This window comes from Streptomyces sp. YPW6, assembly GCF_018866325.1.
In the GTDB taxonomy this organism is placed as follows: Bacteria; Actinomycetota; Actinomycetes; order Streptomycetales; family Streptomycetaceae; genus Streptomyces.
In genome coordinates this window covers 2,960,068-3,186,360 of sequence record NZ_CP076457.1, presented here as the reverse complement: position 1 = coordinate 3,186,360, position 226,293 = coordinate 2,960,068, and the positions used below count along the sequence as shown (strand labels likewise).

Sequence of the window (226,293 nt, the reverse complement as noted above, 5' to 3'; positions counted from 1 at the left end):
GAGCGCGGTGACCGGCAGGAAGCCCTCGGCGGTCTCCGCGCCCAGGTCGGCGGCGACGATGCCGTCCGCCACGATCAGCGAGCCGAGCGGGGTCACGGGGGTGAACGCCCCGCCGATCCCGGCCGAGACGACGAGCCCGTACGGCCCGGACGCCGACGCCAGGGCGAACGCGGTGGCCGCCGCGGCGGCGGCCGGTCCCGCACCGCCGGCCAGGACGTCGAAGGCGCCGCAGCGGTGCAGCTCGGCTCCCGGCAGCGTCAGGTGCTCCTCGGGGCCGCCGAACGCACGCGTGACCGCGTCCCGTTCCACCGGGACAGCGGTCACGACGAGCACACGCACGGATGTCAGCCTCAGAGTCGAGGACGGGGAGCGGAGGGACGAAACCCTGTCGGGGAGCCGTCCCGGTGGATCCGGGTCAGTTCTTGTTCTTGTTCTTGAACTCGAACTGCCAGATGCCCGTGAGCTTCTTGCCCTTGGTCTCCACGATGGAGACGGTCGTCTCCTCGGCGGTCTGGCCCGTCTGGCTGGCGAGGAACGCGTTTCCGGGGATCGTCCGGTACGTGTTCGTGTACGGCTCCTGCTCGGCCTGCTGGCCGTTGATGAAGAGCGTCCAGCCGTTGTCGGCGATCTCGGGGTCGACGCCGAAGCGGACCTTGTCGTCCATCGAGATCTCGACGACCTTGTCCGCCTTCTTGTTGAGGCAGCCCTGGATCAGCGATTCCTTGATCGCGTCGCCGTCGTTGTAACAGGCGGCCTCGGTGTTCACCGAGTCGCTGCCGACCGTCACGGTCGCGAGCGGCGTCGGCTTGTCGCAGGCGGACAGGACAAGGAGTCCCGCGGACACGGCACCAAGAGCGACGCCGATTCGACGGCCCTTACCGGAGAAGAACGCAACGGTCATGGGCCGAAGGCTATCGGTCGCCTCCGCTCACGCCACGCGGGGGTGCGGCGTGCCGCGCCGCGCGGCCCCCAGGAGGCCCCGTACGGAGGCGGCCGCCCCGAGCGCGAGGATGCCCGCGGCGACCGACATGCCGAGCACCGCGTTGAGCGGCAGGGCGATGCCGATACCGCCACCGACCACCCAGGCCATCTGGAGCAACGTCTCCGACCGGGCGAACGCGGACGTGCGGACCTCCTCGGGCACGTCCCGCTGGATCATCGCGTCGAGCGACAGCTTCGACAGGGCCTGGGTGAAGCCGGCGACCGCGCCGAGGGCCGCGACCAGCAGGGTGGAGAAGAACACCGCGGCGAGGACCGCCACACTCAGCGCCAGCGCCAGCACCGTCGCGACGATCACCTCGGGGCCGCGCGCCCGGAGCCAGGACCCCACCGCCGTACCGCAGGCGTTGCCGACCCCGGCCGCCACGCCGACGATGCCGAGCGAGACCGCCGCGCTCTGCCCCGCCAGCGGGTGCTCGCGCAGCAGGAACGCCAGGAAGAAGATGAGGAAGCCCGAGAGGGCCCGGTGCGCGGCGTTGGCCTGGAGCCCGTGCAGGACGGACCCGCCGACGGACCGCAGACCCGGTGGCCGCTCCTTGGCCGGCTTCTCCCCGTCGCCCGCCCTGGCGCCCCCGCGCAGCCCCGCCCGGGTGCTGCCCGACCGCCCCGGCGCCGTGCCGGGAGCGGGCCGGGAGGGCGCCCCGTCGTGGTGCGGGACGATCAGCCGCGCCCGCCGCTCGCCCTTCGCGGAGTCGACCTTGTGCGGCAGGCTGAAGGCGAGGAAGGTCCCGGCGACGAAGATCGCGCACGCCCCGTACAGCGGCCAGGCGGAGCCGATCATCTGGAGGCCGGCCCCGATCGGGGCCGCCACCCCGGTGGCCAGCAGCCCGGCCAGGGTGACCCGGGAATTGGCCTTCACCAGGGAGAAGTTCGGTGGCAGCAGCCGTGGCACGACCGCGCTGCGCACCACGCCGTACGCCTTCGACGAGACCAGGACGCCCAGCGCGGCCGGATACAGCTCCAGACCCCCGGTGGCGACCGCGCCCGACATGGTGATCGCCAGCAGGGCGCGGGCCAGCATCGCGCCCGCCATCGCGGCCCGGCGCCCGTGCGGCAGGCGGTCCAGCAGCGGGCCGATCACCGGGGCGAGGAGCGTGAAGGGAGCCATGGTGATGGCGAGGTAGAGGGCCACCCGGCCGCGCGCCTCGTCCGTGGGTACGGAGAAGAAGACCGTGGAGGCGAGCGCGACCGTGATCATGACGTCGCCCGCCCCGTTCACGGCGTGCAGCTCGATCAGCTTGCCGAGGCCGGACTCCCCCGCCCCGTGGGCGTGCGTCGCCTTGCGGATGGAGCGCGCCGTGCCGGTGAACGGGGCGCGCAGGGCACGGCCCGTCACCCGTCCCGCCCTGCGGAGCGGGCCGGGGCCGTCGTGCGACCGGGCGGCTGTCACCTCGTCATAGTGCCCCACCCCGGCCGGTTCGAACGGTGATCGGCCACGGACTCGCGCGGGATACCGGACACGGGGGTGACGCGTTGCCGGGCGAGCGTCGGCCGCCGCCGTACGGGGAGGTGTACCGGACGCCCACGGGACGCGTACCGGACGTGAACCGGACGCCCGCCGGTGGAGCGGGTGGCGCGTGCGGGGGAGCCGGCCGCGCGTGTGGGGGGCCGGCGGCGCGTGCCTGCGGGGAACGGATACGGCACGTTTGGGACGGGCAGGTGGGCGCGGGGCGGCGGAGAGGGTAGCGTGCGTAACGCGCCACCGGCGGTTGTTCTTGGCCGCGCGCCTCTCGGCGATCCCGCAGAATGGGTGGCAGAAGGCGCGCCCGAGGCAGGCACTACGGGTGTGGACGTCGACGCGGCCCCCAGGTCCGCTCCGCCCGCACCTGTCTGGCCGAAAACGGCAATCGTGCAGCAGCTGGCGCGCTCGTGAGACTGGCGTATGGAGAGAAGCGAAGACCTGTGAGTGCTGCGACGACCACGCGAAGCCGTACGACACGTGCGACCCGTACCCCTGTTCCCGACCGCCTGTGCGCCGAGGCGGTCGACCTTGCCCGCTCGGCCGCCGAGGAGGCCGCCGCGCCCGGTGTGGTCGGCGAGCACGTCGGTGTGGTCTCCGAGGGGGACCGGGTCGTCACGCACTTCTTCGAGGCCAAGGAGCCCGGTTACCGGGGCTGGCGCTGGGCCGTGACGGTGGCGCGGGCCTCCCGCGCGAAGAACGTCACCCTGGACGAGACGGTGCTGCTGCCGGGTGCGGACGCGCTCCTGGCGCCGGAGTGGGTGCCGTGGAGCGAGCGGCTGCGCCCCGGCGACATGGGGCCCGGGGACCTGCTGCCCACCGAGGCGGAGGACCTGCGCCTGGAGCCCGGCTGGACCGGCGAGGACGAGCCGCCGCCGAACTCCGTGGTCTCCGAGGAGCTGGCGGAGCTGGTCGACGCGGAGGACGCCGAGCTGACGGACCGGCCGGTGGCGGCGACCAGCCGGGGTTCCATCGCCGCCGTGGCGGAGGAGCTGGGTACGCGCCGGGCGCGGGTGCTGTCGCGGTACGGGCTGTACGAGGCGGCCGACCGCTGGGACGAGGCGTTCGGCCCGAAGACGCCGATGGCGCAGGCGGCCCCGGCGACCTGTGTCAGCTGCGCGTTCCTGATCCCGATGGCGGGCTCGCTGAAGCAGGCCTTCGGGGTGTGCGCGAACGAGTTCGGCCCGGCGGACGGGCACGTGGTGTCGCTGGCGTACGGCTGCGGCGGGCACTCGGAGGCCGCGGTGATGCCGAAGCCGGTCCGGCCCGCGGACCATGCCCTGGACACGATGCGGGTCGACGCGTACGCGCTGCGGCCGGAGCGGGGCGAGGGCTCCGTCCCCGCCGAGCCGGACGGCGCGTCGGAGGACCTCGGCCACTCCTGACGCTCCTGCCCGCCGAGGGACCGGGCCTGCGGCGCCCGGCAGCGCGGCGCGCCTGCGGTCCGCCCGGCCACCCGAGCTCTTCCGGCGTCGGGTGAGCACATCCAGCCTGGAACGGAACGCCGGACGGGCTCGACAGGGACCGCCGGTACGGGCCGGAGGACGCCGGGCGGGCGTGGACCGCCCGGGACGCCGGTACGGCGCGGGTGGGCGGGCGCGGTACCTTCGGGCGCACACGGGGCCGCACCGGCATACGCGGGCCACCCACAACGCGGACGGAGTCGAGAGCGTGAGCATGAAGGCGACCGAGGGGGCCGATCCGTTCGGGACGGCACGGCTGCGGCGCGGCGTGCTCGACGCGTGGGGCGCCGGGCCCGCCCGGTTCCGGGAGGACGCCAACGCCGAGGAGGACCTCGCGCTCGGCGGCTACCGCGACCGCCTCGTCGTCGAGCTGGCCCAGAACGCCGCCGACGCCGCGGCCCGCGCCGAGGTCCCCGGCCGGCTCCGCCTCACCCTGCACCCCGCCGCCCCCGGCGACCCGGACGCCCGCTGCGTGCTGGCCGCCGCCAACACCGGCGCCCCGCTCGACGCGACCGGCGTCGAGTCCCTGAGCACCCTGCGGGCCTCCGCCAAGCGCGAGGGGCACGAGTCCTCGGTGGGCCGCTTCGGCGTCGGGTTCGCCGCCGTGCTCGCGGTCAGCGACGAACCGGCGGTGCTCGGCCGCCACGGCGGCGTCCGCTGGTCGCTGGCCGAGGCGCGCGGCATGGCCCGCCAGGCGGCCGTCGGCTCCCCCGGGCTCGGGGACGAGCTGCGCCGCCGCGACGGACACGTACCGCTGCTGCGCCTGCCGCTGCCCGCCGAGGGCTCCGCGCCCGACGGGTACGACACCGTCGTCGTGCTGCCGCTGCGCGACGGCACCGCCGAGGACCTGGTGGCCCGGCTGCTGGCCGCCGTGGACGACGCGCTGCTGCTCACCCTGCCCGGCCTCGACGAGGTCGTCATCGAGACCCCGGACGGCACCCGGACCCTGAGCCGGTCGCAGCACGGCCCGTACACCCACGTCGACGACTCCGCGCGCGGCCTGAACCGCTGGCGCACCGTCCTGCACCACGGGCCCGTCGAGCCCGCCCTGCTCGCCGACCGCCCGGTCGAGGAGCGGCTGCGCCCGCACTGGTCGGTGACCTGGGCGGTCCCGGTCGACGAGTCCGGCGCCCCGCTCCACCCCCGTACGGCACCGGTCGTGCACGCCCCGACCCCCACCGACGAACCCCTCGGCATCCCCGCCCTGCTCATCGCCTCGCTCCCGCTGGACACCGCCCGCAGGCACCCCGCGCCGGGGCCGCTGACCGACTTCCTGGTGGAGCGGGCGGCCGACGCCTACGCGGAGCTGCTGGGCGCCTGGCGGCCCGTGTCGACCGGGACGATCGACCTGGTGCCGGGCCAGCTCGGCAAGGGCGCGCTGGACGGGGCCCTGCGCGGGGCGATCCTGGCCCGGCTGCCGAGGGTCGCGTTCCTGGAGCCCGCCGCACCCCGGGACCCCGGGGCGGAGAGCGGCTGGGGCGACGACTGGGACCGGGAGCAGGACCGGGACCGTACGGAGAACACCGCCGCCCTGCGGCCCGTCGAGGCCGAGGTCGTCGAGGGCGTCGGGGCCGGGACCGTGGCGGTCCTCGCCGAGGTGCTGCCCTGTCTGCTGCCGGCCGGTCTGGAGCGGCGCACCGAGCTGCGCACCCTCGGGGTCGCCCGGGTCCCGCTGACCGAGGCGATCGACCGCCTCGCCGGTCTGGAGCGCGACCCCGCCTGGTGGCACCGGCTCTACGACAGCCTCGCGGGCACCGACCCCGACCGGCTCACCGGCCTCCCCGTCCCGCTCGCCGGTGACCCGGAGGACGAGCGGGCGGGCCGCCCGCCGCGCACCACGATCGGGCCCCGCCAGATCCTGCTGCCCCTCCCGGACGCGCTGACCGCCCCCGTCCTGGGCCGTCTCTCCCGGCTCGGCCTGAAGGTCGCCCATCCGGACGCGGCCCATCCCCTGCTGGAGAAGCTGGGGGCCCTGCCCGCCACGCCCCGGGCCGTGCTGACGACCCCTCAGGTGCGTGCCGCGGTGGCCGGATCGCTGGACGCGGGGGAGATCTGGGACGAGGACGCGCTCGACGCCGACGAGCTGGCCGAGACCGTGCTCACCCTCGTCCGCGACGCCGAACTCGGCCCCGCCGACGAGCCGTGGCTCGGTGCGCTCGCCCTCCCCGACGAGGAGGGCGAGCCCGCCCCCGCCGGTGAACTGGTCCTGCCGGGGAGCCCGTTCGCGCAGATCATGCGGGAGGGGGAGCTCGCGCTCGTCGACCAGGAGCTGGCCGACCGCTGGGGCGAGGGCCCGCTGACCGCCTGCGGGGTCCTGGCGACCTTCGCTCTCGTCCGGGCCGCCGACGTCGTCCTCGACCCGGACGAACTGGAGCCCCGGGACGGCGACTTCGCCGAACCAGACGACGCGGGGCTGCTGGACGCCGTCGACGTCTGGTGCGAGGACCTGCTCGACCGGCTGCCCGGGACGCCCGTGCCGCCGGTCGCCACCGAGATCGTCGCCGTACGGGATCTGGACCTGGTCGACGACGACGCCTGGCCGCAGGCGCTGGCGATGCTGGCCCGGCCGCCGTTGCGCGACGCGCTGACGCAGCCGGTGCGCGTGCTGCTCCCGGACGGCACGACGCAGTCCGTGCGCCCGTACACCGCGTGGTGGCTGCGGGACCACCCGGTGCTGGACGGCCGCCGCCCGGCCGGACTGCGCTCGGCGGCCGGTGACCCGCTCCTGGCCGGGCTGTACGACGCGGTGGACGCGAGCGGCTTCGACGACGTCCAGGTGCTGCGGGCCCTCGGGGTGCGGACCTCGGTCGCCGCTCTCCTGGACGAGCCGGGCGGCGCGGCCGAACTCCTGGGCCGCCTCGCCGACGCGGACCGCCCCGTCACCCCCGTACAGCTGCACGCGCTCTACACGGCCCTCGCCGAACTGGACCCGGAACAGGTGACGTTGCCGGACGCGTTGCGCGCGGTGGTGGACGGCGGCGTCAGGGTGGTCGACGCCGCGGACGCCGTGATCGCGGACGCCCCGGACGTGCTGCCGCTGACGGCGGGCCTGCCGCTGCTCCCGGTCGCCCCGTCCCGGGCCGCCGAGCTGGCCGACCTGCTCCAGGTGCCCCGCCTCGGCGAGACGGTCGAGGCGGACGTCACCAGCGAGGGCGAGGAGCACCGCGTACCGGAGCCGGTCCGCGTCCTGCTCGGCCCCGCCACCCCCGACACGTACCTCGAACACCCCGAACTGCGCGCCGGCGGTGTCGAACTGGACTGGCGCCGCACCCCGGACGGGGTCGTCCACGCCGCCACCCTGGAGGGCGTGGCGGCGGGACTCGCCTGGGCGGCGGGCCAGTGGCCCCGTCGCTTCGAGGTGGCGGCCCTGCTGGAGGACCCGTCGCGGACGGAGGAGCTGGCGCGGGACCGCTGGTTCGACTGAGGGCGGGGCGCAGCCCGGGAGCGGCCGCGGGTTCACAGAAAAGTCACAGACACGCACAACCGTTCGTCCGATTCGCCTGTCTGTTCCTGTGAGCCAACAGGCTCATGGATCAGATGGGTCCCGCCGGGCCGACGCCGCAAGCGCGCCCCGGGACCCCTTCTCCACTTGGGGACACATGCGTATTCGTGCCACCGTGGCCGCCGTTTCCGGCGCCCTGGCCCTTTCCGCTCTCGCCGTACCGGCCGTCCAGGCCGATGAGAAGCCCGACGCCGGCGTGAGCCTGCCGTCCGGCACCGATGTCTTCGCCGCTGAGCCCGCCGAGTCGGCGGCGCCCGGCGCGGCCACCGCCAAGACCCGTGGCGGCCGCGCGGCGGAAGTGCCCGTCATCAAGAAGGTCGTCGTCAACGGCGGCAAGGACGTCGTGGTGGGCACGAAGTCCAAGCAGAAGTTCACCATCGCCGTCACGGCCTCGTCGCCGTCCGGCATCGCCGACGCCTTCGCCTACCTGTGGCACGGCCACGCCGACACGGTCGACGGCTTCCTCGGCCCGGTCCAGGAGACCGGCAGCTGCAAGGTCTCGGCCGACCCGACCACCTCCACCTGCACCGTCTCGGTCACCGTCGACCCGCGGTCCGACGACCTCTACACCAGCAGCCTCGCCGGCACCTGGAAGGTCGCGGCCGGAGCGCTCGCGGACACCGGCGGCGAGAACGACTTCGTCTGGAACGACGCCCAGGCGAAGACCCGCGTCCAGCGGTTCTCCAAGCTGACGGTGAACGCGTCCCCCGAGCCGGTGAAGAAGGGCAGGACGCTCACCGTCACCGGCAAGCTCACGCGGGCCAACTGGGACACCAACACGTACAAGGGCTACACCAACCAGCCCGTGAAGCTCCAGTTCAAGAAGAAGGGGGCCAAGAGCTACACGACGGTGAAGACCGTCAGGACCAGCTCCACCGGCACCCTGAAGACCACGGTCAAGGCCTCGGCCGACGGCTACTGGCGCTACAGCTTCGCCGGCACGTCCACCACCCCGGCCGTGTCGGCCGCCGGTGACTTCGTCGACGTGAAGTAGCACCCGGCAGCGCCCCCGGCACCCGGAAGCCCCCGGGAGGATCACCCGTCCTCCCGGGGGCTTCCGTCCGTTGCCTACACCCCGAAGCGCCGCCCCACCCAGCGCCAGACGAACTCCAGCAGGGCGGCCGCCGCCACCGCGATACCGACCGCCGCCCACGGCATCGTCGTGCCGACCAGCTTCAGCGCGAAGAAGTCCTGGAGCCACGGCACCACGAGCACGATCAGGAAGCCGAGCCCCATCGCCGCCACCAGGCCGAGCCGCCACCAGGTGTACGGGCGGGCGATGATCGCCAGGACGTACATCGCGACCAGGAACAGCGTCAGCGTCGCCGCGCTCGTCTCCGCCGCGAGCGCGTCCTCTCCGCTGTAGTGGTGCCGGGCCAGCAGGTACGTGGTGAAGGTGGCCGCCGCCGCGATGACGCCGGAGGGGATCGCGTACCGCATGACCCTGCGGACGAAGTTCGGCCGGGCCCGTTCCTTGTTGGGCGCGAGAGCCAGGAAGAACGCGGGGACCCCGATGGTCAGCGTGGCCAGCAGGGTCAGGTGCCGCGGCAGGAAGGGGTACTCCACCTGGGTGCAGACCACCAGGATCGCCAGCAGCACCGAGTAGACCGTCTTGGTCAGGAAGAGCGTCGCGACCCGGGTGATGTTGCCGATCACCCGGCGGCCCTCGCCCACCACCGACGGCAGCGTCGCGAAGCTGTTGTTCAGCAGCACGATCTGCGCCACCGCGCGCGTCGCCTCCGAGCCCGAACCCATCGAGACGCCGATGTCCGCGTCCTTGAGGGCCAGCACGTCGTTGACGCCGTCGCCGGTCATCGCGACCGTGTGGCCGCGCGACTGGAGGGCGGCCACCATGTCCCGCTTCTGCTGCGGGGTGACCCGGCCGAAGACCGCGTTCTGTTCCATGGCGGTCGCCATCTCGTCCGGGTCGCTGGGCAGCCGGCGGGCGTCGAGGGTGTTCTCCGCGCCCGGGAGGCCCAGCTTCCCGGCGACCGCGCCGACCGAGACCGCGTTGTCGCCGGAGATGACCTTGGTGGCCACGTTCTGGTCGGCGAAGTAGGCGAGCGTGTCGCCCGCGTCCGGCCGCAGCCGCTGCTCCACGACGACCAGGGCGGTGGGGGCGGCTCCCTCGGCCGCGCCGGGCGCGTCGAGATCGTCGCCCTGGACACGGGCCAGCAGCAGCACCCGCAGCCCCTGCTCGTTGAGCTGCCCGACCTCGGCGAGGGCCGCATCGCCTTCGGACAGCAGCACGTCGGGCGCGCCGAGCAGCCAGGCGGAAGCCGTCCCGTCGGCCTCGGTGAACGCCGCGCCGCTGTACTTGCGGGCGGAGGAGAACGGCAGTGCTTCGGTGACCGTCCAGCTCTCCGCGTCGTCGGCGTCCGCCGGATACGCGTCGATGATGGCCTGGAGGCTGGCGTTGGGCCGGGGGTCGGAGGACCCCAGCGTCCGCAGCACCTGCCGTACGTACGCCTCGTCGCTCCCGTTGAGCGGCCGGACCTCCGTGACGTCCATGCCGCCCTCGGTGAGCGTGCCCGTCTTGTCCAGGCAGACCACGTCGACCCGGGCCAGGCCCTCGATGGCGGGCAGCTCCTGCACGAGGCACTGCTTGCGGCCCAGGCGGACGACGCCGATGGCGAAGGCGACGGAGGTGAGGAGCACCAGGCCCTCGGGGATCATCGGGACGATCCCGCCGACGGTCCGGGCGACGGAGTCCTTGACGTTGTTGTCCTTCACGACCAGCTGGCTGATGACCAGCCCGATCGCCGTCGGCACCATCATCCACGTGACGTACTTCAGGATCGCGCTGATGCCGCTGCGCAGCTCCGAGTGGACGAGCGTGAAGCGGGAGGCCTCCTCGGCGAGCTGCGCCGCGTACGCCTCGCGCCCCACCTTGGTCGCGGTGAACGCGCCGCCGCCCGCGACGACGAAGCTGCCCGACATCACGGGGTCCCCGGCCCGCTTGATCACCGGGTCGGCCTCCCCGGTCAGCAGCGACTCGTCGACCTCCAGGCTGTCGGCCTCCACGACCGTGCCGTCCACGACCACCTTGTCCCCGGGCCCCAGCTCGATCACGTCCCCGAGGACGATCTCGTGGGTGGAGATCTCGGCGGCGACGCCGTCGCGGCGCACGGTCGGCTTCGCCTCGCCGATCACCGCGAGGCTGTCCAGGGTCTTCTTGGCCCGCCACTCCTGGATGATGCCGATGCCGGTGTTGGCGACGATCACGAAGCCGAAGAGGCTGTCCTGGATCGGTGCGACGAACAGCATGATCGCCCAGAGCACGCCGATGATCAGGTTGAACCGGGTGAAGACGTTGGCCCGGACGATCTCGGCGAGCGAGCGCGAGGAGCGGACGGGGACGTCGTTGACCTCGCCGCGCGCGACCCGCTCGGCGACCTCGGCGGTGGTCAGACCGTCCGGCCGGCGGGGCGGCGGCGGTGGCTCCACGGGGTGCACGGGATCGAGTTCCGCCCCCGCGTCGATCATGGCCGGCCGGGTGGGTCCGGGAGAATGCTCTCCGGAGGAGTCGAGTGCCCGCTGCGTCATGGGTCCGACGTTACGGGCGCCCGCGGCGAATCTCCCGCCGGGGGGCAGAAGATCCGACCAGGGGAGGACGAAGTCGGTCCCGTGGTCGTACGGGGGAGTCGCCCCGGCGGCCTTCGACGTGCACGGGGAGCCGCACCGGGCCCTCGACGCGGGCGGATCGGCCCGTTCGGTCCGGCCGGTCGGATCAGCCCGTTCGGTCCGGCCGGTCGGTGCTCAGCGCCTTGTCCGCCGCCTCGGCCCCGGCGGCGTCCTTGACCTCGGCGCGGGCGGCGTGGCGCTTGAGGGCGGCGTCGCGGCCGCGCACGTACCAGATCCCGATCAGGCCGAGTCCGGCGCCGGCCAGCGGGGTCCAGACCCACCAGGTGTGGCCGCGGTCGGCGAACCAGCCGTAGAAGGGGAGCTGGGCGAGGAAGAGGACGAACCAGAGGATCGTTCCGCCGACGACGGTGGCGACGACCGGGCCCTCCAGGGGTTCGGGCGCCTCGTGCTGCGGTGTCCACTTCTCCATGGGTTCAGTGTATGGGGCCCCGGACGGCCCACCCTGATCGGCCACGGACGGGGCGATCGGCCGGTGACGGCGCGGCCGATCCGCGGCGACGGGGCGGTCGTCCGACGGCGACGATGCGGCCAGCCGACGGCGACGGGGAGGTCGATCGCCACTGACGGGGCGGTCGGCCCAAGGGTCTACGCGCGGAGATAGCGATCTTCGCTTGATGTATTCATACTGAATCTGCTTTGGGCTGGCTCGAATTGTTCGTCGGAACATCCAAATTCGATCACCTCACGTCCTTTGCTCCGCCTCCCCTACGTACGACTGAGGTCACCCATGCCCCCCTCGGCCACCGTTCCGGTCGACTCCCCGCCCCCCTCGGCTCCGCAGCCCCGGGGCAGCCTGGACCGGTTCTTCAAGATCTCCGAGCGGGGGTCGACCGTCGCGCGCGAGTTCCGCGGCGGCTTCGCCACGTTCTTCGCGATGGCGTACATCATCGTGCTCAACCCGATCATCCTGGGCAGCGCGAAGGACATGTACGGCCACCAGCTCGACAACGGTCAGCTGGTCACCGCCACCGTGCTCTCCGCCGCCTTCTCCACGCTGCTGATGGGCGTCATCGGCAATGTGCCGATCGCACTGGCCGCCGGTCTCGGCGTCAACACCGTCGTCGCGCTCCAGCTGGCGCCCCGGATGAGCTGGCCGGACGCGATGGGCATGGTCGTCCTCGCGGGTGTCGTCGTGATGCTGCTGGTCGCCACTGGGCTGCGGGAACGCGTGATGAACGCCGTGCCGAAGTCGCTCCGCAAGGGCATCGCCATCGGCATCGGCCTGTTCATCCTCCTGATCGGCCTCGTCGACTCCGGCTTCGTCTCGCGCATCCCGGACGCCGCCATGACCACCGTGCCGCTCCAGCTCGGCGGCGACGGCCACCTCAACGGCTGGCCGGTCCTCGTCTTCGTCCTCGGCGCGCTGCTCACGCTCGCGCTGATCGTGCGCAAGGTCCCCGGCGCGATCCTGATCTCGATCATCGCCATGACGGTCGTCGCCGTGGTCATCGACGCGGTGGCGGGTCTGCCCGACGGGGCCTGGGGCCTGACGACGCCCTCGTGGCCGGGCAATCCGGTCTCCGCGCCGGACTTCGGACTGCTCGGCGAGGTCAGCCTGTTCGGCGGCTTCGAGAAGGTCGGCTACCTGACCGGCGTGCTGTTCGTCTTCACCGTGCTGCTCTCCTGCTTCTTCGACGCGATGGGCACCATCCTGGGTGTCGGCGACGAGGCGAAGCTGATGGACGAGAACGGCAGCTTCCCCGGCATCAACAAGGTGCTGTTCGTGGACGGCATCGCGGTCGCCTCGGGCGGGGCGACCTCCGCCTCCGCCACCACGTGCTTCGTGGAGTCCACCGCGGGTGTCGGCGAGGGCGCCCGCACCGGGCTGGCGAGCGTGGTGACCGGTCTGCTCTTCTCGGTGGCGCTGTTCCTCACACCGCTGGCGACCATGGTCCCGTCGCAGGCGGCCACGCCCGCCCTGCTGGCGGTCGGCTTCCTGATCATCGCGGGCTCGGTGCGGGACATCGACTGGAGCGACTACACGCTCGCGGTCCCCGCGTTCCTCGCGATGGTGATGATGCCGTTCACGTACTCGATCACCAACGGCATTGGCATCGGCTTCGTCGCCTTCTCCGTGCTGCGCCTGGCCGCGGGCCGGGGCCGTGAGGTGCCGATCGCAATGTACGTGGTCTCGGCGGTCTTCGTCTTCTACTACGCGATGCCGGCGCTCGGCCTCACGTGACCGGCGGCGTCACACCCCTCCTGGAGCCGAGGGGCGGCGTCACGCTCCCCCGGGAACCGGGGGGCGGCGGCACGCCTTCCGCCGCGTCGCCGTAGAGCCTCTCCGTCTCCTCGACGGCCGCCTTGAAGCGCTCGTCGAAGTCGTCGCGCATGAGCGTCCGGACCACGTAGTCCTGGACGCTCATTCCGCGTTTCGCGGCGTGCTGCCGGAGCCGGTCGAGCAGCTCACCGTCTATCCGCAGGCTGAGCACTGTCGATCCCATGTCCAGCAGGGTCGCCGCCCCGGAGCGTTCCGTGCGTCACTTTCCGCTTCCGACTCACTCGTTCGGGTGATCGGAATGTACGGGAGGTGTAACCGGGTGGTATTTAGGTTTGGTAATGAGTTACGCTAACAAACATGCCTGACCTGATCCACGACGGCGACAGTGCCGCCGCCGTGAGCTCCCTCCGCTCCGCCGTGATGCTGCTGGGCCGTCGCCTGAAGCACCAGCGAGTCGACGAGTCGCTGAGCCCCACCGAGATGTCGGTGCTCGGCACCCTGGCCCGCTGCGGCTCGGCCACCCCCGGTGAGCTGGCCCGCAAGGAGCATGTGCAGCCGCCGTCGATGACCCGCATCGTCGCGCTGCTGGAGGCGAAGGGGCTGGTCAGACTGGAACCGCACCCCGATGACCGTCGGCAGAAGAGGGTCAGCCAGACCGAGCAGGCCGAGGCCATGCTCGCGGAGAGCCGCACCAAGCGGAACGCCTGGCTGGCCCACCTCGCCGAGGGCCTGGACGAGGACGAGTGGGAGACGCTGCGGGCCGCCGCGCCCGTGTTGGAGAAGCTCGCCCACCTGTGACCCCGCGGGCGCGCCGACGGGTGACCCGCCGGACCGTTCCCCGTATCCCGGACACCGCCGGATACGGCCGGACCGGACCGGATCACCGCCGGAGCGCCCGTCGTCACGTCCTCGTCGGACCGCACGCCGCAGACGTACGAGGAGATGAACCCCTTTGAGTACGGGACCCGGAGCAGACTCCGCCCCCGCACCGACTTCCACCCACGAGAGCACGACCGGCGGGACCTTCTCGTCGCTGAAGATCCGTAACTACCGCCTGTTCGCGACGGGCGCCGTGATCTCCAACACCGGTACCTGGATGTCCCGCATCACGCAGGACTGGCTCGTGCTGAGCCTGACCGGTTCCGCCACCGCCGTGGGCATCACCACGGCCCTGCAGTTCCTTCCGATGCTCCTCTTCGGCCTGTACGGCGGCGTCATCGCCGACCGCCTCCCGAAGCGGCGGATCCTGCTCGTCAGCCAGGCCATGCTCGGCCTGTGCGGCATCGCGCTGGCCGCCCTGACCCTCTCCGGGGTCGTGCAGGTCTGGCACGTCTACCTGGTCGCGTTCCTGCTCGGCCTGGTGACCGTCGTCGACAACCCGGCCCGCCAGTCGTTCGTCTCCGAGATGGTCGGCCCCGCGCAGCTGCGCAACGCGGTCAGCCTGAACTCGGCGAACTTCCAGTCCGCCCGGCTCATCGGCCCCGCGGTCGCGGGCGTCCTGATCACCACGGTCGGCAGCGGGTGGGCGTTCCTGCTCAACGGCCTGTCCTTCCTGGCCCCGCTCGTCGGCCTGCTGATGATGCGGACCGACGAACTGCACGCGTCGACGACCGTGCCCCGCGCCAAGGGGCAGCTCCGCGAGGGCCTGAGCTACGTCCGCGGCCGCCCCGAGCTGATCTGGCCGATCGTGCTGGTCGGCTTCGTCGGCACGTTCGGCTTCAACTTCCCGATCTGGCTGACCGCCTTCGCCGACGAGATCTTCGACGGCGGCGCGGGCATGTACTCCTTCTTCAACATCCTGATGGCGACCGGTTCGCTGGCCGGCGCGCTGCTCTCGGCCCGCCGCCGCTCCTCGCGGCTGCGGATGCTGGTGGCGGCGGCCACGGCGTTCGGGCTGCTGGAGATCGCCGCCTCGCTCTCCCCGTACGTCTGGCTGTTCTCGGTGCTCCTGGTCCCGATCGGCATGCTGGGCCTGACGACGAACATCACCGCGAACACGAGCGTCCAGATGGCCGCCGATCCGGAGATGCGGGGCCGGGTGATGAGCCTGTACATGATGGTCTTCGTCGGGGGTACGCCCGTGGGCGCCCCGATCGTCGGCTGGATCAGCGACACGTACGGCGCCCGCACCGGCTTCGCGGCCGGCGGCGCGATCTCGGTGATCGCCGCCCTGGCGGTCGGCTTCGCACTGGCCCGCGTCGGCGGCCTCCGCCTGAAGGTCGACCTGCGACCGGGCCGCCCGCACGTCCGCTTCGTCCCGCGCGAGCAGCTGGCGACGGCGGCGTAGGCCGCACGGAGCCGCCCCCTCCCGGACCGGGCGGGGGCGGCTCCGCCGTCGAGGATCAATCTGATCTCCCAGCGCGTGTCCCGCTGCGGCGACATGGGAACGGTCCCCTCGACGATCCCGACCTCGAATCCCTCGGGGGTGGGCTCAAGCCACTCGGACATCTCGTCCGGAGTGCGCGCGTCGCTGGTGTCGGGCATGTCCATCCTGTCGGTGTCCACGACGGTCATCGTGCCGCTCCTCCCCGCTGCCGCAGGGGCGTGCGGGCAGCCGCGTGGGACACGACAGGCCCGGCGTCCCGGACACGCCCGGACCTGCCAGACTCGCGCTCATGAGCAGCCGCGACCCCCGTCGTCCGCCCGCCCAGCGCCTCTTCGCCGCCGTCCTGCCGCCCGACGCGGCCGTCGCCGAGCTCCGTACGGCTCTCGCGCCGCTGCACTCCCTGCCGGGAGCGCGGGACCTGCGCTGGACCGGCCCCGAGGGCTGGCACGTCACCCTGGCGTTCTACGGGGAGGTGCCCGGGGACGTACGGCCGGAGCTGGAGGTACGCCTGGAGCGGGCCGCGCGCCGTACCGAGCCCTTCGCGCTCCGGGTGCACGGGGCCGGGCACTTCGGCGGGCGGGCGCTGTGGGCCGGGGCGGCGGGCGGCCTCGGCACGCTGCGGCTGCTCGCCGAGCGCGCGGAGGCCGCCGCCCGGCGGGCCGGGCTGCCGGTGGAGGAGCACCGCCGTTTCACCCCGCACCTCACGCTGGCCCGCAGCCGGGGCGCGGCGGACCTGCGGCCCTTCGCCGCGGCCCTGGCCGGGTTCGAGGGGCAGCGCTGGGAGGCCGGGCGGCTCACGCTCGTACAGAGCCGTCTGCCGGCGTCCGGGGTGCCGGGGGAGCGGCCGCGCTACACGACGGTGCGGGCCTGGCCGCTGGGCGGGTGAGCGGGTGAGTGGGTGAGCGGGTGGCGGCCCGGGGCGGGCGGGGCACCGGACGGGCGATCCCGCTACGAGGCCCGGCGGCCGGGCCCGGCGTGTGGTGCCGCTCGGCGCCCCGGCGCCCCGTCGGCAGGCCGGGCGAGCGGTGTCGCTGCGCCGGCCCGGGGCGGCCTGGCAGCGGGACCGGTGAGCGGTGCGGTTAGGCTCGAAGGGTGGACCCGAAGACCAGAAACCGCATCATGGCCGCCGTGCTCGTGCTCATGTTCCTCGTCGTCGCCGTGGGGGCCGCTCTCGGCGGCTGAGCCCCGGTGTGCCGCCGGGCGGTGCGACACGCCGCGGGGCGGCCCGGCGCGTCCGTGAGGCGTCCGGGGTGCGTGCTTGCCTGGAGTGGACTCGAAGGAGTTGGCTGGGGCGCCATGAGGTACACACAGCTCGGACGTACGGGACTCAAGGTCAGCCGGCTCGTCCTCGGGACGATGAACTTCGGCCCGCAGACCAACGAGTCGGACAGTCACGCGATCATGGACTCCGCGCTCGGCGCGGGCCTGAACTTCTTCGACACGGCCAACGTCTACGGCTGGGGCGAGAACAAGGGGCGCACCGAGGAGATCCTCGGCACCTGGTTCGCCCAGGGCGGCGGCCGGAGGGACAAGGTGGTCCTGGCCACCAAGATGTACGGGAACATGGGCGCCGACGGCGAGGCCTGGCCCAACCACGACAAGCTCTCCGCCGTGAACATCCGGCGTGCGGTCGACGCCTCGCTGAAGCGCCTGCAGACCGACCACATCGACCTGTACCAGTTCCACCACGTCGACCGGAACACGCCCTTCGACGAGATCTGGCAGGCGATCGACGTCCTGGTCCAGCAGGGCAAGATCCTCTACGCCGGATCGTCCAACTTCTCCGGCTACAAGATCGCCCAGGCCAACGAGCAGGCCGCCCGGCGCGGTTCGCTCGGCCTGGTCAGCGAGCAGTGCATCTACAACCTCGTCGAGCGCCGCGCCGAGATGGAGGTCATCCCGGCCGCGCAGGAGTACGGCCTCGGGGTCATCCCCTGGTCCCCGCTGCACGGCGGCCTGCTGGGCGGCGTGATCAGGAAGACCGCCGAGGGCGGCCGCCGCGCCTCGGGCCGCGCGGCCGACGCCCTGGCCGACCCCGCCACCCGTGACCGGCTCCAGGCGTACGAGGACCTGCTCGACAAGCACGGCCTGGAGCCCGGCGAAGCGGCCCTGGCCTGGCTGCTGACCCGCCCCGGCGTCACGGGCCCGATCGTCGGCCCGCGCACCGCCGACCAGCTGGACAGCGCGCTGCGGGCCCTGGAGCTGGACCTCCCGGAGGAGGTGCTCACCGGCCTGGACGAGATCTTCCCGGGGCCGGGCCCCTCGCCGGAGGCGTTCGCCTGGTAGCGCCGACGGGAACCGAAGGGGGGCGTCCGGCACGGTGCCACCGTGCCGGACGCCTTGCTGCACCGGCGGCCGGTCCTGCCGGGCGGCGGTCAGAACGGCATGTGGCCGCGGGCGCGGCGGCCGGCCGAGCCGCTGCGGCCGACGGCCTTGGAGCTGCTGCGGAACGGCTTGCTGAAGAGGCGGCCCAGGACGCCGGGAGCTTTGCCTCCGGCGCGCGAGCCCAGGCCCAGCGTGCGCTGTGTACCGCGTTCCGGGTGGCGCGAGAGGCGCGGCACGAGGAAGGCGAGTACGAGGAGAACGGCGCAGACCGCGACTATTCCGACGACCATCATGGTGGGTCCCTTTCCTGTGCTGCCGTTGGCGGGTGGTGTCTGCCACGCGTGCCCGATCACCGGTGGGCGAACCCTCCGTGCTGTGCCGTTGTCCGCACGCGGGGGACGGGTCCGGTCTGATCGGGAGATACCGGGGCAGGAGTTGCTGGGCCGGGCCCGTGGGGGGCGACCGCCCGGCGGACGACGAACCACGAAGCACGAAGAAGAGGAGGGACGCAACGATGTCTCCGGTGACCGAGAAGTGGGGCGAGGTCCTGCGCACGCATCTGGCTCTCGGCGAGGAGGGATCGCCCGTGCGGGCCGCCGCCGCGTTCTCCGCCGAGGCCGGGTTCTTCGCCGTCGCGGGGCGGGGCGACGAGGACGGGTGGCCGTACTTCCGCTCGGTGGAGTGCGACGCGGAGGGCGCGGAAGCGGACGAAATCGAGGCCCTGTGCACCGTGTGCGCGGAAGCCGTCCACCCCCGGGGGCTGCGGATCGCGGGCACGCTCTGGCGGCGGGAGAGCCGCGAGGTGATCTCCGACGTCGTCACCGGGAGCGAGCTGGAACTCGCCCTGCTGCGCGACGGCGACCGCGCGATGTGGGTCGTCCGGGCGGCGCAGGGAGTCTGCACGTTCGTGCTGGTGGACGGGACCGGCGAAGCGCGGGTCTCCGAGGCACGGTCCCTGGCCTTGGACTTCGACTCCTACCTGGTCGGACAGGGGTACTGATCCCGGAGGCATCGGCCCTGTCCCGGCCGGCCGCCATCCCGGGATGACGGCCTCTGTCGCCATGTCTGCGGGCGGCGCATGCGGGGCGGCGAGGCCGAAGTACCTACGTCATGTTTCCTGAGGTTCATGCCTGCTCGTCCGTCGACATGCTGGCTGCTTCCCCGCGAACCCGTCCAGCGCCGCCAGCACCGCCCGCCGGGTCTCCGTGCCGCCCATGTGGCCCGCGTTGTCGATGACCGTCAGTGTGGCGTCGGGCCAGGCGCGGTCGAGTTCCCAGGCGGTCATCAGCGGGCCCGCGAGGTCGAAGCGGCCGTGGATCAGGGCGGCCGGGATGCCGGTCAGGCGGTGGGCGCGGGCGAGCAGTCGGCCCTCCTCCAGCCAGGCTCCGTGGGCGAAGTAGTGGGAGCAGATCCGGACGAGCGCCAGCTGGTCGCGGCCCGGTCGGCTGCCGTACGGGGGCGGGCCCGGGATCGCCTCCATCGACAGGACCGCGTCCTCCCAGGCGCACCAGTCCGCCGTCGCCTTCTCCCGTACGGCGGCGTCCTCGCTCTCCATCCGGCGGGCGTACGCCGCGACCAGGCCGGCCGGGTCGTCCGTCTCGGGGACGCCCGCGCGGAAGGCGGCCCAGGCCTCGGGGAAGAGCCGGCCGACGCCCCGGTAGAGCCAGTCGATCTCGCTGCGGCGGGTCGTCGTCACCGCCGGGATCACCACCTCCGTGACCCGCTCCGGGTGCTCCTCGGCGTACGCCAGGATCAGCGTCGAGCCCCACGAGCCCCCGTACAGCAGCCACGTGTCGATGTTCAGGTGCTCCCGCAGGCGTTCCATGTCGGCGATCAGGTGGGCCGTCGTGTTGTGCCGCATGTCCGTCGCCGGATCGCTCGCGTGCGGTGTCGAGCGTCCACAGCCCCGCTGGTCGAAGAGGACCACCCGGTAGCGGTCCGGGTCGAAGTACCGGCGGGAGCGGGGCGTGCTGCCCGAGCCGGGGCCGCCGTGCACCACGAGGGCCGGCTTGCCGTCCGGGTTGCCGCACACCTCCCAGTACACGAGGTTGCCGTCCCCGACCTCCAGCATGCCGCTCGCGTACGGCTCGATCGGCGGGTACAGCGTGTCGTCGCGTGTCCGTTCCATCCCCGGGCCCTCCCTCGTGCGTCGGCCTGGCAGCCTACGGCAGCGGCGTAGCCTGGACGCCGTGAACGCCGCTCCCCGGATCCTCGCCCGTATCGCCGGTCTGCTGGCCGCCGCCGCTCCCGGCGAGCGCGGCGCGCTGTGGCATCTGGCGGAGCCGGGAAGGGAGTTGGACGCCAATCTGGTGCGGCTGCCGTCCGGCGCCGAGGTCGGTGAGCACCAGGAGGACGTGCTCGATGTGCTGCTCCTCGTGCTGGAGGGGGCGGGCGGGCTGACGGCGGGCGGCGCGGCCCTGGACCTCGCGCCCGGCGCCGTTCTCTGGCTGCCCCGCACGTCCCGGCGCGCGCTGGCGGCGGGGCCGGACGGGCTCACGTACCTCACCGTCCACCGCCGTCGCCCCGGCCTCGCGATCAAGCCGTCGGGCGGGGCGGTCGACGGGGGCGAGGGGCCCTGCATGCTGGACCGGGTCTGCCCGGAGTGCGGGCGGCTGTCGCAGGACCCCGCGCCGGTGTTCTGCAGCCGGTGCGGGGAGCGGTTCCCGGAGCGGTGAGCCGGGGGAACTCCAGCGTCATCGCGATCCTCGCGGGCCTCCCGGTACCGCGGCCTCAGAACCCCTCGCACTCCGTCAGTTCCGGTCGCCCCGGGGGGTTCTTGTCGCCCACCAGGCCCGACAGGTTCTCCTTGTACATGTCCTCCCAGACCCGGCCGGCCAGGATCGTCCGCAGTGCCGAGCACACCTCGCGCTTCAGCGTCGGGGTCCCCGGCCGCATCGCCACGCCGTAGCCCTCCGCGCCCCGGATGTTCTCCAGCCGCCGCACCTTGCCCGGGTTCGCCTCGGCGTACCCGGCGAGGATGATGTCGTCCGAGGCCACCGCGTACACGTCGGACTCCGGGTCCAGCAGCCTGTCCAGGCAGTCCTGATAGGTGTTGGGCTGCGACTTCGCCAGGGTGAAGCCCTGCTGCGGCAGCGCCTTCTCGTACGTCGACTCCCGTGCCGTGCACACCTCGACGCCCAGGTCCCGCAGATCGCTGGAGTCGTCGATCGCGTACTTCGCCGACTTCTCGCGGACCAGGAAGCCCCGGCTCGCCTCGTAGTACGGGCCCGCGAAGTCGACGCTGTAGCCGTCGGGGCCGGCCGACTTGCGGTCGTCGGTGATGCTGTACGAGGCGATGACCAGGTCCACCTGCTTGGTCTTCAGCGCGGTGGACCGGTAGTCCGTGGCGACCGTGGTGAAGGCGACCTCGCCCCTGCCGTACCCCATGCTCTCGGCGATCGCGTAGGCCAGGTCGATGTCGTACCCCCGGTACGTGCGCGTCTTGTCGTCGAACTTGCTCAGACCGGGCTGGTCGTCCTTGACGCCGATCTCCAGGGTGGGGTGCGTGTCCTTCCACCGCTCCTGGCTGCCGCTGTTGTCCTGCTCCCGGTCCTCTCCCCGGTCTTGCGACCGGTCCTCCGCCGCGCCGGCCCGGTCGCCCCGGCCACCTTCCTCGCCCCGCGTGGCCAGCCAGCCCGCGCCGGCCAGCAGCGCCACGCACACGACGGCCGCCGTGATCCGCCACGTCCGGTAGCGGGCGCCGCGCCCGCTCGCCGACGGAGGGGAAGGCGGAGGCGCGGGGGCGGGCGCGGCGGGTGCCGGAGTCCTGATGTCCGTGCGCGGTACGGGCGTCGGCGTCGGCGAGGGGTCCGGGACGGCGACCGCCGTGGGCGGATGCGTCGCTCCGCCCGCCGCGCCCGCGTCCGGGGCGGCGGGGTCGTCGAGCACCTCGCGGAGCATCGCCTCCGCCGTGGCCGCGTCCAGCCGCTCCCGGGGGTCGGCGGCCAACAGCCCCTGGATGACGGGGGCGAGCGGACCGGCGTACCGGAAGGCGGGGTCCGGGGACTGCCGGATGTTCTCCTGGACCTCCCACACCTCGTGCCCGGCGAAGGGCACGCGGCCCTCGACCGCCTCGTACAGCGTGACGCCGAGCGCCCACAGGTCGGAGGCGGGCGTGGGGCCGGGGGAGGCGGGAGCGAAGAGCTCGGGGGCCAGGTAGGAGGAGGTGCCGATGACGCTGCCGGTCCGGGTCACCCGGTCCGCGCCCTCGAAGGTGGCGATACCGAAGTCGACCAGGATCGCGAGGCCGTCGTCCCGGACGAGGACGTTGCCGGGCTTCACGTCGCGGTGGACCACCGATGCCGCGTGGACCGCCCGCAGGCCCTGGAGGACCTGGAGGCCGATGGTGGCGGCGCGCGGTACGGCGAGGACGCCGTCGCGGCTCAACAGGTCCCCGAGGGACCGTGCTTCGAGCAGCTTCATCACGATCCAGACCTGGTGGTCGGTCTCGACCCGGTCGTGGACCGTCACCACGTTCTGGTGCTCGATCCTGGCGATGGCCTCCGCCTCGCGCCGGGCGCGCTGCATCGCCGTCGCCTGCGTGTCCGCGGTCATGGCGTTCCGGTCCAGCAGGCCCTTCACCGCGACGTACCTGCGCAGCCGCCGGTCGTGGGCCTTCCAGACCTCGCCCATCCCGCCGCTGCCGATCCGCTCCAGCAGTTCGTAGCGTCCGTCGATGACGGTCCGGGGGGAGGCGTCGTCCGCCCGGCGCCCGTCCTGCCCGTCGTCCGTTCGGCCGGCCCTGTCGTCGTTGTGCATACGCCCCCCTGCGCACTCCATGGACCAGGCCAGATTAGACACCCGTCAGGCAGCCGCGCCGCCGTTGCTCCTCAGCAACTGGCCGTTGATCCACTGGCCTTCGGGGGAGCACAGGAAGTCCACCAGATGAGCGGTGTCCCGCGGCGTGCCGATCCGGCCGAGCGGGGTCCCCCGGATCAGGGCCTCGCGCAGGTCGTCGGTCATCCATCCGGTGTCGATGGGGCCGGGGTTGACGACGTTCGCCGTCACTCCGAGGTGGGCCAGCTCGTGGGCGGCGGCGAGGGTGATGCGGTCCAGAGCCCCCTTGCTCGCGCCGTACGGGAGGTTGCCCACGGTGTGGTCGCTGGTGAGCGCGACGATCCGGCCGGTGGCTGCTCCGCTGCCGGGAGCGGTGGCGTTGCCGGATGCGGTGCGGAAGCGCAGCCCGTACTCCCGGATCAGCAGCCAACTGGCCCGTGCGTTCACCGCGAAGTGCCGGTCGAACGCCTCCACGGTGGTGTCCAGCAGCCCCGAGTCGACCGACTCCGCGTGCGAGAGGACGAGCGCGGTCACCGGCCCGCCGAGGCGCTGTTCGGCCTCGTCGAAGATGCGGGCCGGCGCGTCGGGGTCGGTGAGGTCCGCCTCGATCGCCGCCGTACAGGCTCCGGCCTCCGCCAGCTCCTGCGCGATGGACGCCGCGGCCCCGGGCTCGGCGCCCCACTCCATACGGCGGTCGTAGGGCGTCCAGTAGGTGAAGGCGACGTCCCAGCCGGAGGCCGCCAGCCGCCGCGCGATGCCCGCTCCGATGCCGATGCTGCGGCCGACGCCGGTGATCAGGGCGATGGGGCGGGACGGGGCGGGAGCGGGGGAACCGGTGGGCTGCGGGGTGGTCGTCACGCGGTGATCCTTCGTGACCCGTAGGCGTACGTCAATGACGTTTCCGGTCACCCGGGCAGGGGCCGTTTCTCCCCGCTGACCCGCGCTGACCTGCGGTGACCCATCTTCCTGGTGGACGGACGCGATCTTTCTGTTTCCCCTCGGCGATCCCCGCTCCTAGCGTGGACGACGGAAACCGCAACGAACGGTACATATCGGAGAGAGGGATCCGTCATGGGCGAGCAGCAGTCGTTGAAGGGCAGGACCGCCGTCGTCGCCGGAGGTGCGAAGAACCTCGGTGGCCTGATCAGCCGCTCGCTCGGTGAGGCCGGAGCGAACGTCGTCGTCCACTACCACGGCGAGAACACCGCAGCCGATGCCGAGAAGACGGCGGAGGCCGTACGGGGCACGGGCGCCCAGGCCGTCGTCGTCCGCGAGGACCTGACCCGTGTCGAGGGGGTACGGAACCTCTTCGACCAGGCGCTCGACGCCTTCGGCGGGGTGGACGTCGCCGTGAACACCACGGGCATGGTGCTGCGGAAGCCGATCGCCGGGACGACCGAGGAGGAGTACGACCGCATGTTCGCGATCAACTCCAAGGCGGCGTACTTCTTCCTCCAGGAGGCGGGAGCCCGTCTCAACGACGGCGGCCGCATCGTCAGCCTGGTGACGTCCCTGCTCGCCGCGTTCACCGACGGGTACTCCACCTACGCGGGGGCGAAGGCCCCGCTGGAGCACTTCACCCGGGCGGCGGCCAAGGAGTTCGCGCCGCGCGGCATCGCGGTGAACAATGTGGCCCCGGGGCCGATGGACACGCCGTTCTTCTACCCGCAGGAGACGCCGGAGCGCGTGGAGTTCCACAAGTCCCAGGCGATGGGCGGACGGCTGACGGAGATCGAGGACATCGCCCCGCTGGTGAAATTCCTCGTCACCGAGGGAGGCTGGATCACCGGTCAGACGATCTTCGCCAACGGCGGCTACACGGTCCGCTGAGCGGCGGGCGTCGGCCGACGGCGTTCGGGAGGACCGCGTGAGTCTGGACCTGCGCAAGCTGGAGCATCTTGTCGCCGTCGCCGAGGAGGGCGGGTTCACCCGGGCGGCCGAACGGCTGCACCTGAGCCAGCAGGCGCTGAGCACCTCCATCCGCACCCTGGAGCGGCACGTCGGCGTCCGGCTCCTGGACCGGGGGCACCAGCACGTCACCCCGACCCCGGCCGGGCAGGCTCTCATCGACGACGCCCGGGCGCTCAGCGCCCAGGCGCTCGCCGCCCTGGACCGGGCCCGCCGCATCGGGCGCGGGCAGGCCGGGCACCTGCGGATCGGCCACACCCCGGCGGTCACGGCGGAGGAGGTGGTGGAGCTGCTGACCCGGGCGGGCACGGAGGAGCAGGGCATACAGGCCCACGTCCGCCAGCTCTTCCCCGACGAACTGCGCGAGCAACTCCTCACCGGCGCCTGCGACCTGGGCCTGACCCGTGCCATGCCCGCCGACACGGGGCTGACCCGGGCCCGGGTCGCCGAACACCGCCTGCGGGTCGCCGTCCCCGCCGGGGACCCGCTCGCCGCCCGGCCCGCGGTGGCCCTGGCCGATCTGCGGGGCCGGCCGCTCACGGTGTGGGGCGAGGCGGGCTCGTCCGCGTACACGGACCTCCTGATCGGCCTGTGCCGTCAGGCGGGCGTCGAGCCGGACGTCCGGCGCAACCCGGTCCAGGGCACGCCGCCCGTCACCGCCGTCACCGCGACCGGCCGCATCGCCTTCGTGACGACGGCCCCGGGGCCGGCGGCGGGCGGCGCGGCGTACGTCATCGACCTGGACCCGCCGGTGCACGTTCCGGTCCACGCGCTGTGGCCCGCGCACACGACGTGCCCGGGGCGGGACGTCTTCCTGGAGCGGACCGCGGGGGAGAGGGGAAGCGGCTTTCTCGCGGAGTGACGGGGACGGGTTTTTGGGTGTCTTGGTGCCATAAGTTCTCTTTATGGGTTGAGAGGAGGAACGGGGCTATCTGGATCTTCAGGTGGTCGGGAAGCTGGTGATCTCCTGCCCCTGCGAAGGAAATCGGTAGTTCTGTGAAACGTAGACGCATTGCTCTGCTGGCGACGGCAGCGGTGGCCGCCCCGGTATTTCTGGGAGGCGCGTCGGCCGTCGCCGACACGGTGAGCGCGCGGGCTCAGTCCCGCCCCGTGGCGACGGCGAGGACGAGCGACGACGGCCGGAACGAGGAGGGCGGCGGTCTGGTGGCGCGGTTCAGAGGGGTGCCCGCAGAGTTCGAGGCGGGCGGCGCCTGGCAGGAGTTCGACCTCGTCCTGAAGAACATCACGGAGGAGGAGCTGTCCGACTTCACGATGGACATCCAGCTGATCACCCTCTACCCCGGTGAGTCCCTTCAGCCGTCACACGTGTCCGTCCAGGCGAAGTTCGACGGTCCGTGGGGGGACTTGGAGTTGTGGGACATGGGAGGCCGGGACGTGGATGTGATCCTCCCGGTCGACGGCATGAGGCTGGCTCCGGGGGAGACCGTCATTCCGCTCCGGATGAAGTTCGCCGGTGACGCTCCGTCCGTGCGGTTCCACATCGGGCCCCAGCCCGACGAGGACCACGCGGAGGAGAGCAGTGAGGACTACTGGGAGAGCGCGTGGATCATCCGGCCCGCTGGTCCTGATCCTTCGCCTGACCCGTCGGTCGAGCCGTCCGAGGATCCTGACCCGGAGCCTTCCGTGGACCCGGAGCCGTCCGAGGATCCTGACCCGGAGCCTTCCGTGGACCCGGAGCCGTCTGCTGATCCCGACCCGGAGCCTTCCGTGGACCCGGAGCCGTCGGAGGATCCCGACCCGGAGCCGTCGGAGCATCCTGGGCCTGAGCCGTCCGCGGACCCCGGCCCTGAGCCCTCGACGGACCCCGAGCCCGACCCGTCCGTAGACCCCGAGCCCGAGCCGTCCACGGACCCCAGCTCCTCCCCCGACCCTGATCCCCATGAAGAACCGGCCCCGGGTCCCGGGACCGGCGGTGGTGCGGCAACGGGAGGCGGCGCAGGAGGTGGCGGAACCGGCCCTGCTCCGGGCGGGGGCGGTGGCGTCCCCGGCGGCGGGACAGGTGCCTCTTCCGGCGGAACGGGTCAGGGCGGCTGGACCGCGCCGGCCACCGGTGGTGTCTCCGCTTCCGGCGGCGGCCTCGCCCACACCGGAAGTGACGCCGTGACGAGCTGGGCGCTCGGCGCGGGCGGGACGCTGGTCCTCCTCGGTTCCGCGCTCGCCGTCGCCGGACGCCGGGCCCGCAGGCGCAGCTCCGGCGTGTGAGGCCCGGGCTTCGGCCCGGCTCCGTCCGGGCGGCTCTGCCGCCCGGCCCCTACTCCGTCCCGGCCCAGTGCGGGCGGTGCTTCCTCTGCGACTGCACCCGCGGAGGACGTACCGCCTCTGGGCCGGGGCGGTCCCCGGTGGCGACGGTCACCGGGCAGGCCCGGCCGGCCCGCAGATCAACGTGTGGCCCAGCCGGGCGACTGCGAGCAGGTCTTCGCGGTCCGCGCCGAGATTGGCCCGCGCCGACAGCCCGTGCCAGATCGACTGGATGAGCCCGGTCAAGGCCGATGTGTCCGAGTTCGTCGGCAACTCACCCTCCTCAGCGGCGCGTTCGACGCGTGCGCGGAGGATCCGCTCGTTGTGTCCCTGGAGTTCGGCGAAGTAGGCGCTGGTGTCGAGGGTGCTGGTGCTGTCGGCCATGGCGGCGCTGCTGAGCAGGCAGCCGGGGTGTTCGTCGTCGGGCCGGGTGAACTCGTGGACGGAGTCGATCAGGACGCGTTCGACGACGGTCCGGAACTCGCGTGCGGCGACCGCCTGTTCGTAGATCTCGCGGTAGCGCTCGGCGTAGGTCCGTACGGCCTCCTCGAACAGCTCGGCCTTGCTGCCGAAGGCTCCGTAGAGGCTGGAGGTGGAGAGGCCGAGTCGCGCGGTCAGATCGCGGGTCGAGGTGCCCGAGTATCCGCGCCGCCAGAAGAGGCGGGCGGCGTCCAGGAGGGCTTGGTCGCGGTCGAAGGCTCGGGGGCGTCCACGTTTCGGCTGGGGCACCCTTGCATTGTAGAGCGATCGCACCATAATAGGTTTATGGAGCGAACGATTCAGAAAAGGTTCCCGGTCGGCGACGGCAGCTGGGTCACGGTCGACGTGTACGGGGAGCCGGACGCGCCGGGCCTCGTCGTCGTCCCGGGCGCGATGAGTGACGCCCTCGGGTGGCGTGCCGTCGCTACCGCCGTGGAAGCGTGGCCGTCGGTGGCGGTCGTCAACCGCCGCGGCCGTGCGCCCTCGGGGCCGCTGACCGCCGCCTACTCCCTGCGCACCGAGGTGGCGGACCTCGGTGCGGTCCTCGACGGGCTCGGGGGCGTGCGGACCCTCTTCGGCTGGAGTTACGGCGGCCTCATCGCCCTGCTGACCGCGGACGAACGGGCGCTGGGCCAGGTGATCGCGTACGAGCCGGTGATACGGCCGTTCGGCCTCGACGTGCTCCCGGACCTCAAGGCGGCCGATGAGGCGGCGGACCGGGACGCGGCCGTGGAGATCGTGCACCGGCGGATCGCCGGTCTCGACGGAGCCGTCGTCGACGCGCTGCGCGCCGACCCCGAAGTGTGGGAGGCACTGTGCCGACTGGCCGCGCCGGTCTACGCCGAGACGGCCGCGCTGTACGGGGAGCCCGCACCGGACTTCCTCGCCCGGCGGGCGGAGCGCGTCGACCTGATCGTCGGCGGAGCCCATCGGGGCACGGCTCCCTACGGGACATCGTTCGACGACGTCGCGGGGCGCGTCCCCCATGCCGAGGTGCACGAGCTCCCCGGCCAGGGGCATATGGCCCATCTCCAGGCCCCGGTGGAGCTGGCCCGGCTGATGGAGGGGCTGGCCGCCGCCGGCTGAGCGGGGTGGGGACGCGCCCGACATGCGGCCTCGGGCGGACCGGCAGAGACTCGGTGGGGATCTCCGGGACGTCCGGTCCCGGGCACACCGAGGAGGAACACGATGACCCCGTCGATCAGCGACCCGGTCGTGGAGAAGTTCATCGCCGTGGTGAACGCGGGCGACAAGGACGCCTTCTTCGCCGACGTCCTCACCGAGGACGCCACCATGTCCGACGACGGCAGCGAACGGGACCTGGCGGCGTGGACGGAGAAGGAGATCTTCTCCCCGCAGGCCAACGGCCGTATGCAGGTCGTGGACGCCTCCGACGACGGCCGCGTCCTCGTCGTCGACTACACGAACGACACCTGGGGCACGATGCGGACGCGCTGGGTCTTCACGGTGACCGACGGCCGTGTCAGCCGGTTCGAGACGGGCCAGGCGCCTTCCTGAGCCCTCTGTGCTTCCGGCCGGCACCCGCACCCCGGCCTCCGGTTCCCGTGTCCTGGCTCCGGGCCCCGCCTCGGTGCCTCACCGGGCCGGGCGTTTCCGTCCCTTGCTCTCGTCGGCCAGCCGTACGGCATCGGCGCGGCACACCTGCACGGTGCGCGGCGTGCCTCCGCGCGGGGCCCACGCGGCGTCGACCACTCCCGGGCCGTGGCGGGGGTCGAAGAAGCAGCCCGTTCTCGACCGGACGGTGTCCAGCCCCATCCGGGCGTCCAGCTGGGCCAGCGCCGTCCTTCCCTCGGCGATGACGCGGAGGACGTCACCCCCGGGCGCCGCCTTGGCGCGTTCGTACGCGTCCAGCGCCAGCGAGTGGTCCGCGACCTGCACGTAGTCCACTCCCGGCAGGGTGGGGGTGAAGGGATGGGCCGCGAGCAGCTCGCCGAACTCGGTGATCGCCCGCTCCTCCTGCTGGGAGCGGGCCCGGGGGCCGGGAGGAGCGGTGTGGCCGGCCGGCTCCCTGGGCCGTTGCCTGCCCGTTCGGTCTTCCGGCCGCCCCGTGCCGGTGTGACGTCCGGGCTTCTCCCTGCCGACGTCGGCGACCACGAAGGCGCAGAAGCCGCCGTTGGCCAGGCACAGGAGCAGGGCCGGCCAGAGCAGTGAGTCGGCTCGGGGGACGACGCCGAGGAGGGTGCTGAAGGGGGCGGCCCACACGGCCTGGAACAGGACCGACAGCAGCCCTCCGCCCAGGGCGCGGAGCGGGCGGCGGCGGTCCGCCGATCTGCTCACGAGGAGCGTCGCCAGGGTGGGCCCCGCCGCGAGGAGGAGAAACCAGACCGGGACCAGGCCCCAGGAGGGCCCACCGGCGAGCAGCAGCGACAGCGCCACGGCGAGTGTCGTGCACAGGCCCGCCAGTGCCCCGTAGCCGATCGCGAAGCGAACCGTCACCTGGTCCGGCCACGGCTTCGCTCGGCCGCGAGCGAGCTCCCGCAGCCTCCGTCCGGCGCTCCCGCTCATCGCCTCTCCCCTTGACACCCATGACCGGCAGACTTTTCGGGCAACAGGATTCCCTACGTCGTGCCGATCCGGTACCTCGGCCTTCCGCTCGGTGCCCCTTCTTCCCCTGTCCCCCGCCCGCGCGTAAGGGCGGGGAGGCGGAGACGCGGGGGTAGGGGCGGGGCAGAAGAGAGCCTCGTCACAGGCTGCGATAGGTGCGCCCGCCGCGCCGGGGCAGGGCTGCCGGGTCGTCGGGGCCGGTCCGGGTCGCCAGCAGCGCGAGGTGGATCTCGGCGCGCACGGTGGCGTCGGAGAGGTTCTGGCCGAGGTGGTCGGCGCACTGCGTGAGCCAGTTGGCCAGGGTGGTGCGGTGGAGGTGCAGCTCGGCCGCCGCGGGGGCGGTTCTGGCGTGGTGGCGCAGCCAGCAGGCCAGTGCGATCCGCAGGTGCGGCTTCAGGCCGCCGACCAGGCCGCGCGCCCAGGACCGGGTCGCCTCGGTGTCCAGGAGCCCGGCCGGCAGGGTCTCCAGGCGGGCCGGACCGGTCCCGCTGCCGCCGCCGTCCCAGCCCTCGCCGTCCCGGCCCCCGGTCCCGCTGCCGTCCCGGTCGCCGCCTGCGCTCCCGCTCTCACCGCCGTGCTCGCCCTCGTCGGGGTCGAGGTCGGGGTCGGTGTCCGAGTCGGTGTCGGTGTCCGCGTCGGCGGGGGCGGGCGCGCGGAGGGCGAGCAGCAGATGCGCCCGTACGGTGGCGTCCTCCAGGTCCGCGCGCAGCAGCCGGGACAGCTCCCGTATGCGGGCCCGTACGGTGCCGGCGGACAGACCGAGCGCGGCGGCGGCGCGGGGCTTGGAGCCGGTGCGGAGCCACACGAGGAGCAGGTGCTGCTGGGCCGGGCTCAGCGGGCGCAGCGCGGCTCCCGCCCAGCGGGCGTACGGGGCGGTGGGCAGGAGGGGAGCGAGCGGCGCGGTGCCGACGGCGTCGGCGGGGACGATGCGGCGGTCGGGAGTGGCGCTGTGCCGGGCGGCGGCGGCGTCGCTGTGCGCGGTGGGCATCTCGGCCAGGGGCAGGGGTCCGGCCATGCCCGCGAGCAGCTGGTGCCGCTCGCTCACCCGGGAGACCAGGCGCAGGACCCGCCCGTCGTCGCCGCCGCGGTGGAGTTCGGCGACGACGAGTTCACCGTCGAGCCGGCCCAGCAGGGTGCAGGCGTCGGCGTGCGGGGCGAGTGAGGGACCCACGGCCCGCCACAGGACCTGGTGGGCGGTGGGGACGTCGGCGCCGGTGAGCCGGTAGACCGTGACATGGGTGAGCCTGTTCCCGCCCAGGATGTCGGCGACGGCGGCGGTGTGGCCGGCCAGCAGCAGCCGGACGAGGGTGGTGTGCAGCCGCATCTGCTCGCCCCGCAGCTCCGCCGCCCGCTGCCCGCGCACCTCCAGGAGCGCCGCGGTGTTCGTGGCGACGCGGGCGGCCTGTTCCGGGGAGACGGTGGGCCCGGGGGCCAGCACGAGGACGGCTCCGGCGGCCGGGCGCTGGAGGCAGTGCGGGTGTTCGCGCGGGTCGGCGGCCGCGTGCACACCGTCGGCGGCCGCGGCGGCGGGCGTGCTGTAAACGGCTCCGGCGATCGGGTCGGCCAGCACCGCCCACCCCTGGACCAGTAACGCGGCCTCGGCGATCAGATGCGCACCGGACCGGGTCGCCGCCCGCAGCAGCCGGTCCGTCGTCGCCCGCGCGTGCCGGTCGCCGTCCGGGCAGGCGGCCTCGCGGCCGGTCGTACCTGTGGTGCTCATGGGGGAGAGCCTCTGCGGGCCGTGCGTGCCGCGTACGGCGACAAACCCGTACGCGGCACGGCAGGTGGGGAGGTGAGGGCGGGGCGTGGATCAGGGGATGCGGGCGACCGCGCCCCATCCGGCCCGCGCCGTGGTGGTGCCGGTGTTCGCGTCGGGCCGCCAGTTCGGCCAGGACACCATCCCCGGCTCCACCATCTCCAGCCCGTCGAAGAAGGCGACCGTGGTCTCCGGCTCCCGGAAGATGTACGGGATCGCGCCGCTCGCGTTGTACTCGTCCTGGACGGCCCGGTGGGCCTCGTCGGAGGCGGTGGAGTGGCTGAGCGAGAGGTAGCTGCCGGAGGGCAGGCGCTCCACCAGCCGCCGTACCAGGGACAGCGCGTCGTCCCAGTCCACGATGTGGCCCAGGACGTCACTGATGACGAGGGCGACGGGCTGGGTCAGGTCCAGGGTCTTGGCGGCCCCGGTGATGACGGTCTCGGTGTCCCGCATGTCCGCCTCCACGTAGGCGGTCGCACCCTCGGGAGCGCTGGTCAGCAGCGCGTGGACGTGCAGGAGCACCAGCGGGTCGTGGTCGACGTAGACGATCCGGGACTCCGGGGCTATCCGCTGGGCGACCTCGTGCGTGTTGTTCGCGGTCGGCAGCCCCGCCCCGACGTCGAGGAACTGCCGGATCCCGGCGTCCCGGGCGAGATAGGTGACGGTCCGGCGCAGGAAGTCCCGGGACTCCTTCGCGAACGTCTCGATCAGCGGGTACTTCCCCCGGTAGGCGTCGCCCGCGGCACGGTCCGCCGGAAAGTTGTCCTTGCCGCCGAGCCAGTAGTTCCAGACACGTGCGGAGTGCGCGACGCTCGTGTCGATCTGCGCGGGCAGTTCAGGCCCATTTCCGGTCGTACTCATCCTGTAACACCTCTCTGGTTCGGGCCGGCCGTATCGCCATCACGCACGACACGTCCAGCATTCCCTGATACGTCTGCACGGGGTGGGGGCTGTCCCACACCTCCGCCGTGCCGGGCAACCCGCCCTCCCGCACCACATGGTCGGCGATCTCCCGGATCTCCACCCGGTACAGGGAGAGGGCCGGGACACCGGTCAGGGGATGCGGCGGTGCGTACTCGGGGTGCAACTGCATCGTCACATCCCCGCGCTCGGCTGTCTGTTGAAGTACGCGGAACTGCTCGCGCATCACCTCGTCGTCGCCCACCTGGCAGCGCAGCGCGGTGACCGGCAGGACCGCCCAGAGGCGGGTCTGCTGTTCCTGCAGCCGCTTCTGACGTTCCACCAGGAAATCGGCGCGCCGTCGCCGCTCGGCCGCGTTCCGCTCGGGGAACATGACCTCGTCCACGGCCATCGCGTACGCCGGAGTGCGCAGCAGCAGCGGGACCAGCGCCGGATGCCAGGTACGGACGACGCCGGCGGCGGACTCCACGCTCATCAGGTCCATCTGCCAGGGGGCCATGGCGTCCCGCCAGGGATGCCACCAGCCCGGCATGTTCGCGGCGTTGAGCCGCCCCATGATGTCGTCGGTCTCGGCGGCCCCGGCCCCGTAGAGGCCGAGCAGGTCGGACACCTGTCCCACGTCGAGGGAGGTCTGCGCCTGCTCCAGCCGCCGCAGCGTCGAAGGGTGCCAGCCCAACTGCGCCGCCGCCTGCGGTACGGACAGTCCGGCGCCCTCCCGCAGGTGCCGCAGACGGGCCACCAGGACCAGGTGCCGAGCCGTACGGCCCGACCGTTCGCGCGCCACTGTTCCCCCCTTCCCGCTCCGGCTCGATCTGTCCGACACTTCGCGCAGTCTGCGCATGGTGCACACAGCGCACCTTGCGACGCTCGCACGGCGCTCCCAAGGTAAGCATGTCCGACTCCATCGCACGCCAACTCGGTAAGACCGGGCCGATCTTGCCCCAAGCCCCTCCGTCCACCCGCTACGGGTACTCCGCACCTCGTGGCCCTACACCCGTTCTGCCGTTCCGTGCACCGTCGTTCCGGCGGCCCGTTCTCTGGAGCCCACCGCATGAACCACCCGACCGGCCTGACCGACCCGACTCCGCTGAACCGCCTGGCCGCCGTGACCCCGCTGGTCCACCCGAAGCTGCGCTCCGTCGTCACGGCTCCCCGGACCGCCCAGCACCGCCCGCTCGACCTGCGCGTCCGCGCCCAGCGGATCCAGATCGACGAACTCGTCGTCGACGATCCCCACCAGGTCCTCGCCCACGCCCGGCAGGCCGCTCTCGACGACCCGGAAACGGCAAGGCAGTTGGGGTTCAGCGACACGGAACCGCTGTCACTCCCGGACGCGGCCGCGCTGCTGTGCGCGCTCTACGACACCGAGGCCCTGACGGACATGGGCCTGCGCCTCACCCGTCACACGGTCCGCGTCTCCGCCTCCAACCAGCAGACGGAGCCGGTGTCGTTGGTGCGGTCGAGGATGCCGGAGGACGGGGAGGACTGATCCTGTCGGCCGCTACGGGGAAGGTCGGCGCGTGAGGCCCACCGGGCCTGCGAGGTGGTCGTCCTCGAAGGCCCGGCGTCGGTCGCGGCCGTCGCGGAACGTGTCGCCAACGCCTCCGCCGACCTCTCGTACGTCATGCGGGGCATGGCCGAGGACGCCCGCGCGGGCGACACCTCCCGCAGGGCGGAGGGGTCGGCCCTGGCCGCCGAACGGGAGCGGGCCCTCTACGAGGTGGTGAGGGAGTTCCGCCTGGTGGCCCGCGCGGCCATCGGGCAGGCGGTCTGACCGCAGCCCCGGGCCTGGGAGCGGCTGTCTACCAGGGTACGGCCCGGTGGATGCCGTACGCGGCGGCGCCGATGAGGAGGACGGCGGCTCCGGTCAACACGGAGGGAAGCGGCAGGGCGAAGGCCAGGACGAGGCAGCCCGCCAGGCCGACGACGGGGATAATCCGGGCCGGGCGGCCTTCGGCGGAGGTCAGGGTCCAGGCGGAGACGTTGGCGATGGCGTAGTAGGCGAGGACGCCGAAGGAGGAGAACCCGATCGCCCCGCGTACGTCGGTGGTCGCGGCGGCCACGGCGACGACGGCGCCGACGAGGAGTTCGGCCCGGTGGGGGACCTGGGAACGCGGGTGGACGGCGGCCAGGGCGTGGGGGAGGTGTCGGTCGCGGGCCATGGCCAGGGTGGTGCGGGAGACGCCGAGGATGAGGGCGAGCAGGGAACCGAGGGCGGCGACGGCCGCGCCGACGCGGACGACGGGGACGAGCCAGCCGGCGTCTGCCGCCCGCGCGGCGTCCGCGAGCGGGGCCTCGGCGGAGGCGAGTGGGCCGGGGCCGAGGACGAGGAGGACGGAGACGGCGACGAGGGCGTAGACGACGAGGGTGATGCCCAGGGCGATCGGGATGGCGCGAGGAATGGTGCGGGCCGGGTCGCGGGCCTCCTCGCCGAGGGTGGCGATGCGGGCGTACCCGGCGAACGCGAAGAACAGCAGCCCGGCCGCCTGGAGCACACCGGTGGCCGTGGCGTCCGTACCGATCTCCAGGCGGGCCGCGTTCACCCCGCCTGACGTCAGGGCGGCGGTCGCGACGGCGGCGAGCACCGCCAGGACGACGGCGACGATGATGCGGGTGAGCAGGACGGACTTCTGGATGCCCGCGTAGTTGACGGCGGTCAGGGCCACCACGGCGGCCACCGCGATCGCGTGCGCCTGGCCCGGCCAGACGTAGGAGCCGACGGTCAACGCCATCGCCGCGCAGGATGCGGTCTTGCCCACGACGAACGCCCAGCCGGCCAGGTAACCCCAGAACGCGCCGAGCCGCTCCCGCCCGTAGACGTAGGTGCCGCCCGATGCCGGGTAGAGGGCGGCGAGCCGTGCGGAGGAGGTGGCGTTGCAGTAGGCGACGACGGCGGCCAGGGCGAGGCCGAGCAGCAGGCCGGATCCGGCGGCGCGGGCGGCCGGGGCGAGCGAGGCGAAGATCCCGGCGCCGATCATCGACCCCAGGCCGATCATCACCGCGTCCGGCACGCCGATCAGCCGCTGGAGTTGGCCCGGGGGCGCGGCTGCTCCTGGGCCTGCGGTCGCGGCTTCGCGCGGGGGCTTGCTGCTCACGCCTTGTCTCCTTGCGGGCAGGTTCTGCGGTCCGCCGCACGATAGGCGATCGAGGTGAAGCCCTCACCGCGAAGGGAAGGGCGTGAGGGCCTGGGGGCGTGTGAAGCTGCGCGACGGCAGTCGTCAGCCCCGCGTGCCACGTCGCGCACCACACAGGGCGGGCCGCGTGTTCTCAGCCACCCCACAGCCAGGAGCCGTACTCCGCAGATGTGACGAGTCGGCCCAGGCCGAAGGCGAAGGGAACGGGCACGAGCAGGAAGACACCGGCGCGGACCAGGGACGGTCCGACGACGGACACCACTTCGTGGGGGCCGGTGGTCGCGAAGAAGTCACGCCAGCGCAGGATCTCGCCGAGGCTGCACACCCAGAAGAACAGCCCGGTCACCAGGAAGACCGCGCCGGTCAGCAGTCCCAGATAGGTGGTCGCTTCCAGCAGGTCGACACGGGCGTCGTGATCCCGCACGACGAACGCGGCGACCACGACGCAGACCGCAGCCCCCACGCCGTACGCCGCGCCGCGCGCCATGACACTGCCCAGCCGCAGACGCGGTTCGAGCACCCCGTCCGTACCTCTGCTCAAGCGGACCATGTGCGTGCCCCCTGTCGTCCCCGCGCCGTCGAGCCGGTCGCTACGACGCGGCGAACTCCACGAAGGACGTCCAGGTGTCGGGGGAGACGGCGAGCGCGGGGACGGTGAGGTCCTTGGAGTCGCGGATGTGGACGGTGTGGGGGCAGGCGGCCACCTCGACGCAGTCGCCGCCCTGGTTTCCGCTGTAGGTGGACTTGGACCAGGTGAGGGCCACCTCTACACAGTCGCCGCCCTCGCTGCCGCTGTAGCTGGACTTGAACCAGTGGAGGTCGGTACTCATAGTTCCTCTGCCATCTTCTCGATCTTCTCCAGCGTCCTCTCCGGAGTGTATGCCTGGGCCCTGGTGACGCCATACTTGCCGAACAGGTTCCCCAGCTGCGGTTGTTCCGTGACGAAGAAGCTGCCGCCCTGGCCCTCGATATAGGCGAGCTGCCGGCGCTTGTCGGTCTCCAGCAGGACGAACGGGCCGTCCAGCGCCGCGTGGTCCTCCCGGTCCGGATCCATCAGCTGGATGCGCACGTGCCGGAGCCGCGCCACCTCGGCGAGGTGATGGAGCTGGGCCTTCATCACGCGACGGCCGCCGATCGGCCGGGTCAGCACGATCATCTCCAGGACGAAGCTGATGTCGGGCAGTGGCCTGCGGGACAGTAGCTTCTGCCGTTCGAGGCGCGCGGCGACCTTCGCCTCGATCTCGTCGTCGTCATAGGTCGGGTAGCGACTCGTGAAGACGGCCCTCGCGTACGACTCCGTCTGGAGCAGACCTGGCATGACCTGGTTCTCGTACGAGTGCCTCGCCCACGCCTTCTCCTCCTCGTCCGCGAACGGCGTGAACCACCCCGGCAGCGGGTTCCGCCGCTCCGTCTGCTTCGGCGGCTTCGGTGCGGCGACGATCAGCGCGCCCTGTGCGCGCAGCACCTCGTCCGCACGTTGCACGAAAACGTCCGTCGGCGGACGGGCGCCCCGTTCCACCATCGCCACCTGGGACTTGGAGTAGCCGATGCGCTTGCCCAGCTGATCCTGTGACAGCCCGGCCAGCACGCGGAAGTGCCGCAGCAGCAGGCCGAACATCTCGGCGGTGCTTTCCGGCTGATCACTGGAGTGCACGGGCTCACCTCACATGTACACCACTGTTCACAACGTGCTTGTGACCCTGGTCACCGTACGTGTCTGCCGCAACGCTGAGCGCATGGAACTGAAGAATTCACCGGATCCGGTCCCCTTCTCCTCCGCCACCCCCTCCTGGATCCCCGCCTCCGGCCACGCCCTCCGCCACGTCGGCATCCACTTCGACGCCGTACGGGCCATCGGCCTGCTCGGCGAGGAAATCGCGTACGAGGTCATGCAGTTCACCGACTTCCAGGCCGGGCCCATCGTCCGCTCCGGCATCGGCGAGCGGAGCATGTACTTCCTGCTCGCGCCCGGGACCGCCGCCGAGCACCGGTGGCCTCTCGGGGTGGAGGCGATGAGCCGGAGTGCCCGGGGCGACGCGTTCGTCGGGGTGCCCGCGCTGGGCGGCGGGACCTGGCCGCTGGACTGGCGGTCGCGGCCCACAGCCGAGGACCCCTTCGTGGACGCCGGGTTGCTGCACGAGATGGCCTGGCTGCGGGCGGGGTGCGCTGTGCGGGAGTGAGTGAGGCTGCCGCCGCTCGTCGAACGCCGCCCACCGGACTTCGCCACGTTGCACAGGCCCTCCCGGCGCGGGGCGGCGGGCGGAACGATCACGTGGTGGCCGCGGTTCACAGCGTGGACCGATGCCTACTCATGGTCGCGCAGGAAGGCCGGGATCTCCTCGCGGGACGGGTAATTCGGCAGGGGTGCCGGCCTGTCCTGGAGGTACGCCGTGATGACGGCGGCGGCTCGGGCGTTGTTGTCGGCCAGGCCGTTCCACATGTGGTGTCCGACTCCGGGCATGTACTGCGTGCGTCCGATGCCGGGGGCGGAGGCGAGGACGGCGGTCGCCCATTGGCGTACCTGCGAGGAGCATTCGGCGATCATCAGCATCGCGGGGGTCCGGGAGTGCCGCAGTCGCGGGGCGATGGAGGGCGAGTCCTTGACCGTCTGCTGGATGCTGAGGCTGGCGGCGGCGCTGAAGGAGAAGTTCTGTGCGGTGTCCTCGACGGGTATGCGGTCCGCGTCGCGCGCACAGTAGGCGGACGCGGTGTCGCTGCCGAGGTCGGCGGCCGTGAAGGCGTTGGCGCCTTCGGCCTGTCCGATCAGCCCGGTCTCGGGGGAGAGGAGCCCGAGCCGCATGAGGCCGAACGCGACGGCGTAACGAGGGACATGCGTCGAACGTGGTCCGGTCGGGGCCGGTGCGAGGCCACGCGCGGACGGGCGGCCCTTGTGCCCTGTGACGCGTGCGGTGGGTCCGTCCATGGGGCCGGGCTCGGCGATGATCGCCCGGTGCAGGCGGGCCGCGACGCGAGGGTCGGCCAGGGCCCGGGTGAGTACCACCCCGCCTCCTGAGAAGCCGAGGACGTCCGCCCTGCCCCGGTCCAGGCGGTCGACGAAGGCGGCGAGGTCGCGGACCGACCGGGAGATCGTGTACTGACTCATGGGCAGCAGGTCGCTCCGGCCGCCGCCCGCCTGCTCGTAGGCGTAGACGTCGTGGCCCTGTCGTGCCAGGAGTCGTAGGAACCGGTGGTCCTGCACGGAGATGCTGCGGACCGGGCCTCCGTGGAGGTACACGAGCGGGACCGGCTGCCGGGCGTCGGTCTTCGCGGGCGGGTAGTGGTACACCGCCACTCGGCTGCCCGTCTCCAGCTCCCAGTGCTGCGTGGCCACGAAGGGGAGTTCTGACGGAGTTCGACGGTCTGTCGGTACGGTCGGGACGCAGACCGCCGCCGTCAGCGCCGCCGCGACGGCCACCGGCACGAACGGCACGAGCCGCGCCGGCCATGGGCGTTGCCGGCTCCGCCAGGCCGCGAGCGCGACGCCGGTTCCGAGGGTCGCCGACCATGCGACGAGCCCCGATGCCGCCCCGTCCGTGAGGGCGATCATCGCCAGGAAGGTGAATGCCAGGGTCGTGATGGCGGCCAAGGCCAGCGCTAAGCGTCCGGTGAGGCGGGCGAGGCGTATCGCGTACAGGTGCGTGGGCACGGGCTTGGGCACGGCGGACCTCCGACAGTTTCAGAACGCTGTTTCAAAACGACGTTATCAGAGGAGGTAGGCTGCTGGTCGTGGGTAGGCCCAGAACGAACGACGAAGCCGTCAGAGAGCGGCTGGTGGAGTGTGCGACCGAGATGCTCGCCACCCGTCCGCGGGAGTCGGTCTCGGTCCGTGCGGTGGCCGCTGCCGCCGGGGCGTCGACGACGGCGGTCTACTCGTTGTTCGGCGGCAAGGACGGGCTGATCGGCGCGGTGCGCGCCAGGGCCGTCACCGGGCTCTTCCAGGACCTGTCGGCGGTGCGGACCTCCGCGGGTCCCCTCGCCGACCTCTACGCGCTGGCCGTCGCCTACCGGCGTTGGGGGTGCGGTCACCGCCACCTGTACACCGTGCTGTTCGGTGGTGTGCAGGCCTTCGATCCGTCGGGAGAGGTCGGTGCCGGCGACCCGATCCGTCCGCTCCTCGCGGCGATCGACCGCGCCTTGACCGCGTCCGTCCTCGCCGGGGATGCCACGGCGATCGCCCTGTCGGTCTGGGGAACCCTGCACGGGCTCGTGACCCTCGAACTGGCCGGTGCCCTCGACGCGGCCACGGCCGATGCCGCGTTCCACTCGGCGATCCATGCGACGCTGCGCGGGTGGGCGACCCCGGAGGTGTTCCGTGATCTTCGCAGGGCCGACAGCGCGCGACAGTAGGACCGGGTGGACGGAGCGTGATCGAAGCATCACGTTCTGCGGTAACGTGATCTCCAACATCACGCTCCGCGTGCCGCGTTGTTCGGCACATGGAGCGGCCCCCGGAGGTGTATCGAGCACCCACCCGAGGGCCTTCACCACTAGTGGATCAGGAGTCCACCCGCGATGCTGTCGCATGTTATCCCGCCCCCTCGGGGCTACACGAAGGCCTCCAACACTTTGGTGCGTCACCCGCGTCTCGGCAGCGACGCGAAGATTCTCGTGCTCTACATCCAGGGGCTGCCCGAAGAGGACCGGGACAAGCCTCTGAGCGAGCACGCCCGCGCTCTCCGGATGACCGGTCGCGCCTACCAGAGGGCCAAGGCCGACCTTGTGACGTACGGGTACGTGCACGAGAAGCGGGAGCACCTTCCCAACGGGTGGTGGCGGACCGTCCAGGTCTTCAGCAACGAGCCGCTGACCGACGGTCAGGCCGCCCGGCTTCGCGCCGGTGTTCCCGCCGACGGGTACGAGAACACCGGCGGTTCCGCCGTGCCGGATGCCTGGTCAGCTCCGACTGCGCACTTTCCGACGGTCGGTCAGCCGACTCCTCGGTGGGTCGGTGGTCTCCTACCCGCGGACGAAGAACAGGGCGAAGACTCTTCCCACCCACCCACCGAAGCGGCCGAGCCGGAGAAGACAGCCGAGGAGCCCGTAGCGGCCGTAACGGCCGCGGAAGTGGAAGAGACGGGGGAGGAACCGCAAGCGCCCTCACAGGAGGAACTCGTCCTCGCCGAGCGCGTGTTGCTGTCGCTCAAGCATCAGGCCCGTCAGCTCACGCTCGGCGTGCGTGAAGCCCGCAAGCTCGCCGGGCTCGCCGCCGAGTGGCTGCGGCGGGGGGTGAGCGCCGGGGACCTGCGGCTGGCGCTCAGCAGTGCGCTGCCGGCGGAAGGGGTGCGTACGGCCTTCGGGTTCCTGGCGCACCGGCTGGTGGAGAAGCTGCCCCCGCGTCCGGAGGAGGTGGCGGAGAGCACGCCTCCGCCACCGTCATCGCCTCTGCCGCTGCCCCTCATCGCCTGCGACGGACCCGGTGAGGAGCACGTGTTCCGGCCGCACATGTCGTGGGTCACTACCTGCGGGCCCTGTCACCGTGCGCAGCAACGCGCCGAGGCGGAGCTGATGTTGGCCCGAGCCCAGGCCGACCCCGCGCCTCCGCCGCCGTCCTGGCGGGAGCGCGTCGCCGCCGAGGCCCGCGCCGATGAGGTCGCTTCCGGTTACGGGACCCGGGCCACGGCCACGTAGATGCCGCTGAACTCCTGCGTGGGAGCGGGCGTTCCGTTGAACCACTCCGGGGCCTTCACCAGGCCCGGGGCGACGATCTCCAGGCCCTCGAAGAACCGCGAGAACTCCTCGCGGGTCCGCAGGGCCAGCTGGATGCCGCCCTTCTTGTACTCGTCCCCGGCCTGCTCCCCCTTCTCCTCGTTCACGTCGGACGCGCCGTGGGACAGGACGACGTAACTGCCGGGCGCCATGGCGTCGGCGAACGTACGGACGATGTCGATCGGCTTCTCGGCGTCGGGGAGGAAGTGGAGGAGGCCGAGCAGGGACATGGCTATCGGGCGGTCGAAGTCCAGCGTCTCGCGGGCCGCGTCGAGGATGACCGTGGGCTCGCGAACATCCGCGTGGACGTAGTCCGTCACGCCCTCGGGCCGGCTGACCAGCAGCGCTTCCGCGTGGCGCAGGACGATGGGGTCGTTGTCGCAGTAGACGACCCGGGCGGAGGGGCGGATCTCCTGGGCCGTCTGGTGCAGGTTCGGCTCGGTGGGGATGCCCGTCCCGATGTCCAGGAACTGCGTCACGCCCTCGCCCGCCAGCCAGGCCGTCGCCCGGTTCATGAAGGAACGCTGCTGCCGGGCGCCCACCTTCGCCTCGACGGGCAGGAGCTCCGCCACCTGCTGGTCCACCGGGTAGTTGTCCTTGCCGCCGAGCAGCGCGTCGTAGACCCGGGCCGAGTGCGGCTTGCTGGTGTCGATCGGGGGGTGAGGCGCCTGTGCCGTCATACCGAACTCCAGATACACGTGGTGTGGACCATTCAGTCGACGCAGTCTGTCACAGCAACCCCTGCCGTCCGCAGGGGTGTTCGGTTCCCGGTGGTGCCCGTGGAGGACGGACCCGGCTTGCGGTGGTGGCGGTGAGGGGTGGATGAGGCTTGCGGCGGTGGCGATGAGGGGCGGATCCGGCCGGCGGTTCCCTTCCGCGCCGCATCTCGACCCACTCGTGACCGTGGCGTTGCGGTGGCCGTGACCCTGCTCACCCGTGCCGGTCGATGCTTTGACCTCGTACGCCCCGCACACCCAGGATCGGCGGTGTGAACCCGCCTTCCGACGTGCCCCAGCCGCCGCACTCGTCGTCCTCGCCGCCCCCGTCGCCCCCGTCGCCCTGGGCTCCGCCGGATTCCTCGGCCGAGCCGCCGCGCCCGCCCGGACAGGCAGGACAGCCGTGGCAGGGCGGACAGGCGTGGCAGGGCGGGCAGCCGTGGCAGGGCGGGCACGGCTGGGACCGGCCTCCGGAGTGGACCCGCCCGCCGGCCGGGCCGGTGCGGGCGCCCTCCGGGTCCCGCTACGACCAGCAGGGGCGCAACGGCCAGGGCGGCCGGTTCGGCTGGATCGGAGAGCTGGCAGCCGTCGTGGGGCTGGTCCTGCTGGCCGTCGTGGTCGTCGGGATCTCCGGGCTGGTCCTCGCGGAGCTGCTGGACGCGGCCCCCGCGGACCCGGACAGCGACCTCTCCTTCGAGGACCCCGTCGCCGACCTGGCCGTCCAGCTCCTCGGTATCGCGATCGCCCTGCCCATCGTCCTGTGGGGCGCCCGCGTGATCGGCCGGCGGCCCGCCGGGACCGTGTCCTCCGTCGTCGGGCGGCTCCGTTGGGGCTGGCTCGCGCGGTGCGCCGCCGTGGGGTTCCCGCTGATGGCCGTACAGGTCGGTCTGCTGATCGCCTGGACCTGGAACGACGAGCCGGTCGGGGAGTCGGGGAGCGGCTTTCCCGGGTGGCCCGTCTTCCTGCTGAGCCTGGCCGTGATCCTGGCGCTCGTACCGTTCCAGGCCGCCGCCGAGGAGTACGTCTTCCGGGGCTGGCTGGTCCAGGTGGCCGGCCGGTTCGCGCGTACGCCCTGGCCCGCCGTCGCCGTCGCGTCCCTGCTGTTCGCCCTGGCCCACGGGTTCGGTGAGCTCTCCGGGTTCCTCCTGCTGCTGTACTCGGCGCTGTGGTGGGGCTGGCTGGTGATCCGTACCGGTGGACTCGAAGCCGTGATCGTCATGCACGTCGCCAACAACCTGCTGGCCTTCGGCCTGGCGGCCGGCTTCGGGGAGCTGGCCAGCACCGAGACCGCCGCCGACGCCCCTTGGCAGGCCATGGTCGCCGAACTCGTCTTCGCCCCGCTGTACTGCCTCATCGTGGCCCGGATCGCCGACCGCCGCGGGATCGAGCGGGTGAGCCCGTGAACTCCGAGGGAGGTTCCGGGGCGAGCCCGCGGCTGTGGAAGTCCTTCGTCCCGGTGGTGGCGAACCTGCTGCTGGGGATTCCGGCCGTGGTTCCGGCCTTCCTGGTCTGGTACGTGCTGTCCAACGGCCCCTTGGCGGAGCTGGGGTGGACCCGGCGGGAACCGACCGAGAACGACGGCATGTGGCTGTGGCTGGTCATCGTGGTGCCGGTGGTGGCCTGCTTCGGGGGGCTGTGGACCCTGCTCAACCTGTGGATGCGGCGCAGACTGATGCCTGCCGCGCCGCCGTATGCGTACTGGTCGCCGGCGGTGACGCTGACCCTCGCCCCGTATCTGCTGGGCGTCGCCTTCGGCTGAGGGACGCGGAGACCGGACCGGCGCGGATTCAGAACTCCACGGTCAGCTGCGCCCGGACGTGCGCCCGCAGCACCCCCGCCATGTCCGTCGCGCAGTCGCTGATCAGCCACTGGATCTGGAGGCCGTCCATCAGCGCGATGAGCTGCTGCGCGGCGGCCGAGGGGTCGACGTCGTCGCGGAGTTCGCCCGCCTCCCGGGCCTGGAGGTAGGCGCGTTCGGTGTTGGCGACGGACGTACGGTAGCGGGTCTCGAAGTACGCGTGCGCCGGGTGGTCGGGGGCTGTGGCCTCCGCCGCGACCACCGAGAACAGCTCGACGATCCCGCGCCGTTTGGCGTTCAGCTCGGCGAGGTCCACCAGTCGGCGCAGATGGTCCGTACCCCGGGTGACGCCGAGCGCCAGCCACGCGTCGTCCACGTCGTCGCGGCGCTGGAGGACGGCGAGGAGCAGTGCCTCCTTCGTCGGGAAGTGGTGCAGGAGCCCCGGGTGGGAGATCCCGCAGCGGGTGGCGATGACGCGCAGCGACGCGCCCCGGTAGCCGGCCTCGCCGAACAGGGCCATCGCCTGGTCGAGGATCTCGGTCCGCTTGGCCCGCCCCTTGGCGTAGCCGCGCCGGGTTTCCGGGGTCACGCGCATTCACCCGCTGTCATGCCACGCCTCTCTGCTTCCGCCCCAGATTCTCACAGGGGTGAATACTTACCACACGGTCGGGATTGAGCGTACGGTACTGCGAGTGCCGCCGAAACCGTCGTGGCCGTCGCCGTCGCCGTCGCAGCCGTGGCCGCCGTCGTGGCCGTCGTGGCCGTCGTGAGAGGAAGTCCTGTGGGTCTCAAGCCGCCGTATCTCGACCCCGCGCTGCCCGTCGCGGAGCGGGTCGCCGACCTCCTGGGGCGCATGACGCTGCCCGAGAAGGTGGGGCAGATGCTCCAGCTCAACGCCAAGGAGGGGGTGCGGCACCTCGTCGAGGACCTGCACGCGGGCTCGATCCTGCACGCCTCCCCGGAGCGGGTGCGCGAGGCCGCCGCGCTCACCGCGAAGACGCGGCTGCGCATCCCGCTGCTCGTCGCGGAGGACTGCATCCACGGGCACTCGTTCTGGGAGGGGGCCACGATCTACCCGACGCAGCTCGGGATGGCCGCCACCTGGGACCCGGAGCTGGTGGAGCGGATCGCGCGGGCGACCGCGGTGGAGGTCGCGGCGACCGGGGTGCACTGGACGTTCTCGCCGGTCCTCTGCATCACCCGGGACCTGCGGTGGGGCCGGGTGAGCGAGACGTTCGGCGAGGACCCCTTCCTGATCGGCGAGCTGGCCTCCGCGATGGTGCGCGGCTACCAGGGCGACGGGCCGGCCGATCCGACCGCGATCCTGGCCTGCGCCAAGCACTTCGCCGGGTACTCCGAGACCCAGGGCGGCCGGGACGCCAGCGAGGCGGACATCTCGCGGCGCAAGCTGCGCTCCTGGTTCCTGCCGCCGTTCGAGCGGGTCGCGAAGGAGGGCTGCCGGACCTTCATGCTCGGCTACCAGTCGATGGACGGCGTGCCGATCACCGTCAACAACTGGCTGCTCGACGAGGTGCTGCGCGGCGAGTGGGGCTACACCGGGACCCTGGTCACCGACTGGGACAACGTCGGCCGGATGGTGTGGGAGCAGAAGGTCTACGCCGACTACGCGCAGGCGTCGGCGGCGGCGGTCCGCGCGGGCAACGACATGGTGATGACCACGTCGGGCTTCTTCGAGGGGGCCCAGGAGGCGGTAGCGCAGGGTCAGTTGGCGGAGGCGGAGATCGACGCCGCCGTACGCCGCATCCTGACGCTCAAGTTCGAGCTCGGGCTCTTCGAGGACCCGCGCCACCCCGATGCCGACCGGCAGGCTGCGGTCATCGGCTGCGGGGCGCACGCGGAGCTGAACCTGGAGGCCGCCCGCCGTTCGCTGGTACTGCTGACCAACGACGGGACGCTGCCGTTCGCGGGCGGTTCGGAGGCCGAAGGGGAGGCGCGGTCCTCCGGCCCCGGTACCGGTTCGGCCGGGCGGGCCACCGGCCCCGGTCCCCGCACGGTCGCGGTCGTCGGGCCCAACGCGGATGACGCACAGACCCAGTTGGGCGACTGGGCGGGTTCCTCCGGGCAGGCCGACTGGCTGCCGGACGGCCAGCCGCGCGCCATGATCCGTACGGTTCTGGACGGCTTCCGCGACCAGGCGCCCGCCGGCTGGACCGTCTCGTACGCGCCCGGGGCCCGGATCCTGGATGTCGGGCCGGACCCGGAGGGGGAGTTCTTCCCCGACGGGCAGCCCCGCCCCGAGGTCGTCCACCCGGCGGCGCCCGACCCGGAACTGATCGCCGAGGCCGTCGCCGCCGCCGAGGCCGCCGACCATGTGGTGGCCGTCGTCGGCGACCGCATCGAGCTGGTCGGCGAGGGCAAGTCGACGGCGACCCTCGAACTCGTCGGCGACCAGGTCGCGTTGCTGGACGCCCTGGCCGCGACGGGGAAGCCGCTGGTCGTCGTCGTCATCAGCTCCAAGCCGCTGGTGCTGCCGCCGTCCGCGCTCGGTGCGGCGGCGATCGTGTACGCGGCGAACCCGGGCATGCTCGGCGGCCGGGCGGTCGCCGAACTGCTCCTCGGGCGGATCGAGCCGACCGGTCGGCTGCCGCTGTCCTTCGCCCGGCACGCGGGCCAGCAGCCGACGTACTACAACCAGGTGCGCGGCCAGCACGGTACGCGCTACGCGGACCTCACCCAGCGTCCGGCGTTCGCCTTCGGCGAGGGGCTGAGCTATTCGACGGTCGCCTACACGGACCTGGAGGTGCTGACGGCGGTGGTCGACGCGTCGGAGACCGTACGGGCCCGGGTCACGGTGACCAACACGGGGGCGCGGCCCGCGCTGGAGACGGCGCAGCTGTACGTGAGCGACACGGTGACGTCGGTGACCTGGGCGGAGAAGGAGCTGAAGGCCTACCGGCAGGTGGCGCTGGCCCCGGGGGAGTCGCGCGAGATCCTCTTCGCGCTTCCGGTGGCCGACTGCGCGCTCGTGGACGCGGAGGGCGTGCGCCGGGTGGAGCCGGGCCGCTTCGAACTGCTGGTGGGCCCGTCGTCCCGGGACGAGGTGCTGCTGCGGGGGGAGTTCACGGTCAAGGGGTGAGCTGTGGACGGCGGGCGGCGGCACCCGCCGAGGGGCGCCCCGCGCGTGATCGCGGGAGCGTTCCCATCGGCGGGCGGCGGACTCCGGTTCACCTCCCGGCCGGGCCGTCCCCGCGGGCGCACTCCACGACTTCCCGGTGTCCGGTCCGGTCGGGTGCCGGGACCCCGGTCCGGTCGGGCGTCGGGCTCACGGTCTGTTCGTGCGTCCGGTTCCCGGTTCGGTCGGGGGGCCGGTTCCCGGTTTGTTCGTGCGTCCGGTCGGGGGGCCGGTTCCCGGTCTGTTCGGGCGTCCGGTCCCCGGCCCGGCCCGGCGTCCGGTGCGGCCGGGCTGTTTGCCGGCCGAGCAGGACGCCGCAGAGGGTGAGCAGCAGGCCGCACATCTGCCGCCCCGACAGCGTCTCGTGGGCGATCAGGACGCCCAGCAGGACGCCTGTCACCGGGTTGAGCAGCCCGAGGAGACCGACCGTGCCCGCGGGCAGGTGGGCCAGACCGGCGAACCAGGCGGCGAAGGCGACCGCCGTCGCCACGACGGTGACGTAGGCGAAGCCGAGGAGAGCCGGACCGTCGAGCGAGGGCGGCGCACCCTCGGCCAGGACCGCGAAGGGCAGGAGCAGCAGCCCACCGCCGGTCAGCTGCCAGCCGGTCGAGGCGAGGACGTCCACCTCGCCGCTCCAGCGCTTGGCGAGGACGTACCCGAACGAGGAGACGCCCATGGCGGCGACGGAGGCGAGGATGCCGAGGGCGTCCACGGGCCCGGTCGCCGTGAACACCATCAGGCAGACGCCCGCGATGCCGGCGCCGGCCCCCGCGAGATGCCGCGACCCCGGCCGCTCGCCGACGAGCCCCCAGGCGAGCAGCATCATGGCCAGGGGCACCACCGCCATGATGATCGAGGCCATGCTCGTCGGGAGGCGCTGGGCCGCCACGTACACGAGCGCGAAGAAGCCGCTCATGTTCAGCGCGCCCAGGACCAGGGACTTGAGCCACCAGCTCCCGCGCGGCAGCTTCCGGCACACGGCCAGCAGGAGCAGCCCGGCGGGGAGCGCCCGGATCACCGCTCCGTACAGGGGATTTCCGGCGGGAAGGAACTCCCGGGTGACGAAGTAGGTCGCGCCCCAGGCGACCGGTGCCACGGCCGTGGTCAGTGTCCATCTCATATTACCTTCCATGGAAGGTATAGTAGCTTCCATGGAAGATAATCGGCGGGTCGAGCGCAGAACCGAGCCCGAAGACGAGCCCGGAAACGAGGTGGCGGCAGGGGCGGAGCCGGCGGGCGAAGCCGCCTCGGACCGGGTGGCGCGCATCCAGGCCGAGTGGGCGCGGGAGCGCCCCGACGTGGACGTCTCGCCGCAGGCGGTCATCGGCCGGCTGCACCGCCTGGGCCTGCTCCTGACCGCGCGCCTGCAACTCGTCTACCGCCGCTACGGCCTGTCCGAGGGGGAGTTCGACGTCCTGGCCACGCTGCGCCGGGCCGGAGAGCCCTTCGAGCGCGCGCCGGGTGAACTGGCCGCGCACACGATGGTCACCACGGGGGCGATGACCAAGCGGATCGACCGTCTGGAGCGCGACGGCCTGGTGGCGCGGCGTCGGTCGGCCGCCGACGGCCGGGGCCGGGTGGTCGCGCTCACGGAGGCCGGACGGACGCTGATCGACCGGGCGTTCACGGACCACATGGAGAACGAACGGGCCCTGCTGGACGCCTTGGAGCCGCGGGAGGCGGCGCAGTTGGAGCGGCTGCTCACGACGTGGCTGGCGAAGGTGGAGCCGGTGCGCGGCGGCGTGTGAGCGGCCGGTGCCGTCACGGGCCGTCGTCCGCCCTCCTCAGTACGTACAGGTCCCAGGAGTCCGGGTCGCCGATGTACTGGTAGAGGGTGGGCCGGTCCTCCGTGCCGCCGATGCTCCAGGGTGCGAAGCCGCACGCGTCGACGGTGGTGTGGACCTCCTGCGACCGGACGCCCCCGCCGGGTTCGTACGTCCAGGTGCCCTGTCCCGAGCAGCGGGTCCCCTCGCCCTCCGGGCCGTCCGCGTCCGCGGTGTCCTCCGGCAGGCCGCGGCCGCCGAGGTCCTCGTCGATGTCCACGGCGCTGACGCGCCCGTCCGCCGTGAAGGTGACCGTCCCGCCCTGCCCGTCGGACCAGCGTCCGACGACGTCCGCCGGGGTGAGCGCCGGTGGCCGGTACTCCTTGAGCACCCCCGTCGCCAGGCCGGCGCCGCCGAGGACGGCGGTGAGCACGATGGCGGCCACGCCCCACAGGGCCACCGGCTTGAAGATCCGCTCCCGGCGCGAGCGCCACAGCAGGGCCGGGACGGTGAGCGCGGCCGTGGTCAGGGCCCAGCCGAGGGCGAGCCCACCGGCCCCCGCGCCGCCGGCCAGGGCGGCGGCGACAGGGACCACCACGAGCGAGACGGCACCCGCCGCCACCGGAACCCACCACCCCTCGCGGCCGCCGAGCCTGCGTCCCAGTACCTCGCTCAGCCGGACGGCCGGGAGGACGAGGCACACGGACAGGGCGCTGGCGACCACGGCCGCGAACGGGGCGAGCACGGGAAGGGAGAAGAGGGACATCCCCGAGCCGACCCCCGCGTCCGGTGACTCCCGGGTGACGCCGTACACGGCGGACACGACGTACGCGAGCATCGCCTCCAGGAGCAGCACCAGGATCGAGAGCTGCACCGACCGCCCGGAGAGCCACTCCTCCTCCGGTCCTCCCGTCTTCTCCACCGTCAGTCCCCCTCTGCGCACCGTGGTGTACGTGCGGCACACCCCACCCGGGGGCGGCAGCCGAGGCCATCGTTCCAGAGCTGTTTGAACACGTTCAGTGCGGGGTGCCGGAGCGGAGGGCACGTGTGTGCGGGCGCACCCGGGGCGCGTAAAGAAGAAGCGTTTCCGCGTGCGGGTGTTACCCCGTACGGGTGTGGCGCGGCCGTCCGGACGGCGGTGGGGCGAGCACAATGGGGCGGCGGTTCGTGCAGAGGCGCGCAGGCTCCTCTCCCGCACCTTGCGCTCAAGGAGGACCGGTGGCGGACAGCTGGACGGTTCAGCGGACCGGGCCCGGGGACGCCGCGCGCACGCAGGCGCGGGAACAACTTCTGGAAGCGGCCAGGGAGCTGTACGGCGTCAACGGATACCGGGCGACGGCCGAGCACGACGTGTGCGAGGCGGCCGGGGTGCCGGTCGAGATGCTGCGCCAGGAGTACGGGTCACGGGAGGGGCTGCTCATCGCCCTCCACAACCGGGTCACGACGACCGGGCTGCGGGCCGCGGAGCGCGCCCTGCTGACCGAGGGCATCGACGAGTGCCCGATCGAGGAGCGGGTCCGGCTGCTGTTCGACGCGTACGTGGAGGCCGTCACCAGCGATCCGCGCGAGGCCCGCGTGACGTTCGTCGAAGTGCTGGGCGTGAGCGCCGTGGTGGACGAGCACTGCAAGCTCTGGCGGGCGCTGTGGACGGAGTTCCTGACGGGCGAGGCGGAGCGGGCGGTGGACCGGGGCGAGGCGGAGGACCGGGACCACCGGGTCGACGTGATGGTGATGGTCGGCACGGTCCACGAACTCATGGCCCATCACGCCCGCCGCAGCCGCCGGGCCCGCCCCGGCGAGGTCTCGGGCGAACTGACCCAGCTGGCCCTGACGATGCTGGGGTCGCAGCGGAGCGGGTGAGAAGCCGGGAGCGGGAGCGGCAGACGGGGGGCGCTCGTTCCGTCCGTGCGACGGCCTGGGCCCGTGGCAGGATGCATCGCAGACCCCGGACCGCGCGGGCAGGGGGGCGTCCCGAGCAGTTGCGAGGAGGTCCGCGGACCCGGGACTCTCTCCCGGCCGGAACACCTCCTTCGGCGGTGGCGAACCCAGGACCCCCGCGGCCGCCCCACTCACCGAAGGATGAATGAACCATGGACAGACGCGCCCTGATGCTGGCCGCCGGCGGACTCCTCGGTGGTGCGGGTGCCGCGCAGGTGCTGGCCGCAGGCCCGGCCGCCGCCGAGCCGGTCCCGCCCACGGTCGTCTTCGACGTACGGGAGCACGGCGCGGTCGGGGACGGCGTGGCCGACGACACCGCCGCCTTCCGCCACGCGCTGACTCTCGCGCGGGCCGTGCCCGGCGGCGGGGCGACGCTGCTGGTGCCGCCCGGCTCGTACGCGCTGGGGGAGTCCCTGCTGCTCGGGCCCGGCATGACCGTACAGGCGCACGGGGCCCGGCTGTTCCGTACGGGCAACACCTCGGCCCTCATCAAGAACTACACCGGTGGCATGCCCGAGGTCGCCGCGTACGAGGGTGCCGGGAACATATCCGTCTTCGGCGGTACGTGGGACATGCGCGGCAGCCAGTTCACCTCGACGTGCCCCGCCTTCGTGTTCACGCACGCGGACGGGTTCACCGTCCGGGACGTCACCGTTCTCGACGTCCCGCGGGCACACGCGATCGAGCTCAACGCCGTGCGCCGGGCCCGGATCGTCGACTGCCTCTTCGACGGCGTGTACGCCGGGACCGGAACTCCGGCCGTACCGAACCGGCTGGAGGCCGTCCAGATCACCGCCGCGACCGGTGCGGCCAACCTGCCCGCACCGGCCTTCGACGGCACGCCCTGCGCCGATGTCCTCATCACCGGCTGCGTGATGCGCAACTCCCGTTCCACCAACGCCCCGTACGACGCGCTCTGCGGGGATCACTACGTCGCACCCGCCGGTGCGCCCGCCGCGCACCGGCGGCCGCACCGGAACATCCGCGTGCTGGCCAACCGCGTGGAGAGCAGCGGAGCCTACGGTGTACGCGCCACCGACTGGGCCCAGTCGGTGATCGCCGACAACACGATCGAGGCGGCCGCGATCACCGGCATCTACGTCAGCTCCGGTTCGGGTATCCCGCTCGCGGACATCTCCGTCACCGGCAACACGATTCTCGGCGCGGGCTCCGGCGGCGGGATCGTCGTGTCCAACACGTCCGCCGGACAGAACAGTTCGGTGGCCGTCAGCGGCAATCTCGTCCGTGCCACGGACGGCGAGACGGGGATCTACGTCAGCCGGACGGACGGGGCGACGATCACCGGCAACGTCGTCGCCACCACCCGGCACCCGTCCGGCGGGAACTGCCAGGGCATCCAGATACAGCGGTCCCCGCACGCGTTGATCACCGGCAACCACCTGTCGGCCGTCGAAGGCGACGGCATCGGCGTCGACACCGAATCGACCGACGCCCTCATCGCCCAGAACACCGTGCTCGGCGCGACCCGCAACGGCATCTCGGTGGCCTCCTCCGAGGCCGCCGTCCGCGACAACCGGATCACCGGCGCGGGCACGGGCGGAGACGCCGGGAGCTACGCGATCCGGATCGGCGGCAACGCGGTCAACGTATCGGTCCGGGGCAACGTCGCCCGCGTCGGCCAGGACGGCGGCGCCGAGGCCGGTATCGGCGTGATGGCCGGCAGCCAAGGAGCCTGGGTCACCGGCAACGACCTGCGGGGATGGGGAACAGCCGTCCGCGACCGGGGCACGGGGACGGTGGCCGACGGCAACCTCGGCTGACCCGCCGCGCCTCCGGACGCCCGGGATTCACCCTCGGCGTCCGGGTGTGGCGTCGGCCCGTCAGGCCGGGACCACCGTCGCGTCCTGCCGGGCGTACGGGCCGCCCAGCCCCCACGCCTGGTGCATGGCGTCCGCGAAGGCGGCGGCCAGGAGGTGTTCGCCGGTCGGGCCGGGGTGCGTGCCGTCGTACGTGTCCGTGTGGATGTCGTAGCCCGGCGGGCGCGAGGCCAGCAGAAGGGGGGAGGACGGGGTGTCGAGGTCGGCCACCGCCTTGGCCAGCAGTTCGTTGAAGCGGGCGCAGGAGGCGGCGAACGGGGCGTCCGTCTCGGCCCGGATGTTCGGTATCACCGGGAGCAGCACCATCCGCAGACGCGGGTTCGCCGTGCGCGCCGCCTCGATGAACGCGCGGGCGTTCGCCGCCGTCTGCTCGGCGTCCGTGTAGAAGCCGAGGTCTATCAGGCCCAGCGACACCAGCAGGACGTCCGCCTCCGTCTCGCGCACCGCGTCCGCGATCACCGGGGCCATGTGCAGCCAGCCCTCGCCCCAGCCGGACAGATGGCGGCGGGCGGCGGACGGGAAGGACGGGTCGGCGTACGCGTCGGAGAGCGGAGCGTTCGCCTCGGCGTCGTACAGCGTCGAGCGCGGGCCGACGATCTCGTACGGGAGGCCGGGGAACGCCTCCAGGTGCTGCCACATCCGGTAGCGCCAGGTGAAGTCGCCGGCGTGCCCGATGGTCATGGAATCGCCGACGAAGAGGAAACGCATGGCGTCATCATGGCCGATCACGGCTCCGGCCTGCGACGTGACGATGGACACTTGTGCCATGCGCCTGTATCCGACCGGGCCGGCCGGCCGCGCCGCCACCGCTCTCGCCGCCTCCCTCACGGTGCTCGTCCCGCTGTTCGCCGGGGCCGGTGCCGCCGTCGCCGACGACGGGCGGCCCGACCGTGACTTCACGATCGAGGACCCCCGGATCACCGAGTCCAGCGGCCTCGCCGCCAGCCGCGTCCACCCCGGCGTCTACTGGACGCACAACGACAGCGACGACGGCCCCTACGTCTTCGCCGTCGACTCCCGCACCGGGAAGACCCTCGCGACGATCACCATGCGGGGGGTGGGGGAGCCGCGCGACGTCGAGGGCATCTCGCTGGGGCCCGACGGCGCCCTCTACGTCGGCGACATCGGGGACAACCTGGACGGGTCGTGGAGCCACGTCTGGATCTACCGGTTCCCCGAGCCGAAGGAGCTGCGCGACGCCACCGTCGACGCCGTCCAGTACGACGTGAAGTACGCCGACGGGCCCCGCAACGCCGAGGCGCTGATGGTCCACCCGAAGACCGGCCGCGTCTACATCGCCTCCAAGAACGAGGACGGCGGCGGCCTCTACGAAGGGCCCGCGAAGCTGACCACCGGGGCCGTGAACACCTTCCGGCGGGTCGGCGAGGTGCCGTGGGTCACGGACGGGGCCTTCTCGCCCGACGGGAAGCGGCTGGTGCTGCGCTCGTACTTCAGCGCCCGCGAGTACGCCTTCGAGGACGGCCGCCTGGGCGAGGACCGGCCGGTCGCCGCGCCGTTCCAGCGACAGGCGGAGTCGGTGACGTACACGGCGGACGGTGCGGCCCTGATGTTCGGCTCGGAGGGGGCGCGGAGCGGCGTCGTCCGGGTGGAGGTGGAAGGCGGCGGCTCCGGGGACGGCGGCCGGGAGCAGGGGAAGCCCTCCGGGAGCGCCGGCGGCGAAGCCGGTGACCAGGGCGGCGGCGAGGCGGACGAGGGCAGGGGCGGTGTCGGGCTCGGTGCGGCGATCGTCGTCGGCGCGGGTGTCCTGTGGCTCGCGCTCCGGCGGAAGCGGGGGCAGGGGTAGCGGCCGGGGCGGGCCGGGGCAGAGGAAGGGCCGGGGTGCTGGGCCCCTCGGTCCCGGGTCCCCTCGGTCTCGGGTCCCCTCGGTCCAGGGTCCCCTCAGTCCTCGTCCGTCACGGGCCACACCTCGTAGTGCAGCGTCCGGTCCCGCTTCAGTCGGTGCGCGATCGGGACCAGCACGCCCTGCACGATCGGGTACTTGCGCGACAGCATCCGCGCCGCGTGCGTGTTCTCCTTCGTGCCCGCCCGCAGCAGCCGTGCGTGCGCTCTGATCCGTGGTCCGGTCGGGACGCCCCGCACCGTGCAGGGCGCGATCTCCACCTGCGGGTGGTTGCGCATCCGCTCGACCTTCCAGGCGGACGAGAACGTGCGGATGAACGCGTGATCGCCCTCGACGGCGATGTTGACCGGTGTGCCGACGGAGGTCCCGTCCTGCCGGCGGGTGCTCAGCAGGACCGCGTACTGCTTGACGAAAGGAGCGAGCTCCCGGCTTGCGTCCATATATCCATTGGGGCACGGGCCGGCCGCCCTGTCATGTTCGGGACGCCGCCCGTTCCGCGGCCCGCTCCCGGACCAGTGCGTCGAAACCGGCGATCAGCCGTTGCAGTCCGAAGGTGAACTGGTCGAAGCCGGGGCTGAAGGTGTCCTCCGCCATGCCCGCCATCATCGGGTACGCGCCGCTCAGCATGGCCCGCTCCAGGTAGGGCCGCTGGCTGTCCCAGAACGCCTCGTCGCTCAGCCCGGTCTGCGCCACCGCCTCCGCCGCGTCGGCCTGGGTGCGGGCGAGGCCCTCCACGAAGCTGTTCACCGCGATGATCACGCCGATCAGCTCGGGGTCCCGCAGCCCCATGCCCCGCAGCCCCGTGAGCGCGAGCTCCAGTCCGCGCAGGGCGCTGGGGCCGAGCACCGTACGCGCCTGGTTGATCTTGAGGAGCCAGGGGTGGCGGCGCAGGGTCTCCAGGTGGCCCCGGGCCATCCGGTCGATCGCCTCGCGCCAGTCGGCGGGGGGCTCGCCGGGGTGGTCGGCGAAGGGTTCGCCGAGGACCCGGTCGAACATCAGGTCCAGCAGCTCGGCCTTGCCGGGGACGTACCGGTAGAGCGACATCGTGCCCGTGCCCAGCTCGGTGGAGAGGCGGCGCATCGAGACGGCGGCCAGCCCCTCCGCGTCCGCGACGGCGACGGCGGTGGTGACGATCCGGTCCAGGGAGAGGCCCGGCCTGGGGCCGCGGCTGGGGCGTTCGCCGGTGCCCCACAGCAGCTCCAGGCTGCGCGCGATGTCGCCGCTCGCGGTGGCCGGTCCGTCCGCCTTCGACGCTGCCCCGGCTGTCGTTCCGTCGTTCGTCATGGGCTCAGCGTACGGGGCCGGGAAGAAAGTGAGTACGGTGTACTCATTATCGGGTACGGTGTACTCAGTTCAGGCGGCCGATCTGTCGGCCGCCGAGCGGAATCAGGGGGTAAGCCATGACTTCATCCGCATCCGCATCCGTGTCCGAATCCGCATCCGCGTCCTCGGCCGTCTGTGCGTCCTCAGCCATGTCCGCGTCCGGGTACGCCGTGCTCGCCGAGGGTGTGGTGAAGCGGTACCAGGGGAAGCGGGCGCTCGACGGCCTCGACCTCGCCGTCCGCCCCGGCACCGTCCACGGCCTCCTCGGTCCGAACGGGGCCGGCAAGACCACCGCCGTGCGCGTCCTCGCCACCCTGCTGCGCCATGACGCGGGTCGGGCCGAGGTCGCCGGGCTCGACGTGGCGCGCGAACCCCGCCGCGTACGGAGCCGGATCGGGCTCACCGGCCAGTACGCGGCCGTCGACGAGGGGATCACCGGGCGGCAGAACCTGGAGATGTTCGGGCGCCTCTTCCACCTGGGCAACCGCCGGGCCCGGGAGCGCGCCGGGGAGCTGCTGGACCGGTTCGGCCTGACCGAGGCGGCCGACAGGGCCGCCACGGCGTACAGCGGCGGCATGCGGCGCCGGCTCGACCTGGCCTCCTCGATGATCCTCCAGCCCGACGTGCTCTTCCTGGACGAGCCGACGACCGGGCTCGACCCGCGCAGCCGGGGCGAGGTCTGGGAGGCGGTCCGGGCGCTGGTGGCGGGCGGTACGACGGTGCTGCTGACCACGCAGTACCTCGACGAGGCGGACCGGCTCGCCTCGCACGTCACCGTCATCGACCGGGGGCGGGCCATCGCCGACGACACCCCGGACGCGCTGAAGAACCGGGTCGGCGGCGACCGGATCGAGGTCGTCGCCGCCGACCCGGGGGACCTCGGCGCAGTGGCGAAGGCCGTCGAGCGGGTGGCCGGGGGCGGGCTCGTCGTCACCGACACCCCCGCCCGCCGGGTGCACGCCCAGGTCACCGACCGGGTGGCCGCGCTCACCGACGTGGTCCGGAGCCTCCAGGACGACGGCATCGCGGTGGAGGACATCGGGCTGCGCCGGCCGAGCCTGGACGACGTGTTCCTGCGGCTGACGGGCCACGGCACCGAGAGTCACGACGCCCCGGAGGTGGCGGCGGCATGACGACCCGCGAACGCGATCCCGCGACGACCGGCGTGCGCCGCTCCACGGGCGGCCCCGACCGCCGCCCCGACCTCGACCACGGCCTCGCCCGCTGGGCCGTCGTCGACTGCTGGAACATCACCCGCCGCACCCTGACCCACTACCAACGGCGGCCGGCCGCGATCGTCTGGCAGCTCGGCTTCCCGATCCTCTCCCTGCTGCTGTACGGGTACGTCTTCGGCAGCGCGATGAGGGTGCCCGGGGGCGGGGACTACCGGGAGTTCCTGATGCCCGGCATGTTCGCGATGACCATGGCCATGGGCTTCATGAACACCGCCGTGGCCGTCGTCACCGACGCCTCGAAGGGGGTCGTCGACCGCTTCCGGTCCATGCCGATGGCCCCGTCCGCGTTCGCCTCCGGGCGCGGGGCGGCCGACCTGGTGGTGGCCGCCGCCGAGCTCGCCATCCTGGCCGTCACCGCCCTGCTCGTCGGCTGGCGCGCGGACGGCGGCGCGACGGGCGCGCTCGGGGCGTTCGGGCTGCTCCTGCTGCTGCGGTTCAGCCTGATCTGGGTCGGCGTCTGGCTCGGCATGCTGGTCCCCACCCCGGAGGCGGCGGGCGGGCTGTACGCGGTCGCCTTCCCCCTCACGATGATCTCCAGCACCTTCGTCTCACCGTCCCTGATGCCGGACTGGCTCGGCTTCGTCGCCTCCTGGAACCCGCTCTCCTCGACCGCGACGGCGACGCGCGAACTGTTCGGCAACCCGGTGGCGGGCGGCGGGACCTGGATCGAGGAGCACGCGTTGCCGATGGCGGTGGTGTGGCCGCTGGTGATCACGCTGGTGTTCCTGCCACTGGCGGTCCGCCGCTTCCAGCGCTTGAGCCGGTGAGCGGCTGACAGAGGCGCTCGTGAGGGGCGGACATGCGCGGCCGGGGCAGGCGCAGGCCGCGTAGGGTCGGGCAGCGTGCCGACGACCGCCGCTCCCCTGCCCGTCACCCCGCCGCCCTTCGCCACCGCCCGTCTCGACGCGCTCCCCCTCGAACCGGCGTACGCCGAGGAGATGGCGGCCGTCCTGGCGGACCCGGTGCTCTACGACTTCACCGGGGGCGAGCCGCCGTCGCGGGACGCGCTGCGGGTCCGGTACGAGCGCCAGTGCGCCGGGTCGCCGGAGCCGGGGGAGCGGTGGTGGAACTGGGTGCTCCGGGTCCGCACGGCCGGAGAAGGGGACGCAGAGGGGGCCGGAGGAGTCGCTGGAGAGGGGACCGGTCGGGCGGACGGGGAGCCGGACGACCGGTCGGATGCGGATTCGGCCGGGCAGCCGGCCGCGAGGATCGTCGGATACGTCCAGGCGACCGTGCGGGGTCCGCGCGCGGAGATCGCCTGGGTGATCGGAACGCCCTGGCAGGGCCGGGGGTACGCGCGCGAGGCCGCTCGGGGCCTGGCGGCCCACCTGGCCTCGGCCGGGGGCGTGCGGGAGCTCGTCGCCCACATCCACCCCGACCATGCCGCGTCCGCCGGGGTGGCGGTGGCGGCGGGCCTCGGCCCGACCGGGGAGTGGGAGGACGGCGAGCGGCGGTGGGCCGGGAACGTGCCGCCTCCCCCGATGCCACAGCAGTGACCGGGACCGGAGTGCCGCCAGGCGCCGGAAGAGGGCGCCGGACGCGGGGATGGGAGTGCCGCCTGACGCCGGGACGGGAGCGTGGCCCGATGCCGGGGCCGGAGTGCCGCCCGATGCCGAGGGGGGCCGCCTGACGCCGGGACAGGAGGCCTGACCAGCCCCTAGGGTGAGGCGCCATGACCACCCCTGACCTGTCGTCCGACTTCCTGCACGCCACCCGGACCTCGTACGACGCCATGGCCCCCGCCTACGCCGACTTCGCCCGCGGCGAGCTGGCGGCCAAGCCCTTGGAGCGTGCGCTGTTACGTGCGTTCGCGGAACTGGCGGCGGCGGGCGGCGGCCTCCCCGTGGCCGATGTCGGCTGCGGAACGGGCCGGGTGACCGGGTATCTCCACGGACTCGGCCGGGGACTGGACGTGTTCGGGATCGACCTCTCCCCGCAGATGGTCGCGGTGGCGCGGCAGGAGCATCCCGGGCTGCGCTTCGAGGAGGGCTCCATGCTCGCCCTCGACCTGCCGGACGCGTCGCTGGGCGGGCTGCTCGCCTGGTACTCGACGATCCACGTCCCGGACGAGGAACTGCCGCGCGCCTTCGCGGAGTTCCACCGCGTGCTCGCCCCGGGCGGCCACGTGCAGCTGGGCTTCCAGGTCGGTGACGAGCCGCTGCGGCTGACGGATGCCTGGGGCCTGGAGGTGTCGCTCGTCTTCCACCGGCGGCAGCCCGAGCGGGTGGCCGGACTGCTGCGGGAAGCGGGCCTGGAGGTGGTGTCCCGGGTGTGGCGGGAGCGGGAGACGGACGGTCCGTTCCCGGAGCGGGCGCCGCAGGGGTTCGTCCTGGCGCGCAGGCCGGTTGTCAGTGGCGGCTGTGACGATGGGGACAACAGCGCAACGGACTGACCGGGCGCGGACCGACCGGCACACGGACTGAGGGGGAGCCCATGGGCGCCTGGGACATCGGCCACTTCGACAACGACACCGCGGCCGACTTCGGCGGCCGGGTCGACGACGCGGAGCCGGGGAAGAAGGCGGACGTGCTCCGCGACATCCTGGCCTCGGTCGCGGGCACCGGCCCCGAGGAGTACGTGGACGGAGGGGAGGAGGCGGTGGCCGCCGCCGCGCTGGTCGCCGCCCAGTGTCCCGGCGGCGCCCCCGTCACCACGCCGTACGGCCCGAAGAACCCGCTGCCGCCGCTGCCGGCCGATCTGCGCCCGCTGGCCGTCCGGGCCCTGGACCGCCTCACCGCGAAGAACGCCGAGCCGCTGGACCTGTGGGCGGACGCCGGGGCGGACCGGGAGTGGCTGGCGGGGATAGCGGCGCTGCGGGCGGTACTGGCAGCGGCGTGACCCCGCCCGCGCCTCAGCGTTTCGGGCTGCCCGCCCGCACGAGTTCTTCGACGTCCAGGGAGACTTCGGCGCCGATGGAGTCGGGGAGGGTGACCGTTTGACCGGGCGCGTAGACCTGGTGGTTGTCGTAACCACCGGCGAGCGGTTCGGTCAGGACGTGGACCCGGCTGTGCTTGCGGTCGAGGATGACGTAGACCGGGATCTTGGCCTGGGCATAGGCCGTGACCTTGTTGCGGAGATCGTTCTGGTAGTTCCCGGAGGTGACCTCCAGCACAAGACGGAAGACGCTGGGGTCGTAGGTGGCGTTCTCGGCCTGATGGTCTCTGTAGTCCGCGTCGACGAGCGCCAGATCGGGGATGGCATAGTCATAGGGGCCACTGGGCAGCCAGAGACCGGCCCCCTGAAGGATTCTGGACTCCTGGCCGTGGAGCCCCGCGGCTCCGAAAAGGAGCGCGAGTGTGGTCAGTGCGTCGGCGTGCGGGCCGTCCGGGGACGGGGCCACGGTGATGACGCCTCCGATGATCTCGACGCGGCGACCCGGGAGCTGATCGGACAGTTCGTTGGCGCTGTCCAGCAGCGAGAATTCCGGCTCACCGTCACAGGGGTGCTCGACTGCTGATGCAGACATTGCGGGCCTCCTGGAATGGGCTGGTGTCGAGAGCATCATCGTAGGGCGGGACTGCCCCAGATCGCGCTTCTGGCATATGCCGCCCGGTCGAGTGAAGCAGAAACGGCCCGGCACCCCACGTGGGTGCCGGGCCGTCTTCGTACAGCCGTACAGCCGCACAGAACCGAAGGGCTAGAGCTTCTCGATCACGAAGTCGATGCACGCCGTCAGCGCCTGCACGTCCGCCGGGTCGATCGCCGGGAACATCGCCACGCGCAGCTGGTTGCGGCCCAGCTTGCGGTACGGCTCGGTGTCCACGATGCCGTTGGCGCGCAGCACCTTGGCGACGGCCGCCGCGTCGATCTCGTCCGCGAAGTCGATCGTGCCGATGACCTGCGAGCGCTTCGCCGGGTCCGTGACGAACGGGGTGGCGTACTTCGACTCGTCGGCCCAGCCGTAGAGGTGGCCCGAGGACGCGGCCGTGCGGCCCGTCGTGAAGTCCAGGCCGCCCTGGGTGTTCATCCACTTCAGCTGCTCGTTCAGCAGGAAGAGGGTGGACAGCGCCGGGGTGTTGTACGTCTGGTTCTTCAGCGAGTTGTCGATCGCGGTCGGCAGCGAGAAGAACTCCGGGACGTGCCGGCCCGAGGCGTGGATCCGGGCCGCGCGCTCCAGCGCCGCCGGGGAGAACACGCCGATCCACAGGCCGCCGTCGGAGGCGAAGGACTTCTGCGGGGCGAAGTAGTAGACGTCGGACTCGGTGATGTCGACCGGCAGGCCGCCCGCGCCCGAGGTGGCGTCCACCAGGACGAGCGCGCCCTCGTCGGCGCCCGCGACGCGCTTGACCGGCGCCGCGACACCCGTCGAGGTCTCGTTGTGGGTGAAGGCGTAGACGTCGACACCCGCCTCCGCCTGCGGCTCCGGGTGGGTGCCCGGGTCGGAGGCGATGACGGTGGGGTCGGACAGCCAGGGCGCGAGCTTCGCGGCCTTGGCGAACTTGGAGGAGAACTCGCCGAAGTTCAGGTGCTGGGACTTCGTGTCGATCAGACCGTGCGTCGCCACGTCCCAGAAGGCGGTGGAGCCGCCGTTGCCGAGGATGACCTCGTACCCCTCGGGCAGGGAGAAGAGGGCGCGCACACCGTCCCGTACCTCGCCGACCAGGTTCTTGACCGGGGCCTGGCGGTGGGACGTACCGAGGAGAGAGGTGCCGGTGGCGGCCAGCGCGTCGAGCGCCTCCGTCCGCACCTTGGAAGGACCGGCGCCGAAGCGTCCGTCGGCGGGCTTGATGTCAGCGGGAATCTGGATGTCGGCCACGGGACGGAGCGTAGTCCCTCGGTGGCACGGCTTCGACACCGTGTCCGTCCGGTGAGACGTCCACTTCGCGCTCTTGACCGCGAGCGGTGGCGGGTGCACGCTGCGCCACAGCTGAGCGGAGGCCGACGTTCCGGCCCGCGGGGCCCTGGACGGCAGCGGGTACCCCGGCCCGCCGGCTCCGGGGCTCGGCGGGTACCCCGGCCCGCGGGCTCCTGTCTGGTGGCTTGGCCTGCGGCCCGCGGGCTCCTGTGGTGGCGCGTGCCGGGCCCGCGGGCTCCAGGAGGTCGCGGGCCGCGACCCGGGCGTCGGCGGGTGGCGCGCCCGCGCGTCGGCGAGGGCTGCCCCGAGGCGTCACCCGCGACGAGCGGTCAGGCGTCGCCGCCGAACGGGCAGCCCAGCTTCACCGGCAGTTCGTGCAGGTCGTTCTGCGTCACGATCGGCTTGTTGCGCAGTTCGGACGCCGGGACCGCCAGGTCCAGTTCCGGGAACCTCTCGTAGAGGGCCGGGAGCGCGATGCCCGCTTCCAGGCGGGACAGCGCCGCGCCGGGACAGACGTGCGGGCCGTGCCCGAAGGCGATGTGGCGGTTCGGGGTGCGGGCGGCGTCGAAGTCGCCCGCCGTCGGGCCGTACTGCTCCTCGTCCCGGCCCAGTGCGCCGAACGAGATGACCAGGCCCTCGCCCTTCGGGAGGATCCTGTCGCCGACCTCGATGTCCTCCGTCGCGAAGCGGATCAGGACGTGCGAGGTCGGGGTGTTCCAGCGCAGGGTCTCCTCGATCACGCCCTCCCAGCCGATCTCGCCGTCGAGCACCTTCCTGCGCTGCTCGGGGTGGGTCTGGAGGGCTTCCACCACGTTGACGATCAGGCTGATCGTGGTCTCGTGTCCGGCGGCGATGATCAGTTGCAGCGTGTTGACGATCTCCTCGTCGGTGAGGTGGTCGCCGTTCTCCGAGGCCGCGATCAGCGCGCTGGTGAGGTCGTCGCCCGGGTTCGCCCGCTTGTCGTCGACGATCTTCGTGAAGAGCTTCGCCAGGTCCGCCATCATCTGCGGGACCTCCTCCGGCGGGGTCTGCGTCGAGAAGAACTTCTCGAACAGCTCCTTCAGCCGCGGGTGGTCCGCCGCGTCCACGCCCATCAGCTCGCTGATGACGTTCATGGGGAGGGGGTAGGCGAACTCCGCCTTCAGGTCCACCGGCTGCCCGGCGGGGAGGGCCGCCAGCTTCTCCAGGCTCGCGTTCGTCAGGGCCTCGATGCCCGCCCGCAGCCGCTCCACCCGCTTCACCGTGAGCGCCTGCGCCACCAGCGTACGGAGCCGGCGGTGGTCGGCCCCGTCGACCGTCAGCATCGAACGGCCCGGGTTGACCAGGCCGATCAGCGGCCAGTCCATCGGTATCTCGCCGCGCCGCCAGGCGTTCCAGACGTTGATGTCCTTGACCACCCGGCTGTCGGTGAGCAGCGCGCGGGCCTCCGCGTGGCGGGTGACCGCGTAGACGTGCACCCCGCCCGGCAGCTCCACCTCCGCCAGCGGACCGGCGGCCCGCAGCGCGGCGCTCTCGCCGTCGAGGTCTCTGACGAAGGGGTCGAGCGCGATACGGGTCATACGGGGCCTCCGTGGCTTCCGGGGTTGCTGGGGGGTGTCTGACCATTCGGCGCGGATCGGCGGGCGGCGCCGGGCGCGGTGCATCGCACGGCGCCGGAGCGTCCTCGGACGGGGCCTCCCCCGCTCGATGGGAGTCGCGAGCCCGGGGACGGATCCACCAGGGCTTTCGGCAACGCCGCGAGATGCCGTGCCGGGCGTCGCCCGCCCGCGCGGAACGGTTCAGACACCCCCGAGGGCAGGGGTGGGAGTGAAGAGCACCGGCAGGTCCGTCAGACCGCGCAGCCACGGCGACGGGCGGCGGGTGAGCTGCTCGGCGGGGACGGCGAGGTCCACGTCCGGCAGCCGGTCGAGCAGGACCTCGATACCGGTACGGGCGATGACCTCGGCGGTCTCCTGGGCCGGGAACGGGCAGCGGTGCTCGCCGTGGCCGAAGGAGAGGAAGGCGTTGTTGCCGCCGGTCAGCGCCGAGCCGTCGGTGCGCACCTGCGGGTCGCCGTTGGCGGCGGCGAGGCCGAGGAGCAGCAGGTCGCCGGCGCGGATGTGCCGGCCGCCGAGGTGGGTGTCGCGGGCGGCCCAGCGGCCGGCCACGTTCTGCGTCGGGGTGTCCTCCCAGAGGACCTCGTTCATGGCCTCGGCGACGCTGTGCCGGCCGCCGGAGAGCGAGGCGGCGAACCGGTCGTCGGTCAGCATGAGGCGCAGCGAGTTGCCCATCCAGTCGGCGGTCGGCTGGTGGCCGGCCGCCATCATCACCATGAGGTCCTGGGCGACCTCCTCGTCGGTGAAGCCGCCGGGGGCGTCGAGCATCCGGGTGGCCACGTCGTCGCCGGGTTCGGCGTGCTTGTCCGCCAGGAGCCGGAACATCGAGGTGCCCAGGTGCTGCTGTCCGGCCAGCGCCCGCTCCCGGCCGTCGATCATGTCGTTGATCGCGCCGACCAGGGGGTGGGCCTCCTCGTCGGAGAAGCCGTAGATCTTCGCCAGGACCAGGGCGGGGAGCAGCTTGGCGTACTCCGCGATGATGTCGACCGAGCCCTTGGTGCAGAACCGGTCGATCAGCTCGTCGGCGAACTCCTCCGCGTACCGCTTCAGCGAGAACGGGTCGACGCCCTCCAGCGCGTTGCTGATCATCATCGCGCGGACGCTGTGGCGTTCGCCGACCGTGTAGAGGATGGAGGGCTGCTTGCGCCCGATCATCGGCAGCAGCGGCCAGTCGTCGGGGATCTCGTCCCACTGGTTCCACAGGTCGGAGTCCCGGCTGAAGAGGACCGGGTCGCCGGTGACCTGGTGCAGTTCGCGGTAGCCGAGGACGAGCCAGGCGGGGATGCCGCCGTCGAGGACGACCGGGGCGATCGCCCCGTGGTCGCGCCGCAGGTCCCGGTAGAGCTGGACGGGGTCGCTCTGGAAGCGGGGCCCGGACAGCGGGACGGAGGTGTGGGTGACGGGGCAGCCGGAGGCAGTGGTCACGGGGCGGACTCCGGGGTCGGGCCGGCCGCCGCCAGGGCCGCCGCGGGCGCGGCCGCCGCGGTGGCGGCCGTTCCGGGGGCGTGGAGGCGGGCGGCGGAGAGCGCGGCGAGATGCTCGACGAGCGTGATCAGCACGTACTTGCTGGAGGACCGGTCACGCGCGTCGCACTCCACCAGCGGTACGTCGTCCGCGAGGTCCAGGGCCTCGCGGATCTGCTGCTCGCTGTGGAGCGGGCCGCCGAAGTCGTTGCACGCCACGATGAACGGCGTGCCGTGGTGCTCCAGGCGGTCGATGGCGTACCAGGAGTCGGCGAGGCGGCGGGTGTCGACGAGGACGACCGCGCCGAGGGTTCCGGCGAACAGCCGGTCCCACAGGAACCAGAAGCGTTCCTGTCCGGGCGCGCCGAAGAGGTACAGCACGGAGCGCTCGTCGAGCGAGATGCGGCCGAAGTCGAACGCCACCGTGGTGGAGGTCTTGGCGTGGACGCCGTCGAGGTCGTCGACGGCCTCGCCCGCGCGGGTCATGGTCTCCTCCGTGTTGAGCGGACGGATCTCGCTCACGGATCGGACCATGGTGGTCTTGCCGACGCCGAAGCCGCCCACGACAACGATCTTGAGTCCGTTGTCGGCGGTGGAGCTCAGGGTGGCGCGGTCAGAGGTTGCGGAGTCCAACGAGCACCTGTTCCAGGATGTCGGGGTCGGGGAGCCGGTCCGCGACACGGGCTGTACGGGGGTGGCGGGCGCTGATCCGGCCGGTGTCGAGCAGGTCGCAGAGCAGGATGCGGACGATGCTGACCGGCAGGTTCAGGCTCGCGGCGATCTCGACGACGGCGGTGGGGCCCTGGCACATCCGCAGGATCGCGGTGTGCTCGGACTGCATCCCCGGGGACGGGTCGCACTCGGCGACGACGAGCGTCACCAGGTCGAAGGCTGCGGAGTCGGACCGGCTGCGGCCCCCGGTGAGGGTGTACAGCCGGTCCGGATCGTCGTCGCGGCCCGGTCGGGGGCGGGGCGCCGTCGTCATACGGCCGGGGCCTCGGCGGGTTCGCGCGGCGGCGCGACGAGGTGCTCGCCGAGCTGCTCGACGAGCTCGCTCATGTTGTGGCCGACGAGGCCCACGTCGGAGTCCTCGTCGGCGACGACGGCCAGGTGGGCCCCGGCCCCCGCCTCGACGATGAACAGCACGCCGCCGTAGAACTCGGCCATCGCGGACCGTACGCCGCCGGTGCCGTCGCCGAACTCGATGGACGCGCCGTGCGACAGGCTCTGGATCCCGGCGGAGATGGCGGCCAGCTGGTCGGCCTGGTCGACGGAGAGCTCGGGGGTGCGGCACAGCTTGAGGCCGTCGCGGGACAGGACGAGGGCGTGGCGGGTACCGGGGGTGCGGTCGAGCAGCCCCTCCAGCAGCCAGTTGAGCTTCTCGTCGGTGGTCGCGGTCATCGGGTGTTGCCTTCCGGGTGCGGGGAGGTGGCTCGTACCGCCTTGCTGAAGGTGCTGAAGCGCGCTGCCTGGACCTTCGGGTCGGTGGTACGGGCCCGGGGGGTGTCGGCTCCGCCGGGGGCGGCGTTGCCGGTACGGGCTTCGGCGGCGGCCAGGGTCCGGCCTCGGCGGCGCTTGGGCAGGCCGCTCTCGCCGAACTCGGGCACGCTGCCGGTGGACTCGGAGGCCGAGTCCACGGAGGGGGCCGTGGAGCCAGGGGGAGCCGGGGAGTCCGCTTCCGCCGCCGAGGTCGGGCGTGTGGAGGCGTCGTCCTCGGTGCGGGTCCGCGGGATCCGGTGCGCGTCGAAGGCGTCGTCGGGGCCCGTTCCGGCGGCGGAGGCGTGCGCGGGCTCGGGCTCGGCGGGGAGCCCGGCGGCCGCAGCGGTGTCCCCGGGGGACGCCGGGGACACCGGGGCGCTCGCAGCGGTCGCGGTCGGCGTCGGCGTTGCCGCCGGTTCCGGTGCTGCCGCTGCCGCCGGGGCCGGTGCGACCGCGCGGGAGATCAGCTCCTGGGGGAGCATCATCAGCGCGCCCGTGCCGCCCCGGGCGGAGGGCCGGAAGGAGACGGTCAGGCCGTGCTTGCGGGCCAGCCGGCCGACGACCGCGAGGCCGAGTCGGGTGCCGGAGAGGTTGGTGAGGTTCTGGTGGTCGGCGGAGACCGCCCGCTCCGCGCGGCGCAGCTGCACCTCGCTCATGACGAGCCCGCTGTCCTCGACGGTGATGACGATGCCCGCCGGGACCTCCTCCACGTACACGTGCACCTCGGCGGTGGGCGGCGAGAAGTTGGCAGCGTTGTCGAGGAGTTCGGCGAGCGCGTGCATGACGCCCTCGGCCGCGTGACCGGCGATGGCGACATCGCTGGAGGAGTGGAGACGGACCCGCTGGTAGCTGCCGATCCGGCCCATCGCGCCGCGCAGGATCGACTCCATGACGATCGGCTTCGCCCAGCGCCGGCCGGAGCGGGCGCCGGTCAGCACGGCGATGGAGTCGGCGAGGCGGCCCGCCTGGGCGGTGCGGTGGTCCAGGTGGAGCAGGTCCCCGAGCACGGACTCGTCGGAGTGCCGGTGCTCCATCTCGCGGAGGTCGGCCAGCATGCTGGTGGACAGGGCCTGCATCCGGCCCGCCGCGTTGGCGCAGGCGGCGATGGCGGCGGAGCGCTCCGTCTCGGCGCGCGTGGCACGGGCCGCCAGGCGGTCGACGCTGACCTGGAGGCGGGCCTGTTCGGCGGCGGCGGCCGCGGCGATCCGCTCGTTCTCGGCGCGGGCCTCGGCGACGAGCCGGCTGGTCTCGCCGGCGGCGGCGCCCTTGATCCGGGCGGTCTCCGCCGTGAAGCGCTGGGCCTCGGCGGCGGAGGCGGAGACCAGGCGCGAGGTCTCGGAGGTGAACCGCTGGGCGTCGGCGGCCCGCAGGGCGCGCAGCGTCCGCGCGGTCCCCAGGGTGTGGACGGTGACGGCCACGCAGACGCTCAGCAGCACGGCGGCTGCGCCCGCGCCCCAGGCCAGCGGGGTCCGTACCGTGTCAGGGGCCGCGGCGACGGCCCACAGGGTCAGCGTGCCGGTAGCGGCTGCCGATATCAGCAGGGCGAGTGCGGTGGGCCGGTGTGAGGGGCGCAATCGGAGTCCTCGGTGGCGGACGGTGCGGGGCGGTGGAGCGGTTCGGGCGGTGCTGGTGCGGCGAATTCAGGACACTTCGTCACGTGTATGGGCGATCTTGTGCAACTGGAACTGATAGTTCCTGCGCAAGTCTTGGTCACTATAGGAGACTTGACGGTCTGTTTGGGAAGATCTTGTGGGCTTTTTTGTGTGACTTGCCCGCGTTCATCCGTGCGCATCCCAAGAGTTCATCAGGACCGGCGGCATGCTGAGGGAATGGCCGAACAGCATCGACCGCATACCGGACCGTCTCCCGCGGCCTCCCCGGCGTTCATCGCCGCGCTCCGCTCCGGCGTGCGCGGCGCGAGCGACTTCGGGGCCGCCGCGCGGGCGTTGACCACGATGGACGCGTCCAACTACCGCCGCGTCCCCCTCGGCGTGCTCGCCCCGCGCGACGCCGACGACATCGCGGCCGCGCTGACGGTCTGCCGGGAGTACGGGGTGCCGGTCGTCCCGCGCGGCGGCGGCACGTCCATCGCCGGACAGGCCACCGGCACCGGACTCGTCCTCGATCTCACCCGCCACCTGCGGACGATCCTCGACGTGGACCCCGCCGCCCGCACCGCCGTCGTCCAGCCCGGCGTGATCCTCGACGACCTGCGCGCCGCCGCCGCGCCCCACGGCCTGACCTTCGGCCCCGACCCGTCCACCCACAGCCGCTGCACCCTCGGCGGAATGATCGGCAACAACTCCTGCGGCGCGCACTCGGTCGCCTGGGGCACGACGGCGGACAACGTGCGCGATCTGTCCGTGGTCCGGTACGGGGGGCAGGCGCTCCGCCTGGAGCGGGGGAGCGGCGCGGGCCCGGCGGGCGTCGACGCCCTCGTCGCCGGCCACCTCGCGCTCCTGCGCACCGGCTACCCCGACCTCCCGCGCCGCATCTCCGGGTACGCCCTCGACGCGCTGCTCCCCGAGCACCCCGGCGGCCCCGACCCGGTCCGGGCGTTCTGCGGCAGCGAGGGCACCCTCGGCGTCGTCACCGAGGCCACCGTGCGCCTGGTCGAGGCGCCGCGCGCCCGCGCCCTGGCCGTCCTCGGGTACGCCGACGAGTCCGCCGCCGCCGAGGCCGCCCCGGGCCTCCTCCCGTACGGGCCGCTCACCGTCGAGGGCATGGCCGCCGACCTGGTCCGCGAACCGGCCGGTCTGCTGCCGCGCGGGGCCGCCTGGCTCTTCGTCGAGACCGGCGGGGCCACCGCGGCCGAGGCCCGCGCGCACGCCGAACGCGTCCTGCGGGCCGCCGACGCGGTGGACGGGGCCGTCGTCACCGACCCGGCCGGGCAGCGGGCCCTGTGGCGGATCCGCGAGGACGCCGCCGGGACCGCGACCCGGATGCCCGACGGCAGTGAGGCCTGGCCGGGCTGGGAGGACTGCGCGGTCCCGCCCGCCCGGCTCGGCGCGTACCTCCGCGACTTCCGGGCCCTCCTCGCCGAGCACGGCCTGCGCGGCACCCCGTACGGCCACTTCGGCGACGGCTGCATCCACGTCCGCATCGACTTCGACCTGACGACCGACGCCGGGGTGGCCCGCTTCCGCCGGTTCTCCGAGGAGACCGCCGACCTCGTCGTCGCGCACGGCGGCTCCCTCAGCGGCGAGCACGGCGACGGGCAGGCGCGCGCCGAGCTGCTGCCCCGGATGTACGGGGACGAACTCGTCGCCCTCTTCGGCCGGTTCAAGGACCTGTGGGACCCGGACGGCGGCCTCAACCCGGGGATGCTGGCCCGCCCCGACCGCCTCGACGCGAACCTCCGCTTCTCCGTCCTGCCGAAACGGCCGGTGGACGTGGAGTTCGGCTACCCGCAGGACGGCGGGGACTTCGCGGGCGCGGTCCGCCGCTGCGTCGGCGTCGCCAAGTGCCGTACGCAGGAGGCGAGCGGCGCGGGCGTCATGTGCCCCTCCTTCCGCGCGACCGGCGAGGAGGCCCACTCGACCCGGGGCCGGGCCCGGCTCCTCCACGAGATGCTGGCGGGCGAGGTCATCACGGACGGCTGGCGCAGCACCGAGGTCCGGGACGCGCTCGACCTCTGCCTGTCCTGCAAGGGCTGCCGCAGCGACTGCCCGGTGGGCGTCGACATGGCCACGTACAAGGCGGAGTTCCTGCACCACCACTACCGGGGCCGCCTCCGCCCCGCCGCCCACTACGCGATGGGCCGCCTCCCGCAGTGGCTGCGCCTGGCGCGTCCCTTCGCCCGCCCGCTCAACGCCCTCGCCCGGCTGCGCCCGCTCGCCGCGCTCGCGAAACGGCTGGCGGGGATCGCGCCCGAGCGCACGATCCCGGTGCTGGCGACCGAGACGTACAGCCGGTGGCTGCGCGCCCGTCGGGGCACCGGGACGCACATCCCGTCGACGGACCGGGTGGTGCACCTCTGGGCCGACACCTTCACCGAGCACCTGTCCCCGCAGGCCGGCCGGGCGGCGGTGCGGGTGCTGGAGGAGGCGACGGGGCGTACGGTGCCGCCGCCCCCGCGCGGGGTGTGCTGCGGCCTCACGTACGTGTCGACCGGGCAGCTCGACGCGGCCCGCCGGGTGATGCGCCGCACCCTGGACCGGCTGGACCTCCTCCCCGGGCAACCGCTCGTCGTCCTGGAGCCGAGCTGCGCCGCGACCCTCCGCACCGATCTGCCCGAACTGCTCCCCGACGACCCGCGCGCCGCCGCACTGGCATCGGCCGTGCGGACGTTCGCGCAGTACCTGGAGGAGTACGCCCCCGACTGGACGCCGCCCCGGCTGGACCGCCCGGCCGCCGGCCAGACGCACTGCCACCAGCACGCGGTGCTCGGCGACGCGGCGGAGCGGCGGCTGCGCGAACGGCTGGGCCTGACCGGCGAACTGAGCGGCGGCTGCTGCGGGCTCGCCGGGAACTTCGGCTTCGAGAAGGGCCACTGGGAGGTGTCCGTCGCCTGCGCGGAGGAGCGGCTGCTCCCCGCCGTACGGGCGGCGGAACCCGGGACCGAACTCCTCGCGGACGGATTCTCCTGCCGTACGCAGCTCGACCAGCTGGCCGGACGCCGGGCCCGGCACCTCGCGGAGGTCATCGCGGAGGCTCTCCCGGAGTCCGCCCCGGGGGGTGGTGCGCCGGACCCCGGGCGATGATCTCGCGTGCCAGCGCCACCAGGCGGGGCAGAGCCGGATGCCCGGGGGCGTCGCGGCGGGCGAGGAGGACCGGGACGCCCGGGGCGTCGTCGAGCGGGACGTAGGCCACCCCCGCGTGCGGGTGCAGCTCCACGGTCGACGCGGTGGACACCCCGCTGCCGCGCCCGGCGGCGATGGCGGTGAGCCAGTCGTCGGTGTTGCCGACGGTGAGCGTGGCGGCCGGGCGGGCGTGCGGCGGCCACAGGTCCACGGTGGTGGTGCCGGAGACGGTGTTGAGGACGACCGGGCCGTCCGCGAGGTCGGCGAGCCGGAGCGAGGCGCGCCCCGCGAGCGGCCCGTCCGCCGTCACCGCCGCCACCCGCACCTCGGTGAACAGCACCTCGGCGACCAGCCCCGGCGCGTCCACCGGCCCGCGCAGCAGCGCCGCGTCGACCTCGCCCCGGGTCAGTCCGGCGGTGCGGTCGTCGATCCGGAGCAGCTCCAGCGGGGTGTCCGGGAACCGCTCCTGCCAGGTCCGCAGCAGCGGTGTGGTGTACGGCCCGAACGCGGACCAGGCGTGGCCGAGCCGCAGCGGCCAGGTGCGCAGCCGCCCGGAGTCGAGCGCCTCGTCGAAGGCGGCGACCGCGGCGGCGGCCTTGTCGCGGAAGGCGACGCCGTCGGGGGTCAGGGCGAGGTGGTGGGTGGAGCGGTCCACGAGCCGGACCCCGAGGTGCCGCTCCAGCGCGGCGAGGGTGCGGGACACGGCGGGCTGGGCCAGCCGGAGGCGGGCGGCGGCGCGTGTGATGTTGAGCTCGTCGGCGACCGCGAGGAAGGCCCGCAGGTGCCGGAGTTCCACGGGGCGGCCGGTGGCGGGTTCCTCGTTCATGCGCGGGAAGCATAACGAGAGCGTGATGGGCATTTCACGGAACACGCGGACCTCCTTACGGTGAAGGAAAGTCCGTGGCGGGCGCGGTTTTCCATCCTGTACCGTCCAGTGCATTGCAGTGCACTCGTCCGCTCGCCTGCTCATCCGCTCACCCGCTCGCCCGGAAGGTCCCCCGTGAACGACCAGCGCAGCGCCGCCGAACCGGCCGCCGCAGCCGTCGCCGTACCCGAGTCGGTGACGGCGCTCGAAGGCGCCGACGCGGTGGCGGAGGCGCCGGGGGAGCCGGGCGCGCCGGCCGCGGGGCCTGGGCCGCGCGCCGGGCGGCGCTGGCGCCGATCGCGCTGGTGGTCGCCGGGGGCCTGTCGGTCCAGTTCGGCTCGGCGGTCGCGGCGCTGCTGATGCCGAAGGCGGGCGCGCTGGGCGTCGTCACCCTGCGGCTGGCGGCCGCCTCCCTGATCCTGCTGGTGATCTGCCGCCCGAAGCTGCGCGGCCACTCGCGCGCCGACTGGGGCACGGTGCTGGCCTTCGGCGTCGCGATGGGCGGTATGAACACGCTCTTCTACCTGGCGCTGGACCGGATTCCGCTCGGGATCGCCGTCACCCTGGAGGTGCTCGGCCCGCTCGCCCTCTCGGTATTCGCCTCCCGCCGCCTGATCAACGTCCTGTGGGCCGGGCTCGCCCTCGTCGGCGTCGTCCTGCTGGGCGGCGGCGGCTTCGACCGCCTCGACCCGGTCGGCGCGGCCTTCGCCCTGGGGGCCGGGGCGATGTGGGCCGCGTACATCGTCTTCAGCGCCCGTACCGGCCGCCGCTTCCCGCAGGCGGACGGACTCGCGCTGGCGATGGTGGTCGCCGCGGTCCTCTCGCTGCCGCTCGGCATCATCGAGTCCGGGGCGAAGCTCACGGTCCCGTCCACCATGGCGCTCGGCGCGGCGGTGGCGGTCCTCAGCTCGGTGCTCCCGTACACCCTGGAGCTGATGGCCCTGCGCCGGCTGCCCGCGCCCACCTTCGCGGTGATGATGAGCCTGGAGCCGGCCATCGCCGCCGGTGCGGGCCTCCTGATCCTGGACCAGGCCCTGTCCACGACGGACGCCCTGGCCATCGCCCTGGTCATCGGGGCGAGCATCGGCGCGGTGCGCAGCCGGTCGGCGGCGGCTCCTCGACGCGAGGCGTGAACCGGGGCTCGCGCGCGTCCCCGGAGGGGGATCAGCAGTCGGCGGGCACGATCCGGAAGGAGTCCAGCCCGGGAGTCAGCGGCGACATCGCGCGGAAGTCACGCTGGTCCAGGGTGAAGATGCGATCCGTCCGGTAGCGGTCGGCCAGGACCACTCCGACCGCGTCGGCCAGGTCGAGCCGCAGCCCTTCGTACTTCTGCCGGACCTCATGAGCGGTGTGCAGGTCCGCGAGCTTGAGTTCGGCGAGGCGGTACTGCCCGTCGTCCATGCGGGAGTTCAGCGCCTCCATCACCTGCAGGGCCGCCGGAAACCCCAGGTCGCGGTGGACCAGGTGATCCAGTTCGGTGATGACGAGCGGGGAGATCGCCAGTCGCTCGTATTCCAGGATGCTCGCCGCTGCGGTGTGCTCGGTCTGGGCGGCGTCGAAAGCGGCGTAGAGGGCCGAGGTGTCGGCGACGATGATCAACGGCGTGCGGCCCGTTCCTTGATGTGCTCGTAGACGGCGTTGTCCATCTCGTCGGGCGTGCGGGAGCGTCCGCTGTCGAAGACGGGCAGCTCACGGCTGCGCTTCGGCCGCTCCGCGCTGTCCAGCAGCAGGGTGATGCCGCGCCGGATGAGCTCTGCCTTGCTGACGCCGGTCGCGGACGACTCGGCGTCCAGTCGTACTTCCAATTCGTCCGGAAGGTACACGGTCGTCTTTATCATGGTGCCCAATGTACCACCCTGCCCTACGTAGGGCAGGGTGGTAAGCCGCGAGACCAGGCGTGCGCCCCTCACCACCCGCAAGGCGGTCCCAGTTCCGTGATGGAGTCGGCCAGCTCGGCCGGGCGCGCGGGCCACCCCGTCCGGTGCCAGTGCTCGATGCGCCAGGACAGCCGCCGGGGCCACAGCGGGGTGACGGGCAGGCGCTCCACCGGCACCCAGACCGGGGCGCCGCCGTAGGTGTCCAGCGTCTCGGGCGGGCCGACCTCGCCGGTCGCGGACACGAGGAAGTAGTGCTCGTGCCGGCCGTCCTTCCAGACCCGGGCGACCTCGGGCCCGACGGTCCCGGCCAGGCCGGTCTCCTCGCCCAGTTCACGCAGGACGGCCGCCTCCAGCGTCTCGCCCGCCTCGACCCCGCCGCCCGGAATCTCGTAGTGGGACCCGCCGCCCTCCTCGGTGAACCGGATCAGCAGCACCGCCCCGTCGCGGATGACGACCGCCCCGGCCCGCACCCGTACCGGCTCCACCGCCGCCGGATCGACCAGGGCCACCGGGCCCCGCGGCGCCTCGCCCTGAGCCCAGGCGCGCAGGACCGTCTCCGCCGTCCCGGCCGGCCGGATGCGGGCGTGCAGGGCCTCCTCCAGCGAGAGGGCGACGCGCGGTGCGCCGAAGGAGGCCCGGCCGTCCTCGCCCGGACCCGTGCCGTCCTCGCCCGGACCCGTGCCGTCCTCGCCCGGACCCGTGCCGTCCTCGCCCGGACCCGTGCCGTCCTCGCCCGGACCCGGGTCGCCTGCGCCCTGCCTTCCGCCGGGAAAGACGTGGTACGCGCCCTCGGCGTCGTGGTGGAGCTCCAGGATCAGCTTGCCGGCCTCGAACAGGACGGTCACCGGGCGGATTTCGGCAGTCATCGACGGAGGCTAACGCGCACTGCGCCCGGGTCGCGCCCGGAACGAGGAACCGGACAGAAAATCATGCAAGCGTGCTTGATTGTTTCTCGGCGCGCTGCCATGCTCCTGGGCACCACACCCGGTCCCGAGGGGAGCGCACGTGTCCGCTGTCGTAGCCGTGATCGACGATCTGCGCGAGGAGAGCGACGAACTCGACGACCTGGTGGGGGAGTTGGATGGTCCCCGCTGGCGCGGGCCGACGCCCGCCGCGCGGTGGACCGTCGCCCACCAGATCGCCCATCTCAGCTGGACCGACGAGGTCGCCCTGCTGGCCGCCACCGAGCCCGACCGGTTCGGCGAGGAGGTCGCCAAGGCCCTGGCCACCCCGGACACCTTCGTCGACGCGGCGGCCGACGCCCTCGTCGCCGCCCACACCCCGGACGCCCTGCTCGCCCGCTGGCGCGAGGGTCGGGCGCGGCTCGACACGGTCCTCCGCGAGGCCCCGGACGGTACCCGCATCCCCTGGTACGGGCCGCCGATGAGCGTCGCGTCCATGGCGACCGCCCGGCTCATGGAGACCTGGGCCCACGGCCAGGACGTCGCCGACGCCCTCGGCGTGACCCGGACCCCGACCGCCCGTCTCCGCCATGTGGCCCGGATCGGCGTCCGCGCCCGGGACTACGCCTACGCGGTACGCGGGATCACCGCACCCGAGCAGGAGTTCCGCGTCGAACTCCGCGCGGCGGACGGCGAGCTGATCGCGTACGGGCCCGAGGACGCGGCCCAGCGGGTCACCGGCCCGCTCCTCGACTTCTGCCTTCTGGTCACCCAGCGCGCCCACCGCCGCGACCTCGCGGTCACCGCCGACGGCCGGGACGCCGACCAGTGGCTCGGCATCGCCCAGGCCTTCGCGGGACCGCCGGGACCGGGCCGGCTGCCGCGCGCGGAACAGCCGGACCGCGGGGAACAGCCGGACCGCGGGGAACACCCGGACCGTGGGGAACAGCCGGACCGCGCGGAGCGGGAGGCCCGATGAGCGGCACCCCCGCCCCCGCACCCCTGCGCATCGGCAACGCCTCCGGCTTCTACGGCGACCGCTTCGACGCCCTGCGCGAGATGCTCACCGGTGGCCCCCTCGACGTCCTCACGGGTGACTACCTCGCCGAGCTCACCATGCTCATCCTCGGCCGCAGCCGCCTCAAGGACCCGCGCAAGGGCTACGCCACCACCTTCCTGCGCCAGCTGGAGGAGGGGCTCGGCCTCGCCCACGAGCGCGGTGTGAAGATCGTCGCCAACGCGGGCGGCCTCAACCCGGCCGGACTGGCCGACGCGGTCCGGCAGTTGGCGGACCAGGCCGGTGTGCCGGTCACCGTGGCGCACGTCGAGGGCGACAGCCTGCCCGTCCCGGACGGGTTCCTCACCGCCAACGCCTACCTCGGCGGCTTCGGGATCGCCGCCTGCCTGCGGGCCGGGGCCGATGTCGTCGTCACCGGCCGGGTCACCGACGCGGCCCTGGTCACCGGGCCCGCCGCCGCCCACTTCGGCTGGGGCCCTCACGACCTGGACGCGCTCGCGGGGGCCGTGGTCGCCGGGCACGTCCTGGAGTGCGGCACGCAGGCGACCGGCGGGAACCACGCCTTCTTCGGCGCGTACGACCCGGCCCGCCTCCGCCGCCCCGGCTTCCCGCTCGCCGAGATCCACGCCGACGGCTCGTCCGTCATCACCAAGCACGACGGCACGGGCGGCGTCGTCGACCTCTCCACCGTCACCGCCCAACTCCTGTACGAGACCGGCGGAGCCCGGTACGCGGGCCCCGACGTCACCGCCCGCCTCGACACCGTGACGCTCACCCCCGACGGCCCCGACCGGGTCCGGATCGACGGCGTACGCGGCGAGGCCCCGCCGCCCACCCTCAAGGCCGGGCTGACCCGGCTCGGCGGCTGGCGCAACGAGGTCGTCTTCGTCCTCACCGGCCTCGACATCGAAGCCAAGGCGGCCCTGGTGAAGGACCAGTTCGCCGACGCCCTGGAGCGGGGCGGCGCCCGCCCGCCCGCCGAGGTGCGCTGGGAGCTGTCCCGTACGGACCACGCCGACGCCGACACCGAGGAACGCGCCAGTGCCCTGCTCCGGCTCGTCGTCCGCGACCAGGACGCCGACGCGGTCGGCCGGACCGTCTCCGGAGCCGCCATCGAGCTGGCCCTCGGCAGCTACCCGGGCTTCCACGTCACCGCCCCGCCCGGAAAGGGCGCGCCCTACGGGGTGTTCGAGGCCCGGCCCGTACCGGCGGCGGAGGTCGAGCACATCGCCGTACTGCCGGACGGGACGCGCCAGGCGTTGAAGGCGCCCGTCCTCACACAGGAGTTGGCCGAGGTCGAGGAGGCGCCGCTCCCCGACCCGTACCCCGCCGCCCCCTCCCGCCGCGCTCCCCTCGGCCTGATCGCGGGCGCGCGCAGCGGCGACAAGGGCGGCGACGCCAACGTGGGGGTCTGGGTCCGCGACGACGACGCCTGGCGGTGGCTGGCGCACGAGCTGAGCGTCGAGCGCTTCAGGCAACTCCTGCCGGAGACGGCCGGCATGAGCGTCGTCCGCCACGTCCTGCCCAACCTCCGCGCCCTGAACTTCACCGTCCACGGCCTCCTGGGCGAAGGCGTCGCCGCCCAGGCCCGGTTCGACCCGCAGGCCAAGGCGCTGGGGGAGTGGCTGCGGTCCCGGTGGCTGCCCGTCCCCGTCCCCCTGCTCGAAAACACCGATGCCCCGGAGGTGACCGCATGACCGTCCTGCCCACCGCGCTCGACACCAGCAGCCCGGAATACGCCGCGCACCGGGCCGCCATGGTGGAGAAGCTCGCCGAGCTGGAGACCGAGCACGCCAAGGCGCTCGCGGGCGGCGGCGAGAAGTACGTGACCCGGCACCGGGGGCGCGGCAAGCTCCCCGCCCGGGAGCGGATCGAACTGCTCGTCGACCCCGACACCCCCTTCCTGGAGCTGTCACCGCTGGCCGCCTGGGGCAGCGATTATGCCGTCGGTGCCTCACTCGTCACCGGGATCGGCGTGGTCGAGGGCGTCGAGTGCCTGATCACCGCGAACGACCCGACCGTGCGGGGCGGGGCGTCGAACCCCTGGACGCTGAAGAAGGCCCTGCGCGCCAACGAGATCGCCTTCGCCAACCGGCTGCCGGTCATCAGCCTGGTGGAGTCGGGCGGGGCCGACCTGCCCTCCCAGAAGGAGATCTTCATCCCGGGCGGGGCGCTCTTCCGGGACCTCACCCGGCTCTCCGCCGCCGGAATCCCCACCGTGGCCGTCGTGTTCGGCAACTCCACCGCCGGAGGCGCGTACGTCCCCGGCATGTCCGACCACACCGTGATGATCAAGGAGCGGTCCAAGGTCTTCCTCGGCGGACCGCCCCTGGTGAAGATGGCCACCGGCGAGGAGAGCGACGACGAGTCCCTCGGCGGGGCCGAGATGCACGCCCGCACGTCCGGGCTCGCCGACCACTTCGCCGTGGACGAGCACGACGCGCTCCGGCAGGCCCGCCGCATCGTCGCCCGCCTCAACTGGCGCAAGGCGCACACCGATCCGGGCCCCGCCGAGCCGCCCAAGTACGCCGAGGACGAGCTGCTGGGCATCGTCCCGGGCGACCTCAAGGCGCCCTTCGACCCCCGCGAGGTGATCGCCCGGCTGGTCGACGGCTCGGACTTCGACACCTTCAAGCCGCTGTACGGGCCGAGCCTGGTCACCGGCTGGGCGCGGCTGCACGGCTACCCGGTCGGCATCCTCGCCAATGCCCAGGGGGTGCTGTTCAGCGAGGAGTCGCAGAAGGCGGCGCAGTTCATCCAGCTCGCCAACCAGCGTGACATCCCCCTCCTCTTCCTCCACAACACCACCGGCTACATGGTCGGCAAGGAGTACGAACAGGGCGGCATCATCAAGCACGGCGCGATGATGATCAACGCGGTGGCGAACTCGAAGGTCCCGCACTTGTCGGTCCTGATGGGCGCGTCCTACGGGGCCGGCCACTACGGCATGTGCGGCCGCGCCTACGATCCGCGCTTCCTCTTCGCCTGGCCCAGCAGCAAGTCCGCCGTCATGGGCCCGCAGCAGCTCGCGGGCGTCCTCTCCATCGTCGCCCGCGCCTCGGCCGCCGCCAAGGGGCAGCCGTACGACGACGAGGCGGACGCCGGGCTGCGCGCCATGGTGGAGCAGCAGATCGAGGCCGAGTCGCTGCCGATGTTCCTGTCCGGGCGGCTGTACGACGACGGGGTCATCGACCCGCGCGACACCCGGACCGTCCTCGGGATGTGCCTGTCCGCGATCCACACCGCACCGGTCGAGGGCGCCCGTGGCGGCTTCGGCGTCTTCCGGATGTGACCCGCCCATGAGGAGTGACGTGATCCATACCCTGCTCGTCGCCAACCGGGGCGAGATCGCCTGCCGGATCTTCCGCACCTGCCGTGACCTGGGCATCACCACGGTCGCCGTGTACTCCGACGCGGACGCCGACGCCCTGCACGTACGGGAGGCCGACCTCGCCGTACGCCTGCCGGGTGCGGCCCCCGCCGACACCTATCTGCGCGGCGACCTCGTCGTGGCCGCCGCGCGGGCCGCCGGGGCGGACGCCGTGCACCCCGGCTACGGCTTCCTCTCCGAGAACGCCGCGTTCGCCGCCGCCGTGCAGGAAGCGGGGCTGGTGTGGGTGGGGCCTCCGGTGAAGGCGATCGAGCTGATGGCCTCCAAGACCCGGGCCAAGGAGCTGATGGCCGGGGCCGGGGTGCCGCTGCTGGCCCCGGTGGACCCGGCGACGGCGGGCCCCGACGATCTGCCGCTGCTGCTGAAGGCGGCCGCGGGCGGCGGCGGACGCGGCATGCGGATCGTCCGGGAAGCGGACGCCCTTCCCGGCGAGCTGCTCGCCGCAGCAGCCGAGGCGGCGTCGGCCTTCGGGGACGGGGAGGTGTTCGCCGAGCCGTACGTGGAGCGCGGCCGGCACGTCGAGGTCCAGGTGATGGCGGACGCGCACGGCACCGTGTGGGCGCTCGGCACCCGGGACTGCTCGCTCCAGCGCCGCCACCAGAAGGTCATCGAGGAGGCCCCTGCGCCCGGCCTGGACGACGGCCTGCGCACCCGGCTCCACGAGGCGGCGGTCGCGGCGGCCCGTGCCGTGGACTACCGGGGCGCGGGCACCGTGGAGTTCCTGGTCTCCGCCGAGGGCCGCCCGTACTTCCTGGAGATGAACACCCGCCTCCAGGTCGAACACCCCGTCACGGAGGCCGTGTTCGGGCTCGACCTCGTCGCCCTGCAACTGCGGGTGGCGGAGGGCGCGCCGTTGCCGTCCCCCGAGCCCCCGCAGCCGTCCGGCCACGCGGTGGAGGCCCGGCTCTACGCCGAGGACCCGGCCCGCGACTGGCAGCCGCAGACCGGCGCGCTGCTCACCCTGGAGCTGCCGGAGGGCCCCGGCCTGCGCCTGGACACCGGATACACCGGCGGCGACACGATCGGTGTGCACTACGACCCGATGATCGCCAAGGTGATCGCCCGCGCCCCGACCCGCACCGAGGCCGTCCGGCTGCTGGCCCGCGCGCTGGAGAGGGCCCGCGTCCACGGCCCGGTCACCAACCGCGACCTGCTCGTCCGCTCGCTGCGCCACCCGGACTTCGCGGCGGCCCGCCTGGACACCGGCTTCTACGACCGGCACCTGGCGGACCTCACCGCCCCGGGAGCTGGCCGGGACCCCGCCACGGCCGCCCTGGCCGCCACGCTCGCGGAGGCCGTACGGAACACGCAGGCTGCCGGTGGCGCGGAGGTCGTACGGAACACGGGGGCCGTACGCGGTGCGGGGGCCGTGCGGCGCGCGGAGGCTGCACGTGGTGCGGAGGCTGCACGCGGTGCGGAGGCTGCACGCGGCGCGGAGGCCGTACGGGGCGCGTCGGCCGGAAGCCCCGCCCCGGCCCGCTTCGGGGCCTGGCGCAACGTGACCTCGCAGCCCCAGCGCAAGCGCTACCGCAGCGAACCCGACGGCACCGAGCACGAGATCGCCTACCGCACCCCGCGCACCGGCATCCCGGAGCCGCACGAGACCCCCGGCACCCGGGTCCTGACCGCCACCCCCGACCGCGTCACGCTCGAAGTCGACGGCGTCACACGGAACTTCGCCATCACCGCCCACGCCGACCGGGTCCACGTGGACGCCACCGACGCCGCGTACACGTTCACCGTCCTGCCCCGCTTCACCGACCCCGCCGCGCACACCGCCCCCGGCTCCCTGCTCGCCCCGATGCCCGGGACCGTCGTCCGCCTCGCCGAGGGCCTGGCCGCCGGGGTCACCGTCGAGGCCGGGCAGCCGCTGATCTGGCTGGAGGCGATGAAGATGGAACACCGCATCCTCGCGCCCGCCTCCGGCACCCTCACCGCCCTGCACGCCGCGCCCGGCCACCAGGTCGAGGTCGGCGCGCTGCTCGCCGTGGTCCAGGAGGACCCGGCCGCCACCCCCGTACCCGTTCCCGTACCGGAGGAGACCGTATGAGCACCGCCCTCGAAACCGAAGAGCACCAGGCCCTGCGCGCAGCCGTCGCCGCCCTCGGAAAGCGGTACGGGCGCGACTACATGACCACCGTCATCCGCGAAGGCAGGCACACCGACGAGCTGTGGGCCGAGGCCGCGAAGCTCGGCTACCTCGGGGTGAACCTCCCCGAGGAGTACGGCGGCGGAGGCGGCGGCATGGCCGAACTCTCGATCGTGCTGGAGGAGTTGGGGGCGGCCGGATCGCCGCTCCTGATGATGATCGTGTCGCCCGCGATCTGCGGCACGGTCATCGCCCGCTTCGGTACCGAGGAGCAGAAGCGGACGTGGCTGCCGGGTCTCGCCGACGGCTCCCTCACCATGGCCTTCGGCATCACCGAGCCCGATGCCGGGTCCAACTCCCACCGCATCACCACCACCGCCCGCCGCGACGGCGACGACTGGGTCCTCACCGGCCGCAAGGTCTACGTCTCCGGCGTCGACATCGCCGACGCCACCCTGATCGTCGGCCGGACCGAGGATGCCCGCTCCGGGAAGCTGAAGCCCTGCCTGTTCATCGTCCCGCGCGATGCCCCCGGATTCGGCCGGAATCAGATCGACATGGAACTCCACGCCCCCGAGAAGCAGTTCGAGCTGGTCCTCGACGACGTGCGGCTGCCGGCCGACGCCCTGGTCGGCGACGAGGACGCGGGTCTCCTCCAGCTCTTCGCCGGGCTCAACCCCGAGCGGATCATGACGGCGGCGTTCGGCATCGGCATGGGCCGCTTCGCGCTCTCCAAGGCCGTCGAGTACGCCCGCACCCGCCAGGTCTGGAAGGCCCCCATCGGCGCCCACCAGGCCATCGCGCACCCGCTCGCCACCGCGCACATCGACCTGGAGCTGTCGCGCCTGATGATGCAGAAGGCCGCCCGGCTGTACGACGAGGGCGACGACATCGGGGCGGGCGAGGCGGCGAACATGGCGAAGTACGCGGCCGGGGAGGCGTGCGTGAAGGCGGTCGACCAGGCGGTCCACACACTCGGCGGCAACGGCCTGACCCGCGAGTACGGCCTCGCGTCGCTGATCACCGCGTCGCGGGTGGCCCGGATAGCCCCGGTCAGCCGCGAGATGATCCTGAACTACGTATCCCACCAGTCGCTGGGCCTGCCGAAGTCGTACTAGAGGCTGTCGCCGCCCGCTGCCGCCCCCCGCTGCCGCCGCCCGAAGCGCGGCAGTCGCGGCCGGCGGGGCGGCGGCAGATCCTGGACGCATCGACCGGCAGGGCGACTTCCGCCTGTCCGACCCCTCCCCCCGCGCCGCCCTCAGGGGCGATTCTGTCTCTCCACACCCGCACGGCGTCCCGCGCCGCCACCCGGGCGGCGCGGGCCACCGCGACGAACAGGGGACCGCCATGGTGTTCCGCAGCGCGTACGCAGACGTAACGGCCCTCGACACCCCCATCCACGACGCGGTCCTCGGCGGGGCCGCCGGGTTCGGCGACACCGCAGCCCTGATCGACGGGACGAACGGCACGTCCCTCACCTACACCCAACTCGACGGATTCCACCGGCGGATCGCCGCCGCACTCGCCGAGGCAGGGCTCCGGAAGGGCGACGTCCTCGCCCTGCACAGCCCGAACACCATCGCCTACCCGGCCGTCTTCTACGGCGCCACCCGTGCCGGCGCCGCCGTCACCACGGTCCACCCGCTGGCCACGCCCGAGGAGTTCGCCAAGCAGCTCGCGGACAGCGGGGCGCAGTGGATCGTCACGGTCTCCCCGCTCCTGGCGACCGCCAGCCGCGCCGCCGAACTGGCGGGCGGCGTACGGGAGATCTACGTCTGCGACCAGGCGGAGGGCCACACCTCCATCCTGGACATGCTGTCCTCCACGGCCCCCGAGCCGGAGATCGCGATCGACCCCGGCGAGGACGTGGCGGCCCTCCCGTACAGCTCCGGCACGACGGGCGCGCCCAAGGGCGTGATGCTGACGCACCGGTCGATCGCGACCAACCTGGAGCAGCTGAGACCGTTCATCCCGATGAGCGAGGGCGACCGCATCCTCGCGGTCCTCCCCTTCTTCCACATCTACGGGCTCACGGCGCTGATGAACGTACCCCTGCGCTGCGGCTCGACGGTCGTCGTCCTGCCCCGCTTCGACCTGGCCCAGTTCCTGGAAGCCATCCAGACCCACCGCATCTCGGGCCTGTACGTGGCCCCGCCGATCGTGCTGGCGCTCGCGAAGCACCCGCTGGTCGGGGAGTACGACCTGTCCTCGCTCCAGTACATCGTCAGCGCCGCCGCCCCGCTGGACGCCGAGCTGGCGGCGGCGTGCTCGGCCCGGCTGGGGGTGCCGCCGGTGCGCCAGGCGTACGGGATGACGGAGCTCTCGCCCGGTACGCACGTGGTTCCGCTCTCCGTCGAGCAGCCGCCGCCGGGCACGGTCGGTCAGCTGCTGCCGAACACCGAGATGCGGATCGTGTCGCTGGAGGACCCGGCGAAGGACGCGGAGCCGGGGGCGGACGGCGAGATCCTGATCCGGGGACCGCAGGTGATGAAGGGCTACCTGGGCCGCCCGGACGCCACAGCCGCGATGATCGACGACGACGGCTGGGTGCACACGGGCGATGTCGGCCGGGTCGACGAGGACGGCTGGCTGTACGTCGTGGACCGGGTGAAGGAGCTGATCAAGTACAAGGGCTACCAGGTGGCCCCCGCCGAACTGGAGGCGCTGCTCCTCACCCACGAGGACGTCGCGGACGCGGCGGTGATCGGGGTGTACGACGAGGAGGGCAACGAGATCCCGAAGGCGTTCCTGGTCAGGGGAGCGGGAACGGCGGCGGAGGGCCTGACCGCCGAGGACGTCATGACGTACGTGGCCGAGCGCGTGTCCCCCTACAAGAAGGTGCGCCAGGCCGAGTTCATCGAGGCGGTGCCCCGGGCCGCCTCGGGCAAGATCCTCCGGCGCGAGCTGCGCGACCGCGAGAAGACGGAGAGGACGGACGAGGCGTGACCCTGATCGTACGGACGGAGGAGCGGGGCATCGCCACGCTGACGCTGGACTCCCCGGCCAACCGCAACGCGCTGTCGGCGGCGCTGGTGGGGGAGTTGCGCGACGCCCTGGCGGACTGCGCCGGCGACGACACCGTACGGGCGGTGGTGCTGGCCCACACGGGGACGACGTTCTGCGCCGGGGCGGACCTGACGGCTCCGCCGGACCCGGAGGCGTTCGTGGGGCTGATGCGGGAGATCGTGGCGCTGCCGAAGCCGGTGGTGGCCCGGGTGACCGGCCATGTCCGGGCGGGCGGCCTGGGCCTGCTGGCGGCGTGCGACATCGCGGTGGCGGGCGGGGCGTCGTCCTTCGCGCTCACCGAGTCCCGCCTGGGCCTGGCCCCGGCCGTGATCTCCCTCACGCTGCTCCCGCGCGTGGACCGCACGGCGGCGAGCCGCTACTACCTCACGGGGGAGCGGTTCGACGCGGCGGAGGCGGCGCGGATCGGCCTGGTGACGCTGGCCGCCGAGGACGTGGAGAAGGGCCTGGCCCCGGTCCTGGACGGTCTGCGCCGTGCCTCACCCCAGGGGCTGGCCGCGTCGAAGGAGCTGGTCACGGCTACGGTGCTGAGGAGCTTCGACCAGTACGCCGAAGACCTCATCGCCCGATCAGCGAAGCTGTTCGCCTCCGACGAGGCGAGGGAGGGGATGACGGCCTTCCTCGAACGACGGGACCCGGCATGGGTGCGGTGACCTCTTCCCTCTCTGCTTCCCGGGCCGCTCACGCGCCCAAGCAGGACCGCAGCCGCGCGACGCGGCAGCGCCTCCTGGAGGCGGCGGTGGCCTGCCTGGCCGAACACGGCTGGGCAGGCTCCACCGTCTCCGTCGTCGCGGAGCGGGCCGGTGTCTCGCGGGGCGCGGCCCAGCACCACTTCCCGACCCGCGAGGACCTGTTCACGGGCGCGGTGGAGTACGTCGCCGAGGAACGCTCCGCCGCCCTGCGCGCCCTCCCCGTCCAGGGCCGCGCGGAGGTCGTCGCGGCCCTGGTCGACCTCTACACGGGCCCGCTGTTCCGGGCGGCGCTCCAGCTCTGGGTGGCCGCCTCCAACGAGGCCCAGCTGCGCCCGCGTGTCACGGAACTGGAGGCGCGGGTGGGCCGCGAGACCCACCGCATCGCGGTCGAACTCCTCGGCGCGGACGAGTCCCGCCCGGGCACCCGCGAAACGGTCCAGGGCCTCCTGGACATGGCCCGCGGCCTCGGCCTCGCCAACCTCCTCACCGACGACACGGCCCGCCGGGAGCGGGTGGTGGCGCAGTGGGCGGCGCTGGTGGAGGAGGGGCTGGGCTGACCCTTCGCGGGGCCTCCGGACCGCTCGCCGCGCGGGACGGGGCCGTGGCCCGCGCGCCGGTCAGCCGCCGTCCGGGACGGGCGTGGCCTGGTGGTAGTACATGCGCCACTCCGTCTCCCCGTCGCGCCTGCGCCACAGCGAACTGCGGCGGGCCCGGCGACCGCCGAAGACGGTCTCGTACGTGAGGTGCACGATCCCGGGGGCCAGGACGACCCCGCGCATCCCGGAGGGCTCGAACCGGGGCGAGCCCGCGTCACCCTCTCCGCCCCCGCTCCCGCCGTTCAGCTCGGGGAGGGCGGCGAGCATCTCCTCGTACGTCCACCGTCGCCCCGAGGCCCCGACCTCGACGAACTCCGGGTCGAGGAGGCGCGCGGCGAGCGGCCGTGACGTACGCACGGCGGGGTCCAAGAGCTGGAGCTCGGCGTCGATGGCCGCGTTCACGTCCGCGGTTTCCTGAGTCTCCTGGCTGATCGGGCTCATCGGACGATGATCGCCGAAAGGGCCGGGGAGCGCACGCCCCGATGGTCCGGCGAGCGCATGCCCCTGTGCTCCGGGACCACTCGCCCCTGCCCGCGTCCCGGCTTGCTCCTTCATCGGCGAGTGCCGGGAGCTCCCACCGGCCACCGTCCCAGCAGGGCACGTCGGCACGATCCTGGTCCGCCCCTCAGGGTGCTTTGAGGAGGTGGCGGAGGTTGGCCATGTGGGCTTTGACGGCGGCGATCTGGGTGGGGTCGGGTGGGGAGTCGCCGGCAGTGGTGTGAGCCCGGTGGCAGGGGCGGCAGAGGCCGTCGGGGAGGGCTTGGGGTGGGCCGGGGCGGCCGCAGTCGGTGCATTCGACGAGGATCCGGCGGGCGGGGACGGGGGCGGGGGTGTCGGTGCCGGTGCCCGGTGGAGTGTTCGTGGCGGGGAGTTGGGGTGGCATCTTGTCGGTGAGGCGGCGGCGGAGGAGTCCGGCGGGGGAGTCGATCTGGGTGGGGAGTCCTGCGGTGAGGGCGTTGGTGAGGTAGTCGGTGGTGACGCCGCGGTCGAGCCATTGTGTTGCGAGGGGTTCGAGGGCGGCGCAGTCGTGGGCGGAGAGGGCGAGGCGGTGGTCGTCGCGGCCGAGGCGGGCGAGGGCGAGGTAGGCGGTGGAGAGCTCGGTGGCCGCTGTGGCCGCTGTGGCCGCGGTGGCCGCGGTGTGCCTTGTGGGGGTCGAGTCCCGGGTGGGCGTCGTGGGTTCGGCTTCCCGCGCCTGGGGCGGGGTGCGCTGGGGTGGTACGGCGGCGGAGACCGGGGGCTGCGCGGCGGGCGGCGAGTCCTCCGGCTGTCCGGGCGGTGGCGGTTCCTCGGACGGGGCCCACGGGGGCGGCGGAGTCGCGTCGGTGGCAGGGGCCTCTGCTGCGGTGGTGGGGGCCGGGGGCTGCGGGGGTGCTGCGGAGTCCGGGGAGGTGGGGGCTTCCGGTGCGGTGGTGGGGGCTGGGGGTTGCGCGGGTGTTGCGGTGCGGGGGGCGGTTTCGGTGGCGAGGTAGGTGGTCCACCATGCGTTGTCGCGGGCGGTGCGGGACCAGAAGGTGCGGAAGGCCCAGCGGGTTTCGTCGCCCGTGCCGACAGGGCACCGTACGCGCCGCAGGTGTCCGGCGATGGAGAGGGCGTTGAGGGAGGTGCTGATGGCCTGCTGGCCGTAGAGCGGGAGTTGCTTGGTGAGCTGTTTCACGCTCATCGCGGCCCCGTCGGGCAGGTGGTCCACGAACCCGGCGATGTACCGCTCACGGGCCGGGAGCAGGGCGAAGTCATGGGGCGTGCGGGGTTGTTGGTCCGGTGCGGAGCGTTTGCCGTAGCCGGGCTTGGCCATCGGGTACGCGGCGGAGACTGCGGGGACGGGCAGGGCGGAGCTAAGGTGCTGGATAGCCACGGGATCGTCTTTCTAGGTGCTCGATCTTGCGGTGAGACCCCGGCCTGGTGTGGCAACACCGTGTCGGGGTCGTTCAGTTCTCGCACCGTAAGCGGCCGTCACGCTCTGCCGCAAGCCGTCACGATTAGTCATACTGTCGGCCCGTGACGGGGTAGGGAGGTGGGGGAGGTTTTCCCTAACCCCCTATGTTTTCCCGCCGGTTAAAAGAAGGCGCTCGAACCCCGGGTCTCGCATCCCGACGCCCGAAGCTCGGGACACGGGCTTCGGGGCAGGTCCCGGTGTGCGTACCCACGAAAGGGCGACGGCGGAGGTTCGAAGCTCGGGTCCTGGCGCTCGGTTCTCGGGTCCCGGGTCTCGGGTTACGAGCTTCGGGTGCCGGGCGTCATCCGTTCAGGACGACTGCCAGGATGAACAGGAGGAGTACATCCATGGGCGCCCAGTCGGGGGCTCTCACTGCATGGGGTGCGTGATCCTTGCGGAACCGGCGCTTCGGCAGGGCCTGTTGCAGCCGGGCGGCCGCCCGGGGGGTACGCCCTCGGTCCAGCATGGAGCCCGAGAACGCAGAAACGAAGATCTCCTCGCCATGCACAGTGTGCATGTGCAATCCGGGCTCGGTGGAGATGGATTTTACGGATCCGGCGGGTACCCAGATCCGGGTGAAGAATCCGAACACCTGGAATCCGTCCGAGTGGATCTCTACCTTCGGGCGGACTACGGCCCGCCAGATGAGGCGAACGCCGGGCAGAATGATCCCGGCAATCAAGGGTGCTTCGCCCCAGCCGCGAGCTTCGACTGCAATCGACGTTCCGACGAGCCAGAATATCAGCAGGCCCACGACGAGAATTCCTCCGACGATGGGGCCGCTCTTGCGCCGGAGAACCTCACGGGCGCCTCGACGCCTTTTGATGCGCCACGCCGTGTCCATCAGCATCCCTTTCCAGCGGCGCTCAGTGAGCCTGCACCACAAGTTGACCGCGTGATGCCCGCGTTAACGGCCATGTCCCGGCCGGAGACTCCCCAGTTCACCGCCCCTTGAGCGCCCTGCGGGCGTACACTGCCCCGCCAGAGCGCGGGCGCCGCGCCGGCCGGGCCGCGACTGAAGGCGCTTGCCGAGCGCCAGACACTCCAGCTACCGGCGATTCCCCTCCCGAGGGCACCGCTCCCGAGGGCACCGCCTGCCAGTGTCCATGCCGCGCCCTTCAGCGCCTTCGTGCCGGAGAAGTTTCCGTTCAGGGCATCAGCAGCGTTGTCCGCTACCCGGAGTGCCCTGCTGGCTGCGAAGCACAATCCAGCTGAGGCGGCGACGCATACCGCAAAGGCGCCGATCTGGGCGAGGCCGCGCCAGTGGTCACCGACCCACTGGCCGAAGCCGGAGTCCCTGATGCTGCCCCAGGCGTTGCCGACGTTGTCCTTCGTGTTGTCCCAGGCGTTGCTGAAGTTGCCCTTCATCAGGCTGCCCCAGACGCCGTCCTTCTTGCGCAGCCGTCCGGGTTGGCATAAGTCGTCGCGCGTTCCGTACGCTCACCGACGACTTCCACACGCTGTCCGGTCTGCTTGGCCTCCGCGAGAGCCTTGTGCCCCTCCGAGGGGACGGCTTCGTCCGCCGCCGCGGCCGGAGCCCCCGCCAGTGCGGGAAGTCCTCCGATGAGAGCCGCGGCCACCATCCCGGCGATCGCGCGTCTGCCGGTGCCGGATCTATCGCCCCGCCGACGGCGAGGCCACCTCCTGGTCACAAGAACTCTCCACATGTATCGCTCAGCCAAAACGGAAGCAGAAGCAAAGCCGCTTGATCACCGTCGAGGCAAGTAACAGGGAAGGGAGGTGCCGCACCATGAGAAGTCATGGAAAATCAGGCCATAGAGACCGACCCGTCGGCGGAGCGTTCTGGCACCCGCCAGATGTGCAGAACCTGTGAACGTTATTGGCATGCAAAGAAACTGGTGAACCATCACGGAGCGAACAGGGGCTCCGGAGAATTCAGAACTCCGAGGCTGGGCGAGGCATGCAGAGGTGCCAGTCGTGACAGAAAGGCAACCTTCGCTTCGATCTCATACCATGCTCATTGGCTCGCCCAACGCGCACACCCGAAGATTTCAAGTCCCGTGAGGCTTCTCGGTGAAGATCACTGCCAGCGGCCGTTGAGCTCGAGGGCTGCGCGAGCTGTGTCGCCGATGCGGCAGGGGCTCACGGTGATGTGCTTGAGCGTGCGCCAGCGCTCCATGGGCTCAGCGGCCGTGCGCTCCCCGAGGGCGCGGAGGTCTCTGATCAGGGTGTTCGTGGTGCGTGTGTCGGCATCCAGAGCTCGTTCTGACGTTCCTCTCGGGCGGCGGACCGGGACGCGGATGCCGGCGCAGGTGTAGCCCTCGTCTGCCAGGGTGGGCAGGCCGTCGGCTGCTGCCTTGTGCAACGCGGGCAGGACATGCAGCCGGGCGACGGTGACGTCCGGAGTGGGGCCCGGTCGACATATGACACCCACAGCGGTGTGACGTCCGGGGCAGCCAGGAACTGGACGTTTCCGCCGAAGCTCTTGTGCTTCTGGCTCAACCGCAGATCGTTTCCGTTGTCCCGGATGCCTGCGACGCGATCGCTCTCGACGAGCATGCCGTCAAGGGGCACGTGACTCATCATCGGGGCATCGCCACATCCCTCAGGGCCGCGGCTGTCTCCGGCCCGTTGCCGCCTTGGACCGCGATCCGCCGGAGCGGCCGGCGCTCCACCCGCACCCACGTGTTCCGGTTTGTGCGTCCTCCGACAGAGCGCCGTTTCCGGATGACTGTGCTCCGGTCAATGTGGAGCCGCAGAGACCGTTCCACGCGATCGAGCACGTCATCAACCGATTCGCTCCGAAGATCAACGGCACATCTGAACCAACGACCGGCTGAGCCGGATGAAACCGCCTGGGTGTACGGGAGTTGGCGCGCGGATGAGGAGTCGGCGGCCAACCTCCGTACGGCCTCCCGAACGGCCTCCGGCTGTCGTGCCGCTGGCTACGTTGATGCCGTGCGGAGCCAGCGGCAGAGGTCGGAGAGCGACGGCGGGGGCGGACCCGAGGGCGCGCGGGGCGTGGCCGGGGGTGCTGAGCAGGTGCGTCGGGCAGGGCTTCCGGCCGTGCCAGGGGTCGTCGGCGGTGGGGCGGGGGGTCTGCTGGCCCTGCAGCGCATGATGGGGAACGCGGCCACCACGCGGGCGGTACGGCGCGGCAAACGGCCCGTCGTCCGGCCCCCGGCCATCGACGAGCGGTCGGAACAGGGTCTCGTCCTGCCGCCGTACCTGATGGACCTGGAGGCGGGCGGGCTGTCCACGGCGTACGGGCTGACCGGGCAGGAGTTCGTCCGCACCGCGATCGCCGCCGTCGTCGGGCACGGCGAGGGCACGGTGGCCGCGATCGCCGCCGAACTGTCCGGCCGTCCCGAGTCGTTCTTCGGGCGGGGCCGTGCGTTCGCCGTGGAGGGCGGGCCGGGGGCACCGGCTCCGTCGGGGGCGCAGGGCGGTGGCGGAGGGTTCGACGTGACCGTGAGCATCGCACCCGCTCCGGACGACCGGCCTCCCACCTTCCACCCGGCCGCCGACCTGCCGTCGGCCGCGCCGGACCCGGGCGGGGCGCCGCTCGCCGCCCTCGACGACGCCGAGGGCAAGGACACCAAGGTCGACGTCCATCACCACAGCGCCGCCACCGCGAGCAGTACGACCGGCAACTCCACGAGCACCGGTGCCGGCGGCACCGCGTTCGGGCTCGCCCCCGTAGCACCGGGGCTGTGGGTCGGCGGCGCGGTGACCGGCAGCGTGCAGCCCTGGCAGTCCTCGCGGGACTCCCGCACCCAGCGTGGCGTGGCCGAACCCCGCGTGCTGCGCAGCGACCAGGGCTCGGTGGAGGTGCCGCGCCGCGTTCTCTACACCGTACGGATCCGGCGGCAGGCAGGCGGCGACGAGCAGTCCTTCCGGGGCTCCGGCACGCTCACGCAGCGCGTGCCCACCGAGCACCTCATCCCGGCGGGCACCGGGGCCCCGGAGCGGCCGCGACCGGCCGACGACCGCCTCGCCCGGAGCGTCTCGCTGGCCGACTCGCTCGCCCCGGTCGGCGTCTCCGACACCGCCGCACCGCACCAAGGCGGCGGCGGGCTCTTCGACGCGGTCGCCTCCGTCCTGCACCCGTCCCTGACCGCGCCCGGAGCGCCCGGCCGCTCCCGACTGTACGAGGCGACCGCCACGCCCACCGTGCTGGAGGACCTGCCCCGGCTGTTGCGCGACGGCGTCACGGGCGACGAGCTGTACGCCAAGGACGGAACCGGTGCGGGAAGTTACCGCATGCGTGCCGTCGTCACCGGACTGTCCCCCGCCTGGGGCGCCGGGAAGACCCAACTGCGTACGCACCAGCAGTCCCAGCACTCCACGGCCGACAGCGCGGGCAAGGGGAGGGCGGTCACGGCGGGTGTCGGACCGGCGGTCGGGCTGGGTGCGGCGGCCAACGCGGCCGTCGTACGGGCCACCGCGATGCCGGTCGCCGGGGCGCGCAAGGCCCGGTACAGCGTGAACGAGCAGACCGTCTCCAGCAGGCAGGGCGCGGAGGTGCGCGGTGAGAAGGCGCTGTACCTCGGGACCGTACGGCTCACCGTGGAGGGCACCGGCCCCCGTTCGGCGGGGATGATCCTGCGCCCGGAGAGCCGGGTCGCCACGCACACCCTTCAGGTCTGGGTCACGCTGCGGGCGGACGAGGCACAGGAGTTGGGGCTTCCGCTACCGCCGGGGAAACAGGCGGGCGACTTCCTCAAGCCGCCGACGGAGGGGGCGGAGGAGGCGGCCGGAGGCACGTCGGAGGGCGGGGAGCGCGTTGCCGCGGGGTCTCAACGGCACCTGCCCTTCGGCGCCATGGGGTCGAGCGTCACCCTGGGACGGCTCGACACCGCCCCCATGCTCAAGGCCGTGCAGGAGCTGTTCGCCACCGACCCCCGGCTCACCGGCTACCTGCCCGCGTTCGGTGCCACCGCGCCCTCCGCGGGCGCCAGCAGGGAGGAGGCCGAGGCCCAACGCGCCAACTACCGCGACCTGATGGCCACCCTCTCCGAGACCAACCTGCGCGTGAACAAGGACCAGTTGCTGTCCACCGGCATCCGGGTGCGCCTGCGGCGCAAGACCGCCATGCACGCCCACGACGTACAGGTACGGGTCCACGGGGATCTGGGCGAGGCCACCCACCTCGGCGACATCGACGACTGGCTGGTGCGCAGCCACGCCGGAGTGGCGGCCAACGTGCAGACCGGGCGCAGCAGTTCGCGTTCGATCGGCGGCATGGTGCTGGCGCAGGCCCGCCTGGTCCCGGGCGCGCTCACGGGCTCGGCCCGCTACGAACGCACCAGCTCCGGCGGTCGCCGCAACCAGGGCGGCCCCACGACCCGTACCGACGTCCTCACCAACGGATCCGAGAAGGCGAGCGCGTTCGGGGCGGCGCTCCGCCTGAACGTGGACGTCACCATGACCTCGCGGCAGCGCAAGCTGGCCCGTGCCGTCGCCCCGGGCGGCCCCGGCCGGGACGCGCCGGAGGCCAGGCTGCTGTCCGGGCTGCACCTGGAGGAGCAGGACGTACGGCTGCTGACGCCGGCGGAGTTCACGGTCGGCGCGCAGGAGAAGCGGCGGCTGGACGCGGGCGGCGGCCGGGCCCCGGGCCCCGAGCAGCCCGTGGGGGCGGCCGGGATCGGCGATCTGGCCGCCCTCGCCCCGGCCCCGGCCACCGGGCGGCTCGTACGGGACTGGCAACTGGTCGAGACGGTCGGTGACGGGCAGGCGGTCCGGGACCTGGCCCTCACACTGCTGGCCCGCGCCGCCGCACGGGGTGAGGCGGGCCGCCAGGACCCGGCGCTCGCAACGGAGGGTCTCGCGCCCCGGCTCGCGGTCGAGGAGCGCTTCAGCCCGCAGGCGATCACGGGCGCGCTGCGGCAGGCCGCCTCCTCCGGCTGGGTGGTGAAGAACCTGCGTCACCCGCGCCGCCTGGCCGCCCTGGACGGTGCGGTGGGCACCCGCCTGGCCCTGGCCGCGCCGCAGTTGGTGCACGAGGCGGCGGGCCCGGGGACGGAGACGTTCGTCCTGGGCGGCCATCAGGCGGGCGGCCAGCTGAGCAGCGGCACGGCGAGCACGGTGCAGGTCGGCGCGACCGGCGTGCAGAACGGCGCGGACTGGCGGGTCGGCGAGGGGCTGTCGGGGTTCAGGACGACGAGCGAGGGCGACAGCGAGGCGGCCACCGTGTCGGGGACGGTGGAGCGGAACGCCCACACGCCGAAGAAGGCCCCGCTGTATCTCGTACGGTGCGATCTGCTGGTCACGATGGTCGCGGAGGTCAAGGTCACCGGCGGCGGCCCCTACGTGGCGAACGCGGCCCGCACCCTGCCGGGCGCGGCGGCGGTGTGGCTGACGGCGGAGCAGCTGCGGGCGGCGGGGGTGGAGCTGCCGGAGTCGGCGCGCAAGGCGCTGAAGCTGGATGCGGAGGCCTCGGCACCGGCGCGACCGGCACCGGCGGCGACACCGACACCGGCACCGGCTCGAACGGCACCGGCAACGGCACCGCCGGTGGCGTCCACGTCCGCGGCGGCCCAGGCATCGGCAAGGGCGTCCGGGGGCGGTGGGCAGGCCCGCCCCGGACCGGCCCTGGCCCGCGATCTGCCGCTCGGCTTCGGCATGATCGAGGAGCTGCCGGACTTCGTCCCCCTGCTGGAGCGGCTGCGCGGAAGCCTCGCGCGGACCGGCCGGCAGGACCTGGCCGATGACTTGTTGCCCCGCCGGCAGCTCCGCGACCGCAACGACAACGTGCAGCGCCTGCTGCGGGTCCTGGACCGGGACGGTTCCACCGGTCTGCTGGGCAGCGCGATGGACGGCGGAGTCACGGTGGAACTCCTGGACGGCCGCAGGACGCCGTACTGGGCGGTGTTCACGGTGGACCGGGTCGGCGCGGGGTCGTGGGAGGGAGCGGCGGACGACGGCCGGGACATGGAGTACATCACCTCGGCGGTCGCCCAGCAGGCCACGTCGCACGACGAGCGGGAGACCACCGGAGTGGAAGGCGTCCTCGCGGGCTCCGGCAAACCGGACGGCGGGGCGGGGCCGGTCAGGAGCACCGGGGCCGCGGCCGGCCTGGGAGCCGCCTCGGGCGCCGGGCGCCGCCGGGGCGGGGCCGCGCGGGGGCAGCTGGGGATGAAGACGGTCGCGGAGGCCAAGACGGCGAAGGCGGCGAAGATGCGGGTACCGGTCATCGCCACCCTCGAACTCCACCGGGGAGACCGCCGGCTGGCGTTCGCCGCCACCGGCCGTACGTCGCTGGTCCACCGGATCCTGGAGAGCGACCTCACGGCGCTGCGCCGGGTGACCGCGCCGCGCAGAGCGCCGGTGCGCGCCCCGTCGGACAGCCCGCCCGGCGACCCCGCCGGGCTGGGCGCCTGGCGGTCGGGCGGGGTGCCGTTGCCGATCGAAGCCCAGGTGAACGGCTTCCAGGGCGCCCCGCGCGTCAGGGAGCTGGTGTCCTCCGCGATACGGGCGGCGGGCGGCGGCGACCGCTTCCACCGCAAGGGCCAGGCCGCCGCGTACACGCTGGGCGAGGCGGTCTCCACCGAGTGGCTGATCTCGGCCCTGCCCCTGCTCACCAACGCCGGTGCGGAACTGCCCCCGGTCCACGCGAGCGGCCCGTCGGGCCAGGACCTCCGGGCCTCGGTGCACGCGCGCCTGCGGGCGGGCCGAGTGCTGGGGGCCGGGGACAAGATGGCGTTCGAGACGATCGCCCAGAGTGCCCCGGGAGCGCCCCGCCCCACCCAGACCGACGGCCAGAGCTCGGCCGAACAGGGTCGGCAGGCACGCGGACTCGTCGGCGCCGGGGTGCTGAACGCCGACGAGTTCCGGCTGAACCAACTGCTGGGCAACGCGGGCGGCGCGGGCTCGGCGAGCGGCGCGTCGGCCCACGGTGCGGGCTCGATGCCCGTGCACAAACCGAAGTTCACATCGGTGCTGGTCCAGTTCACGCTGGACGTACGGGTGGTGGCGCGGGTCACGGACCGGGTGCGCACCTCCCGTACGACGGTGGCGGAACGCGAACTGACCCTGCCCCGCCCGGTGGTGGTCCGGATGCCGCTCCCGGTGGCGCGACGCCTGCTGGCAGCCCGCCCGGACGCGGTGACCGACCCGCGCGACCACCTCGGGGTCCGGGCCGCGGCCGCGCCGCCGCCGTCGGGGCCCTGACCTGGGGGAGCACCGCGGCCACGGCGGAGGGCCGCGGCCACGGGGGAGGGCCGCGGCCACGGGGGAGGGCCGCGGCCACGGGGGAGGGCCGAGCCTCCTCACTCCTCGCGCAGCCCCGTCACCAGGTCGCGCGGCAGCCCATGCGTGTCGTGCAGGTAGTGGAAGTCCTCCTCGGTCAGCGGGCCCCGGAAGCGGGGGCGGGCGAGTACGCGGCGGCCGCGTTCCAGGAGGCGGCCGAACCGGTGTTCCTCGTCGAGCAGGGTGCGGAACACGTCGGCCGGGCGGGCGTCCTGGCGGAAGTGGTCCAGGGTGTGCCGGACCAGGTCCTCCGGCAGGTCCCCGAGGCTGCGTGAGGCGTCCTTTCGCCACAGCACGGTGAGCACCCGGCGTACCAGGCGGCGCAGCACGTATCCGCGGCCGGTGTGCGACGGGCGCACGCCGTCGCCGAGCACCACGACGGCCGAGCGCAGGTGGTCGCCGACCAGGCGGAGTTCGGGCTCCTCCAGGGGCCACAGGGGCGGTACGAGGCGGCGCCACGGATCGAAGACGTCGCACGCGAAGACGGAGGACCTGCCCTGGAGCAGGGAGGCCAGCCGCTCCAGGCCGAGTCCGGTGTCGACGTTCCGCCGAGGGAGCGGGACGAGCGAACCGTCGTCGAGGCGGCGGTGGGTCATCGTCACGTGGTTCCACACCTCCACCCAGCGGTCGTCGCGGGTGGGCGTCGACCGAGGCGGACCGTCGCCGCTCCAGAGGAAGATCTCCGAATCGGGGCCGCACGGACCGACCGGGCCGTCGCCCCCGTCGTCGTCCACGCTCTTCGGCCACCAGTTGTCCTCCACCGTGAGCTCCACGGGGACGCCGAGCCGTTGCCACAGTTCGAGGGAATCGGTGTCCGGCCCCGTCCCCGTCCGGCCGTCCCCGGCGTAGACCGTGGTGTGCAGCAGCCCGGGGTCGATGCCCAGGCCCTCGGTGAGCAGCCCGTACCCCCAGTCGAGGCTGAGCGGGCCCCCGTAGTCGCCCAGCGACCAGGTGCCCAGCATCTCGAAGACCGTCAGGTGCGTGGCGTCCCCGACCTCGTCCAGGTCCGTGGTGCGCAGACAGCGCTGTACGTTGACCAGGCGCTTCCCCAGGGGGTGCGGGCGGCCCTCCAGGTACGGGGTGAGCGGGTGCATGCCGGAGGTCGTGAAGAGGACGGGGTCGCCGGGGGGCGGCAGCAGGGTCGAGCCGGTGATCCGGCGGTGGCCGCGTTCCTCGTAGTACTCGACGAACGTCCTGATGAGCTGGTCCGTGCGCATGGGGGTGGCTCCTTCGCGGGGCTGCGGGGGAGGCACCGGAGAACGGAACCGTTCAGTCACCCGGCCGGGGCCAGAGGCTCCACGGCACTGCCGACGGACCGTTTCCGGTCGCCGGGGGAGAGGAAGTCAGGCGGCGGCAACCGGCGAGCTGGTCGCTCGCGCGGTCGCGGTGGTGCTTCGGCCGGTGACGTTCATACCGGGGACGATAGCGCGGCCCGGCCGGCGCGGGCATCCGCATTTCCCGCCCGGCGGGCCGCGCGTGGGTCGATGCGACGATCCCGTCCGGCGGGCGGCGCGTGGGCCGATGTGGCGTTCCCGGCCGGCGGAGCAGCCGGGTCAGCCCTTGATGGTCGAAGGGGAGTGACGCACGGATGCTGCCTCAGGGTGTCCCATCCGCCGATCCTCGCAAAGGCCCCTGGCGGGCCCTCAGGTGGGCCCGTTCGCCCTGGTGGCCGAAGAGGACGAGCAGTTCCACGGTGCGGTCGTCGTCGGGGCCGAGCCAGTGCGGGACGTGTGTGTCGAACTCGGCTGCCTCGCCGGGCTTCAGGACGAGGGACCGCTCACCCAGGATCAGGCGGAGCCGGCCGGACAGCACGTACAGCCACTCGAAGCCCTCGTGGGTCCGCAGCGTCGGTTCCGCACCCGCCGGGCTCGGGCGGATCAGCAGCTTGTGGGCCTGGACCCCGCCCGGACGGCTCAGCGGTACGTACGTGAGACCGTCCCGCGTCACCGGGCGGAGGTGGATGCGCGGGTCTCCGGTGCGGGGCGCGCCCACCAGTTCGTCCAGCGGGACCTGGTGGACCTCCGCCAGCGGCAGCAGCAGTTCCAGCGTCGGCCTGCGGGTGCCGCCCTCCAGGCGGGACAGGGTGCTCTCGTTGATCCCGGTCCGCTCCGCCAGCTCGGCCAGCGTCATGCCGTGCCTGCGGCGCAGTTCGCGCAGGCGGGGGCCCACCGCCGCCAGGACGCCGTCCTTGCCGCCCTTGGGTGCGGGCCCCGCTGTGTCTTCCGTGGCTGCCATGCCCGCCAGGTTGCCGAAACGGCATGGAAGCTTGCAAGGGCGGCAGGCCGCGGCGCACCTTCCTCCCAGCAGCAGAAATCAGGAAACGTCACACAGGAAACAGAGAACGGAAACGAAAGGGATCCGCCGTGAGCAGCGACACCTCCCGTGCCACCGACGCCACCGACTCCGCCGCGTTCTGGGAGAACCACTACGCCGGCGTCGACCCGCAGTGGGGCACCCGGCCCAACGCCGTCCTCGCCGAGGTCGTCACAGCGCTGGCCCCCGGGCCGGGGGGCGGCGGCGGTCGTGCGCTCGACCTCGGCTGCGGGCACGGCGGCGACGCCCTCTGGCTCGCCTCGCTCGGCTGGGACGTCACCGCCGTCGACGTCTCGGCGACCGCCCTGGAACGCGTCGCCGCCGGGGCCGTCGCGGCAGGGCTGACCGGCCGCGTCCACACCGGTCGGCACGACCTCGCCCGGTCCTTCCCCGACGGGGCCTTCGACCTGGTCACCGCCAGCTACTTCCACACCCCTGTGGAGACCCCCCGCGAACAGGTCCTCCGGCGCGCCGCCGAAGCCGTCGCCCCCGGCGGCCTGCTCGTCCTGGTCGAGCATGCCTCGCTCGCCCCCTGGTCCTGGCGGGACGGGCACGAGGACGTACGGTTCCCCAGCCCCGAGGACGTGCGCGCGTCGCTGCGGCTCGGCGACGGATGGCACACCGAGCGCTGCCACGCACCCGCGCGGACCGCCACCGGGCCCGGCGGCGAGACGGCGACCGTGACCGACAACGTCATCGCCGTCCGCCGGGCCCGCCACGCCTGAGTCACGCTGTGCGCGCGGGTCCGCCATGGCTGGGTCACGTGGTCCGCCGGGCCCGCCATGGCTGGGTCACGTGGTCCGCCGGGCCCGCCGCGGCTGGGTCACGTCGTCCGCCGGGCCCGCCACGGCTCAGGCACGCCGTTCGCCGGATCCGCCATGGCTGGGGCACGTGGTCCTCCGGGTCGGCGTCACGCCTCCGCGGGGGACGCCGGGTCTGCGTCAGGCCGGCGTGCCCGGCTCCGGCTGCCGTGCCGGGGCGTCCGGAGTGTCCGGGGCGGCTGGGGCGTCCGGCCCCGGGGCCACCGCGTCCTGGACCGTCAGCCGGTCCCGCTCGGCGATCTCCCGGGTCTGCTCCGCCACCCACGCGGGGTTGATCGCCGGGGGCTCGCCCCGGGCCTCCTCGTTCACGAACAGGCAGAACGGGTGGCCCGCCGGGTCGAACAGCACCCGTACGTCGTGCTGCGGCTGGAAGTCCGCAGGCCTCGCGCCCTCCGCGACCGCGTGGGCCACGCCCGCCTCCAGATCCGCCACCTCGAAGTCCAGGTGCAGCATCATCAGCTGGTCGCCCGACGCGGCGGGCCAGACCGGCGGCACGTACGGCTTCGCGGTCTGGAAGCTCAGGCCCGGACCGCCGCCGGGCGGCAGGAGCTTCACCCAGCCGGGCTCCTCCCGCACGGGCTCCCACCCCAGGAGGCGGCGGTAGAAGTCCGCCAGCTCCGCCGCGTCCGGAGCGTCGAGAACCGTGCTGGACAGGGTCAGGGACGGGCGGGGCGTGGTCATCGTCTGCCTCCTCGTGCCGGAAACGTGCCGGTACGTCTACCCCGCACCGGCACGTTCACCGCCCCGGGAACGGTCCCGGCCCCGGGAACGGTCCCGGCCCCGGGAACGGCCCCGGGCCGGCTCAGCCCGCGACGATGTCCTCGTACCCGCCGATCTCGCGCGGATCCCGCGTCCCCGGGCCCACGTACGTCGCCGACGGGCGCACCAGGCGGCCCGTGCGCTTCTGCTCCAGGATGTGCGCCGACCAGCCCGCCGTACGGGCGCACGTGAACATCGAGGTGAACATGTGGGCCGGGACCTCCGCGAAGTCCAGCACGATGGCCGCCCAGAACTCCACGTTCGTCGCCAGGACCCGGTCCGGGCGACGGTTGTGCAGCTCCTCCAGCGCCGCCTTCTCCAGCGCCTCCGCCACCTCGAAGCGCGGGGCCGCCAGTTCGCGGGCCGTGCGGCGCAGGACGCGGGCGCGGGGGTCCTCGGCGCGGTAGACGCGGTGGCCGAAGCCCATCAGGCGCTCACCCCGGTCCAGGGCCTGCTTCACGTACGCGGTCGCGTCGCCCGTACGCTCGATCTCCTCGATCATGCCGAGGACCCGGGACGGGGCGCCGCCGTGCAGCGGGCCCGACATCGCGCCCACCGCGCCGGACAGGGCGGCCGCGACGTCCGCGCCCGTCGAGGCGATGACCCGGGCGGTGAACGTCGAGGCGTTCATGCCGTGCTCCGCCGCCGACGTCCAGTACGCGTCGACCGCCTTCACGTGCTTCGGGTCCGGCTCGCCGCGCCAGCGGATCATGAAGCGCTCGACCACCGAGTGCGCCTTGTCGATCTCGCTCTGCGGCACCATCGGCAGCCCCTGGCCGCGCGCCGACTGGGCGACGTACGACAGCGCCATCACTGCGGCCCGCGCCAGGTCGTCCCGGGCGGTCGCCTCGTCGATGTCCAGCAGCGGCTTCAGACCCCAGACCGGGGCGAGCATCGCCAGCGCGGACTGGACGTCGACCCGGATGTCACCCGAGTGCACGGGGATCGGGAACGGCTCGGCGGGCGGGAGTCCGGGGTTGAACGCCCCGTCCACCAGCAGCCCCCACACGTTGCCGAAGGAGACGTGACCGACCAGGTCCTCGATGTCGACCCCGCGGTAGCGGAGCGAGCCGCCCTCCTTGTCCGGTTCGGCGATCTCCGTTTCGAACGCGACGACTCCCTCAAGACCGGGTACGAAGTCGGACATCAGGCGGCTCCCTCAGTTCGGCGGGCGACGGGCGGTGCGCGGCGTGCTGGGCTGTGCGGAGGCCACAGCGGCCTGCCCCAAGATATTGGCGGGTTCCTCCGATGCGGGGAAGCGTGACATCCGGCACAGGGCCCCCTTTCGGCGGGGCGCGGTTACGGCCCCTGGGAGCCGGGAACACTCGGTCCCTGCGGCAGGATGGGGCCCGTGCCCACACCAGAAGGTTCCACGGGACCCCTCCCGGACGATTTCACCACCGATCCCGCGGCCATGCGCGAGCAGTACCGCTCGGAGGACTTCGTCGAGGGCGACCTCGCCGCCGATCCGATGGAGCAGTTCGCCCGCTGGTTCCGCCAGGTCGCGGTCGGCGGCGTGCTGCACGAGCCCAACGCGATGGTCGTCTCCACCGCCGACGCGGACGGCCGCCCGTCCTCGCGAACGGTGCTGCTCAAGCAGTACGACGACCGGGGCTTCGTCTTCTTCACGAACTACGGCTCCCGCAAGGGCCGCGAGCTGACCGCGAACCCGTACGTCTCCCTGCTCTTCCCCTGGCACCCGATGGCCCGCCAGGTCATCGTCACCGGCACCGCCGCCCGCACCTCCCGCGAGGAGACCGTCGCCTACTTCCGCACCCGGCCGCACGGCTCCCAGCTCGGCGCGTGGGCCAGCGACCAGTCCAGCGTCGTCGCCTCCCGCGAGGAGCTGATCGCCCGGTACGAGGAGCTGGCCGCCCGCTACCCCGAGGGCGAGCGGGTCCCGGCCCCGCCGCACTGGGGCGGCTTCCGGGTGGTGCCCGAGACGATCGAGTTCTGGCAGGGGCACGCGAACCGGCTGCACGACCGGCTGCGGTACGTCAGGGAGGGCGACGGGGCGCACGGGGGTGCGTGGCGGGTGGAGCGGCTCTGCCCGTAGGGCCGTCGCCCGGCCCCGGACAGAGGCCCGCACAACGCAGAAACCCGCAGGCTCTGGTTCCTCCGTGCACAGAGGAGCCGGCCGGACTTACCGGCGAGCCTGCGGGTCGGTGACTGCTGGGAATTGGCCGACATCCGGCCTTGCACTGCAAAGAGCGCGACGACGGGCGTCAGCCCGCAGCCACCTCACGAGTCCGAGAAGAAATCACTTCCGGAACACCTCCTTTCTTCGCTGCCCACAGCCTAGGAGCCGCCCCGATCGCGGTTCAAGCGATTTATCCGGCACGCGCCGTCGCCACTCGGCACGTGCCGTCCGGCACCGGCTTCTCCTGTCGTCCGGCACCCGGCCACCGTCTCGGCCAAGCACCGGCTCACCCCGGTCGTCGGGCGCCGGTTTCCCTCGCCGTCCCGCGCCGGGTTTCTGTGCCGTCCCGCACCGGCTTCCCCGACGGCGGCCGGGGGCTCGACGCGGCTCTGGCATGCCCGCTGCTCGTATGCGCTTCACATATGCGACGTGGCGCGAACCCGTCGAGGGGCCCGTGGCGTGAGCAACGATTTCGGTGAAGTCGATGTGTGCTGGGTCACGTTCGAGTTCAATGGTCTGACGTGCAGCAATACACGCGGCGTCGCGTGGGGAAACGGCCGACACATTCTGCGGGGGGTACGGAGTGGGTGCTTCCAGGAGCAGCGGGACGACCGACGAGCTCGGTCCGGACGAGCATTCCGGCGGCGGGCCGCCGGGGGGCTCCGCGGACCCCGGGGCTCCGGCTGGCGCGGGCGGGATTCCCGGGGCGCCCGACGGGTCCGAGCTGCTGGCGGCGCTGCTCGACGGGATGGACGCCGCCCTCTGCGCGTTCGACGCGGACGGCACGGTCACCCACTGGAACCGCGAGGCCGAGCGCGTCCTCGGCTGGTCGGCGGACGAGGCCGTCGGCCGCAGCGGCTTCGCCGGCTGGGCGGTACGGCGGGCCGACGCCGACGAGGTGCGGGCGCGGCTGATGTCGGTGATGGACGCGCCGGGGCGGCAGGTGCACGAGTTCGCGCTGCTGCGCAAGGACGGCGGCCGGGTGCTGGTGCGCACCCAGTCCGCCGGGGTGCGCGGCGCGGACGGGAAGCCGGCCGGGGTCTACTGCGCGTTCAGCGAGGTGCACGCCCGGATCGACCTGGAGCGGGCCATCGCACTGAGCGAGGCGCTGCTGGAGGACGCGTCCTGGGGTGTGGTCCTCGTCGACGTGGACCTGCGCCCCACGGTCGTCAACGCGTACGCCTCCCGCGCGCTGGGCGGCAGCCGTTCCTCCCTCCTCGGCCGTCCGCTGGGCGAGCTGGTGGTCCAGGGCGTCGAGGAGCTGGAGGCGGCGCTGCACCATGTGCTGGCCGAAGGGGTCCCGAGCGCCCCTGCCGAGCTGTGGGTGACGCTGCGGACGGCCGAGGGCGAGCGGCGGCGGTGCTGGCGCAGCGGATTCCTGCGGCTGGCCTCGCCGATGACGGAGGAGCCGGTTCCGCTCGGGGTGGGGTGGCTGTTCCAGGACATCACCGCCGCCAAGCTCGCGGAGCAGGAGGCCGACCGGCTGCGGTTCCGGACGAGCCAGCTGCACCGGGCCGCCCGTACGGCCTGCGAGTGCGAGGACCCGATGGAGGCGGCGACCACACTGCTGGACTTCGCGCTCGCCGGGTTCGCCGATCACGTCCTGGTCGACCTGGTGGCGGGCGAGCGCCTGGTGCGTACGGCCGCCACCCCGTTCGACGCGCCCGGCCCGTGCCTGCTGGTCGCCGGGGGCTCCGTCCCGGCCCGGTACGCCCCCGGCCACCCGGCCCTCCAGTCCGTCGAGCGGACCGGCACCGTCCGGACGAGCGCCGCCGTCGGGGCCGCCGACCCGGCCGCCTGGGCCGTGGAGCGCCGCTGGCCCCGGGACGCGGCGCACGCGCTCTGCGCGGTGCTCCGGAGCCGGGGCCGGACCCTGGGCGTGCTGACGTTCCTCCGCGCGGCGAACCGGGCCGCCTTCGAGCGCACCGACACGGCGTACGCGGAGACGGTCGCGGCCCGGGTCGCGGGGGCGGTGGACCTGGCGCAGGCGACCCGGGGGGCCGGCTGACGCCCCGGGTGGACAGGGTGGCGTTCAACGGCCGGGTGCTGGGTGCCCCCGCCCCCTGCCGGGCGCCGCACGACGTGTGAGGCGTACCGCGTGGAGCTTGCAGTGCGACGCGTGCCGTATGACGTGAGCCGCGTGCCGGGTGGAGTGCGACGCGTGCCGTACGAGGTGTGCTGTGGGCAGCCTGCCGTACGACGTGTGCCGCGCTTCGGCCCGCTGCCCACGCGGGTTCATCCGTGGGCCGGCGCGGTGGCGGGCCCCCGGGCACCCTTGGATCCCCGGGCCCCAGGCCCCGGGCCCCCGGGGCCCCGGGATCGCCGGGTCCCCCAAGACCTCCGCCCCCCGGGGGGCCGCCGGCTCCGTCGCTTGCCGGGACCCCGCAGGGTCTCACCTGCGGCGTCGGCTGCCCGTCAGCCCGGCTCCGTCCGGGATCGGAGCCGACGCGGAGGTCCTCTCCGGGGCCTCGTTCTCGACCGCCTCCGCGAGCGCCGCGTAGTACGCCGCCGGGCGGGACTCGAAGTCCGTCCAGGTGGCCAGTTGGTCCGCACCGGCGTCGGGGCCGCGCAGCAGGTCGACCGAGGCCTGGGCGAAGCGCTCCGCCAGGCGTTCCCGCCCGGCGCGGTCCAGGATCAGGCGCAGCTGGGTCACGGCTGCCAGGGTGTTCTCGCGCTCGTACGGGCCGGTCCGCAGCATCTCCCGTACCCCGGACGCGGGTTCGGCGGTGATCAGCAGGGGCTCCAGCCGAGCGGCCAGTTCCGCGCCCGCGCGCCCGGCCTCCCGCGCGTCCGGGCCGGCGTCCACCAGGACGCGCAGTGCGGCGAGCAGCGCCGTGGTCCGCGGGTCGGGGCCGTGCGCCTCGAACCGTACGGTCACCTCCCGGCCCACCGTGTCGGCGGTCCGCCGGGCCTCGGCCATCGTCCGCTCGGCCGCGTCCCTCTCCATGCCGAGGAACTGCGCGAGGGCCCACGTCCCGGCGTCGAGCACGTCCCGCACCGTGCGGACGCCGCCCTTCTCCAGCTCCCGCGCGCTCAGCCGCGTCTCGGCCAGGCCCCGCATCCGGCTCACCGGAATCCGGCCCAACCGCCCGTCCACCAGTTCCCGGTGCAGCGGCGCCCACGCCGTCCGCACGTCCTCCAGGGCCCGGCGGTGGTCCCGTGCCACCGTGCCGGCGGCCTCCTTGAGCTGGGTCGCCCGGCGGAGCACGCCGGGTCGCACGCCGCGTATCCGGCGCAGCGAGCGGATGTTGCCGCCGACGAGGCCGGTGACCGTCAGGACCAGTCCGGCCATGATGAACGTGTCGGAGCGCTCGATCTGCTCGTCGTAGGCCTTGCCGTCCTCGTCCAGGGAGTACAGCTCGCCCTGGTCCGGTCCCTCGGCGACCACCCACCCGCTGTCCCAGCCGAAGCCGGTCTCCGGGTCCCACTCCGGCGCCTTGAGAGCCGAGCTGCGGCGGGGGTCGCACCGGTACGGCTCTTCGCGCTCGTCGTCGAACGCGAAGGGGTTCGCATAGGAGACCCGGCACGTTCCGTCGGGCTTCTCCTCCAGCACGGTCAGATCGACCTGCTCCAGCTCCGGGAAGTCCGGCGCGGTCACGTACAGGAAGCCCGACCAGGTGATCAGAGCCAGCCCGAGGGCCAGGAACCACCGGAACACGGGTATGTGTCTCACCCGCCCACCCCTTGCTCTGCTCATCGGCGTGGTGCCCCGTGCCCCCCCCCGCGCGCCCAGCTTGCGCGATCGGAAGACGGAAGAGCAAGAACGGGAGCGGGCAGCGGTGTGCGCCGTTGCCTGCCCGCTTCCGGCAACCTGCCGGAGCCGTCCGCATGCCGCGCGGCTGCCCCGGGCCCCGACGAGCAGGGCGACGGGGCGGCGGCCCGGGGAGTCCTGCGTGTGCGGCTTTCGGGGGTCCGGGGCCGGTGGGGTCCTGCACGACGTGCTCGACGCCCAGCTCGCTCGGCTCCCGGGGCGCGGGGCCGGTGGCGGTGGCCGGTGGCGGTGGCGGTGGCCGGGACCGCCGGAGGGGCGGGCTCAGTGGCGGTAGAAGATCCGGTCCCGGTTCTCCGTCATGACCCGGCCGTTCCACTCGTGGCCGCCGTCCACGTTCCCCGAGCGCAGCATCGGCGGCTCGACCCCCCGGGCCACCAGCCGTTCCACGGCGGCCGCCAGCATCGACTGCATGATCGCGCTGGTCACCACGGTCGAGGCGGGGGCGAACGGGGCCTCGACACCGGGGACCGTCAGCTCCGCGTCGCCGATCGCGATCTTGCTGTCCAGGACGATGTCGCAGTGGTCCCGCAGGAAGCCGCCGGAGGCGTGCCGGGAACGGGTGTGCTCCGCGTACGCGACCGAGGTGACGCCGATGACCTTCAGCCCGAGGGCACGGGCGTTCTGCGCCATCTCGACCGGCAGGGCGTTGCGCCCGGACAGCGAGATGATCACCAGGAGATCCCCGGCGGTGGCGGGGCTGGAGTCCAGAACGGCCGAGGCCAGCCCGTCGACCCGCTCCAGCGCCGAGCCGAGCGGGGCGGGCATGACGTCCACGCCGACCACGCCGGGCACGGTGAGCAGGTTCATCAGGGCGAGGCCGCCCGCGCGGTAGACGACGTCCTGGGCGGCCAGCGAGGAGTGGCCCGCACCGAAGGCGAAGAGCCGGCCGCCCGACTCGACGGTGTCCGCGACGGCCGCGCCGGCGGCGGCGATGCTCTCCGCCTCCTCGTCCCGCACCCGTGCCAGCAGGTCGATCGCCGCATCGAAGAACTGACCGGCCAGCTTGCTGTCGCTCATGGAGGGAGAGCCCTTTCGACGGGGGGTGGGGCGGGCGTGCGGCGGCCCGGGAATGCCTGTGCCGCCGATCACGTTGCGGTCTGGACCAGTGGGCTGTCAATACCGCCCGGCGTCCGCGCCCGCACCCGCTCGCACGGGGGCGGCACGGTTGTCCGCGCCATGCGTCAGAATTGGTGCAGGGCCATCGCACGACGTTCTCTAGTCCTCTAGTCACTGCATCGAGGGGCACGTATGTCCGGACTGATCGACACCACGGAGATGTATCTCCGCACCATCCTCGAACTGGAAGAGGAAGGTGTGGTCCCCATGCGTGCCCGTATCGCCGAACGGTTGGACCAGAGCGGTCCGACCGTCAGTCAGACGGTGGCCCGCATGGAGCGGGACGGACTGGTCCAGGTCGCGGGGGACCGCCATCTGGAGCTGACCGAGGAGGGCCGCCGCCTCGCCACCCGCGTCATGCGCAAGCACCGGCTCGCCGAGTGCCTGCTCGTCGATGTGATCGGCCTGGAGTGGGAGCAGGTCCACGCCGAGGCCTGTCGCTGGGAGCACGTGATGAGCGAGGCGGTGGAGCGGCGGGTGCTGGAGCTGCTGCGCCACCCGACGGAGTCGCCGTACGGGAACCCCATCCCGGGCCTGGAGGAGCTGGGCGAGAAGGCCGGGGCCGAGTCGTTCCTGGACGCCTCCATGGTGAGCCTGGCCGAGCTGGACCCGGGGGCCGACGGCAAGACCGTCGTGGTGCGGCGGATCGGGGAGCCGATCCAGACCGACGCCCAGCTGATGTACACGCTGCGCAGGGCCGGGGTGCAGCCCGGGTCTGTCGTCAGTGTCACCGAGTCGCCCGGCGGGGTGCTGGTCGGCTCCAGCGGGGAGGCGGCCGAGCTGGACGCCGACATCGCCTCGCACGTGTTCGTCGCCAAGCGCTGACAGCGCCGCCGCCCCGCGGCGGCGCCGTTGCCGCGCGGCAACACAACCGTGATGTGCGCTCGCCGGTTTCCGTCCGGAACGGCAGCGCCCGGACGCGTCACATGCCAGGCTGATGCCAGGGCAGAGGACCTGAGGTGTCGGCCGGCTCCGGTCGGCACGGTCGGGGAGGGAGCAGGGAATGCGCCCGTCGCACCATCACGCGCACCGCACAGGTGCCATCGTTGTCGAGACCGCCGACGGTCGTCTCCGGGGCAAGCCCGCCGAGGGTCCTCTCCGGACCGACGCCGTCGACAGCCGTCTGCGGACCGGTGCTGCCGACGACCGTCTCCGGACAGAGAGCTGCCCCGGCGTCCGAAGACGCCGGGGCCATTCCTCCCCTGTGCTGACCTGGAGCCCCGAGCTCTTCAGGTCAGGTCCCGCGGGCCCCTGTCCCCGAGCGGCCCGCCTCCCGCTGAAGATCTCCCCAGGCCGGTCGGCATCAATCCTTGACCGGTGTCACCCGAACGTGGGGTGTTGGGTGGCGGAACCCTGTTTTCGAATACAAGTTCGATAGCCTGGCGGCGCGACCACACGGTGACCGAGGATCCAGAAGGGGGTGCCAGGACGATGGTGCGGCGCATCGACGTAACCGGAACCGACGGCGTGAGCCTCGCGGCATGGGAGTTCGCCGACCCGCCCAAGGAGCGCGCGGAAGCGGCCGGCGCTCCCGGGGTCTTACTGCTGCACGGGCTGATGGGCCGGGCCTCGCACTGGGCCCCGACCGCTCGCTGGCTCGCCGAGCGGTACCGCGCGGTCGGCCTCGACCAGCGTGGCCACGGCCGCAGTGACAAGCCCGCCGACGGCCCGTACACCCGCGACGCCTACGTCTCCGACGCCGAGGCCGCGATCGAACAGCTCGGGCTCGGCCCGGTCACGGTCGTCGGCCATGCCATGGGTGCCCTCACCGGCTGGCAGCTCGCGGCCAAGCGCCCCGACCTCGTCCGCGCCGTCGTCATCTGCGACATGCGGGCCTCCGCCCTCGGGGCGGCTTCCCAGCGCGAGTGGAGCGACTGGTTCGACTCCTGGCCGCTGCCCTTCGCCACTCTCGCCGACGTACGGAAGTGGTTCGGCGAGGACGACCCCTGGGTGGAGCGGCCGAGCCCCGCGCGCGGCGAGTTCTACGCGGAGGTGATGACCGAGGGCGAGGACGGCTGGCGCCCGGTCTTCTCCCGCCGTCAGATGCTCCGCTCCCGCGCCACCTGGGTCTTCGACGCCCACTGGGAGGAGCTGGCGCAGGTCCGGTGCCCCGCCCTGGTGCTGCGCGGCCTCGACGGGGAACTGGGCCGCGCCGAGGCGCAGGAGATGGTCCGGGTCCTGCCCCGCGGCCAGTACGCGGAGGTGGCGGACGCCGGCCACCTCGTCCACTACGACCAGCCGGAGGGCTGGCGGGCCGCGGTGGAGCCGTTCCTGGAACAGCTCGCGGAGGACAACCACGGCGACCGCGAACCGGTCTCCCCGTAGCTGGTAGCTGGTAACCGTGGCGGGTGGACCGTGGCCCGTGGTCCGCAGCCGGTGGTCCGCGGGCCCCGGGGCCCGTGGGTCCCGGCCCGCGGGCATCCAGGCCCGGGCCCCGGCCCGCGGGCATCCAGGCCCGGGCCCCGGCCCGCGGGCATCCAGGCCCGGGCCCCGGCCCGCGGGCATCCCGGCCCCGGCCCCGGCCCTTCACCTCCGTCGAGGGCGGCGGCTCAGCCCTTGCTGACCGCCGCCAGGATCTCCGGCAGCCGGTTCGCCGTGCGCGAGGCCGCGAACCGCAGCCCCGCCCACCCGACCAGCGCCCCGTACACCGACCCGCCCGGCACCATCAGCCACAGCGCGTCGTGATGGCCCCCGACGTGCATCCAGACGGTCGGCACGATCACCGGCGCGGACAGCAGCGCGGCGGCCAGCATGCCGCCGAGGATCGAGATCCAGGCCAGACCGCCCTGTCCGGGCACCACGTTCTTGAACGCGCCCTCCTGCGGAATCGAGTACGGGAACAGCGCCGAGGCCACCGCGCCCGTCGCCAGCATCGAACCCAGCAGCGCGCAGGACAGGCCGAGCGCGCCCGGCAGCGACCGCCAGTCACCGATCACCGCCGCCGTCACCCCGCACACCAGCAGCGTGAACGGCAGGGTGAGCAGCAGCAGGACCAGCGCCCGAGCCCGCAGTTCGACGTACGCGTCCCGGGGCGAGGAGATCGTCAGCGCCACCATCCAGAAGGCCGAGGTGTCCTGGCCGAACTGGTTGTACATCTGCATGCCGAGCATCCCGGCGGCGAAGCACGCGAAGTAGACCGATCCGGTGCCCTGGACCGCGTTGAGCAGCGGCACGATCGCACCGACCGCCAGCGCCGTCACCCAGGCCGCCTTGGTCTTCGGGTCCCGGGCCACGTACCGCAGACTGCGCTGCATCACCGTCGCCGTACGGCCCTCCGGCAGCAGCGCCGAAAGCCCACCCTGGCCCGACGCCTTCTCGCGGGCCGGCTCCGCCGCCGCCAGGGTCGAACCGTCCGGCGCGGTCATCAGCTTCACCAGACTCCGCTGCCACAGCCACAACAGCGCCGCCAGGGCCGCCACCGTGATCAGGAGCTGAGCGGCGGCGACCCCGTACGCCCCGTCCGAGGCCGCGTCCACCGACGCCACGGCGGAGGCGCCGGGCAGCCAGCGCACCACGCTCGCCGCCGGGTCCAGCGTGGAGAGCCCGCCCGCCCGGCCGAGCCGCTGCGCGCCGAAGTTGACGAACTGGATGCCCACCGCGATGACCAGCCCGCTCAGCACCGCGAGGTCGCGGCCCTTGCGGGAGTTCAGCAGCCGTACGTTGGCCGTCGCCACCGCCCGCGACAGCGCCACGCACAGCAGCATCGTCAGCGGGACCGCGAGCACCGCGAACACCACGCCCGCCGCCCCGTGCGCCAGCGCCAGGACCGAGCCGACGACCAGGCACAGCGTGAACAGCGGGCCGATACCGATCATCGAGGACACCAACAGGGCCCGGACCAGCGGCTCGGGCCGCAGCGGCAGCATCACCAGCCGGGTCGGGTCGAGCGTGTCGTCACCGCTCGGGAAGAACAGCGGCAGCACCGCCCAGCCCAGCGCCAGGACTCCCGTGAGCAGCACCACGACGGTGCCCGCGTGCTCGTTGCCGCGCAGCAGGACCAGGCCCAGCACCTGGCCCGCGGCGAGCAGCAGGCTGAGGACGAGAGAGACGATGAACGCCGCCCTCCGCCCGGACGACTGCCGCAGCCCGTTGCGCAGCAGGGCCAGCTTGAGACGGACGAAGACCGGGGTCAGACCCGCCGTCGGCGCGACCGGGGCGGCCGTGGAGACCGGGGTGTCCAGCACGCTCATCGGGAGCCGCCCAGCCAGTCGAGGGAGTCCCCGTCGTCCCGGCCGCCCGCGCCGACCAGTTCGAGAAAGGCGCTCTGGAGGGAGGGCGCGTCGCCGCGCACCTGCGCCAGCGTGCCCCGCGCCGTGATCCGGCCCGCCGCCATCACGGCGACCCAGTCGCACAGCGACTCCACCAGCTCCATCACATGGCTGGAGAAGACCACGGTCGCGCCGGACCGGGTGTAGCGCTCCAGCACGCCCCGGATGGTCTGCGCCGACACCGGGTCGACGCCCTCGAACGGCTCGTCCAGGAAGAGCACTTCGGGATTGTGGAGCAGGGCTGCCGCGAGCCCGATCTTCTTCCGCATACCGGTCGAGTAGTCGACGACCAGCTTGTGCTGCGAGCCCGCGAGATCCAGCACGTCCAGCAACTGCGTGGCCCGCTGGTCCACCTCGTCGCCCGGCAGCCCGCGCAGCCGGCCGTTGTACGCCAGCAGTTCACGGCCGGACAGCCGCTCGAACAGCCGCAGCCCCTCCGGCAGCACCCCGATCCGGGACTTCACCTCGACCGGGTCCGTCCACACGTCGTGGCCCGCGACCTCGATCTTCCCCAGGTCGGGCCGCAACAGCCCGGTGACCATCGAGAGCGTCGTCGTCTTGCCCGCACCGTTGGGCCCCACCAGCCCGATGAACTTGCCCGCGGGCAGCTCCAGATCGATCCCCGCGACCGCGACCTGCTCCCCGAACCGCTTCCACAGCCCTTGCACACGGACGGCGGGCCGCACCTCGTGCGCCCCGCCCGTCGCCGCGTCCGTCGCCCCGCTCGTCGCGGTCTCTGTCGCCGCGTCCGACGTCCTACGTGCATCTGCCCGGTCCGGCATGGCACAGCCTTTCGATGTCCCCACGTGATGAGGACACCCTACGAAAGGCTCCCGGTCTCCTAGGCGGTCCGGGTGCGGGCGGCGGCCGCCTCCCGGGCGCAGGCGTACGCCAGCGGGCTGATCAGCTCGTCCACGTCGGGCAGCCAGCGGTTGGCGTTGGTGGGGCCGCAGGCCCACTGCACGGCTCCCCGGCCGCCGACCCGGGTGGGCGGGGCGGCGATGTAGTGGCCCTCGCCGCGGCCGGTCAGATCGATCGCCGCGGCGTTCCAGCCGAGCGCGCGCACCAGCTCGGCGGCCTTGGCGGCGCCGCCCGGCAGCACGAAGAACAGCATCCGGCGGTCGGGGGTGCAGGTGACCGGGCCGAGCGTCAGGTCCATCCGCTCCATCCGGGCCAGCGCCAGGAAGCCCGCCGCCTCGGGCACCTCCAGCGCGTCGAAGGACCGGCCGGTCGGCAGCAGCACCGAGGCGCGGGGCTGCCTGGACCACATCCGCCGGGCCGCGGCACCGCTGCCGGTCGACTGGCCCGCCCAGTCCGGCCGGTCCGCGTGTGCCCCGGGCAGGGCGCAGCCGGCGTCGCCGCAGGAACACCGCTCCCCGCCGCCCACCGCCTCCAGCCAGGTGCCGGGGAACACGTCCCAGTGACGTTCTTCCGCATACCGCACTGCGGCGTCGAGCAGCAGCTCGCTCCGCTGCTGGGGGACCTGTGCGGCTTCCGTGACTCCGATGGGCTTCTCCACGCCCAGCACAACTTCCGCCGTCACCTGGGGTTACGGCCTCCCCTGAACCGGTGCCCGGCGCATCGATCCTGCACGTGGGGCGCATCGGTGCACGGGCGGGGGCGCGCGCGAGGTCTCGCACCGAAGGGCGGGTAACCACCTCCAGGACCGCCGCCCAGGACCGCTTCCGGCCCTCCGCGACGGTGCGACGCGCCATGCCCGTACCGAATGCCGATGGAATATGCGCATTTCTTGTGTATGTGCCGGGCAGTGATCCCTTTCACCGATCACTGCACATAACCGATGCTTCAGGGGGACATATGGCTGCAAGGCCTCTCGTAGCCCGCCAGCCCAACGAACGGCTCCAGACGCTCATCCAGGAGGCGGCCTGCTCCAACGCGGGCCTCGCGCGCCGGGTGAACATGGTCGGCGCCGAACGGGGGCTCGATCTGCGCTACGACAAGACCTCCGTGGCCCGTTGGCTGCGGGGGCAGCAGCCCCGGGGCCGGGCCCCGGGGATCATCGCCGAGGCGCTGGGCCGCAAGCTGGGCCGTACGGTCACGATCGACGAGATCGGCATGGCCAACGGCAAGAACCTCTCCTCGGGCGTCGGCCTCCAGTACGCGCCGACCGTCGCCGGGGCCGTCGAGCAGGTCTGCGAGCTGTGGCGCGGCGACGTGGGCCGCAGGGATCAGCTCACCGGGTCGGCGGTCGCCGCGTCCGCGCTCGTCGAGCCCAGCCGGGACTGGCTGATCTCGGGCCCGGACGCCCAGGTCGAGCGGACCGCGGGGACCCGGGTGGGGATGTCCGATGTCGAGGCGGTGCGGGCGATGACCACCGCGCTCACCGACCTCGACCACCGGTTCGGCAGCGGCCACGTCCGGCCGGTGCTCGTGCACTACCTCAACAGCGTGGTCTCCGGCCTGCTTTCGGGGTCGTACCGCGAACGGGTGGGCCGCGAGCTGTTCGCGGCGGTGGCCCGGCTCACCGAGCTCGGCGGCTACATGGCGGTCGACACCGGGCAGCCCGGCCTCGCCCAGCGCTACTACATCCAGGCGCTGCGGCTCGCCCAGGCGGCGGGCGACCGGGCGTACGGCGGCTACGTGCTGGCCGCCTCGATGAGCCACCTCGCCGCCCAGCTCGGCAACCCGCGGGAGATCGCCCAACTCGCCCGCGCCGCACAGGAAGGGGCCCGGGGGCAGGTCACCCCCCGCGCCCAGGCCATGTTCTACGCGGCGGAGGCCCGGGGCCACGCGCTCCTCGGGGACGCCCGGACCTGCCACGCGGTGACGGGGCGTGCCGTCGCCGCACTGGAGCAGGCCGATCCGGACACCGGCGACGATCCGGTCTGGATCCGGCACTTCGACAGCGGGTATCTCGCGGACGAACTGGCGCACTGCCACCGGGATCTGAGGCAGCCGCAGGAGGCGGCCCGGCGGGCCAAGGAGGCGCTGGCCGCGCTGCCGGAGACCCGGGCCCGGCGCCGGGGCATCGCGCTGGTGCTGCTGGCCTCGGCCCAGGTGCAGCAGCGGGAGGTGGAGCGGGCCTGCCACACGGGGACCCGGGCGATGGAGCTGCTGTCGACGGTGCGCTCCAGCCGGGGCGCCGAATATCTCGACGACCTCCAGCAGCGGCTGACGCCCTTCCGCGAGGAGCCCGCGGTGCGGGAGTTCGGCGAGCGGCTGGAGCTCCAGGCGGCGTGAGGATCCGGTGGCCGTCCGGGGCGGTCCGGGCCGCCCCGGAAGCGCGGTGCGGCGGTCCGGCCCCATAACAGCGTCGTCGGGCCGCGGGATGTTACCCATCCTGTGAAGGCGTGGTGAGGGGTACCACGCGCTTGGCGGAGCCGGGCGGCCACCCGATAGCGTGAGCCGACGATTCCGTAGGTTCACACGTAGGAGTCCCGGTGACGCAGAGCGGACAGGGCGGACAGGGCGGCGAGCACCAGCTCCCCGCCGCACGACCCGCGCACGAGGGTGTCGTGCTGCCCGCCGACGGCGGAGCCCCCTGGACCCCGGGAGCGCCCCCGGCCGGGCAGGGCGGGCAGAGCGCTCCCGCGGGCGGTGAACCGTGGGGGCAGGCCTGGGGGCCGCAGTCCGCCGGGGCGCCGCAGCCGGACCAGGGTGCGGAGGGGGGCTACGGCTACCCGCAGGCGCAGCCGCTGCCGCCCGCGCAGCAGGCGCCGGGCCCGGACGCGTACCAGCAGCCGGGGGCGTACCAGCAGCCGCAGCAGCCGGGGGCTTACCAGCAGCCGCAGCAGCCCGGCTCGTACGCGCAGCAGTACCAGCACCCTCAGCACGACCAGCAGTCCCAGCAGCCCCCGTCCCAGCCGCTTCCGTACGCGCAGCCGCTGCCGCCGGAGGCCGGGCCGGGCGCGCCGGGCGGTCAGGGCATGCCGGGGGGCCAGGGCATGCCCGGCGGTCAGGGTGGTCAGGGAATGCCGGGCGGTCAGGGGGCTCCGGGCGGTGACGCGGACGCCACGCAGTACATCGCGCCCGTCCCGGGCGGCCCCGGTCCCGTCGGGCCGCAGCCGGGCGGCGGTGACGCGGACGCGACCCAGTACATCCCCCCGGTGCCGGGCGGAGCCCCGTACGGGATCAGGCCGGGCACGCCGGGCACGCCGGAGGACCGGCAGCCGCCCGCGGAGTTCGACAACCTGTTCCGCAGCGAGGAACCGGCGGGCGCCACACAGCAGATGCCGCAGTTCGACGCGGGCCATCAGCCCCCGCCCCCGTACCAGCAGCAGGGCCACCAGCCCCAGCACCCCTCCCAGGGCGGCCCGTTGCCGCCGCAGGCGTCCGTCGGCTACCAGTCCGGACTCCAGGGCTTCCAGAGCCGCTCGGAGCAGGACGGGCCGGTCCCGCAGCACGGCGGCGAGGCCCCGCGCCGGCGGTCCGCGCACATTCCGCTGATCGCCGCGGTCGTCGTCGGGTGCGCGGTCATCGGGCTCGGCGCGGGCGCGCTGATGAGCGGCGGCGACGACTCCGGCAAGGACGACAAGCAGCCGGTCGCCGCGCAGAGTTCACCGGCCGAGGCGGAACCCACCGCCAAGGCGTCGGCCGACCCGGCGAAGCCGCAGGCCGAGGCGCTGGACAAGCTGCTGGCCGACAGCAACAACAGCCGGGCCACGGTGATCAGCGCGGTCGAGAAGATCAAGTCCTGCAAGGATCTGGACCGGGCGGACGCCGACCTCAGGGGCGCCGCCCAGCAGCGCCGCGACCTGGTGACCCGGCTCGACGGCCTGACCGTGGACGAGCTCCCGCAGAACGCGAAGCTGACGGCCGCGCTGAACCGGGCGTGGAAGGCCTCGGCGGCGGCCGACGACCACTACGCGGCCTGGGCGCGGCAGGCGAAGAAGAACAAGAACGTCTGCAAGGGCGGCCAGGCCCGGTCGACGAACGAGACGGCCAAGGCGAACAACCAGAGCGGGGTGGCCACCCAGGCCAAGCGCGAGGCGTCCACCCTCTGGAACACGATCGCGGCCAAGTACGGCCTGACCGAGCACACGCCGACCGAGCTCTGATACCCGGCGCGGCGCCCATGGCGGGTCTAGTGCCGGATCAGGCAACGTTTGCCCTGTCGACGACGGCGTGTGGGCGCCGGTCGTCGGCATGGCGGTGTCGCCAGATGATGTAGCGGCGGATCATGCTGCCCTGTTCCTTATGGGTGGCGTGATCGGTGCCGCCGAGGGTGAAGTAGCGCACGGCGGTGAACTGGGCCTCGATGCGTTCAGCCAGGAGGAGTTCGTCGGCGTCTAGGCGATCTCAACGTTGTTAGCCGCGGCCCAGTCTCCGGCTCGCTGGCACTTCTTCGTGGTCAGGTGCAGAGAGAAGTTGTCACAGACCATCGCGATGCGGACGTGGGCCGAGTGGAGTGTGCGCAGGTAGCGGCTAAATTCAAGGAATGAGCTGTACCGAGATTTGTGGAGTCCCTGATGCCAGGGTTACGGTCCTGGCGAAGGAGATCCACCAGCACCATGGCAGCACCCCGTAAACATCCGGACGAGCTCCGCGAGCGCGCGATCCGCGAGGTCCGCCCCACCGGCCGCCCCATCGCCCACGTTGCGAGGGACCTGGGCATCCACAAGGAGGCCCTGCGAGGCTGGGTCCGCCAGGCCGAGGCCGACCGCGGCGAGCGGGACGACCGGCTCACCACCGCCGAGCTGGATGAGTTGAAGCAACTCCGCCGGGAAGTGGCCGAGTTGCGGCGGGCGAACGAGATCCTGAAAGCCGCCTCGGTGTTTTTTGCCCAGGAGATCGACCGTCCCCGGACGAGGCCGAGCAGGTGATCGACCACCTGCGTGACAGAGGTCTCGGGGTCGATCCCGTCTGCCGGGTGCTGGAGCTGTCGCCGTCGACGTACTTCGCCCGCAAGAAGCGGCCGAAGTCGGCCCGCCGGCTCCGGGACGAGCAGCTCATGCCGCTGATCGAGGAGGTCCACGCGGAGTCGGGCGGCACCTACGGCGCCCGCCGGATCACCCACGCGCTTCGACGCCAAGGCATCGTCGTGGCCCGCTGCACGGTCGAGCGGCTGATGGCCGAGCTGGGCCTGGAAGGTGTCATCCGTGGCCGGCGCCGCCGCACAACCGTCCCGGAGCCATCGGCGCCCCGGCCGCCGGACCTGGTCGACCGCGACTTCACCGCGAGCCGGCCTGATCAGCTATGGGTGGCGGACATGACGTATGTCCGCACCTGGTCGGGGTGGGCGTATGTGGCGTTCGTCCTGGACGTGTACTCGCGGATGATCGTCGGCTGGCAGGTCGCGAACCACATGCGGACCGAACTCCCCCTGGACGCCCTGGAGATGACGCTCTGGCGGCGCCGGATCAAGAAGGACTCCGGACTGATACACCACAGCGATCGCGGGTCGCAATACGTATCAATTCGGTATACCGGCCGGCTCGCCGACATCGGTGCCTCCGCCTCCGTCGGATCGGTCGCGGACTCGTATGACAACGCGATGGCCGAGGCGCTGAACGGGACCTTCAAGGCCGAGCTGATCGAGATGCAGGGTCCCTGGAAGGATGTCGACCAGGTCGAACGGGCGATCTTCCAGTGGATCGCCTGGTACAACGAGGAGCGTCTTCACTCCGCGCTCGACTACGTTCCGCCGGCCGAGTACGAAGAAGCCTTTTGGCGGAGCCAGGAGCAAATCCCGCAGTCCGCCTGAACCAATCAAGATCGGACTCTACGAAACTCGGGGCAGCTCAGGGGTGCAATGGCGTGACCTGCCGGAGCGGTTCGGCCCGTGGAAGACCGTCCACAAGCGGCTCCTGAAATGGTCGGCCGATGGGACCTGGGAGCGGCTACTGCAGCAGATCCAGGCTACTGCGGATGCCGCGGGCGATATCGACTGGGACATCTCGGTCGACTCTACGGTGGTGCGGGCCCACCACCACGCGGCTGGCGCGCGCAAGGCGCTGCCACCTCCCCGACGCTCAAAAGGGGAGCAGGCGATGGGACATCAGATCGAGCCTGCGGGGAGCGGGCTGGCTGCCCACCTGGTGGAGGTGGTGCGGAAGGTGAAGGTCTGGGCCGGTCGCGCGGCGGGTTCACCACCAAGGTTCACCTCAGCGCCGACGGCAGGTGCCGCCCGCTGTCCCTGTTGATCACGCCCGGACAGTGGGCGGACTGCACTCAGTTCGAACCGGTCATGGAGGAGATCCGTGTTCCCCGAACTGGCGCCTGGCGGCCCCGCACGCGGCCTGACAGCGTGAGCGCCGATAAGGCATACAGCAATCGACGCACGCGGTCCTACCTGCGCAAACGAGGTATCCGCCATGTCATTCCCGAGAAGGACGACCAAGCGGCCAACCGCGTCAAACGCGGTTCCTGTGGCGGTCGGCCTCCCGGGTTCGACGGGGAGCGGTACAGAAAGCGCAACGTTGTCGAGCGGGCGATCAACAAACTCAAGGGCTTTCGAGCCGTGGCAACGCGCTATGACAAGCGCGGATACGTCTTCCTCGGCACGGTGACGCTCGCAGCCATCGTCATGTGGTTCCGCTCCTGATCGGAGAGGCATCGCTTCATGCGTAGAGGACGAGAACAGCGTTTGTCACGTTCTCCGGGCGGACCGCCGGGGGCTACGTTCGGTGTGCGCCGTGTCGGCACGGCGCACACCTTCTGCCCGTCGGGCGCCTTGCGTCAGCCTCGGAGGGCTGAGGCGAAGAGGGCGGGGAGGTCTTGCCACCGGGGGTTGGCGGCGAACTCGGTGAGGAGGCGGCCGGTGCGGGCGGCGGTGGTGTTGGTGACGAACCACGGGGGTTTGGGGGAGATGGTGGTGTCGCCGAGGAGTACGGAACGGGGTGCGGGGCGGAAGGGGCCGGTGACGACGGTGCGTTCGGTGTGGTCCAGGAGCAGGGCGTTGTGGACGATGCCGATGCCGCTCTGGACGTCGTCGAGCGTGTGTCCGGGGTAGGCGCCCCAGGTAGCGCGGGGAGTGGCGTAGCCGACGCCGGTCCAGGCGTTGACGGCGACGGTGCCGTAACGCAGGTTGGCGATCGCGGCGCGGAGGCTGTCGCCGAGGGCCTTGATGGTGTCGGGGTGGGCGATGAGGTTGGCGCCGAGGGTTCCGTGGAGGCGTTCGTTGGCGGCGGTGACGGCGGCATCAAGGAACTGGAGGCCGGTGCCCAGGAGTTCGGCGACGCCGAGGACCGGGCCGAAGTATTCGGTGGTGAAGGCCGTCTCGTCGGGGTCGGTGAGGTCCAGGCCGGTGAGGAGAGTGCGCTCGGGCGTGCCGCCGGGCTTTTCCGCGCCGTCGGAGTGGAGGTCGCGGGCAGACTGGACGCGCGCTTCGCAGCCGGGGTACCAGGCCGGGCGGGCAGGTGCGGTGGCGAAGGCTCGGCGCAGCGCGGTGAGGAAGGCGTTCTTCTGGGGCCAGTCGGAGCTGAGGATGAGGATCTGGCCGGCGATGCAGTTGCAGCCGCTGTTGTGCAGTCGCATGGTGGCGACGTGTTCGGCCTGATAGCGCAGATCTGCCTCGGACCACTCGCCGGGCAGGATGATGATGGGGGAGACGCCGCCCAGTTCGCTGGTCATGGGCTTGGTCAGCTTCGGCGTGCCGGCGGCCTTGGCGGCCGTCGCCGCCTCCCCTGTGCCCCAGACCACGGCATCGTGGGTGCCTTCGCTGCCGGTCATGTGGACGGCCGCGATGCCGGAGTGCCCGGCGAGTGCCCCGCCCACCTCGGGGCCGCCCGTGACGATCTCGACCAGGCCCCGGTCGATGAGCGGCTTGAAGGCCGCGCGGTAGACGTCGGCGAGCGGGTCGGTGGTGGGGTTGAGCTTGAGTACGGCGGTGCGGTTCTCCGCGAACAGCTGGTAGAGCACGTCCAGGGGTGGGATGGACAGGATGTTGCCTGCGCCGAGGACGAGCGCGACGCCCCTGGTCCGTCGCGGGGTCCGCTGGGTGAGCCCGGCTGTGGCGCGCAGCTGCTCCTCGGTGGTGCCGGGGGTTGTCCAGACCTCGGCGTGGAAGCCGTTCAGGAGGAGCTTGTCGTAGGTGTCGTACGGGAGGACCTGGACGGCGAGCCGGTCGCCGGGCGCCCGGGTGATCCGTGTGTCGGCGAGGACGTCGGCCCCTTCGTCGAGGCGGCGCAGGGTTTCCTGGAGGGCCTGGAGGTAGGTGAGCACCGCGTAGGGGCCGCTGAGCCATTCCTCTCCGAGGAGCGGGGAGGCGGGGTTGAGCTGCTTGATGCAGGCCGCGGTGCGGACCCAGGCGTCGGCGGTGGCGGCGGTGGCGGAGGCGATGTCGAGGAGCAGTTCGCGCCGTTCGGACAGGTGGGTGCGGGCCCAGGCGCGTTCGCCGGTGGCGAGTCGTTCGACCAGGGCGTCGATGTCGGGGGTGGGGGTGGTGCTGCGGGTGGAGGGCTGGTCGGTCATGGTGGTGCCTCGCTCACGTGTCGGGGGTCAGGAGAGCTTGGGGAGGATCTCGTCGGCGACGCGGTGGCCGGATTCGGCGGCGCCGTCGATGTAGCCCGTCCAGCGGGTGGCGGTTTCGGTGCCGGCCCAGTGCAGGGGACCGACCGGGCGGCGTAGGGCCGGGCCGAAGCGGGTGAGGGCGCCGGGGACGGCGAAGGCTCCGTAGCAGCCGCGGCTGTACTCCTCCTGCGCCCAGTCGCGTTCGATGAAGGCGATGGGGTTGCGGGCCTTGGGGCCGAAGTAGCCGACGAGGTCGTTGATCACCTGGGCGCGGCGCTCGTCGGGGTCCATGCGTGAGCCGGTGTCGGCGTGGCGTCCTTCGAGGAAGCCGACGAGTACGCCGCACGATCCGTCGTGGGGGGTGTTGTCGAGGACGGTGCCGAAGGGGCGGTGGGTGCTGTTGGCCTGGCCGCTGAGGCCGGCGTGGCGCCAGAACGGCTCCTCGTAGGCGATGTTGATCTTGATGACGCGGCCCATCGGCATCCGCTGGATGAGCTGGTCGCGGTCGCCGGGCAGGCCGGGGGTGTAGCGGATCCGGGCGGCGAGCGGCGGCGGGACGGCGACGGCGGCGCGCCGGGCGCGGACGGTGAGGCCGCTGCGCGTGGTGACGCGGACGCCGGAGGTGGCTGCGGGCTGCCAGTCGATGTCAGTGACGGGGGCGTCGAGGACGATCCGGTCGCCGAGTTCCTCGGCCAGTTCGAGCGCGATGCGCTGTGTTCCGCCGAGGACGCGGTCCTGCTGGGCCCCGCCGGAGACGTTGATCAGCTGGTCGAGCCCGCCGGCGGCGCCGACGTAGAAGGCGGCCCAGAGTGCGGACATGTCCTCGGGTTCGCCTGAGAAGACCGCCTCGGTGATCAGCCGGAAGAAGTCCCGGCCGCCCGGGGTGCGGGCGGTGCGGTGCAGCCAGGTGTCGAAGGTCTGGCGGTCGAGTTCCTCGGCCCGGGGCGCTCGCCAGGGCTCGGCGGCGGCGACCTGGCGGGCGATGCGGTCCAGGCGGTACTGGGTCTGTCCGATGTCGGCGAGGACGAGGGGGTTGAGCTTGGGGATCCGGCCCGTGTACTGGGCGCGGGTGGTGCGGATCTCTGCGATGTGCTCGCCCTCGCCGTAGGTGGGGTAGGTGTTCAGGCCGAGTTCCCTGATGAGTTGCATGGCCTGGTGCTGGGCCGGGCCGACCCACTGCCCGCCGACCTCGATGGGAGCGCCTCCGGGCAGCTCGCCGTTCAGGAGCCGGCCTCCTACGCGGTCTCGTGCTTCCAGGACCAGGACGTCCGCCCCGTTCCGCACAAGGTCCCGGGCGGCCACCAGGCCCGCCACACCGGCGCCGACGATCACGACGTCCGCTGGCTTCTCCATCACGTCCACCATTCATACGGAGTGCATCTGACATGCATAGCGTATGTGATATCCATGGCGTATGGAAACGCTGCGCGAAAAGTACGCGGAGAACACCCGCCGCACCCTGCTCGACACGGGGCTCAGCCTCTTCACCGAACGCGACTACACGGCCGTCTCCGCAGAGGAACTGGTGCGCACGGCAGGGCTGACGCGCGGCGCGCTCTACCACCACTTCGACGGCAAGGCCGGACTCTTCGAGGCCGTCTTCGAAGAGCTGGAGCGGCAGGCCACCGAACGCATCCGGGCAGTGATCGCCCCCGTGACCGATCCGCGCGAGCGCGCGTACCGGGGCGTCGACGCGTTCCTCGATGTCTGCAGCGGGGAGGCGTACCGGCACATCGTGCTGCAGCAGGGCCCGATCGCCCTGGGCTGGCAGCGGTGGCGCGAGCTGGACCAGCTCCACCTCGGCGGCCTGGTCCAGGACGTCGTGAACGCCGCACTGGACGCCGGACGCCTGCGGCCCTACCCTGCCGCTCTGGTCGCCCGGGCTTTCTACGGCGCGCTCACCGAGCTCTCCATCACGATCACGGAAGCCGACGAACCGGAGCGGACCCGCGCCCAGGCGGCGCAACTCGTACGCGACCTCATCGGCGGCGTCGTAACCCCCGGCGGCCAGCCCCCGGCATGACCCACCGCTGCCGTCCCGTCGTCACACCGCGGAGGGCGGCGCCATGTCAAATTAACGGTCCGATGATCGGAGAGACATAGCCTAGCTGCGCGGGGCGTCCGTCAGGGCGTCCGCGACGTCCACGAAGCCCTTCTTCTGGGCGGTGAGGCGGCCCTCGCGGACCACCTGGAACGTCACCTTCGTGTTGACGATGCGCGGGTAGCTCAGCGTGCCGACGAGGTCCTTGAAGCGCCAGCGGAGCGTCGGGGTCAGGCCGCCGGTGTCGACCTCGACGCCTCCGTTGAGCGCCGCCACGACCCGGCCCGGGGTGACGGTGTCGTCGCCGATCGCCCGGACGGCCGCCCGCAGCGCGGTGTAGGCGATCCACGTGGTCTGCACGGCCGTGTCGTCCGGGTCGATGCGGTTGTCCCCGAAGGCGTACTTCCCGATCACATCGCGCATCTGCTGCCAGCGCGCGTTCTTGGCGTCCGGGTACCAGCCGGTGACGTAGGCGCCCTCGAAGGGGCTGTTCCGGCCGCCGGTGCGGTCGATGAGCGGCTGGCTGACGCTCCCCAGCACGGAGGAGATCCTGACCTCCCCGCCGTCCGGCTCCAGCCGGCGGAAGGAGTCGAAGAACGTCTCGGTACGGGCGCCGAGCACCGCCGTCACACAGCCGCCCTCGGACCGCTCCAGCGCCTGCGCTGCCTGTTCGTCGTAGGACGTGGCGTCCAGCGGGGCCAGGATGTCGGTGGAGGCGGGCCGGTGGGCGGCCAGCAGGCCGTTGTTGAGCAGCGGAGGCATCCCGTCGCCGCCGATCGAGTCGGGCCGCACCAGCGAGACCCGGCTGCAGCTGCCGCCCAACTGCTGCCCGTGACCCGCCAGCAGGGCCGACTGGCCGCCGTTGACCGGATAGGAGAGGTAGCTGCTGAACTCCTCGGTGGAGGCGCCGTAGCCGCCGATGTACGGGACGCCGCCCGCCTCCAGTGCGGGCATGAAGCCCTGCCCGTGGCGGCTGTACGAACCGACGACGGCGGCCACCTTCTTCTCGACGGCCTCCCGCGCGCACCGTTCGGCGCCGATCGAGGTGTCGCCCTCGTCGCAGACGATCACCCGCAGCTTGCGCCCGTCGATGCCCCCCGTGTCGTTGACCCAGCGGGCGTACGTCTGCGCCATCGCGGGCACCCCGGCCATCTTCACCGCGTTGATGTCCGCGGACCGGTCGGGGGCCCACGTCATCACGGTGACGGGCTCCCTGGATCCCCCCGTGGCCCCAGGAAGCCCGCCGCAGCCGGACAGCAGGACCGCCCCCGCCGCCGCCGCGCTGATGGCGCCCGGGAAGGGGCGGGGAAAGGTGGGGCGTCGCCGTCCGGTCATGGAAAGGGACTTTTCCGGGCCCGGGGTAACGGCGCGGTGTGCCGTGTTCAACGCTCGGTGACGTCCGGGTGAATTGCGGGGGCCCGTGCGGAGGTGCGGTGAAGGAACGTACGATCGGGCAGCGTGCAGCAAGGTTCGGAGAACTCTTCCCGTCGCGGCCGTCGCTCCTCCACCATGGGCGGCATGCCGCTCACTGACATGCCGTGGTGGCGCTGGCGCACCAACGTGCGCTCGGCGCTGCACATGCTCTCCGACCCCGTCTTCCACCGCGAGTGCTGGCTCGCCGGCCGGGAAGGGTACGGGGACGTCACCGACGCCGTGTACCGCCTGGTCGAGGACACCTGGCTCGACAACTGGTCCGCCGAGAAGTACGTCGGCACCATCTTCAGGGACTCCGCCGAGGCCGTCGCCGTGGACGCCGCCGCCCTGCGGGTCCTGCGGATCATGCACCAGGTCGGCGCGGACGCCCCCGTCTCCGCCTATCTGGAGCACCCCGGCTGGCCCGAGGCCGTCCACGCGGCCCGCGAGGCCCATGTGATGCTCGCCACGAACGACGCGGAGGACCCGGACACACCGCCCCGGTCGCTGGACGCCATCCGCATCATGACCAGGGCCGCCTAGGGACGGCCGGTTGTGGCACGCTACGAGGATGACCGCGCCACAGCCCGCCTCCGCCGCCATCCCGGACGCCGCCGCGACCGAGCAGTACGTCCTCACGCTCTCCTGCCCCGACAAACAGGGCATCGTGCACGCTGTGTCGAGCTATCTCTTCATGACCGGCTGCAACATCGAGGACAGCCAGCAGTTCGGGGACCACGACACGGGTCTGTTCTTCATGCGCGTCCACTTCTCGGCGGACGCCACCGTGACCGTGGACAAGCTGCGCGCCAGCTTCGCCGCGATCGGTGAGGCCTTCCGGATGGAGTGGCAGATCCACCGGTCGGACGAGAAGATGCGGGTCGTGCTGATGGTCAGCAAGTTCGGCCACTGCCTCAACGACCTGCTGTTCCGCTCCCGTACCGGCGCGCTGCCGGTCGAGATCGCGGCCGTCGTCTCCAACCACACGGACTTCGCCGAGCTCGTCGCCTCGTACGGCGTCCCCTTCCGGCATCTGCCGGTGACGAAGGACAACAAGCCGGAGGCCGAGGCGCGGCTGCTGGAGCTGGTCCGCGAGGAGGACGTCGAGCTGGTCGTCCTGGCCCGCTACATGCAGGTCCTGTCCGACGATCTCTGCAAGCAGCTCAGCGGCCGGATCATCAACATCCACCACTCGTTCCTGCCGAGCTTCAAGGGCGCCAAGCCCTACCACCAGGCGCACGCCCGGGGCGTGAAGCTGATCGGCGCGACCGCGCACTACGTCACCGCCGACCTCGACGAGGGCCCGATCATCGAGCAGGAGGTCGAGCGCGTCGGCCACGACGTGACCCCCGACCAGCTGGTCGCCATCGGCCGGGACGTGGAGTGCCAGGCGCTGGCGCGTGCGGTGAAGTGGCACGCGGAACGGCGCATCCTGCTCAACGGCCTCCGCACGGTGGTCTTCGCATAGCGGCTGCGCCGACCGGGACGCCGGGGTGGTGTGTCGGGGCCGGCCGAGAAACGGCGTCGGAGTCGGCCGGGACGTCGGCGGGTGTGTCGGGGCGGGCCTGCTGAGGTGTCGTGCGGGTGCCAGGGTCTGCTGAGGCGTCGTGCGGATGTCAGAGCCGGCTGAGCGAGGCCGCCGCGAACAGCACGTCGCGGATGGCCTCGCGGTCGCCCTCCTGGCCCGCCGCCGCTTCCACCGGCGAGATGTGGCCCGCGACGAGCCGGCAGAACTCCACCCCGTCCAGCGCGACCTGCGCCACCGCACGCTCCGGCGCGCCGACGGCGGCCGGGGAGTCCAGCGCGATGTACCAGTCGCCTCCGCCGTGCCCCTCGATCTCCAGATGGAGCGAGCGGCCCGGCGCGCCCGCTGCGACGACCTCCTTCACCGGACCGGCCAGTCCGGCGCCGCGCCGCCCCGCCAGGGCGGCGGGAAGCATGCGGGCCGCCAGGTCGATCATCCGGTGCAGATGGGCCGCCGACGGTGCCTGGTACGGATAGTCGACGGCGTCGGCGATGTCCCCGCCGTGCACCCAGCACTCGAACGCCCGGTCCAGGGCGGCGTCCTGGAGCGGCAGGGCGAAGGCGCCGTAGGAGACGGACGTCTCGGCGGCGTTCCGCCCGGCGAAGGACGCCGTCCGGATCAGCTCGTGGCTCTGGGCCCGCCAGGGCTCGCGGACGGCCCGGGTGGGCGGCCGGCGCGCCGCCGACCAGTACGTCTCGGTGCGCTCGGTGGGGTCCAGCGGAGCCCGGCCGTCGTCGAGCGGGTCGCCGAGCCCGAGCGCGGCGGACAGCAGCCCGTCGACGGCCATCAGGTGCCCGATCACCCCGGCGACCGTGGTCCGGCGGCTGACCCGGCGCTCCTCCTCGAACCACTGGAGGCGCACCGGGGCGTGCCACTCGGAGTCCCCGATGTCGCGGAGCAGGGCGTCGAGCCGGGCGGTCTCGGCGTCGTACGGGGCGGCCCACTCCGGCACCGGGATCCGGGCCGGACGGCTGCCGAAGCAGCCGTCCAGCACCCGGGTGCGGAGCGTCGGGTCGAGGTCCAGGGAACCGTCGGTGTGGAGCAGCCCCACCGCGTCCCGCAGCCGCAGCGCCTCGTCCGCGCACGGAGCGCACCCGGTGAGGTGGTCATCCACGGCGGCGGTCTCCTCCGCCGAGCAGGCGGACAGCGCCCAGGCGCCGAGGAGGGCCTTGAGGACCTGGTGGGGGAGGGCGACCGGGGCGGAGGTCACGCGAGGGTCCGGGGCGGAGGCCATGAGGGGGTCCGGGGTGCCGGGTGGCTCCTGGGTGAGGTCGTCCGCCGGGCCCGGGGTGGTCGGGCCTGCGGTGGTCGGGTCCGGGGTGGTCGGGTCTGCGCCCGGTTCCCGGGCGGCCGAGCTTGCGGCGGTCGGGCCTGCGGCGTGTGGGCCTGGGACGGTCGGGCCTGCAGCGTGCGGGCTCGGGGCGACCGGGTCTGCGGCGTGCGGTGCTGGGGCGACCGGGCCCGCGCCTGGTTCGGGGGCCGCCGGTCGCGGGTGGCCGTCGGCCGATTCCGCTCCCGGTTCCGGGGCGGGCGCGGCACGCGGCCCGGGTTCAGGTTCCGCTTCCTGTTCCGGGGCGGGCACGTGGCCCGGCGCGGTTTCCGGTTCAGGTTCCGGGGCAGGGCCCGGCCCGGGTTCCGGTTCCGCCGTGGTGTCCGGCTCGGGGTGCTGCCCTGCGGCGGCGGATACCGGGCCGGGCCCGGGTTCGTCCGGCTCCTCCGCGGCATGCTCGGGCGCGGGGGCAGGGCCCTCCTCCGCGTCGCCCGGCGCGGGCGCGGACGCGGGCTGCGACTGTTCCGGTACGGCCTCGTCCGGGGCCGTACCGCTCGGCGGCGGCAGCGGAGGCAGCGGCATGGACGCCAGGTCCAGGTCGTCCACCGCCCCGCGCGGCCCGGGTATCCGCCGGGCGCCGCGCACCTCCTCCTCGCCGCCCTCGCTCTCGCGTCCGTCGCCGCTCACCGGAACCGTCCGTAACCGGGTGGCGCGGACCCTTCGAGCGGGCGGGCGTTCGCCGTGGAGAGCAGCTGGAGTCCCAGCCGGAGCCGGCGGCGCGCCTCGTCCTCGGTGACCCCGAGATCGGCGGCGGTCTGCCGGTAGTCCCGCCGGTGGATGTACGCCAGTTCCAGGGCCTCCCGCAGCGGTACGGGCATCGAGGAGACGATGTAGTCGGCGCGGGCGGCGGCCGTGGCGCTGCGCACCCGCCGCTCGACCTCCTCCGGGTCGGGCGCCGCGCCCTCGCCGTGCTCCGCCGCGTAGTGGGAGGCCGCCGCGTGGCGCAGCCGCTGGACGGACCGGCGGTGGGTGAGGCGGGCCACCCAGGAGCGCATCGACCCCTGCTTCGGGTCGTACGCCTCGGGGTTCTCCCAGACCTGGGCGAAGACCTCACGGGTCACCAGGTCGGCGGCGTCCTCGTCGTCGAGCATCCGGTGCGCCTGGCTGTGGACGAGGGCCGCGAACCGGTCGTAGAGCTCGCCGAGCGCCGCCGCCTCGCCGCGGGCCAGCCTCTGCTGCATCCTGCGGTCCCAGCGGGGCGCTGTGTCCTTCGCCATGAACCCCCCAGCCCCCGGCCCTGTTCTGCCCGGCTCCGTGATGCACCCTGTGCCCGTGAGGACCGAATGTAGTCCGCCGGATGTGCGGTGCACGCGTCTTTGCGGCAACTCTCGTCCCGCGGCGCATGGCCGACGACGGTAGTCGATTTTCGGCCCGGATGACTCCCCGGCCGTTCTGATCAGCGAAAACGGGCCGAACTGCGCCTTTCTGTCGGAAATCTCCTGGGCCTTGACGGGTGCTTCGGTGTTTCATGAGGGAGCGGCTGGGAAGCCGCGAGGAGGAACGGAAACTTCCGGATTGCCGGGAGCCCCGGAACGAGAGGTCCAGTCGTGACGCTCAAGGTGGACGAGGCGGAGCAGGGCTCCTGGGCCGTGCTGCGCATCAGCGGTGAACTCGATCTGGTGACCTCGCCCGTCGTGCGCCAGTCCGTCCACGACGCGGTCGCCGAGGGCCGGCACGACGTGGTGCTGGATCTGTCCGAGGTCTTCTTCTGCGACTCCAGCGGCGTCGGTGTGCTGATCGCCTCGCGCCGGCTGATGAAGTCCTGCGGTGGCCGCCTGCGGCTGATCCTCCCGGCCCGGGGCGCGGAGGACGGCTCGCACGTCAACAAGGTGCTCGGTGCGCTCGGCGTGCGCCGGCTGTTCGACGTCTACCCCGACGCGCTCTCGGCCACCGACGAGGAGTGCAGGCCGCTGAGCGCCTGAAGCGGTGCCCGCCGATGCGAGGTTGTCACACAGGAACAGCTTCTCGGTGACACGTGAGCGCTCCCGGCGACGTACGCTCCCCGCATGGACAGCGCAGAGTACGAGCGAAAGATCGCGCACCGGTTCGCCGCCTTCGACCAGGACGGCAACGGCTACATCGATCGCGCCGATTTCAACGCCGCAGCCGCCCGCCTGCTCGCCGAGTTCGGTACGACGGCCCGCTGCGACAAGGGGCAGGCCCTCTACACCGGGGCCGAGGCCTTCTGGCAGGGCATGGCGGGGATCGCCGACGTGGACGGGGACCAGCGGGTCACCCGTGAGGAGTTCGCGGGCGGGGCGGTGAAGCGGCTCCGGGACAACCCCGAACGGTTCGCCGAGATCGCCCGGCCGTTCCTGCGGGCGGTCATCGCCGTCGCGGACGGCGGGAACGACGGCAGAGCGTCGGTCGCGGACGTGGAGCGGGCGCTCCGGGTCCTCGGGGCCAGCCCCGAGATCGCGGGCGTCGCCGCGCAGAGTCTGGACACCGACCGGGACGGGAAGGTCGCGGAGAGCGATGTGGTGTCGGCGCTCGCCGTGTACTTCACGGTGATCGAGCCCGACGCGTAGCCGCTCCCGGCGTCGCGGAGCCGTGTATCTGTCTCCGTGACGCCCGGCGGTGCGGGGCCATGAACCTGTCTCCGTGACGCCCGGTGGTGCGGGGCCGTTCACCTCTCCCCGTCGTGCCTGGCGTCGCGGGGCCGTGCACCCGTCCTCGTAACGCCTGGCGGTGCGGTGGCAGGCACCCGTCACCCTGACGCCCGGCATCGCGGGGGCGGCGCACCCGCCCCCGCACCTCTCGGCGCCACGGGGCGGCGCACCCGCCCCCGTGGCGCCGACCTCACCCGCTGAACCGTTCCCGCAGCCGGTACTTGAGCACCTTGCGCAGCGTCTCGTTGCGGGGCAGCGCGTCGAGCACCTCCCACCGTTCCGGCACCTTGTGGACGGACAGGCCCGCGTCCCGCAGGTGGGCCGTGAGCTCCGCCGGCGTCAACGGCGGTGCTCCGGGCGGCTGTTCGATCACCGCGCAGACCTGTTCGCCGCGCTCCGGGTCGGGCAGGCCGATCACCGCCGCGTCGGCCACGCCCGGGTGCGTGTGCAGCAGGTCCTCGATCTCCTTGGTGGAGATGTTCTCGCCCTTGCGGATGATGATGTCCTTCAGCCGTCCGGTGAGCGTGAGGTGTCCGCTCTCCCGGAGCACTCCCAGGTCCCCGGTGACGAGGAACCCCTCGGCGTCGAAGGCCGCCGCCGTGGCGGCCGGGTCCAGGTAGCCCCGGCAGACCGCCTCCCCGCGCAGCCGTACCTCGCCCTCCACTCCGTACGGGAGCGGCTCGCCGTGCTCGTCGGTGATCCGGATCTCCATCCCCTCCGGCGGCCGCCCCTCGGTCAGCGACAGGTGCTCGGCGGTGTCGTCCGGGGCGCCCATGGTGATCATCGGGACCTCGGTCATGCCGTAGCCGTGGGTGAGCTGGACCCCCATCTCCCGCACCACCGCGTGGTAGACCTCCGGCGGCTTGGGGGCGCCCCCGCCCGCGAGGAGGCGGAGGGAGGGGATGAGCGGGCGGTCCGGGTCCTTGCGCTGCTCGGCCAGGAACATCGCGTAGAAGGCCGTCGACCCGCCCGCCACGGTCACCCCGTGCCGCCGGTACTCCGCCAGCGCGTCCGGCAGTGCGAACTGCTCGAACATGACCGCCGGGAACCCGTACAGGAGCAGCATCACCGTGTAGTCGGGCCCGGCGACATGGGCGTACGGGAACGCCATCGATCCCACGTCGTCCGCGTCGAGCCCCAGCGCGTGCGCGAGGCAGGAGCCGCCCGCGATCAGGGAGCGGTCGGTGTGCAGGACGCCCTTGGGGTCGGAGGTGGTGCCCGAGGTCCAGTAGATCCAGCGGACCTCCTCGCCGGAGGCCGGTTCCGGCGGGGGCGGCAGGAGCGCCGGATCGCCGTCGGGGAGGGTGTCGTACGCCTCGAAGACGTGCGGTGGGTCCGGGAGTTCGCGGGCGATCCGCTCGGCCATCGCGGTGTGGTCGAAGCCCCGCCAGACGCCCGGCACGGCGAAGAACGCAGCCCCCGACTCCCGCAGCGCGAACCGCACTTCGCGGTCCCGGTAGAACGGGATGACCGGACTCTGCACCGCTTGGAGCCGGGTCAGCGCGAAGGAGAGCAGGGCCGTCTCCAGGCGGGTCGGCAGCTGCCAGGCGACGACGGTCCCGGCCCGTACGCCCATCCCGTACAGCCCGGCCGCGACCCGCTCCGCGCGGTCGCGCAGTTCGCCGAAGGTCAGGACCCGGTCCCCCTGGAGCAGCACCGGGCGGTCGGGGGTGCGGGCGGCGCGGGCCTCGATCAGCTCCCAGAAGGTGCGGGAGGCGCCCAGGGTGCGGGCGAGCGCGGTCACGTCGTTCACGGCGGTCACGGGGTCCCTCCGAACTGACGATCCGTCAGATGTGGTGCAGAGCGTAGGGCTCCGCGCCTTGTCGGTCCAGGGGTGCGGGGCTAGCCTGAGGTCCGCAAGCGTATCTGACGGGCCATCAGAAAGTGCCCGGAGCCCGGAGCCCGCCGGGGCTCCCGGGTGCGCGGAGGGGACGGCACACACCATGACGGACACGGAACTGCCTCGCATCGTCAGCGTCGACGACCACGTGATCGAGCCCGCGCACCTCTTCTCCACCTGGCTCCCCGCGAAGTACCGCGAGCGCGGTCCCCGGCCGCTCACGGCGGGCATCGGCGAACTGGCCTACACCGGCGGGAAGTACGTCATCACGATGGACCCGGACGGGCCGCCCGCCGACTGGTGGGTCTACGAGGACCTGAAGTTCCCGTACAAGCGGAACATCGCCGCCGTCGGCTTCGACCGCGACGACATGACGCTGGAGGGCATCACCCGGGCCGAGATGCGCCCCGGCTGCTGGGACCCTGCCGAGCGCCTCAAGGACATGGACCTCAACCACGTAGAGGCGTCCCTCTGCTTCCCGACCTTCCCGCGCTTCTGCGGCCAGACCTTCGCCGAGGCGCACGACAAGGAGGTCGCCCTCGCCTGCGTGCGCGCCTACAACGACTGGATGGTCGAGGAGTGGTGCGGCGACAGCGGCGGCCGGCTGATCCCGCTCTGCATCATCCCGCTCTGGGACATCGGCCTCGCGGTGGCCGAGGTCCGGCGGAACGCGGCCCGGGGCGTCCGCGCGGTCACCTTCTCCGAGATCCCCACCCACCTCGGGCTCCCCTCCATCCACACCGGCTACTGGGACCCGTTCTTCGCCGTCTGCCAGGAGACCGGCACCGTCGTCAACATGCACATCGGGTCCAGCTCCCAGATGCCCGCCGCGTCCCCCGACGCCCCGCCCGCCGTCCAGGCCTCGCTCTCCTTCAACAACGCCATGGCCTCGATGATGGACTTCCTCTTCAGCGGGGTGCTGGTGAAGTTCCCGACGCTGAAACTCGCCTACAGCGAGGGGCAGATGGGGTGGATCCCGTACGCCCTGGAGCGCGCCGACGACGTGTGGGAGGAGCACCGGGCCTGGGGCGGGGTGCGCGATCTGATCCCCGAACCGCCGTCGACGTACTACTACCGGCAGATGTTCTGCTGCTTCTTCCGCGACAAGCACGGGATCGCGTCGCTGGACGTCGTCGGCCGCGACAACGCCACCTTCGAGACCGACTACCCGCACGTGGACTCGACCTTCCCGCACACGAAGCAGGTCGCGCTCGACCACGTCGAGGGACTGGACGCGGAGACCGTCCGCAAGCTGATGCGCGGCAACGCGATCCGGATGCTCGGCCTGGACCTGGACAGGTAGGCGGGGCGGCGGTGGATCTCGCGTACACGGAGGCCGAGGAGGCGTTCCGGGGCCGGCTGCGGGAGTGGCTGACCGCGGTCCTCCCCAGCCTGCCCCCGAAGCCCTCACCCGACGACTGGCCCGCGCGCCGGGCGTACGACACCGCCTGGCAGCGGATGCTCCACGACGCCGGGTACGCGGGCCTGCACTGGCCGGTGGACGCGGGCGGGCGGGGGGCCACGCCGACGCAGCACCTGATCTTCCTGGAGGAGACGGAGAGGGCGGGAGCGCCCTACGTGGGGGCGAACTTCGTCGGCCTGCTGCACGCCGGGCCGACGATCGCCGCCGAGGGCACGGCCGGCCAGCGGGCCCGCTGGCTGCCCCCGGTGCTGCGCGGCGACGAGATCTGGTGCCAGGGGTTCAGCGAGCCGGACGCGGGCTCCGACCTGGCCGCGCTGCGGACGCGGGCGGTGCGCGACGGCGACGACTACGTGGTCACCGGGCAGAAGATCTGGACCTCGCACGCCGAGGTCGCCGACTGGTGCGAGCTGCTGGTGCGGACCGACCCGGACGCGCCGAAGCACCGGGGGATCAGCTGGCTCGCGATGCCGATGGACGCCCCGGGGATCACGGTCCGGCCGCTGCGGACGCTCGCCGGGTCCACCGAGTTCGCCGAGATGTTCCTCGACGAGGTCCGGGTGCCGGTGCGCAACCGCGTCGGGCCCGAGAACGACGGCTGGCGGGTCACCATGGTCACCCTCTCCTTCGAGCGCGGCACCGCCTTCGTCGGCGAGGTCGTCGCCTGCCGCCGCACCCTGGACGCGCTCGCCGACGAGGCCCGGCGCAACGGGCGCTGGGACGATCCGGTGCTACGGCGGAGGCTCGGGCGGCTGAGCGCCGAACTCCGGGCCCTGTGGCGGCTCACGCAGGCCGACGTCAGCGAGGCGGAGCGCACGGGCGGGGTCCCCGGCATCGGCGGCTCGGTCTTCAAGCTGCGCTACTCCGGGGTCCGCCAGGAGCTGTACGAGGCGGCGGCGGAGGTACTGGGCGCGGACGCCTTCGACGTCGACCGGGAGTGGGTCCTGGACCGGCTGTCCTCCCTCTCGTACACCATCGCCGCGGGCACCTCGCAGATCCAGCGCACGATCGTCGCCGAGCGCATCCTCGGCCTGCCGAAGGGGCGCTGAGGCCGCCGTGGACTTCCAGCTCTCGGACGACCAGCGGGCCCTGCGGTCCGGCATGCGCGACCTGCTCGGCGCGGTCTTCGACCGGGACCGGCTGCGGGCGGCGGTGGAGCGGGACGGAGCCCTGGACCGTTCCCTGTGGCGGGAGCTGGGCGCGGCCGGCTTCTTCGCCCTGCGGCTGCCGGAGGACGAGGGCGGGGTGGGCCTCGGGCTGCCCGAGGCGGTGCTGCTCTTCGAGGAGGCGGGCCGGGCGCTCCTGCCGGGCCCGCTGGTCGCCACGCACCTGGCGGCGGGCCGGGTGAAGGGGGCCGCCGAAGGCGAGGCGGTGGTGACGGCCGTGGACGGAGAGCTGCCGGTGGCGCACCTGGCGGAGGCGGACGCGGTCCTGCTGGTGGGCGGGGAGGCGGTGAGCGCGCGGGAAGCGCGGCAAGCACCGCAAGCACCGCAAGCGCGGGAACTGCCGGACGGGCGGACGCTGACCGGGGAGGCGCTGCGCGCCTTCCTGGCCGCCGCCCGGCCCGTACGGTCGATGGACCCGCTCACGCCGCTGCACCGCGCGCCGGCGGGTGCGGCAGCGGCGGTGGGGCGTGTGCCGACGGGACGTCCGCCGACGGCGGAGGGCGGTCGTGCGGCGTCGGAGCGCGCGCGGGCGGAAGCGGATCGCGCCCCGGCCGCGTCGGAGCGCACGCGGGCGGATACGGATCGCGCCCCGGTCGGGGCGGAGCACCCGGGAGCGGACACGGGGCGCGTCGCGGGCGCGGTGGCGTGCACGGGCGTGGGCGCGGATCGCGTCGCGGGCGCGGTGGCGCGCACCCCGGCGTACGCCGGGCGGCTTCGTTTCGAGGCCGCGCTTCTCACCGCCGCCGAGCAACTGGGCAGCGCCGTACGCACCACCGAGGCGGCCGTTCAACACGCCCGGGACCGTGAGCAGTTCGGATCGCCCATCGGATCGTTCCAGGCGGTCAAGCATCTCTGCGCCGACATGCTCGCCCGCACCGAACCGGCCCGCGCCGCCGTGTACGCGGCCGCCGTGACCGGCGACCCGCTGGAGATCGCGGCGGCGAAGCTCCTCGCCGACGAGGCAGCCGTACGCAACGCCCGTGACTGCCTCCAGATCCACGGAGGGATGGGCTTCACCTGGGAGGCAGATGTTCACCTCCACCTGAAACGGGCCTGGCTCCGGGCCGCCTCCTGGCTCACCGGGGCCGCGGCCGAGGAGCTGCTCGCCGCCGGGCTGGGGGCGGCGGGGCCGCTTCCGCGCAGCTCGGCGGCGTACGGGCGGCCGGTTCCGGAAGCCGGGGGTGAAGGGTGACGCAGCGCATCCGCCCCATGCCGATACCGGGTTGTGTCCTTTGCGTGATTCGTCACCGGGCGGAGTCGGGGCCCGGCTCGGGTACGCTCCGTGGGATGCGAGTGGTTCTGGAACCGGGCGATCCGGGGGCGGCCTGTGCGGCGGCTCCGGTCCGGAGCGAGGGCTCTCGTCGGAGATGTGCCGGGCCTGCCCGAAGAGCGTTTCTGGCGGTCTCTGCGCGCTCCTGTTCGACTCCCCGCGGTGAGCGTCGCACAGTATGCACCACGCGTACTCCTTCGCGCTGGAATATGCCCGAAGCGCTTGTTGCGGTGACTGTACGTCAACCATGCTGTCGCGTAAGGGAATCACGTTCCGTGACCCTGAGGAGGCGCGAGGCGATGTGTCCGCCGGTTCGGATGGTGTGAGCGGTGCAGGTGCTTCAGGTTCAGCTGGAGGTCGGTCCGGATCCCGCAGAGGTGGGGCGGGCCCGTAGGTGGGCGCGCTCGCGCCTGGTCGGATCCGGGATAGGGGATGACGAGCCGCTCGCCGAGACGCTCATCCTGCTGATCTCGGAGCTGGTCACCAACGCCGTCGTCCACACGGGCTGTCCCGCCGTGCTGCGGATGCTCTTCGGCGGGGGCGGCGCCTCCGGCGCGGCCGGGACCGTCCGGGTCGAGGTCGCCGACGCCAGCGACCGCCCGCCGCTCCAGCGGCACGCCGCGGGCGAGGACACCAACGGCCGGGGCCTGGAGCTGGTGGACGGGCTCGCCGACCGCTGGGGCTGGCTGCCGGAGGGCGCGGGGAAGCAGATCTGGTGCGAGGTCGACCGGAGCGCGCCGGTGCGGGGCGCGGAGCCGCCCCGGGTGGTCGTGCAGGGCGGCGGAGAGGTGTGCGAGCCGCCCGTGTGCGTCTTCACCGACAATCTGGCCTGAGCCCACGCCCGAGCCCCCTGACGTGAACCGCTCGTCGCCCCGCTCTACAGGACCGCGACCGGGGCGACCGGCGCCCCGGTCGCCCCGGCGAACGGCTCCGGCGCGGCGGTGAGCAGGAAGGCGTGGCGGCCTTCTTCGGCGCAGGCGGCGGACAGCGCCTCCAGGTTCCAGTTCTGGCCCTGGAGCAGGCCCATCTCGACCAGGTGCAGCGCGTGCACGGGCAGCCACAGGTCCGCGATCTCCGGCGGGAAGATCTCGAAGGTCAGGGTGTCGTTGGCGACGGCCGCCGCGTCCCGGGCGTGGAACCACGCGGGTGTGCGCACGGAGAGCCCCGGCGACGGGTAGCCGTACGCCTCGCGGTCCCCGGCCAGTGCGAGGCGCATCTGCCCGGTCCGTACGAGCACGATGTCCCCGGCCCGTACGCGTACGCCCCCGAACTCCTCCGCCGCCGCCAGGTCCTCCGGTGTGATCGCGTGGTCGCCCGGCAGCCGGTCCACGCCCCGGGCGCGCGCCACGTCCAGCAGCACCCCGCGTGAGACGAGGTGCTCCACGGCGGTGACGGACGAGAACCGGGCCCCGCCGTGGGCGGTGATCGTGTCCGCCGGACGGCCGTTGTAGATCTTCCCGCTGTGCGAGACGTGGGACAGGGCGTCCCAGTGGGTGGCCGCCTGGAGGCCCATCGTGACGGCGTCGTCGCTGGTGGCGACCGTGCCGGGGCCGAAGAGCTCCTGGTTGATCTGGACCATGGTGTGCAGCGGGTTGACCCGGCCCGGGATGAGCCCGCTCTGCACCCCGTCGTGCCGGAGCGGCAGTGCGAGCGGTATCCGGCGGCCGGTGCGGACGGTCGCCACCGCCTCGCGCACGACGGCGTCGGTGATGAGGTTGAGCGTTCCCCGCTCGTCGTCGGCCCCCCAGCGGCCCCAGTTGTTCACGCGCTTCGCGATCTCGTGGAACTCGGCCGGCAGGGACATGCATCCTCCTGGGTCTTGTGCCGGGGTGTGCGACTGCCCGTAAAATCTAACGGTCCGTCAGAAACCGCGGGAAGGGGCCGGGCATGGGGAACTTCTTGGCAGGGAGGGTGGTCGCCGTGACGGGGGCCGGCCGGGGCATCGGCCGGGCGGTCGCGCTCGCCGCGGCGGCGGAGGGAGCGCGGGTCGTCGTCAACGACTACGGCGTCTCCGTCGAGGGTTCCGAACCGGCCGGCGAGGTCGCCGGGGCCGTCGTCGAGGAGATCGGGGCGGCGGGCGGCACGGCGGTCGCGGTCGCGGACGACATCTCCACGATGGCGGGCGGGCAGCGGATCGTGGACACGGCGCTGGCGGAGTACGGCCGGCTCGACGGGGTGGTCTGCGTGGCCGGGATCCTGCGCGAGCGGATGCTGTTCAACATGTCCGAGGAGGAGTGGGACCCCGTCCTCGCGACGCATCTGAAGGGCACGTTCACGGTGTTCCGGGCCGCGTCGGCGGTGATGCGGAAGCAGGAGGGCGGGGGCACGCTGATCGGCTTCACCAGCGGCAACCACCAGGGCAGCGTCGCCCAGGCCAACTACAGCGCGGCCAAGGGCGGGATCATCTCGCTGGTCCGCAGCGCGGCGCTGGGCCTGCACCGCTACGGGGTCACGGCGAACGCGGTCGCGCCCGTCGCGCGGACCCGGATGTCGGCCGGGGTCCCGATGGAACTGAAGGAGATCGGGGAGCCGGAGGACGTGGCGGCGCTGGTCGTCTACCTGCTGAGCGAGCGGGCGCGGGCGGAGGGGATCACCGGTCAGGTGTACACGATCGCGGGCCCGAAGATCGCGGTCTGGGCCCAGCCGAGGGAGCTGCGGGCCGGGTACGCGGAGGGAGCGGCCTGGACCCCGGAACGGATCGCGGACTTCCTGCCGGGGACGGTGGGGGTGGACCCGATGCCGATGCTGGCGCGGGTGGCGGAGATGGCGGCGGCGGCGAAGTCGGGGACCCGGCCGAACGCCTCCAGCCCTTCCGGCGGGCCCGCGCGGGACGACCGGGGTATGCCCAGCCCCTCCGGCGATTGAGGAGCGGGGGTCCGGGACTCCGCTCCCCGATCGCCGGAGGGGCTGGATGTGCGGGCCCCGCTCCTCAATCGCCGGACGGGCTCGAACGCGGGGCGGAGCCCCCGGGGACAGGAGGCACGTATGGACTTCCGTACCGAGGTGCGCGCCTGGCTGGCGGACCGCCTCACCGACACCCCCACCCCCCACCCGCGCGCGTGGGAGCGCGAGCTGGGCAGGGCCGGCTGGATCGGCATCGGCTGGCCCGGCGCGGACGGCGAGACGTACGGCAACCGCCGCGCCACCCTCGCCGAGCAGGTCGTCTGGGCCGAGGAGTACACCCGCTCCGCCGCCCCCGCCCGCATGGGGCACATCGGGGAGAACCTCCTCGCCCCCACCCTCATCCTGTACGGGACCGAGGAGCAGAAGCGCCGCCATCTGCCACCCGTCGCCCGCGGTGAGACGCTCTGGTGCCAGGGGTACAGCGAACCGGGCGCGGGGTCCGACCTGGCCGGGATACGTACCACGGCCACCCCCGACGGCGCCGGCGGCTACGCCGTGACCGGGCAGAAGATCTGGACCTCGCTCGCCCGGGACGCCGACTTCTGCTTCGTCCTCGCCCGTACCGACCCCGGCTCCACCCGCCACCACGGGCTGTCGTTCCTGCTCCTGGACATGGACCAGCCGGGGCGGATCGAGGTGCGGCCGATCCGCCAGCTGACCGGGACCAGCGAGTTCAACGAGGTGTTCTTCGACGGGGCCCGGGCCACCGAGACCGTCGGCGGGGAGGGCGACGGCTGGCGGGTGGCCATGGGCCTGCTCGCCCTGGAGCGCGGGGTCTCCACCCTCGCCCAGCAGATCGGGTTCGCCGAGGAGCTGGCCCGGGTTGTCGCCGCCGCCGTGGCGAGCGGGGCCGCCGAGGACCCCGTCATCAGGGCCCGGCTCGTTCGCCAGTGGGCCGAGCTGGACACCATGCGCCGCCACGCCCTGCGCACCCTCGGCACCACCGGCGACCCGGGCGCGCCCAGTGTGGCCAAGCTGCTGTGGGGCGGCTGGCACCGGCGGCTGGGGGAGCTGGCGGTGGAGGTCGCGGGGGAGGCGGGGGCCGTCGGCCCCGAGCCGTGGACGGCGGACCGACCGTACGAGATCGACCCCGCCCAGCACCTGTTCCTCTTCAGCCGGGCCGACACCATCTACGGCGGCTCCGACGAGATCCAGCGGAACATCATCGCCGAGCGGGTGCTCGGCCTACCGAAGGAGCCGAGATGAGAGGCGTCGTCTTCGACGGCACACGGACCGAGGTCGTCGACGACCTGGAGATACGCGACCCGGGCCCCGGCGAGGTGCTGGTGGCGATCGCCGCCGCCGGGCTCTGCCACAGCGACCTGTCGGTGATCGACGGCACGATCCCCTTCCCGGCTCCCGTCGTGCTCGGCCACGAGGGGGCGGGCGTGGTGGAAGCGGTCGGGCCCGGTGTCGTGCACGTGCGGCCCGGTGACCACGTCGCGCTGTCCACCCTCGCCAACTGCGGGGCCTGCGCCCAGTGCGACCGGGGCAGGCCCACCATGTGCCGCAAGGCGATCGGACGTCCCGGGCGGCCCTTCTCGCGGGGCGGGGAGCCGGTGTTCCAGTTCGCCTCCAACTCCGCCTTCGCGGAACGTACGGTGGTACGCGCCGTCCAGGCCGTCAGGATCCCGGCCGATCTGCCCCTCACCTCCGCCGCCCTGATCGGCTGCGGCGTGCTGACGGGTGTCGGGGCGGTGCTGAACCGGGCGAAGGTCGGCCTCGGCGACACCGTCGTGGTCATCGGCACCGGAGGCGTCGGCCTCAACGTGCTCCAGGGGGCCCGGCTGGCCGGTGCGCGCACCGTCGTCGCCGTCGACAGCAACCCGGCGAAGGAGGCGGTGGCCCGGCGGTTCGGCGCCACGCACTTCCTGACCTCGGCCGACGGGGTGCGCGGCATCCTGCCCGACGGGGCCGACCACGCCTTCGAGTGCGTCGGGCGCACCGAGCTGATCCGCCAGGCGATCGACCTGCTGGACCGCCACGGGCAGGCCGTGCTGCTGGGCGTCCCGGCGGCGGGCGCCGAGGCGTCGTTCCTGGTCTCGTCGATGTACCTGGACAAGTCGATCCTGGGCTGCCGCTACGGTTCCTCCCGGCCTCAGCGCGACATCGCCCGGTACGCGGACCTCTACGGGCAGGGCCGGCTGCTGCTGGACGAACTGGTGACCGCGACCTATCCGGTGGAGGATTTCGCCAAGGCGGCCGACGACGCGCACCACGGGCGGGTGGCCCGGGGAGTGCTGGTGTTCTGATCCCTCCGGGTCAGCCGCGCGGGCAGGACCGGGCCTCGGCCGCGGCCTTGAGCTCGCCGACCCACGCTTCGAGGCCCTGCTTCAGGACGCCGGTGGCGTAGGGGACGTTCGCCTCCACCTGCTCGCCGGTGTGGGTCTCCTCGGTGCGGACGAGGACGCCGCCCGGAACCTTCCGGAAGCTCCACACGTGTACGCCGTCGATGCGCAGCCCCTCGCCGACGGCCGGTCCGGTCCACCGGATGCAGGAACCGCGCTCGACCTGGCGGACGGTGGACGTGATGTCCAGGCTGGTGGCGGGGGTCGCGGGGTTGGGCGGGACCGGGGTGGTCCAGCGGAACGCCGAACCGGGGCGGAAGGGGCCGTGGTCGAGGCGGTCCGCGCTCGTCACGTGGGTCTGCCAGCCCGGCCAGCGCTCCACGTCGGTCTGGAGCTTCCAGAGGGTCCTCAGCGGCGCGTCGATCACGGCCTCGGCGCGGGCGCGGACCAGGGCCTCGGCGTCGACGCCCTCGCCCCGGCAGGTGAGCGACGGGACCGGGCGCGCGGCGGCGGGCGCGGCAGCGGTGGCGAGGAGCCCGACGGCGGTGAGCGGCAGGGTCAGCAGGGCGGCGGCGGTGGTGGTGGCGGTGCGGGTCCGGGACATCGGAATCTCCTTCTGTTAGTGGCTCACTCCTTAGTGAGAAGTTGTAACTCCCGCAAGTCGGGCGGTCAAGAGGGTCCGTGATACCTTCTAACGGAAAGGTGAGTGAGTAGCTGGAGTGGTGACGGAAGGCGGCACCCCATGGCGAAGTCCGACGCCGCGACCCCGCGCGAGCGCTACCGCGCCCAGGTGCGTGCCGAGATCAAGCAACACGCCTGGGAGCAGATCGCCACGGCCGGCGCCTCCGCGCTCTCCCTCAACGCGATCGCCAAGCGGATGGGCGTCAGCGGCCCCGCGCTCTACCGCTACTTCGCCGGTCGCGACGACTTGATCACCGAGCTCATCCGGGACGCCTACCGCAGCCTCGCCGACGCCGTCCGCGCGGCGGCCGCCACCGGCGCCGACCCGGCCGCCCTCGCGCACGTCCTGCGCGACTGGGCCCTGGCGGACCCCCACCGGTACTTCCTCATCTACGGCACCCCCGTCCCCGGCTACCACGCGCCCGACGAGATCACCGGCATCTCGCAGGAGATCATGACCGACCTGCTGACCGCCTGGACGGCCTGGGAGCCGGACGCCCCCGCCTCGCCGTTCGCCGCCCACCTGGCGGACCACCGCGACTGGGCCGGGGACCACCCCGCCCCGCCCGGGGTGCTGCGGCGGGCCCTCGCCTTCTGGACCCGGCTGCACGGAGTGCTGTCCCTGGAGCTGGCCGGCCACTTCACGGGCATGGGCTTCGACCCGGCCCTGCTGTTCCGGGCCGAGCTGGACGACCTGGTGGGCCGCACGGACTGAGGCCGGGGCCGGGGCCGGGTCCGGGTGTGTGCGGGACGCCGGACCCCGGTGGGCGGGCGCCCGGCTCCGGACCGGGGTGGCTGTGCGCCGTGCCGGTCCGGGCGGTTCGGTGTGCGGCGCCGGGCCCGGGTCGCTGGAGGCGTGGCTCCTGGTCCGTGCGGCTCAGTGCGGGGCGTCCGCCGAGGAGCGGAACGTACGCCGGTAGACCGTCGGCGGCACGCCCAGGGCCGCCTGGAGGTGCTGGCGCAGCGAGGTCGCCGTGCCGAAGCCCGCGTCCCGGGCCACCTGGTCGACGGGCAGGTCCGTCGACTCCAGCAGATGGCGGGCCCGCTCCACCCGCTGCTGGGTGAGCCACTGGCCGGGGCTGATCCCGACCTCCTCACGGAAGCGGCGCGTGAACGTCCGTACGCTCATGGCCTCCCGCTCCGCCATGTCCCGCAGCAGGATCGGCCGCTCCAGCCGGGCCAGCGCCCAGGCCCGCGAGGCGGTCGTGGTCGCGAACTGCGGTTCGGGGAGCGGGCGGTGGATGTACTGGGCCTGCCCGCCGTCCCGGTACGGGGGCACGACCGTGCGGCGGGCGATCTCGTTCGCGACGGCCGCCCCGTGGTCGCGCCGCACCAGATGCAGGCAGAGGTCGATCCCGGCGGCGACCCCGGCCGAGGTGAGGACGTCGCCGTCGTCGATGAACAGGACGTCCGGGTCGACGCGGACCTGCGGGAAGAGCCGCTGGAAGTGGTCGGCGGAGGCCCAGTGCGTGGTGGCGGGGCGGCCGTCGAGGTAGCCGGCCGCCGCCAGGACGTAACTGCCGGTGCAGATGGACACCATCCGGGTGCCGGGCCGGACCAGGGCGAGCGCGGCGGCCAGCTCCTCGGTGAGCCTGCCCTCCTCGAAGACCGGGCCCAGCTCGTAGGAGGCGGGGACGACGACGGTGTCGGCGGCGGCGAGCGCCTCCGGGCCGTGCTCCACGAGGACCGCGAAGTCCGCGTCGGTCCTGACCGGGCCGGGCGGGCGGACCGAGCAGGTGACCACGTCGTACAGCTTCCCGTCCCCGCCGTCCGGCCCGGTGCCGAGGGAGCGGCCGAAGATCCGCTGGGGAATGCCCAGTTCGAAGGGGAGCAGTCCGTCGAGAGCCAGGACGACGACGCGGTGCGGCACGACGGCCTCCTCGAAGATCACCGGGGCGGGCAGTGGCTGGTATAGACCATGAGCTGATACAGGTTAGCGACGTGAGTGAGAAGCCGACAGAGCCCGCGTCCGTTCCCGGCGGGGACCACGCCACCCGCAGACCCCCGCCGCCCCCTTCGCGGCCTGCCCGTGATCTCGCGGCGCGCGCGGTCGCGGCGGGGGCCGCGGCCGGCACCGTCGCCGCGGGCCTCGCCGTGCGCGCCGCGACGGACGGCGCCTTCGCCAAGTACGCCGGGAGCGCGCTCTACACGGTGCTGCTCTGTGCGCTCGTCGCCTTCTGCGTGCCCCGCGCGCGGCCCTTCACGGTGGCCGCCACGGCGCTGGGACTGAGCTGGATGGTGGAGTTCGCGCAGCTCACCGGCGTACCGGCGGAGCTGTCGGCGCACAGCACGGCGGCCCGGCTGGTCCTCGGCTCGACGTTCAACGCCCCGGACCTGTTCTGGTACGCGGTGGGCGCGGCCGGTGCGTGGGCGGTGCTCGGTGCGGTGTCCCGGGGGCGCGACTGACCCGGTCCGGGCCCGCGACTGACCCGGTCCGGGGCTGTGGCATGACCCGGTCCGGGCCCGCGCCGGACCGTGGCCGCCGTGGCCCGATTCCTGCGAACCGTGTCCTCCAGGCCACTCGTGGGGAAAGTCCCCGGCCAAGAAGCTGGTCCACGTGACCGAGACCATCGAAAGCGCAGCCCGGGACGACCGTCGTCCGCCCCGCGAGGAGCACCGCCGTCCCCGCCCCCGCATCCACCGGGCGTGGCTCGTCGCCGCCGTCACCTTCGTGACGATCATCGGCGGCGCGGCCTTCAACTCCCTGCCCGGCCTGCTCATCGACCCGCTCCACACCGAATTCGGCTGGTCGCGGGGGGAGATCGGGCTCGCGGTCTCCATCGACATGGCGCTGTACGGACTGACCGCTCCCTTCGCCGCCGCGCTCATGGACCGCTTCGGCATCCGGCGGGTCGTGGCGCTGGCGCTCACCATGGTGGCGGCCGGGGCGATCGCCAGTGTCTGGATGACGGCTTCCTGGCAGCTGATGATCTACTGGGGCCTGTTGGTCGGCCTCGGCACCGGATCGATGGCGATGGCGTTCGCCGCGACCGTCACCAACCGCTGGTTCGTGGCCCGCCGGGGTCTGGTCACCGGCATCCTCACCGCGGCCGGGGCCTCCGGGCAGCTGGTCTTCCTGCCGCTCTGCGCCTGGATCGTCGACGAACACGGCTGGCGGCCCGCCTCGGTCACCGTCGGCCTGGCCTCCCTCGTCGTCGTGCCCTTCGTCTGGCTCCTGATGCGCGACCACCCGGCCGACGTGGGGCTCGCCCCGTACGGCGGTCCGTACACGGCGAAGCCCGCCCCGGCCAAGGGCGCCGCGCGCCGCGCGGTACGCGTGCTGTTCGACGCGGCCCGCACCGGACCGTTCTGGCTGCTGGCGGGAGCCTTCGCGATCTGCGGGGCCACCACCAACGGCCTGATCCGCACCCACTTCGTGCCCTCCGCCCACGACCATCACATGCCCATCACCGTGGCGGCCTCCCTGCTCGCCGTGATCGGCGTCTTCGACGTCATCGGCACGATCTTCTCCGGCTGGCTCACCGACCGCTTCGACGCCCGCAGACTCCTCGCCGTCTACTACGCGCTGCGCGGCGTCTCGCTGCTGTTCCTGCCGATGCTCCTCGCCCCCGACGTGCGGCCGCCGATGGTCTTCTTCATCGTGTTCTACGGTCTGGACTGGGTCGCCACGGTCCCGCCGACGCTGGCGCTGTGCCGCGAGCAGTACGGCGACGACAGCGCGATCGTCTTCGGCTGGGTGCTGGCCTCGCACCAGGTGGGCGCGGCGGTGGTCGCGTTCCTCGGCGGGGTCGCGCGGGACGTGTTCGGCAGCTACGACGTGGTCTGGTACGCGGCCGGTGCGCTGTGCGCGATGGCGGCGCTGATGTCGCTGGTGATCCGCCGCACCCGGGCGCCGGAGGAACCCGTCGTCAGGGGCTGAACCGTCGTCGCCGACGCAAGCGACACGGCTGCCGTCGGCCGAGACCCTCACTGTGGACACCGCCTTGCGGGAGGTGCTCGACGCGCATGTCGTCGGTGAGGGAGTTCATGAACAGCGTCGCGCGGCCCGGGACCGACCGGGTGGAGACGATGTCCCCGTCCCGGCCCGTCCGGAACTGCCGGACCCTGGGGAGCAGTCCGGAGAGCGCGCGGGTCGATCCCGGGAGGCCGAGGTGCTGCCGCAGGAGCCGGCTGCTTGCCCCCTGGGTGGGCGCGGTGTCGTACGCCGTGAGCTCCGTCTTCACCGACAGTGCCGGGGCGAACTGCGCCCGGTCCTGCGGGAGCCGGGTCAGGGAAGGCGAGGCGGCGAGTGCCTGGCGTTCCTCGCTCTGCTGTCGCGTGGACGCGGGCATCGTCCGAACAACAGCACCGCGAGGGTGACGAGGACGCCGCAGCCGGCCCTGACCGCCCGCCGCCTGCGGCCCCGCGCACGCTGATGGGCTGCGCCGAGCATGAGGAACTCCCGCTCGGCCCGGTTGACTTCGGGTCCGCGGCTGCCCAGCCACAGCTTGGCGCCCGCCAGGGCGTCGACGCTCGGCAGCGGGTCGGGCTGGCGTGCGGTGGCGGTCCAGTGGCGCATGGCGTGGCGCAGGGCCTCACGCCGGGCCAGGAAGGACCGGTCCTCCGTGGCCCGGCCGGCCCGCTTGTCCCCGCTGGAGATGGGCGCCTCGTGGGCCGGTTCGACCGTTTCGGCCACCCCGGCGTCCCGGCCGGTGACGAGGAGACGGGCGACGGCGAGGCGCTGCGTGACGTGCCGCTCCCGGGCGCCGAGTTCGGTACGGGTGGCGACGCTCCGGGCGACGTCTCCTGACTCCGGGGGCACCCGGATGAGCTGAGTGATCAGCCGCAGCGCCGCCTTCTCGTCGGCCTCCCGGCCGTGGGCGGCCCAGACCTCGACGAGGTGGTCGTACAGCGCTTCGGCGACGCCGCCGATGTTGGCGTACGCCTCGTGGGTGAGCCTTTCGTGTGCCTCCCGCCGCAGCTGGTCGAGTGCGAAGCCGAGCAAGGGCGGCACGCCGGGTTCGGCCCCGGAGTGGGCGAGGATGCGGTCGACGAGGCGGGGTTCGTCGTCGACGCCGGGGACGGCCTCCGCCAGAGGGGTGATGATGTCGCGCAGCCGGTCGGCGCTCATCGGGCCGAGGACGGCGTCGCCCTCCTGGAACGACGCCGGGGACCGGAGAGGCGACGGGGGCGACACCAGGGGGCGCAACCCCGGCCAGGAGTCCAGCAGACCGGCCGTCGGGATCAGATAGCTGGCCGGTGGATCGCCCTCCTCCGCCACCGCCATCATGCCCACGACACCACGGAGTTCGTCGTCCCACACCGGGCTGCCGCTGAAGCCGCCGGACACCCGGTAGCCGCCCGCGGCCAGATCGGCCTGGATCCACCCGTGCGCCTGACGAGCGCGGAGCAGGGCCGCGTGCCACACGCCCCCCGGCCGGCCCGCCGGGAATCCGAAGACCCGCGCCGGGTGATTCCACACGTGCGGTTCGTCCACGAGGCGGATGGGCCGGCTGTCCCGCACCACCGTTCCCAGGCGCAGTACGGCCATGTCTCCGGCCCCCGACGGCTGGGGCGGGATCCAGTGCTCGACGTCCGCCGTGATCCGTGGCGCGCTGTCCGGGACGCCGGGGACAGGTGCGCGCAGCAGCGGAAGCGCGACGTCGATCCGGGCGTCGGCGGCGGGCTCGGCGCCGTGGGCCGTGCCGAGGGCTGCGCTGACGACATGGGCGCAGGTCAGGGCCAGCTCATCGGTGATCAGGAACCCCAGGCCAACCGCTTCTCCCCGCCGGCCGCGGATCTGGAGCACCCCTGCTTCGAGGGCGTCGGTGCGTGTCCCCGTCGCTGTCATGCCGCTGCCCCGCTCCCGGCCGGGCCGCTGTCCGGATCGGCCGGGTGCGGGGCAGCGAGCCGATCGGAGGGAGGGCGGGTCCAGACCAGCGAGACGGTGAAGTTGGCCTCCGCGGAGCTGCTGGAGATCACCACGTCGGCCTCGGCCGACAGACTGAGGCCGAACTCGACGCTGATCTCGTCGGGTCCGTCGGCCATGCCGCGGAAGCCGTCGACGAAGTTCTGGGCGACCGGCCGGACCGAGGTCACCATCTCGCCGAGCGAGCGCGTGGCCCGCGCGACGACCTGACCGGGTCGGGCGACCCTCACCAGACCTTCCCCCTCGGCCTCGACCCGTACCTTCACGACTTCTGTCCGCCCGTCGGTCCCACAGACCGGCAGTTCCACGAGATAGGTCACGGCCACCCCTTTTCCGTCCGCACCGGCACCGAGCCGGTTCTGCTGTCGGACGACCTCTGATTCGCCAACTACCCTTCACCGCGCGGGCGCTGTCGGCACCGGATGCGATGCTCCGGGGCGGTGGGCGCGGTTGCCTTCCGGCCCGGTGTCCGGCGGACCGCATGTGCTGGTCGTGCGAGGTCGACACCGCCACCCTGGCCGGGGGTGCTGCAAGGCTGATGAAATTTCGGTGATGTGCGGAAGCGGAGGGCGCGTGGACGGGAGAACCGCTCGGGGGCGGAACGGACTTCGGGTCGCCCTGCTCGGCCCGCTCCGGGCCTGGCGAGACGGAACATCTCTGGATCTTGGGCCCGTTCGACGCCGGTCCGTCCTCGCCGCGCTGATGCTGCGCGCCGGCACCCGGGTCACTCATGAGCAGTTGATCGACGATCTGTGGGGCGAACGGCCGCCGGGAACGGGCCACAGAGTGCTGCCGAGCCACATCCTCCCCCTGCGCAAGGCGCTGGACGGGTCAGGGGTCGGGCCGGCGGAGTCGATGATCCGCAGCGGCAAGGGCTGGTACTGCTTTACCGGCCACGGGGTCCGGCTCGATGTGAGTGACCTGGATGAGCGGGCCGCCTCCGCACAGACGGCGAGGGCTTCCGGAGACACCGCCGTCGCCGTGGACCGGTACACCGATGCCCTCGCCCTGTTCCGTGGTGAGCCACTGACAGGCCTGCCGGGACAGCGGGCTCAGGAGGAGCGGCGGCGGCTGCTGGAGCGCCGGCTCTCGCTGCGGCTGGAGAGGCTGGAGTGCCTCGTGCTGCTGGGCCGCTCGCCCGAAACCCTGGACGAGCTGGCCGCGCTGTCCGCGTCCGACCCGCTCGACGAATCCGTACTGGCCCTGCACATGCGCGCGCTGTACGCCGGCGGACGCCAGGCCGAAGCTCTGAACGCCTACGAGCGTCTGCGGAGCCGGCTGCGAGAGGAACTCGGCATCGACCCCGGCCCGGCGGCCCGCGGGATGTACGAGGCGGTGCTGAACCAGGACGACCGCCTCGTCGGCCCGGCGGCGGAGGGCGCAGCCGCGCTCGGTCCTCGGCCATGGCCTCACCGGCCGGTCAACGAACTGCCCGGCGACGGCGGCGGACTGTTCGGGCGGGTGAACGAGCTGGCCCGGCTCACCGCGTCCACCGCACCCGGATCCGTGTCGGTCCTGACGGTGGACGGCCCGGCCGGGGTCGGCAAGACCGCCCTCGTCGTACGTGCCGCCCGTGAGCTCAGCGCCGGCTATCCGGACGGCTGCCTGTACGTGGACCTGCGCGCGCACAGCACCCGGCGACGGCAGTCACCGGAGCGAGCGCTGCAGCACCTGTTGCGCTCGCTCGGCGCGGCCCGGGGCGAGCTGCCGAGCGATCTCGACGGACTCACCGCGGTCTGGCGCGCGGAGACCAGCCGGTTACGCCTGCTGCTCGTGCTGGACGACGCCTTGGATGTCGGCCAGATCCGACCGCTGCTGCCCGCCGGGGCGGAGAGCAGGGTCCTGGTCGCGGGGCGGCGTCGACTGGCGGGCCTGGACGCCGACCACCGGGTGACCCTCGAACCCCTGGGGCCGGGGGACGCCACGTCCCTGCTGACGCACATCGTCGGAGCGGACCGGGCGGGGCGGGAGCCGGAGGCGACGCGGCAGCTGGCCGGACTGTGTGACGGACTGCCGCTGGCCCTGCGCATCGCCGGATCGCGACTGCAGAACCGTGACGGCTGGACGGTGGAATACCTGGTGGGCCGGATGACGGACGACGAGCACCTGCTCGGCGAGCTCACCGCCGGGGACCGGAGCGTGGAATCCGCCTTCCGCCTGTCGTACGACCAGTTGACGCCCGAGCAGCAGCGAGCCTTCCGTGCCCTGGGGCTGACCCCGACCGTCGAGTTCGACCGCCTGACCCCGGCGGTCATGCTCGATGAGCCGCTGCAGGCCACCGAACACGTCCTGGAGGATCTCGTCGACACCAGCCTCCTGCAGCAGCCGCGTCCGGGCCGTTACCGCCTGCACGATCTGGTCCGGGTGCACGCGCGCCGCCTCGCGCAGGACGTGTCCGCCGAGGCGGCGCCCGCGCGCTCGGCGGCCCTGGGCCTCTACCTGAGCGCCGCCCGGCTCGCCAGCGACTGGAGCCCCGCCGGCTTTCCCACGGGACCTCGGCCCGTCGCGGCGCCGTTCACCCGCTGGGAGGAGGCAGAGGCTTGGCTGGACGCGGCGGGTGGCGAACTCGTCGATGTCGTCGGACACGCAGCCGCCCTCGGCGAAGCCGATCACGCCTGCTGGATCGCCGAGGCGCTCTGCGACTACTTCGTGCGCCAGGGCCGCTACCACGAATGCCGGACCGCCCTGGAGATCGCCCTGGCGCACGTGGACGGGGCCACCGACCGGCGGATGCCCGCCGCCCTGCGCAACTGCCTGGGCTACACCGCTCTGCACGAACGCCGGTACACCCAGGCGCGCAGTCTGCTGACCGATGCGCTGGACCTCGCCCGACGCCATCCCGACCCGCACGAGGAGGTCCGCACCCTCACCGGGCTCGCCGCCCTCGCACTGAGCGTGGGCGAGGGCCATCAGGCCGTCGTCCACGCCACGGCTGCGGTGGAACTGGCCGACCGGCTGCACAGTCACTGGGTCGCCTCGATGGCAGGCGTCATCCTCGGTCTGGCCCACTATTTCGAGGGGCGCGACGAGGAGGCGCTGCCCTGCTTCGCGGGCGCCCTCGCCCATGCAGAGGAGGACGGAAGGCCGCGCATGCTGGGGAGGCCCCTGAGCTGCGCCGCCGACGTCCACCTCCGCCTCGGCCGGTACCACGAGGCCAAGCTCCTGCTCCACCGCGCGGTCGACCTGGTCCAGCAGGGCGGGGACGCCTTCCTCGCCGTACGCAGCCTGACTCGGCTGGGTACCGCGGAGGAAGGCGTGGGCAACACCGACGTCGCCATCGCCCTCCACGGCCAGGCTCTCTTCCTCCAGCGCCAGTTGCTGTCGCCCCGCACCGAACCCAGTTACGCGTGGCTGGAGATGGACATCCGCAGCCGTCTGGGCAGCGCCTGTCTGTCGGCGGGCCGCATACGTGAAGCACGCGAGCAGTTCCGGACCGTGCTCGCCGTGCACAGCACCCGGGTACGCCGTCCCCGTCCGAAGTGATCCGGCAGAGAGTTCCGGTCGATGCCACGGCGTCCGAGGGTGCAGGAAAGTGCCGGAAGGCGCCGGAGACGTCGTCCGGCTTCGAGAGCCACCGCCGCTGCATGACGACCCCGAGCCGGTACCCCCGGACGCGGTGACTCCGGGGATGTCCGGCGGACGCAGCCGACGAACCGCCCGCTCTCCGGCTCAGGGGCTGAACCGGCCGAACGCCCCCCGGTGGAACAGCAGTGGATCTCCCTCCTCCGCCGCGCCCAGGGCCTCCACCCGGCCCACCACGATGAGGTGGTCGCCGCCGGTGTGGACGGCGTGGACCCGGCAGTCGATCCAGGCGGGCACGCCGTCCAGCAGCGGTGATCCGGTCGCGGCGGCCTCCCCGTACGGCACCCCGGCGAACTTGTCCGCCCCGCTCACCGCGAACCCCCGGCACAGCGCGCCCTGCTCCGCTCCCAGGATGTTCACGCAGAACGCCCCGGCGCGGGCGATGCGCGGCCAGGTCGTCGACGTACGGGCGACCATGAAGGACACCAGCGGCGGGTCCAGTGAGAGCGAGGCGAAGGACTGGCAGGCGAAGCCCGCCGGCCCGTCCGCGTCGCGGGTGGTGACCACGGTGACGCCGCTGGCGAAGTGGCCCAGCACACGCCGGAATTCGGCCGGTGCGACCGGCGGCCGCTCGTCGTCCGGGACCGCCCTGAGGTCCGGGCGGGGCAGCGCCCCCGGCGGTGCCGCCGGGGCGGCGGCCGTGGCGGAGCCGACAGATCTGAGGTACCGGACGGCGGTGGCGGCCATGCCTGCGTGTCCCATCACACCTCCATTAGAGCTGACGGTTCGTCAGATGTGAAGGTGCCGGATGTCAGCGGCCCCGGTACGCCGCCGGCCGGCGCTCGACGAAGGACGCCACGCCCTCGTCGGCGTCCCGCGTGGTCATGTTGATCTCCTGGGCCGCCGCCTCGGCCGCGAACGCCGTGGCCCGGTCGCCGTCCAGGGACGCGTTCACCAGCTGCTTGGCCAGGGCGACGGCCCGGGTGGGGCCCTGCGCCAGCCGGTCCGCCCACTCCTCGGTCAGTGCCGCCAACTCCCCTGCGGGTACTGTGCGGTTGACCAGTCCCATCCGCTCCGCGTCCGCCGCCGGCAGTGCGTCCCCGAAGAACATCAGCTCCTTCGCCCGCTGCGGGCCCACCAGCCGGGGCAGCAGGTAGGCCCCGCCGCCGTCCGGGACGAGTCCGCGCCGTACGAAGACCTCGACGAACGTCGCGGTGTCGGCCGCCAGGACCAGATCGCAGGCGAACGCCAGATGCGCGCCGATCCCGGCCGCCGTGCCGTTCACGGCGGCGATCACCGGCTTCTCGCAGTCCAGTACGGCGGCGATCAGCCGCTGCGCGCCCAGCCGGATGGTCCGGGCCACGTCCCCGGGGGCGCGTTCGCGGGCCGGGGCCGGGGTGGCGCGCAGATCGGCGCCGGCGCAGAACCCCCGGCCGGTGGCGGTGAGCACGACGGCCCGGACGGCGGGGTCGGCGGAGGCCTCGGCCAGCAGGTCGATGATCCGCTCCCGCTGCGCCCAGGTCACGGCGTTCATGGCCTCGGGCCGGTTGAGGGTGATCCGCGAGACACCGCCGGCGAGGGCGTGCAGCACGGTGGCTTCGGGGGGCGCGGAGGCCGACGGCGTGACGTCCGCGCGGCGCCCGCTCACCGGCACACCGCCAGCGCGTCCAGGGCCACCGCGCCCTGGCCGCGGCCCAGCACCACCAGCGGGTTGACGTCCAGCTCGGTCAGGTCGTCGCCCAGCTCCAGAGCCATGCGCTGGACCCGCAGCACCACTTCCACCAGGGCGTCCACATCGACGGGGGCCCCGCCGCGCACCCCCTCCAGCAGGGCCCGGCCGCGCAGCTCGCCGAGCATGTCCCGGGCGTCCCGCTCGCCGAACGGCGGGACCCGGACCGCCGCGTCGTGCAGGACCTCCACCAGGACCCCGCCGAGCCCCACCGTGACGGTCGGGCCGAACAGGGCGTCGTGGGTGACCCCGACCATCATCTCGACGCCCCGGTCGATCATCTGGCAGACCAGGATGCCGTCCAGGTCCACCGATTCGTACCGGGCGATGTCGGTCAGCTCGCGGTAGGCGTCCCGGACCTGGCTGGCCGAGGTGAGGCCGACCTTCACCAGGCCCAGCTCCGTCTTGTGGGCGAGCCGGGGTCCGGACGCCTTCATCACCACCGGGTAGCCGACCGGCCCGGCGGCCCGAACGGCGCCGGCCGCGCTCGTCACCAACTGCTCCCGCGGCACCCGGATCCCGTACGCCCGCAGGAGCTGCTTCGCGGCGTGCTCGCTGAGCTGCTCGCCCGGCCGCAGCAGGTTCTGCGCCTTGCGGAAGGAGGGTGACGGGGTGCGCGGGGCGTCCTCGAAGGGGGAGCGGTAGCGCTCGGTGAAGCGGTGGTGGTCCAGGTAGGCCTTCACGGCGGTGACGCAGTTGCGTGCCGTACGGAAGGTGGCGAGGCGCGAGGAGCCCAGCAGGGTCGTGCGGTAGGCGTCCTCGGTGCCGACGGGGGAGCCCCACACGACGCAGATCAGCTTGTCGGTGGCCTCCGCCGCGTCCGCCAGGTCCTGGGCGAGCCGGTCGCTCATCGGGGGGAACGGGCCGGTGATCGGACAGATCAGCACGCCGACCGACGGGTCCGCGAGGATCGCGTCGATGATCTTCCGGCCGCGCCAGTCCCCGACCGGGTGGCCGCCGTTGTCGACCGGATTGGCGACGCTGAGGTACTCCGGTATCCAGGTGTGCAGTTCGGCCTGCTTCCGCGGTGACAGCGTGGGCAGGGTGAGCCCGGCCGCCGTCGCCAGGTCCGCGAAGTGCGCGCCGGTGCCGCCGGAGATGGAGCAGACGGCCACCCCCTCGGCCTTCGGCGGGCGGGCGCGGGCCAGCAGGGTCGCGGTGTCCTGGAGTTCGTCCAGGCCGTCCACCCGGACCACCCCGAACTGCCGCATCGCCGCGTCGACCACCTGGTCCGCCCCGGTCAGCTTCCCGGTGTGCGAGGCGGCGGCCTCGGTCCCGGCGTCGGTGCGGCCCACCTTCACGGCGACGACGGGGACCTTCGCGCGGGCGGCCCGGTCGGCGGCGAGCAGGAAGGAGCGGCCGTCCTTGAGCCCCTCGACGTAGCAGGCGACCGCCCCGACCTCGGGGAGCTGGGCGAAGTACGCCAGGAAGTCGGCGGTCTCCAGATCCGCCTCGTTGCCCGTGGGGGCCCAGTGCGAGAGCCGGATCCCCAGCTCCTGGAGGGCGTGCAGCGGGCGGCCCTGGTGCCCGGACTGGGTGATCAGGGCGATGGCGGGGCCCTCCAGGTCGTCCCGGAAGCGCTCGAAGGCGTTCAGGTTGGTGTTCGGCCCCAGCAGCCGCAGCCCGGACCGCTCCACGGCCGCCGCCAGCCGGGCCTGGGCGGCCGCGCCCGCCTCCCCGGTCTCGGCGAACCCGGAGGCGAACGCGACGGCAAAGGGCACCTTGGCCTCGCCGAGCTCCTCGATCACCGGGAGCGGGTCCGCGACCAGCAGGACCGCGAGGTCGACGGGCTCGGGCAGTCCGGCGACCGAGGGCACGCACTCCCGGCCGAACACGGCGGGCCGGTCCGGGTGCACCGGGTGCAGCCGGGCGCCGACGCGCTCGGCCCAGGCGATCAGCTGCCGGGTGATGCCGGTGTTGGGGCGGCCCTCGGCGTCCGAGGCCCCGACGACGGCCACCGATCGGGGCCGGAAGAAGCGGTCCAGGTCGGGCACGGGCAGGTGCAGCGGACGTCCGCTGACGTCCAGGCCGCCCTGCCGTGTGGCGGTGGGCAGGCTGACGACGGCGGCGTGCGGCTCTTCGCCGCAGGCCACCACCCGGGCGCGGAAGTCGGTGGTGAGGGTGCCGTGAGTCGATCCAAGCATCGTTCCGCCCACTCCTGCTCGATGGCCCGCCCGGGAACGGACGGGTCCGGCCTATGAACTGACGCACTGTCAGGTTACTGAACTGACGCTGCGTCAGGAATGGGTGTGCGGGCAAAGGCTCACACGGTCACGCGGGGCGAAGCTGTGGCTCGTGGTCGCGGCGGGCTTCTGGGGTCCCTCGCCGAGCGAGGCGGGGGCGGGGGGCCGGCCGAGGCGGTCGGGCGGGTGTGTCCTGCACCCGACCGGGTCGGGAGGGGGCGCGGGCTCCGGTCCGTCCTCCTTCTCGTCGCTGGGGCAGGAGGGTGAACGGGACGGGGTATCGGCGCGGGCCGGTGGCGCGGACGTGGGCGCCGGCGTGGGCGTGACCGTGACCGTGACCGTGGGCATGGGCATGGGCATGGGTGTGGGTGTGGGTGTGGGTGTGGGTGTGGCCGCGCGGCCCGGCGCGGGGGTGCCGGACGCTCGGACATCTCTCCGGGACGCTGAGCCATGGGCGGGGGCCGCCCGCCCGGTGAGGCTGGTGCCATGACTCAGACAGACACGACCGCAGCAGCGACCTCCGTGCCGGGGCCCGTACTCGTGACCGGCGGTACCGGCAAGACCGGCCGCAGGGTGGTGGCCCGTCTCCGCGAGCTGGGGGTGGAGACCCGGGCGGCCTCGCGGTCCGGGGACACCCCCTTCGACTGGGCGGACCCCGCCACCTGGCAGGCCGCCCTGGACGGTGTCACCGCCGTGTACATCACCCCGCTCGACGCCTCGCCCTCCCCGACCCCCGCCTTCGTCGAACAGGCCGTCGCGAGCGGGGTGCGGCGGCTGGTGCTGCTCTCGGCCCGGGGCACGGACGAGCCCGGCTACTTCGGCCCCTCCTACGAGGACGGCGGACCGCACGGCGAGGGGGAGCGGGCCGTCCGCGCCTCCGGGGTGACCTGGACGATCCTGCGGCCCGGCTGGTTCGCCCAGAACTTCAGCGAGGGCGTCTTCCTCGACGGCGTACGCCAGGGGGAACTGGCCCTGCCCACCGGGGACGGGAAGGCCGCGTTCGTCGACGCGGACGACATCGCGGACGTGGCCGTCGCCGCGCTCACCGAGGACGGCCACGCGGGTCGGGAGTACGGGCTCTCCGGCCCCCGGGCCCTCGGCATCGCCGACGTCCTGGACGAGATCGCCAAGGAGACCGGGAAGCGCGCCGCGTACGTCCCCGTCGACGCCGCCGTCTTCCGGGCGGGGCTCACCGCCCAGGGCTTCACGGACGGGGAGGCCGGTCTGTGGACCGACGCGCTGGAGCCGATCACCACGAGCCGGGAGGCCCCCGTCCTGGACGGCGTCCGCCGGGCACTCGGCCGGGAGCCGCGCGGCTTCGCCGACTTCGTCCGGGGAGCGGCGGCGCGGGGGGTCTGGAGCTGACGCCGGCACGCCGGACCGGGCCGTCCGGTCACCGGGCTACTCCCGGTGCGCCCCGAGGCCGCGTGCCGCCGCACGGAGCGCGCTGTGGACGGACGCCTCCGACCGTCCCGTGAGTGCGGCGGCTTCCCGGACGCTCAGGGCCATGACGTGGCAGAGGATCTGCGCCTCCTCCTGGTCCCGCGTGGCTCCCGGCCTCGGCCGCTCCGCGGTTCTCTGCCGGTCCGTGCCCACGGCGTGGCCGAGCGCGCGTCCGAGCGTCCGCCACGCGACCCGCTCGGGGCTGGGGCTGCTCAGGATCTGCGGCCAAGTGTCGGCGAGGGCGGAGAAGACCGCCTCGACCGCGAGGGCGCTCTCTCGCTGCGTGCAGCCGCGGGCCCGGGCGTACCGCAGGTAGGTGTGCCGGTACAGGGTCCGGAAGGCGAGCCAGTCCGCGGGATGGCGGTGGGCCCCGTCCCCGTCCGCCTCCTCCTTTGGGGCCGGCCGGGGGGCGCGGTGCCGGGCCGGGTGCGTCTTCTCGGTGGGGCCCTGCGACGAGAGCGGCACCGGGTTCCGGTTCCGGTTCACGGCCGGGCCGCGGGGCGGAGGGGCGGTGATGTCTCCAGGGTGTGCACGGCAACTCCACAGCGCAGGGGTCGGGGCGTGGACCGATCGAACAGCGCCGTCCTGGACCGAGCCGGGGAGGTGGCTGGGAGGCGCCTGGGAGGACGGCAAACCTTGCGGCCGGGCGTGGTCAGCGCAGCGGGAGCCACACGCGGAAGACGGTGCCCTGACCGGGGGTGGAGTGCGCCTGTACGTGTCCTTGGTGCTGGGTGACGATGGCCCGGACGATGGACAGTCCCAGTCCCGCGCCGCCGCTGTCGCGGCTTCGGGCAGGGTCCGCGCGGTAGAAGCGCTCGAAGACGCGGGCGAGTTGGCCGGGCTGCATGCCGGGGCCGTCGTCGGCCACGTCGACGACGGCCCACCGTCCCGTGCGGGTGCCGTGGTGTTCCAGGCGGACGTCGACGGCGGTCCCCGGCGGGGTGTGGTGGAGGGCGTTGCCGAGCAGGTTGGCCAGGACCTGCCGCAGGCGTGCCTCGTTCCCGTGGACGGTGGTGCCGCTGTACGCGCCTTCCGGCCCGGGGGCGGGGGGCAGGGTGAGGCGAAGGGTGCGGTCCCGCTGGGCCGCACGGGCGTCCTGCACGGCGTCGGCGAGGAGGGGGTGCAGGTCGACGGCCGTGTGTTCCTCCTCGGGTTCGCGGTCGAGGCGGGCGAGGAGCAGCAGGTCGTCGACGAGGGAGGACATGCGAACGGACTCGTCCTCGATGCGGCGCATGATCCGGTCCAGGTGCTCGCGGTCCCGGACGGCTCCCTGCCGGTAGAGCTCGGCGTAGCCGCGGGTGGAGGTGAGGGGGGTGCGCAGTTCGTGGCCGGCGTCGGCCACGAAGCGCCGCATGCGGCGCTCGGCCTCGCGGGCGGCGGCCTCGGATGCCTGGCGCGCCTGGAAGGCGGTTTCGACCTGGCTGAGCATGCCGTTGAGGGCGTTGCCGAGCCGGCCGACCTCGGTGCGGGGCCCTGCTTCGGGCACCCGGGCGGAGAGGTCTCCGGACGCGATGGCCTCCGCCGTCGCCTCCATGCGTTGCAGCGGGCGCAGGGAGAACCGGATGACCAGGTGGGCGATGACGGTGAGCAGGACGACGGTGACGAGGCCGATCTGCCGGATGGCGCTCTCCAGCCGGGCGAGGGTGGCTTCGACGTCTTCGAGGCTGACGGCGACGAGGACCGTGTGGCCCGTCGCGTCCATGCCGCGCAGGGTCACGCGCCAGGCATGGCCCTGCGCGGGCGTTCCGGGGACGGTGAAGGGCTGGCCGGGGGCCGTCCCGGGCGCGATCGAGGGGAGCGCGAGGGCGGGGTCGTCGCCGGGCTCCGGCGTCTGCGCGAGGACCGTGCCGCGGCTGTCCCGTATCTGGATCAGCGAGGTCGTCGAGACCAGGGGGCCCCGGCCGGGTTCGGCGCCGGGCTCGGGCAGCGCCCGCAGGGTCCCGGAGGCTTCGGCGCGGGCCGCGACCCGTTTCGCGTTCTGTTCGAGTTTGGTGTCGACCTGGTCGGTGAGGTGGCCGCTCATCACTTCGACGGCCGCCCACCCCGCGCCGGTCAGCGCCAGGGTGAGCAGCACGGTCACCACGGTGACCAGGTACACCCGCAGCGGGATACGGGACAGGACGCCGCGTATCCCCCCGCCGGGCAGCTCCCGCGGTGGGCGGGCCGGAGTGGGGCGCACGTCAGGACGCCCGGTCGAGCCGGAGGACGTATCCGACGCCGCGAACGGTGTGGATCATGCGGGGGCCGTGGGGTTCGAGCTTTCTGCGCAGGTAGGAGATGTAGGACTCGACGATGGAGGGGTCGCCCGTGAAGTCGTCCTCCCAGACGTTGCTGAGGATCTGGGCCTTGGACACCACGTGCTCCTGGTTCAGCAGGAGATAGCGCAGGAGCCGGAACTCGGTCGCGGACAGCTCGACGCGATGGCCGTCGCGGTGCACGAGGTGCGCCGCCGGGTCCAGCTCCAGGGTGTCGTACCGCAGTGCGGTGCTCCGGGTGCCGGTGTGGGCGGCGGTACGGCGCAGGACGGCGCGGATGCGCTGCACGGTCTCTTCGAGGCTGAACGGTTTGGTGATGTAGTCGTCCCCGCCCAGGGCCAGGCCGCTGATCTTGTCGGCAGTGGCGTCCCGTGCGGTGAGGAAGATCACCGGTACGTGGTGGCCGGCGCCGCGGAGCCTGCGGATGACGGTGAAGCCGTCCATGTCGGGCAGGGCCACGTCGAGGATGACCAGGTCCGGCGGGGCCGCCTCGACGCTGCGCAGGCCCTCGTTGCCGCCGGCCGCTTCGGTGACGTGGAATCCGGCGAAGCGCAGGCTGCTGGCGAGCAGTTCCAGGATGTTGGGTTCGTCCTCGATGACGAGCAGGCGCGCTTCGGGTCCGGCGGTGTGCCGGACTGGTGCGGGGTGCGTCATGAGGGGTCTTCCCGGTCCTCGTTCCTGGCGGGCCCGCTGCGGCCCGGGCCCCGGGCGGGGTTGCCCTGGCTGATGACGGTGGCGGAAAGGGAGCCGTCCTCGGCCCGCTCCCCGCTGACGGCCACGGTCTGGCCGGAGGCGAGGTCCTCGGTGCTGCCTTCCCTGGTGACCTGCACCCGCGTGTCGCCGGTCGTCGCCACCTCGACCGTCTTCCCGTCGCTCGTCTTCACGTACACCGTGCCCTTCTCGATCCGCTCCACGGTACCGATGACCGTTCCAGCGCCACCTCCACCGCTGCCCGCACGGCCGCCTGCCCCGCCGCCGCCGCGCTGCCCCGACGGCTCGCCCGTGCCTCCGGCCCGGCCTCCTGCCTGGGAACGGGCGGTGGGCTCGGGGGCCGTGGCCTTCTCGATCGCGATGCCGCCCGCGACGCCGCAGACGGCCAGGATCGCCGCGCCGAGCGCGAGCGTGAGCCTTCCCGGCCCGCGGCGGGCCCCGGCCGACTGCTCGTCCAGGTCGTCCTGGTAGTGCGGTGCGGCCAGCAGTTCGCCGGGAAGCGCGCTCTCGGTGCGGCGGGGGGACTCCTGCGGGGCGGAGGACGGGTCGGGACGGGACATCGTGATCAACTCCAGAGGAAGCGGGAAGCGGGAAGCGGGAAGCGGGAAGCGGGGAACGGGGGACGGGAAGCGGGGAGTGGGGAGCGGGAGCGGGAGGGAACACAGCGGGGAACAGGGGCGGAGGACAGCGGCGGGGACAGGGCGGGCGAGGGCCCGCGCAGGGGCGGAGGACAGCGGCGGGGACAGGGCGGGAAGGGACCGGGCGGATGAGGGGGTCGTGCAAGGGCGGAGGACCGGGTGGGAAGGCCCGCGCAGCGGTGGAGGACCGGGAGGGCGGGGGCCGCGCGGGGGTGGGTGGGGTCTACTCGTGGCGCAGAGCCTCGATGGGGCGCAGTCCGGCGGCTCGGCCGGCCGGAAGGCTCCCGAAGACCAGGCCGATCAGAACGGACACGCCGAAGGCGAGCGCGATCGGCCCCGAGGTCAGGACCGGTTCCACGCCGGCCAGGGTGAACCGGGACGCGACCAGTGCGGCCGTCACCCCGAGCAGGCCGCCGCCGACGCTCAGCAGCGTGGCCTCGACGAGGAACTGGCTCAGGATCACGCTCCTGGGCGCCCCGATCGCCTTGCGGATGCCGATCTCCCGGATCCGCTCGGTCACCGTGACCAGCATGATGTTGGTGATCCCGATGCCGCCCACGAGCAGGGAGATCGCCGCGACCGCGCCGAGCAGGACGGTGAAGGTCCGGGTGGCCTCGGTGCGGGTCTCCAGCAGCTGCGCCTGGTTCAGGATGCGGTAGTCCGCCTGGGCGGGTTCCGTGATGTGATGCCGGGCGTCGAGGACCGCGCTCACCTGGGCCTGCGCGGGTCCCAGCAGGTCGGCCGACCGCGCCTGCACCACGATCTGGCTGACCGCGCCGTAGCCGGTCAGGGTGGCCTGGACGGTGGTCAGCGGTGCGATCGCGGTGTCGTCGGCGTCCTGCGCACCGGCGGTGCCCTTCGGTTTGAGGACACCGATCACCTCGAACGGCACGCCCTGCACCACGATCCGCCGCCCCACCGGGTCGGCTCCGGGGAACAGCTCGCTCACCGCACTGCGGCCCAGGACCACGACCTTGCGGCCCTGCGCCAGCTCGTCCTCGGTGAACGCGCGTCCCTGGGCGACGGCGCTGTTGGTGATGGAGAACCACTGCGGCCGTGTCCCCACGATCTGCGGGATGGCGTGGCTCGCCCCGTCGGCCGTCGCGGTACCCGCCGCCTGGACCACCGGTGCGACGGCGGCGACGTCCGGCACCGCGGCCCTGTCCGCCAGGGCCTCGGCGTCCTGCGGCGTCAGCGGACGCACCCCGGCCGTGCCTTGGCCGCCGCGCGCCGGGGAGACGGTCAGCGTGTTGGTGCCCAGGGCCTGCAGGCTGTCCTGCACCTGCTTCGAGGCACCGTGGCCGACACCGACCAGCAGGATGACCGAGGCCACCCCGATGAGGATGCCCAGCATCGTCAAGGCGGAGCGCAGCTTGTTGACCGCGATCCCGCCGGCGGCGTACCGCACGATCTCCCACGCGTTCATCGCACGGCCTCCCGGTCCGCGCCGGCTGCCGCCTGGCCGTACCCGGGTGCCGTCGTCACGGGAGGCGCCACGCGGTCGTCCTGGACGATCCCGCCGTCGACCAGGCGGATGACCCGGCGGGCCCGGGCGGCGACCTCGTCCTCGTGCGTGATCAGCACGATCGTGCGCCCCAGACTGTTGAGTTCGGCGAACACGTCCAGTACGTCCGCCGTGCTGCGGCTGTCCAGATTGCCCGTGGGCTCGTCGGCCAGGATCAGCGCCGGCGAGGTCACCAGGGCACGGGCCACCGCGACCCGCTGCTGCTGGCCGCCCGACAGCTCGTTGGGACGGTGACCGGCCCGCTCGGCCAGGCCCACCACCTCCAGCGCCGCCAGCGCCCGCGACCGCCGTTCGGCCCGGCCCACACCCGCGTACGCCATCGGCAGCTCGACGATGGCCAGCGCCGGCGTCCTGGGAATCAGGTTGAACGACTGGAACACGAACCCGATCTTCCGGTTGCGTACCAGCGACAGCTGCCGCTCGTCGAGACGGCTGACGTCCGTCCCGTCCAGCAGGTAGCGTCCGCCGGTGGGGACGTCGAGGCAGCCGAGGATGTTCATCAGCGTGGACTTCCCGGAGCCGGAGGAGCCCATGACGGCGACGAAGTCGCCCGCCTCCACCTCCAGTGACACCTCACGCAGCGCCCGCACCCGGGAGGTGCCGTTGCCGTAGGACTTCGTCAGCTGCCGGACATCGAGGACGGGACGCCGCGGCGGGCCCGGCTCCCGGGGGTCGTGTGGCCGGCCGGCCGTGTGGTGCTCGCTCATCCGCCGCTTCCGCCCGTGCGGCCGAGCGGCCGTGTGGTGCTCGCTCATCCGCGGCCTCCGCCCGCGCCGCCCCGACCGCCACCGCCACCGCCGCCGGAGCCCCGGCCGCCGCCCTCGGAGCCACCGCCACCGGTGGCCACCGACGGCAGCACCACGACGTCGCCCTCCTTCAGGCCCGAGGTGATCTCCGCCCGCGCGTCCCCGCGCACACCCACCCGGACCTCGACCGGAACCTGCCTGCCGTCCCGCTCGACCGTCACCGACGCCGATGACCCGGTGCCCTTCACCGCCGCGGCCGGCACCGCCAGCACGTCGTGGACGGCCGCCACCGAGATCGTCACCGACGCGCTCTGCCCGGGCCGCAGACCCTTCGGTGTGGTGTCCATCGACACCCGCACCCCGTACTGCTTCACACCCGCCGCGTCCGTCGGCACCAGATCGACCGTCGCGACCTTCCCCTCCACCGAGGTCTGGTCCGCGCTCACCGTGATCTCGGCCGCCTGGCCGGTCTTGACCAGGGCGGCGTCGGCCTCGTTCACCTGCGCGGTGAGCTGGAAGTGCCCGAGGTCGCTCACGACGACGAACCCGCCGGCCGTCGCGGCGCCCTCCGTCGTCCCCGCTGCCGCCGTGTCCGGCCCGTTCGCCGTGGACGAGCCTTTGCCGCCCGACGCCGAGACCGACGACGAACCAGCGGCGGCCGAACTCTGGCCCACCACCTGCCCGACGGCACCGTTCAGCTGCACGACCGTGCCCGCCCTCGGCGCCCTCAGCGACGTGTTCGCCACCGCTTCCTCGGCCGCCGTCACCCCGGCCTGCGCGGAGGAACGCTGCGCCTGGGCGTTGGCGACCTGAGCCCGCGCGGACTCCACGTCCGCCTGCGCCGCGGCCACCGAACCCGCCTTGGTCCCCGCGGGTCCGCCGCTCTGTCCCTCGTCCTCCGGCGTACCGGAGTCCGTCTGCGCCTGGGCGAGACGCTCCTGCGCGGCCGTGAGGTTCGACGTCGCCGCCGACAGCGCGCTCTCCGCCGCACTGGCCTGCGCCTCGGCCGCGGTCAGCTGAGACCGGCTCGTCGCCGCGTCGATCGTCGCCAGGACCTGACCGGCCTTCACCGTGTCGCCGACCTCGACACCGATCTTCGTCACCGTGCCCGACGCGCCGAAACTCAGCTCGTCGGTCCGCGTGCTCTCCAGCGACCCCGCCGCCGACACCGTGCGCTCCACGCTGCCCCGCGCCACCGGGCTCGTGCGGACGGTGCTCCCGGTGGCGTCGCTGTCCCCCGCGAAGGCGTACGACAGACCGACCACGGCCACCAGCACGACCGCCAGGCTCGCGTTCACCAGGAACGTCCTGCGCTCACGTGATCTCATGCCGCGAGCCTGGACGCCCTGCCTCGGTCACCTCTGGGAGGAGCCTGGGAGGAACCTGGGAGACGAGCAAAACTCCCTCGCCGCCCCGGACCGGTCCCGGCTGCGCCGCAGGCGGCCACACCTGTACGGCGGCGTCGGCCCCGTGCCTGGGCGGCGTCGGCTCACGCCTCTGTGCGACGGCTTCGGCTCCCGCGGCTGTACGGCACCGCCGGCTCCCGCGGCTGTACGGCACCGCCGGCTCCCGCGCCTGCGTGGCGGCGCCGGCTCCCGCATCTGTCCGGGACCGCCGGCTCCCGCGCCGTGACGGCGCCGCCGGCTCCCGCGCCTTTGCGGTCCGGTCCGGTCCCGCAGGCTCACCCCGCCGGCGCCGCCGCCTCCACCGGCCCCGACGCCAGGGCCTCCCGCCGGAACGCACTCGGGCTCTCGCCGCGCACCCGTTTGAACGCCGCGCTGAACCCGAAGGCGTCCGCGTAGCCGACCCGGCGGGCCACGGCCGCCACGGTCAGCTCGGGGCGGGACAGCAGGTCGGCGGCCAGCGTCATCCGCCACTCGGTCAGATACGCCACCGGACCGTCCCCGACGAGCTCGGTGAACCGCTTCGCCAGGGTCGTCCGCGACCCCCCGCCCGGCTCGCCAGCTCCGCCGTCGTCCAGGGGTGCGCCGGGTCCTGGTGCATCGCCCGCAGGGCCGGGCCGGTGACCTCGTCCCCGAGCGCCCCGTACCACCCCGGCGGGTTCGCCTCGGGCCGGTCGAACCAGTCCCGCAGCGTGCACACCAGCATCCAGTCCAGCAGCCGGTCGAGCACGATCTGGTCGCCCGGCCGCCCCCGGCCGAGCTGCGCCTCCAGATAGTCGCGCAACGGTGAGCAGTCCTCCTCGTCGGGCACCACGAGGGCCGGGGGAAGCGCCCGCAGGAGCCGCTGGGGAAGCTGCTCCTGTACGTCATAGGCGGCGGCCAACAGCACGGTGGCGCAGTCGAACTCGGGGACACCGTCCGCTGTCGCACCGCTGTCCCGGACCTGGTCCCAGCGCACCTCCCGTACGCCGTCGGCCCGCCCCGGCCCCGGACCGTCCGCCGGTGCGTCGGTGAAGACGAAGGGGGCCGGGCCCCGCACGACCGCGGCCTCGCCGGCCTCCACCCGCAGCGGCTCGCCGCCCTCCGGCACGATCCACCCCGCCCCCCGCAACGGCAGGCACAGGGTCAGATACGCCCCGTCGGTGAACCGCAGCGACCAGGGGGCGCGCAGCACCGACCGGCCGAACACCGCCCCCCGGCCCCGTACGCCCCGCAACAGCTCGTCGAACACGTCCATGCCGCCCAGCCTAGGCAGCGGAGGCCCGGTTCCGGACGGGCGTCGGCCGACGGGTGCGCGACGACGGGGTCACGCCCGCCGACGGGTGCCTGACTACGGGGTGACGCCCGCCGACGGGTGCGCGACTACGGGGCGACGCCCGCCGACGGGTGCGCGACTACGGGGTGGAGCCCGCCGACGGGGACGGGCGCCGGCGGGACGGGCGTCGGCCGGGCCCGGGGCTCAGCGGTGGCTCAGCACGTTGACCACACGGCCGTCGGGGTCGCGGACGAAGAACCTCCGCACGCCCCACTCCTCGTCCTGGAGCGGGTGGACGATCTCCGCGCCCCGGGCCCGTACGGCGGCGTACACCGCGTCCACGTCGTCCACCTCGACGCTCAGATCGGGGACGACCGGGCCGGTCAGGTCGTGGGTCATGAAGCTGACCTGCTCCTGCGGGCCGGACGGGGAGGCGACCGTCGTGATCCAGCCGAGGTTCATGACCTCCTCGAAGCCGAGCAGGCCGTAGAAGTCCCGGTTCTCCTCGACCGCCTCCGTCCGGAGGTTGGGCACGACACGGCGAATGGTCATCATCGGCTCCTCTGGAGAAGGCCTGAGCCAGGTCAGGCCAGTTCAGCTCAGGTCGGTTCGGCTCAGCTCGGTCAGCTCGGGCCGGTTCGACTCAGGTCGGTCCGGCTCGGGTCGGTCCGGCTCGGGCCGGCCGTCGCGGACAGGCCGCGGACGACGCCCTGGATCGGACCCTACCCACCGGCACCGTCACCGACGGGCGGATCCGCCCCGGCGCGCCCTCAACGCGGCGACCGGGCCACCCTCTTGGCGATCTTCTCGGCGTCCAGGGCCATTTCGCGGAGCATCCCGCTGATCGGGTTGGTGAAGCCGGTGAAGTAGAGCCCGGGGGCTCCCTTCGGGGACCGGCCGCCGTGGGCCACCGGCCGGCCCCGCCCGTCCAGGACGTCCAGGTGTCCGAGCAGCGGTTCCAGCGCGCGGTGGTAGCCGGTGGCGGCGATGACCGCGTGCGGGGTGATCCGGGTGCCGTCGGCCAGGACCACCGTGTCCTTGTCGAAGGAGGCGACCGTCGGCACGGGGGTGACCCGGCCGCTCTTCACCGCGTCGACGAGCCCGACGTCCTGCACCGGGATCGCTCCCTCACGGACCCGGGAGTAGAGCCCGGTGGCGGGGCGGGGGAGGCCCCGGTCGGTCAGGTCGGGCACGGCGATCCGGGACATCACGGCCCCGGCGCGGTCGACGAGCCGCACCGGCAGCCGGCGGACCAGGATGCCCGTGGCCTGGGCCGGCCAGCCTGCGGTGGAGCGGCGGACGATGTGCGGGGCCGTCCGGACCGCGATGCGCACCGCGGACGCGCCGCCCTCGGCGAGATCCGCCGCGATCTCCGCGCCGGTGTTGCCGATGCCGACGACCAGGATGTCCTTGCCGGCGTACGGGGCCGGGTTCCGGTACGCCGCCGCGTGCAGCAGCTCGCCCGTGAACGTGTCGCGTCCCGGCCAGTCCGGTATGCGGGGGGTGTGGTTGAAGCCGGTCGCGACGACGACCGCGCGGCCCCGCAGGATCCGCCCGCCCGTCGCGGTGAGCCACCAGTCGCCGGAGCCGTCGGGCGCCGGGTCGACCCGGGTCACCTCGACGCCCGTCACCACCTCCAGCTCATGGTGTTCGGCGTACTTCTCCAGGTACCGCACCACGTCGTCCCGGCCCACCCAGCGCCCGAACTTCCGCGGCATCCTCAGCCCCGGCAGCGCCGACCAGCGGCGGGTGGTGTGCAGGTGCAGCCGGTCGTAGTGGCCCCGCCAGGACGCCCCGACGCGGTCCGACTTCTCCAGGACCACCGCCCGTACGCCCCGGGCGCGCAGCGCGGCCGCGGCGGCGAGACCGCCGGGGCCGCCGCCGATGACGTAGACGGGGCGGACCTCCGTACGGTCGGTGAGGGCGACGGCGTCGTGACTGGCTGCGGAGGACGGACTGTTCGGCATGGTTCGGAGCGTAATCGGCCCCACTGTTGATGGGTCTCGGTCAAGAGGGAAATCGATTGCGAATTGATCACGAAGAGTGCGGTGCGCCGTGACGTCCGGGTGTCCGCGCGGCGCCCGCGCCGCAGGCCCGTCCGGAGGTGCGGAGGTCCGGGGGAGTGGGGGAGTGGGGGAGTGGGAGGCGCGGGGGGTGCAGGGGGTGCGGACGCCTGTGACGGGAAGGGTGCGGGCCTCTTGCGCGGGCGACCTCCGTCCGGTGGACTGACGTACCGTCAGGAAATGTGAATGGAGGACCGATGCAGACGATCTGGCTCGACGGAGCGGAGTGGCTGGCCGTCCTGCGCATCGGCCTCGGCCTGTGGTGGCTGGAGAGCTGGCGCCACAAGGACCGCAGGGGCTGGTTCGAGCGCGGTACGGGAATCGCCTGGGCGGCGGATGTCGCGGGCAAGCACCGCTGGGGGGTGATCCGCACCGGCTTCCAACGGGTCGTCGCACCCCGTCCGAAACTGATCGCGTACGTCGTCGTGTACGCCGAACTGGCGCTGGGCCTCGGGCTGGTGACCGGATTCCTCACTCCGGTCGCCCTGGCGGCCGGTCTCCTGCTCAACCTCCTCTACCTGACCCTGATGATCCACGACTGGGCCGAGCAGGGGCAGAACGCGATGATGGCACTGATCTCGCTCGTGGCCCTGTTCGCGATGGCGTGGCAGACCTGGTCACTGGACGCGGCGTTCGGGCTGTTCCTGTGAGCGCCGAACGCGCCGCTGCGGCCCCGCGCTTCGACCTCCCCGAGCCGGACGCCTTCACCCGCCCGTACTGGGACGCGGCGGCGGAAGGACGGCTGCTGATCCGCCGCTGCGCCGGATGCGGCCGGGCCCACCACTACCCGCGCGAGTTCTGCCCGTACTGCTGGAGCGAGGACGTGGACTGGGAGTCCGCGAGCGGGGAGGCGACGCTGTACACCTGGTCCGTCGTGCACCGCAACGACCTGCCGCCCTTCGGCTCCCGTGTCCCGTACGTCGCGGCGGTCGTCGACCTCGTGGAGGGGCCTCGGATGATGACGGAGATCGTGGAGTGCGCGCACGAGGCCCTGCGCGTCGGGATGCGGCTGACCGTTGCCTTCCGGGAGGCGGGGGAGCCCGGTGAGGCCCGCGGCGAAGCCGTGGCGGTCTTCCGGCCCGGAACCTGACCGGCCGGTACGGGGGCGGGCCGGGAACGACGACGAGGACGAGGGCGAGTGCGCCGGGTTGAACAGGCCTGTGCAGTTGATGCCCACGGCGGACGGGCGCCGGAACAGGCGGGCGGTCGGCTGGGCCGTGTTCCCGGGGTACGCCACGGCCGCCGGCGGCTGCTGAGCGCGGCCCCCGTGCCTCGGCTTCCTAGAGTGCGAGTGCGGCGCGCAGTCCTGCCGAGACCTTCATCATGGTCTGAGGGGACAACGCACCGCGGTCCTCCTCCAAGTCGGTGCGGTACAGCAGGGCTACGTCGTCGCAGAGCGCACGTCCCACAAGGGGGTCCGCCGACCCGAGTTCGATGATCGTCGGCAACTCGGGCTTCGTGCTGGTGGTGAGCCGGACCGCCAGGCAGTCCTGCAGGGCTCGGTTGCGAGCGTTGTTGGAGACGACGAGCCAGGGTTTGCGCCCATTGCCGATGTCGGCCATGTAGACCCGGCCTCGGATGGGGGTGGGTGCGTTGCTCACGGAGGTCAGTCCTCCAGTCGAGCGCTGCGGGCTCGCATGGCGCGACGCGTGGAGGCGTCCTCGTCGTCCTGGGCGGCGGCCAGAGCGGCATAGCCGGTGAGCATGGCGTGCTCGGTCACGGCGATGCGTCCAGCAGTCAGAAGGGCGTGAAGAGTCTCGGCTTCCGAGGCGTCGTCGGACAGCCTTATGCCCGCCATCTGCTCAAGTGCCTCGTGTTCCGGTGACCCGGCCGTTCGGAGACGCTCGATGTGGGCCTGGTCCTCTTGGCTGAGGGGGACACTCTTGCGGACCTTCGTGTTCGCCATGACGCCCAGCATGCGGCAGATTCTGCAGCAATGCAAGCTGCACTATGTGCTGCAATCTGGCTCACAGCCCCGGCGCCCCCCACACCGGGAACCACCGGGACAGGTCCTTCTCCACCCGGAGGTCGTCGCCGAGGGCGCCCCGGACCTGGAGTTCCAGCTGGTTGTCGCGCTTCTCGGCGGTGCCGGGCAGCGGGGCGAACGGGTAGAACGTGCCGCGTTTGTAGAGGTAGACGAGCGCCAGCGACCGGCCGTCCGCTGACTCCGGGTCCCGGAAGCCGATCAGCGAGCAGAGCAGGTGCGGGCCGAAGCCGCCGTCCTGGAGCATCGTGTTGACCGCGTGCAGGTCGTTGACCAGGCCCGCCGTGTCGTCGGCCGGATGGGTGGCCAGCAGCCAGGTGTAGCCGTACGCGTCCCGGCTGAACTCCACCGGGATGCCGCCGCGTTCCGTGTCCGCGTCCAGCAGGTCCCGTACGTCCTCCTGGAGGCGCGCGAAGCCGCCGCCCTCCACACCCGCGAAACAGACCGACCCCCGGCCGGTCGGAGTGAAGCCGGTGGCGGCCTGGAGGGTGAGGGCGGCGGAGGGGACGGCGAAGAGCTGGTCGAGGTCGGGGCGGACCGGTTTGCTCCGGCCGAGGATCGCGTCGAGCAGGCCCACGGGCGTGACTCCTTCAGCGCTCGATGGTTCGGACGGGTTCAGCGGGACAGGTCGGCGGAGATCCGGGACAGCTGGTCCAGGCGCTGTTCCAGCGTCGGGTGCGAGGAGAACAGCCGGCTCATGCTCTCCTTCGCGGAGAACGCGGGCATGAAGTAGAACGCGTTGTACGGCTCCGCCTTCCGCAGGTCCTCCGTCGGGATGCGGGCCATCTGCCCGCTGACCTTCGTCAGGGCGGAGGCGAGCGCGGAGGGGCGGCCGGTGAGCAGGGCGGCGGCCCGGTCGGCGGAGAGCTCGCGGTAGCGGGAGAGCAGCCGGGTCAGCAGGAAGCTGATCGCGTACACGACGGCGCTGATCAGCGGGATCAGGAGAAGCAGGATGCCCGCCGGGTCGTTGCCGGGGCGGCTGCGCGCGAAGCCGCCCCACAGGGCGATCCGGGTGATGATCCCGGCCAGTACGCCGAGGAACGAGGCGATGGTCATGACCGCCACGTCCCGGTGCGCGACGTGCGACATCTCGTGGGCGAGGACTCCCTCCAGCTCCTCCGGCTCCAGTCGGCGCAGCAGGCCCGTCGTCGCGCAGACCAGGGCCGTTTTCTCGCTGCGGCCGGTGGCGAACGCGTTCGGCACGTCGCTCTCGGCGATCGCCACCTTCGGCTTCGGCATGTCCGCCAGCGCGCAGATGCGGTCGATGGCGCCGTGCAGCTCGGGGGCCTGTTCGGGGGTGACCTCGCGGGCCCCCATGCCGTACGCGGCGATGCGGTCGCTGAACCAGAACTGGGCGATGAACATGCCGCCCGTGATGATCAGGATGATCGGCCAGGAGCCCCGCAGGGCCGCGAGGAGCACGCCCACGAAGACGACGTAGAGCAGACCGATCAGGAACATGGTGGTGACCATGCGGCCGGTCAGACCCCGGTCGGGGGCGTAACGGGAGCGGGCTCGTGGCATCGGTGCCTCCCAACAGCTCGGCTGTCTCCCATAGTGCCCCTTTACGGTGAGAACCGGATAAACGTGCTGTGTGCAGCCGCCTGCTCTGGTCAGGGCCGGAGCAGCTCCCGCGTCCAGCCGCCTGTGCCGGTCAGGGCCGGATCGGCTCCCGTGTCCAGCCGCCTGCTCCGGTCAGGGCCAGAGCAGCTCCCGCGTCCAGTCGCCGCCGCTCCCCGCGCCCTCGGTGCGGCGGTAGCGCAGCCGGATGTGGCGGCGCCGGGCGTCGCCCTGGAAGAACTCGACCTCGGCCGGCTCGACGACGTACCGGGTCCAGGTCGGGGCCTCCGCGTCCGGCTCCGCCACCGCCCGGTCCCAGGCCGCGTCCGCCGTTCGGTGGAGGGTCGCCACCGCGTCCACGACCTCGCTCTGTGACCCGGTCAGCGCGGCGGCCAGTGCCCCGGTGGACCGGGCGTGCAGGTCGGCGTGGCTCTCGGCCGGGGTGCAGCGGACGACCGGGCCCCGGACCCGTACCTGCCGGCCCTGCGCGGGCCAGTAGAAGCCGAGCGCGGCGTGCGGACGGGCGGCGAGCTGGTGGCCCTTGGCGCTGGTGGCGTGGGAGGCGAAGTGCCAGCCCCGCTCGTCCGCGCCGTGCAGGAGCAGCGTGCGGACGTCGGGCAGGCCCTCGGCGTCGGCCGTGGCCAGCGACATCGCGTGCGGCTCGGGCTGTCCCGCCGCCACGGCCTCGGCGAACCAGCCGTGGAAGAGGGCGAGGGGCCCCGGCGGGGCGGACTCCGGATCGAAGGCGGGCAGCTCGGTGTCCCAGACGCGCTGGGCGTGCAGGAGGTCGCGGAAGGAGCGCTGGGCGGTGTCGTCGGTCATGGGGTCATTGGACCGCATGGAGCCGTCGGGCCGTGCGGCCCGACGGAGAAACCGGGCGCGGCCGTGGCGGACCGCGAGCCGCCGCCCTTCGACGGGGACACCGCCGCGCGGTACGGGACCCTCGTCGCGCTCGCCCTCGGGGTCCGTGTGACGCGGTCCAGGCCCGCGCCGCATGGACCTGACGATCGCGTCCGTGGCGTCCGTGGCGTCCGTGGCGTCCGTGGCGTCCGTCGCGTCCGTCGTATACGTCGTGCCCGTCGTGCCCCTCGCGTCGGTCCGGGCTGCCGCTCCTCACCCGCAACGCCGACGACCGCATGGGCCCGGCGAGCAGGGTCACCGTCGTCGGGCTGCGAGGGCGGAGCCCTCACCCCCGTCCCAGCACCACCGTCCCCGAGGAGCAGAACCAGCCGCCCGTCCCCGACGCCACCGCCAGCTCCGGCAGCCCGCCCCCGGCCCTCACCACCTGCCGGGCGCCTGCCTCCCCGCGCAGTTGCCGTACCGCCTCCACCAGCAGGAACAGCCCGCGCATCCCGGGGTGGCAGGCGGACAGGCCGCCGCCGTCCGTGTTCACCGGGAGTTCCCCGCGCAGCCCGGTGCGGCCCTTCTCGACGAACGCGCCGCCCTCGCCCTTCGCGCAGAAGCCCAGGTCCTCCAGCGTCACCAGCGTCATGTACGTGAACGCGTCGTAGATCTCGGCCAGATCGATGTCGGCCGGCCGCACCCCGGCCCGCTCGAAGGCCAGGCGGCCGGAGACGGCGGCGGGGGAGACCGTGAAGTCCTCCCACTCGGACATCGTGGCGTGCGAGGTGTGTTCCCCGGTCCCGAGGATCCACACCGGGGCCTTCGCCGTGTCCGGTACGTACTCCTCGGCCGCCAGCAGCACCGCGCATCCCCCGTCGCTGCGGATGCAGCAGTGCAGCTTGGTGAACGGGTCCGCGATCATGGGTCCCGACAGCACCTCGTCCACCGTGACCGGCTCCCGGAACATCGCCTCCGGGTTCGCCGCCGCGTTCGCCCGCGCCGTCACCGCCACCTCGGCGAGCTGCTCCAGCGTCGTGCCGTACGCGTGCATGTGGCGGCGGGCGGCCATCGCGTACTTGGCGACCAGGCTGTGCCCGTACGGCACCTCGAACTGGGCGGGCCCGCGCGCCCCGAACGACAGGTTCGACGTGCGGCGGCCCGCCCTGATGTCGGCCCGCGCTGTCGAGCCGTAGACCAGGAGCACGGCCCGGGCCCGGCCCGCGGCGATGGCGTCCGCCGCGTGGGCGGCCATCACCTCCCAGGTGGCGCCGCCCACCGCCGTCGAGTCGACCCAGGTGGGCCGCAGTCCCAGATACTCCGCGACCTCCACCGGGGCCAGCGTCCCGAGCCCCGCCGAGGCGAAGCCGTCGACGGCCGAGCGGTCGAGGCCGGAGTCGGCGAGGGCGCGGCGGGCGGCCTGGGCGTGCAGGGCGTACGGCGTGGCGTCGTCCACGCGGCCGCAGTCCGCGAGTGCCACACCGGCGACGGCGACCTTGCGGGAGCGGGAGGCAGGCATGAATCTGACGGTACATCAGATGCGGGGTCGTGCAACCGTGCGCGCGTGATGGCTTCCTCGTCCCGCGTGTGTGCGCGACTCTGGGAATTCCCCTCCCCTCTCCCTAGTATGACGGATCGTCAGATCCGGGGTCGTCGGGTGCCCCGGGTGGAAGGAGCCCGCCGATGGACACCGCCCTCACCGCGGAACAGCGCGAGATCCGCCGCACCCTGCGCGACCTGCTCGCCCGGCACGGCGGACCCGGCGCGATCCCCGCCGCCGTGCACACCGCCGAGGGCTACGACCCGGCCCTGTGGCGCAGGCTCGCCCGGGACCTCGGGCTGCCGGGCCTCGCGCTCGCGGAGGAGTACGGCGGGGCCGGCTGCACCGCCACCGAGCTGGCCCTCGCCTGCGAGGAGACCGGGCGGGCGCTGCTGCCCTCCCCGCTCCTCGCCACCACCGCCCTCGCCGCACCCCTGATCGCCGCCCTCGGCACCCCGGAGCAGCGGGCCGCTCACCTGCCCCGGATCGCCGACGGGACCCTGACCGCCGCGCTCGCCCTCCCCGGCGGCTCACTCGCCACCGCCCTCGGCCTCACCGGCGACAACCTCGACGGGGCCTGGGCGGGCGGCGGCCGGGCCGGCGGCGTCCAGGTCCGCGGGGCGGCGGGCGGGCGGCGGCTCTACGGGGAGGCGGGCCGGGTCCTGGACGGGCACAGTGCCGGGCTGCTCCTGGTCGCCGCCCACGCCGGGGGATACCCGCGCAGCCGTACGCAGCTGTTCCTGGTCCCCGGTGACGCACCCGGGCTCGTCCGCACCCGGCTCACCGCCCTCGACGAGACCCGCCCCCTGGCCCGCCTCGAACTGCGCGACACCCCCGCCGAGCCGCTCGGTGCGGACGATGCCGCCGATGTGGCCGCCGCCCTCGCCGACGCCGGGCGCACGGTCGCCGCGATCCTCGCCGCCGAGGCGGTCGGGGCGGCGGCGAGCGCCCTGGAGCGCACCGTGGAGTACGTGAAGGCGCGCGAACAGTTCGGCAGGGCCGTCGGCTCGTTCCAGGCCGTCAAGCACCGCCTCGCCGACCTGTACGTCCGGGTCGAGGCGGCCCGCTCCGCCGCGTACCACGCGGCCCGCGACCCCGAGGCCGGACCGCTCGCCCTCGCCCAGGCCCTGGAGGCGGCCAGGATCACCACCGGCGAGGCCGTCCAGCTGCACGGCGGCATCGGCTTCACCTGGGAGCACGAGGCGCACCGCTACCTCAAACGGGCGGCGGGCGACGAACTCCTCTTCGGGCCGGTCCACCGGCTGCGCGACCACGCGGCGGAACGGGCCGGCCTCTTCGGGCCCGCCACCACCGCCTCGCAGTCCACCACCGCTTCGCGGCGCGCCACCGCCTCGCAGTCCACCACCGCCTCGCTGCCCACCGTCACCGATTCCGGGCCCACCGCCGCCGATTCCGGGCCCGCCGCCGGGGCGGGTGTCCGGTGACCGCCGCCCGGGGGGTGCGGCTGGTCCAGCGGATCTCCTCGGCCCGGGGTTTCGCGCTGATCGCCCCGCATGTGGTCCCCGTCCTGGACCGGGCCGTGCACCGGCTCACCCGGGGGAGGGTGCTGCTCAGCGCCCGGATGCTGCCGGGGCTCGTCCTCACGGTGCCGGGGGCGCGGACGGGCCGCCCGAGGACCACTCCGCTGGCCTGCATGCCCGAGGGGGAGGTGGAGGGCGCCTGGATTCTGGTCGGCAGCAACTTCGGCCGTACGGGTCACCCGGCCTGGACCGCGAACCTGCTGGCCCGCGGGGACGAGGCCGTCGTCAACTGGCGCGGCCGGGACATCCCCGTACGCGCGACCCTGCTGGAGGGCGAGGAGCGGGCCCGGGTGTGGGAGGCCGCGCTCGCGTTCTGGCCGCCGTACGCGGCGTACCAGCGGAGGGTGGAGCGGCAGATCAGGCTGTTCCGCCTGGAGCGGCGGTAGCCGCAGGGGTGGCGGCCGGAGCGGCCGGAGCCGCAGGAAGGGCGGCCGGAGCGGCGGCCGTGGGCGTCGTCCGGGGACGCCGACGGCGGACCACCCGCGTGGGTGCGTGGGCGGTCCGCCGTCGGTGAGACAGGACGGGGCGGGGTGGGCCTACTTCACCGGCTTCTTGCCGGTGATGCCGAGGTGGACCAACAGTGCCAGGTTCGGGCGCAGTTCGGCCTGCTTGACGCCCCAGGTGGTGAAGCCCTTCTGGTGCGAGGCGACCGCGGCCAGCATCGCCACCAGTGAGCCCGCCATCGCCGCCGGGCTGACGTCCTTGTCGACCTTGCCCTTGCTCTGGAGCTCCTTCACCGATTCCGTGAGGGAGTTGGTGACCGAGTTCAGGATCTTCATGCGGATCTTGTAGAACCGTTTGTCCCCCTCGGCCGCGCCGAGGTCGATCACGCGGAGGATCGCGTCGTTGTGCCGCCAGAAGTCGAGGAACCCCTCGACGAGTTGCTCGGCGGTGGCCCAGCCGGCCTTGCCGACCCAGGAGCGTCCGGCGACCAGTTCGGTCAGCCCGGCACCCTCCTTGGCGACGTCCTCGGCGATTTCGAGGACGGCGCCCTCCACGTCGGGGAAGTACTGGTAGAAAGTCGCGGGTGAAGTCCCGGCCTTCCGGGCGACGTCGATGACTTTGACGTCCCGGTACGGCGAGGAGCTGAGCATCTCGCTGAGGCAGTCGAGCAGCTTCTGCCGCGTCGCCTGACCGCGTCGACCGGCCACGCGGCCGTCGACGGTGCGTACTTGTCCTGTCATGCCGTCAGCTTACCGAGGGGTGATGGGAGCGCTATTCGGCCGACTGCAAATGGGGAACGGCGCAGGACCGGCGGTGTGCCCGGGGGTGGGGGCGGCGGTTTTCGGCCGCCGTCCGCAGAGGCCGCGGGAGCTGGGGATGTTACGTACGGTAAATGTTATCAACAGCCTGTGGATAACGTCGGTGGACAACTTTCGTCCACATGCCGGGCGGCCCCATCACCGACCGGTCACATGTTCCCCAGGGGGCGTCCGTCGCGCGTTCGCCGTGCGTCGGGGCGCGCGGGGCCGGAGGCGACGTTACGTTGACTGTGACGGGCGTCACGACGTCACGATGTCATCGTCGGCGTCACTGCTACGGAAGGACCCGGTCCCATGGCCGCATTCGCGCATTCCGCGCCGTGCTGGGCGGACGTGCAGCTCTCCGACCTCGAAGCGGGCAAGCGCTTCTACGGCGGGCTCTTCGGCTGGACCTTCCGGGCGGGCGACGGCATGCCCTTCGCGGACGCGCTCAGCGACGGCCGCCTGGTCGCCGCGCTGGCCGCCAAGAAGGACGGCCGGATGCCCACGGCCTGGGGCGTCTACTTCTCCACCGACGACATCCGGGCCACCGTCGCCGCGATCCGCGAGCACGGCGGCCAGATCATCACCGACCCGGTCCGGGCGGGGGCCGCCGGGATCGTGGCGGAGGCGGCCGACCCCGGGGGCGCGGTCTTCGGGCTCTGGCAGCCGGAGGAGCGCGCGGGCTTCGAGAAGCAGAACGACCCCGGCTCCTTCTGCTGGACCGAGGTCTACACCCGGCAGCCGGACCGGGTGGACCCCTTCTACGAGAAGGTCTTCGGCTTCAGCGGCACCGACCTGGACGAGGCGGGCCACGACGTCTCCGGCGACTCCGAAGCGCTCGTCGACTTCCGGATGTGGTCCCCCGAGGGCGTCGAACCCGGCCCGGACACCGCCGTCGGCGGCCGCAGCGTCATCACGGACGCCTTCCCGGCCGAGATGCCGAGCTACTTCCTCATCTACTTCGCCGTCGCCGACTGCGACGCCGCCGCCGAACTCGCCGTACAGCTCGGCGGGCGCGTCGTCCAGCCGCCCTTCGACATCCCCTACGGACGGATGGCCGTGCTCCACGACGACCAGGGGGCCGCCTTCGCCGTACTGCAGCCCGCGAGCTGATCCCGTCACCGGGCAACCGGTGTGTGCGCATACGGGATGAAGTGACATGGGACACCCCGATCCGCCCCCGGGTTCGCAACCGGGGCCCGCGCCAGGAAGAATCGGGGTGCGCGCAGGGCGGGATTCGACCGGGCGGTAATACGCGGACCTCGACGCCGAGGTCCGTACGGGAGGGTGGCAGGCAAGTGGTGGAGCAGCTGACGCAGCACGACCCCAGACGGATCGGCCCGTTCGAGGTGCTGGGACGGCTCGGGGCCGGCGGCATGGGGCTGGTCTATCTCGCACGCTCGGCGTCCGGCCGGCGGGTGGCGATCAAGACGGTGCGGACCGAGCTCGCCGAGGACCAGCTCTTCCGGGTGCGCTTCACGCGCGAGGTCGAGGCCGCCCGCGCCGTCAGCGGGTTCTACACCGCCGCCGTGGTCGACGCCGACCCGCGCGCCGCCGTGCCCTGGCTCGCCACCGCCTATGTGCCCGCGCCCTCGCTCGAAGAGATAGTGAACGAGTGCGGCCCCATGCCGACGCAGGCCGTGCGCTGGCTGGCCGCCGGGATCGCCGAGGCCCTCCAGTCCATCCACGGCGCGGGCCTCGTCCACCGCGACCTGAAGCCGTCCAACGTCCTCGTCGTCGAGGACGGCCCCCGGGTGATCGACTTCGGCATCGCGTCCGGCGTCTCCAACACCCGCCTGACCATGACGAACGTCGCCGTCGGCACGCCCGCGTACATGTCGCCCGAGCAGGCCCGGGACTCCCGCAGCGTCACCGGGGCGAGCGACGTCTTCTCGCTCGGCTCCACCCTCGTCTTCGCCGCCACCGGGCACGCCCCCTTCCACGGGGCCAACCCGGTCGAGACGGTGTTCATGCTGCTGCGCGAGGGGCCCGACCTGGCAGGGCTCCCGGACGACCTGCGGCCGCTGATCGAGTCCTGCATGCAGATGGACGCCACCCGGCGGCCCAGCCCCGCCGACCTCCAGTCCCAGCTCGCCCCGCACCTCTTCGCCTCCGGCGGCGACGACAGCGGTACGGCCTCGGCCTGGCTGCCGGCCCGGGCCACCGCGATGATCGAGGCGCGCCGGGGCGGCGGGCGGACCGCGCCGCCCGCGGCCCCCGTGTCACCCCCGCCGCCCCGCGGCAGCCCCAGGGCCCCGGAACCGGACACCGCCTGGCGCAGTGGGGCCGATCTGCGCTCGCCCTCCCCGCTGGCCTCGCCCTCGCCGCTGTCCGGCGGGCCCGCCCCGGTCCCCTCGGCCGGGCCCTCCGCTCCCGACAGCGGGCCCGTCCGGCTGCCCGGCGCGAAGGTGCCGATCGGCCCCGGACCACGGGCGGGGACGGGCGCGGCGCGGCCGCCTCGCACCCGGCCCCCGCGACCGGCTGGGTCCGCCCGCCCGCCGGGGTCAACGGTGCCTCCCCCGCGGCCACGGCACCCGCCGCGCCCGTGCCGGCCCCGGGCCCCGCCCCGGACGCACCCGCCCCCGACCGGTGGCGGCCCTGGCGCTTCCGCATGTCCAACGACGTGTGGGGCACGCCCGTCGTCTCCGGCGATCTGCTGTACGTGACGTCCTTCGAGGTCCACGCGCTGGACGTGGGCAACGGCCGACGCCAGTTCAAGACCCGGGACGTGGCCTGGGCGATGGCCGTCGAAGGCGGCAGGATCCACGCGTCCGACGGTCCCTCGCTGTACGCGCTGGACGCCACGACCGGCGCCGAGCAGTGGCGTCTTTCGACCGACGCCTGGGTGTACGCCCTCAAGGCCGACCGGGGCACGGTCCTGACCGCGACCCGGGGCGGCGGTGTGCAGGGCTGGGAGGCGTCCAGCGGCGAGAAGCTGTGGGAAGTCACCGGCGCGCAGACCGACTTCGAGACGGCGGAGGCCGGGCCGGTCATCCACGACGGCACGGTGTACGTCTGGCAGGACGCCCGGCTGCGCGCGCTCGACGCCCGGACGGGCCTGGAGCGCTGGTCGTACCCGGTCGGCGACGCGGCCTCCTGCGGCGGCGTTCCGGTCCGGGTCACCCCGGCCGACGACGGCTACGTCTACGTCGCGGCGGGCACCCGGGTGCTGGCGGTGGAGACCGGCTCCGGCCGGGTGCGCTGGCACTTCGAGGCCCCGGCGGTCTTCCTCTCCCCGCCCGCGTTCGCGCCGGGCCCGGCGGTGACCGGCGGCGGGGTGTACCTCGCGGACTACCTCGGCACGGTGTACGCGCTGGACGCGACGACCGGCAAGGACCGCTGGCGGATCGCCACGGAGGCCCGGTCCTCCGTCGAACCGGTGCTGGTCGCGGTGGGCAACGTGCACGTCGGCAGCGGCAGCGCGCTCTACACCCTGGACGCGGTCACCGGCACCCCGAAGTGGCGCTTCGCGGCGGGCGGCGACGTGGTGGGCGCGCCGGTGGTGGCGGACGGCCGGGTCCACTTCGGCTCGGCGGACCACGTGCTGTACACCCTGGACGCGGCGGGCGGCCAGCTCCGCTGGAAGCTGGCGACGGGCGGCGAGATCACGGGCTCGCCCGTGGCGCGGGCGGGCGTGGTGTACGCGTGCAGCAAGGACCGCTGCGTGTACGCGCTGGACGCGCTGAAGGGCACGGGCACGGGGAACCGGGCGCGGACCTGAGCCCCCTCCTTCCGGCCTCCACCGGTCGGACGCGCTCGGGCGAGCCCGTCCGGCGGTCGCGGACGGAACCCCTGACGGGGGCGGGCGTCAGCCCTGCGGGGGCGGAGGAGGCGGCGGCCGGTGGGGCGGGTGCACCGGGTCCCGGGGGTCGCCCTCCGGGTAGGGAGCCCGCGGATACGACCGCGTACGGGGGTCATGGGGATCGGGACCCGTGTAGGGGTCCACCTCCGGCTCCGGCCACGGCGACGTCTGCACGGACATCCCCGGCTCCTGCGTCGGCGGCCAGGTGTCCACCTGATCGGCCGCCGGCACGGCGAACGGCTCCACCGGCTCCCGATCCCGCACCGCCCGCCGCTCCCGCCGGCTCCGCCGGCCGCTCATCAGCAGCGCCCCGATCAGCATCAGCGCCCCGCCCGCCAGTGCGTTGGCCACCCCCACCTGCAACCCCGCCCCGCCGCCGCCCACCACCAGCGATCCCGCGGCCTGCCCCTGGCGGACCATCCACAGGACCGTGAAGCCGAGCACCACCAGGCCCGCGAGGGCGACCACGAGCCGCGACCGGAGCAGCACGCCCAGGACCACCAGCAGCGCCGCCCCCAGGAAGGGCAGCAGGATCGAGACCAGCACCCCCGACCCGGTGGCGGTGATCCCCCCGAAGAGGTCCGCCACGCGGTAGTCGCGCCCGACCCGCCCGGCGTACCAGTCGCGGAACGGGCTCAGCACGGCCGACGCCGCCCCGGCGAGGGCGACGAGGGAGCCGAGGACGTTGCGGATCATCGTCAGGCCTCCAGGGGCGTACGCGAACGGCCCCCGTCACCGACGCTACGCCCGGACGATCACCCCCGCCACGCAGACCATGACCGGACCGTGACAGGGTCATGACGCGAAGGGGTGGTCGCGCACGGCATGCTGAGGGGCACGACGCACGCCCGTGGCGCGACGCACGACAGTCAGACGTACGGCAACGACACGCAAGGGGGGCTGCATCCATGATGCGGCGACAGATGAAGCTCGCGGCGGTCCTGGTCGTGGTGGTGCTCGCGCTCACCGGATTCTCGACCACCGCCGGCAGCGGCAAGAGCAAGAGCCGGAGCGGCAAGAGCAGCAGTTCGGGCGGCGGCTGCTCCAACTCGAAGAAGAGCAACAACGGCTACCGCGGCACGCACGACGACGACCACGACGACGACTACGACTCCTCGTCCTCCGGTTCGTCCGGCTCCTCCGAGACCCCGGCACCCACCGCGTCCGACGACGTCGCCGACGTCCGGGTCATCCGGTGTGCCGCGCCGCGCGAGGGCAAGCGCAAGGCGGTCACCTCGTCGCTGATCGAGGTGCGGGCGAACGATCCGTACACGCAGGAGTACGAGATCGACGTGCGGTTCGTCGACGCCCGCGGCAACACCGTCGACACGGCCGATGCCACCGCGACCCTCGACACCGGCGAGTTCCGCACGCTCACCGTACGGATGGAGAGCCCCGGCAAGGTGTCCCGGGTCAAGCGCTGCGAAGTGACCGCCAAGGTGCTCTGAGCGCACGGCCCGCCTGCGCAGGGCCCGCCTACGCGCGGCCCATCTGCGCAGGGCCCGCCTGCTCACCGCACCCTGCTCACCGCACCCGGGGCCGCCCGCCCCCGCACCGCGCCGCGAACAGTTCCGCCTGTCGGTCCGGGGGCAGGTTGCCGAGGGCGATCAGCGCCGGGGCCTGGGCCATCGCCTGGGTCCTGGCCGCCTCCTTCGCGGACCACACCGCCCGGACCGTGCCCTGTACCGCGTCCGTCGGGTACGCCGCGATCACGGCCGCCGAGCGCAGCGCCGCCGCCGCCGCGCCGCCCGGCTCCGTGACCTCGCTGACCAGCCCGACCGCGTGGGCCCGCTCGGCGCTCACCCGTTCCGCCGTGCCCATGAGGGACATCCGGGCGACTTCCCCGTACGGCATGCGCTGGGCCATCGCGACCGCCTCGTACGCGGGGACCATCCCGTACGCCGTGTGCGGGTCGAAGAACGTCGCCTCCCGGGAGGCGACGACGAACTCCGCCTCACCCAGCAGGTAGAACGCCCCGCCGCAGGCCATCCCCTCCACCGCCGCGATCACCGGCTTCCACAGGTCGTTCGCCTTGGGCCCGACGCGCAGGAGCGGGTCGTCGACGGCGTACGGGGAGGGAGGCTGCGGGACCTCGGCCCCCCGGTCGATCCCCGTGCAGAAGGCGCGGGTCCCGGTTCCGGTGAGGACGGCGGCCCGTACGCTCTCGTCGTACCGCAACTCCTGCCACAGCGAGGTGAGTTCCCCGGCGGTCTCCAGGTCGATCGCGTTGAGCTTCGCGGGTCGGTCGAGGGCGACGAGGACGACTCCGGGCGCGGCCTCCCGCTCGATGCGCAGGGCCATGGCTCATCGCTCCAGGAGCCAGCGGACGAGGGTGACCCGGCCGTCGGGCCCCGCCGGGCAGAAGGCGGCCCGCACCGGAGCCCCGATCCGCAGCCGTGCCGGGTCGACGGAGTTCAGCGGTGCGCCGGGGGAGGCGACGACGTTCCCGGCGAGCCGGATCCGCGGGGCCTCCGCCAGCTCCACCAGCACCGCGTTGTACGGGGCCTGTTCGGCGTAGGCGGGGAGGAGCGGCGGGTGCGGGACCACGTACGACCAGAGCCGTCCGCGCCCGCTCATCAGCCGCCACTCGCCGGCGAACGACCCGCAGTGCGGGCAGCAAGGCCGGGGCGGGAAGCGGAGCTCGCCGCAGGCGGGGGACGCGCAGGCCTGGACGCGGAGTTCGCCGCGGGCGGCGTACTCCCAGAAGGGCGCGCCGTCCTCGTCGACGACGGGCAGCAGCGGGGAATCGCTCATGCTCATGGGACTGCCTCAACTCCTCAGCAGGACGGCGGATGTCGGCACACCCTCACCGGCGGTGACCAGGCAGGTGGCGGCGTCCGGCACCTGGGCGGTGGAGGTGCCGCGCAGTTGCTTGACGCCCTCGGTGATGAGGTTGAAGCCGTGGACGTACGCCTCGCTCAGCCCGCCTCCGCCGGTGTTGATCGGCAGCCGCCCGCCGCTCTCCAGCGCCCCGCCCTCGGTGAACGCGCCGCCCTCGCCGCGCGCGCAGAAGCCGTAGCCCTCCAGGGACAGCGGGACGAGCGGGGTGAACGCGTCGTAGATCTGGGCCACATGGACGTCGTCCGGGCCGAAGTCGGCCTGCTTCCAGAGTTGTCGGGCTGCCGTCCAGGCGGGTCCGGTGAGCGGGTCGTCGTTCCAGTAGTTGACCATCCCGTGGTGCTGGGCGGGCAGCCCCTGCGCGACGGAGTGGAGGTAGACGGGCTTGTGCCGGCAGTCCCGGGCGCGCTCGGCGGAGACGATGACGCAGGCCAACGCCCCGTCCGTCTCCAGACAGTTGTCGAAGAGGCAGAGCGGTTCGCTGATCCAGCGGGAGGTCATGTACATCTCGCGGGTCAGCGGGCGGTCGTACATGACCGCGTCCGGGTTCTGGTTGGCCCGGTTGCGGCAGGCGAGGGCGACGTTGAAGAGGTGGTCCCGGGTGGCCCCGTACTCGTGCAGGTAGCGCCGGGCGAGCATGCCGATCTCGTCGGCGGGCCGCAGCAGCCCGTAGGGCCGGGTCCACTGGGCGGGAGTGGGGAGCTGGACGGTGGTGTTCCTCCACGGCCGGGGACCGGACCCGCGCTTGCGGGACCGCCAGGCGACCCCGACGCTCGCCTGGCCGGTGGCGATGGCGGCGGCGAGATGGCCGAGGGTGGCGCAGGAGCCGCCCCCGCCGTACCCCGCCCTGCTGAAGAAGGTGACGTCCCCGGCCCCGATCGCCTTGGCGAGTTCGACCTCGTCGGTCTCCTCCATGGTGTACGAGGCGAAGGCGTCGACCTCCGAGGGGGCGATGCCCGCGTCGTCGAGGGCGGCGAGGACCGCCCGGCAGGCGAGCGTCCTCTCGGACTCCGGAAGGCGTTTCGCGAACGCCGTCTGCCCTATCCCGGCTATCGCCGTCGCGTCCTTGAGCGTCGCCATCCGCTGACCTCCCGCACCGTCGCCGCTGCTGACAGCGGCAGAGGCTACCGCTAATCTGACGGATAGTCAGCTGGTGCGGCGGCGGAAGGCGGGCGCGTGATGCGGGGCGACGAGGAGTGGGGCAGCATCCCCGGGCTGGTGCGGGCGGCGGCGATGCGGTACGGCCCGGCCGAGGCGGTGGCCGACGGCCGCACCCGGCTCTCCTACGCCGAGCTGGGCGACCGGGTGGAGCGCGCGGCGGCCGCGTGCATGGCCGCCGGGGTGGAGCCGGGGGACCGGGTCGCAGTCTGGGCCCCGAACACGACGGAGTGGATCGTCTCGGCGCTCGGGGCCGTGAGCGCGGGCGCGGTGCTGGTCCCGCTCAACACCCGCTTCAAGGGCGCGGAGGCGGCGCACATCCTGCGGCGCAGCCGGGCCAGGCTGCTGTTCGTGACGGGGACGTTCCTGGGCACGTCGTACGTGGCGTCGCTGCGCCGGGCGGAGGTGAGGCTGCCGGACCTGGAGCGGGTGGTGGTCCTCGCGGACACGGCCCCGGAGGACTACACGAGCTGGCCGGAGTTCCTGGCGGCAGGGGAGGGGGTGGAGTCCTCGGCGGTCCGGGACCGGGCGGCGGCGGTCGCCCCTTCCTCCCCCTCCGACATCATCTACACCTCGGGCACGACGGGCGCCCCCAAGGGGGCGGTGATCACCCACGCCCAGACCCTGCGCGCGTACGGGATCTGGAGCGACCTGGCGGGCCTGCGCGAGGGCGACCGCTATCTGATCGTGAACCCCTTCTTCCACACCTTCGGCTACAAGGCGGGCATCATCGCCTGCCTGATGCGGGGGGCCACGATGGTGCCGCAGCCGGTGTTCAACGTGGACACGGTGCTGGCGAACATCGCGGCGGAACGCATCTCGGTCCTGCCAGGACCGCCGACCCTCCACCAGTCCCTGCTGGACCACCCGGCCCGCGCGGCGCACGACCTGTCGGCCCTGCGCCTGGTGGTGACCGGTGCGGCGGTGGTCCCCCTCCAGCTCGTGGAGCGCCTGCGCGTCGAGCTGGGCATCGCCACGGTCCTCACGGCGTACGGCCTCTCCGAGGCGAGCGGCATCGTCACGATGTGCCGCCGGGACGACGCCCCGGAGACCGTGGCGACCACCTCGGGCCGGGCGATCCCCGGCACCGAGGTCCGCGTCCTGGCGGACCCGGGCGTCCCGGGCGAGGTCCAGGTGCGCGGCTTCACCGTGATGAGCGGCTACTTCGAGGACCCGGACACGACGGCCGCCACGATGACCGAGGACGGCTGGCTCCGCACCGGCGACGTGGGCGTCCTGGACGCCGCGGGCAACCTGCGGATCACGGACCGGATCAAGGACATGTTCATCGTGGGCGGCTTCAACGCGTATCCGGCCGAGATAGAGCAGCTTCTCGGCCTCCACCCGGACGTGGCCGACGTCGCGGTCGTCGGCGTCCCGGACCCGCGCCTCGGCGAGGTCGGCAAGGCCTACGCGGTCCGCCGCCGGGGCGCGACGCTCACGGCGGACGACCTGATCGCCTGGTCCCGCCGCGAGATGGCGAACTTCAAGGTCCCGAGGGCGGTGGAGTTCGTCCCGGAACTCCCGCGCAACGCGAGCGGCAAGGTGATGAAGGGGGAGCTGCGGGGGCGGGGGTAGGGGACCGCTTGTCCGGCTTCCCCGGGTGGGGTGAGGAGGAGTGGGGCCTGCCCGCGTTTGGCGGTACGGCCGAGAGTACGGCAACTAAGAAGTACACCGTCACCCTGCCGGAGGAGCTCCGCGAGGCCGGCCTCCACGGCCGCAAGTACGCCGTCGACGCGGCGCTCGCGGCGCTCGCGAACCGTCAGCAGGGCCGGACGGCGCTGTTCACGTCCGACGTGGACGACATGGGGAAGCCGTGCGCGAAGAGGGTTCAGGTGCGCGGCCTGTAGGCCCCGCCCCCGGACACGCATGAGGGGCCCGAGCGTTTCCCCCGTCTCGGGCCCCTCACACATTCCCCCGTACCGCGACCTCGGCGGCTCCCCCTCGGCGTCGCCGTGATCGCTTCCCCCGTGTCCCCGTCGGGGAGGCCTACGGCTTCGGCTTGAACGGCTCCGACGTCGCGTGCTGGTCCTGCGTCGTCATCGGCTCCGACGTCGCGTGCTGGTCCTGCGTCGTCATCGGCTCGCCGGTCGCGTGCTGGTCGGCGGGCTTGAAGACCGGGTCCTTCTTCGTGGCGTCGGCCATGTCGGTCAACTCCTTCTCTCGGTGCGGTGCGCAGTGGGTTGGCGAGGCCCGTCCAGCTGTTCCCCCGTGGACGGCTGGGCGGGCCTCTTGGGGCCGCTCACCTTAGTGGCGCACCCGATGTCGCCCCCGTCTGCCCCCCGACGCGACGGATCGACAGGAACGAGCATGGCGGGCGGCGATAAACGAACGATGAACGAGCCCGTTTCAGTGCGCCGCGATGCTCGTCAGCAGGGAGCGGACACCGTCCGCCTCCGGTGCGGCGAGGTCGTCGTAGATGCCCAGCGCCTCGTTCCAGCAGACCTGTGCACGGCCGGTCTGGCCTATGCCCGCCAGCGCACGGCCCAGCACGGTCAGGACGTTTCCCCGCCGCCACTCGCCGCCGATGCCCCGCAGGACGGTCAGCGCCAGCTCCGCGTACTGGGCGGCCTGCGCGGGCTGCCCGGACGCGATGTCCACCTCCGCCAGCCGGAACAGGGCCATGCCCTCCCAGAGCCGCTGGCGGCTGTCACGGAATATCTCCAGCGCCTCGGTCAGCTTCGCGGTGGCGGCCGCGAACTCGCCGCTCTGGGTCAGCGCCATGCCCAGGGCGTAGCGGCCGTTCGCGCCGCGCAGGGCGTGTCCCAGGGAGTCGTAGATCTCGATGCCGGAGCGGGCCAGCGTGATCGCACTGCCGGTGCGTCCCGTGGCCAGGTGGATGCGGGAGAGGTTGCACAGGGCGCTCGCCTCGCCCGGCTGGTTGCCGTCGCTGCGGAACGCGTCGATCGCCTGGTTCAGGAAGGCTTCGCCGTCCTGGTGGCGGCTGTGGTAGAGCGCGATGATGCCCCGGGCGTTGGCGGCCCAGCTGACCGCCAGCAGGTCCTGGGCGGTTTCGGCCAGCCGCATCGCCTCCTCGGCCCCCTGGTCCGCGTGGTCGAACCGGCCCGCCAACTGGTGCGCGTTGGCGAGCGACATGACGGCCCGGCTCTCCGCCCGGGGGTCGCCGCACTCGCGTGCGGCCTCGCGCACGGTCGCGGCCGCCGCTTCGTACTGCTTCGCGTTGGCGCCCGACTCGCCCAGGTCCAGGGCGGCGTACAGCAGGTCCACCGCACGGCGCAGGGTGGCCGGGCGCGCCACCTGGCGTACGCAGGCCAGCAGGTTCGTCGCCTCCGTGTACAGCCAGTCCAGGGCCGCGTGCCGGTCGGCGAAGACGAGGCCCGCGTGGTCCGTCGGCTCCAGGTGGTCCACCAGCCGGTCCCCCGGCCGCTCCAGCGCGTACACCCCCGCGGCCGTGGCCAGATAGAAGTCCAGCAGCCGCGACACCGCCGACTCCCGCTCCACCGCCCGCTCGTCCCGCTCCGCGCACGCACGCGCGTAGAGGCGGACCAGGTCGTGGTAGCGGTAGCGGCCCGGGGCGGCGGACTCCACCAGGCTCGTGTCCACCAGGGCCTCCAGGAGGTCCTCCGCCGTGTGCGGGTCCAGGTCGAGCAGGGCGGCGGCCGCGGCGAGGGAGATGTCCGGGCCGTCCGCGAGGCCCAGGAGGCGGAAGGCGCGGGCCTGGGAGGGTTCCAGCTGGCCGTAGCCGAGCTCGAACGTGGCCTTCACCGCGAGGTCCCCCGCCTGGAGCTCGTCCAGCCGCCGCCGCTCGTCCGCGAGCTTCGCGGCGAGCACCGACACCGTCCAGGTGCGGCGCGCCGCCAGGCGGGAGGCGGCGATGCGGATGGCCAGCGGCAGGAAGCCGCACGCGGCCACCACGTCCAGGGCCGCCTCCCGCTCCGAGCCCACCCGCTCCGCGCCCACGATCCGGGTGAAGAGCTGGAGCGCCTCCTCCGGAGACATCACGTCCAGGTCCACCAGGTGCGCCCCGGCCAGGTCCACCATCCGCACCCGGCTCGTCACCAGCGCCGCGCACCCCGGAGTGCCGGGCAGCAACGGGCGGATCTGGGCCGCGTCGTGCGCGTTGTCCAGGAGGATCAGGACACGGCGGCCGTCCAGCGCCGAGCGGTACAGCGCGGCCCGCTCGTCCAGCGTGTCCGGGATCGCCGAGTCCGCCGTGCCCAGCGCGCGCAGGAACGAGCCGAGGACCGTCTCCGGTTCGGCGGCCCGCGCCCCCGCGCCCTGGAGGTCGACGTACAGCTGTCCGTCCGGGAAGTGCCTGCGGGCCTGGTGGGCGACGTGCACCGCCAGCGTCGTCTTGCCGACGCCGCCGATCCCCGCCACCGCGGAGACCGCCATGACCGAACCCTCGGCGGTGGCCAGCCGGCTCCCGAGCTCCGTCACGAACGCGGACCTGCCGGTGAAGTCGGGCACGGTGGCGGGGAGCTGCGCCGGCCTCAACGGCGCGGGCGCCGGGGCCGGTTCGTCCACCGGGCGGGCCAGCTCCTCGTCGGCGCGCAGGATGCGCTGCTGGAGCTGGGCCAGTTCGGGGCGCGGGTCCACCCCCAGCTCCTCCGCGAGGAGCCGCCGGGTGTCCGCGTACACCGCGAGTGCCTCGGCCTGCCGCCCGCTGCGGTACAGCGCCACCATCAGCAGCTCGCGCATCCGCTCGCGCAGCGGGTGCGCCGCGGTGAGCGCGGTCAGCTCGGACACCGCCTCCGCGTGGCAGCCGACCTCCAGGTCCAGGTCGAGCCGCGTCTCGGTGAGCTGGAGCCGCCACTCCTCCAGCCGGGTCCGCTGGTTGTCCGCGTACGGGCCGGGAACGGACGCCAGCGCCTCGCCGTCCCACAGGCCCAGCACCTTGTTGATCAGGGTGCGCGCCTGGCACCGCTCCCCGGCCGCCCGCGCCTTCTCCGCCTCGGCCGCCAGGTCCTGGGCCAGGGTGAGGTCCAGCGCGCTCCGGTCGATCCGGATCGCGTACCCGCCGGACTCGCTGACCAGCGTGTCCTGGCCGAGGATCTTGCGCAGCCGGGAGGCGTAGGTCCGGATCGTGGCCAGTGCCTGCGAGGGCGGGTCCTCGCCCCAGAACGCGTCGATCAGCTCGCCCGCGGTGGCCGTCCGCCCCTCGCGCAGCAGCAGCGCGGCCAGCAGGGCCCGCTGCTGGGGCGAGCCGGAGGAGAGCAGCTCCGGGCCCCGCCAGGCCCGTACGGGGCCCAGCACGGTGAACCTGAGAGCGTCCCCCGTACCCGGTTTCTCCGGAGCACGCTGCTCCGGTACGCGCACGCGTGGCCCGCCGTCACGGTCCATTGATGCCCCCTGTCCTGCTCGCCTGCCGGTCCCGCTCGTCTGCGGATCCTGCCGGTGGTGCCCGCGCCCGCATGCCCGCCGTGCGCCGAAGTGCGGTGGGCATCCGGATGGCGCGGTACCGCTGGTATCGCGCTCAACAGTCTGCCTTGTCCCGGGCTGCCTCGTCAGCAGTGGGTGACGCTCTGCACAAGCCCTCGACAACGATTCGGGAACCGTGCCCCGTCGCACGCTCCCGCCGCGCTCACCGCCGTGCTGCCGGGCCGTGCCCGCACAAGAGCTGACGGTTCGTCAGATCGGCGCTACCGTGGAACGCATGGAGACCTTCCCGAAGATCATCTCGGTGGACGACCACACGGTGGAGCCCGCTCATGTCTGGCGGGACCGGCTCCCGTCCCGGTACGCGGACTCCGGCCCGCGCGTCGTGCGCGCGCCCCTGAAGGAAATGACCTTCCTGGGCGGAAAGTTCGCGCCCGTGATGGGCGCCAGGGGCGACGACGGTCCGGTGGGCGACTGGTGGGTGTACGAGGACCTGCACCGCCCGCTCACCCGGCTGGACACCGCCGTCGGCTACGACAGGGACGAGATCAAGCTGGAGATCATCACCTACGAGCAGATGCGGCCCGGCTCCTACTCGGTCCCCGACCGGCTCGCCGACATGGACGTCAACCACGTCCAGTCCGCGCTCTGCTTCCCGACCTTCCCGCGCTTCTGCGGGCAGACGTTCACCGAGGCCAAGGACCGCGAGCTGGGGCTCCTCGGCGTACGCGCCTACAACGACTGGATGGTGGAGGAGTGGTGCGGCCCCGAGGCGCACGGGCGCCTCATCCCCCTCACCCTCATCCCGCTGTGGGACGCGGAGCTCGCCGCCGCCGAGGTGCGGCGCAACGCCGCGCGGGGCGTGCGCGCCGTCGCGTTCTCCGAGATACCTCCCCATCTCGGGCTTCCGTCCATACATGCGGACGACTGGGATCCGCTCCTCGCGGCCTGCGACGAGACGGGCACCGTCATCGCCATGCACATCGGCTCGTCGTCGCGGATGCCGTCCACCTCGGCCGACGCCCCGCCCGCCGTCGGCTCCACCATCACCTTCGCCAACTGCTGCTTCTCGATGGTCGACTGGCTGATGAGCGGCAAGTTCGAACGCTTCCCCAACCTCAGGATCATGTACGCGGAGGGGCAGATCGGCTGGATCCCCTACATCCTGGAGCGCGCCGACGTGGTCTGGGAGGAGAACCGCGCCTGGGGCGGCGTCGCCGGGAAGGTCCACCGCCCCCCGTCCGAACTCTTCGCCGAGCACGTCCACGGCTGCTTCTTCGACGACGCCTTCGGGCTGAGGAACCTCGACGCGATCGGCGTCGGCAACGTCCTCTACGAGACGGACTACCCGCACTCCGACTCCACCTGGCCCCGCTCCCGCGAGGTCGGCGAGGCGCAGATGGGGCACCTGCCCCCGGACGTCGTCGAGCGGATCGTCCGCGGCAACGCCATCGAGCTGCTGGGGCTCACGCCGGACGGCCTCTGGGCGGGCCCGTGAGCGTCGGTGGGCACGGAGCGGGGCCCTCCGCCCCGTACCCCCGGTGCGTCAGACCTTCGCCACCGGCTCCTGAAGCTCCGTCACCCACCCCGTCCGGTCCGGCGGACACTCCAGGCTGACCTCGCGGGCGTACCCCGTGGAACGGTAGCCGTTGGCCTCCAGCCAGCGCGCCAGGGTGTTGGCCGCCGGCAGTACGTCGTCCATCGCGCCCCGGTGCACGACCGTCGCCGCCTCGAAGGCCGGCAGCTCCACCACCCGCGCCTCCGTGTCCCCGGCCGCGCCCACCGGGGCCGACACGGTCACCCCGGCGTGCACGACGATCCCGCCGCCCCCGGGCTCGTCCTCGTACCGGGCGATCCCGGGGCCGGTGGGCCGGATGCCCGCGCCCTCCAGGAGCGGGAAGAGCCGCTCGTACAGCGGGCCGATCACCGGCCCGATGTCCTGCGGCTGGTAGCTCGCGGCCGTCCCGGTCAGCTCGGCCACCCGGACCGCGGGAACGGTCTTGATCACGACGTCTTCGGCAGGCATGCGCCCCTCGCTCTCGATCGACCGGAGCCTCGCCTCGACCCGGGCCAGCCGCGCCGCCGCGGCTGCCGCCGCCTCCGCCAGCTCCGCCCGGCGCAGCCGCAGCATCCCGCGCAGCTCCTCCGGGCCCACCTGCTCGTCCAGGACCGCCCCCACCTGCTGGAGCGTGAAGCCGAGGTCCTTGAGTGCGAGGATCCGGTTGAGCCGGGCGAGCTGGGCCGCGCCGTAGAAGCGGTAGCCGGTGGCGGGGTCGGTGCGGTCCGGGCGCAGCAGCCCGATGGCGTCGTAGTGACGCAGCATCCGGGGCGACACCCGTCCGTACCTGGCGAAGTCTCCGATGGTGAACATGACGGCTCCACACCACCCCTTCACACGGGGTCAAGGTCAAGCACGGTCCCGGGGCCGGTCCGGGACCGCGATCCGGACCGTGCACGGGCAGGAGCCCCGCTCCTCCGCCGAAGCGGGGGAGCGGGGCTCCTTGGGTACTGCTCTGTGCGACCGCGATCGGCCGACCCGGGCAACTAGGCCGGGGTGACGTTCTCAGCCTGCGGACCCTTGGGCCCCTGAGTGACGTCGAAGTTCACGACCTGGTTCTCCTCGAGGGAGCGGAACCCGGACGCGTTGATCGCGGAGTAGTGAACGAAGACATCCGGGCCGCCGCCGTCCTGGGCGATGAAGCCGAAGCCCTTTTCAGCGTTGAACCACTTGACGGTTCCGGTAGCCATAAGCCCTCCTTGGGCCAAAGGGTTGCCCTGCTCCAGAACCTGCAAACAAGTCTGAAAACTACAAAAGCCTGCGGGTCACATGCTCCGCAGGCTCTGTACTGCAAGGGAAACCAAACTGCAACTTGCGGCGAGCCTAGCACGCAGTCTCGGGAGAGCGGTAGAGGGAAAGATCACTTCACCCGAAGGTTTGACCGCCCCGCCGGACGGCCTGCGGGAGGCCCCGCGAAGTGCCCTTCGGAAGGTCCTCCGGGGGCCCTTCCGAAGGACCTCGGAAGGGCCCCCGGAGCGGGGAGCGGAAAGGGGGGGTGCACGGGCCCCGGTGGTGCTCGTGCACCGGTGCGGGTCTAGCCTCGCGATGTGGACAATTCAACCGTCTCCCCCCGCGAAGGCGACGACCGTCGCAGCCGGCCCCGCGTGGGCCACATCCAGTTCCTGAACTGCCTCCCCCTCTACTGGGGCCTGGCGCGGACGGGAACCCTGCTCGACCTGGAGCTCTCCAAGGACACCCCGGAGCGGCTCAGCGAGCAGCTGATCAGGGGAGACCTGGACATCGGCCCGGTCACCCTCGTGGAGTACCTGCGCAACGCCGACGACCTGGTGGCCTTCCCCGACATCGCGGTCGGCTGCGACGGGCCCGTCATGTCCTGTGTGATCGTCTCCCAGCTCCCGCTGGAGCAGCTCGACCGCGCCCGGGTGGCGCTCGGTTCGACCTCCCGCACCTCGGTGCGGCTGGCCCAGCTGCTGCTGGCCGAGCGCTACGGCGTCCGGCCCGACTACTACACCTGTCCCCCCGACCTGGGCCTGATGATGCAGGAGGCGGACGCCGCCGTGCTGATCGGCGACGCCGCGCTGCGCGCCAACCTGCACGACGCGCCCCGGCTCGGGCTCCAGGTCCACGACCTGGGCCAGATGTGGAAGGAGTGGACGGGCCTGCCGTTCGTCTTCGCCGTCTGGGCGGCCCGCAAGGACTTCCTCGCCGCGCACCCCGAGCCGACGTCCCGGGTCCACGAGGCGTTCCTGGCCTCCCGGGACCTCTCCCTGGAGGAGGTCGCCAAGGTCGCGGAGCAGGCGGCCCGCTGGGAGGCGTTCGACGCGAAGGTGCTGGAGCGGTACTTCACGACGCTCGACTTCCGCTTCGGCCCGGACCAGCTCGCCGGCGTCCGCGAGTTCGCCCGCCGCACGGGCGCGGACACCGGTTACCCGGCGGACGTCCGGGTGGAGCTGCTCGGCGTCCGGACGACGGAACGCTAAAGGGGGAATTCCCTTATCCCTTCCCGGAACAGGTCTGCCGGATAGGCGTACCGGGCAGGGAAAGGTGCGTGGCGGAACAACACATTCGCGCCTTTCCCCGGGGCGAAAAGATCCCCTCCTGGCCGGAGACGGGGGAATGGTCCGGCCGTTTCCCGGTGACCGCGCCGGTGGCGCCCCCTAGGCTTCGGTCCGGGTCCGGACCAGCCACAGGGATGACCGTCCACGGTTTCACCGTCCGCAGGGTTCACAGGGGGAGTCCATATGCAGCCGCTGGAAGCGGGCGAACCGCACACCATCGGTGCCTACCGGCTGCTCGGCAGGCTCGGCGCGGGCGGTATGGGCCGGGTCTATCTCGGCCGCAGCGCGGGCGGACGTACGGTCGCGGTCAAGGTGGTCCACCCCCATTTCGCCCTCGACGAGCAGTTCCGGGCCCGGTTCCGGCGCGAGGTGGAGTCCGCCCGGCGCATCGGCGCGCAGTGGACGGCCCCGGTCCTGGACGCCGACCCGGACGCCCCGGTGCCGTGGGTGGCCACCGGTTACGTCGCGGGTCCCCCGCTCTCCCAGGCGATCACCGAGCACGGCCCGCTTCCCGAGCACGCGGTACGCACCCTGGGCGCGGGCCTCGCCGAGGCGCTCGCCGCCGTCCACGGCCAGGGCATCGTCCACCGCGATGTGAAGCCCTCCAACGTGCTGCTCGCCCTGGACGGCCCCCGCCTCATCGACTTCGGCATCGCGCGGGCCCTGGGCGCGACCGTCTCGCTCACCTCCAGCGGGGTCTCCGTCGGCTCGCCCGGCTACATGGCGCCCGAGCAGATCCGGGGCCGGGACGTCTCCGGCGCGGCGGACGTCTTCTCGCTGGGCGCGGTCCTCGCGTACGCGGCGACGGGCGCCGCCCCCTTCCCGGGCGACTCCTCCGCCGTCCTCCTCTACAAGGTGGTCCACGAGGAACCCGAGCTGGGCGATCTGGCGGGTGAGCTGCGCGAGGTGGTCGCGGGCTGCCTCGCCAAGGACCCGGCCGCCCGCCCCGCCCCGGCCGACCTCGCACGGGCGCTCGCCCCGGGCGGGGCGATGGCGATGGTGGCGGGCGGCTGGCTGCCGGGCCGGCTGGTGCGCGAGGTGAGCCGGTCCGCGGTGGCGCTGCTGGACCTGGAACCGCAGGACGCCCCGGTGCAGTCGGGCCCGGTGCCCTTCAGCAGCGCGTCGCTGGGAGCGGGAGCGGGGGCGGGACCTCGCCCCTGGCCGGGGGAGGCCGCACCGGGCCGGGCCGGTGAGTCCGGTCCGCCCGGCCCGGACCCGCGGGAAGCGTCGTACGGGACCCCGCGTCCGAGGGAAGCGCCGGGGGGAGCGGCACCGGAAGCCCCGGAGGAAGCCGCACCGGAGGCGCCGCAGGGCAGCGTGCCGTTCCGGCCGCCGCACCCGCAGGACGACGTGTACGGGACGCCGCATCCGCAGGACGACTACGGGACGCCGCCCCCTCCGCCGCCCCCGATGACCCCGCGGGCCAAGGCCGCCCCCGCCGGGCCCCCGCCCCCGGCGCACGCCGGGACCTACCGGCAGGGCGGCGGCGCGCCCGGCGGCAGCGGCGTGCCGGGGCAGCGCGGCGGCGACCCCCGCCTCTCCTTCACCGTCAGCGCCGAGAACCGGCAGACACCCGGCGAGCGGCGGGGCCGCCGGGTCAGCTGCACCGTCGCCCTGGCCGTGGCGGGCGCCCTCGCCGCCGTCAGCCTCGGCACGGGCCTGCTCGACGGCCTCCTCCCGGGCGGCGACGCCGACCGGGGCAACGACGCCGGGTCCTCCCCGCCGTCGGCCACCGCCGCCCCCTCCCCGTCCGAAGCGGAGGAACCGCCCTCCTCGGGGTCCCAGGAGCCCGGCGACGCGGACGGCGAGCCGGTGAAGGCGCTGCCCGAGGAGTTCGTCGGCACCTGGGAGGGCCCGGTCACCGAGAAGACGACCGGGCAGCCCCACGGCACGCTCACCGCCGTCTTCACCGAGGGGAAGCGGGGGGAGCGGGTCGTCCGCATGAGCACGACCATCTCCCAGCTCGGCATCACCGTCACCTGCAACAGCGTCGGCACCCTCGCCTCCGGCACCGCGCAGGAGCTGGACATCCGCGAGGCCACCGACCCGGACCGCCCCAGCACCCCCGGCCTGTGCACCACCACCGAGGCCGATCTCGTCTTCCGCCTCGCCGACGACGGCACCCTGGACTACCGCTCGAAGGAACGCGCCGCAGGGCTCCCGTACGGGAAGCTCACCCGGTCCGGCGACTGATCGCACAAGGGGCTGGCGTACGCTGGATCGGTCCGTGGATCCTCAAAAAACCGCCGAAAGGTGACAGCCCGGTGACCGAGAAGGCCGACCTTCAGCCCGTCCTCGACCGAGCCGCCGAAGGCGGTCGGATCACCCCGGAGGAGGCGCTCGACCTCTACCGGTCCGCGCCGCTGCACGCGCTGGGCGCCGCCGCCGACGCCGTACGCCGCCGCCGCTACGCCGGTACGGAACACATCGCGACGTACATCATCGAGCGCAACATCAACTACACCAACGTGTGCGTCACGGCCTGCAAGTTCTGCGCCTTCTACGCCCCGCCCACGGCCACCGACAAGGGCTGGACCCGCGACCTCGACGACATCCTGCGCCGCTGCGCGGAGACCGTGGAGCTGGGCGGCACCCAGATCATGTTCCAGGGCGGCCACCACCCGGACTTCGGCGTGGAGTACTACGAGGAGCACTTCTCCGCGATCAAGAAGGCGTACCCGCAGCTGGTCATCCACTCCCTGGGCGCCTCCGAGATCGAGCACATGGCCCGGATCTCCAAGGTCTCCGCCGAGGAGGCCATCCGCCGCATCCACGCCGCCGGACTCGACTCCTTCGCCGGTGCGGGCGCCGAACTGCTGCCCGCCCGGCCGCGCACCGCCATCGCCCCGCTCAAGGAGTCCGGCGAACGGTGGCTGGAGATCATGGAGATCGCCCACGGCCTCGGCGTCGAGTCCACCTCCACCATGCTGATGGGCACCGGCGAGACCAACGCCGAGCGCATCGAGCACCTGAGGATGATCCGGGACGTCCAGGACCGCACGGGCGGCTTCCGCGCCTTCATCCCGTACACCTACCAGCCGGAGAACAACAAGCTGAAGGGCCGCACGCAGGCCACCCTCTTCGAGTACCTGCGGATGATCGCCATCGCCCGGCTCTTCCTCGACAACGTCGCCCACATCCAGGGCTCCTGGCTCACCACCGGCAAGGAGGTCGGCCAGCTGTCCCTGCACTACGGCGCGGACGACCTCGGCTCGATCATGCTGGAGGAGAACGTCGTCTCCTCGGCTGGCGCCAAGCACCGCTCCAACCGGCTGGAGATCATCGACCTGATCCGCAAGGCGGACCGGGTCCCGGCGCAGCGCGCCACCACGTACGAGCACCTCGTCGTGCACGACGACCCGGCGAACGACCCGGTCGACGAGCGCGTGGTCTCGCACATCTCCTCCACCGCGATCGAGGGCGGCACGGCCCACCCGGAGCTGAAGCTCCTCAACGCCAACTGACGCCACCGTGCTGACGATTCACGCCGCGCCCCTGGTCCTCCCGGTGGGCGCGGCGGCCGTCGTGGACGGGGCGGTCGCGGTGGACGGCGACCGGATCGCGGCCCTCGGCCCCTACGAGGAGGTCGCCGCCGCGTACCCGGCCGCCCGGGTCCGCCGCTGGCCCGGCCTCCTCACCCCGGGACTGCGCCAGGACCGGGCCCGGGAGCTGCTGACCCGCTGCTACCACCCGGACCCGCGCGAGGCCGGTGAGCTGGGGGAACTCCCCCTGTGGGGCGAGGAGTTCGATCGGCTGGCGGCGACGGCGGACGCCACCCGGCGGGCGGGCAGCGTACGGCGGGGGCTCCAGCGGATGCTGCGCCACGGCACCACGCATGTCGCGGGCCCCTTCGGCGCGGACGACCCGGCGCTGCGCACGGCCGTCGCCCGGTCGGGCCTGGTCCAGCTCCCGCCGCCTCCGGCGCCGGCCGGGGAAGGCGTGCCGGACCTGGACCCCTTCGCGGCGGGCGGCGATCTGGCCCGTACGGCGCACGGCCCGCTGACCGTGGGCGGCCGGGCCGACCTCGCGCTCTTCGACGTGCCCGACGAGGCGGCGCTGTACGGGGGAGGGCCCCGGCCCTGCGTGGCGACCGTGCTCGCGGGGCGGCTGGTGCACCGCGCCCGCTGAGGCCGGCACCGCGCGGGCGGACGTCACGGCACCTGGGGACCGCTCGGGTGGCGTCCCCGCGCGTCGTACGGCCGGGCGTTGGCGGCACAGCCCTCCAGCCCGTTGATCTGCTGCATCATCGCGGGCGCGGGACGCCCCCGCCCCGGGCAGGTCCCATGGCCGTGCCCCAGCCGGTGGCCGACCTCGTGGTTCACGATCAGCGCCCGGTACTCGGAGACGGGCCCGTCGAACCGCGGGGAACCGAGCTGCCGGCGCTTCAGCACCTCCCGCGTGCTCGTCCCGCGTGCTCGTCCCGCGTCCGCACCCGGGCGTCCGCACCCCGCGTCCGCGTCCGCGCGTGCCCCGCGCGGTGCTCCGGCCGCGCGGGCGCGACCACCCTCGCTGATCCCGGTGGCGCGGCTGCTTGAATGGAAGGGTGACCCGAGCCTCCCTGGAAAAGCAGCCGCACGAAGTCGCCTCGATGTTCGACGGTGTGGCGGCCAACTACGACCTGACCAACGATGTGATCTCGCTCGGCCAGGCCCGGCTGTGGCGCAAGGCGGTCGCGGCGGCGGTCGACGCCCGCCCCGCGCAGAAGATCCTCGACCTGGCGGCGGGCACCGCGACCTCCTCGCAGCCCTTCGTGAAGGCGGGCGCTTACGTCGTGCCGTGCGACTTCTCGCTCGGCATGCTCAAGGTCGGCAAGGAACGCCACCCGTGGATGCCGTTCACGGCCGGTGACGGGATGAAGCTGCCGTTCAAGGACGAGACGTTCGACACCGTCACGATCTCCTTCGGGCTGCGCAACATCCAGGACACCGAGGTGGCGCTGCGCGAGCTGCACCGGGTGACGAAGCCCGGCGGCCGGGTCGTGATCTGCGAGTTCTCCCAGCCGACCTGGGCCCCGTTCCGCACGGTCTACACGGAGTACCTGATGCGGGCGATCCCGCCGGCCGCCCGCGCGGTGTCGTCCAACCCGGACGCGTACGTCTACCTCGCCGAGTCCATCCGCGACTGGCCCGACCAGCCCGCCCTCGCCGCACTGCTCCAGAAGGCGGGCTGGTCGAAGGTCGCGTGGCGCAACCTGACCGGCGGCGTGGTGGCCCTGCACCGGGCCACCCGCGCCTGATCCACGCTCCCGGTCCTACAGCTCCAGCCGGAAGCAGACGGCCTCCCGGCCGCGCGGGGTGTCGTACGACTCCGCCCGCCGCATCCCGAGCCGCTCCGCGACCGCCGCCGACCGGGCGTTACCGGAGTCGATCATCGCGACCACCTCACCCACCCCGGCCGCCCGCACCCGCTCCAGCGTGGCGCGGGCGGCGGCGGTGGCGTAACCCCGTCCCCATGCCGTACGCCCGAGCCGCCAGCCGATCTCGATCGCGCCGACCGGCCCGTAATGCGTGTGCGGCCACGGCTGCGCCCCGGTGAAGCCGAGGACGGTGTCCGCCTCGTCCGTGAGCGTCCACAGGCAGTAGCCGAGCTCCGCGTCGTGGCGGCGCTGGCGGGCGGTGAGCTCCTCGTACACGGAGAAGTCCGCCCTGCGGCCTCCGAAGAACTCCATCACCTCGGGGTCGTCGAAGACCCGGTACCAGGTGAGGGCGTCTTCGTCGGTCGGGACACGGAGGCGTACGGCGGGGGCCGAAGCGTGGGGTGTGGCAGGCGCGATCGACATGAGGGAGCCCTTCGGAGGGTTGTTTCGCAGGCCCCCATAGACTGCACGGGACATGTGCCGCGCGGCACGCGAATTCGAGTCTTCGGGAGATCCGACCGTGACCGAGCCCCTCTCCGAGCACAGCGCGGATGTCATCGTCGTCGGAGCGGGCCCCGCCGGCTCGACGACCGCGTACTACCTCGCCAAGGCCGGACTCGACGTCCTGCTGCTGGAGAAGACCGCCTTCCCCCGCGAGAAGGTCTGCGGCGACGGGCTCACGCCCCGTGCCACGAAGCAGCTCGTCTCCATGGGGATCGACATCTCCGAGGAGGCGGGCTGGCTGCGCAACAAGGGCCTGCGCATCATCGGCGGCGGCGTCCGCCTCCAGCTCGACTGGCCGGACCTCGCCTCCTACCCGGACTACGGGCTGGTCCGCAAGCGCGACGACTTCGACGAGCAGCTGGCCCGCCAGGCGCAGAAGGCGGGCGCCCGCCTCCACGAGCGCTGCAACGTCGGCGCCCCCATCCGCGACGAGCGCACGGGCCGCATCACCGGCGTCGAGGCGAAGATCGGCGAGGAGAAGACCCCGGTCACCTTCCACGCCCCGCTCGTCGTCGCCGCCGACGGCAACTCCACCCGGCTCTCCCTCGCCATGGGCCTGCACCGCCGCGACGACCGCCCCATGGGCGTCGCCGTGCGGACGTACTTCACCTCGCCCCGCCACGACGACGACTACCTGGAGTCCTGGCTGGAGCTGTGGGACCGGCGCGGCGCCGAGGACCGGCTGCTGCCCGGCTACGGCTGGATCTTCGGCATGGGCGACGGCACCTCCAACGTCGGCCTCGGCATCCTCAACTCCTCCTCCGCCTTCAAGGAGCTGGACTGGCGCGAGGTCCTCAAGGCCTGGTGCGCCTCGATGCCGGAGGACTGGGGCTACACCCCCGAGAACATGACGATGCCCATCCGGGGCGCGGCCCTCCCCATGGCCTTCAACCGCCAGCCGCACTACACCAAGGGCCTCCTCCTCGTCGGCGACGCGGGCGGCATGGTCAACCCGTTCAACGGCGAGGGCATCGCGTACGCCATGGAGTCCGGCCAGATCGCGGCCGACGTCATCGTCCAGGCCCATGCCCGCGCCACCCCCGCCCAGCGCGAACTGGCCCTGAACAACTACCCGAAGGTGCTCAAGGAGACCTACGGCGGCTACTACACGATGGGCCGCGCCTTCGTGAAGCTGATCGGCAACCCGAAGGTCATGAAGGTCGCCACCCAGCGCGGCCTGACCCACCCGCTGCTGATGAAGTTCACGCTCAAGATGCTCGCCAACCTGACCGACCCGCAGGGCGGCGACGCGATGGACCGCATCATCAACGGCCTGTCGAAGGTGGCCCCGAAGGCCTGAGACGGTCTGTTCAAGGTTGCCTCGAAGGCCTGAGACGGTCTGTTCAAGGTTGCCTCGAAGGCCTGACGGAAGCCGCGACCGGTGCGGTCGGGCGGCCTCGTTCCGCCCGCCGCACCGCCGGTCCCATGGCAGCCCCCGCACCGAGGAACAGCGCCCCGAGCACCAGCCAGCCCGGCGGCCCCCAGGTGACGATCAGCGTGGTCAGCAGCAGCGGCCCCAGCATCCTGGCCACCGGCACCCCCGCCCCGAAGAACCCCTGGTACTGGCCCTGCCTCCCGGTCGGGGCGAGGTCGAAGCCGATCTGCCACGCCCCCGCCGACTGCCGCATCTCGCCCCACACCTGAAGCCCGGCGGCGACGAGCAGCACCGCGAACAGCGCCCACAGGGGCGCGTCCAGTGCGGAGCCGGCGAAGACGGCGCACGAGACCAGCATCAGGACCCCACCGCTGCGGACCGTACGCACGGCACTGGGCAGATCGCGTACGGCGGCGGCCGTACGGACCTGGAAGAGCATCACCGCCCCGGTGTTGAGCACCAGGAGAGCCGAGACGGTCCAGCCGGGTGCGGTGGTGTGCTCGGCGATCCAGAGCGGGACGGCCACACTGATCAACGGCATCCGGAGCAGCAGGACCATGTTGAGCGTCGCGACGAGCGCGTACGGCCCGTCCCGCAGGACGGACGGGGCCGGTGCCGGGCCTCCGCCCTCCGGTGCCGGGGCCGTCACCCGCCCCGGCGCCGGAAGCCGCGCGAGCAGCAGCGCACACCCCGCGAACGCGGCGGCGTCGAAGGCCAGGACCGTGAGATAGGCGCCGGCCGTACCGATGTGCAGGGCCAGCCCGCCGAGCGTCGCCCCCAGTGCCAGCCCGGCGTTGAGGGCCGACTGCAGATGCGCGAGTACGCGGGTCCGCTCGCCCCTGCCCACGAGCCCGGCCAGCAGCGACTGCCGGGCGGCGGCCAGCCCGCACTGCGCGGTCGCGTAGGCGCAGGCCGCGAGCACGAACGGGAGGAACGACCGCACGGTGAGGAAGGCCGCCACGCAGACCGCCGTGGCGAGGGCCAGCGCGACGGCCGTCCCGCGCGGCCCGCGACGGTCGGCCAGGTTGCCGAGCGGCACCCCCGCGACCGCTCCCACCCCCCAGGCGACCGTCAGGCCGAGTCCGATCTGCGCCGCCGAGAGGCCGACGACCTGCGAGAAGTACAGCGCGGAACAGACGTAGTAGGCACCGTCCCCCAGCGAGTTGACCAGCTGGGCCACGGCGAGGCCGCGTGCCGGTCCGGCGGCGGGAATCCAGCGCTCAGGCATGACCGTCCCGGACGCGTGGCATGGGCAGCCACCAGCGCCGGGTCCGAATCTAGGGGAGTGAGTGGCCCTGCTCGTGGGCCACTTGAGGGCCTTGTGACTGGGCCAATGACGAGCCCCGGGGCTCAGCCCCGGCCGGCCGCCCCGCGCGTGCGCTCGTAGTGCCGGGCCACCCGCGCCCGGTTGCCGCAGGACGGCTTGCACCACGCCTGGCTGCCGTGGCTCTTGACGAAGTACCGGACGCAGCGCGGCGCGCGGCAGGCCCGCAGATGCTCGCGCTGCGGCCCGCTCAGGAAGTCGACGGCGTCGCGCGCCAGCGCCGCGACCAGCCGTACGCCCGGGTCGTCCTCGGCCGACAACAGGCCGGCCGTGGGCTGCTCTTCGGCGGGCCAGCGCAGTTGGGGAGCCACGGGCTCCCGGGCCGCCGCCGCGTTGAGCAGCCTCAGGGCCTCCTCGACGGGCAGCAGGCGATGGGCGTCGGCCGGGCTGGGCGGGGCCGGGCTGACCACCCGCGCGAACAGGGCGCGGACGGCCCGCCGTACGCCGACCACCGCCTGTCTCAACTCCTCGTCGACGACCAGGTCTCCGGTGGCGGTGGCGGTGGCGGTGGCGGTGGCGGTGGAGGTGGCGGTGGAGGTGGCGTCGGCCAGGACGGCGGACTGCTGCTGGAACCAGCGTCGCGCCCCCCGGAGCGTGTCCAGGTCGTCGAGGACCCCGCCGTCCCCGTCGTGCCGGATGGTGCCCACCAGTTCCATGACGGGCCGCTGTGCCACTGCTCGTTCCCTCCTCCGCCTCTTGAACGTCCGTGCCTTCCACTCTAGGGTCCTAATGGAAGAAGACAGAAAAGCATTAGCCGGGGGAGTGCCGCGCATGTTGCTCGCTCAGATCAGCGATCTGCACCTGGACGGCAGTGACCGCGCCAGGGACCGGGCGCACCGCGTCATGGCGTACCTGCGGGCCCTGCCCCGCCCGGTCGACGCGCTGCTGGTGACCGGGGACATCGCCGATCACGCGGCGGAGGCCGAGTACGAGGAGGCCGTACGGCTGCTGGAGGCGCCGTTCCCGGTCCTCGCGTGCCCCGGGAACCACGACGCCCGCCCCGCCTACCGCAAGGCGTTCCTCGGCGAGGCCCCGGACACCGGCCCCGTCAACCGGGTCCACCGCATCGCCGGAACCGCCGTCCTCATGTGTGACGCGACCCTTCCCGGACGCGACGAGGGGCGGCTCGACGCGGAGACGCTCGCCTGGATCGACACCACGCTCGGCGCCCTCCCGGACGGTGTCCCCGCGCTGATCGCCTTCCACCAGCCGCCCGTCGAGCTCCACCACCCGCTGCCGGACGCCGGGATGCTCCGGGAACCCGAGCGGCTCGCCGCCCTGCTCGACGCCCACCCCCGGGTCGTCGCCGTCCTCACCGGGCACGCCCACACGGCCGCCGTCTCGACCTTCGCGGGCCGCCCCCTGATCGTCGGCCCCGCCGTCACCTGGACCCTGCGCCTGCCCTGGGAGGGCGACCGGCCGGCCGACCGGGACCAGCCGCCCGGCCTGGCGTTCCACGTCCTGGGCGAGGACCGGCGGCTGACCACCCACTTCCGTGTCGTCCTCTGACGCCGCCGGACGACGCCCGAACCAGGCCCTCCGCATCACGCCGGGAGTTAATCCTCAGCCCCGCGGGTGATCGTGTGCGATGATTTGCGCGCCTGCCGGGCCCGTCGGTGGCCAGGGCCGGCCGACGCCCGCCCCCGCCCGGACACGGTGGCATGCGGCGCGTGCTGCTCTTTTTGACGCACCCTCATATCGCATCCTCTTCATCGAACGCAGGCCGGCGGGGCACGGAACAAGCCGCTACAGCGCTGCTCGACCCCAAGGACAGACAGCCATGACCACCGCTTCCCCGCCCCAGCACCAGGACCTCTTCCTGGAGCCCCGCTTCGCCGTGGACCTGACCGCGCCGGACGACGACGAGGACCTCGACGCCGCGTACGACGCGCTCCCCGCGCCCACCACCTCGGCCCGCGAGCAGGAGCGGCCGAACCGCCGCCCCCGTCGCTGACAGGGTCTCCTCCATGGCCTGCCCCGAGTCCGACAGACTCCGGCCACCGGTGCGCCGGTGGCCGTGTCCGTGCTGAGCTCCACCGACTGACCCCTCCCGGGTCAGCGGCCCTCCGTCACGGTTCCACGCCCGCCGGATCACCGCGGGTACGGGCCGTTCTCCCACGCGTACGTGCTGAAGCACCGCCGTACGCGACACGCGTGCCACCGGCCGAACACCGCCGGGCACGTCTCAGCGCCGCCCCGCCGGACCTCCGGCGCGGCCGTCCGCGCGGCCCGTATCCCCGCACCCGGTCTGTCTGTCCGTCCGACGGTTCCGTCCAAGGGGCTACTCACCCATGCCATTCGCCGTCTACGTCCTCGGGCTCGCGGTCTTCGCCCAGGGCACCTCCGAATTCATGCTGTCCGGACTTCTCTCCGGCATCGCCGCCGACCTCGACGTCTCCCTCTCCGCCGCAGGCCTCCTCACCTCGGCGTTCGCCGTCGGCATGGTCGTCGGCGCACCCCTCATGGCGCTGTTCAGCCGCGCCTGGCCGCGCCGCCGGGCGCTGCTCCTCTTCCTCGCCGTGTTCGTCGCCGTCCACGCCGTCGGCGCTCTCACCTCCAGTTACGGAGTGCTCCTCGCGACCCGCTTCGTCGGGGCCCTCGCCAACGCGGGGTTCTGGGCGGTCGCGCTGAGCACCGCCGTCGCGATGGCCCCCGACCGGCTGAAGGGCCGGGCCGCCGCCGTGGTGGTCGGGGGCGTGACGATCGCCTGCGTGGTGGGCGTCCCGGCCGGCGCGGTGCTGGGGGAGAACTGGGGGTGGCGGTCGGCCTTCTGGGCGGTCGCGATCGTCTCGCTGCCCGCCTTCGTCGCGGTCCTGCGCGCCATCCCGGGGGACCGGGGCGGCCGGCCGTGGCGGGACTGTGCGGAGGGGGACGCCGCGGTCGTACCGGGGCCCGCGTCCGGCTCCGTACCCGGATCGGCCTCTGGGCCCGTATGCGGGGCGGCTTCCGGGTCGGTACCCGGTCCCGTGCCCGCATCCGTACCCGGGCCCGCTCTCGTCTCCGTACGCGACGAACTGCGCGTCCTGACCGGCCCCCGGCTGCGGCCGGTCCTGCTCACGATGGCCCTCGTGCAGGGGGCGACCTTCTGCACGTTCTCGTATCTGGAGCCGCTCCTCACCCGCGAGACGGGTCTCGGCGCGGGGTGGGTGCCGGCGGCCCTGGCGCTCTTCGGGGCGGGGGCGTTCGCCGGGGTCACGCTGGCCGGCCGGTACGCCGACGCCCGTCCGCTCGCCGTCGTCGCCACGGGCATGGCCGGCCTGACCGCCGGCTGGTCGGCGCTGGCGCTGACGGCCGGCAGCCCGGTGCTCGCCCTGGCCCTGGTCCCGCTGCTCGGCCTGCTCGCCTTCGGTACGGGCACCGCCCTGATCACCCGGGTCCTGGGCCTCGCCACCGGAGCCCCGACGCTGGCCGGCGCCTTCTCGACGGCCGCGTTCAACCTGGGGGCGACGCTGGGTCCGTGGGCGGGCGGCCTGGCCCTGGACGCGGGGTTCGGCTACCGGGCGCCGGTCGGGGTCAGTGCCGCGCTGATGGCCCTGGCGCTGCTCGTCGCCGCGACGACGGCGAAGAGCCGCCGCTCCCGAGCGGGGGAGCGGCGGCTCTCAGCGGTGAACCGGTGCGCCCGAGGGCGCCGCGGATCGCCGGGAGAACGCCCGGGGACCCGCTGGTGAATCAGAGAACGCGGACCGCGCCGGTCGGCCGGTCGTAGTCCAGGGAGCGCTGCACCGTGCCGGTGCTGGAGTTCTGCGCACCGACGAACTCGCCGCCACCGACGTAGATCGCCACGTGGTAGGCGCTGCCCGCGCCGCCCCAGTACAGGATGTCGCCGGGCTGGAGGCTGTCCAGGGAGACCTGGGTGCCGGCGGTCGACTGCGACTGCGAGACGCGCGGCAGGTCGATGCCCGCCGTGCGGTAGGCGGCCTGCACGAGGCCCGAGCAGTCCCAGGCGTTCGGGCCGGTGCCGCCGGAGACGTACGCGTCGCCGACCTGCGCCTTGGCGAACGCCACGATGGAGGCGGCGGAACCGCTCACGTTCGCGGAGGAGGACGACGAGGGGGCGGAGGCGGAGCTGCCGGAGTCCGAGGAGCCGGAGGAGGCGCTGAGCGTCGTGCGCTCGGCGGTCCGGGAGGCGCGCTCGGCGCGCTCCTCGGCCTCCGCCTCGGCCTTGGCCTTGGCGGCGGCCTCCGCCTTCTTCCTCGCCTCGTCCTTGCGGACGGCCTCGGCGTGGGCCTTCTTGGCCGTCTTCGCGGCCTTCTCGGCGGCGGCGTCCTCGCTGGCCTGCGTCTCCAGGTCGAGGGCGACCTGCTGGGTGGCCTGAGCGGAGGCGGCGACGGCGGTGGCGAGGCCGTCCGTGATCGTGGGCATCTCGATCGTCTGGGTCACCGGCTCGGCCTGGGCCGGACCGGCGGCACCCGCGACCGCGATGGTGCTGAGGAAGCCACCGGCAACTCCGGCCCGCAGTGCCGACTTCGAGGCGCGCTGACGGGGCTTCCGGTGGCTGGGTATGTGAGCGGTGTGGGACATGGGTACTAGCGCTATCAGGGCTGTAGGGGTCCCATCAAGAAACGTGTGTTGCGACACAGTTACGTTCGGAATCTGTGAATCCGCTTTCCGGGCGCCTTTATTGACGCCGTAACGGGCAAAACGGGCAGTCGTGATCAGGCCCGTGATCACTGCCTTTCGGCAATACGCCCGAATTGCCCGTCACTTACCATCCGTTCACACGGATGGCCAAGCCCGCTTTCCTGGTGCACGGGGGAGAGTGGCGCAGGTCACGGTGTGGGTCCGCCGGGACGGGCAACCCTCGCGGCCGCGACGCGCGGGGGTGGACCCGGGGCCGGGCCGGCCTTCGGCCGGGTGGCGAGCGGGCTCCGTTCGGGTGGTGGTGAGGCGCCACCGGCCGGGCCGCGAGGTGCCACGGGCCGGGCCGCGAGGTGTCACGGGCCGGGCCGCGATGCCGCGAGGTGTCGCCGGCCGGATCGCGACGTGTCGCCCGGCGTGTGGTGAGGCGGCGCCGAGTGGGTGCTCCCGAGTCTCGCCCGGTGTCCGTTCCGCTCGCCCCCCGGAAGTTCGTGAATGCGCGCACATGTCCCCTTCGGTCCCGGCCGCCCCTCGTCCGGGTGAGGGGTGAGGTCGACCTGCGCCCTTATCACCCTTGCGCAGTCCACCGCCAATTTGCTTGTAGGGGCCTTCCATTGATACTGCGACACGTCTTTGACCAGCGATGACGCCATCGAATGTCACGTCTCGTGATCACTCGGCCGCTTCGCGTACGAAGATCACCGCTCATACGACTTCATGATCCTTCGTCAGGTGGTGGAGATCACAAAGTCGTTGCCGTACCCCGTGTCGCAGATCACAGGGGACCGGGCATAGGATGCGGGGCAGTCGGGCTTGTGAACTGCCTCACATGTGCACGATCTTGGTGAGGTGGCGAGCCGGTCGCCCGATGCGGTCCAAAGGTCAAGGACGACTGGAAGGAGCGAGGAGCGTGAATGCCTACGCGCCCATCCTCGTGCTCGGCGCCCTCGGGGCAGGGTTTGCGATCTTCTCCGTGGTCATGGCCACGCTTATCGGCCCCAAGCGCTACAACCGGGCAAAGCTCGAAGCGTACGAGTGCGGAATCGAACCCACCCCGACTCCGGCCGGAGGCGGCCGCTTTCCCATCAAGTACTACCTGACGGCGATGCTTTTCATCGTCTTCGACATCGAGATCGTCTTCCTCTATCCCTGGGCGGTCTCCTTCGACGCCCTGGGGATCTTCGGGCTCGTGGAGATGCTGCTCTTCGTGCTCACCGTCTTCGTCGCCTACGCGTATGTGTGGCGTCGCGGCGGCCTGGAATGGGACTGAGGGGCTGAGGGGCACACCATGGGACTCGAAGAGAAACTGCCGAGCGGCTTCGTTCTGACCACGGTCGAGCAGGCCGCGGGCTGGGTGCGGAAGGCCTCCGTCTTCCCCGCCACGTTCGGACTGGCCTGCTGCGCCATCGAGATGATGACGACCGGCGCCGGCCGCTACGACCTGGCCCGGTTCGGGATGGAGGTCTTCCGCGGATCGCCGCGCCAGGCCGACCTGATGATCGTCGCGGGCCGGGTGAGCCAGAAGATGGCGCCCGTCCTGCGGCAGGTCTACGACCAGATGCCGAATCCCAAGTGGGTCATCTCCATGGGGGTTTGCGCTTCATCGGGCGGTATGTTCAACAATTACGCCATTGTGCAGGGTGTTGATCACATTGTTCCGGTAGATATCTATTTGCCGGGTTGTCCGCCCCGCCCCGAGATGCTGCTGGACGCCATCCTCAAGCTCCACCAGAAGATCCAGGACGGCAAGCTCGGGGTCAACGCGGAGGAGGCCGCCCGCGAGGCGGAGGAAGCGGCCCTCAAGGCACTGCCCCTGATCGAGATGAAGGGGCTGCTGCGGTGACCGAGAACCCGACCAACGGCGACGAGGGGAACGGCGGCGCCGTACCCGCGCCGCGCGACACCGGCGGCGAGGTCATCCACGTCCGCAAGGGCATGTTCGGCGCCAACAACGGCGGCGACACCTCCGGCTACGGCGGCCTCATCCGCACCGTCACCCTGCCGGGGGCCGCCTCCCGGCCCTACGGCGGCTGGTTCGACGAGGTGGCCGACGAGCTCGAAGGGGCCCTGGAGGAACAGGACCTGCTCCCCGCCAACGCCATCGAGAAGACCGTCGTCGACCGCGACGAGCTGACCTTCCACATCGCCCGCGAACACCTGGTCCAGGTCGCCCGCACCCTGCGCGACGACCCCGCCCTGCGCTTCGAGCTCTGCACGGGCGTCAGCGGCGTCCACTTCCCGGGCGACCAGGGCCGCGAGCTGCACGCCGTCTACCACCTGCGCTCGCTCACCCACGGCCGGATCATCCGGCTGGAGGTGTCCGCCCCGGACAGCGACCCGCACATCCCGTCGCTCGTCGCGGTCTACCCGACCAACGACTGGCACGAGCGCGAGGCCTACGACTTCTTCGGGCTCGTCTTCGACGGGCACCCCGCCCTCACCCGGATCATGATGCCGGACGACTGGCAGGGCTTCCCGCAGCGCAAGGACTACCCGCTCGGCGGCATCGCCGTCGAGTACAAGGGCGCCCAGATCCCGGCTCCGGACCAGCGGAGGTCGTACTCCTGATGACCACTCCCCGTGCAACACCTCGCGCCACGACCGAGGGGACCGTCTACACGGTCACCGGCGGCGACTGGGACGAGGTCGTCGAATCCGCGGTGAAATCCGACGACGAACGCATCATCGTCAACATGGGCCCCCAGCACCCGTCCACGCACGGCGTGCTCCGCCTCATCCTGGAGATCGACGGCGAGACCGTCACCGAGGCCCGCTGCGGCATCGGCTACCTCCACACCGGAATCGAGAAGAACCTCGAATTCCGCAACTGGACCCAGGGCACCACCTTCGTCACGCGCATGGACTACCTGACGCCGTTCTTCAACGAGACGGCGTACTGCCTGGGCGTCGAGAAGCTCCTCGGCATCGAGGACCAGATCCCCGACCGGGCCACCGTCCTGCGCGTCCTGCTGATGGAGCTCAACCGGCTCTCCTCGCACCTGGTCTGCATCGCCACCGGCGGTATGGAACTCGGCGCCACCACGATCATGATCTACGGCTTCCGCGATCGTGAACTGGTTCTCGACCTCTTCGAGCTGTTCACCGGACTGCGCATGAACCACGCGTTCGTCCGCCCCGGCGGCCTCGCCCAGGACCTGCCCCCGGGCGCGATCGACCAGCTGCGCGAGTTCATCAAGACCATGAAGAAGAACCTGCCGGAGTACGACAAGCTCGCCACCGGCAACCCCATCTTCAAGGCCCGCATGAAGGACGTCGGCTACCTCGACCTCGCCGGCTGCATGGCGCTCGGCGCCACCGGCCCGATGCTCCGCTCCGCCGGCCTGCCGCACGACCTGCGCAAGACCGACCCGTACTGCGGCTACGAGACCTACGACTTCGAGGTCCCCACCGCCGACACCTGCGACTCCTACGGACGCTTCCTCATCCGGCTGGAGGAGATGCGCCAGTCGCTGCGGATCATCGAGCAGTGCATCGAGCGCCTCGAACCGGGGCCGGTCATGGTCGCCGACAAGAAGATCGCCTGGCCCGCCCAGCTCGCGCTCGGCGCCGACGGTCTCGGCAACTCCCTCGACCACATCCGGAACATCATGGGCACCTCCATGGAGGCCCTGATCCACCACTTCAAGCTGGTGACCGAGGGCTTCCGGGTCCCCGCCGGACAGACGTACACCGCCGTCGAGTCCCCCAAGGGCGAACTCGGCGTGCACGTCGTCTCCGACGGCGGCACCCGCCCCTACCGGGTCCACTTCCGCGACCCGTCCTTCACCAACCTGCAGGCCATGGCGGCGATGTGCGAAGGCGGCCAGGTCGCCGACGTCATCGTCGCCGTCGCGTCCATCGACCCCGTGATGGGAGGCGTCGACCGGTGACCACCTCACGCCAAGACGTCAGTCTGGGGATGCCGCAGCTCCCCGCCACCCCCTACCCGGCCGAGGTACGCGCCCGGCTCGACGCGGACGCCGAGGAGGTGCTCGCCCGCTACCCCGGCAGCCGCTCCGCCCTGCTGCCGCTGCTGCACCTCGTGCAGTCCGAGGAGGGATACGTCTCCCGCACGGGCATCGCCTTCTGCGCCGAGACGCTCGACCTCACCACCGCCGAGGTCACCGCCGTCTCCACCTTCTACTCCATGTACCGGCGCAGGCCGAGCGGCGACTACCAGGTCGGCGTCTGCACCAACACCCTGTGCGCGGTCATGGGCGGCGACGCCATCTTCGACACGCTCAAGGAGCACCTCGGGGTCGGCAACAACGAGACCACCGAGGACGGCAAGGTCACCCTCGAACACATCGAGTGCAACGCCGCCTGCGACTTCGCGCCCGTCGTGATGGTCAACTGGGAGTTCTTCGACAACCAGACGCCCGAGAGCGCCACGCGGCTCGTCGACGACCTGATCGCCGGCCGGACCGTCGAGCCGACCCGGGGCGCCCCCCTCTGCTCGTACAAGGAGACCGCCCGCATCCTCGCCGGCTTCCCCGACGAGCGCCCCGGCGCCGTCGAGGCCACCGGCGGCGCGGGCCCCGCCTCCCTGATCGGGCTGAAGCTCGCCAAGGGCGAGGCGCTTCCCAAGGCGCGGGTGGTCTCCCCGCGCGCCGGACAGCCGCAGGACGCGCAGCCGCAGGACGCGCAGCCGCACGACGCGCAGGTCCACGATCCGTCGCCGGCCGAGCGCCTCAGCTCGCACGACGCACCGCAGCAGACCTCGGCCTCCGACCCGGAGCACCCGGCCGGGCCCGCAGCCGAGGAGGGGGAGTGATGACCTTGGCCGCCGAGATCGACCACAACGGGACGAGCCCCGAGAAGCTGCTCGCCCCCGTCCTCTCCTCCTTCTGGGACCAGCCCGAGTCCTGGACGCTGGACACCTACCGCCGCCACGAGGGCTACGAAGGGCTGCGCAAAGCGCTGGCCATGGCGCCCGACGACCTCATCGCGTACGTCAAGGACTCCGGTCTGCGCGGCCGCGGCGGCGCGGGCTTCCCCACCGGGATGAAGTGGCAGTTCATCCCGCAGGGCGACGGCAAACCGCACTATCTCGTGGTCAACGCCGACGAGTCGGAGCCGGGGACCTGCAAGGACATCCCGCTCCTCTTCGCGAACCCGCACAGCCTCATCGAGGGCATCGTGATCGCCTGCTACGCGATCCGTTCGTCGCACGCGTTCATCTACCTCCGCGGTGAGGTGGTCCCCGTGCTGCGGCGCCTGCACGAGGCCGTACGAGAGGCGTACGAGGCGGGTTATCTCGGGACGGACATCCTGGGTTCGGGACTCGATCTGGAACTCACGGTGCACGCGGGCGCCGGTGCGTACATCTGCGGTGAGGAAACCGCGCTGCTCGACTCTCTCGAAGGACGGCGCGGCCAGCCCCGGCTGCGGCCCCCCTTCCCCGCGGTCGCCGGTCTGTACGCCTGCCCCACTGTGGTGAACAACGTCGAGTCCATCGCGTCGGTTCCCGCGATCCTGAACAAGGGCAAGGACTGGTTCACGTCGATGGGCAGCGAGAAGTCCCCGGGCTTCACGCTCTACTCGCTCAGCGGCCATGTCACCAGCCCCGGCCAGTACGAGGCCCCGCTCGGCATCACGCTCCGCCAGCTCCTCGACATGAGCGGCGGCATGCGCGCCGGGCACCGGCTGAAGTTCTGGACCCCGGGCGGCTCCTCCACCCCGATGTTCACCGAGGAGCACCTCGACGTCCCCCTCGACTACGAGGGCGTCGGCGCCGCCGGGTCCATGCTCGGCACCAAGGCGCTCCAGTGCTTCGACGAGACGACCTGCGTCGTGCGGGCCGTCACCCGCTGGACCGAGTTCTACGCCCACGAGTCCTGCGGCAAGTGCACACCCTGCCGCGAAGGGACCTACTGGCTGGTCCAGTTGCTTCGCGACATCGAGGCCGGCAAGGGCGAGATGGCCGACCTCGACAAGCTCAACGACATCGCCGACAACATCAACGGCAAGTCGTTCTGCGCGCTCGGCGACGGCGCTGCCTCGCCGATCTTCTCCTCGCTGAAGTACTTCCGCGAGGAGTACGAGCAGCACATCACCGGCAAGGGCTGCCCCTTCGACCCCGCCCGGTCCACGGCCTGGGCCGACGACAAGAACACCGACGGCACGAACGCTCACCGGGGGGTGAACGCATGACAGTCACCACGAGTGCGCCCTCCGGGGGCGGCGAGGCGGCCCTTCCGCCCGAGGACCTGGTCACGCTGACCATCGACGGCATCGAGATCAGCGTCCCCAAGGGGACCCTGGTCATCCGGGCCGCCGAACTCCTCGGCATCGAGATCCCGCGCTTCTGCGACCACCCGCTCCTTGACCCGGCCGGCGCCTGCCGCCAGTGCATCGTCGAGGTCGAGGGCCAGCGCAAGCCGATGGCCTCCTGCACCATCACCTGCACCGACGGCATGGTCGTCAAGTCGCAGATCACCTCTCCTGTCGCCGAGAAGGCGCAGAAGGGCGTGATGGAGCTGCTGCTGATCAACCACCCGCTGGACTGCCCCGTCTGCGACAAGGGCGGCGAGTGCCCGCTCCAGAACCAGGCGATGTCGCACGGCGGCGCCGACTCCCGGTTCGAGGGCCGGAAGCGGACCTTCGAGAAGCCCGTCCCCATCTCCACCCAGGTGCTGCTGGACCGGGAGCGGTGCGTGCTCTGCGCACGCTGCACCCGGTTCTCCAACCAGGTGGCGGGCGACCCGATGATCGAGCTGATCGAGCGCGGCGCGCTCCAGCAGGTCGGCACCGGCGAGGGCGACCCCTTCGAGTCGTACTTCTCCGGCAACACCATCCAGATCTGCCCGGTCGGGGCGCTGACCTCGGCGGCGTACCGGTTCCGCTCCCGCCCCTTCGACCTGGTCTCCACCCCCTCGGTGTGCGAACAGTGCGCGGGCGGCTGCTCGATGCGGACCGACCACCGGCGCGGCAAGGTCATGCGCCGCGTCGCGGCCAACGAGCCCGAGGTCAACGAGGAGTGGCTCTGCGACAAGGGGAGGTTCGGCTTCCGCTACGCCCAGCAGCGCGACCGCCTGACCACCCCGCTCGTCCGCAACGCCGAGGGCGAACTGGAACCGGCGAGCTGGCCCGAGGCGCTGGAAGCCGCGGCGGCCGGACTCCTCGCCGCCCGCGGCCGCACCGGCGTCCTGACCGGCGGCCGGCTGACCGTCGAGGACTCCTACGCGTACAGCAAGTTCGCCCGGGTCGCCCTCGACACCAACGACATCGACTTCCGCTCCCGCGTCCACAGTGCCGAGGAGGCCGACTTCCTGGCCGCCCGGGTCGCCGGACGCGGCCGGGACCTCGACGGCGAAGGCGTCACGTACACCGCGCTGGAGAAGGCCCCCGCGGTCCTCCTCGTCGGGTTCGAGTCCGAGGAGGAGGCCCCCGGCGTCTTCCTCCGGCTGCGCAAGGCCCACCGCAAGAGCGGCCAGAAGACCTTCGCGCTCGCCACGCACGCCACCCGGGGCCTGGAGAAGGCGGGCGGCACCCTGCTGCCCGCCGCCCCCGGCACCGAGACCGAGTGGCTCGACGCGCTCGCGGGCGGTGTCGGCCTGGAGGCCGAAGGGGCCGCGGCCGCCGAGGCATTGCGGGCGGAGCACTCCCTGATCATCGTCGGCGAGCGGCTCGCGGGCGTGCCCGGTGCGCTGTCCGCCGCGATCCGCACCGCCACCGCCACCGGCGCACGCCTGGTGTGGATCCCGCGCCGGGCGGGCGACCGGGGCGCGATCGAGGCGGGCGCGCTCCCCTCGCTGCTGCCCGGCGGCCGCCCGGCGACCGACCCGCGGGCCCGCGACGAGGTCGCGGAGCTGTGGCGGGTGGCCGAACTGCCCTCCCGGCACGGCCGCGACACCGGCCAGATCGTCGAGGCCGCGGCCACCGGTGAACTGGGCGCGCTGCTCGTCGCCGGGGTCGGCGTCGAGGACCTGCCCGACCCCGGCCGTGCCCTCCAGGCGCTCGACGAGGTCGGTTTCCTGGTCTCCCTGGAGCTGCGGCCGAGCGCGGTCACCGCCCGCGCGGACGTGGTCTTCCCGGTCGCCGCCGTCGCGGAGAAGGCCGGTACCTTCCTCAACTGGGAGGGCCGGGTCCGGATGTTCCAGGCGGCGCTGAAGCCCGAGCAGATGCCCCGGACGCTCGCTCCGGCCGACTCCCGGGTGCTGCACATGCTGGCCGACGCCATGGACGTGCACTTCGCGCTCCCGGATCTGACCGCCGCCCGCCGCGAGCTGGACCGGCTCGGCGGCTGGGAGGGCGGCCACGCCGACGACCCGCGCGAGGGCGGACAGCCACTGCCTCGGCCCGGTGACGGCGAGGCCGTCCTCGCGGGCCACCGCATGCTGCTCGACCTCGGCCGGCTCCAGGAGGGCGACACCGCACTCGCCGGGACCCGGCACGCCGCCGTCGCCCGGCTCTCGGCGGCCACCGCCGCCGAGACCGGCGTCAAGGACGGCGACCCGCTCGCCGTCACCGGACCCGTCGGCACCGTCGAACTGCCCCTTCAGGTCACCGACATGCCGGACCGGGTGGTCTGGGTGCCGCTGAACTCGGTGGGACGCGGCATCCCCGCCGACACCGGCGTGAACCCGGGCGGCCTGGTGCGGATCGGCCCCGCCGCCGCACCGGGCGCTCCCGTCGAACCATCGGAGGTACGAGCGTGACTGGCCTCACCGCACTCACGACGGCGCCCCGGAGCGTCGTCCTCGCCGCCGAGGATCTCTCGATGTTCGGCACCGACCCCTGGTGGCTGGTGCTGCTCAAGGCGGTCTTCTGCTTCGCGTTCCTCATGCTGATCGTGCTCTTCTCGATCGTCTGGGAGCGCAAGGTCGTCGCCTGGATGCAGCTGCGCATCGGGCCCAACCGGCACGGCCCCTGGGGCCTTCTCCAGTCGCTCGCCGACGGCGTCAAGCTGATGCTGAAGGAGGACGTGGTCGTCAAGGGCTCGGACAAGGCGGTCTACGTCCTCGCCCCGATCCTCGCGGCCATCCCCGCCTTCATGGCGGTCGCGGTGATCCCCTTCGGGCCCGCGGGCAACGAGGTCTCCATCTTCGGCACCCGCACCACGATGCAGCTGACCGACCTCCCGATCGCCGCGCTGTACATCCTGGCGGTCGGCGCGGTCGGCGTGTACGGATTCGTCCTCGGCGGCTGGTCGTCGGGGTCGACGTACCCGCTGCTCGGCGGAATCCGCAGCTGCGCCCAGATGATCAGCTACGAGATCGCCATGGGGGCCGCCTTCGCCTCGGTGTTCCTCTACTCCGGGTCGATGTCGACCTCCACGATCGTGGAGGCGCAGGCCGACCGCTGGTACGTCATCCTGCTCCCGGTCTCGTTCCTCATCTACATGGTGACCATGGTCGGTGAGGCCAGCCGGGCGCCGTTCGACATGCCGGAGTCCGAGGGCGACCTCGTCGGCGGCTTCAACACCGAGTACAGCTCGATCAAGTTCGCGATGTTCATGCTCGCCGAGTACATCCACATGGTGACCGTGTCGATGATCGCGGTGACCCTGTTCCTCGGCGGCTGGCGGGCGCCCTTCCCGGTCTCCGCGTTCTGGGAGGGGGCGAACCACGGCTGGTGGCCGATGCTCTGGTTCTTCCTCAAGCTCCAGGCGCTGATCTTCTTCTTCATCTGGCTGCGCGGCACCCTGCCCCGGGTCCGCTACGACCAGCTGATGAAGCTGGGCTGGAAGGTCCTCATCCCGGTCTCGGTGGTCTGGCTGATGCTCGTGGCCACCGTCCGCGCCCTGCGCAACGAGGGGTACGACTTCTCGCGGATCGTGATGTACGTCGCCGCGGCGGTGATCGCGGTCCTGCTGATCTCCTTCGTCGTCGACATGTACCGCGACCGCAGGACCAGGGCCGAAGCGGAAGCAGCCGGCCCGGAGCCCGCCTTCGACCCGATGGCGGGCGGGTTCCCGGTGCCGCCGCTGCCCGGACAGACCCTGCCGCCGGTTCCCCGGCGCACACCGCGGCGTGAGCGGGAGCTCGTTGTCAGCGGTGGGCCCGATACTCAGAGTGACGGAAACGCGAGTGACGGAAAGGAGGCCGGCGGTGTCTGAGAAACCAGAGCTCACGGGCTCATCGGGATCCGCTGGGTCCTCGGACGCATCGGGAGCGGCGGGGGAGAAGTTCCAGAACCCCGTGGCCGGCTTCGGCGTGACCTTCAAGGCCATGTTCAAGAAGCGGCTCACCGAGCAGTATCCGGAGACGCCGAAGACGACGGCGCCCCGCTTCCACGGCCGCCACCAGCTCAACCGTCACCCCGACGGCCTGGAGAAGTGCGTCGGCTGCGAGCTGTGCGCCTGGGCGTGTCCCGCCGACGCGATCTACGTGGAGGGCGCGGACAACACCGAGGAGGAGCGCTACTCCCCGGGCGAGCGCTACGGCCGCGTCTACCAGATCAACTACGCGCGCTGCATCCTGTGCGGACTGTGCATCGAGGCGTGCCCCACCCGGGCGCTGACCATGACGAACGAGTTCGAGCTCGCCAACACCACCCGCGAGAGCCTCATCTACACCAAGGACGAGCTTCTCGCGGGGCTCCAGGAGGGCATGGTCGACAGCCCGCACGCGATCTACCCCGGCATGGACGAGCAGGACTACTACCGGGGCGTGGTCACGGAGGCCGCCCCCGGCACCGTCCGGCAGACGGCCGTGTCCAAGGGCGAGAGCGACAAGCCCGACGAGGACCCCATCGAGTCCACCCGGGCCGCCGACGCCCGGCAGGACAAGGGGGTGGACGCGTGAACGCGCTGGCCGCAGCCACCACCACCTCCACCGGCGAGGCCGTGCAGTTCTGGATCCTGGGCACCGTCGCCGTGATCGGCGCGCTCTCCACGGTCCTGCTGAAGAAGGCCGTGCACAGCGCGCTCTCGCTCGCCGGCACGATGATCGTCCTCGCGGTGTTCTACCTCGCCAACGGGGCCTACTTCCTCGGCATCGTCCAGATCGTCGTCTACACCGGCGCGATCATGATGCTGTTCCTCTTCGTCGTCATGCTCGTCGGCGTCACCGCCGCCGACTCCCTCAAGGAGACCCTCAAGGGGCAGCGCTGGCTGGCCGCCGGATGCGCCCTCGGCTTCGGCATCCTGCTGATCGCGGGCATCGGCAACGCCTCGCTCTCCTCGTTCAACGGACTCGGCGCGGCCAACGCCCGGCACGGCGGCAACGTCGAGGGACTCGCCAACCTCATCTTCACCAAGTACGTCTTCGCCTTCGAGATCACCGGCGCTCTGCTGATCACGGCGACCGTCGGCGCGATGGTGCTCACCCACCGCGAGCGCACCGAACGGGCCAGGACCCAGCGGGAGCTGGCCGAGCAGCGCGTCCGCGAGGGCCAGCACCTCCCGCCGCTCCCCGCCCCCGGCGTGTACGCCCGGCACAACGCGGTGGACATCCCGGGTCTGCTCCCCGACGGCACGCCGTCCGACCTCACCGTCATGCAGACGCTGCGCCGGCGCGGTCAGATCCGGGACGTCTCGCAGAAGTCCCTCGCCGATCTCAAGGCCCTGGAGCAGCGCTCCGGGGAGCGGCTCGGACGTGAGGACGCGGACGCCGTGACACGCGGGGCAGGTCCCGCGTCCGCGGCGGAGAATTCGGAGGCCGCCCAGTGAACCCGGTCAACTACCTCTATCTCGCGGCGCTGCTGTTCGCGATCGGCGCCTCCGGGGTGCTGATCCGGCGGAACGCGATCGTGGTGTTCATGTGCGTCGAGCTGATGCTCAACGCCTGCAATCTGGCGCTCGTCACGTTCTCCCGGATGCACGGCAACCTCGACGGACAGATCGTCGCGTTCTTCACGATGGTCGTCGCCGCCGCGGAAGTCGTCGTCGGGCTCGCGATCATCGTGTCGTTGTTCCGCTCCCGCCACTCGGCCTCGGTCGACGACGCCAGCCTGATGAAGCTGTAAGGGGTCGGAAACGTGGAGAACCTGATTGCGCTGCTCGTCGCGGCGCCCCTGCTCGGAGCGGCGGTCCTGCTCTGCGGCGGTCGCCGGCTCGACAAGACCGGCCACTGGCTCGGTACCGCGCTCGCCGCCGCCTCGTTCGTCGTCGGACTGATCCTCTTCACCGACATGCTGGGGAAGGGCGCCGAGGACCGGGCCCTGCACCAGAACCTGTTCAGCTGGATTCCGGTGGAGGGCTTCCAGGCCGACATCGCCTTCCAGCTCGACCAGCTGTCGATGACGTTCGTCCTGCTCATCACCGGTGTGGGCACGCTGATCCACATCTACTCCATCGGCTACATGGAGCACGACGAGCGCAGGCGCCGCTTCTTCGGCTATCTCAACCTGTTCCTCGCGGCGATGCTCATCCTGGTCATCGCCGACAACTACCTGCTGCTGTACGTCGGGTGGGAGGGCGTCGGTCTGGCGTCGTTCCTGCTCATCGGCTTCTGGCAGCACAAGCCCACCGCGGCCACCGCCGCGAAGAAGGCCTTCCTGGTCAACCGGGTCGGCGACATGGGCCTCTCGATCGCCATCATGCTGATGTTCACCACCTTCGGCACCTTCGCCTTCGGGCCGGTGCTGGAGTCGGCGGGCGAGACGAGCCAGGGCAAGCTGACGGCCATCGGTCTGATGCTGCTGCTGGCCGCCTGCGGCAAGTCCGCCCAGGTGCCGCTGCAGTCCTGGCTCGGTGACGCGATGGAGGGCCCGACCCCGGTCTCCGCCCTCATCCACGCGGCGACCATGGTCACCGCCGGTGTCTACCTGATCGTCCGCTCCGGCGCGATCTTCAACGCCGCCCCGGACGCCCAGCTCGTCGTCGTCATCGTCGGCGCGGTCACGCTGATCTTCGGTGCGATCGTCGGTTGCGCCAAGGACGACATCAAGAAGGCGCTCGCCGGTTCCACGATGTCGCAGATCGGCTACATGATCCTGGCCGCGGGCCTCGGCCCCATCGGCTACGTCTTCGCGATCATGCACCTGGTGACGCACGGCTTCTTCAAGGCCGGGCTCTTCCTCGGCGCGGGCTCCGTCATGCACGGCATGAACGACGAGGTCGACATGCGCAAGTACGGCGGCCTGCGCCGGTACATGCCGGTCACCTTCATCACCTTCGGCCTCGGCTATCTGGCCATCATCGGCTTCCCCGGCCTCTCCGGCTTCTTCTCCAAGGACAGGATCATCGAGGCGGCCTTCGCCAAGGGCGGTGCCGAGGGCTGGATCCTCGGCTCGGTCGCCCTGCTGGGCGCAGCGATCACCGCCTTCTACATGACGCGCGTGATGCTGATGACGTTCTTCGGCGAGAAGCGCTGGCAGCCGGACACGGAGGGCCACGAGCCGCATCCGCACGAGTCCCCGAAGTCGATGACCATCCCGATGATCGTGCTGGCCTTCGGCTCGGTCTTCGCGGGCGGGTTCTTCGCGATCGGCGACCGGTTCGTCAACTGGCTGGAGCCGGTCACCGGTTACGACCACGGGCACTCCCCGCTGAGCGCGGCCACCGTCACCGGAGCCACCGTGGTGGCCCTGGTCGTCGGCGTCGGCATCGCCTGGGCGATGTACGGCCGCAAGCCGGTCCCGGTCGTCGCCCCGCGCGGCTCGGTCCTCACCCGGGCCGCCCGCCGCGATCTCCTCCAGGACGACTTCAACCACGTGGTGCTGGTCCGCGGCGGCGAGCACCTGACCCGCTCGCTGGTCTACGTGGACCACTCCCTGGTCGACGGCGTCGTCAATGGCACGGCCGCGTCGGTCGGCGGGCTCTCCGGCCGGATGCGCAAGCTCCAGAACGGTTACGCCCGCACCTACGCGGTCTCGATGTTCGGCGGTGCGGCGGTCGTCATCGCCGCCACCCTGCTGATGAGGGCGGTCTGATCACATGTCCTTTCCCCTCCTGACCGCGACGGCGGCGCTCCCGGCGATCGGCGCGGTCGCCACCGCCGTCGTCCCCGCCGCGCGGCGCACCGCGGCCAAATGGCTCGCGCTGCTCTTCTCGCTCGGCACGCTCGTCCTGGCGGCGGTCGTCTTCCTCCGCTTCGAACCGGGCGGCGACCGCTACCAGCTCACCGAATCCCGGGCCTGGATCGCCGACTTCGGCGTCCGGTACGAACTGGGCGTCGACGGCATCGGGGTGGCGCTCCTCGGCCTCACCGCGCTGCTGATCCCGTTCGTCATCGCGGCCGCCTGGCACGACGCGGATCCCCTGGAAACGAAGTCCACGCGCTGGCGGCCGACGCAGGGCTTCTTCGCCCTGATCCTCATGGTCGAGGCCATGGTGATCCTGTCGTTCGTCGCGACGGACGTCTTCCTCTTCTACATCCTGTTCGAAGCCATGCTCATCCCGATGTACTTCCTCATCGGCGGCTTCGGCGACCGGGCCCACGCGGGCAGCGACGAGAGCGCCGCGACCCAGCGCTCGTACGCGGCGGTCAAGTTCCTCCTCTACAACCTGGCCGGCGGTCTCATCATGCTGGCCGCGGTCATCGGCCTCTACGTGGTCGCGGGCAGCTTCTCGCTCTCCGAGATCGCCGAGGCCCGCGCCAACGGCTCCCTGGAGATGGCGACCAGCACCGAGCGGTGGCTGTTCCTCGGGTTCTTCTTCGCCTTCGCGGTGAAGGCCCCGCTGTGGCCGCTGCACACCTGGCTGCCGAACGCCATGGGCGAGGCGACCGCCCCGGTCGCCGTGCTGATCACCGCGATCGTCGACAAGGTCGGCACCTTCGCGATGCTCCGCTTCTGCCTCGGGCTCTTCCCGGAGGCCAGCACGTGGGCGACACCGGTGGTCATCACCCTGGCGCTGATCTCCATCGTGTACGGGGCGCTCCTCGCGGTCGGCCAGCGCGACATCAAGCGGCTCATCGCCTACGCCTCGATCTCGCACTTCGGCTTCATCATCCTGGGCATCTTCGCGATGACCAGCCAGGGCCAGTCGGGCGCCACGCTCTACATGGTCAACCACGGCATCTCCACGGCAGCGCTGCTGCTGGTCGCCGGCTTCCTCATCACCCGGCGCGGATCGCGGCTCATCGCGGACTACGGCGGGGTGCAGAAGGTCGCCCCCGTGCTGGCCGGGACGTTCCTCATCGGCGGGCTCGCCACCCTGTCGCTGCCCGGACTCGCCCCGTTCGTCAGCGAGTTCCTGGTCCTGGTCGGTACGTTCAGCGCGTATCCCGTGGCCGGCATCATCGCCACCTCCGGCATCGTGCTCGCCGCGCTCTACGTCCTGGTCCTCTACCAGCGCACGATGACCGGCCCGGTGCAGGAGTCGGTCCGCGCCATGCCGGACCTCCGGGCCCGTGAGCTGGCGGTCGCGGTCCCGCTGATCGCCGTGCTGATCTTCCTGGGCGTCTTCCCGAAGCCGCTCACCGAGGTCGTCAACCCGGCGGTGGAGCACACCATGTCCGACGTACAGAAGAAGGACCCCCAGCCCGAGGTGGAGGCCGCCAAGTGAGCGCAACAGCTGTCCACAGTCTGTGGACGACGGCGAGCGGGGTGACAGCGGCGGCGCCGGGCGACTCGTTCACGGCGCCGACGATCGAGTACACCCAGCTGATGCCGGTCCTGGTCATCGTGGTCGCCGCCGTCCTGGGCATCCTGGTGGAGGCCTTCGTGCCGCGCCGGGCCCGCTACCACACCCAGCTCTTCCTGGCCGTGGTGGCGGTCGCCGCCTCGTTCGCCGCGATCGTCGGCCTCGCCGCCGGGGGATACGGCACCACGAAGGCACAGATCGCGGCCATGGGCGCCATCGCGATCGACGGCCCCACGCTGTTCCTGCAAGGCACCATTCTCCTGGTCGCCATGGTGGCGGTGTTCACCTTCGCCGAACGCCGACTCGACCCCACCAGCCACGGCAACCGCGTCGACTCGTTCGCCGCCCAGGCCGGGGCCGTACCGGGCAGCGAGGGCGAGAAGGCCGCGGTCCGGGCCGGGTTCGCCACCACCGAGGTCTTCCCGCTGCTCATGTTCTCGGTGGCGGGGCTGCTGGTCTTCCCGGCGGCCAACGACCTGCTGACCCTCTTCATCGCGCTGGAAGTCTTCTCGCTCCCGCTCTACCTCCTGTGCGCGGTCGCCCGCCGCAAGCGGCTGATGTCGCAGGAGGCGGCCGTGAAGTACTTCCTGCTCGGCGCGTTCTCCTCGGCGTTCTTCCTCTTCGGGATCGCCCTCGTCTACGGCTACGCGGGCTCCCTCTCGTACGCCGAGATCGCCAACGTCGTCGACGGCTCGGTCCTGGAGATCGACCCCGCCCTCGCGGACACCATGGGCAACGACGCGCTGCTGCTCATCGGCGGCGCGATGATCCTGACCGGCCTGCTGTTCAAGGTCGGCGCGGTCCCGTTCCACATGTGGACCCCGGACGTCTACCAGGGGGCGCCGACCCCGGTCACCGGCTTCATGGCCGCGGCCACGAAGGTCGCCGCGTTCGGCGCGCTGCTGCGCCTGCTGTACGTGGCGCTTCCGGGCCTCACCTGGGACCTGCGGCCGGTCATGTGGGCGGTGGCGATCGTCACGATGCTGGGCGGTGCGATCGTCGCGATCACCCAGACCGACATCAAGCGGCTGCTGGCCTACTCCTCGATCGCGCACGCGGGCTTCATCCTCGCGGGCGTCATCGCGGCCAACCCGGAGGGCATCTCCTCGGTCCTCTTCTACCTGCTCGCCTACTCCTTCGTGACGGTCGGCGCGTTCGCCGTGGTCACCCTGGTGCGGGACGCGGGCGGCGAGGCCACCCACCTGTCGAAGTGGGCCGGGCTCGGCCGCCGCTCGCCGCTGGTCGCCGCGGTCTTCGCGGTGTTCCTGCTGGCCTTCGCGGGCATCCCGCTGACGTCCGGGTTCTCCGGCAAGTTCGCGGTGTTCAAGGCGGCCGCCGAGGGCGGCGCCGGAGCGCTGGTCGTCGTCGGTGTGCTCTCGTCGGCCGTCGCGGCGTTCTTCTACATCCGCGTGATCGTCCTGATGTTCTTCAGCGAGCCGAAGGCGGACGGCCCCACGGTCGCCGTCCCGTCCCCGCTGACCATGACGACGATCGCGGTCGGCGTGGCCGTCACCCTGGTGCTGGGCCTGGCCCCGCAGTACTTCCTGGACCTGGCGAGCCAGGCGGGGGTCTTCGTGCGGTAGCGGCAGCCCGCGCGGAAGGCTCCGCGGTATGAGCGACAGCAGCGCCGGACGGTCCGTCATCCACAGACCGTCCGGCGCTGTCGTTCCCTCCGCCTATCGTGGACGGGGACGAGAGCAGGACGGGACAGGGCCGGGCGTGCGGACCCTCGGGGGACAGAGCATTGGGCGTGACCATGGATGAGACCACCGGGACGGTGACCGGCACCGACACGGGCGGCGAGAGCGAGGCACGGCGGACACTGCACCGCGTCTTCGGGTACGAGGCGTTCCGCGGGGAGCAGGGCGCGATCATCGAGCATGTCGTGGCGGGCGGCGACGCGGTCGTGCTCATGCCCACCGGCGGCGGAAAGTCCCTCTGCTACCAGATCCCGTCCCTGGTCCGGCGGGGCACCGGCGTCGTCGTCTCCCCGCTGATCGCCCTCATGCAGGACCAGGTCGACGCGCTCCGGGCGCTCGGCGTCCGGGCCGGCTTCATGAACTCCACGCAGGACTTCGACGAGCGCCGCTCGATGGAGGCGCAGTTCCTCGCGGGCGAGCTGGACATCCTCTACCTGGCGCCCGAGCGGTTGCGGCTGGACTCCACGCTCTCCCTGCTGGCCCGGGGCGAGGTCTCCGTCTTCGCGATCGACGAGGCGCACTGCGTCGCCCAGTGGGGCCACGACTTCCGCCCGGACTACCTGGCGCTGTCCGTGCTCGGCGAGCGCTGGCCGGACGTGCCGCGCATCGCCCTGACGGCGACCGCGACGCACGCCACGCACGAGGAGATCACCCGGCGGCTCGGCATGCCGGACGCGAAGCACTTCGTCGCGAGCTTCGACCGGCCGAACATCCAGTACCGGATCGTGCCGAAGTCCGACCCCAAGAAGCAGCTGCTCTCCTTCCTCAAGGAGGAGCACGCCGGGGACGCGGGCATCGTCTACTGCCTCTCGCGCAACTCCACCGAGAAGATCGCGGAGTATCTGAGCCGCAACGGCGTGGCGGCCGTTCCGTACCACGCGGGGCTGGACGCCGCCACGCGCGCCGCCCACCAGGCGCGGTTCCTCCGCGAGGAGGGGCTCGTCGTCGTCGCGACGATCGCGTTCGGCATGGGCATCGACAAGCCGGACGTCCGTTTCGTCGCCCACGTCGACCTGCCCAAGTCCGTCGAGGGGTACTACCAGGAGACCGGCCGCGCGGGCCGGGACGGGGAGCCGTCCACGGCCTGGATGGCGTACGGGCTCCAGGACGTCGTCCAGCAGCGCAAGCTCATCCAGGGCGGCGAGGGCGACGAGGCGTTCCGCCGCCGGGCCGCCTCCCACCTGGACTCCATGCTGGCCCTGTGCGAGACGGTCCGGTGCCGCCGGGCCCAGCTGCTCACCTACTTCGGCCAGGAACCCACGGCCCCCGCCTGCGGAAACTGCGACACCTGCCTCAGCCCGCCGGAGACCTGGGACGGCACGATCGCCGCGCAGAAGCTGCTGTCCACGGTGGTGCGGCTGAAGCGAGAACGGAACCAGAAGTTCGGCGCGGGCCAGATCATCGACATCCTGCTCGGCCGCAAGACCGCGAAGGTCATCCAGTTCGACCACGACCAGCTCTCCGTCTTCGGCATCGGTGAGGAGCTGGCCGAGGCGGAGTGGCGCGGTGTGGTCCGCCAGCTGCTGGCGCAGGGGCTGCTGGCGGTCGAGGGGGAGTACGGCACGCTGGTCCTGACCGACGACAGCGCGACGGTGCTCGGCCGGGAGCGGGAGGTGCCGCTCCGCAAGGAGCCGAAGAAGCCCACGTCCCGCTCGTCGTCCTCCGCGGGCACCGGCCGGGGAGCCAAGGCCAAGGCCGCCGCCGACCTCCCCCCGTCCGCCGTCCCGGTCTTCGAGGCGCTGCGCGCCTGGCGCGGGGCGCAGGCGAAGGAGCAGGGCGTCCCGGCCTACGTGATCTTCCACGACGCCACGCTGCGGGAGATCGCGACCGTCCACCCGACGACGATCGGGGAGCTGGGAGGCGTCAGCGGTCTGGGCGAGAAGAAGCTCGCGACCTACGGGGAGGGCGTGCTGGAGGTCCTGGCCGCCCAGGCGTCCCCGGGAGCGTCCCCGCAGGCGCCCGAGACCCAGGCCCCCGCACCCGGCACGACAGCACCGGCCCCCGCACCCCGCGCGACGGCCCCGGACCGCGCCGGGACCCCGGCGGCCCCGCAGCACGGCGACCCCGAGTTCGCCTGGGACGAGGAACCGCCCGAGTACGAGTGAGGCGTACCGGGCGGTGAGCAGGACGGGAGGGTGGCGGGCCCTACTCCGGGTCCGCCGCCCGGCGGCGGGCCGTGATCGCCGTCAGATCCAGGTCCACGGGGAACGGCACCGACACCTTCATCCGGTCGTGGAAGATCCCGGTCGAGGTGTACGCCCCGGTGGCCGGCTCCCGTTCGAAGACGTACACGACGGCACGCCCGTCGTGGTTCTCCACCCGCCAGTAGTGGGGGATGGTCGCGCGGGCGTACTTCACGGGCTTGGTCTCCCGGTCGCGCGACCGGGACTCCGGTGAGACGACCTCGACGGCCAGGCGTACCGACTCGGCGGGGAACCGGGTTTGGTTCGGGTCCTGGACGATGCCGCCGTCGACGACGATCACATCGGGTTCGGGCCGGTTGTAGCGGTCGATGTCGATGGTGAACTCGCGTACGACCTCCAGCTCGGGCGGTGCCAGGGACTGCAGCTGCCATTCGAAGAAGCTGACCGCTCGCGTATGGAAAAGGGTCTGCGGACTCACGAAAACGAGGCTCCCGTCGATCAGCTCCGTGTGCGGAGGCAGATTCGGGAGTGTGTCCAGGTCATCGGCGGTCCAGCCGCCCTCGGGCGGGACCGCCCACCGCGGCTCGGAGGCCTCGGGTTCGATGCTCATCATTGCTCCCATGGTGAGGAGTCTCGCGGGCCTGACCAGCGTATCCGCCGGAAACGGGAATCGGACGACCCGAACGTGTGAACGCCTCTCGCGTCGCTGACCCGCACCCCTACCCCTGGAGCGGCCGTGCCGGGCGCCCGCCTCTGCTCACGGGTGGGGCCCGCGTCAACAGCCCCTGCTCGGCCCGTGCCTAGTCCCCGCCCCCGCAGCCGCCGTCTCCTCCGCCGTCGTCGCCGATCCAGCCGCCGCTTCCGTCGCCACCGGAGGACTGTCGTTTCACGTTGTGGTGGACGGCCGTCGCCGTCCACTCGGAGCGGCGCAGGACCCTCATGGCCGTGCGCCCGGAGGCGCCGTCGTGCGTCAGCCGGCCGGCGAGGCCGACCGCAGAGACGAGCGCGGCCAGGAGCCGGTCGCGGTGCTCGGGGCGGCCCGCGGTCTCGGCCGCCGCGAACCGCTCGTGGACGCCCGGCGTCAGGTCCGGTACGCCCGGGAAGTGGCGGTGGTAGGGGAGGACCCCGAGGAAGCGGCGGGTCCTGCGGGCGAGCACGGAGCGCTCCACCAGCGAGTCCACGTACAGGGTGTGGACGTGCTTGTCGTAGTCGGCCACCCAGCGTCGCGCGCGTGTCCCGGAACGGCGGCCCTTGGCCTGGGGCAGGGTGCCCAGCAGACCGGCGAGGCGCGGGTCGGCCGGGCCCAGGGGGTTGACCACCTGGACCCGGCCGCTCTTCTCCCGTATCCGGCCCTGGAGCTCCAGCTCCGCGAGGGCGGCCCCGGCGACCCCGTACGCCAGCGACGCGGCCGGGCACAGCGCTTTGCCGCTCACCCGGTCCAGGGTGAGCAGGATCAGCTCCTCCGGCAGCGTCAGCACGGGGGAGCCGGGACCGGAGGGTGCGGGGGTCGTCATGGCGCGGTGACGATCCTTCCGGTCACGTCGCCGAGGCCCACGCGGGTGCCGTGCGGGCCGGGGGCCCAGGCGGTCAGCGTGACCGTGTCGCCGTCCTCCAGGAACGTCCGCTTGCCCTCGGTCAGTTCGAGCGCGTCGCGGCCGTTCCAGGTGAGCTCCAGCAGCGAGCCGCGCTGCTGCGTCTCGGGGCCGCTGACCGTGCCGGAGCCGTAGAGGTCGCCGGTGCGCAGCGACGCGCCGTTCACCGTCAT

The 226,293-nt window shown here is 73.0% G+C and carries 200 protein-coding genes and 8 pseudogenes (2 of these 208 cut by a window edge); 103 read left to right on the top strand and 105 right to left on the bottom strand.

Going from position 1 to position 226,293, the window contains the following annotated elements:
• The 3 genes from KME66_RS13890 to KME66_RS13880 form a co-directional block, all read right to left on the bottom strand.
• Positions 1-339, bottom strand: partial view of a futalosine hydrolase gene (locus KME66_RS13890; protein WP_216322344.1) — the start only. 366 nt of this gene lie to the left of the window's left edge; only the first 339 of its 705 coding nucleotides appear in the window; it begins with the start codon at positions 337-339; its stop codon lies beyond the left edge, outside the window.
• A 76-nt stretch (positions 340-415) separates the two neighbouring features.
• Positions 416-901 (bottom strand): DUF2771 domain-containing protein, encoded by a 486-nt coding sequence (locus tag KME66_RS13885; protein ID WP_073219555.1) that lies wholly within the window; start codon positions 899-901, stop codon positions 416-418.
• A 27-nt stretch (positions 902-928) separates the two neighbouring features.
• Positions 929-2,389 (bottom strand): MFS transporter, encoded by a 1,461-nt coding sequence (locus KME66_RS13880; RefSeq protein ID WP_216322342.1) that lies wholly within the window; start codon positions 2,387-2,389, stop codon positions 929-931.
• Positions 2,390-2,901: 512 nt separating this feature from the next.
• Between KME66_RS13880 and KME66_RS13875 the strand changes: the two genes are divergently transcribed.
• The 3 genes from KME66_RS13875 to KME66_RS13865 all read left to right on the top strand — a co-directional run bounded on the left by KME66_RS13875 (position 2,902) and on the right by KME66_RS13865 (position 8,417).
• Positions 2,902-3,843, top strand: a complete 942-nt coding sequence (locus KME66_RS13875; RefSeq protein WP_253208328.1) for a DUF3027 domain-containing protein — start codon at positions 2,902-2,904, stop codon at positions 3,841-3,843.
• Between the two features lie 292 nt (positions 3,844-4,135).
• Positions 4,136-7,345, top strand: a complete 3,210-nt coding sequence (locus KME66_RS13870; RefSeq protein ID WP_073219560.1) for a molecular chaperone Hsp90 — start codon at positions 4,136-4,138, stop codon at positions 7,343-7,345.
• 175 nt (positions 7,346-7,520) lie between these two features.
• On the top strand, positions 7,521-8,417 hold the full coding sequence (locus KME66_RS13865; protein ID WP_073219562.1) for a calcium-binding protein: 897 nt from the start codon (positions 7,521-7,523) through the stop codon (positions 8,415-8,417).
• Between the two features lie 74 nt (positions 8,418-8,491).
• Here KME66_RS13865 and KME66_RS13860 read toward each other — a convergent pair whose 3' ends face one another.
• Positions 8,492-10,969 carry an HAD-IC family P-type ATPase gene (locus KME66_RS13860; RefSeq protein WP_216322339.1) on the bottom strand — a complete coding sequence of 826 codons (2,478 nt, stop codon included), beginning with the start codon at positions 10,967-10,969 and terminating at the stop codon, positions 8,492-8,494.
• Positions 10,970-11,153: 184 nt separating this feature from the next.
• Positions 11,154-11,477 carry a DUF2530 domain-containing protein gene (locus KME66_RS13855; protein WP_073219567.1) on the bottom strand — a complete coding sequence of 108 codons (324 nt, stop codon included), beginning with the start codon at positions 11,475-11,477 and terminating at the stop codon, positions 11,154-11,156.
• A 318-nt stretch (positions 11,478-11,795) separates the two neighbouring features.
• Here KME66_RS13855 and KME66_RS13850 point away from each other — a divergent pair, with 318 nt between their 5' ends.
• Entirely contained in the window at positions 11,796-13,250 is a 1,455-nt protein-coding gene (locus KME66_RS13850; RefSeq protein ID WP_073219570.1) for an NCS2 family permease, read from the top strand.
• Here the strand turns inward: KME66_RS13850 and KME66_RS13845 are convergent.
• A complete protein-coding gene (locus tag KME66_RS13845) occupies positions 13,243-13,512 on the bottom strand; it encodes a hypothetical protein (RefSeq protein WP_073219572.1) in 270 nt (89 codons plus the stop codon). The two genes, KME66_RS13850 and KME66_RS13845, sit on opposite strands and share 8 nt — an antisense overlap.
• 134 nt (positions 13,513-13,646) lie before the next feature.
• Between KME66_RS13845 and KME66_RS13840 the strand changes: the two genes are divergently transcribed.
• Positions 13,647-14,087 carry a MarR family winged helix-turn-helix transcriptional regulator gene (locus KME66_RS13840; protein ID WP_006126571.1) on the top strand — a complete coding sequence of 147 codons (441 nt, stop codon included), beginning with the start codon at positions 13,647-13,649 and terminating at the stop codon, positions 14,085-14,087.
• 154 nt (positions 14,088-14,241) lie between these two features.
• Complete coding sequence (locus tag KME66_RS13835) at positions 14,242-15,576, top strand: MFS transporter (protein ID WP_073219575.1); 1,335 nt, start codon at positions 14,242-14,244, stop codon at positions 15,574-15,576.
• 62 nt (positions 15,577-15,638) lie between these two features.
• Here the strand turns inward: KME66_RS13835 and KME66_RS33920 are convergent.
• A pseudogene (locus KME66_RS33920) lies at positions 15,639-15,803 on the bottom strand (Uma2 family endonuclease); the annotation flags it as partial.
• Between the two features lie 101 nt (positions 15,804-15,904).
• Between KME66_RS33920 and thpR the strand changes: the two are divergent.
• A complete protein-coding gene (gene thpR, locus KME66_RS13830; protein WP_216322336.1) occupies positions 15,905-16,501 on the top strand; it encodes an RNA 2',3'-cyclic phosphodiesterase in 597 nt (198 codons plus the stop codon).
• A gap of 410 nt (positions 16,502-16,911) precedes the next feature.
• The gene (locus KME66_RS13825; protein WP_073219581.1) at positions 16,912-17,901 is read left to right on the top strand and encodes an aldo/keto reductase; all 990 of its coding nucleotides are present in this window, start codon (positions 16,912-16,914) and stop codon (positions 17,899-17,901) included.
• 89 nt (positions 17,902-17,990) lie between these two features.
• Here the strand turns inward: KME66_RS13825 and KME66_RS13820 are convergent, their stop codons facing one another.
• Positions 17,991-18,233, bottom strand: coding sequence for a DUF6411 family protein (locus tag KME66_RS13820; protein ID WP_073219583.1), 243 nt, complete (start codon positions 18,231-18,233; stop codon positions 17,991-17,993).
• A gap of 221 nt (positions 18,234-18,454) precedes the next feature.
• Here KME66_RS13820 and KME66_RS13815 point away from each other — a divergent pair, with 221 nt between their 5' ends.
• Complete coding sequence (locus tag KME66_RS13815; RefSeq protein WP_216322333.1) at positions 18,455-18,940, top strand: hypothetical protein; 486 nt, start codon at positions 18,455-18,457, stop codon at positions 18,938-18,940.
• 108 nt (positions 18,941-19,048) lie between these two features.
• Here KME66_RS13815 and pip read toward each other — a convergent pair whose 3' ends face one another.
• Positions 19,049-20,068: a prolyl aminopeptidase gene (gene pip, locus KME66_RS13810; protein WP_216322331.1), complete on the bottom strand. Its 1,020-nt coding sequence runs from the start codon at positions 20,066-20,068 to the stop codon at positions 19,049-19,051.
• Between the two features lie 61 nt (positions 20,069-20,129).
• On the opposite strand from pip, the gene KME66_RS13805 reads away from it, so the two are divergent.
• On the top strand, positions 20,130-20,615 hold the full coding sequence (locus tag KME66_RS13805; RefSeq protein WP_216322327.1) for a hypothetical protein: 486 nt from the start codon (positions 20,130-20,132) through the stop codon (positions 20,613-20,615).
• A gap of 55 nt (positions 20,616-20,670) precedes the next feature.
• On the opposite strand, the gene KME66_RS13800 is transcribed toward KME66_RS13805, so the two are convergent.
• Positions 20,671-22,698, bottom strand: coding sequence for a serine/threonine-protein kinase (locus tag KME66_RS13800; RefSeq protein ID WP_216322324.1), 2,028 nt, complete (start codon positions 22,696-22,698; stop codon positions 20,671-20,673).
• 45 nt (positions 22,699-22,743) lie between these two features.
• Positions 22,744-23,574, bottom strand: coding sequence for an SDR family oxidoreductase (locus KME66_RS13795; protein ID WP_216322321.1), 831 nt, complete (start codon positions 23,572-23,574; stop codon positions 22,744-22,746).
• A gap of 213 nt (positions 23,575-23,787) precedes the next feature.
• Here KME66_RS13795 and KME66_RS13790 point away from each other — a divergent pair, with 213 nt between their 5' ends.
• The 3 genes from KME66_RS13790 (at position 23,788) to KME66_RS13780 (ending at position 26,847) form a co-directional block, all read left to right on the top strand.
• Entirely contained in the window at positions 23,788-24,546 is a 759-nt protein-coding gene (locus KME66_RS13790; RefSeq protein ID WP_073219601.1) for an SDR family oxidoreductase, read from the top strand.
• A 37-nt stretch (positions 24,547-24,583) separates the two neighbouring features.
• Positions 24,584-25,486: a LysR family transcriptional regulator gene (locus KME66_RS13785; protein ID WP_216322318.1), complete on the top strand. Its 903-nt coding sequence runs from the start codon at positions 24,584-24,586 to the stop codon at positions 25,484-25,486.
• Between the two features lie 134 nt (positions 25,487-25,620).
• A complete protein-coding gene (locus KME66_RS13780) occupies positions 25,621-26,847 on the top strand; it encodes a hypothetical protein (protein WP_216322314.1) in 1,227 nt (408 codons plus the stop codon).
• 147 nt (positions 26,848-26,994) lie between these two features.
• Here the strand turns inward: KME66_RS13780 and KME66_RS13775 are convergent, their stop codons facing one another.
• Complete coding sequence (locus tag KME66_RS13775; RefSeq protein WP_216322311.1) at positions 26,995-27,612, bottom strand: TetR/AcrR family transcriptional regulator; 618 nt, start codon at positions 27,610-27,612, stop codon at positions 26,995-26,997.
• Between the two features lie 36 nt (positions 27,613-27,648).
• Between KME66_RS13775 and KME66_RS13770 the strand changes: the two genes are divergently transcribed.
• Positions 27,649-28,449 carry an alpha/beta hydrolase gene (locus KME66_RS13770; protein WP_216322308.1) on the top strand — a complete coding sequence of 267 codons (801 nt, stop codon included), beginning with the start codon at positions 27,649-27,651 and terminating at the stop codon, positions 28,447-28,449.
• Between the two features lie 102 nt (positions 28,450-28,551).
• On the top strand, positions 28,552-28,881 hold the full coding sequence (locus KME66_RS13765) for a nuclear transport factor 2 family protein (protein WP_073219613.1): 330 nt from the start codon (positions 28,552-28,554) through the stop codon (positions 28,879-28,881).
• Between the two features lie 78 nt (positions 28,882-28,959).
• On the opposite strand, the gene KME66_RS13760 is transcribed toward KME66_RS13765, so the two are convergent.
• From KME66_RS13760 to KME66_RS13745, 4 genes are all read right to left on the bottom strand, one after another.
• Positions 28,960-29,889, bottom strand: coding sequence for a hypothetical protein (locus tag KME66_RS13760; RefSeq protein WP_216322305.1), 930 nt, complete (start codon positions 29,887-29,889; stop codon positions 28,960-28,962).
• Between the two features lie 178 nt (positions 29,890-30,067).
• Positions 30,068-31,648, bottom strand: coding sequence for a helix-turn-helix domain-containing protein (locus KME66_RS13755; protein ID WP_216322301.1), 1,581 nt, complete (start codon positions 31,646-31,648; stop codon positions 30,068-30,070).
• 90 nt (positions 31,649-31,738) lie between these two features.
• Positions 31,739-32,545, bottom strand: a complete 807-nt coding sequence (locus KME66_RS13750) for an SAM-dependent methyltransferase (protein ID WP_073219622.1) — start codon at positions 32,543-32,545, stop codon at positions 31,739-31,741.
• A complete protein-coding gene (locus KME66_RS13745; RefSeq protein WP_073219625.1) occupies positions 32,520-33,389 on the bottom strand; it encodes a helix-turn-helix transcriptional regulator in 870 nt (289 codons plus the stop codon). The genes KME66_RS13750 and KME66_RS13745 overlap by 26 nt, the downstream gene beginning before the upstream one ends.
• A gap of 267 nt (positions 33,390-33,656) precedes the next feature.
• Here KME66_RS13745 and KME66_RS13740 point away from each other — a divergent pair, with 267 nt between their 5' ends.
• Positions 33,657-34,094, top strand: coding sequence for a hypothetical protein (locus tag KME66_RS13740; RefSeq protein ID WP_216322298.1), 438 nt, complete (start codon positions 33,657-33,659; stop codon positions 34,092-34,094).
• A 54-nt stretch (positions 34,095-34,148) separates the two neighbouring features.
• Positions 34,149-34,379, top strand: a complete 231-nt coding sequence (locus tag KME66_RS13735) for a hypothetical protein (RefSeq protein WP_216322295.1) — start codon at positions 34,149-34,151, stop codon at positions 34,377-34,379.
• Positions 34,380-34,407: 28 nt separating this feature from the next.
• Here KME66_RS13735 and KME66_RS13730 read toward each other — a convergent pair whose 3' ends face one another.
• The 4 genes from KME66_RS13730 to KME66_RS13715 all read right to left on the bottom strand — a co-directional run bounded on the left by KME66_RS13730 (position 34,408) and on the right by KME66_RS13715 (position 37,393).
• A complete protein-coding gene (locus tag KME66_RS13730) occupies positions 34,408-35,616 on the bottom strand; it encodes an APC family permease (RefSeq protein ID WP_216329328.1) in 1,209 nt (402 codons plus the stop codon).
• A gap of 256 nt (positions 35,617-35,872) precedes the next feature.
• Positions 35,873-36,289, bottom strand: a complete 417-nt coding sequence (locus KME66_RS13725) for a DUF6336 family protein (RefSeq protein ID WP_216322292.1) — start codon at positions 36,287-36,289, stop codon at positions 35,873-35,875.
• 40 nt (positions 36,290-36,329) lie between these two features.
• Positions 36,330-36,569 carry a DUF397 domain-containing protein gene (locus KME66_RS13720; protein WP_216322290.1) on the bottom strand — a complete coding sequence of 80 codons (240 nt, stop codon included), beginning with the start codon at positions 36,567-36,569 and terminating at the stop codon, positions 36,330-36,332.
• Positions 36,566-37,393: a helix-turn-helix transcriptional regulator gene (locus tag KME66_RS13715; protein WP_253208327.1), complete on the bottom strand. Its 828-nt coding sequence runs from the start codon at positions 37,391-37,393 to the stop codon at positions 36,566-36,568. The genes KME66_RS13720 and KME66_RS13715 overlap by 4 nt, the downstream gene beginning before the upstream one ends.
• An 82-nt stretch (positions 37,394-37,475) precedes the next feature.
• On the opposite strand from KME66_RS13715, the gene KME66_RS13710 reads away from it, so the two are divergent.
• Entirely contained in the window at positions 37,476-37,919 is a 444-nt protein-coding gene (locus KME66_RS13710) for a hypothetical protein (RefSeq protein ID WP_216322287.1), read from the top strand.
• A gap of 125 nt (positions 37,920-38,044) precedes the next feature.
• Here the strand turns inward: KME66_RS13710 and KME66_RS13705 are convergent, their stop codons facing one another.
• Positions 38,045-39,397 carry an alpha/beta fold hydrolase gene (locus KME66_RS13705; RefSeq protein ID WP_253208326.1) on the bottom strand — a complete coding sequence of 451 codons (1,353 nt, stop codon included), beginning with the start codon at positions 39,395-39,397 and terminating at the stop codon, positions 38,045-38,047.
• A 68-nt stretch (positions 39,398-39,465) separates the two neighbouring features.
• Between KME66_RS13705 and KME66_RS13700 the strand changes: the two genes are divergently transcribed.
• Together KME66_RS13700 and KME66_RS13695 are read left to right on the top strand one after the other, a co-directional pair.
• A complete protein-coding gene (locus tag KME66_RS13700) occupies positions 39,466-40,086 on the top strand; it encodes a TetR/AcrR family transcriptional regulator (RefSeq protein ID WP_073219643.1) in 621 nt (206 codons plus the stop codon).
• A gap of 165 nt (positions 40,087-40,251) precedes the next feature.
• Positions 40,252-41,367 (top strand): hypothetical protein, encoded by a 1,116-nt coding sequence (locus tag KME66_RS13695; RefSeq protein ID WP_216322284.1) that lies wholly within the window; start codon positions 40,252-40,254, stop codon positions 41,365-41,367.
• On the opposite strand, the gene KME66_RS13690 is transcribed toward KME66_RS13695, so the two are convergent.
• Positions 41,340-42,125, bottom strand: coding sequence for an SAM-dependent methyltransferase (locus KME66_RS13690; protein WP_073220405.1), 786 nt, complete (start codon positions 42,123-42,125; stop codon positions 41,340-41,342). The genes KME66_RS13695 and KME66_RS13690 overlap by 28 nt on opposite strands.
• Before the next feature lie 536 nt (positions 42,126-42,661).
• Between KME66_RS13690 and KME66_RS13685 the strand changes: the two genes are divergently transcribed.
• The gene (locus KME66_RS13685; protein WP_073219648.1) at positions 42,662-43,564 is read left to right on the top strand and encodes a CPBP family intramembrane glutamic endopeptidase; all 903 of its coding nucleotides are present in this window, start codon (positions 42,662-42,664) and stop codon (positions 43,562-43,564) included.
• Positions 43,561-43,920, top strand: coding sequence for a hypothetical protein (locus KME66_RS13680; protein ID WP_216322282.1), 360 nt, complete (start codon positions 43,561-43,563; stop codon positions 43,918-43,920). Before KME66_RS13685 ends, KME66_RS13680 begins: the two co-directional genes overlap by 4 nt.
• A 28-nt stretch (positions 43,921-43,948) precedes the next feature.
• On the opposite strand, the gene KME66_RS13675 is transcribed toward KME66_RS13680, so the two are convergent.
• Entirely contained in the window at positions 43,949-44,548 is a 600-nt protein-coding gene (locus KME66_RS13675) for a TetR/AcrR family transcriptional regulator (protein ID WP_073220408.1), read from the bottom strand.
• Positions 44,549-44,740: 192 nt separating this feature from the next.
• Between KME66_RS13675 and KME66_RS13670 the strand changes: the two genes are divergently transcribed.
• Positions 44,741-47,056, top strand: a complete 2,316-nt coding sequence (locus tag KME66_RS13670) for a glycoside hydrolase family 3 N-terminal domain-containing protein (protein WP_216322279.1) — start codon at positions 44,741-44,743, stop codon at positions 47,054-47,056.
• Between the two features lie 88 nt (positions 47,057-47,144).
• Here KME66_RS13670 and KME66_RS13665 read toward each other — a convergent pair whose 3' ends face one another.
• Positions 47,145-48,212 (bottom strand): EamA family transporter, encoded by a 1,068-nt coding sequence (locus KME66_RS13665; RefSeq protein WP_253208324.1) that lies wholly within the window; start codon positions 48,210-48,212, stop codon positions 47,145-47,147.
• 136 nt (positions 48,213-48,348) lie between these two features.
• Here KME66_RS13665 and KME66_RS13660 point away from each other — a divergent pair, with 136 nt between their 5' ends.
• On the top strand, positions 48,349-48,840 hold the full coding sequence (locus KME66_RS13660; RefSeq protein ID WP_216329322.1) for a MarR family winged helix-turn-helix transcriptional regulator: 492 nt from the start codon (positions 48,349-48,351) through the stop codon (positions 48,838-48,840).
• A 13-nt stretch (positions 48,841-48,853) separates the two neighbouring features.
• On the opposite strand, the gene KME66_RS13655 is transcribed toward KME66_RS13660, so the two are convergent.
• Positions 48,854-49,777, bottom strand: coding sequence for a hypothetical protein (locus KME66_RS13655; RefSeq protein WP_216322276.1), 924 nt, complete (start codon positions 49,775-49,777; stop codon positions 48,854-48,856).
• Positions 49,778-50,073: 296 nt separating this feature from the next.
• Here KME66_RS13655 and KME66_RS13650 point away from each other — a divergent pair, with 296 nt between their 5' ends.
• Positions 50,074-50,715, top strand: a complete 642-nt coding sequence (locus tag KME66_RS13650; protein WP_073219654.1) for a TetR/AcrR family transcriptional regulator — start codon at positions 50,074-50,076, stop codon at positions 50,713-50,715.
• A 230-nt stretch (positions 50,716-50,945) separates the two neighbouring features.
• Positions 50,946-52,574, top strand: coding sequence for a right-handed parallel beta-helix repeat-containing protein (locus KME66_RS13645; protein ID WP_216322274.1), 1,629 nt, complete (start codon positions 50,946-50,948; stop codon positions 52,572-52,574).
• A gap of 60 nt (positions 52,575-52,634) precedes the next feature.
• Here KME66_RS13645 and KME66_RS13640 read toward each other — a convergent pair whose 3' ends face one another.
• Positions 52,635-53,399, bottom strand: a complete 765-nt coding sequence (locus tag KME66_RS13640) for a GDSL-type esterase/lipase family protein (RefSeq protein ID WP_216322270.1) — start codon at positions 53,397-53,399, stop codon at positions 52,635-52,637.
• Between KME66_RS13640 and KME66_RS13635 the strand changes: the two genes are divergently transcribed.
• Positions 53,398-54,435, top strand: coding sequence for an esterase-like activity of phytase family protein (locus KME66_RS13635; RefSeq protein ID WP_216322268.1), 1,038 nt, complete (start codon positions 53,398-53,400; stop codon positions 54,433-54,435). The two genes, KME66_RS13640 and KME66_RS13635, sit on opposite strands and share 2 nt — an antisense overlap.
• A 95-nt stretch (positions 54,436-54,530) precedes the next feature.
• Here KME66_RS13635 and KME66_RS13630 read toward each other — a convergent pair whose 3' ends face one another.
• The 3 genes from KME66_RS13630 to KME66_RS34405 form a co-directional block, all read right to left on the bottom strand.
• Positions 54,531-54,932 carry a PPOX class F420-dependent oxidoreductase gene (locus tag KME66_RS13630; RefSeq protein WP_216322265.1) on the bottom strand — a complete coding sequence of 134 codons (402 nt, stop codon included), beginning with the start codon at positions 54,930-54,932 and terminating at the stop codon, positions 54,531-54,533.
• Between the two features lie 31 nt (positions 54,933-54,963).
• Positions 54,964-55,776, bottom strand: coding sequence for a TetR/AcrR family transcriptional regulator (locus KME66_RS13625; protein WP_073219668.1), 813 nt, complete (start codon positions 55,774-55,776; stop codon positions 54,964-54,966).
• A gap of 64 nt (positions 55,777-55,840) precedes the next feature.
• Entirely contained in the window at positions 55,841-55,966 is a 126-nt protein-coding gene (locus KME66_RS34405; protein WP_301184492.1) for a hypothetical protein, read from the bottom strand.
• Between KME66_RS34405 and KME66_RS13620 the strand changes: the two genes are divergently transcribed.
• The 5 genes from KME66_RS13620 (at position 55,965) to KME66_RS13600 (ending at position 59,888) form a co-directional block, all read left to right on the top strand.
• Positions 55,965-56,948: an ATP-binding cassette domain-containing protein gene (locus KME66_RS13620; RefSeq protein ID WP_216322263.1), complete on the top strand. Its 984-nt coding sequence runs from the start codon at positions 55,965-55,967 to the stop codon at positions 56,946-56,948. The genes KME66_RS34405 and KME66_RS13620 overlap by 2 nt on opposite strands.
• Entirely contained in the window at positions 56,945-57,817 is an 873-nt protein-coding gene (locus KME66_RS13615; RefSeq protein ID WP_216322259.1) for an ABC transporter permease, read from the top strand. Before KME66_RS13620 ends, KME66_RS13615 begins: the two co-directional genes overlap by 4 nt.
• A 75-nt stretch (positions 57,818-57,892) precedes the next feature.
• Complete coding sequence (locus KME66_RS13610) at positions 57,893-58,546, top strand: GNAT family N-acetyltransferase (RefSeq protein ID WP_216322256.1); 654 nt, start codon at positions 57,893-57,895, stop codon at positions 58,544-58,546.
• A gap of 176 nt (positions 58,547-58,722) precedes the next feature.
• The gene (locus KME66_RS13605; protein ID WP_073219680.1) at positions 58,723-59,442 is read left to right on the top strand and encodes a class I SAM-dependent methyltransferase; all 720 of its coding nucleotides are present in this window, start codon (positions 58,723-58,725) and stop codon (positions 59,440-59,442) included.
• 41 nt (positions 59,443-59,483) lie between these two features.
• Positions 59,484-59,888 (top strand): DUF4259 domain-containing protein, encoded by a 405-nt coding sequence (locus tag KME66_RS13600; RefSeq protein WP_216322252.1) that lies wholly within the window; start codon positions 59,484-59,486, stop codon positions 59,886-59,888.
• Between the two features lie 13 nt (positions 59,889-59,901).
• Here KME66_RS13600 and KME66_RS13595 read toward each other — a convergent pair whose 3' ends face one another.
• The 8 genes from KME66_RS13595 to KME66_RS13560 form a co-directional block, all read right to left on the bottom strand.
• On the bottom strand, positions 59,902-60,516 hold the full coding sequence (locus KME66_RS13595) for a Uma2 family endonuclease (protein WP_216322250.1): 615 nt from the start codon (positions 60,514-60,516) through the stop codon (positions 59,902-59,904).
• Between the two features lie 171 nt (positions 60,517-60,687).
• Positions 60,688-61,806: a phosphoserine transaminase gene (gene serC / locus KME66_RS13590; RefSeq protein WP_216322247.1), complete on the bottom strand. Its 1,119-nt coding sequence runs from the start codon at positions 61,804-61,806 to the stop codon at positions 60,688-60,690.
• A gap of 368 nt (positions 61,807-62,174) precedes the next feature.
• Positions 62,175-63,404: a cytochrome P450 gene (locus KME66_RS13585; protein WP_216322243.1), complete on the bottom strand. Its 1,230-nt coding sequence runs from the start codon at positions 63,402-63,404 to the stop codon at positions 62,175-62,177.
• 219 nt (positions 63,405-63,623) lie between these two features.
• Positions 63,624-64,865, bottom strand: a complete 1,242-nt coding sequence (locus KME66_RS13580; protein WP_216322240.1) for a cytochrome P450 — start codon at positions 64,863-64,865, stop codon at positions 63,624-63,626.
• Positions 64,862-65,536 carry an ATP/GTP-binding protein gene (locus tag KME66_RS13575; protein ID WP_073219694.1) on the bottom strand — a complete coding sequence of 225 codons (675 nt, stop codon included), beginning with the start codon at positions 65,534-65,536 and terminating at the stop codon, positions 64,862-64,864. Before KME66_RS13575 ends, KME66_RS13580 begins: the two co-directional genes overlap by 4 nt.
• Positions 65,517-65,888, bottom strand: coding sequence for a DUF742 domain-containing protein (locus tag KME66_RS13570; protein WP_216322237.1), 372 nt, complete (start codon positions 65,886-65,888; stop codon positions 65,517-65,519). Before KME66_RS13570 ends, KME66_RS13575 begins: the two co-directional genes overlap by 20 nt.
• Positions 65,885-66,304: a roadblock/LC7 domain-containing protein gene (locus KME66_RS13565; RefSeq protein ID WP_030709614.1), complete on the bottom strand. Its 420-nt coding sequence runs from the start codon at positions 66,302-66,304 to the stop codon at positions 65,885-65,887. The genes KME66_RS13570 and KME66_RS13565 overlap by 4 nt, the downstream gene beginning before the upstream one ends.
• Positions 66,301-67,956 (bottom strand): sensor histidine kinase KdpD, encoded by a 1,656-nt coding sequence (locus KME66_RS13560; RefSeq protein ID WP_216322234.1) that lies wholly within the window; start codon positions 67,954-67,956, stop codon positions 66,301-66,303. Before KME66_RS13560 ends, KME66_RS13565 begins: the two co-directional genes overlap by 4 nt.
• 255 nt (positions 67,957-68,211) lie before the next feature.
• On the opposite strand from KME66_RS13560, the gene KME66_RS13555 reads away from it, so the two are divergent.
• A complete protein-coding gene (locus KME66_RS13555; RefSeq protein WP_216322230.1) occupies positions 68,212-71,085 on the top strand; it encodes an FAD-binding and (Fe-S)-binding domain-containing protein in 2,874 nt (957 codons plus the stop codon).
• Here KME66_RS13555 and KME66_RS13550 read toward each other — a convergent pair.
• Positions 71,024-71,950: a LysR family transcriptional regulator gene (locus KME66_RS13550; RefSeq protein ID WP_216322228.1), complete on the bottom strand. Its 927-nt coding sequence runs from the start codon at positions 71,948-71,950 to the stop codon at positions 71,024-71,026. The two genes, KME66_RS13555 and KME66_RS13550, sit on opposite strands and share 62 nt — an antisense overlap.
• A 174-nt stretch (positions 71,951-72,124) precedes the next feature.
• Between KME66_RS13550 and KME66_RS13545 the strand changes: the two are divergent.
• Positions 72,125-73,122: pseudogene (locus tag KME66_RS13545) on the top strand (DMT family transporter).
• A gap of 31 nt (positions 73,123-73,153) precedes the next feature.
• Here the strand turns inward: KME66_RS13545 and KME66_RS13540 are convergent.
• From KME66_RS13540 to KME66_RS13530, 3 genes are all read right to left on the bottom strand, one after another.
• A complete protein-coding gene (locus tag KME66_RS13540; protein ID WP_216322225.1) occupies positions 73,154-73,588 on the bottom strand; it encodes a type II toxin-antitoxin system VapC family toxin in 435 nt (144 codons plus the stop codon).
• A complete protein-coding gene (locus tag KME66_RS13535; protein WP_216322206.1) occupies positions 73,585-73,827 on the bottom strand; it encodes a CopG family transcriptional regulator in 243 nt (80 codons plus the stop codon). The genes KME66_RS13540 and KME66_RS13535 overlap by 4 nt, the downstream gene beginning before the upstream one ends.
• A gap of 68 nt (positions 73,828-73,895) precedes the next feature.
• Positions 73,896-74,732, bottom strand: a complete 837-nt coding sequence (locus KME66_RS13530; protein WP_216322202.1) for an NUDIX domain-containing protein — start codon at positions 74,730-74,732, stop codon at positions 73,896-73,898.
• A gap of 139 nt (positions 74,733-74,871) precedes the next feature.
• Between KME66_RS13530 and KME66_RS13525 the strand changes: the two genes are divergently transcribed.
• From KME66_RS13525 to KME66_RS13490, 8 genes are all read left to right on the top strand, one after another.
• Positions 74,872-75,747, top strand: a complete 876-nt coding sequence (locus tag KME66_RS13525) for a TIGR03084 family metal-binding protein (RefSeq protein ID WP_253208322.1) — start codon at positions 74,872-74,874, stop codon at positions 75,745-75,747.
• A complete protein-coding gene (locus tag KME66_RS13520; protein ID WP_216322199.1) occupies positions 75,744-77,483 on the top strand; it encodes an acyclic terpene utilization AtuA family protein in 1,740 nt (579 codons plus the stop codon). The genes KME66_RS13525 and KME66_RS13520 overlap by 4 nt, the downstream gene beginning before the upstream one ends.
• Positions 77,480-79,078, top strand: a complete 1,599-nt coding sequence (locus KME66_RS13515; protein ID WP_073219716.1) for an acyl-CoA carboxylase subunit beta — start codon at positions 77,480-77,482, stop codon at positions 79,076-79,078. The genes KME66_RS13520 and KME66_RS13515 overlap by 4 nt, the downstream gene beginning before the upstream one ends.
• Before the next feature lie 7 nt (positions 79,079-79,085).
• A complete protein-coding gene (locus tag KME66_RS13510; RefSeq protein WP_216322197.1) occupies positions 79,086-81,227 on the top strand; it encodes a biotin carboxylase N-terminal domain-containing protein in 2,142 nt (713 codons plus the stop codon).
• Complete coding sequence (locus tag KME66_RS13505) at positions 81,224-82,384, top strand: acyl-CoA dehydrogenase family protein (RefSeq protein WP_073219724.1); 1,161 nt, start codon at positions 81,224-81,226, stop codon at positions 82,382-82,384. Before KME66_RS13510 ends, KME66_RS13505 begins: the two co-directional genes overlap by 4 nt.
• A gap of 229 nt (positions 82,385-82,613) precedes the next feature.
• On the top strand, positions 82,614-84,212 hold the full coding sequence (locus KME66_RS13500; protein WP_216322195.1) for a 4-coumarate--CoA ligase family protein: 1,599 nt from the start codon (positions 82,614-82,616) through the stop codon (positions 84,210-84,212).
• Complete coding sequence (locus KME66_RS13495; protein ID WP_073219736.1) at positions 84,209-84,943, top strand: enoyl-CoA hydratase family protein; 735 nt, start codon at positions 84,209-84,211, stop codon at positions 84,941-84,943. The genes KME66_RS13500 and KME66_RS13495 overlap by 4 nt, the downstream gene beginning before the upstream one ends.
• Positions 84,931-85,539 (top strand): TetR/AcrR family transcriptional regulator, encoded by a 609-nt coding sequence (locus KME66_RS13490; RefSeq protein ID WP_216322193.1) that lies wholly within the window; start codon positions 84,931-84,933, stop codon positions 85,537-85,539. Before KME66_RS13495 ends, KME66_RS13490 begins: the two co-directional genes overlap by 13 nt.
• A gap of 60 nt (positions 85,540-85,599) precedes the next feature.
• Here KME66_RS13490 and KME66_RS13485 read toward each other — a convergent pair whose 3' ends face one another.
• The 6 genes and pseudogenes from KME66_RS13485 to KME66_RS34550 all read right to left on the bottom strand — a co-directional run.
• Positions 85,600-86,019 carry a DUF4440 domain-containing protein gene (locus tag KME66_RS13485; RefSeq protein ID WP_216322191.1) on the bottom strand — a complete coding sequence of 140 codons (420 nt, stop codon included), beginning with the start codon at positions 86,017-86,019 and terminating at the stop codon, positions 85,600-85,602.
• A gap of 184 nt (positions 86,020-86,203) precedes the next feature.
• Positions 86,204-87,430, bottom strand: coding sequence for a MarR family transcriptional regulator (locus KME66_RS13480; protein WP_253208321.1), 1,227 nt, complete (start codon positions 87,428-87,430; stop codon positions 86,204-86,206).
• Positions 87,431-87,812: 382 nt separating this feature from the next.
• On the bottom strand, positions 87,813-88,355 hold the full coding sequence (locus tag KME66_RS13475; protein WP_216322188.1) for a hypothetical protein: 543 nt from the start codon (positions 88,353-88,355) through the stop codon (positions 87,813-87,815).
• Positions 88,355-88,879, bottom strand: a complete 525-nt coding sequence (locus KME66_RS13470; protein WP_216322185.1) for a hypothetical protein — start codon at positions 88,877-88,879, stop codon at positions 88,355-88,357. The genes KME66_RS13475 and KME66_RS13470 overlap by 1 nt, the downstream gene beginning before the upstream one ends.
• Positions 88,880-89,552: 673 nt before the next feature.
• Positions 89,553-89,906 carry a transposase family protein gene (locus KME66_RS13465; protein ID WP_216322182.1) on the bottom strand — a complete coding sequence of 118 codons (354 nt, stop codon included), beginning with the start codon at positions 89,904-89,906 and terminating at the stop codon, positions 89,553-89,555.
• 154 nt (positions 89,907-90,060) lie between these two features.
• Positions 90,061-90,255 (bottom strand): annotated as a pseudogene (locus KME66_RS34550) (hypothetical protein); the annotation flags it as partial.
• Positions 90,256-90,589: 334 nt separating this feature from the next.
• Here KME66_RS34550 and KME66_RS13460 point away from each other — a divergent pair.
• A complete protein-coding gene (locus tag KME66_RS13460) occupies positions 90,590-95,644 on the top strand; it encodes a hypothetical protein (protein ID WP_216322180.1) in 5,055 nt (1,684 codons plus the stop codon).
• A gap of 98 nt (positions 95,645-95,742) precedes the next feature.
• Here KME66_RS13460 and KME66_RS13455 read toward each other — a convergent pair whose 3' ends face one another.
• On the bottom strand, positions 95,743-96,939 hold the full coding sequence (locus KME66_RS13455; protein ID WP_216322176.1) for an alanine--tRNA ligase-related protein: 1,197 nt from the start codon (positions 96,937-96,939) through the stop codon (positions 95,743-95,745).
• A gap of 379 nt (positions 96,940-97,318) precedes the next feature.
• The gene (locus tag KME66_RS13450) at positions 97,319-97,957 is read right to left on the bottom strand and encodes a helix-turn-helix domain-containing protein (protein WP_216322173.1); all 639 of its coding nucleotides are present in this window, start codon (positions 97,955-97,957) and stop codon (positions 97,319-97,321) included.
• Positions 97,958-98,085: 128 nt separating this feature from the next.
• Here KME66_RS13450 and KME66_RS13445 point away from each other — a divergent pair, with 128 nt between their 5' ends.
• Positions 98,086-98,760 carry a bifunctional 2-polyprenyl-6-hydroxyphenol methylase/3-demethylubiquinol 3-O-methyltransferase UbiG gene (locus tag KME66_RS13445; protein ID WP_216322171.1) on the top strand — a complete coding sequence of 225 codons (675 nt, stop codon included), beginning with the start codon at positions 98,086-98,088 and terminating at the stop codon, positions 98,758-98,760.
• A 216-nt stretch (positions 98,761-98,976) separates the two neighbouring features.
• Here the strand turns inward: KME66_RS13445 and KME66_RS13440 are convergent, their stop codons facing one another.
• Positions 98,977-99,537: a VOC family protein gene (locus tag KME66_RS13440; RefSeq protein ID WP_216322168.1), complete on the bottom strand. Its 561-nt coding sequence runs from the start codon at positions 99,535-99,537 to the stop codon at positions 98,977-98,979.
• 121 nt (positions 99,538-99,658) lie between these two features.
• Positions 99,659-100,762: a citrate synthase 2 gene (locus KME66_RS13435; protein ID WP_032764213.1), complete on the bottom strand. Its 1,104-nt coding sequence runs from the start codon at positions 100,760-100,762 to the stop codon at positions 99,659-99,661.
• 267 nt (positions 100,763-101,029) lie between these two features.
• Here KME66_RS13435 and pdxH point away from each other — a divergent pair, with 267 nt between their 5' ends.
• Both pdxH and KME66_RS13425 read left to right on the top strand, forming a co-directional pair.
• On the top strand, positions 101,030-101,671 hold the full coding sequence (gene pdxH / locus KME66_RS13430) for a pyridoxamine 5'-phosphate oxidase (protein WP_073219765.1): 642 nt from the start codon (positions 101,030-101,032) through the stop codon (positions 101,669-101,671).
• Positions 101,672-102,338: 667 nt separating this feature from the next.
• Positions 102,339-103,763: a PAS domain S-box protein gene (locus KME66_RS13425; protein WP_216322164.1), complete on the top strand. Its 1,425-nt coding sequence runs from the start codon at positions 102,339-102,341 to the stop codon at positions 103,761-103,763.
• A gap of 384 nt (positions 103,764-104,147) precedes the next feature.
• On the opposite strand, the gene KME66_RS13420 is transcribed toward KME66_RS13425, so the two are convergent.
• Positions 104,148-105,428, bottom strand: a complete 1,281-nt coding sequence (locus tag KME66_RS13420; protein ID WP_253208319.1) for a hypothetical protein — start codon at positions 105,426-105,428, stop codon at positions 104,148-104,150.
• A 360-nt stretch (positions 105,429-105,788) separates the two neighbouring features.
• The gene (locus KME66_RS13415; RefSeq protein ID WP_216322160.1) at positions 105,789-106,544 is read right to left on the bottom strand and encodes an SIS domain-containing protein; all 756 of its coding nucleotides are present in this window, start codon (positions 106,542-106,544) and stop codon (positions 105,789-105,791) included.
• 231 nt (positions 106,545-106,775) lie between these two features.
• Between KME66_RS13415 and KME66_RS13410 the strand changes: the two genes are divergently transcribed.
• Together KME66_RS13410 and KME66_RS13405 are read left to right on the top strand one after the other, a co-directional pair.
• Positions 106,776-107,468 (top strand): metal-dependent transcriptional regulator, encoded by a 693-nt coding sequence (locus KME66_RS13410; protein ID WP_216322157.1) that lies wholly within the window; start codon positions 106,776-106,778, stop codon positions 107,466-107,468.
• Between the two features lie 606 nt (positions 107,469-108,074).
• Positions 108,075-108,968 carry an alpha/beta hydrolase gene (locus tag KME66_RS13405; RefSeq protein WP_073219776.1) on the top strand — a complete coding sequence of 298 codons (894 nt, stop codon included), beginning with the start codon at positions 108,075-108,077 and terminating at the stop codon, positions 108,966-108,968.
• A 224-nt stretch (positions 108,969-109,192) separates the two neighbouring features.
• Here the strand turns inward: KME66_RS13405 and KME66_RS13400 are convergent, their stop codons facing one another.
• The 3 genes from KME66_RS13400 to KME66_RS13390 are packed head-to-tail and all read right to left on the bottom strand — an operon-like array spanning position 109,193 to position 112,439.
• Positions 109,193-110,833, bottom strand: coding sequence for a transporter (locus KME66_RS13400; protein ID WP_216322154.1), 1,641 nt, complete (start codon positions 110,831-110,833; stop codon positions 109,193-109,195).
• Entirely contained in the window at positions 110,830-111,693 is an 864-nt protein-coding gene (locus KME66_RS13395) for an ABC transporter ATP-binding protein (protein ID WP_216322150.1), read from the bottom strand. The genes KME66_RS13400 and KME66_RS13395 overlap by 4 nt, the downstream gene beginning before the upstream one ends.
• 59 nt (positions 111,694-111,752) lie before the next feature.
• Positions 111,753-112,439: a bifunctional DNA primase/polymerase gene (locus KME66_RS13390; RefSeq protein ID WP_073219785.1), complete on the bottom strand. Its 687-nt coding sequence runs from the start codon at positions 112,437-112,439 to the stop codon at positions 111,753-111,755.
• 290 nt (positions 112,440-112,729) lie between these two features.
• On the opposite strand from KME66_RS13390, the gene KME66_RS13385 reads away from it, so the two are divergent.
• Positions 112,730-114,112 carry a transcriptional regulator gene (locus tag KME66_RS13385; RefSeq protein ID WP_216322148.1) on the top strand — a complete coding sequence of 461 codons (1,383 nt, stop codon included), beginning with the start codon at positions 112,730-112,732 and terminating at the stop codon, positions 114,110-114,112.
• Positions 114,113-114,312: 200 nt separating this feature from the next.
• On the top strand, positions 114,313-115,929 hold the full coding sequence (locus KME66_RS13380; RefSeq protein ID WP_216322146.1) for a hypothetical protein: 1,617 nt from the start codon (positions 114,313-114,315) through the stop codon (positions 115,927-115,929).
• Positions 115,930-115,966: 37 nt separating this feature from the next.
• Here KME66_RS13380 and KME66_RS34545 read toward each other — a convergent pair.
• Positions 115,967-116,328 (bottom strand): annotated as a pseudogene (locus KME66_RS34545) (IS630 family transposase); the annotation flags it as partial.
• Positions 116,329-116,382: 54 nt separating this feature from the next.
• On the opposite strand from KME66_RS34545, the gene KME66_RS13375 reads away from it, so the two are divergent.
• Positions 116,383-117,575 (top strand): IS3 family transposase gene (locus KME66_RS13375; RefSeq protein WP_216322144.1). Its coding sequence is split into 2 segments (ribosomal slippage): positions 116,383-116,647 and positions 116,647-117,575, totalling 1,194 coding nucleotides; the frame shifts between segments, so codons are not numbered across the junction.
• Between the two features lie 37 nt (positions 117,576-117,612).
• A pseudogene (locus KME66_RS33915) lies at positions 117,613-118,415 on the top strand (IS5 family transposase); the annotation flags it as partial.
• 134 nt (positions 118,416-118,549) lie between these two features.
• Here the strand turns inward: KME66_RS33915 and KME66_RS13360 are convergent.
• Entirely contained in the window at positions 118,550-120,283 is a 1,734-nt protein-coding gene (locus tag KME66_RS13360) for an aldehyde dehydrogenase family protein (RefSeq protein ID WP_216322140.1), read from the bottom strand.
• A 27-nt stretch (positions 120,284-120,310) separates the two neighbouring features.
• On the bottom strand, positions 120,311-121,675 hold the full coding sequence (locus KME66_RS13355; RefSeq protein WP_301184491.1) for an FAD-dependent oxidoreductase: 1,365 nt from the start codon (positions 121,673-121,675) through the stop codon (positions 120,311-120,313).
• A 61-nt stretch (positions 121,676-121,736) separates the two neighbouring features.
• On the opposite strand from KME66_RS13355, the gene KME66_RS13350 reads away from it, so the two are divergent.
• Entirely contained in the window at positions 121,737-122,345 is a 609-nt protein-coding gene (locus KME66_RS13350; RefSeq protein ID WP_216322134.1) for a TetR/AcrR family transcriptional regulator, read from the top strand.
• Positions 122,346-122,426: 81 nt separating this feature from the next.
• Here the strand turns inward: KME66_RS13350 and KME66_RS13345 are convergent, their stop codons facing one another.
• Complete coding sequence (locus tag KME66_RS13345; protein ID WP_216322131.1) at positions 122,427-123,698, bottom strand: ABC transporter substrate-binding protein; 1,272 nt, start codon at positions 123,696-123,698, stop codon at positions 122,427-122,429.
• Between the two features lie 174 nt (positions 123,699-123,872).
• On the opposite strand from KME66_RS13345, the gene KME66_RS13340 reads away from it, so the two are divergent.
• Together KME66_RS13340 and purU are read left to right on the top strand one after the other, a co-directional pair.
• Positions 123,873-124,319: a hypothetical protein gene (locus KME66_RS13340; RefSeq protein WP_073219794.1), complete on the top strand. Its 447-nt coding sequence runs from the start codon at positions 123,873-123,875 to the stop codon at positions 124,317-124,319.
• Positions 124,320-124,347: 28 nt separating this feature from the next.
• On the top strand, positions 124,348-125,244 hold the full coding sequence (gene purU, locus KME66_RS13335; RefSeq protein WP_216322128.1) for a formyltetrahydrofolate deformylase: 897 nt from the start codon (positions 124,348-124,350) through the stop codon (positions 125,242-125,244).
• 148 nt (positions 125,245-125,392) lie between these two features.
• Here the strand turns inward: purU and KME66_RS13330 are convergent, their stop codons facing one another.
• Both KME66_RS13330 and KME66_RS13325 read right to left on the bottom strand, forming a co-directional pair.
• Positions 125,393-126,883, bottom strand: coding sequence for a zf-HC2 domain-containing protein (locus KME66_RS13330; RefSeq protein WP_253208585.1), 1,491 nt, complete (start codon positions 126,881-126,883; stop codon positions 125,393-125,395).
• A gap of 371 nt (positions 126,884-127,254) precedes the next feature.
• Positions 127,255-127,848: a sigma-70 family RNA polymerase sigma factor gene (locus tag KME66_RS13325; RefSeq protein WP_073219801.1), complete on the bottom strand. Its 594-nt coding sequence runs from the start codon at positions 127,846-127,848 to the stop codon at positions 127,255-127,257.
• A 330-nt stretch (positions 127,849-128,178) separates the two neighbouring features.
• Here KME66_RS13325 and KME66_RS13320 point away from each other — a divergent pair, with 330 nt between their 5' ends.
• Both KME66_RS13320 and KME66_RS13315 read left to right on the top strand, forming a co-directional pair.
• Complete coding sequence (locus tag KME66_RS13320) at positions 128,179-128,553, top strand: STAS domain-containing protein (protein ID WP_032777759.1); 375 nt, start codon at positions 128,179-128,181, stop codon at positions 128,551-128,553.
• 84 nt (positions 128,554-128,637) lie between these two features.
• Entirely contained in the window at positions 128,638-129,159 is a 522-nt protein-coding gene (locus KME66_RS13315; protein WP_073219808.1) for an EF-hand domain-containing protein, read from the top strand.
• A gap of 271 nt (positions 129,160-129,430) precedes the next feature.
• On the opposite strand, the gene KME66_RS13310 is transcribed toward KME66_RS13315, so the two are convergent.
• Positions 129,431-131,002, bottom strand: a complete 1,572-nt coding sequence (locus KME66_RS13310; protein WP_216322122.1) for a class I adenylate-forming enzyme family protein — start codon at positions 131,000-131,002, stop codon at positions 129,431-129,433.
• 181 nt (positions 131,003-131,183) lie between these two features.
• Here KME66_RS13310 and KME66_RS13305 point away from each other — a divergent pair, with 181 nt between their 5' ends.
• From KME66_RS13305 to KME66_RS13290, 4 genes are all read left to right on the top strand, one after another.
• Entirely contained in the window at positions 131,184-132,383 is a 1,200-nt protein-coding gene (locus KME66_RS13305; RefSeq protein WP_216322119.1) for an amidohydrolase family protein, read from the top strand.
• Positions 132,384-132,394: 11 nt separating this feature from the next.
• Entirely contained in the window at positions 132,395-133,549 is a 1,155-nt protein-coding gene (locus KME66_RS13300) for an acyl-CoA dehydrogenase family protein (protein WP_216322116.1), read from the top strand.
• Between the two features lie 7 nt (positions 133,550-133,556).
• Entirely contained in the window at positions 133,557-134,858 is a 1,302-nt protein-coding gene (locus KME66_RS13295; RefSeq protein ID WP_216322113.1) for an acyl-CoA dehydrogenase family protein, read from the top strand.
• Positions 134,859-135,265: 407 nt separating this feature from the next.
• Positions 135,266-135,769 carry an ATP-binding protein gene (locus KME66_RS13290; protein WP_216322110.1) on the top strand — a complete coding sequence of 168 codons (504 nt, stop codon included), beginning with the start codon at positions 135,266-135,268 and terminating at the stop codon, positions 135,767-135,769.
• 44 nt (positions 135,770-135,813) lie between these two features.
• On the opposite strand, the gene KME66_RS13285 is transcribed toward KME66_RS13290, so the two are convergent.
• Positions 135,814-136,740: a cyclase family protein gene (locus KME66_RS13285; protein WP_216322107.1), complete on the bottom strand. Its 927-nt coding sequence runs from the start codon at positions 136,738-136,740 to the stop codon at positions 135,814-135,816.
• Between the two features lie 83 nt (positions 136,741-136,823).
• Between KME66_RS13285 and KME66_RS13280 the strand changes: the two genes are divergently transcribed.
• The 3 genes from KME66_RS13280 to KME66_RS13270 all read left to right on the top strand — a co-directional run bounded on the left by KME66_RS13280 (position 136,824) and on the right by KME66_RS13270 (position 140,092).
• Positions 136,824-137,801, top strand: coding sequence for an SDR family oxidoreductase (locus KME66_RS13280; RefSeq protein ID WP_216322104.1), 978 nt, complete (start codon positions 136,824-136,826; stop codon positions 137,799-137,801).
• A gap of 120 nt (positions 137,802-137,921) precedes the next feature.
• Positions 137,922-139,046, top strand: a complete 1,125-nt coding sequence (locus KME66_RS13275) for an acyl-CoA dehydrogenase family protein (RefSeq protein WP_216322101.1) — start codon at positions 137,922-137,924, stop codon at positions 139,044-139,046.
• The gene (locus KME66_RS13270; RefSeq protein WP_073219847.1) at positions 139,043-140,092 is read left to right on the top strand and encodes a Zn-dependent alcohol dehydrogenase; all 1,050 of its coding nucleotides are present in this window, start codon (positions 139,043-139,045) and stop codon (positions 140,090-140,092) included. The genes KME66_RS13275 and KME66_RS13270 overlap by 4 nt, the downstream gene beginning before the upstream one ends.
• A gap of 10 nt (positions 140,093-140,102) precedes the next feature.
• Here KME66_RS13270 and KME66_RS13265 read toward each other — a convergent pair whose 3' ends face one another.
• Positions 140,103-140,732, bottom strand: coding sequence for an SRPBCC family protein (locus KME66_RS13265; protein WP_216322098.1), 630 nt, complete (start codon positions 140,730-140,732; stop codon positions 140,103-140,105).
• 138 nt (positions 140,733-140,870) lie between these two features.
• On the opposite strand from KME66_RS13265, the gene KME66_RS13260 reads away from it, so the two are divergent.
• A complete protein-coding gene (locus KME66_RS13260) occupies positions 140,871-141,524 on the top strand; it encodes a TetR/AcrR family transcriptional regulator (protein ID WP_216322093.1) in 654 nt (217 codons plus the stop codon).
• 162 nt (positions 141,525-141,686) lie between these two features.
• On the opposite strand, the gene KME66_RS13255 is transcribed toward KME66_RS13260, so the two are convergent.
• Positions 141,687-142,679 (bottom strand): GlxA family transcriptional regulator, encoded by a 993-nt coding sequence (locus KME66_RS13255; RefSeq protein ID WP_216322090.1) that lies wholly within the window; start codon positions 142,677-142,679, stop codon positions 141,687-141,689.
• Positions 142,680-142,750: 71 nt separating this feature from the next.
• On the opposite strand from KME66_RS13255, the gene KME66_RS13250 reads away from it, so the two are divergent.
• A complete protein-coding gene (locus tag KME66_RS13250) occupies positions 142,751-143,215 on the top strand; it encodes a DUF2809 domain-containing protein (RefSeq protein WP_216322087.1) in 465 nt (154 codons plus the stop codon).
• Between the two features lie 151 nt (positions 143,216-143,366).
• Positions 143,367-144,689 (top strand): MFS transporter, encoded by a 1,323-nt coding sequence (locus tag KME66_RS13245; RefSeq protein ID WP_216322084.1) that lies wholly within the window; start codon positions 143,367-143,369, stop codon positions 144,687-144,689.
• Here KME66_RS13245 and KME66_RS13240 read toward each other — a convergent pair.
• From KME66_RS13240 to KME66_RS13230, 3 genes are read right to left on the bottom strand one after another with little or no spacing between them, the layout of a single operon-like run.
• Positions 144,679-145,101 carry a hypothetical protein gene (locus tag KME66_RS13240; protein ID WP_216322081.1) on the bottom strand — a complete coding sequence of 141 codons (423 nt, stop codon included), beginning with the start codon at positions 145,099-145,101 and terminating at the stop codon, positions 144,679-144,681. The two genes, KME66_RS13245 and KME66_RS13240, sit on opposite strands and share 11 nt — an antisense overlap.
• The gene (locus tag KME66_RS13235) at positions 145,038-146,600 is read right to left on the bottom strand and encodes a serine protease (protein WP_216322078.1); all 1,563 of its coding nucleotides are present in this window, start codon (positions 146,598-146,600) and stop codon (positions 145,038-145,040) included. The genes KME66_RS13240 and KME66_RS13235 overlap by 64 nt, the downstream gene beginning before the upstream one ends.
• Complete coding sequence (locus tag KME66_RS13230) at positions 146,597-146,998, bottom strand: CU044_2847 family protein (protein ID WP_253208318.1); 402 nt, start codon at positions 146,996-146,998, stop codon at positions 146,597-146,599. Before KME66_RS13230 ends, KME66_RS13235 begins: the two co-directional genes overlap by 4 nt.
• Before the next feature lie 382 nt (positions 146,999-147,380).
• Between KME66_RS13230 and KME66_RS13225 the strand changes: the two genes are divergently transcribed.
• Entirely contained in the window at positions 147,381-150,161 is a 2,781-nt protein-coding gene (locus KME66_RS13225) for a BTAD domain-containing putative transcriptional regulator (RefSeq protein ID WP_253208317.1), read from the top strand.
• A 186-nt stretch (positions 150,162-150,347) separates the two neighbouring features.
• Here the strand turns inward: KME66_RS13225 and KME66_RS13220 are convergent, their stop codons facing one another.
• The 3 genes from KME66_RS13220 to KME66_RS13210 form a co-directional block, all read right to left on the bottom strand.
• Positions 150,348-150,947, bottom strand: coding sequence for a flavin reductase family protein (locus KME66_RS13220; RefSeq protein ID WP_216329310.1), 600 nt, complete (start codon positions 150,945-150,947; stop codon positions 150,348-150,350).
• Between the two features lie 64 nt (positions 150,948-151,011).
• Positions 151,012-151,854: an enoyl-CoA hydratase-related protein gene (locus tag KME66_RS13215; RefSeq protein ID WP_073219861.1), complete on the bottom strand. Its 843-nt coding sequence runs from the start codon at positions 151,852-151,854 to the stop codon at positions 151,012-151,014.
• Positions 151,845-154,073, bottom strand: coding sequence for an acetate--CoA ligase family protein (locus KME66_RS13210; protein ID WP_216322075.1), 2,229 nt, complete (start codon positions 154,071-154,073; stop codon positions 151,845-151,847). Before KME66_RS13210 ends, KME66_RS13215 begins: the two co-directional genes overlap by 10 nt.
• Before the next feature lie 525 nt (positions 154,074-154,598).
• Here KME66_RS13210 and KME66_RS13205 point away from each other — a divergent pair.
• Positions 154,599-155,477, top strand: coding sequence for an NAD(P)H-binding protein (locus KME66_RS13205; RefSeq protein WP_216322072.1), 879 nt, complete (start codon positions 154,599-154,601; stop codon positions 155,475-155,477).
• A gap of 36 nt (positions 155,478-155,513) precedes the next feature.
• On the opposite strand, the gene KME66_RS13200 is transcribed toward KME66_RS13205, so the two are convergent.
• From KME66_RS13200 to KME66_RS13155, 10 genes and pseudogenes are all read right to left on the bottom strand, one after another.
• The gene (locus tag KME66_RS13200; protein WP_216322069.1) at positions 155,514-156,041 is read right to left on the bottom strand and encodes a hypothetical protein; all 528 of its coding nucleotides are present in this window, start codon (positions 156,039-156,041) and stop codon (positions 155,514-155,516) included.
• Between the two features lie 166 nt (positions 156,042-156,207).
• On the bottom strand, positions 156,208-157,734 hold the full coding sequence (locus KME66_RS13195; protein ID WP_216322066.1) for a cell wall metabolism sensor histidine kinase WalK: 1,527 nt from the start codon (positions 157,732-157,734) through the stop codon (positions 156,208-156,210).
• 1 nt (position 157,735) lies between these two features.
• On the bottom strand, positions 157,736-158,464 hold the full coding sequence (locus tag KME66_RS13190) for a response regulator transcription factor (protein WP_073219874.1): 729 nt from the start codon (positions 158,462-158,464) through the stop codon (positions 157,736-157,738).
• Positions 158,461-159,081 carry a DUF5666 domain-containing protein gene (locus KME66_RS13185; RefSeq protein ID WP_216322063.1) on the bottom strand — a complete coding sequence of 207 codons (621 nt, stop codon included), beginning with the start codon at positions 159,079-159,081 and terminating at the stop codon, positions 158,461-158,463. Before KME66_RS13185 ends, KME66_RS13190 begins: the two co-directional genes overlap by 4 nt.
• A 301-nt stretch (positions 159,082-159,382) precedes the next feature.
• On the bottom strand, positions 159,383-160,585 hold the full coding sequence (locus tag KME66_RS13180; RefSeq protein ID WP_216322061.1) for an ABC transporter permease: 1,203 nt from the start codon (positions 160,583-160,585) through the stop codon (positions 159,383-159,385).
• Positions 160,582-161,391 carry an ABC transporter ATP-binding protein gene (locus KME66_RS13175; protein WP_216322059.1) on the bottom strand — a complete coding sequence of 270 codons (810 nt, stop codon included), beginning with the start codon at positions 161,389-161,391 and terminating at the stop codon, positions 160,582-160,584. The genes KME66_RS13180 and KME66_RS13175 overlap by 4 nt, the downstream gene beginning before the upstream one ends.
• A 44-nt stretch (positions 161,392-161,435) precedes the next feature.
• Positions 161,436-162,758 carry an HlyD family efflux transporter periplasmic adaptor subunit gene (locus tag KME66_RS13170; protein ID WP_216322057.1) on the bottom strand — a complete coding sequence of 441 codons (1,323 nt, stop codon included), beginning with the start codon at positions 162,756-162,758 and terminating at the stop codon, positions 161,436-161,438.
• Between the two features lie 353 nt (positions 162,759-163,111).
• A pseudogene (locus KME66_RS13165) lies at positions 163,112-164,070 on the bottom strand (AraC family transcriptional regulator).
• A 222-nt stretch (positions 164,071-164,292) separates the two neighbouring features.
• Complete coding sequence (locus KME66_RS13160) at positions 164,293-164,640, bottom strand: VOC family protein (protein WP_073219891.1); 348 nt, start codon at positions 164,638-164,640, stop codon at positions 164,293-164,295.
• A gap of 218 nt (positions 164,641-164,858) precedes the next feature.
• Positions 164,859-166,055 (bottom strand): NAD(P)/FAD-dependent oxidoreductase, encoded by a 1,197-nt coding sequence (locus KME66_RS13155; protein ID WP_216322055.1) that lies wholly within the window; start codon positions 166,053-166,055, stop codon positions 164,859-164,861.
• A 293-nt stretch (positions 166,056-166,348) separates the two neighbouring features.
• Here KME66_RS13155 and KME66_RS13150 point away from each other — a divergent pair, with 293 nt between their 5' ends.
• Together KME66_RS13150 and KME66_RS13145 are read left to right on the top strand one after the other, a co-directional pair.
• Positions 166,349-166,801, top strand: a complete 453-nt coding sequence (locus KME66_RS13150; protein ID WP_216322054.1) for a DoxX family membrane protein — start codon at positions 166,349-166,351, stop codon at positions 166,799-166,801.
• On the top strand, positions 166,798-167,241 hold the full coding sequence (locus KME66_RS13145) for a Zn-ribbon domain-containing OB-fold protein (protein ID WP_216322052.1): 444 nt from the start codon (positions 166,798-166,800) through the stop codon (positions 167,239-167,241). Before KME66_RS13150 ends, KME66_RS13145 begins: the two co-directional genes overlap by 4 nt.
• Before the next feature lie 190 nt (positions 167,242-167,431).
• Here KME66_RS13145 and KME66_RS13140 read toward each other — a convergent pair whose 3' ends face one another.
• The 6 genes from KME66_RS13140 to KME66_RS13115 form a co-directional block, all read right to left on the bottom strand.
• Positions 167,432-167,752: a type II toxin-antitoxin system PemK/MazF family toxin gene (locus KME66_RS13140; RefSeq protein ID WP_253208316.1), complete on the bottom strand. Its 321-nt coding sequence runs from the start codon at positions 167,750-167,752 to the stop codon at positions 167,432-167,434.
• 5 nt (positions 167,753-167,757) lie between these two features.
• The gene (locus KME66_RS13135; protein WP_216322049.1) at positions 167,758-168,057 is read right to left on the bottom strand and encodes a hypothetical protein; all 300 of its coding nucleotides are present in this window, start codon (positions 168,055-168,057) and stop codon (positions 167,758-167,760) included.
• Positions 168,058-168,118: 61 nt separating this feature from the next.
• The gene (locus tag KME66_RS13130; RefSeq protein ID WP_216322047.1) at positions 168,119-168,712 is read right to left on the bottom strand and encodes a hypothetical protein; all 594 of its coding nucleotides are present in this window, start codon (positions 168,710-168,712) and stop codon (positions 168,119-168,121) included.
• Between the two features lie 38 nt (positions 168,713-168,750).
• Positions 168,751-169,659, bottom strand: a complete 909-nt coding sequence (gene htpX / locus KME66_RS13125; RefSeq protein ID WP_216322045.1) for a zinc metalloprotease HtpX — start codon at positions 169,657-169,659, stop codon at positions 168,751-168,753.
• 171 nt (positions 169,660-169,830) lie between these two features.
• Complete coding sequence (locus KME66_RS13120) at positions 169,831-170,517, bottom strand: pyridoxal 5'-phosphate synthase (protein ID WP_253208315.1); 687 nt, start codon at positions 170,515-170,517, stop codon at positions 169,831-169,833.
• Positions 170,518-170,881: 364 nt separating this feature from the next.
• Positions 170,882-172,054: an acetyl-CoA acetyltransferase gene (locus tag KME66_RS13115; protein ID WP_216322043.1), complete on the bottom strand. Its 1,173-nt coding sequence runs from the start codon at positions 172,052-172,054 to the stop codon at positions 170,882-170,884.
• Between the two features lie 164 nt (positions 172,055-172,218).
• Here KME66_RS13115 and KME66_RS13110 point away from each other — a divergent pair, with 164 nt between their 5' ends.
• Together KME66_RS13110 and KME66_RS13105 are read left to right on the top strand one after the other, a co-directional pair.
• Positions 172,219-173,520: an acyl-CoA dehydrogenase family protein gene (locus tag KME66_RS13110; RefSeq protein WP_216322041.1), complete on the top strand. Its 1,302-nt coding sequence runs from the start codon at positions 172,219-172,221 to the stop codon at positions 173,518-173,520.
• Complete coding sequence (locus tag KME66_RS13105) at positions 173,517-174,002, top strand: nitroreductase family deazaflavin-dependent oxidoreductase (protein ID WP_073219917.1); 486 nt, start codon at positions 173,517-173,519, stop codon at positions 174,000-174,002. Before KME66_RS13110 ends, KME66_RS13105 begins: the two co-directional genes overlap by 4 nt.
• 150 nt (positions 174,003-174,152) lie before the next feature.
• On the opposite strand, the gene KME66_RS13100 is transcribed toward KME66_RS13105, so the two are convergent.
• Entirely contained in the window at positions 174,153-174,800 is a 648-nt protein-coding gene (locus tag KME66_RS13100) for a TetR family transcriptional regulator (RefSeq protein WP_216322040.1), read from the bottom strand.
• A gap of 372 nt (positions 174,801-175,172) precedes the next feature.
• Here KME66_RS13100 and KME66_RS13095 point away from each other — a divergent pair, with 372 nt between their 5' ends.
• The gene (locus KME66_RS13095; protein ID WP_216322038.1) at positions 175,173-175,973 is read left to right on the top strand and encodes a VOC family protein; all 801 of its coding nucleotides are present in this window, start codon (positions 175,173-175,175) and stop codon (positions 175,971-175,973) included.
• Positions 175,974-176,158: 185 nt separating this feature from the next.
• Positions 176,159-178,581: pseudogene (locus KME66_RS13090) on the top strand (PQQ-binding-like beta-propeller repeat protein).
• An 87-nt stretch (positions 178,582-178,668) separates the two neighbouring features.
• Here KME66_RS13090 and KME66_RS13085 read toward each other — a convergent pair.
• A complete protein-coding gene (locus tag KME66_RS13085; protein WP_073219925.1) occupies positions 178,669-179,358 on the bottom strand; it encodes a hypothetical protein in 690 nt (229 codons plus the stop codon).
• 212 nt (positions 179,359-179,570) lie between these two features.
• Between KME66_RS13085 and KME66_RS13080 the strand changes: the two genes are divergently transcribed.
• Complete coding sequence (locus KME66_RS13080) at positions 179,571-180,110, top strand: hypothetical protein (protein ID WP_216322035.1); 540 nt, start codon at positions 179,571-179,573, stop codon at positions 180,108-180,110.
• Positions 180,111-180,186: 76 nt separating this feature from the next.
• Here KME66_RS13080 and KME66_RS13075 read toward each other — a convergent pair whose 3' ends face one another.
• Genes KME66_RS13075 through KME66_RS13065 form a run of 3 tightly spaced genes read right to left on the bottom strand, consistent with a single transcriptional unit; the run spans position 180,187 to position 182,580 of the window.
• A complete protein-coding gene (locus KME66_RS13075; RefSeq protein ID WP_216322031.1) occupies positions 180,187-180,963 on the bottom strand; it encodes an enoyl-CoA hydratase/isomerase family protein in 777 nt (258 codons plus the stop codon).
• Positions 180,964-180,966: 3 nt separating this feature from the next.
• A complete protein-coding gene (locus tag KME66_RS13070; RefSeq protein WP_216322027.1) occupies positions 180,967-181,422 on the bottom strand; it encodes a Zn-ribbon domain-containing OB-fold protein in 456 nt (151 codons plus the stop codon).
• 9 nt (positions 181,423-181,431) lie between these two features.
• Entirely contained in the window at positions 181,432-182,580 is a 1,149-nt protein-coding gene (locus tag KME66_RS13065; RefSeq protein WP_216322024.1) for a lipid-transfer protein, read from the bottom strand.
• Between the two features lie 99 nt (positions 182,581-182,679).
• On the opposite strand from KME66_RS13065, the gene KME66_RS13060 reads away from it, so the two are divergent.
• Both KME66_RS13060 and KME66_RS13055 read left to right on the top strand, forming a co-directional pair.
• The gene (locus KME66_RS13060) at positions 182,680-184,236 is read left to right on the top strand and encodes a FadD3 family acyl-CoA ligase (protein ID WP_216322021.1); all 1,557 of its coding nucleotides are present in this window, start codon (positions 182,680-182,682) and stop codon (positions 184,234-184,236) included.
• Between the two features lie 8 nt (positions 184,237-184,244).
• Positions 184,245-184,508 (top strand): hypothetical protein, encoded by a 264-nt coding sequence (locus tag KME66_RS13055; protein WP_216329815.1) that lies wholly within the window; start codon positions 184,245-184,247, stop codon positions 184,506-184,508.
• 139 nt (positions 184,509-184,647) lie between these two features.
• Here KME66_RS13055 and KME66_RS13050 read toward each other — a convergent pair whose 3' ends face one another.
• Together KME66_RS13050 and KME66_RS13045 are read right to left on the bottom strand one after the other, a co-directional pair.
• The gene (locus KME66_RS13050) at positions 184,648-184,803 is read right to left on the bottom strand and encodes a hypothetical protein (RefSeq protein WP_178378977.1); all 156 of its coding nucleotides are present in this window, start codon (positions 184,801-184,803) and stop codon (positions 184,648-184,650) included.
• Positions 184,804-185,007: 204 nt separating this feature from the next.
• Entirely contained in the window at positions 185,008-187,962 is a 2,955-nt protein-coding gene (locus tag KME66_RS13045) for a BTAD domain-containing putative transcriptional regulator (protein WP_073219942.1), read from the bottom strand.
• 313 nt (positions 187,963-188,275) lie between these two features.
• Between KME66_RS13045 and KME66_RS13040 the strand changes: the two genes are divergently transcribed.
• Positions 188,276-189,496, top strand: a complete 1,221-nt coding sequence (locus KME66_RS13040) for an amidohydrolase family protein (RefSeq protein WP_216322018.1) — start codon at positions 188,276-188,278, stop codon at positions 189,494-189,496.
• A gap of 48 nt (positions 189,497-189,544) precedes the next feature.
• On the opposite strand, the gene KME66_RS13035 is transcribed toward KME66_RS13040, so the two are convergent.
• Positions 189,545-190,369, bottom strand: coding sequence for a MerR family transcriptional regulator (locus KME66_RS13035; RefSeq protein ID WP_216322013.1), 825 nt, complete (start codon positions 190,367-190,369; stop codon positions 189,545-189,547).
• Positions 190,370-190,542: 173 nt separating this feature from the next.
• Positions 190,543-190,746 carry a cold-shock protein gene (locus tag KME66_RS13030; RefSeq protein ID WP_003967102.1) on the bottom strand — a complete coding sequence of 68 codons (204 nt, stop codon included), beginning with the start codon at positions 190,744-190,746 and terminating at the stop codon, positions 190,543-190,545.
• A 357-nt stretch (positions 190,747-191,103) separates the two neighbouring features.
• Between KME66_RS13030 and KME66_RS13025 the strand changes: the two genes are divergently transcribed.
• The 4 genes from KME66_RS13025 (at position 191,104) to KME66_RS13010 (ending at position 196,203) form a co-directional block, all read left to right on the top strand.
• Positions 191,104-191,997, top strand: a complete 894-nt coding sequence (locus KME66_RS13025; RefSeq protein ID WP_216322010.1) for a menaquinone biosynthetic enzyme MqnA/MqnD family protein — start codon at positions 191,104-191,106, stop codon at positions 191,995-191,997.
• Between the two features lie 261 nt (positions 191,998-192,258).
• A complete protein-coding gene (locus KME66_RS13020; protein ID WP_216322007.1) occupies positions 192,259-194,268 on the top strand; it encodes a serine/threonine-protein kinase in 2,010 nt (669 codons plus the stop codon).
• A gap of 71 nt (positions 194,269-194,339) precedes the next feature.
• Positions 194,340-195,539 carry a cyclic dehypoxanthinyl futalosine synthase gene (gene mqnC / locus KME66_RS13015; protein WP_073219951.1) on the top strand — a complete coding sequence of 400 codons (1,200 nt, stop codon included), beginning with the start codon at positions 194,340-194,342 and terminating at the stop codon, positions 195,537-195,539.
• A gap of 7 nt (positions 195,540-195,546) precedes the next feature.
• Positions 195,547-196,203 carry a hypothetical protein gene (locus tag KME66_RS13010; protein WP_073219954.1) on the top strand — a complete coding sequence of 219 codons (657 nt, stop codon included), beginning with the start codon at positions 195,547-195,549 and terminating at the stop codon, positions 196,201-196,203.
• A 23-nt stretch (positions 196,204-196,226) separates the two neighbouring features.
• Here the strand turns inward: KME66_RS13010 and KME66_RS13005 are convergent.
• Positions 196,227-196,463: pseudogene (locus tag KME66_RS13005) on the bottom strand (DUF3152 domain-containing protein); the annotation flags it as partial.
• Positions 196,464-196,618: 155 nt separating this feature from the next.
• Between KME66_RS13005 and KME66_RS13000 the strand changes: the two are divergent.
• A complete protein-coding gene (locus tag KME66_RS13000; protein ID WP_216322006.1) occupies positions 196,619-197,311 on the top strand; it encodes a demethylmenaquinone methyltransferase in 693 nt (230 codons plus the stop codon).
• 15 nt (positions 197,312-197,326) lie between these two features.
• Here the strand turns inward: KME66_RS13000 and KME66_RS12995 are convergent, their stop codons facing one another.
• Positions 197,327-197,854 carry a GNAT family N-acetyltransferase gene (locus KME66_RS12995; protein ID WP_073219960.1) on the bottom strand — a complete coding sequence of 176 codons (528 nt, stop codon included), beginning with the start codon at positions 197,852-197,854 and terminating at the stop codon, positions 197,327-197,329.
• 97 nt (positions 197,855-197,951) lie between these two features.
• Here KME66_RS12995 and KME66_RS12990 point away from each other — a divergent pair, with 97 nt between their 5' ends.
• Entirely contained in the window at positions 197,952-199,235 is a 1,284-nt protein-coding gene (locus KME66_RS12990) for a geranylgeranyl reductase family protein (RefSeq protein WP_073219963.1), read from the top strand.
• Between the two features lie 43 nt (positions 199,236-199,278).
• Here KME66_RS12990 and KME66_RS12985 read toward each other — a convergent pair whose 3' ends face one another.
• On the bottom strand, positions 199,279-200,538 hold the full coding sequence (locus KME66_RS12985; protein ID WP_216322003.1) for an MFS transporter: 1,260 nt from the start codon (positions 200,536-200,538) through the stop codon (positions 199,279-199,281).
• 122 nt (positions 200,539-200,660) lie between these two features.
• Positions 200,661-201,290, bottom strand: a complete 630-nt coding sequence (locus tag KME66_RS12980) for an ABATE domain-containing protein (protein WP_216329304.1) — start codon at positions 201,288-201,290, stop codon at positions 200,661-200,663.
• A 115-nt stretch (positions 201,291-201,405) separates the two neighbouring features.
• Between KME66_RS12980 and KME66_RS12975 the strand changes: the two genes are divergently transcribed.
• The 3 genes from KME66_RS12975 to KME66_RS12965 all read left to right on the top strand — a co-directional run bounded on the left by KME66_RS12975 (position 201,406) and on the right by KME66_RS12965 (position 204,302).
• On the top strand, positions 201,406-202,143 hold the full coding sequence (locus KME66_RS12975) for a metallophosphoesterase (protein WP_216322000.1): 738 nt from the start codon (positions 201,406-201,408) through the stop codon (positions 202,141-202,143).
• A 271-nt stretch (positions 202,144-202,414) separates the two neighbouring features.
• The gene (locus KME66_RS12970; RefSeq protein ID WP_178378978.1) at positions 202,415-202,588 is read left to right on the top strand and encodes a hypothetical protein; all 174 of its coding nucleotides are present in this window, start codon (positions 202,415-202,417) and stop codon (positions 202,586-202,588) included.
• A gap of 337 nt (positions 202,589-202,925) precedes the next feature.
• Complete coding sequence (locus KME66_RS12965) at positions 202,926-204,302, top strand: MFS transporter (protein ID WP_216321998.1); 1,377 nt, start codon at positions 202,926-202,928, stop codon at positions 204,300-204,302.
• 1 nt (position 204,303) lies between these two features.
• On the opposite strand, the gene KME66_RS12960 is transcribed toward KME66_RS12965, so the two are convergent.
• Positions 204,304-205,155: a C40 family peptidase gene (locus KME66_RS12960; RefSeq protein ID WP_073219979.1), complete on the bottom strand. Its 852-nt coding sequence runs from the start codon at positions 205,153-205,155 to the stop codon at positions 204,304-204,306.
• Positions 205,156-206,122: 967 nt separating this feature from the next.
• Here KME66_RS12960 and KME66_RS12955 point away from each other — a divergent pair.
• The 15 genes from KME66_RS12955 to recQ all read left to right on the top strand — a co-directional run bounded on the left by KME66_RS12955 (position 206,123) and on the right by recQ (position 224,489).
• Positions 206,123-206,482, top strand: a complete 360-nt coding sequence (locus tag KME66_RS12955) for an NADH-quinone oxidoreductase subunit A (protein ID WP_003967084.1) — start codon at positions 206,123-206,125, stop codon at positions 206,480-206,482.
• Between the two features lie 18 nt (positions 206,483-206,500).
• Positions 206,501-207,055 carry an NADH-quinone oxidoreductase subunit B family protein gene (locus KME66_RS12950; RefSeq protein ID WP_006126795.1) on the top strand — a complete coding sequence of 185 codons (555 nt, stop codon included), beginning with the start codon at positions 206,501-206,503 and terminating at the stop codon, positions 207,053-207,055.
• The gene (locus tag KME66_RS12945) at positions 207,052-207,780 is read left to right on the top strand and encodes an NADH-quinone oxidoreductase subunit C (protein WP_216321995.1); all 729 of its coding nucleotides are present in this window, start codon (positions 207,052-207,054) and stop codon (positions 207,778-207,780) included. The genes KME66_RS12950 and KME66_RS12945 overlap by 4 nt, the downstream gene beginning before the upstream one ends.
• Positions 207,780-209,102: an NADH-quinone oxidoreductase subunit D gene (locus tag KME66_RS12940; RefSeq protein WP_073219985.1), complete on the top strand. Its 1,323-nt coding sequence runs from the start codon at positions 207,780-207,782 to the stop codon at positions 209,100-209,102. The genes KME66_RS12945 and KME66_RS12940 overlap by 1 nt, the downstream gene beginning before the upstream one ends.
• A 29-nt stretch (positions 209,103-209,131) precedes the next feature.
• Positions 209,132-209,986 (top strand): NADH-quinone oxidoreductase subunit NuoE, encoded by an 855-nt coding sequence (gene nuoE, locus KME66_RS12935; RefSeq protein WP_216329301.1) that lies wholly within the window; start codon positions 209,132-209,134, stop codon positions 209,984-209,986.
• A complete protein-coding gene (gene nuoF, locus KME66_RS12930) occupies positions 209,983-211,365 on the top strand; it encodes an NADH-quinone oxidoreductase subunit NuoF (protein ID WP_216321992.1) in 1,383 nt (460 codons plus the stop codon). Before nuoE ends, nuoF begins: the two co-directional genes overlap by 4 nt.
• The gene (locus KME66_RS12925) at positions 211,362-213,872 is read left to right on the top strand and encodes an NADH-quinone oxidoreductase subunit G (protein WP_216321989.1); all 2,511 of its coding nucleotides are present in this window, start codon (positions 211,362-211,364) and stop codon (positions 213,870-213,872) included. Before nuoF ends, KME66_RS12925 begins: the two co-directional genes overlap by 4 nt.
• Complete coding sequence (gene nuoH / locus KME66_RS12920; RefSeq protein WP_073219999.1) at positions 213,869-215,272, top strand: NADH-quinone oxidoreductase subunit NuoH; 1,404 nt, start codon at positions 213,869-213,871, stop codon at positions 215,270-215,272. The genes KME66_RS12925 and nuoH overlap by 4 nt, the downstream gene beginning before the upstream one ends.
• Positions 215,265-215,960, top strand: coding sequence for an NADH-quinone oxidoreductase subunit NuoI (nuoI, locus tag KME66_RS12915; protein ID WP_073220001.1), 696 nt, complete (start codon positions 215,265-215,267; stop codon positions 215,958-215,960). Before nuoH ends, nuoI begins: the two co-directional genes overlap by 8 nt.
• The gene (locus KME66_RS12910; RefSeq protein ID WP_073220004.1) at positions 215,957-216,826 is read left to right on the top strand and encodes an NADH-quinone oxidoreductase subunit J; all 870 of its coding nucleotides are present in this window, start codon (positions 215,957-215,959) and stop codon (positions 216,824-216,826) included. Before nuoI ends, KME66_RS12910 begins: the two co-directional genes overlap by 4 nt.
• Positions 216,823-217,122, top strand: coding sequence for an NADH-quinone oxidoreductase subunit NuoK (gene nuoK, locus KME66_RS12905; RefSeq protein WP_007451729.1), 300 nt, complete (start codon positions 216,823-216,825; stop codon positions 217,120-217,122). Before KME66_RS12910 ends, nuoK begins: the two co-directional genes overlap by 4 nt.
• A gap of 12 nt (positions 217,123-217,134) precedes the next feature.
• Positions 217,135-219,030 carry an NADH-quinone oxidoreductase subunit L gene (nuoL, locus tag KME66_RS12900; protein ID WP_216321986.1) on the top strand — a complete coding sequence of 632 codons (1,896 nt, stop codon included), beginning with the start codon at positions 217,135-217,137 and terminating at the stop codon, positions 219,028-219,030.
• A 4-nt stretch (positions 219,031-219,034) separates the two neighbouring features.
• A complete protein-coding gene (locus tag KME66_RS12895) occupies positions 219,035-220,606 on the top strand; it encodes an NADH-quinone oxidoreductase subunit M (protein WP_216321983.1) in 1,572 nt (523 codons plus the stop codon).
• Positions 220,603-222,267, top strand: coding sequence for an NADH-quinone oxidoreductase subunit NuoN (nuoN, locus tag KME66_RS12890; protein ID WP_178378980.1), 1,665 nt, complete (start codon positions 220,603-220,605; stop codon positions 222,265-222,267). The genes KME66_RS12895 and nuoN overlap by 4 nt, the downstream gene beginning before the upstream one ends.
• Before the next feature lie 173 nt (positions 222,268-222,440).
• Positions 222,441-224,489 (top strand): DNA helicase RecQ, encoded by a 2,049-nt coding sequence (gene recQ / locus KME66_RS12885; RefSeq protein WP_216321980.1) that lies wholly within the window; start codon positions 222,441-222,443, stop codon positions 224,487-224,489.
• A 40-nt stretch (positions 224,490-224,529) separates the two neighbouring features.
• Here recQ and KME66_RS12880 read toward each other — a convergent pair whose 3' ends face one another.
• The 3 genes from KME66_RS12880 to fahA form a co-directional block, all read right to left on the bottom strand.
• Positions 224,530-225,138, bottom strand: coding sequence for a Uma2 family endonuclease (locus KME66_RS12880; RefSeq protein WP_216329299.1), 609 nt, complete (start codon positions 225,136-225,138; stop codon positions 224,530-224,532).
• A 190-nt stretch (positions 225,139-225,328) separates the two neighbouring features.
• Entirely contained in the window at positions 225,329-226,042 is a 714-nt protein-coding gene (locus KME66_RS12875; protein ID WP_216321977.1) for a GPP34 family phosphoprotein, read from the bottom strand.
• A protein-coding gene (gene fahA, locus KME66_RS12870; protein WP_216321974.1) for a fumarylacetoacetase crosses the window boundary here: on the bottom strand, positions 226,039-226,293 show its final stretch. It continues 975 nt past the right edge of the window; 255 of the gene's 1,230 nt are visible here — the last part of the coding sequence; its start codon lies off the right edge, out of view — the gene reads right to left on this strand; it ends in the stop codon at positions 226,039-226,041. Before fahA ends, KME66_RS12875 begins: the two co-directional genes overlap by 4 nt.

What these genes read in the sequence shown, in the direction of transcription:
- KME66_RS13885 (WP_073219555.1), bottom strand. Translation starts at nt 901, where the DNA reads ATGACCGTTGCGTTCTTCTCCGGTAAGGGCCGTCGAATCGGCGTCGCT.
- KME66_RS13870 (WP_073219560.1), top strand. Translation starts at nt 4,136, where the DNA reads ATGAAGGCGACCGAGGGGGCCGATCCGTTCGGGACGGCACGGCTGCGG.
- KME66_RS13865 (WP_073219562.1), top strand. Translation starts at nt 7,521, where the DNA reads ATGCGTATTCGTGCCACCGTGGCCGCCGTTTCCGGCGCCCTGGCCCTT.
- KME66_RS13860 (WP_216322339.1), bottom strand. Translation starts at nt 10,969, where the DNA reads ATGACGCAGCGGGCACTCGACTCCTCCGGAGAGCATTCTCCCGGACCC.
- KME66_RS13855 (WP_073219567.1), bottom strand. Translation starts at nt 11,477, where the DNA reads ATGGAGAAGTGGACACCGCAGCACGAGGCGCCCGAACCCCTGGAGGGC.
- KME66_RS13850 (WP_073219570.1), top strand. Translation starts at nt 11,796, where the DNA reads ATGCCCCCCTCGGCCACCGTTCCGGTCGACTCCCCGCCCCCCTCGGCT.
- KME66_RS13845 (WP_073219572.1), bottom strand. Translation starts at nt 13,512, where the DNA reads ATGGGATCGACAGTGCTCAGCCTGCGGATAGACGGTGAGCTGCTCGAC.
- KME66_RS13840 (WP_006126571.1), top strand. Translation starts at nt 13,647, where the DNA reads ATGCCTGACCTGATCCACGACGGCGACAGTGCCGCCGCCGTGAGCTCC.
- thpR (WP_216322336.1), top strand. Translation starts at nt 15,905, where the DNA reads ATGAGCAGCCGCGACCCCCGTCGTCCGCCCGCCCAGCGCCTCTTCGCC.
- KME66_RS13825 (WP_073219581.1), top strand. Translation starts at nt 16,912, where the DNA reads ATGAGGTACACACAGCTCGGACGTACGGGACTCAAGGTCAGCCGGCTC.
- KME66_RS13820 (WP_073219583.1), bottom strand. Translation starts at nt 18,233, where the DNA reads ATGATGGTCGTCGGAATAGTCGCGGTCTGCGCCGTTCTCCTCGTACTC.
- KME66_RS13815 (WP_216322333.1), top strand. Translation starts at nt 18,455, where the DNA reads ATGTCTCCGGTGACCGAGAAGTGGGGCGAGGTCCTGCGCACGCATCTG.
- pip (WP_216322331.1), bottom strand. Translation starts at nt 20,068, where the DNA reads ATGGAACGGACACGCGACGACACGCTGTACCCGCCGATCGAGCCGTAC.
- KME66_RS13800 (WP_216322324.1), bottom strand. Translation starts at nt 22,698, where the DNA reads ATGCACAACGACGACAGGGCCGGCCGAACGGACGACGGGCAGGACGGG.
- KME66_RS13790 (WP_073219601.1), top strand. Translation starts at nt 23,788, where the DNA reads ATGGGCGAGCAGCAGTCGTTGAAGGGCAGGACCGCCGTCGTCGCCGGA.
- KME66_RS13770 (WP_216322308.1), top strand. Translation starts at nt 27,649, where the DNA reads ATGGAGCGAACGATTCAGAAAAGGTTCCCGGTCGGCGACGGCAGCTGG.
- KME66_RS13765 (WP_073219613.1), top strand. Translation starts at nt 28,552, where the DNA reads ATGACCCCGTCGATCAGCGACCCGGTCGTGGAGAAGTTCATCGCCGTG.
- KME66_RS13760 (WP_216322305.1), bottom strand. Translation starts at nt 29,889, where the DNA reads ATGAGCGGGAGCGCCGGACGGAGGCTGCGGGAGCTCGCTCGCGGCCGA.
- KME66_RS13755 (WP_216322301.1), bottom strand. Translation starts at nt 31,648, where the DNA reads ATGAGCACCACAGGTACGACCGGCCGCGAGGCCGCCTGCCCGGACGGC.
- KME66_RS13750 (WP_073219622.1), bottom strand. Translation starts at nt 32,545, where the DNA reads ATGAGTACGACCGGAAATGGGCCTGAACTGCCCGCGCAGATCGACACG.
- KME66_RS13740 (WP_216322298.1), top strand. Translation starts at nt 33,657, where the DNA reads ATGAACCACCCGACCGGCCTGACCGACCCGACTCCGCTGAACCGCCTG.
- KME66_RS13725 (WP_216322292.1), bottom strand. Translation starts at nt 36,289, where the DNA reads ATGGTCCGCTTGAGCAGAGGTACGGACGGGGTGCTCGAACCGCGTCTG.
- KME66_RS13720 (WP_216322290.1), bottom strand. Translation starts at nt 36,569, where the DNA reads ATGAGTACCGACCTCCACTGGTTCAAGTCCAGCTACAGCGGCAGCGAG.
- KME66_RS13710 (WP_216322287.1), top strand. Translation starts at nt 37,476, where the DNA reads ATGGAACTGAAGAATTCACCGGATCCGGTCCCCTTCTCCTCCGCCACC.
- KME66_RS13695 (WP_216322284.1), top strand. Translation starts at nt 40,252, where the DNA reads ATGCTGTCGCATGTTATCCCGCCCCCTCGGGGCTACACGAAGGCCTCC.
- KME66_RS13690 (WP_073220405.1), bottom strand. Translation starts at nt 42,125, where the DNA reads ATGACGGCACAGGCGCCTCACCCCCCGATCGACACCAGCAAGCCGCAC.
- KME66_RS13665 (WP_253208324.1), bottom strand. Translation starts at nt 48,212, where the DNA reads ATGAGATGGACACTGACCACGGCCGTGGCACCGGTCGCCTGGGGCGCG.
- KME66_RS13645 (WP_216322274.1), top strand. Translation starts at nt 50,946, where the DNA reads ATGGACAGACGCGCCCTGATGCTGGCCGCCGGCGGACTCCTCGGTGGT.
- KME66_RS13635 (WP_216322268.1), top strand. Translation starts at nt 53,398, where the DNA reads ATGCGCCTGTATCCGACCGGGCCGGCCGGCCGCGCCGCCACCGCTCTC.
- KME66_RS13640 (WP_216322270.1), bottom strand. Translation starts at nt 53,399, where the DNA reads ATGGCACAAGTGTCCATCGTCACGTCGCAGGCCGGAGCCGTGATCGGC.
- KME66_RS13630 (WP_216322265.1), bottom strand. Translation starts at nt 54,932, where the DNA reads ATGGACGCAAGCCGGGAGCTCGCTCCTTTCGTCAAGCAGTACGCGGTC.
- KME66_RS13625 (WP_073219668.1), bottom strand. Translation starts at nt 55,776, where the DNA reads ATGACGAACGACGGAACGACAGCCGGGGCAGCGTCGAAGGCGGACGGA.
- KME66_RS13620 (WP_216322263.1), top strand. Translation starts at nt 55,965, where the DNA reads ATGTCCGCGTCCGGGTACGCCGTGCTCGCCGAGGGTGTGGTGAAGCGG.
- KME66_RS34405 (WP_301184492.1), bottom strand. Translation starts at nt 55,966, where the DNA reads ATGGCTGAGGACGCACAGACGGCCGAGGACGCGGATGCGGATTCGGAC.
- KME66_RS13615 (WP_216322259.1), top strand. Translation starts at nt 56,945, where the DNA reads ATGACGACCCGCGAACGCGATCCCGCGACGACCGGCGTGCGCCGCTCC.
- KME66_RS13605 (WP_073219680.1), top strand. Translation starts at nt 58,723, where the DNA reads ATGACCACCCCTGACCTGTCGTCCGACTTCCTGCACGCCACCCGGACC.
- KME66_RS13600 (WP_216322252.1), top strand. Translation starts at nt 59,484, where the DNA reads ATGGGCGCCTGGGACATCGGCCACTTCGACAACGACACCGCGGCCGAC.
- KME66_RS13595 (WP_216322250.1), bottom strand. Translation starts at nt 60,516, where the DNA reads ATGTCTGCATCAGCAGTCGAGCACCCCTGTGACGGTGAGCCGGAATTC.
- KME66_RS13585 (WP_216322243.1), bottom strand. Translation starts at nt 63,404, where the DNA reads ATGACCCGTATCGCGCTCGACCCCTTCGTCAGAGACCTCGACGGCGAG.
- KME66_RS13570 (WP_216322237.1), bottom strand. Translation starts at nt 65,888, where the DNA reads ATGACGACGGCGCCCCGCCCCCGACCGGGCCGCGACGACGATCCGGAC.
- KME66_RS13565 (WP_030709614.1), bottom strand. Translation starts at nt 66,304, where the DNA reads ATGACCGCGACCACCGACGAGAAGCTCAACTGGCTGCTGGAGGGGCTG.
- KME66_RS13555 (WP_216322230.1), top strand. Translation starts at nt 68,212, where the DNA reads ATGGCCGAACAGCATCGACCGCATACCGGACCGTCTCCCGCGGCCTCC.
- KME66_RS13550 (WP_216322228.1), bottom strand. Translation starts at nt 71,950, where the DNA reads ATGAACGAGGAACCCGCCACCGGCCGCCCCGTGGAACTCCGGCACCTG.
- KME66_RS13535 (WP_216322206.1), bottom strand. Translation starts at nt 73,827, where the DNA reads ATGATAAAGACGACCGTGTACCTTCCGGACGAATTGGAAGTACGACTG.
- KME66_RS13530 (WP_216322202.1), bottom strand. Translation starts at nt 74,732, where the DNA reads ATGACTGCCGAAATCCGCCCGGTGACCGTCCTGTTCGAGGCCGGCAAG.
- KME66_RS13520 (WP_216322199.1), top strand. Translation starts at nt 75,744, where the DNA reads ATGAGCGGCACCCCCGCCCCCGCACCCCTGCGCATCGGCAACGCCTCC.
- KME66_RS13515 (WP_073219716.1), top strand. Translation starts at nt 77,480, where the DNA reads ATGACCGTCCTGCCCACCGCGCTCGACACCAGCAGCCCGGAATACGCC.
- KME66_RS13510 (WP_216322197.1), top strand. Translation starts at nt 79,086, where the DNA reads ATGAGGAGTGACGTGATCCATACCCTGCTCGTCGCCAACCGGGGCGAG.
- KME66_RS13505 (WP_073219724.1), top strand. Translation starts at nt 81,224, where the DNA reads ATGAGCACCGCCCTCGAAACCGAAGAGCACCAGGCCCTGCGCGCAGCC.
- KME66_RS13500 (WP_216322195.1), top strand. Translation starts at nt 82,614, where the DNA reads ATGGTGTTCCGCAGCGCGTACGCAGACGTAACGGCCCTCGACACCCCC.
- KME66_RS13490 (WP_216322193.1), top strand. Translation starts at nt 84,931, where the DNA reads ATGGGTGCGGTGACCTCTTCCCTCTCTGCTTCCCGGGCCGCTCACGCG.
- KME66_RS13485 (WP_216322191.1), bottom strand. Translation starts at nt 86,019, where the DNA reads ATGAGCCCGATCAGCCAGGAGACTCAGGAAACCGCGGACGTGAACGCG.
- KME66_RS13475 (WP_216322188.1), bottom strand. Translation starts at nt 88,355, where the DNA reads ATGGACACGGCGTGGCGCATCAAAAGGCGTCGAGGCGCCCGTGAGGTT.
- KME66_RS13470 (WP_216322185.1), bottom strand. Translation starts at nt 88,879, where the DNA reads ATGAAGGGCAACTTCAGCAACGCCTGGGACAACACGAAGGACAACGTC.
- KME66_RS13460 (WP_216322180.1), top strand. Translation starts at nt 90,590, where the DNA reads ATGATGGGGAACGCGGCCACCACGCGGGCGGTACGGCGCGGCAAACGG.
- KME66_RS13455 (WP_216322176.1), bottom strand. Translation starts at nt 96,939, where the DNA reads ATGCGCACGGACCAGCTCATCAGGACGTTCGTCGAGTACTACGAGGAA.
- KME66_RS13450 (WP_216322173.1), bottom strand. Translation starts at nt 97,957, where the DNA reads ATGGCAGCCACGGAAGACACAGCGGGGCCCGCACCCAAGGGCGGCAAG.
- KME66_RS13440 (WP_216322168.1), bottom strand. Translation starts at nt 99,537, where the DNA reads ATGACCACGCCCCGCCCGTCCCTGACCCTGTCCAGCACGGTTCTCGAC.
- KME66_RS13435 (WP_032764213.1), bottom strand. Translation starts at nt 100,762, where the DNA reads ATGTCCGACTTCGTACCCGGTCTTGAGGGAGTCGTCGCGTTCGAAACG.
- pdxH (WP_073219765.1), top strand. Translation starts at nt 101,030, where the DNA reads ATGCGCGAGCAGTACCGCTCGGAGGACTTCGTCGAGGGCGACCTCGCC.
- KME66_RS13415 (WP_216322160.1), bottom strand. Translation starts at nt 106,544, where the DNA reads ATGAGCGACAGCAAGCTGGCCGGTCAGTTCTTCGATGCGGCGATCGAC.
- KME66_RS13410 (WP_216322157.1), top strand. Translation starts at nt 106,776, where the DNA reads ATGTCCGGACTGATCGACACCACGGAGATGTATCTCCGCACCATCCTC.
- KME66_RS13405 (WP_073219776.1), top strand. Translation starts at nt 108,075, where the DNA reads ATGGTGCGGCGCATCGACGTAACCGGAACCGACGGCGTGAGCCTCGCG.
- KME66_RS13400 (WP_216322154.1), bottom strand. Translation starts at nt 110,833, where the DNA reads ATGAGCGTGCTGGACACCCCGGTCTCCACGGCCGCCCCGGTCGCGCCG.
- KME66_RS13395 (WP_216322150.1), bottom strand. Translation starts at nt 111,693, where the DNA reads ATGCCGGACCGGGCAGATGCACGTAGGACGTCGGACGCGGCGACAGAG.
- KME66_RS13385 (WP_216322148.1), top strand. Translation starts at nt 112,730, where the DNA reads ATGGCTGCAAGGCCTCTCGTAGCCCGCCAGCCCAACGAACGGCTCCAG.
- KME66_RS13360 (WP_216322140.1), bottom strand. Translation starts at nt 120,283, where the DNA reads ATGACCGACCAGCCCTCCACCCGCAGCACCACCCCCACCCCCGACATC.
- KME66_RS13355 (WP_301184491.1), bottom strand. Translation starts at nt 121,675, where the DNA reads ATGGAGAAGCCAGCGGACGTCGTGATCGTCGGCGCCGGTGTGGCGGGC.
- KME66_RS13350 (WP_216322134.1), top strand. Translation starts at nt 121,737, where the DNA reads ATGGAAACGCTGCGCGAAAAGTACGCGGAGAACACCCGCCGCACCCTG.
- KME66_RS13345 (WP_216322131.1), bottom strand. Translation starts at nt 123,698, where the DNA reads ATGACCGGACGGCGACGCCCCACCTTTCCCCGCCCCTTCCCGGGCGCC.
- KME66_RS13340 (WP_073219794.1), top strand. Translation starts at nt 123,873, where the DNA reads ATGGGCGGCATGCCGCTCACTGACATGCCGTGGTGGCGCTGGCGCACC.
- purU (WP_216322128.1), top strand. Translation starts at nt 124,348, where the DNA reads ATGACCGCGCCACAGCCCGCCTCCGCCGCCATCCCGGACGCCGCCGCG.
- KME66_RS13325 (WP_073219801.1), bottom strand. Translation starts at nt 127,848, where the DNA reads ATGGCGAAGGACACAGCGCCCCGCTGGGACCGCAGGATGCAGCAGAGG.
- KME66_RS13315 (WP_073219808.1), top strand. Translation starts at nt 128,638, where the DNA reads ATGGACAGCGCAGAGTACGAGCGAAAGATCGCGCACCGGTTCGCCGCC.
- KME66_RS13305 (WP_216322119.1), top strand. Translation starts at nt 131,184, where the DNA reads ATGACGGACACGGAACTGCCTCGCATCGTCAGCGTCGACGACCACGTG.
- KME66_RS13285 (WP_216322107.1), bottom strand. Translation starts at nt 136,740, where the DNA reads ATGTCCCTGCCGGCCGAGTTCCACGAGATCGCGAAGCGCGTGAACAAC.
- KME66_RS13280 (WP_216322104.1), top strand. Translation starts at nt 136,824, where the DNA reads ATGGGGAACTTCTTGGCAGGGAGGGTGGTCGCCGTGACGGGGGCCGGC.
- KME66_RS13275 (WP_216322101.1), top strand. Translation starts at nt 137,922, where the DNA reads ATGGACTTCCGTACCGAGGTGCGCGCCTGGCTGGCGGACCGCCTCACC.
- KME66_RS13270 (WP_073219847.1), top strand. Translation starts at nt 139,043, where the DNA reads ATGAGAGGCGTCGTCTTCGACGGCACACGGACCGAGGTCGTCGACGAC.
- KME66_RS13265 (WP_216322098.1), bottom strand. Translation starts at nt 140,732, where the DNA reads ATGTCCCGGACCCGCACCGCCACCACCACCGCCGCCGCCCTGCTGACC.
- KME66_RS13260 (WP_216322093.1), top strand. Translation starts at nt 140,871, where the DNA reads ATGGCGAAGTCCGACGCCGCGACCCCGCGCGAGCGCTACCGCGCCCAG.
- KME66_RS13240 (WP_216322081.1), bottom strand. Translation starts at nt 145,101, where the DNA reads ATGCCCGCGTCCACGCGACAGCAGAGCGAGGAACGCCAGGCACTCGCC.
- KME66_RS13235 (WP_216322078.1), bottom strand. Translation starts at nt 146,600, where the DNA reads ATGACAGCGACGGGGACACGCACCGACGCCCTCGAAGCAGGGGTGCTC.
- KME66_RS13225 (WP_253208317.1), top strand. Translation starts at nt 147,381, where the DNA reads ATGCTGCGCGCCGGCACCCGGGTCACTCATGAGCAGTTGATCGACGAT.
- KME66_RS13220 (WP_216329310.1), bottom strand. Translation starts at nt 150,947, where the DNA reads ATGGCCGCCACCGCCGTCCGGTACCTCAGATCTGTCGGCTCCGCCACG.
- KME66_RS13210 (WP_216322075.1), bottom strand. Translation starts at nt 154,073, where the DNA reads ATGCTTGGATCGACTCACGGCACCCTCACCACCGACTTCCGCGCCCGG.
- KME66_RS13205 (WP_216322072.1), top strand. Translation starts at nt 154,599, where the DNA reads ATGACTCAGACAGACACGACCGCAGCAGCGACCTCCGTGCCGGGGCCC.
- KME66_RS13190 (WP_073219874.1), bottom strand. Translation starts at nt 158,464, where the DNA reads ATGACGCACCCCGCACCAGTCCGGCACACCGCCGGACCCGAAGCGCGC.
- KME66_RS13185 (WP_216322063.1), bottom strand. Translation starts at nt 159,081, where the DNA reads ATGTCCCGTCCCGACCCGTCCTCCGCCCCGCAGGAGTCCCCCCGCCGC.
- KME66_RS13180 (WP_216322061.1), bottom strand. Translation starts at nt 160,585, where the DNA reads ATGAACGCGTGGGAGATCGTGCGGTACGCCGCCGGCGGGATCGCGGTC.
- KME66_RS13175 (WP_216322059.1), bottom strand. Translation starts at nt 161,391, where the DNA reads ATGAGCGAGCACCACACGGCCGGCCGGCCACACGACCCCCGGGAGCCG.
- KME66_RS13170 (WP_216322057.1), bottom strand. Translation starts at nt 162,758, where the DNA reads ATGAGATCACGTGAGCGCAGGACGTTCCTGGTGAACGCGAGCCTGGCG.
- KME66_RS13160 (WP_073219891.1), bottom strand. Translation starts at nt 164,640, where the DNA reads ATGACCATTCGCCGTGTCGTGCCCAACCTCCGGACGGAGGCGGTCGAG.
- KME66_RS13155 (WP_216322055.1), bottom strand. Translation starts at nt 166,055, where the DNA reads ATGCCGAACAGTCCGTCCTCCGCAGCCAGTCACGACGCCGTCGCCCTC.
- KME66_RS13150 (WP_216322054.1), top strand. Translation starts at nt 166,349, where the DNA reads ATGCAGACGATCTGGCTCGACGGAGCGGAGTGGCTGGCCGTCCTGCGC.
- KME66_RS13135 (WP_216322049.1), bottom strand. Translation starts at nt 168,057, where the DNA reads ATGGCGAACACGAAGGTCCGCAAGAGTGTCCCCCTCAGCCAAGAGGAC.
- htpX (WP_216322045.1), bottom strand. Translation starts at nt 169,659, where the DNA reads ATGCCACGAGCCCGCTCCCGTTACGCCCCCGACCGGGGTCTGACCGGC.
- KME66_RS13120 (WP_253208315.1), bottom strand. Translation starts at nt 170,517, where the DNA reads ATGACCGACGACACCGCCCAGCGCTCCTTCCGCGACCTCCTGCACGCC.
- KME66_RS13115 (WP_216322043.1), bottom strand. Translation starts at nt 172,054, where the DNA reads ATGCCTGCCTCCCGCTCCCGCAAGGTCGCCGTCGCCGGTGTGGCACTC.
- KME66_RS13110 (WP_216322041.1), top strand. Translation starts at nt 172,219, where the DNA reads ATGGACACCGCCCTCACCGCGGAACAGCGCGAGATCCGCCGCACCCTG.
- KME66_RS13100 (WP_216322040.1), bottom strand. Translation starts at nt 174,800, where the DNA reads ATGACAGGACAAGTACGCACCGTCGACGGCCGCGTGGCCGGTCGACGC.
- KME66_RS13095 (WP_216322038.1), top strand. Translation starts at nt 175,173, where the DNA reads ATGGCCGCATTCGCGCATTCCGCGCCGTGCTGGGCGGACGTGCAGCTC.
- KME66_RS13085 (WP_073219925.1), bottom strand. Translation starts at nt 179,358, where the DNA reads ATGATCCGCAACGTCCTCGGCTCCCTCGTCGCCCTCGCCGGGGCGGCG.
- KME66_RS13080 (WP_216322035.1), top strand. Translation starts at nt 179,571, where the DNA reads ATGATGCGGCGACAGATGAAGCTCGCGGCGGTCCTGGTCGTGGTGGTG.
- KME66_RS13075 (WP_216322031.1), bottom strand. Translation starts at nt 180,963, where the DNA reads ATGGCCCTGCGCATCGAGCGGGAGGCCGCGCCCGGAGTCGTCCTCGTC.
- KME66_RS13070 (WP_216322027.1), bottom strand. Translation starts at nt 181,422, where the DNA reads ATGAGCATGAGCGATTCCCCGCTGCTGCCCGTCGTCGACGAGGACGGC.
- KME66_RS13065 (WP_216322024.1), bottom strand. Translation starts at nt 182,580, where the DNA reads ATGGCGACGCTCAAGGACGCGACGGCGATAGCCGGGATAGGGCAGACG.
- KME66_RS13060 (WP_216322021.1), top strand. Translation starts at nt 182,680, where the DNA reads ATGCGGGGCGACGAGGAGTGGGGCAGCATCCCCGGGCTGGTGCGGGCG.
- KME66_RS13050 (WP_178378977.1), bottom strand. Translation starts at nt 184,803, where the DNA reads ATGGCCGACGCCACGAAGAAGGACCCGGTCTTCAAGCCCGCCGACCAG.
- KME66_RS13045 (WP_073219942.1), bottom strand. Translation starts at nt 187,962, where the DNA reads ATGGACCGTGACGGCGGGCCACGCGTGCGCGTACCGGAGCAGCGTGCT.
- KME66_RS13040 (WP_216322018.1), top strand. Translation starts at nt 188,276, where the DNA reads ATGGAGACCTTCCCGAAGATCATCTCGGTGGACGACCACACGGTGGAG.
- KME66_RS13035 (WP_216322013.1), bottom strand. Translation starts at nt 190,369, where the DNA reads ATGTTCACCATCGGAGACTTCGCCAGGTACGGACGGGTGTCGCCCCGG.
- KME66_RS13030 (WP_003967102.1), bottom strand. Translation starts at nt 190,746, where the DNA reads ATGGCTACCGGAACCGTCAAGTGGTTCAACGCTGAAAAGGGCTTCGGC.
- KME66_RS13020 (WP_216322007.1), top strand. Translation starts at nt 192,259, where the DNA reads ATGCAGCCGCTGGAAGCGGGCGAACCGCACACCATCGGTGCCTACCGG.
- KME66_RS12995 (WP_073219960.1), bottom strand. Translation starts at nt 197,854, where the DNA reads ATGTCGATCGCGCCTGCCACACCCCACGCTTCGGCCCCCGCCGTACGC.
- KME66_RS12985 (WP_216322003.1), bottom strand. Translation starts at nt 200,538, where the DNA reads ATGCCTGAGCGCTGGATTCCCGCCGCCGGACCGGCACGCGGCCTCGCC.
- KME66_RS12980 (WP_216329304.1), bottom strand. Translation starts at nt 201,290, where the DNA reads ATGGAACTGGTGGGCACCATCCGGCACGACGGGGACGGCGGGGTCCTC.
- KME66_RS12975 (WP_216322000.1), top strand. Translation starts at nt 201,406, where the DNA reads ATGTTGCTCGCTCAGATCAGCGATCTGCACCTGGACGGCAGTGACCGC.
- KME66_RS12970 (WP_178378978.1), top strand. Translation starts at nt 202,415, where the DNA reads ATGACCACCGCTTCCCCGCCCCAGCACCAGGACCTCTTCCTGGAGCCC.
- KME66_RS12965 (WP_216321998.1), top strand. Translation starts at nt 202,926, where the DNA reads ATGCCATTCGCCGTCTACGTCCTCGGGCTCGCGGTCTTCGCCCAGGGC.
- KME66_RS12960 (WP_073219979.1), bottom strand. Translation starts at nt 205,155, where the DNA reads ATGTCCCACACCGCTCACATACCCAGCCACCGGAAGCCCCGTCAGCGC.
- KME66_RS12950 (WP_006126795.1), top strand. Translation starts at nt 206,501, where the DNA reads ATGGGACTCGAAGAGAAACTGCCGAGCGGCTTCGTTCTGACCACGGTC.
- KME66_RS12940 (WP_073219985.1), top strand. Translation starts at nt 207,780, where the DNA reads ATGACCACTCCCCGTGCAACACCTCGCGCCACGACCGAGGGGACCGTC.
- nuoE (WP_216329301.1), top strand. Translation starts at nt 209,132, where the DNA reads ATGCCGCAGCTCCCCGCCACCCCCTACCCGGCCGAGGTACGCGCCCGG.
- KME66_RS12925 (WP_216321989.1), top strand. Translation starts at nt 211,362, where the DNA reads ATGACAGTCACCACGAGTGCGCCCTCCGGGGGCGGCGAGGCGGCCCTT.
- KME66_RS12895 (WP_216321983.1), top strand. Translation starts at nt 219,035, where the DNA reads ATGTCCTTTCCCCTCCTGACCGCGACGGCGGCGCTCCCGGCGATCGGC.
- recQ (WP_216321980.1), top strand. Translation starts at nt 222,441, where the DNA reads ATGGATGAGACCACCGGGACGGTGACCGGCACCGACACGGGCGGCGAG.
- KME66_RS12880 (WP_216329299.1), bottom strand. Translation starts at nt 225,138, where the DNA reads ATGAGCATCGAACCCGAGGCCTCCGAGCCGCGGTGGGCGGTCCCGCCC.
- KME66_RS12875 (WP_216321977.1), bottom strand. Translation starts at nt 226,042, where the DNA reads ATGACGACCCCCGCACCCTCCGGTCCCGGCTCCCCCGTGCTGACGCTG.